General features: G+C 61.9%; 212 protein-coding genes, 2 pseudogenes and 1 riboswitch (2 of these 215 cut by a window edge). Of the genes and pseudogenes, 98 read left to right on the top strand and 116 right to left on the bottom strand.

All coding sequences use genetic code 11. The features are described 5' to 3' along the window. Positions 1 to 33, bottom strand: partial view of an iron transporter gene (locus C5P05_RS32435; protein ID WP_114973980.1) — the start only. It extends 525 nt beyond the left edge of the window; only the first 33 of its 558 coding nucleotides appear in the window; the start codon lies at positions 31 to 33; its stop codon lies off the left edge, out of view. Between the two features lie 176 nt (positions 34 to 209). On the opposite strand from C5P05_RS32435, the gene C5P05_RS32430 reads away from it, so the two are divergent. Beyond that, complete coding sequence (locus C5P05_RS32430; protein WP_232834750.1) at positions 210 to 869, top strand: LON peptidase substrate-binding domain-containing protein; 660 nt, start codon at positions 210 to 212, stop codon at positions 867 to 869. 85 nt (positions 870 to 954) lie between these two features. Next, the gene (locus tag C5P05_RS32425; RefSeq protein WP_114973979.1) at positions 955 to 2,115 is read left to right on the top strand and encodes a branched-chain amino acid ABC transporter substrate-binding protein; all 1,161 of its coding nucleotides are present in this window, start codon (positions 955 to 957) and stop codon (positions 2,113 to 2,115) included. 8 nt (positions 2,116 to 2,123) lie between these two features. On the opposite strand, the gene C5P05_RS32420 is transcribed toward C5P05_RS32425, so the two are convergent. Beyond that, positions 2,124 to 2,510, bottom strand: a complete 387-nt coding sequence (locus tag C5P05_RS32420) for a hypothetical protein (protein ID WP_114973978.1) — start codon at positions 2,508 to 2,510, stop codon at positions 2,124 to 2,126. 136 nt (positions 2,511 to 2,646) lie between these two features. After that, complete coding sequence (locus C5P05_RS32415; RefSeq protein ID WP_198674931.1) at positions 2,647 to 3,768, bottom strand: DUF2157 domain-containing protein; 1,122 nt, start codon at positions 3,766 to 3,768, stop codon at positions 2,647 to 2,649. A gap of 72 nt (positions 3,769 to 3,840) precedes the next feature. Between C5P05_RS32415 and C5P05_RS32410 the strand changes: the two genes are divergently transcribed. The 5 genes from C5P05_RS32410 (at position 3,841) to C5P05_RS32390 (ending at position 9,460) form a co-directional block, all read left to right on the top strand. Further along, positions 3,841 to 4,761 (top strand): glutaminase, encoded by a 921-nt coding sequence (locus C5P05_RS32410; protein WP_114973977.1) that lies wholly within the window; start codon positions 3,841 to 3,843, stop codon positions 4,759 to 4,761. 43 nt (positions 4,762 to 4,804) lie between these two features. Beyond that, positions 4,805 to 6,628 carry a glutamine--tRNA ligase/YqeY domain fusion protein gene (locus C5P05_RS32405; protein ID WP_114973976.1) on the top strand — a complete coding sequence of 608 codons (1,824 nt, stop codon included), beginning with the start codon at positions 4,805 to 4,807 and terminating at the stop codon, positions 6,626 to 6,628. A 27-nt stretch (positions 6,629 to 6,655) separates the two neighbouring features. Beyond that, positions 6,656 to 8,164 carry a P-loop ATPase, Sll1717 family gene (locus C5P05_RS32400; protein WP_114973975.1) on the top strand — a complete coding sequence of 503 codons (1,509 nt, stop codon included), beginning with the start codon at positions 6,656 to 6,658 and terminating at the stop codon, positions 8,162 to 8,164. A 35-nt stretch (positions 8,165 to 8,199) separates the two neighbouring features. Next, positions 8,200 to 9,069, top strand: a complete 870-nt coding sequence (locus C5P05_RS32395; RefSeq protein ID WP_114973974.1) for a GIY-YIG nuclease family protein — start codon at positions 8,200 to 8,202, stop codon at positions 9,067 to 9,069. Between the two features lie 64 nt (positions 9,070 to 9,133). Continuing rightward, complete coding sequence (locus tag C5P05_RS32390) at positions 9,134 to 9,460, top strand: hypothetical protein (RefSeq protein ID WP_114974197.1); 327 nt, start codon at positions 9,134 to 9,136, stop codon at positions 9,458 to 9,460. 96 nt (positions 9,461 to 9,556) lie between these two features. Here the strand turns inward: C5P05_RS32390 and C5P05_RS32385 are convergent, their stop codons facing one another. Continuing rightward, positions 9,557 to 10,162 carry a cold shock domain-containing protein gene (locus tag C5P05_RS32385; RefSeq protein ID WP_114974196.1) on the bottom strand — a complete coding sequence of 202 codons (606 nt, stop codon included), beginning with the start codon at positions 10,160 to 10,162 and terminating at the stop codon, positions 9,557 to 9,559. A gap of 290 nt (positions 10,163 to 10,452) precedes the next feature. Between C5P05_RS32385 and C5P05_RS32380 the strand changes: the two genes are divergently transcribed. Further along, a complete protein-coding gene (locus C5P05_RS32380) occupies positions 10,453 to 11,076 on the top strand; it encodes a glutathione S-transferase (protein WP_114973973.1) in 624 nt (207 codons plus the stop codon). Between the two features lie 483 nt (positions 11,077 to 11,559). On the opposite strand, the gene C5P05_RS32370 is transcribed toward C5P05_RS32380, so the two are convergent. The 4 genes from C5P05_RS32370 to C5P05_RS32355 all read right to left on the bottom strand — a co-directional run bounded on the left by C5P05_RS32370 (position 11,560) and on the right by C5P05_RS32355 (position 15,574). Next, on the bottom strand, positions 11,560 to 12,711 hold the full coding sequence (locus C5P05_RS32370) for a zinc-binding dehydrogenase (RefSeq protein WP_114973972.1): 1,152 nt from the start codon (positions 12,709 to 12,711) through the stop codon (positions 11,560 to 11,562). Positions 12,712 to 12,773: 62 nt separating this feature from the next. Next, the gene (locus C5P05_RS32365) at positions 12,774 to 14,183 is read right to left on the bottom strand and encodes a DHA2 family efflux MFS transporter permease subunit (RefSeq protein ID WP_114973971.1); all 1,410 of its coding nucleotides are present in this window, start codon (positions 14,181 to 14,183) and stop codon (positions 12,774 to 12,776) included. Positions 14,184 to 14,190: 7 nt separating this feature from the next. Next, positions 14,191 to 14,898, bottom strand: coding sequence for an SDR family oxidoreductase (locus C5P05_RS32360; RefSeq protein WP_114973970.1), 708 nt, complete (start codon positions 14,896 to 14,898; stop codon positions 14,191 to 14,193). A gap of 94 nt (positions 14,899 to 14,992) precedes the next feature. Beyond that, complete coding sequence (locus tag C5P05_RS32355; RefSeq protein ID WP_114973969.1) at positions 14,993 to 15,574, bottom strand: TetR/AcrR family transcriptional regulator; 582 nt, start codon at positions 15,572 to 15,574, stop codon at positions 14,993 to 14,995. Between the two features lie 159 nt (positions 15,575 to 15,733). Here C5P05_RS32355 and C5P05_RS32350 point away from each other — a divergent pair, with 159 nt between their 5' ends. The 3 genes from C5P05_RS32350 (at position 15,734) to C5P05_RS32340 (ending at position 16,883) form a co-directional block, all read left to right on the top strand. Beyond that, a complete protein-coding gene (locus tag C5P05_RS32350; RefSeq protein WP_114974195.1) occupies positions 15,734 to 15,982 on the top strand; it encodes a hypothetical protein in 249 nt (82 codons plus the stop codon). 42 nt (positions 15,983 to 16,024) lie between these two features. Then, entirely contained in the window at positions 16,025 to 16,564 is a 540-nt protein-coding gene (locus tag C5P05_RS32345) for a DUF924 family protein (protein WP_114973968.1), read from the top strand. 70 nt (positions 16,565 to 16,634) lie between these two features. Continuing rightward, the gene (locus tag C5P05_RS32340) at positions 16,635 to 16,883 is read left to right on the top strand and encodes a DUF3297 family protein (protein ID WP_114973967.1); all 249 of its coding nucleotides are present in this window, start codon (positions 16,635 to 16,637) and stop codon (positions 16,881 to 16,883) included. 53 nt (positions 16,884 to 16,936) lie between these two features. Here the strand turns inward: C5P05_RS32340 and C5P05_RS32335 are convergent, their stop codons facing one another. Next, positions 16,937 to 17,542 carry a hypothetical protein gene (locus C5P05_RS32335; RefSeq protein ID WP_114973966.1) on the bottom strand — a complete coding sequence of 202 codons (606 nt, stop codon included), beginning with the start codon at positions 17,540 to 17,542 and terminating at the stop codon, positions 16,937 to 16,939. A 197-nt stretch (positions 17,543 to 17,739) separates the two neighbouring features. Here C5P05_RS32335 and C5P05_RS32330 point away from each other — a divergent pair, with 197 nt between their 5' ends. Further along, entirely contained in the window at positions 17,740 to 18,345 is a 606-nt protein-coding gene (locus C5P05_RS32330) for a pyridoxamine 5'-phosphate oxidase family protein (protein WP_114973965.1), read from the top strand. Between the two features lie 3 nt (positions 18,346 to 18,348). Here C5P05_RS32330 and C5P05_RS32325 read toward each other — a convergent pair whose 3' ends face one another. Beyond that, the gene (locus C5P05_RS32325) at positions 18,349 to 18,579 is read right to left on the bottom strand and encodes a helix-turn-helix domain-containing protein (RefSeq protein ID WP_114973964.1); all 231 of its coding nucleotides are present in this window, start codon (positions 18,577 to 18,579) and stop codon (positions 18,349 to 18,351) included. Between the two features lie 3 nt (positions 18,580 to 18,582). Further along, positions 18,583 to 19,146 (bottom strand): DUF2975 domain-containing protein, encoded by a 564-nt coding sequence (locus tag C5P05_RS32320; protein ID WP_114973963.1) that lies wholly within the window; start codon positions 19,144 to 19,146, stop codon positions 18,583 to 18,585. A gap of 84 nt (positions 19,147 to 19,230) precedes the next feature. Here C5P05_RS32320 and C5P05_RS32315 point away from each other — a divergent pair, with 84 nt between their 5' ends. Continuing rightward, a complete protein-coding gene (locus tag C5P05_RS32315) occupies positions 19,231 to 19,818 on the top strand; it encodes a hypothetical protein (RefSeq protein WP_114973962.1) in 588 nt (195 codons plus the stop codon). 16 nt (positions 19,819 to 19,834) lie between these two features. Beyond that, entirely contained in the window at positions 19,835 to 20,458 is a 624-nt protein-coding gene (locus C5P05_RS32310; protein WP_114973961.1) for a DUF938 domain-containing protein, read from the top strand. 133 nt (positions 20,459 to 20,591) lie between these two features. On the opposite strand, the gene C5P05_RS32305 is transcribed toward C5P05_RS32310, so the two are convergent. Continuing rightward, on the bottom strand, positions 20,592 to 22,127 hold the full coding sequence (locus C5P05_RS32305; RefSeq protein ID WP_114973960.1) for a sigma 54-interacting transcriptional regulator: 1,536 nt from the start codon (positions 22,125 to 22,127) through the stop codon (positions 20,592 to 20,594). 282 nt (positions 22,128 to 22,409) lie between these two features. Here C5P05_RS32305 and C5P05_RS32295 point away from each other — a divergent pair, with 282 nt between their 5' ends. From C5P05_RS32295 to C5P05_RS32250, 10 genes are all read left to right on the top strand, one after another. Continuing rightward, positions 22,410 to 23,663, top strand: coding sequence for a D-amino acid dehydrogenase (locus C5P05_RS32295; RefSeq protein WP_114973958.1), 1,254 nt, complete (start codon positions 22,410 to 22,412; stop codon positions 23,661 to 23,663). A gap of 179 nt (positions 23,664 to 23,842) precedes the next feature. Beyond that, entirely contained in the window at positions 23,843 to 25,168 is a 1,326-nt protein-coding gene (locus C5P05_RS32290) for an alanine/glycine:cation symporter family protein (protein ID WP_198674945.1), read from the top strand. Beyond that, a complete protein-coding gene (gene alr, locus C5P05_RS32285) occupies positions 25,135 to 26,232 on the top strand; it encodes an alanine racemase (protein WP_114973956.1) in 1,098 nt (365 codons plus the stop codon). Before C5P05_RS32290 ends, alr begins: the two co-directional genes overlap by 34 nt. Before the next feature lie 9 nt (positions 26,233 to 26,241). Continuing rightward, positions 26,242 to 26,715 carry a YeeE/YedE family protein gene (locus C5P05_RS32280; RefSeq protein ID WP_114973955.1) on the top strand — a complete coding sequence of 158 codons (474 nt, stop codon included), beginning with the start codon at positions 26,242 to 26,244 and terminating at the stop codon, positions 26,713 to 26,715. Further along, positions 26,712 to 27,134 (top strand): DUF6691 family protein, encoded by a 423-nt coding sequence (locus C5P05_RS32275; RefSeq protein ID WP_114973954.1) that lies wholly within the window; start codon positions 26,712 to 26,714, stop codon positions 27,132 to 27,134. Before C5P05_RS32280 ends, C5P05_RS32275 begins: the two co-directional genes overlap by 4 nt. Before the next feature lie 37 nt (positions 27,135 to 27,171). Continuing rightward, entirely contained in the window at positions 27,172 to 27,363 is a 192-nt protein-coding gene (locus C5P05_RS32270) for a 4-oxalocrotonate tautomerase (protein WP_114973953.1), read from the top strand. Between the two features lie 99 nt (positions 27,364 to 27,462). Next, positions 27,463 to 27,747 (top strand): hypothetical protein, encoded by a 285-nt coding sequence (locus tag C5P05_RS32265; protein ID WP_114973952.1) that lies wholly within the window; start codon positions 27,463 to 27,465, stop codon positions 27,745 to 27,747. 134 nt (positions 27,748 to 27,881) lie between these two features. After that, positions 27,882 to 28,343 (top strand): RcnB family protein, encoded by a 462-nt coding sequence (locus tag C5P05_RS32260; protein ID WP_114973951.1) that lies wholly within the window; start codon positions 27,882 to 27,884, stop codon positions 28,341 to 28,343. Between the two features lie 67 nt (positions 28,344 to 28,410). Then, positions 28,411 to 28,989, top strand: a complete 579-nt coding sequence (locus C5P05_RS32255; protein WP_114973950.1) for a pseudouridine synthase — start codon at positions 28,411 to 28,413, stop codon at positions 28,987 to 28,989. A gap of 110 nt (positions 28,990 to 29,099) precedes the next feature. Beyond that, positions 29,100 to 29,753, top strand: coding sequence for a glycine zipper 2TM domain-containing protein (locus C5P05_RS32250; protein ID WP_114973949.1), 654 nt, complete (start codon positions 29,100 to 29,102; stop codon positions 29,751 to 29,753). Positions 29,754 to 29,777: 24 nt separating this feature from the next. On the opposite strand, the gene C5P05_RS32245 is transcribed toward C5P05_RS32250, so the two are convergent. Beyond that, entirely contained in the window at positions 29,778 to 30,143 is a 366-nt protein-coding gene (locus C5P05_RS32245; RefSeq protein WP_114973948.1) for an HPF/RaiA family ribosome-associated protein, read from the bottom strand. 119 nt (positions 30,144 to 30,262) lie between these two features. Here C5P05_RS32245 and C5P05_RS32240 point away from each other — a divergent pair, with 119 nt between their 5' ends. Both C5P05_RS32240 and C5P05_RS32235 read left to right on the top strand, forming a co-directional pair. Then, positions 30,263 to 31,552 (top strand): cation:proton antiporter, encoded by a 1,290-nt coding sequence (locus tag C5P05_RS32240; RefSeq protein ID WP_114973947.1) that lies wholly within the window; start codon positions 30,263 to 30,265, stop codon positions 31,550 to 31,552. 92 nt (positions 31,553 to 31,644) lie between these two features. Further along, entirely contained in the window at positions 31,645 to 32,112 is a 468-nt protein-coding gene (locus C5P05_RS32235; RefSeq protein ID WP_114973946.1) for a TerB family tellurite resistance protein, read from the top strand. A gap of 28 nt (positions 32,113 to 32,140) precedes the next feature. Here C5P05_RS32235 and C5P05_RS32230 read toward each other — a convergent pair whose 3' ends face one another. Next, the gene (locus C5P05_RS32230; RefSeq protein ID WP_232834749.1) at positions 32,141 to 32,803 is read right to left on the bottom strand and encodes a CAP domain-containing protein; all 663 of its coding nucleotides are present in this window, start codon (positions 32,801 to 32,803) and stop codon (positions 32,141 to 32,143) included. Positions 32,804 to 33,054: 251 nt separating this feature from the next. Here C5P05_RS32230 and C5P05_RS32225 point away from each other — a divergent pair, with 251 nt between their 5' ends. Continuing rightward, a complete protein-coding gene (locus C5P05_RS32225) occupies positions 33,055 to 33,333 on the top strand; it encodes a DUF427 domain-containing protein (RefSeq protein WP_114973945.1) in 279 nt (92 codons plus the stop codon). 9 nt (positions 33,334 to 33,342) lie between these two features. Here C5P05_RS32225 and C5P05_RS32220 read toward each other — a convergent pair whose 3' ends face one another. After that, positions 33,343 to 35,544 (bottom strand): FUSC family protein, encoded by a 2,202-nt coding sequence (locus C5P05_RS32220; protein WP_114973944.1) that lies wholly within the window; start codon positions 35,542 to 35,544, stop codon positions 33,343 to 33,345. A 182-nt stretch (positions 35,545 to 35,726) separates the two neighbouring features. Here C5P05_RS32220 and C5P05_RS32215 point away from each other — a divergent pair, with 182 nt between their 5' ends. Continuing rightward, entirely contained in the window at positions 35,727 to 36,122 is a 396-nt protein-coding gene (locus tag C5P05_RS32215) for a VOC family protein (protein WP_114973943.1), read from the top strand. Positions 36,123 to 36,263: 141 nt separating this feature from the next. Beyond that, entirely contained in the window at positions 36,264 to 37,805 is a 1,542-nt protein-coding gene (locus C5P05_RS32210) for a methyl-accepting chemotaxis protein (RefSeq protein WP_114973942.1), read from the top strand. On the opposite strand, the gene C5P05_RS32205 is transcribed toward C5P05_RS32210, so the two are convergent. Beyond that, positions 37,795 to 38,748: a DHH family phosphoesterase gene (locus tag C5P05_RS32205; protein ID WP_157979503.1), complete on the bottom strand. Its 954-nt coding sequence runs from the start codon at positions 38,746 to 38,748 to the stop codon at positions 37,795 to 37,797. The genes C5P05_RS32210 and C5P05_RS32205 overlap by 11 nt on opposite strands. 101 nt (positions 38,749 to 38,849) lie before the next feature. Between C5P05_RS32205 and C5P05_RS32200 the strand changes: the two genes are divergently transcribed. Next, complete coding sequence (locus C5P05_RS32200; protein WP_114973940.1) at positions 38,850 to 39,149, top strand: 2Fe-2S iron-sulfur cluster-binding protein; 300 nt, start codon at positions 38,850 to 38,852, stop codon at positions 39,147 to 39,149. A 6-nt stretch (positions 39,150 to 39,155) separates the two neighbouring features. Here the strand turns inward: C5P05_RS32200 and ylqF are convergent, their stop codons facing one another. After that, a complete protein-coding gene (ylqF, locus tag C5P05_RS32195) occupies positions 39,156 to 40,115 on the bottom strand; it encodes a ribosome biogenesis GTPase YlqF (protein WP_114973939.1) in 960 nt (319 codons plus the stop codon). Positions 40,116 to 40,279: 164 nt separating this feature from the next. Further along, a riboswitch (cyclic di-GMP riboswitch) is annotated at positions 40,280 to 40,369 on the top strand. A gap of 195 nt (positions 40,370 to 40,564) precedes the next feature. Between ylqF and C5P05_RS32190 the strand changes: the two genes are divergently transcribed. Continuing rightward, complete coding sequence (locus C5P05_RS32190; protein WP_114973938.1) at positions 40,565 to 42,184, top strand: sensor domain-containing diguanylate cyclase; 1,620 nt, start codon at positions 40,565 to 40,567, stop codon at positions 42,182 to 42,184. A 20-nt stretch (positions 42,185 to 42,204) separates the two neighbouring features. Here the strand turns inward: C5P05_RS32190 and C5P05_RS32185 are convergent, their stop codons facing one another. The 14 genes from C5P05_RS32185 to C5P05_RS32120 all read right to left on the bottom strand — a co-directional run bounded on the left by C5P05_RS32185 (position 42,205) and on the right by C5P05_RS32120 (position 55,652). After that, complete coding sequence (locus tag C5P05_RS32185) at positions 42,205 to 43,797, bottom strand: alkaline phosphatase D family protein (RefSeq protein ID WP_114973937.1); 1,593 nt, start codon at positions 43,795 to 43,797, stop codon at positions 42,205 to 42,207. Between the two features lie 68 nt (positions 43,798 to 43,865). Next, positions 43,866 to 44,456, bottom strand: coding sequence for an NAD(P)H-dependent oxidoreductase (locus C5P05_RS32180; protein WP_114973936.1), 591 nt, complete (start codon positions 44,454 to 44,456; stop codon positions 43,866 to 43,868). A gap of 89 nt (positions 44,457 to 44,545) precedes the next feature. After that, complete coding sequence (gene arfB / locus C5P05_RS32175) at positions 44,546 to 44,965, bottom strand: alternative ribosome rescue aminoacyl-tRNA hydrolase ArfB (protein WP_114973935.1); 420 nt, start codon at positions 44,963 to 44,965, stop codon at positions 44,546 to 44,548. Positions 44,966 to 44,989: 24 nt separating this feature from the next. After that, complete coding sequence (gene yegQ / locus C5P05_RS32170; RefSeq protein ID WP_114973934.1) at positions 44,990 to 46,339, bottom strand: tRNA 5-hydroxyuridine modification protein YegQ; 1,350 nt, start codon at positions 46,337 to 46,339, stop codon at positions 44,990 to 44,992. Position 46,340: 1 nt separating this feature from the next. Further along, complete coding sequence (gene aroQ, locus C5P05_RS32165) at positions 46,341 to 46,796, bottom strand: type II 3-dehydroquinate dehydratase (protein WP_114973933.1); 456 nt, start codon at positions 46,794 to 46,796, stop codon at positions 46,341 to 46,343. 104 nt (positions 46,797 to 46,900) lie between these two features. Further along, a complete protein-coding gene (gene pcaB / locus C5P05_RS32160; protein WP_114973932.1) occupies positions 46,901 to 48,103 on the bottom strand; it encodes a 3-carboxy-cis,cis-muconate cycloisomerase in 1,203 nt (400 codons plus the stop codon). Positions 48,104 to 48,118: 15 nt separating this feature from the next. Then, positions 48,119 to 49,024, bottom strand: coding sequence for a sugar phosphate isomerase/epimerase family protein (locus C5P05_RS32155; RefSeq protein ID WP_114973931.1), 906 nt, complete (start codon positions 49,022 to 49,024; stop codon positions 48,119 to 48,121). Continuing rightward, the gene (locus C5P05_RS32150) at positions 49,021 to 49,947 is read right to left on the bottom strand and encodes a 4-hydroxyphenylpyruvate dioxygenase (RefSeq protein WP_114974193.1); all 927 of its coding nucleotides are present in this window, start codon (positions 49,945 to 49,947) and stop codon (positions 49,021 to 49,023) included. The genes C5P05_RS32155 and C5P05_RS32150 overlap by 4 nt, the downstream gene beginning before the upstream one ends. Before the next feature lie 30 nt (positions 49,948 to 49,977). Further along, positions 49,978 to 50,742 (bottom strand): ABC transporter ATP-binding protein, encoded by a 765-nt coding sequence (locus tag C5P05_RS32145; protein WP_114973930.1) that lies wholly within the window; start codon positions 50,740 to 50,742, stop codon positions 49,978 to 49,980. A 3-nt stretch (positions 50,743 to 50,745) separates the two neighbouring features. Continuing rightward, complete coding sequence (locus C5P05_RS32140; protein ID WP_114973929.1) at positions 50,746 to 51,534, bottom strand: ABC transporter ATP-binding protein; 789 nt, start codon at positions 51,532 to 51,534, stop codon at positions 50,746 to 50,748. Beyond that, positions 51,531 to 52,550, bottom strand: a complete 1,020-nt coding sequence (locus tag C5P05_RS32135; RefSeq protein ID WP_114973928.1) for a branched-chain amino acid ABC transporter permease — start codon at positions 52,548 to 52,550, stop codon at positions 51,531 to 51,533. The genes C5P05_RS32140 and C5P05_RS32135 overlap by 4 nt, the downstream gene beginning before the upstream one ends. Positions 52,551 to 52,580: 30 nt before the next feature. Next, positions 52,581 to 53,456, bottom strand: a complete 876-nt coding sequence (locus tag C5P05_RS32130) for a branched-chain amino acid ABC transporter permease (protein ID WP_114973927.1) — start codon at positions 53,454 to 53,456, stop codon at positions 52,581 to 52,583. A gap of 91 nt (positions 53,457 to 53,547) precedes the next feature. Beyond that, on the bottom strand, positions 53,548 to 54,684 hold the full coding sequence (locus C5P05_RS32125) for an ABC transporter substrate-binding protein (RefSeq protein WP_114973926.1): 1,137 nt from the start codon (positions 54,682 to 54,684) through the stop codon (positions 53,548 to 53,550). Positions 54,685 to 54,704: 20 nt separating this feature from the next. Further along, positions 54,705 to 55,652, bottom strand: a complete 948-nt coding sequence (locus C5P05_RS32120) for a shikimate dehydrogenase family protein (protein ID WP_114974192.1) — start codon at positions 55,650 to 55,652, stop codon at positions 54,705 to 54,707. 195 nt (positions 55,653 to 55,847) lie between these two features. Between C5P05_RS32120 and C5P05_RS32115 the strand changes: the two genes are divergently transcribed. After that, positions 55,848 to 56,651, top strand: coding sequence for an IclR family transcriptional regulator domain-containing protein (locus C5P05_RS32115; RefSeq protein ID WP_114973925.1), 804 nt, complete (start codon positions 55,848 to 55,850; stop codon positions 56,649 to 56,651). Between the two features lie 101 nt (positions 56,652 to 56,752). On the opposite strand, the gene C5P05_RS32110 is transcribed toward C5P05_RS32115, so the two are convergent. Continuing rightward, the gene (locus C5P05_RS32110) at positions 56,753 to 57,346 is read right to left on the bottom strand and encodes a TetR/AcrR family transcriptional regulator (protein ID WP_114973924.1); all 594 of its coding nucleotides are present in this window, start codon (positions 57,344 to 57,346) and stop codon (positions 56,753 to 56,755) included. Positions 57,347 to 57,472: 126 nt separating this feature from the next. Here C5P05_RS32110 and fabF point away from each other — a divergent pair, with 126 nt between their 5' ends. Continuing rightward, positions 57,473 to 58,771, top strand: a complete 1,299-nt coding sequence (gene fabF, locus C5P05_RS32105; RefSeq protein ID WP_114974191.1) for a beta-ketoacyl-ACP synthase II — start codon at positions 57,473 to 57,475, stop codon at positions 58,769 to 58,771. 173 nt (positions 58,772 to 58,944) lie between these two features. Here fabF and C5P05_RS32100 read toward each other — a convergent pair whose 3' ends face one another. From C5P05_RS32100 to C5P05_RS32080, 5 genes are all read right to left on the bottom strand, one after another. Further along, entirely contained in the window at positions 58,945 to 59,979 is a 1,035-nt protein-coding gene (locus tag C5P05_RS32100) for a cytochrome d ubiquinol oxidase subunit II (RefSeq protein ID WP_114973923.1), read from the bottom strand. After that, positions 59,972 to 61,345, bottom strand: coding sequence for a cytochrome ubiquinol oxidase subunit I (locus C5P05_RS32095; RefSeq protein ID WP_114973922.1), 1,374 nt, complete (start codon positions 61,343 to 61,345; stop codon positions 59,972 to 59,974). Before C5P05_RS32095 ends, C5P05_RS32100 begins: the two co-directional genes overlap by 8 nt. Continuing rightward, positions 61,332 to 61,976: a GbsR/MarR family transcriptional regulator gene (locus tag C5P05_RS32090; protein ID WP_114973921.1), complete on the bottom strand. Its 645-nt coding sequence runs from the start codon at positions 61,974 to 61,976 to the stop codon at positions 61,332 to 61,334. Before C5P05_RS32090 ends, C5P05_RS32095 begins: the two co-directional genes overlap by 14 nt. 146 nt (positions 61,977 to 62,122) lie before the next feature. Continuing rightward, entirely contained in the window at positions 62,123 to 63,217 is a 1,095-nt protein-coding gene (gene aroC / locus C5P05_RS32085; protein ID WP_114973920.1) for a chorismate synthase, read from the bottom strand. Between the two features lie 119 nt (positions 63,218 to 63,336). Then, the gene (locus tag C5P05_RS32080; protein ID WP_114973919.1) at positions 63,337 to 63,993 is read right to left on the bottom strand and encodes a glutathione S-transferase; all 657 of its coding nucleotides are present in this window, start codon (positions 63,991 to 63,993) and stop codon (positions 63,337 to 63,339) included. Between the two features lie 144 nt (positions 63,994 to 64,137). Here C5P05_RS32080 and C5P05_RS32075 point away from each other — a divergent pair, with 144 nt between their 5' ends. Further along, a complete protein-coding gene (locus C5P05_RS32075) occupies positions 64,138 to 65,358 on the top strand; it encodes a polyhydroxyalkanoate depolymerase (protein ID WP_114973918.1) in 1,221 nt (406 codons plus the stop codon). Positions 65,359 to 65,376: 18 nt separating this feature from the next. Here the strand turns inward: C5P05_RS32075 and C5P05_RS32070 are convergent, their stop codons facing one another. Next, on the bottom strand, positions 65,377 to 65,841 hold the full coding sequence (locus C5P05_RS32070) for a CBS domain-containing protein (RefSeq protein ID WP_114973917.1): 465 nt from the start codon (positions 65,839 to 65,841) through the stop codon (positions 65,377 to 65,379). Between the two features lie 136 nt (positions 65,842 to 65,977). Here C5P05_RS32070 and C5P05_RS32065 point away from each other — a divergent pair, with 136 nt between their 5' ends. Continuing rightward, positions 65,978 to 67,288, top strand: a complete 1,311-nt coding sequence (locus C5P05_RS32065; protein WP_114973916.1) for an O-acetylhomoserine aminocarboxypropyltransferase — start codon at positions 65,978 to 65,980, stop codon at positions 67,286 to 67,288. Further along, the gene (locus tag C5P05_RS32060) at positions 67,285 to 68,091 is read left to right on the top strand and encodes an alpha/beta fold hydrolase (RefSeq protein ID WP_114973915.1); all 807 of its coding nucleotides are present in this window, start codon (positions 67,285 to 67,287) and stop codon (positions 68,089 to 68,091) included. The genes C5P05_RS32065 and C5P05_RS32060 overlap by 4 nt, the downstream gene beginning before the upstream one ends. A gap of 10 nt (positions 68,092 to 68,101) precedes the next feature. On the opposite strand, the gene C5P05_RS32055 is transcribed toward C5P05_RS32060, so the two are convergent. Both C5P05_RS32055 and C5P05_RS32050 read right to left on the bottom strand, forming a co-directional pair. Continuing rightward, on the bottom strand, positions 68,102 to 68,569 hold the full coding sequence (locus C5P05_RS32055) for a CreA family protein (protein WP_114973914.1): 468 nt from the start codon (positions 68,567 to 68,569) through the stop codon (positions 68,102 to 68,104). Between the two features lie 42 nt (positions 68,570 to 68,611). Further along, on the bottom strand, positions 68,612 to 69,850 hold the full coding sequence (locus tag C5P05_RS32050; RefSeq protein WP_114973913.1) for a YihY family inner membrane protein: 1,239 nt from the start codon (positions 69,848 to 69,850) through the stop codon (positions 68,612 to 68,614). A 33-nt stretch (positions 69,851 to 69,883) separates the two neighbouring features. Here C5P05_RS32050 and C5P05_RS32045 point away from each other — a divergent pair, with 33 nt between their 5' ends. The 7 genes from C5P05_RS32045 to xth all read left to right on the top strand — a co-directional run bounded on the left by C5P05_RS32045 (position 69,884) and on the right by xth (position 75,418). Then, positions 69,884 to 70,267 carry a DUF2069 domain-containing protein gene (locus C5P05_RS32045; RefSeq protein ID WP_114973912.1) on the top strand — a complete coding sequence of 128 codons (384 nt, stop codon included), beginning with the start codon at positions 69,884 to 69,886 and terminating at the stop codon, positions 70,265 to 70,267. 4 nt (positions 70,268 to 70,271) lie between these two features. Continuing rightward, positions 70,272 to 71,708, top strand: coding sequence for an FAD-binding oxidoreductase (locus C5P05_RS32040; RefSeq protein WP_114973911.1), 1,437 nt, complete (start codon positions 70,272 to 70,274; stop codon positions 71,706 to 71,708). Between the two features lie 85 nt (positions 71,709 to 71,793). Further along, a complete protein-coding gene (locus C5P05_RS32035) occupies positions 71,794 to 72,639 on the top strand; it encodes a thymidylate synthase (protein WP_114973910.1) in 846 nt (281 codons plus the stop codon). After that, positions 72,603 to 73,523 (top strand): DMT family transporter, encoded by a 921-nt coding sequence (locus tag C5P05_RS32030; RefSeq protein ID WP_232834748.1) that lies wholly within the window; start codon positions 72,603 to 72,605, stop codon positions 73,521 to 73,523. Before C5P05_RS32035 ends, C5P05_RS32030 begins: the two co-directional genes overlap by 37 nt. Further along, entirely contained in the window at positions 73,520 to 74,014 is a 495-nt protein-coding gene (locus C5P05_RS32025) for a dihydrofolate reductase (protein WP_114973909.1), read from the top strand. Before C5P05_RS32030 ends, C5P05_RS32025 begins: the two co-directional genes overlap by 4 nt. Beyond that, positions 74,015 to 74,602 (top strand): DUF4337 domain-containing protein, encoded by a 588-nt coding sequence (locus C5P05_RS32020; RefSeq protein ID WP_114973908.1) that lies wholly within the window; start codon positions 74,015 to 74,017, stop codon positions 74,600 to 74,602. Positions 74,603 to 74,647: 45 nt separating this feature from the next. Then, positions 74,648 to 75,418: an exodeoxyribonuclease III gene (xth, locus tag C5P05_RS32015; protein WP_114973907.1), complete on the top strand. Its 771-nt coding sequence runs from the start codon at positions 74,648 to 74,650 to the stop codon at positions 75,416 to 75,418. 60 nt (positions 75,419 to 75,478) lie between these two features. Here xth and ntrC read toward each other — a convergent pair whose 3' ends face one another. The 16 genes from ntrC to C5P05_RS31935 form a co-directional block, all read right to left on the bottom strand. Further along, positions 75,479 to 77,002, bottom strand: coding sequence for a nitrogen regulation protein NR(I) (gene ntrC / locus C5P05_RS32010; RefSeq protein ID WP_114973906.1), 1,524 nt, complete (start codon positions 77,000 to 77,002; stop codon positions 75,479 to 75,481). Between the two features lie 26 nt (positions 77,003 to 77,028). Next, positions 77,029 to 78,153 (bottom strand): nitrogen regulation protein NR(II), encoded by a 1,125-nt coding sequence (glnL, locus tag C5P05_RS32005; RefSeq protein ID WP_114973905.1) that lies wholly within the window; start codon positions 78,151 to 78,153, stop codon positions 77,029 to 77,031. Then, positions 78,150 to 78,644 (bottom strand): hypothetical protein, encoded by a 495-nt coding sequence (locus C5P05_RS32000; protein WP_114973904.1) that lies wholly within the window; start codon positions 78,642 to 78,644, stop codon positions 78,150 to 78,152. Before C5P05_RS32000 ends, glnL begins: the two co-directional genes overlap by 4 nt. Before the next feature lie 162 nt (positions 78,645 to 78,806). Next, positions 78,807 to 80,222, bottom strand: coding sequence for a type I glutamate--ammonia ligase (gene glnA / locus C5P05_RS31995; protein WP_114973903.1), 1,416 nt, complete (start codon positions 80,220 to 80,222; stop codon positions 78,807 to 78,809). Between the two features lie 210 nt (positions 80,223 to 80,432). Next, positions 80,433 to 81,359 carry a competence/damage-inducible protein A gene (locus tag C5P05_RS31990; protein ID WP_232834746.1) on the bottom strand — a complete coding sequence of 309 codons (927 nt, stop codon included), beginning with the start codon at positions 81,357 to 81,359 and terminating at the stop codon, positions 80,433 to 80,435. Next, positions 81,325 to 82,224 (bottom strand): EI24 domain-containing protein, encoded by a 900-nt coding sequence (locus C5P05_RS31985; RefSeq protein ID WP_114973901.1) that lies wholly within the window; start codon positions 82,222 to 82,224, stop codon positions 81,325 to 81,327. The genes C5P05_RS31990 and C5P05_RS31985 overlap by 35 nt, the downstream gene beginning before the upstream one ends. A gap of 39 nt (positions 82,225 to 82,263) precedes the next feature. Further along, positions 82,264 to 83,220 (bottom strand): sterol desaturase family protein, encoded by a 957-nt coding sequence (locus C5P05_RS31980; RefSeq protein WP_114973900.1) that lies wholly within the window; start codon positions 83,218 to 83,220, stop codon positions 82,264 to 82,266. A gap of 28 nt (positions 83,221 to 83,248) precedes the next feature. Then, on the bottom strand, positions 83,249 to 84,037 hold the full coding sequence (locus C5P05_RS31975; RefSeq protein ID WP_114973899.1) for a polysaccharide deacetylase family protein: 789 nt from the start codon (positions 84,035 to 84,037) through the stop codon (positions 83,249 to 83,251). A 10-nt stretch (positions 84,038 to 84,047) separates the two neighbouring features. Further along, positions 84,048 to 84,998: a YncE family protein gene (locus C5P05_RS31970; RefSeq protein WP_332871381.1), complete on the bottom strand. Its 951-nt coding sequence runs from the start codon at positions 84,996 to 84,998 to the stop codon at positions 84,048 to 84,050. A gap of 111 nt (positions 84,999 to 85,109) precedes the next feature. Further along, positions 85,110 to 85,853: a 16S rRNA pseudouridine(516) synthase gene (locus tag C5P05_RS31965; protein WP_114973898.1), complete on the bottom strand. Its 744-nt coding sequence runs from the start codon at positions 85,851 to 85,853 to the stop codon at positions 85,110 to 85,112. Between the two features lie 130 nt (positions 85,854 to 85,983). Beyond that, the gene (locus tag C5P05_RS31960) at positions 85,984 to 86,292 is read right to left on the bottom strand and encodes a high-potential iron-sulfur protein (protein WP_114973897.1); all 309 of its coding nucleotides are present in this window, start codon (positions 86,290 to 86,292) and stop codon (positions 85,984 to 85,986) included. 184 nt (positions 86,293 to 86,476) lie between these two features. Next, the gene (locus tag C5P05_RS31955) at positions 86,477 to 87,640 is read right to left on the bottom strand and encodes a BMP family ABC transporter substrate-binding protein (protein ID WP_114973896.1); all 1,164 of its coding nucleotides are present in this window, start codon (positions 87,638 to 87,640) and stop codon (positions 86,477 to 86,479) included. A 62-nt stretch (positions 87,641 to 87,702) separates the two neighbouring features. Next, positions 87,703 to 88,623, bottom strand: a complete 921-nt coding sequence (locus tag C5P05_RS31950; protein WP_114973895.1) for an ABC transporter permease — start codon at positions 88,621 to 88,623, stop codon at positions 87,703 to 87,705. Next, entirely contained in the window at positions 88,623 to 89,678 is a 1,056-nt protein-coding gene (locus C5P05_RS31945) for an ABC transporter permease (protein WP_114973894.1), read from the bottom strand. The genes C5P05_RS31950 and C5P05_RS31945 overlap by 1 nt, the downstream gene beginning before the upstream one ends. Next, positions 89,671 to 91,230, bottom strand: coding sequence for an ABC transporter ATP-binding protein (locus C5P05_RS31940; RefSeq protein WP_114973893.1), 1,560 nt, complete (start codon positions 91,228 to 91,230; stop codon positions 89,671 to 89,673). Before C5P05_RS31940 ends, C5P05_RS31945 begins: the two co-directional genes overlap by 8 nt. Further along, complete coding sequence (locus C5P05_RS31935; RefSeq protein ID WP_114973892.1) at positions 91,227 to 92,177, bottom strand: LysR family transcriptional regulator; 951 nt, start codon at positions 92,175 to 92,177, stop codon at positions 91,227 to 91,229. The genes C5P05_RS31940 and C5P05_RS31935 overlap by 4 nt, the downstream gene beginning before the upstream one ends. Before the next feature lie 84 nt (positions 92,178 to 92,261). Between C5P05_RS31935 and xdhA the strand changes: the two genes are divergently transcribed. Both xdhA and xdhB read left to right on the top strand, forming a co-directional pair. Then, positions 92,262 to 93,794 carry a xanthine dehydrogenase small subunit gene (xdhA, locus tag C5P05_RS31930; protein ID WP_114973891.1) on the top strand — a complete coding sequence of 511 codons (1,533 nt, stop codon included), beginning with the start codon at positions 92,262 to 92,264 and terminating at the stop codon, positions 93,792 to 93,794. Continuing rightward, positions 93,791 to 96,181 carry a xanthine dehydrogenase molybdopterin binding subunit gene (gene xdhB / locus C5P05_RS31925; protein ID WP_114973890.1) on the top strand — a complete coding sequence of 797 codons (2,391 nt, stop codon included), beginning with the start codon at positions 93,791 to 93,793 and terminating at the stop codon, positions 96,179 to 96,181. Before xdhA ends, xdhB begins: the two co-directional genes overlap by 4 nt. Before the next feature lie 71 nt (positions 96,182 to 96,252). Here the strand turns inward: xdhB and C5P05_RS31920 are convergent, their stop codons facing one another. From C5P05_RS31920 to C5P05_RS31870, 11 genes are all read right to left on the bottom strand, one after another. Then, entirely contained in the window at positions 96,253 to 97,350 is a 1,098-nt protein-coding gene (locus C5P05_RS31920; protein WP_114973889.1) for an ABC transporter ATP-binding protein, read from the bottom strand. Then, on the bottom strand, positions 97,338 to 98,381 hold the full coding sequence (locus C5P05_RS31915) for a Gfo/Idh/MocA family oxidoreductase (RefSeq protein ID WP_114973888.1): 1,044 nt from the start codon (positions 98,379 to 98,381) through the stop codon (positions 97,338 to 97,340). The genes C5P05_RS31920 and C5P05_RS31915 overlap by 13 nt, the downstream gene beginning before the upstream one ends. Continuing rightward, complete coding sequence (locus C5P05_RS31910; RefSeq protein ID WP_114973887.1) at positions 98,378 to 99,259, bottom strand: sugar phosphate isomerase/epimerase family protein; 882 nt, start codon at positions 99,257 to 99,259, stop codon at positions 98,378 to 98,380. The genes C5P05_RS31915 and C5P05_RS31910 overlap by 4 nt, the downstream gene beginning before the upstream one ends. A gap of 39 nt (positions 99,260 to 99,298) precedes the next feature. Beyond that, on the bottom strand, positions 99,299 to 100,138 hold the full coding sequence (locus tag C5P05_RS31905; protein ID WP_114973886.1) for a carbohydrate ABC transporter permease: 840 nt from the start codon (positions 100,136 to 100,138) through the stop codon (positions 99,299 to 99,301). After that, the gene (locus C5P05_RS31900) at positions 100,135 to 101,016 is read right to left on the bottom strand and encodes a carbohydrate ABC transporter permease (protein ID WP_114973885.1); all 882 of its coding nucleotides are present in this window, start codon (positions 101,014 to 101,016) and stop codon (positions 100,135 to 100,137) included. The genes C5P05_RS31905 and C5P05_RS31900 overlap by 4 nt, the downstream gene beginning before the upstream one ends. A gap of 30 nt (positions 101,017 to 101,046) precedes the next feature. Then, positions 101,047 to 102,273 carry an ABC transporter substrate-binding protein gene (locus C5P05_RS31895; RefSeq protein WP_114973884.1) on the bottom strand — a complete coding sequence of 409 codons (1,227 nt, stop codon included), beginning with the start codon at positions 102,271 to 102,273 and terminating at the stop codon, positions 101,047 to 101,049. Between the two features lie 8 nt (positions 102,274 to 102,281). Continuing rightward, the gene (locus C5P05_RS31890; protein ID WP_114973883.1) at positions 102,282 to 103,913 is read right to left on the bottom strand and encodes an alpha/beta hydrolase fold domain-containing protein; all 1,632 of its coding nucleotides are present in this window, start codon (positions 103,911 to 103,913) and stop codon (positions 102,282 to 102,284) included. Between the two features lie 280 nt (positions 103,914 to 104,193). Next, positions 104,194 to 104,817, bottom strand: a complete 624-nt coding sequence (locus C5P05_RS31885; protein ID WP_114973882.1) for a Crp/Fnr family transcriptional regulator — start codon at positions 104,815 to 104,817, stop codon at positions 104,194 to 104,196. A gap of 67 nt (positions 104,818 to 104,884) precedes the next feature. Further along, positions 104,885 to 106,228, bottom strand: a complete 1,344-nt coding sequence (locus tag C5P05_RS31880) for a glycerate kinase type-2 family protein (RefSeq protein ID WP_114973881.1) — start codon at positions 106,226 to 106,228, stop codon at positions 104,885 to 104,887. Between the two features lie 86 nt (positions 106,229 to 106,314). Then, positions 106,315 to 107,220, bottom strand: a complete 906-nt coding sequence (locus C5P05_RS31875; RefSeq protein ID WP_198674944.1) for a tripartite tricarboxylate transporter substrate binding protein — start codon at positions 107,218 to 107,220, stop codon at positions 106,315 to 106,317. A 115-nt stretch (positions 107,221 to 107,335) separates the two neighbouring features. Further along, positions 107,336 to 108,427, bottom strand: coding sequence for a tartrate dehydrogenase (locus C5P05_RS31870; RefSeq protein WP_114973879.1), 1,092 nt, complete (start codon positions 108,425 to 108,427; stop codon positions 107,336 to 107,338). Between the two features lie 99 nt (positions 108,428 to 108,526). Between C5P05_RS31870 and C5P05_RS31865 the strand changes: the two genes are divergently transcribed. After that, positions 108,527 to 109,441 (top strand): LysR family transcriptional regulator, encoded by a 915-nt coding sequence (locus tag C5P05_RS31865; protein WP_114973878.1) that lies wholly within the window; start codon positions 108,527 to 108,529, stop codon positions 109,439 to 109,441. 110 nt (positions 109,442 to 109,551) lie between these two features. Next, complete coding sequence (locus tag C5P05_RS31860) at positions 109,552 to 109,851, top strand: hypothetical protein (protein ID WP_157979502.1); 300 nt, start codon at positions 109,552 to 109,554, stop codon at positions 109,849 to 109,851. Positions 109,852 to 109,947: 96 nt separating this feature from the next. Here the strand turns inward: C5P05_RS31860 and C5P05_RS31855 are convergent, their stop codons facing one another. From C5P05_RS31855 to C5P05_RS31820, 8 genes are all read right to left on the bottom strand, one after another. Next, entirely contained in the window at positions 109,948 to 111,873 is a 1,926-nt protein-coding gene (locus C5P05_RS31855; protein ID WP_114973876.1) for a putative bifunctional diguanylate cyclase/phosphodiesterase, read from the bottom strand. 4 nt (positions 111,874 to 111,877) lie between these two features. Beyond that, on the bottom strand, positions 111,878 to 112,411 hold the full coding sequence (locus tag C5P05_RS31850) for a YfiR family protein (protein ID WP_114973875.1): 534 nt from the start codon (positions 112,409 to 112,411) through the stop codon (positions 111,878 to 111,880). Positions 112,412 to 112,427: 16 nt separating this feature from the next. After that, positions 112,428 to 114,440, bottom strand: a complete 2,013-nt coding sequence (locus C5P05_RS31845; protein WP_198674930.1) for a TonB-dependent receptor plug domain-containing protein — start codon at positions 114,438 to 114,440, stop codon at positions 112,428 to 112,430. A gap of 21 nt (positions 114,441 to 114,461) precedes the next feature. Next, positions 114,462 to 115,178 carry an ABC transporter ATP-binding protein gene (locus C5P05_RS31840; RefSeq protein WP_114973873.1) on the bottom strand — a complete coding sequence of 239 codons (717 nt, stop codon included), beginning with the start codon at positions 115,176 to 115,178 and terminating at the stop codon, positions 114,462 to 114,464. A gap of 63 nt (positions 115,179 to 115,241) precedes the next feature. Then, positions 115,242 to 116,012 (bottom strand): ABC transporter ATP-binding protein, encoded by a 771-nt coding sequence (locus C5P05_RS31835; protein ID WP_114973872.1) that lies wholly within the window; start codon positions 116,010 to 116,012, stop codon positions 115,242 to 115,244. Positions 116,013 to 116,029: 17 nt separating this feature from the next. Next, entirely contained in the window at positions 116,030 to 117,115 is a 1,086-nt protein-coding gene (locus C5P05_RS31830; protein WP_114973871.1) for an ABC transporter permease subunit, read from the bottom strand. A 10-nt stretch (positions 117,116 to 117,125) separates the two neighbouring features. Further along, positions 117,126 to 118,055, bottom strand: coding sequence for a branched-chain amino acid ABC transporter permease (locus C5P05_RS31825; protein ID WP_114973870.1), 930 nt, complete (start codon positions 118,053 to 118,055; stop codon positions 117,126 to 117,128). 228 nt (positions 118,056 to 118,283) lie between these two features. Next, positions 118,284 to 119,591 carry a replication-associated recombination protein A gene (locus C5P05_RS31820; RefSeq protein ID WP_114973869.1) on the bottom strand — a complete coding sequence of 436 codons (1,308 nt, stop codon included), beginning with the start codon at positions 119,589 to 119,591 and terminating at the stop codon, positions 118,284 to 118,286. A gap of 129 nt (positions 119,592 to 119,720) precedes the next feature. Between C5P05_RS31820 and C5P05_RS31815 the strand changes: the two genes are divergently transcribed. Next, on the top strand, positions 119,721 to 120,221 hold the full coding sequence (locus C5P05_RS31815; protein WP_114973868.1) for a LapA family protein: 501 nt from the start codon (positions 119,721 to 119,723) through the stop codon (positions 120,219 to 120,221). 387 nt (positions 120,222 to 120,608) lie between these two features. Then, positions 120,609 to 121,757: a mechanosensitive ion channel family protein gene (locus C5P05_RS31810; RefSeq protein ID WP_114973867.1), complete on the top strand. Its 1,149-nt coding sequence runs from the start codon at positions 120,609 to 120,611 to the stop codon at positions 121,755 to 121,757. Here the strand turns inward: C5P05_RS31810 and lolA are convergent. Further along, positions 121,720 to 122,361, bottom strand: coding sequence for an outer membrane lipoprotein chaperone LolA (lolA, locus tag C5P05_RS31805; protein ID WP_114974188.1), 642 nt, complete (start codon positions 122,359 to 122,361; stop codon positions 121,720 to 121,722). The genes C5P05_RS31810 and lolA overlap by 38 nt on opposite strands. 8 nt (positions 122,362 to 122,369) lie before the next feature. After that, a complete protein-coding gene (locus C5P05_RS35090; protein WP_114973866.1) occupies positions 122,370 to 124,712 on the bottom strand; it encodes a DNA translocase FtsK in 2,343 nt (780 codons plus the stop codon). A gap of 52 nt (positions 124,713 to 124,764) precedes the next feature. Between C5P05_RS35090 and trxB the strand changes: the two genes are divergently transcribed. The 3 genes from trxB to rpmG all read left to right on the top strand — a co-directional run bounded on the left by trxB (position 124,765) and on the right by rpmG (position 126,291). Continuing rightward, on the top strand, positions 124,765 to 125,715 hold the full coding sequence (gene trxB / locus C5P05_RS31795) for a thioredoxin-disulfide reductase (RefSeq protein WP_114973865.1): 951 nt from the start codon (positions 124,765 to 124,767) through the stop codon (positions 125,713 to 125,715). A gap of 160 nt (positions 125,716 to 125,875) precedes the next feature. After that, complete coding sequence (gene rpmB / locus C5P05_RS31790; RefSeq protein ID WP_114973864.1) at positions 125,876 to 126,109, top strand: 50S ribosomal protein L28; 234 nt, start codon at positions 125,876 to 125,878, stop codon at positions 126,107 to 126,109. Positions 126,110 to 126,120: 11 nt separating this feature from the next. Beyond that, positions 126,121 to 126,291 carry a 50S ribosomal protein L33 gene (gene rpmG, locus C5P05_RS31785; protein ID WP_011465453.1) on the top strand — a complete coding sequence of 57 codons (171 nt, stop codon included), beginning with the start codon at positions 126,121 to 126,123 and terminating at the stop codon, positions 126,289 to 126,291. 72 nt (positions 126,292 to 126,363) lie between these two features. Here rpmG and C5P05_RS31780 read toward each other — a convergent pair whose 3' ends face one another. Together C5P05_RS31780 and C5P05_RS31775 are read right to left on the bottom strand one after the other, a co-directional pair. Then, positions 126,364 to 127,578: a fatty acid desaturase gene (locus C5P05_RS31780; protein WP_114973863.1), complete on the bottom strand. Its 1,215-nt coding sequence runs from the start codon at positions 127,576 to 127,578 to the stop codon at positions 126,364 to 126,366. A 156-nt stretch (positions 127,579 to 127,734) separates the two neighbouring features. Then, positions 127,735 to 129,006, bottom strand: a complete 1,272-nt coding sequence (locus C5P05_RS31775; protein ID WP_114973862.1) for an RsmB/NOP family class I SAM-dependent RNA methyltransferase — start codon at positions 129,004 to 129,006, stop codon at positions 127,735 to 127,737. A gap of 16 nt (positions 129,007 to 129,022) precedes the next feature. On the opposite strand from C5P05_RS31775, the gene C5P05_RS31770 reads away from it, so the two are divergent. Then, a complete protein-coding gene (locus C5P05_RS31770; RefSeq protein WP_114973861.1) occupies positions 129,023 to 129,262 on the top strand; it encodes a DUF1653 domain-containing protein in 240 nt (79 codons plus the stop codon). Between the two features lie 20 nt (positions 129,263 to 129,282). Here the strand turns inward: C5P05_RS31770 and C5P05_RS31765 are convergent, their stop codons facing one another. The 7 genes and pseudogenes from C5P05_RS31765 to C5P05_RS31740 all read right to left on the bottom strand — a co-directional run bounded on the left by C5P05_RS31765 (position 129,283) and on the right by C5P05_RS31740 (position 135,194). Further along, entirely contained in the window at positions 129,283 to 131,091 is a 1,809-nt protein-coding gene (locus C5P05_RS31765) for an EAL domain-containing protein (protein WP_114973860.1), read from the bottom strand. A gap of 4 nt (positions 131,092 to 131,095) precedes the next feature. Continuing rightward, complete coding sequence (locus C5P05_RS31760) at positions 131,096 to 131,545, bottom strand: response regulator (RefSeq protein ID WP_114973859.1); 450 nt, start codon at positions 131,543 to 131,545, stop codon at positions 131,096 to 131,098. Beyond that, a pseudogene (locus tag C5P05_RS34860) lies at positions 131,542 to 132,300 on the bottom strand (sensor histidine kinase); the annotation flags it as partial. The pseudogene C5P05_RS34860 and the gene C5P05_RS31760, both read right to left, overlap by 4 nt. Before the next feature lie 78 nt (positions 132,301 to 132,378). Further along, positions 132,379 to 132,693: pseudogene (locus C5P05_RS34855) on the bottom strand (response regulator); the annotation flags it as partial. A gap of 170 nt (positions 132,694 to 132,863) precedes the next feature. Then, complete coding sequence (locus C5P05_RS31750) at positions 132,864 to 133,364, bottom strand: response regulator (protein ID WP_114973857.1); 501 nt, start codon at positions 133,362 to 133,364, stop codon at positions 132,864 to 132,866. Positions 133,365 to 133,392: 28 nt separating this feature from the next. Then, positions 133,393 to 134,466: an ATP-binding protein gene (locus C5P05_RS31745; RefSeq protein WP_232834744.1), complete on the bottom strand. Its 1,074-nt coding sequence runs from the start codon at positions 134,464 to 134,466 to the stop codon at positions 133,393 to 133,395. Then, a complete protein-coding gene (locus tag C5P05_RS31740; RefSeq protein ID WP_114973856.1) occupies positions 134,454 to 135,194 on the bottom strand; it encodes a response regulator in 741 nt (246 codons plus the stop codon). The genes C5P05_RS31745 and C5P05_RS31740 overlap by 13 nt, the downstream gene beginning before the upstream one ends. A 227-nt stretch (positions 135,195 to 135,421) precedes the next feature. Here C5P05_RS31740 and C5P05_RS31735 point away from each other — a divergent pair, with 227 nt between their 5' ends. From C5P05_RS31735 to C5P05_RS31680, 12 genes are all read left to right on the top strand, one after another. Next, positions 135,422 to 136,150 (top strand): EF-hand domain-containing protein, encoded by a 729-nt coding sequence (locus C5P05_RS31735; protein WP_114973855.1) that lies wholly within the window; start codon positions 135,422 to 135,424, stop codon positions 136,148 to 136,150. 116 nt (positions 136,151 to 136,266) lie between these two features. After that, a complete protein-coding gene (locus tag C5P05_RS31730; RefSeq protein WP_114973854.1) occupies positions 136,267 to 137,664 on the top strand; it encodes an efflux transporter outer membrane subunit in 1,398 nt (465 codons plus the stop codon). A gap of 28 nt (positions 137,665 to 137,692) precedes the next feature. After that, entirely contained in the window at positions 137,693 to 139,015 is a 1,323-nt protein-coding gene (locus C5P05_RS31725) for an efflux RND transporter periplasmic adaptor subunit (RefSeq protein ID WP_114973853.1), read from the top strand. Next, on the top strand, positions 139,012 to 139,773 hold the full coding sequence (locus tag C5P05_RS31720) for an ABC transporter ATP-binding protein (RefSeq protein WP_114973852.1): 762 nt from the start codon (positions 139,012 to 139,014) through the stop codon (positions 139,771 to 139,773). The genes C5P05_RS31725 and C5P05_RS31720 overlap by 4 nt, the downstream gene beginning before the upstream one ends. Further along, positions 139,773 to 140,975 carry an ABC transporter permease gene (locus tag C5P05_RS31715; RefSeq protein ID WP_114973851.1) on the top strand — a complete coding sequence of 401 codons (1,203 nt, stop codon included), beginning with the start codon at positions 139,773 to 139,775 and terminating at the stop codon, positions 140,973 to 140,975. Before C5P05_RS31720 ends, C5P05_RS31715 begins: the two co-directional genes overlap by 1 nt. 214 nt (positions 140,976 to 141,189) lie before the next feature. Next, positions 141,190 to 142,743 carry a type I restriction-modification system subunit M gene (locus C5P05_RS31710; protein WP_114973850.1) on the top strand — a complete coding sequence of 518 codons (1,554 nt, stop codon included), beginning with the start codon at positions 141,190 to 141,192 and terminating at the stop codon, positions 142,741 to 142,743. Continuing rightward, the gene (locus tag C5P05_RS31705) at positions 142,733 to 143,038 is read left to right on the top strand and encodes a hypothetical protein (RefSeq protein ID WP_114973849.1); all 306 of its coding nucleotides are present in this window, start codon (positions 142,733 to 142,735) and stop codon (positions 143,036 to 143,038) included. Before C5P05_RS31710 ends, C5P05_RS31705 begins: the two co-directional genes overlap by 11 nt. Next, a complete protein-coding gene (locus C5P05_RS31700; RefSeq protein ID WP_157979500.1) occupies positions 143,035 to 144,366 on the top strand; it encodes a restriction endonuclease subunit S in 1,332 nt (443 codons plus the stop codon). Before C5P05_RS31705 ends, C5P05_RS31700 begins: the two co-directional genes overlap by 4 nt. Then, positions 144,363 to 145,064: a DUF3800 domain-containing protein gene (locus C5P05_RS31695; protein WP_114973847.1), complete on the top strand. Its 702-nt coding sequence runs from the start codon at positions 144,363 to 144,365 to the stop codon at positions 145,062 to 145,064. The genes C5P05_RS31700 and C5P05_RS31695 overlap by 4 nt, the downstream gene beginning before the upstream one ends. Positions 145,065 to 145,081: 17 nt before the next feature. Further along, a complete protein-coding gene (locus C5P05_RS31690) occupies positions 145,082 to 145,567 on the top strand; it encodes a hypothetical protein (protein WP_198674929.1) in 486 nt (161 codons plus the stop codon). Between the two features lie 329 nt (positions 145,568 to 145,896). After that, positions 145,897 to 146,979: a Fic family protein gene (locus tag C5P05_RS31685; protein WP_114973845.1), complete on the top strand. Its 1,083-nt coding sequence runs from the start codon at positions 145,897 to 145,899 to the stop codon at positions 146,977 to 146,979. Further along, positions 146,976 to 150,179 (top strand): type I restriction endonuclease subunit R, encoded by a 3,204-nt coding sequence (locus tag C5P05_RS31680; RefSeq protein ID WP_114973844.1) that lies wholly within the window; start codon positions 146,976 to 146,978, stop codon positions 150,177 to 150,179. The genes C5P05_RS31685 and C5P05_RS31680 overlap by 4 nt, the downstream gene beginning before the upstream one ends. On the opposite strand, the gene C5P05_RS31675 is transcribed toward C5P05_RS31680, so the two are convergent. The 5 genes from C5P05_RS31675 to C5P05_RS31655 form a co-directional block, all read right to left on the bottom strand. Then, positions 150,169 to 151,188 carry a YeiH family protein gene (locus C5P05_RS31675; RefSeq protein ID WP_114973843.1) on the bottom strand — a complete coding sequence of 340 codons (1,020 nt, stop codon included), beginning with the start codon at positions 151,186 to 151,188 and terminating at the stop codon, positions 150,169 to 150,171. The genes C5P05_RS31680 and C5P05_RS31675 overlap by 11 nt on opposite strands. Positions 151,189 to 151,256: 68 nt before the next feature. Further along, entirely contained in the window at positions 151,257 to 152,450 is a 1,194-nt protein-coding gene (gene metC / locus C5P05_RS31670) for a cystathionine beta-lyase (RefSeq protein ID WP_114973842.1), read from the bottom strand. 31 nt (positions 152,451 to 152,481) lie between these two features. Further along, positions 152,482 to 153,474, bottom strand: coding sequence for a Bug family tripartite tricarboxylate transporter substrate binding protein (locus tag C5P05_RS31665; protein ID WP_114973841.1), 993 nt, complete (start codon positions 153,472 to 153,474; stop codon positions 152,482 to 152,484). Positions 153,475 to 153,531: 57 nt separating this feature from the next. Next, entirely contained in the window at positions 153,532 to 155,118 is a 1,587-nt protein-coding gene (locus C5P05_RS31660) for a rhodanese-like domain-containing protein (RefSeq protein ID WP_114974186.1), read from the bottom strand. A 44-nt stretch (positions 155,119 to 155,162) separates the two neighbouring features. Then, a complete protein-coding gene (locus C5P05_RS31655; protein WP_114973840.1) occupies positions 155,163 to 155,750 on the bottom strand; it encodes a cysteine dioxygenase family protein in 588 nt (195 codons plus the stop codon). Between the two features lie 106 nt (positions 155,751 to 155,856). Between C5P05_RS31655 and C5P05_RS31650 the strand changes: the two genes are divergently transcribed. Then, positions 155,857 to 156,747, top strand: a complete 891-nt coding sequence (locus C5P05_RS31650) for a LysR substrate-binding domain-containing protein (RefSeq protein WP_114973839.1) — start codon at positions 155,857 to 155,859, stop codon at positions 156,745 to 156,747. A 55-nt stretch (positions 156,748 to 156,802) separates the two neighbouring features. Continuing rightward, positions 156,803 to 158,188, top strand: coding sequence for a class II fumarate hydratase (gene fumC / locus C5P05_RS31645; protein ID WP_114973838.1), 1,386 nt, complete (start codon positions 156,803 to 156,805; stop codon positions 158,186 to 158,188). Positions 158,189 to 158,276: 88 nt separating this feature from the next. On the opposite strand, the gene purN is transcribed toward fumC, so the two are convergent. After that, positions 158,277 to 158,867 carry a phosphoribosylglycinamide formyltransferase gene (gene purN / locus C5P05_RS31640; protein WP_114973837.1) on the bottom strand — a complete coding sequence of 197 codons (591 nt, stop codon included), beginning with the start codon at positions 158,865 to 158,867 and terminating at the stop codon, positions 158,277 to 158,279. Between the two features lie 26 nt (positions 158,868 to 158,893). On the opposite strand from purN, the gene C5P05_RS31635 reads away from it, so the two are divergent. The 3 genes from C5P05_RS31635 to C5P05_RS31625 all read left to right on the top strand — a co-directional run bounded on the left by C5P05_RS31635 (position 158,894) and on the right by C5P05_RS31625 (position 160,393). Continuing rightward, complete coding sequence (locus C5P05_RS31635; RefSeq protein WP_114973836.1) at positions 158,894 to 159,604, top strand: YceH family protein; 711 nt, start codon at positions 158,894 to 158,896, stop codon at positions 159,602 to 159,604. Positions 159,605 to 159,719: 115 nt separating this feature from the next. Beyond that, the gene (locus C5P05_RS31630; protein WP_114973835.1) at positions 159,720 to 159,926 is read left to right on the top strand and encodes a dodecin; all 207 of its coding nucleotides are present in this window, start codon (positions 159,720 to 159,722) and stop codon (positions 159,924 to 159,926) included. A gap of 29 nt (positions 159,927 to 159,955) precedes the next feature. Beyond that, a complete protein-coding gene (locus C5P05_RS31625) occupies positions 159,956 to 160,393 on the top strand; it encodes a universal stress protein (RefSeq protein WP_114973834.1) in 438 nt (145 codons plus the stop codon). Between the two features lie 56 nt (positions 160,394 to 160,449). Here C5P05_RS31625 and C5P05_RS31620 read toward each other — a convergent pair whose 3' ends face one another. Genes C5P05_RS31620 through C5P05_RS31610 form a run of 3 tightly spaced genes read right to left on the bottom strand, consistent with a single transcriptional unit; the run spans position 160,450 to position 165,877 of the window. Beyond that, a complete protein-coding gene (locus C5P05_RS31620; protein WP_114973833.1) occupies positions 160,450 to 163,434 on the bottom strand; it encodes an Hsp70 family protein in 2,985 nt (994 codons plus the stop codon). A gap of 11 nt (positions 163,435 to 163,445) precedes the next feature. Next, a complete protein-coding gene (locus C5P05_RS31615) occupies positions 163,446 to 165,287 on the bottom strand; it encodes an Hsp70 family protein (protein ID WP_114973832.1) in 1,842 nt (613 codons plus the stop codon). Next, a complete protein-coding gene (locus C5P05_RS31610; protein ID WP_420130794.1) occupies positions 165,284 to 165,877 on the bottom strand; it encodes a DUF2760 domain-containing protein in 594 nt (197 codons plus the stop codon). Before C5P05_RS31610 ends, C5P05_RS31615 begins: the two co-directional genes overlap by 4 nt. Positions 165,878 to 166,163: 286 nt before the next feature. Here C5P05_RS31610 and C5P05_RS31605 point away from each other — a divergent pair, with 286 nt between their 5' ends. Further along, complete coding sequence (locus C5P05_RS31605; protein ID WP_114973831.1) at positions 166,164 to 166,823, top strand: peroxiredoxin; 660 nt, start codon at positions 166,164 to 166,166, stop codon at positions 166,821 to 166,823. 18 nt (positions 166,824 to 166,841) lie between these two features. On the opposite strand, the gene fusA is transcribed toward C5P05_RS31605, so the two are convergent. After that, positions 166,842 to 168,896: an elongation factor G gene (fusA, locus tag C5P05_RS31600; protein ID WP_114973830.1), complete on the bottom strand. Its 2,055-nt coding sequence runs from the start codon at positions 168,894 to 168,896 to the stop codon at positions 166,842 to 166,844. Positions 168,897 to 169,095: 199 nt separating this feature from the next. Here fusA and C5P05_RS31595 point away from each other — a divergent pair, with 199 nt between their 5' ends. Next, complete coding sequence (locus C5P05_RS31595; RefSeq protein WP_114973829.1) at positions 169,096 to 170,295, top strand: acyl-CoA dehydrogenase family protein; 1,200 nt, start codon at positions 169,096 to 169,098, stop codon at positions 170,293 to 170,295. Positions 170,296 to 170,308: 13 nt separating this feature from the next. Continuing rightward, positions 170,309 to 171,424 (top strand): acyl-CoA dehydrogenase family protein, encoded by a 1,116-nt coding sequence (locus C5P05_RS31590; RefSeq protein ID WP_114973828.1) that lies wholly within the window; start codon positions 170,309 to 170,311, stop codon positions 171,422 to 171,424. A 21-nt stretch (positions 171,425 to 171,445) separates the two neighbouring features. Here C5P05_RS31590 and C5P05_RS31585 read toward each other — a convergent pair whose 3' ends face one another. Together C5P05_RS31585 and C5P05_RS31580 are read right to left on the bottom strand one after the other, a co-directional pair. Further along, positions 171,446 to 172,342 carry a DNA ligase gene (locus tag C5P05_RS31585; protein WP_114973827.1) on the bottom strand — a complete coding sequence of 299 codons (897 nt, stop codon included), beginning with the start codon at positions 172,340 to 172,342 and terminating at the stop codon, positions 171,446 to 171,448. Between the two features lie 81 nt (positions 172,343 to 172,423). Next, on the bottom strand, positions 172,424 to 172,981 hold the full coding sequence (locus tag C5P05_RS31580; protein WP_114973826.1) for an HNH endonuclease: 558 nt from the start codon (positions 172,979 to 172,981) through the stop codon (positions 172,424 to 172,426). A gap of 173 nt (positions 172,982 to 173,154) precedes the next feature. On the opposite strand from C5P05_RS31580, the gene C5P05_RS31575 reads away from it, so the two are divergent. From C5P05_RS31575 to C5P05_RS31560, 4 genes are all read left to right on the top strand, one after another. Further along, on the top strand, positions 173,155 to 174,165 hold the full coding sequence (locus C5P05_RS31575) for a bifunctional riboflavin kinase/FAD synthetase (RefSeq protein WP_114973825.1): 1,011 nt from the start codon (positions 173,155 to 173,157) through the stop codon (positions 174,163 to 174,165). 101 nt (positions 174,166 to 174,266) lie between these two features. Beyond that, positions 174,267 to 177,146, top strand: a complete 2,880-nt coding sequence (gene ileS / locus C5P05_RS31570; protein WP_114974184.1) for an isoleucine--tRNA ligase — start codon at positions 174,267 to 174,269, stop codon at positions 177,144 to 177,146. Continuing rightward, a complete protein-coding gene (gene lspA / locus C5P05_RS31565; RefSeq protein WP_114973824.1) occupies positions 177,146 to 177,652 on the top strand; it encodes a signal peptidase II in 507 nt (168 codons plus the stop codon). Before ileS ends, lspA begins: the two co-directional genes overlap by 1 nt. A gap of 24 nt (positions 177,653 to 177,676) precedes the next feature. Next, positions 177,677 to 179,353, top strand: a complete 1,677-nt coding sequence (locus C5P05_RS31560; protein WP_114973823.1) for a Na/Pi cotransporter family protein — start codon at positions 177,677 to 177,679, stop codon at positions 179,351 to 179,353. Here C5P05_RS31560 and C5P05_RS31555 read toward each other — a convergent pair. Then, positions 179,337 to 180,332 (bottom strand): quinone oxidoreductase family protein, encoded by a 996-nt coding sequence (locus C5P05_RS31555; RefSeq protein ID WP_114973822.1) that lies wholly within the window; start codon positions 180,330 to 180,332, stop codon positions 179,337 to 179,339. The two genes, C5P05_RS31560 and C5P05_RS31555, sit on opposite strands and share 17 nt — an antisense overlap. Positions 180,333 to 180,637: 305 nt before the next feature. On the opposite strand from C5P05_RS31555, the gene C5P05_RS31550 reads away from it, so the two are divergent. From C5P05_RS31550 to C5P05_RS31535, 4 genes are all read left to right on the top strand, one after another. Beyond that, complete coding sequence (locus C5P05_RS31550; RefSeq protein ID WP_114973821.1) at positions 180,638 to 181,783, top strand: hypothetical protein; 1,146 nt, start codon at positions 180,638 to 180,640, stop codon at positions 181,781 to 181,783. 170 nt (positions 181,784 to 181,953) lie between these two features. Further along, positions 181,954 to 182,958: a TRAP transporter substrate-binding protein gene (locus C5P05_RS31545; RefSeq protein ID WP_232834770.1), complete on the top strand. Its 1,005-nt coding sequence runs from the start codon at positions 181,954 to 181,956 to the stop codon at positions 182,956 to 182,958. Further along, positions 182,955 to 185,618 (top strand): EAL domain-containing protein, encoded by a 2,664-nt coding sequence (locus C5P05_RS31540; RefSeq protein ID WP_114973820.1) that lies wholly within the window; start codon positions 182,955 to 182,957, stop codon positions 185,616 to 185,618. Before C5P05_RS31545 ends, C5P05_RS31540 begins: the two co-directional genes overlap by 4 nt. Continuing rightward, positions 185,603 to 186,505, top strand: a complete 903-nt coding sequence (locus C5P05_RS31535) for a DMT family transporter (RefSeq protein ID WP_114973819.1) — start codon at positions 185,603 to 185,605, stop codon at positions 186,503 to 186,505. Before C5P05_RS31540 ends, C5P05_RS31535 begins: the two co-directional genes overlap by 16 nt. Before the next feature lie 111 nt (positions 186,506 to 186,616). Here C5P05_RS31535 and C5P05_RS31530 read toward each other — a convergent pair whose 3' ends face one another. The 9 genes from C5P05_RS31530 to C5P05_RS31490 form a co-directional block, all read right to left on the bottom strand. Continuing rightward, on the bottom strand, positions 186,617 to 187,603 hold the full coding sequence (locus tag C5P05_RS31530; RefSeq protein ID WP_114973818.1) for a Bug family tripartite tricarboxylate transporter substrate binding protein: 987 nt from the start codon (positions 187,601 to 187,603) through the stop codon (positions 186,617 to 186,619). A gap of 46 nt (positions 187,604 to 187,649) precedes the next feature. Continuing rightward, positions 187,650 to 188,444 (bottom strand): SDR family oxidoreductase, encoded by a 795-nt coding sequence (locus C5P05_RS31525; RefSeq protein WP_114974182.1) that lies wholly within the window; start codon positions 188,442 to 188,444, stop codon positions 187,650 to 187,652. A gap of 87 nt (positions 188,445 to 188,531) precedes the next feature. Beyond that, positions 188,532 to 189,446 (bottom strand): DMT family transporter, encoded by a 915-nt coding sequence (locus C5P05_RS31520; RefSeq protein ID WP_114973817.1) that lies wholly within the window; start codon positions 189,444 to 189,446, stop codon positions 188,532 to 188,534. Between the two features lie 44 nt (positions 189,447 to 189,490). After that, positions 189,491 to 191,116, bottom strand: coding sequence for a gamma-glutamyltransferase family protein (locus C5P05_RS31515; RefSeq protein WP_114973816.1), 1,626 nt, complete (start codon positions 191,114 to 191,116; stop codon positions 189,491 to 189,493). A 7-nt stretch (positions 191,117 to 191,123) separates the two neighbouring features. After that, complete coding sequence (locus C5P05_RS31510) at positions 191,124 to 192,416, bottom strand: DUF3422 family protein (protein ID WP_114973815.1); 1,293 nt, start codon at positions 192,414 to 192,416, stop codon at positions 191,124 to 191,126. Between the two features lie 88 nt (positions 192,417 to 192,504). Next, positions 192,505 to 194,016 (bottom strand): tripartite tricarboxylate transporter permease, encoded by a 1,512-nt coding sequence (locus C5P05_RS31505; RefSeq protein WP_114973814.1) that lies wholly within the window; start codon positions 194,014 to 194,016, stop codon positions 192,505 to 192,507. An 11-nt stretch (positions 194,017 to 194,027) separates the two neighbouring features. Further along, complete coding sequence (locus C5P05_RS31500; protein ID WP_114973813.1) at positions 194,028 to 194,516, bottom strand: tripartite tricarboxylate transporter TctB family protein; 489 nt, start codon at positions 194,514 to 194,516, stop codon at positions 194,028 to 194,030. Between the two features lie 93 nt (positions 194,517 to 194,609). Beyond that, a complete protein-coding gene (locus tag C5P05_RS31495) occupies positions 194,610 to 196,409 on the bottom strand; it encodes a GspE/PulE family protein (protein ID WP_114973812.1) in 1,800 nt (599 codons plus the stop codon). Continuing rightward, the gene (locus C5P05_RS31490) at positions 196,406 to 197,161 is read right to left on the bottom strand and encodes a spermidine synthase (protein WP_420130793.1); all 756 of its coding nucleotides are present in this window, start codon (positions 197,159 to 197,161) and stop codon (positions 196,406 to 196,408) included. Before C5P05_RS31490 ends, C5P05_RS31495 begins: the two co-directional genes overlap by 4 nt. 95 nt (positions 197,162 to 197,256) lie before the next feature. Between C5P05_RS31490 and C5P05_RS31485 the strand changes: the two genes are divergently transcribed. Beyond that, positions 197,257 to 198,441 carry an AI-2E family transporter gene (locus tag C5P05_RS31485; RefSeq protein WP_114974181.1) on the top strand — a complete coding sequence of 395 codons (1,185 nt, stop codon included), beginning with the start codon at positions 197,257 to 197,259 and terminating at the stop codon, positions 198,439 to 198,441. Continuing rightward, positions 198,422 to 199,888 carry a GGDEF domain-containing protein gene (locus C5P05_RS31480; RefSeq protein WP_198674927.1) on the top strand — a complete coding sequence of 489 codons (1,467 nt, stop codon included), beginning with the start codon at positions 198,422 to 198,424 and terminating at the stop codon, positions 199,886 to 199,888. Before C5P05_RS31485 ends, C5P05_RS31480 begins: the two co-directional genes overlap by 20 nt. Positions 199,889 to 199,902: 14 nt before the next feature. On the opposite strand, the gene C5P05_RS31475 is transcribed toward C5P05_RS31480, so the two are convergent. Both C5P05_RS31475 and C5P05_RS31470 read right to left on the bottom strand, forming a co-directional pair. Next, positions 199,903 to 200,427 (bottom strand): DNA-deoxyinosine glycosylase, encoded by a 525-nt coding sequence (locus C5P05_RS31475; RefSeq protein ID WP_114973809.1) that lies wholly within the window; start codon positions 200,425 to 200,427, stop codon positions 199,903 to 199,905. A gap of 6 nt (positions 200,428 to 200,433) precedes the next feature. After that, complete coding sequence (locus tag C5P05_RS31470; protein ID WP_114973808.1) at positions 200,434 to 201,309, bottom strand: TatD family hydrolase; 876 nt, start codon at positions 201,307 to 201,309, stop codon at positions 200,434 to 200,436. A 139-nt stretch (positions 201,310 to 201,448) separates the two neighbouring features. Here C5P05_RS31470 and C5P05_RS31465 point away from each other — a divergent pair, with 139 nt between their 5' ends. Genes C5P05_RS31465 through C5P05_RS31450 form a run of 4 tightly spaced genes read left to right on the top strand, consistent with a single transcriptional unit; the run spans position 201,449 to position 205,460 of the window. Continuing rightward, positions 201,449 to 202,519 (top strand): extracellular solute-binding protein, encoded by a 1,071-nt coding sequence (locus tag C5P05_RS31465; protein ID WP_114973807.1) that lies wholly within the window; start codon positions 201,449 to 201,451, stop codon positions 202,517 to 202,519. Positions 202,520 to 202,523: 4 nt separating this feature from the next. After that, positions 202,524 to 203,618, top strand: a complete 1,095-nt coding sequence (locus tag C5P05_RS31460) for an ABC transporter ATP-binding protein (protein WP_114973806.1) — start codon at positions 202,524 to 202,526, stop codon at positions 203,616 to 203,618. 55 nt (positions 203,619 to 203,673) lie between these two features. Next, positions 203,674 to 204,579, top strand: a complete 906-nt coding sequence (locus tag C5P05_RS31455) for an ABC transporter permease (RefSeq protein ID WP_114973805.1) — start codon at positions 203,674 to 203,676, stop codon at positions 204,577 to 204,579. Further along, on the top strand, positions 204,576 to 205,460 hold the full coding sequence (locus tag C5P05_RS31450) for an ABC transporter permease (protein WP_114973804.1): 885 nt from the start codon (positions 204,576 to 204,578) through the stop codon (positions 205,458 to 205,460). The genes C5P05_RS31455 and C5P05_RS31450 overlap by 4 nt, the downstream gene beginning before the upstream one ends. A 34-nt stretch (positions 205,461 to 205,494) precedes the next feature. On the opposite strand, the gene C5P05_RS31445 is transcribed toward C5P05_RS31450, so the two are convergent. Beyond that, the gene (locus C5P05_RS31445) at positions 205,495 to 206,652 is read right to left on the bottom strand and encodes an ABC transporter substrate-binding protein (RefSeq protein ID WP_232834769.1); all 1,158 of its coding nucleotides are present in this window, start codon (positions 206,650 to 206,652) and stop codon (positions 205,495 to 205,497) included. Positions 206,653 to 206,911: 259 nt separating this feature from the next. Here C5P05_RS31445 and C5P05_RS31440 point away from each other — a divergent pair, with 259 nt between their 5' ends. The 5 genes from C5P05_RS31440 (at position 206,912) to C5P05_RS31420 (ending at position 212,555) form a co-directional block, all read left to right on the top strand. Beyond that, complete coding sequence (locus tag C5P05_RS31440) at positions 206,912 to 207,817, top strand: S1C family serine protease (RefSeq protein ID WP_114973802.1); 906 nt, start codon at positions 206,912 to 206,914, stop codon at positions 207,815 to 207,817. Positions 207,818 to 207,843: 26 nt separating this feature from the next. Beyond that, entirely contained in the window at positions 207,844 to 208,848 is a 1,005-nt protein-coding gene (locus C5P05_RS31435; RefSeq protein ID WP_114973801.1) for an AAA family ATPase, read from the top strand. A 36-nt stretch (positions 208,849 to 208,884) separates the two neighbouring features. After that, positions 208,885 to 209,868: a DUF58 domain-containing protein gene (locus C5P05_RS31430; RefSeq protein ID WP_114973800.1), complete on the top strand. Its 984-nt coding sequence runs from the start codon at positions 208,885 to 208,887 to the stop codon at positions 209,866 to 209,868. Positions 209,869 to 209,953: 85 nt separating this feature from the next. After that, complete coding sequence (locus tag C5P05_RS31425) at positions 209,954 to 210,997, top strand: VWA domain-containing protein (protein WP_114974180.1); 1,044 nt, start codon at positions 209,954 to 209,956, stop codon at positions 210,995 to 210,997. A gap of 106 nt (positions 210,998 to 211,103) precedes the next feature. Continuing rightward, complete coding sequence (locus tag C5P05_RS31420) at positions 211,104 to 212,555, top strand: aldehyde dehydrogenase (RefSeq protein ID WP_114973799.1); 1,452 nt, start codon at positions 211,104 to 211,106, stop codon at positions 212,553 to 212,555. Between the two features lie 98 nt (positions 212,556 to 212,653). On the opposite strand, the gene C5P05_RS31415 is transcribed toward C5P05_RS31420, so the two are convergent. The 4 genes from C5P05_RS31415 to C5P05_RS31400 form a co-directional block, all read right to left on the bottom strand. Then, positions 212,654 to 213,898, bottom strand: a complete 1,245-nt coding sequence (locus C5P05_RS31415; RefSeq protein ID WP_114973798.1) for a cystathionine gamma-synthase family protein — start codon at positions 213,896 to 213,898, stop codon at positions 212,654 to 212,656. Positions 213,899 to 213,934: 36 nt separating this feature from the next. Then, positions 213,935 to 214,705 carry a lipoprotein-releasing ABC transporter ATP-binding protein LolD gene (gene lolD / locus C5P05_RS31410; protein ID WP_114973797.1) on the bottom strand — a complete coding sequence of 257 codons (771 nt, stop codon included), beginning with the start codon at positions 214,703 to 214,705 and terminating at the stop codon, positions 213,935 to 213,937. Continuing rightward, positions 214,698 to 215,954, bottom strand: coding sequence for a lipoprotein-releasing ABC transporter permease subunit (locus tag C5P05_RS31405; RefSeq protein WP_114973796.1), 1,257 nt, complete (start codon positions 215,952 to 215,954; stop codon positions 214,698 to 214,700). Before C5P05_RS31405 ends, lolD begins: the two co-directional genes overlap by 8 nt. A gap of 80 nt (positions 215,955 to 216,034) precedes the next feature. Further along, positions 216,035 to 217,042, bottom strand: coding sequence for a zinc-dependent alcohol dehydrogenase family protein (locus tag C5P05_RS31400; RefSeq protein ID WP_114973795.1), 1,008 nt, complete (start codon positions 217,040 to 217,042; stop codon positions 216,035 to 216,037). A 101-nt stretch (positions 217,043 to 217,143) separates the two neighbouring features. Between C5P05_RS31400 and C5P05_RS31395 the strand changes: the two genes are divergently transcribed. The 5 genes from C5P05_RS31395 to recJ all read left to right on the top strand — a co-directional run bounded on the left by C5P05_RS31395 (position 217,144) and on the right by recJ (position 222,832). Next, on the top strand, positions 217,144 to 218,064 hold the full coding sequence (locus tag C5P05_RS31395; protein ID WP_114973794.1) for a LysR family transcriptional regulator: 921 nt from the start codon (positions 217,144 to 217,146) through the stop codon (positions 218,062 to 218,064). Positions 218,065 to 218,213: 149 nt separating this feature from the next. Beyond that, a complete protein-coding gene (locus tag C5P05_RS31390) occupies positions 218,214 to 219,560 on the top strand; it encodes a fused MFS/spermidine synthase (protein ID WP_114973793.1) in 1,347 nt (448 codons plus the stop codon). 279 nt (positions 219,561 to 219,839) lie between these two features. Further along, positions 219,840 to 220,064 carry a glycine zipper 2TM domain-containing protein gene (locus C5P05_RS31385; RefSeq protein ID WP_114973792.1) on the top strand — a complete coding sequence of 75 codons (225 nt, stop codon included), beginning with the start codon at positions 219,840 to 219,842 and terminating at the stop codon, positions 220,062 to 220,064. Positions 220,065 to 220,181: 117 nt separating this feature from the next. Next, complete coding sequence (locus C5P05_RS31380; RefSeq protein ID WP_114974179.1) at positions 220,182 to 221,111, top strand: phosphoglycerate mutase; 930 nt, start codon at positions 220,182 to 220,184, stop codon at positions 221,109 to 221,111. Beyond that, complete coding sequence (gene recJ, locus C5P05_RS31375; protein WP_114973791.1) at positions 221,108 to 222,832, top strand: single-stranded-DNA-specific exonuclease RecJ; 1,725 nt, start codon at positions 221,108 to 221,110, stop codon at positions 222,830 to 222,832. Before C5P05_RS31380 ends, recJ begins: the two co-directional genes overlap by 4 nt. A 19-nt stretch (positions 222,833 to 222,851) precedes the next feature. On the opposite strand, the gene C5P05_RS31370 is transcribed toward recJ, so the two are convergent. Further along, entirely contained in the window at positions 222,852 to 223,532 is a 681-nt protein-coding gene (locus C5P05_RS31370) for a DUF599 domain-containing protein (protein ID WP_114973790.1), read from the bottom strand. Positions 223,533 to 223,660: 128 nt separating this feature from the next. Between C5P05_RS31370 and C5P05_RS31365 the strand changes: the two genes are divergently transcribed. Further along, positions 223,661 to 223,715, top strand: the 5' end (the start) of a protein-coding gene (locus tag C5P05_RS31365; protein WP_114973789.1) for a 3',5'-nucleoside bisphosphate phosphatase. The gene runs 845 nt beyond the window's last position; 55 of the gene's 900 nt are visible here — the first part of the coding sequence; the start codon lies at positions 223,661 to 223,663; the stop codon falls past the right edge of the window.

The following is a 223,715-nucleotide window of genomic DNA, read 5'->3' as shown; positions in this document are numbered from 1 at the left end:
TTTGAGGGGGCTGACGAGTTTGACTGGGACCATATTGATTTCCTTAATGAGAATAGCTTCTGTTCGTAAATAATAACAGCTCTCATTACCATCTCGAAAAAATAGCCGAAAACATTGAGGTAGATCAGACCCGTGCGCTAGATCGCCAGCCCGAACACGGCAAAGAAGTTCGTGGGATGATGGTGGCACTGCAAATCGTGGCAATTCCCATGTCTGAATCCCTGGCCCTGTTCTCACTTCCCTTGTTTCCACTGGAGACGGTGCTCTTTCCGGGTGGTTCACTGCCCCTGCGGATTTTTGAAGTGCGCTACCTGGACATGATCGGAAAGTGCCGCAAAACCGGCGCGCCTTTTGGCGTGGTCACCTTGAGCAAGGGCACCGAGGTACGCCGGCCCGACGATGGCGCGCCCGGCGGCGACGGCTTCGCGCATGAGGCTTTTCATGCGGTGGGCACACTGGCGACCATCGCTGAATTTTCAGCGGCCCATGCGGGTCTGATCGTGATCCGTTGCACCGGGACGCAGCGCTTCCGGATGTCCAGCCATGAAAGACTCAAACACGGCCTGTGGATCGCCAACGTAGCCACGCTGGCGGACGATCTGCCGGTCAAGATCCCTGAAGACCTGCAGGGCGTCGCCATCGCGCTGAGCAATCTGATCACCACGCTGCACGCGCGTGCCGTGGCGCCGCAGCAAATGCCCCTGCAGCCACCCTATCGGCTCGACGACTGCGGCTGGGTCGCCAACCGCTGGTGTGAACTGCTGCCCATGCCGCTGGAGCACAAACAACTCTTGATGGAACTGGACAACCCGCTGGTGCGCCTGGAACTGGTGAGCGATTTGCTGGCACGCAACGGCATTGCCACCTAATACGCACATCAAGGGTTAATCCGGCTGGCCCGTTGCGGGCTATGACCCTACAGTGCGCTATCTTCGTCACTACCGGAATCACCCCATGCAAATAACTCAACCGCGCCGTGGCGCGATTGGCCTGATGGCACTTGGCCTGCTCTGCTCAACCGCCTTGCTGCAAGGCTGCGACAACCCGCCCTCCACCATCAAGATCGGCGTGGCCCAACCCCTGACCGGCAACCTCGCGCCCCAGGGACAGGACTTGCTCAACGGCGTCAAGCTCGCAGTGGACGAGCTCAACAAAGAGGGTTTCAAGATCAAGGGCAAACCGGTCACCATTGAGATCGTTGCAGTGGATGACCGCTCCAACGCGGACACCGGCAAGGAAGTCGCCAAACAACTGGTTGACGCCGGTGTGGTGGCCGTGATTGGACACCTCAACTCCGGCGTGAGCATTGCCGCGGCACCGATTTACGCCGAGAAACACATCGCCCAGCTGGCCATCTCAACCAACCCCAAGTACACGGCGCTGGGCTTCGACACCACGTTCCGCCTGGTCGCCAACGACACTTTGCAGGCCAAGGCCATTGGCAGTTTTTCGGCTTCCAAGTTCGCGGCCGCCAAGTACGCCGTGGTGGACGATGGCACGCCTTACGGCAAAGACCTCGCGGCGGGCGCGTCGGCCCAGCTCAAGCTTGCCAAGAAAGAAATCGTCTTGCAGCAATCGTTTGACGACAAAACAACCCAGTTTGACGAGCTCGCCGACAAGCTCAAGGCCGCCCACGCCGAAGTGGTTGTCAGCACACTGAACGACTTCCAGATCATCGCCCTGATGGAGGCCTTGAAGAAAATCGCCTACACGCAAATCTATTTGCTGGGCGGCGACACAATCAAGACCACGCTCATGCTCAAGGGTTCGGGTGTGCTCAAAGGTTTGTATGCCACCTCGCCCATTCTGGAGGCCCGTGAGTTCACGGCCGGTGCGGCGTTCCTGGAAAAATACCGCGCCACGTTCAAGATTGAACCCGCTTACGGAGGTCACTACACCTATGACGCCATGCATGTTCTGGCCGCAGCCATTCGCCGCAGCGAATCAGCCAACCCGGAAAAAATTGTGCAAGCCCTGCGCAAAATCGATGGTTATGCCCCCGTCACCGGCTCCATGAAGTGGGACGAGAAAGGCGAACTGCGCTACGGCGTTATTGGTGTTTACAGCACACTCGGCGCCTTGTGGGAGTCGCAGGTCCGCTCAGACGTCTGGTGATATTTATTTCAGTCCCGGCGCCCGTGCCCTGAGCGCCCGCCGTCATAACGGTCGAAATCTTGGCGACGACCATGGCCATGGCGCCAGCCTCGGTCGGGGTAACCCCAGCCCGACTGAACATACTGGGGCTGAGCCACATAGACAGGTGCCGGCTGCACATAAACCACTTGAGGCGGCGCCCGCCGATACATCGGGCGCGGTTCCACGTACACCGGCTGCTGATAAACAGGTTGGTACATGGGCGGCCCATTGGCCACGCCCACATTCACGCCAGGCGAAGACACGCCCACGGACCAGTACACATTGTCGGCCTGAGCCGTCCCCGTCATGCCCAAAGCCGCGATGGCCACACCGGCGGCGGCGACTAGGGACGATATTGAACGGTTGATCTTCATAAAGAGTTCTCCTGAAAAAGCACAGAGGACAAACATGTGCCCCAAAACTTTAACGCGGCAAACCCGCCCGCGGTTGGCAGCTTTTGTGAGAGAAACGTCTCGAAACGTAACGGGCCTCGCCCCCCTTTTTTACGCTTTATCCACGCAGTCCGGCCGGTAGCCAGGCGCTCAAACGCGCGTTGATGCGGTCTTCATGGCGCTGCCACCAGATGCCCAAAGCCACCACCCCCAAGCCCAACAGCGTCAGCGCAAACGGGAACATCAGACTGTCGCCAAACACCTTGTGCGACAGATAACCCAGGTAAATCGCCACACCCAGGCCACCAAACACCGTGAACACCCGCCGCCCAATGGCCGCGCCGCCAAACACCAGCACCAGATTGATCAGGCAATACATGAACTTACCCAGCTCCGAGTCCGAGTCGCGCAGGCTCAAGCCACCCCAGAACATGATGGTGCCGTACAAATACAGCCAAAACGCATAGTCCTGCCGCCACTCGGCCTGCGTGGCGCGGCGGCTGCGCACATCCACCCACAGCGCGATAAAACAGGTGGCGATGCCAAACACCAGCGACACATCGCGCATGAACTTCCAGTCCCAATGCTCACCCTGCTGCAAGATGGCGTGGGCCAGGTCCATGCTCAAGTACCACAGCGTCACCGCAATCGGCATCACCATGAACGGCAGCCGGTAGCGCCACAGCATCACCACCCCGGCGGCCAACGTGGCAAATTCGAGCGTGATCCAGCGCCAGTTGATCTGCGTGTGGTAGGCCGCATAGCTGTTCGATCCGCCCGGCGGCCACAGCCCCAGCCCCTGCTGCGTGCACCACACAATCAGCGGCACCAGGCACACCGCCAGTGTCGCCAGAATGCCAGCGGGAATGTGCAACTGCCGGTTTTTCAGATGGTCCGCCACCTTCAGGCAAGCCACCAGATAGCCGGCACTGATCGCCAACAAGCCCCAGGGGCCAAAGGCCTGCCAGCCCAGCGTCATGAACAGCGTCATGGCGCCAATCGCCACCATGCCGCCGAAGTAATACAGAGTATTGGTGAAGCTGAAGCGCGGACCGCGCAAGCCCTGCGCCCTCGCCCCGCTGGCCGTGCCTGCCGCCACCGCGCCGGGGGCGCTCCAGCGCGACCACAGTTGCTGCGACTGCGCGGTGGAAATAATGCCGGCCTCCACGCAGGCCCGCAAATCATGCGGGCCCACCTCCACCGTCATAAAGGTCTGGCCGTTCGAATCGATGGTATTCATAGTGCGTGCGTACTGCTGCCGTGATGGCTGAGCATGGTACTGCATGGGCATCGCCCCCCTAGAATCCACGCCATGCAAGCCATCCTCCAGCAAATTCACATCGAAGCCCAAGCCCTGTTTGGCCGCGGCCACGTCGCCAGCTACATCCCGGCCCTGGCCCAAGTGCCGCCCCGCCAGTTCGGCATCGCCGTGGCCCTGATTGACGGCAGCACCCACGCGGTGGGTGACGCACACACGCCTTTTTCGCTGCAAAGCATCACCAAACTGTTCACCTTTGTGCTGGCGCTCAAACTGGTCGGCGACGACCTGTGGCTGCGCGTGGGGCGCGAGCCTTCGGGCGCGGCGTTTAACTCCATGGTGCAGCTGGAAACCGAAAAAGGCATCCCGCGCAACCCCTTCATCAACGCCGGGGCGCTGGTCATCACCGACATCCTGACCAGCCGCTATGCCCACCTGGACATCGCCCTGCTCGGCGCGCTGCGCCGCCTGACCGACGACCCCGACCTGGACTGGAACGCCCGCATCGCCAAATCCGAGCGCGACACCGCCCACCGCAACATGGCCCTGGCCTACTTCATGAAGAGCTACGGCAACTTTGTGAACCCGCCCGAGCTGGTGCTGGACAACTATTGCCGCCAGTGCGCCATCGAGATGAACTGCGCCCAGCTGGCCCAGGCCACCATGTTTCTGGCCAATAGCGGGCTCGACATTGGCACCACTGAGCGGCCCGGCGAGCAGTTTTTGACACCCGAGGCCGCCCGCCGCGTCAACGCACTGCTGCTCACCTGCGGCGCCTACGACGCGGCTGGCGACTTTGCCTACCGCATCGGCCTGCCGGTCAAAACCGGCGTCGGCGGCGGCATTGTGGCCATCGTGCCGGGCAAGGGCACGGTCAGCGTGTGGTCCCCCGAGCTGGACGCCAAAGGCAACTCGGTGCTGGGCGCCTTTGCGCTGGAACGGCTGGTACAGCTGACCGGCTGGCACCACGACTGAACCGCAAGGGTTTCCACGGGGCCAGGCGTCTAAAATCATTCGCATGAGCCACCGCACCCCCGCCCCAGCACCCCATAACGCCAAACCAGCCAAAGCTGCGGCCCCTGAAGCCGTCAAGCCCAGCAATTTTTTACGCCAGATCATCGAGCAAGACCTGGCCAAAGCCACTTATGCCACGCGCCACTGGGGCGGCAGCCCCGGCGACGCCGCCCACCACGCGGCCGGCCAGCCCGATCCGGCCAAAATCCGTACTCGTTTTCCGCCCGAGCCCAATGGCTACCTGCACATCGGCCACGCCAAGAGCATCTGCCTGAACTTTGGCCTGGCGCGCGACTACGGCGGCGTGTGCCACCTCCGTTTTGACGACACCAACCCCGAGAAGGAAGATGTCGAATACGTCAACAGCATCATCGACGCCGTGAAATGGCTGGGCTTTGACTGGACCGCCAACGGCAACGCGCACCTGTACCAGGCCAGCGACTACTTCGACTTCATGTACCGCGCGGCGGAATACCTGATCGAGGCCGGCCACGCCTACGTGGACGAACAAACCGTGGAGCAAATCCGCATCAACCGCGGCGACTTCGGCAAACCCGGCGTGGACAGCCCGTTCCGTGCCCGCACCCCGGCCGAAAACCTGGCGCGCTTTCGTGAAATGCGCGACCACCAGCACGAAGACGGCTCCATGGTGCTGCGCGCCAAGATCGACATGGCCTCGCCCAACATCAACCTGCGCGACCCCGCCATCTACCGCATCCGCCGCGCCACGCACCACAACACCGGCGACAAATGGTGCATCTACCCGATGTACACCTTTGCCCACCCGATCGAGGACGCGCTGGAGAACATCACCCACAGCATCTGCACGCTCGAATTTGAAGACCAGCGCCCGTTTTACGACTGGTTGATGGAGCGATTGACGGAAGGCGGCCTGCTCAGCGCCCCGCCGCCACACCAGTACGAATTTGCCCGCCTCAACCTCACCTATGTCGTGACCAGCAAACGCAAACTCGCGCAACTGGTGTACGACCACAAAGTGAGCGGCTGGGACGACCCGCGCATGCCCACCATCGTCGGCCTGCGCCGCCGCGGCTACACGCCCGAGGCGCTGCAACTGTTTGCCGAGCGCATTGGCGTGACCAAAAGCGACAGCTGGATTGACTACAGCACGCTAGAGGGCTGCCTGCGCGAAATGCTGGACTCGACCGCCACCCGTGCCATGGCCGTGCTGGACCCGGTGAAACTGGTGCTGACCAATTGGGACGAAGTGATGGGCGCCGGCACGCTGGACGACTGCAGCGCGCCGATTCACCCGCACCACCCCGAGCTGGGCAAGCGCGCATTCAAGATCGGCAAAGAGGTGTGGATTGACCGCACCGACTTTGAAGAGACGCCACCCAAAGGCTTCTTCCGCCTGTTTCCCGGCAACAAGGTGCGCCTGAAATACGGCCACGTCATCGAATGCAGCGGCTGCACCAAAGACGCCGACGGAAAGATCACCGAAGTGCTCGCCAGCCTCATCCCCGACACCAAAAGCGGCACGCCCGGCAGCGATGCCGTCAAGGTCAAAGGCGTGATCACCTGGGTCGCCGTGGCCGACGGCCTGCCGGTGGAAGTGCGCATGTACGACCGCCTGTTTATTGAGGCGCAGCCCGACGCGGGCGGCAAGGACTTCATTGAGGGACTGAACCCGAACAGTTTGAAAGTGGTGACTGCGTTTGTGGAGCCTTCACTGGTAGCTGCGAAGGCGGATGAGAAGTTCCAGTTTGAGCGGCACGGGTATTTTGTGGCGGATCGGGTGGATCACTCAGGCACGAAGCCGGTGTTTAATTTGGCGGTGGGGTTGAAGGATTCGTGGGGAAAGTAATTTAAATGAAAAAACCAGGGAGAAAAAATGGAATACTTGGAGAGATCATCCGCTGCCGATGATCGACAGAAGCTTGACTACGAGGAGATTTTCGGAAACGACAGCGGCGAGGATGAGAACCCCAAAATCCTCGCGGGGTATTTTGTGGAGGACCAATCGTTCAGCAAGGCATATGACAAGGCTCGTCCACTTGAGATCGTAAAAGCAAGAAAGGGAATGGGCAAGTCTGCTCTTCTCTCTCATCTCAAATACAGATTGACTGATACTCACCGTCCGATTGATCCTCGTGCCGTCGTTATCAAGGTGACTGGCAACGAGCTCATGGGATTGGCAGATTTTTCTGGAACTGACCCATCCCTTATAGAAAATCGCTGGCGACAGGTCATCTGCAAACGTATTTCCATGGAACTTGCCAAGGAAATCGGATTTGCTGGTTCGGATGACTCAATGTCCTTGATAGAAGCAGCTGAAATTGAAGGATTCAAGGGTCGGAACTTAGTGTCCGGACTAATGTCGCGACTAGGTTCTGTCATTGAGAGCACAACCAAAGTCCTTTCGGGCGGCGCAGTCGGGCTAAACAGTACCAACCCAACGGATTCTCGAACTCTTGGATACGAACAAATTCTTCGTCGTATGCAGGAGCCTGGAGATAGAAACGTTTGGCTTCTTGTAGACGATATTGACGCCAAATTTGTTGACACAGAAGCCATGCAAACCCGAATTGGTGCATTCTTCAGCGCCTTGCGTTCGTTAGCGTTTTCTGTCGAGGGTCTTAGAGTGCGGGCTAGTGTCAGAACCGATGTGTGGACACACCTTCGAAGCATGGAGGACGAAGATAAATTGCGCCAATACATCACCGAGATTAAGTGGTCAGAGGAACAGCTAAAGAATATTTTCGTAAAGAGGATCCTAAGTTACTTGCAAAGAAACGGTGAGGAAAAATACGAAAACTGGAATGAGCAACACGACTATCAAAGAATTGTTTGTGAAGTTTTCAGCGGCGACTTCCGGATGGGGTCTGAGAAAAAAGGTGACCCCCTCATGGTTGCGCTAGTGCTTGCGGGAAAACGTCCGCGTTGGATGGGACAACTATGCAAAAAGGCTGGCAGCGCAGCAGGAACACTATTGATACAACAACGACATTTCAATGCAGTAATGAGTCCCTTCGGGCGTGAAAAAATCAGCGATCTCATTAAAGAGCACCAACATCAGTTCTCCGAACTTCAGAAAGTTATCGATGCATTTCGTTCCAGCGACAAAACCAATTCAAGGTTCAAGTTAATTTCACTAATTGAACGAGGTTTTGTCAACCGGTTTGTTGCCACAAAGGTGCCGTCAGTCAACGGGTTTCCTTTCCAAAACACTGATCAAATAGCTGAACTTCTTTACGAAATTGACTTTATCGTCGGAGAGAAGGCTGGCAAGCAGACACCATTTCACGACGATCCAACACTATTCAAATGTGAGGCGAACCAACAAAATAAGGTGCCTTGGATGGTGAATCTGAGTTACCGCAGTTTTCTGGGAATCCAATGATCTCAGTCAGCAACCACTGACAAGACATTTATTCAATGCCCCGCCCCAAAACCATCCAAATCTTCCTCCCCGCCGGTGACCCGCGCGGCGTGCGGACAGCCGAGATCACGACGCGGATTGTTCAAGTAGTCGAAGTCCCGCGTAGCCAGTTGGCCGAGTTCATCAAGACGCCCGAGGCGCTGCAGGTGGGCGTGTACTTTTTGATAGGCGAGTTGTCGGAGGCTGGGTTGCCGCGCGTGTACATCGGCCAGTCCGGCAGCGTCGGCAACCGGCTGGTGCAGCACAACCAGAACAAGGATTTCTGGAACCGGGCGCTGGTGGTGATCTCGCTCACCAACAGCATGACGCAGACGCACGCGCTGTTTCTGGAGTGGTTTGCCATTCAACAGGCCACCCAGGCGGGGCGCTACAGCCTGGAGAACGGCAACACCGGCGCGCGGCCCCATACGCCCGCGCCGCTGGAGGCGGACTGCCATGAGATTCACGAAACGGCGGCCACGCTGCTAGCGACGCTGGGCCAGCCCATATTTGAGCCGTTGACGAACGCGCCAACAGCCCGAGGCGAGAAAGAGCTGTTCTATTGCAAGGGCTCGGGCGCCGACGGTGTGGGCGAGTACACGACCGAAGGCTTTGTGGTGCACAAGGGTTCCAAAGGCCGCGCAGAAATCGTCGCATCCATTCAGGGCACATCCAACGAGCGGCTGCGCAAACAGTTGATCTCCGAGGGCATCATGGCCGCACAAGACGGCATGCTGGTGTTCACCCGCGACCACCTGTTCTCCAGCCCCAGCATGGCCGCCATGGCAGTGATGGGCCGCTCTGCCAACGGCTGGATCGAGTGGAAGGCCACCAACGGCAAGACGTTGGATGAGGTGAAGCGGCAAGTGGTGGGAGTGGCGGACTAGCCCTCGCAATTGCTGAGCGAACCGCGCCTTGTGCTGGCCCAACGGTCTGGAACTTTCGATCACCATGCCCGGCCGCAAGCACCACCACGTCTATGTGGTTGAACTCTCCAAAGACGTGCTCTTTGAGCCGCGCTTTCGCAAGAACAACCCCAACTACATCGACGGCAAACCTTGCGTCTACGTGGGCATGACGGGCCTGGACCCGGACGTGCGTTTTGACAAGCACAAGGCCGGCATCCAGGCCAACCGCTATGTGCAGAAATACGGCCTGCGCCTGCTGCCAGACCTCTACGAGGCCTTCAACCCCATAAGTTACAAAGAGGCCGTGGACAAGGAGATCGAAGTCGGCATCGATCTGCGTTCGGCCGGATTTGGGGTGTGGCAAGCTTGACTGCTTCGAGTTTTTAATTGCTACGTTTTTAGTAGCTTCTTTCGCTTATTCCACGGGGGCTAGCGGCCTAAATCACTATACCCCCTCAAACCAGCTTCACTCAGCGAAGGAACCCGTGCACCACTGCTGCTCACAGGGCACGCCGTCGTGGTTGCCGTCCATCTCCGTTCCCGGGCAGTTTTTCAGGAAGGCTTTGGCCTCTTTGCACGAGGTCATTTGCGAGCAGTGCTTGCGGCCATCGCAGTGAAACCCGGTAGGCGTCAACAGTGCGGCTTGCGCCCGCGTGGCGGGTGCTGCGGGCGCCAAGGTACTCTGGGGTGCTGATCGGATCTTGGTCGCGTAGTTGGCGTACTTGCTGTAGCCATACCCACCCAGCGCCGCCAGGATGGCCAAGATAATCAATTTGCTGCCAAACCCTGTCTTTTGTTGGTCGTGGCCGCTTCGACTGAGCCGGAAACTGCGGTTGGCGGTGTCGGCTCGCGCTGCTGGCACGACGCCCGCGCGCTGCACGCGCACGGCGCGTTTCTTTCCGTCACGGTCGGGTTCCACCTCAAATGAGAGTCGCTCACCCACGGTGGGCAACTGGCCGTCGCGCGCAAAAGCGGAGATGTGGGCAAACAGCTCTTGCCCGCCATCGTCAGCAACGATGAATCCAAAGCCGCGCTCAGCATTCCATTTTTTCAGGCTGCCGTCATAGCGCATGGTGACGCCCCGCGACAAGGTTTGTGCAACAACGTGCTGCGGCTCTGAAGGCCATAGGGTCCACTCCCGTTTGACTTGCCCGTGGGCAAAGTGCTTTATTGATCTGTTGGCAGGATTCTAGAGAGCGAGGTTGAGGGCAAGCGGTAGCTACTATTTTTATAGCTGTTTGCGCTTATCGCACGGTGGCTAGAGGCTAATTCAGCATATTCAATGTGACCGTGCCGCCCCCCACATAGAATCTGCGGACCTTCCGGCGCGGGTCTGCCGCGTTAACACTTCAGGTAAACACCATGAGCCAACTCAAACTCACTTATTTCGACTTTCACGGCGGCCGCGGCGAGCCCGCGCGCCTGGCCATGCACATGGGCGGCATTGCGTTTGAAGACAATCGCTTTGCCGGTGCCGACTTCGCCGAGGTGCGCAAGTCCACGCCCTTGGGCCAAGTGCCGACGCTGCATGTGGATGGCGTGCAGGTAACTCAGAGCGACGCGATCACGCGCTACGTGGGCAAGCTCACAGGCCTGTACCCCACCGACGCATACCAGGCCCTGCTGTGCGACGAAGTGCTGGATGCAGTGGAGGATGCCAACGTCAAACTGGGCGCCACCTTCGGCTTGAAGGGTGATGCCCTCAAGGAGGCCCGCACCGCGCTGGTCAATGGCCCGCTGCCGCTGTACCTGGGCTGGTTGCAAAGTCAACTGCAAGCCCATGGTGGTGAATACTTTGCCGACAAGCGCCTGACCATCGCCGACCTGAAGGTGTTTGTCTTTGTGCGCGGCCTCAACTCCGGACATCTGGACCATGTGCCCACCGATCTGGTGGAAAAGCTTGCCCCCGCGCTCAACGCCCACATGCAGCGCATCGCCCAGACGCCCGCCGTGGCGCAGTACTACGCCAAGTTCGGCGCCAAATAAGGCAAGGGACGCCGCAGCAGTCGGTCTCTGCGGCAAGTCGCGTGTGGGGATAACTAGCTGTTGCTACGCTTTTTGCAGCTGCTCGCGCATACCCCACGGGAGAGCTCGGCTGCGCGGGCAGACGACTGCAGCGACGCCGATTTGGAACAGTTATTGGGCCGAGGCGTAGATTTGGTAGAGCCGGGTGCCGTGCGCAACCCCTACGTGCTGGCCAGCATCAACCGCAACCGCGAAGCAGTCTATGCAGCGTGATCCGCGCTGCAAGTGGCGCCTGGCGATGGTGGCTGCGATGCGATAAGAGAACGCTACGATTTAAATAGCTGTATGCGCTTATTGCACGGGGGCTAGAGGCCTAAAATATATAAATCATGATGCACACCAAACGCAACTACGTTGTTCCTCGGTGAACACCTCAACGCCATCAAGAAACCCAATCTGGGTATTGTCAAACCCATTTTGGGTATTTCAAGTAGCGACCCAATTTCAGCTGCTGACCGCCTTGTTCGGATTGATCAAATACTTGGTACCGGTTGCACGCTGACCGTAAACGGCGATGGCTTCCGGTTGCAGCGCCTCGGCCAGGGAAATCTCTTTCGAGTAGTGGCTGGCAAAGGTGGTCTTCAGTTCCGCCGCCACGCGTTGTCGCAGTGCCTGCGCGGCCGGCGCACCGATACGCTGCAGGAACGAAAACAACAGCCAGCCACCCATCCCCCAGGCAAAGCCGAAGTTGCGGTTGAGTTCCGTCGGGCTGGTGTCGAGACCCCCGTAGATGTAAACCTGTTTGTGGGTGGTGGAGCCGTAGCGGCTGTATTCGGTGGCGGTGCGACTCAAAGCCGCTTCCATGCAGCTCAGAATTTGCCCGGCCAGCTTGCCGCCGCCCGTGGCATCGAAGGCGATGGTGGCGCCGGTGTCCACCAGCGCCTGGGTCAGGTCCGCCATGAAGGCCGGCGTTGATGTGTCGCACACATACCTGGCGCCGATGCTTTTGAGAAGCGCCGCCTGCTCCGGCTTGCGCACGATGTTGACCAGGCCGATCTGATCCTTGAGGCAGATCTTGTTGAGCATCTGGCCGAGGTTGGAGGCCGCCGCCGTATGGACCAGGGCTTGGTGGCCCTCGCGCCGCATGGTTTCCACCATGCCAAGCGCGGTGAGCGGGTTGACAAAACAGGAGGCACCCTCGGCCGGCGTGGTGCCGGCTGGCAGCGCCAGACACTGGTCGGCCTTGATGCAGCGGTACTGGGCGTACATCGCGCCGCCCAACACGGCCACCGTCTTGCCCAGCAGGGCCTGTGCCGCGTTGGACGATCCCGCCGCGACGACCACGCCAGCCCCTTCATTGCCCACCGGCAGGGACTGGCCGAGACGGCCGGCCATGCTGGGCATCAGCCGCTCAGAAATCTGGGCGGTGACGACCGGGCTGGTTGGCGTGCCGGACACCTTGGCGGTGCTGATGTCGGCCGCGCCAAAGAGGAGTCCGATGTCGGATGGGTTCAGCGGTGTGGCCTCAATGCGCACCACTACTTCGTCCGGCGCGGGCTCGGGAGTGGCGACGCTGAGCAGCGATATTTCCAGTTCGCCGCTGGGCTTGACCAGGGAGCGAAGTTGAAGGCCCGTGGGTGGAGGGTTGGAACTCATGGCGGTCTCCTGCGGTTGAAATTTACTCTAGCACAGGAATGCGTTCATCCTTGCAACCGCTATCAAGACGAGGGCTTGGTGTTGACCGGCAGGCACAGCAGGGCCGTCAACAGCGCCAGCGCCACATGGCACACGTACAGCGGGACGAAGCTCTCGTGGGTCAACCCGGCATGACCGAGCAACAGCACCGTGATCGCCACGCCCATCACCGAGCCGATCTGTCGTGTGGCCTGGTTCACCGCGCTGCCAACGGCGTATTGTTCAGCTGGCAAGCGGTTCACTGCCGCCGCCGACAGCGAAGGCAACACCAGCCCGACACCCACGCCGCTCAAGATCAGCCCAGGCAGCCAGTGCGTCAGGTAGGCCGGCTGCGCGCCGGGCACGAGCAGAAACCACAAACCGCTGCAGGCATAGATCAACCCTCCGCCAGCCAGAAACGGCCGGTGCCCAAGGCGGGCCGCAAGCCGCCCGGACATGATTGCAAACGGAATCACGAGCAAAGGCCCCGGCGTGATGGCAAGGCCGGCCTGCGGCAGCGTGTAGTGCCAGATCTCGGTCATGTAAAAGAAGAACGCGAAGAACATCATCGAGAAGGCAATGCCAAAGGCCAGGGTTGCCAGATTCACGAAGGTGTAGGTCCGGTGCTTGAAGAGCCGCAGGTCGACCAAGGGTGCGGGCGCGACACGGGCCCACAGCACGAAACCGATCAGTGCGATGACACCGGTGCTGGCAACGGCGGCCAACTCGGTTGCAGACCAATGCGGTGACTCCGACTGCACGATGCTCAAGGCGAGCGCGCCGACGCCAACCATCAGCAGGCCCATGCCGACCCCATCCACCGGGCGCCGGCTCTCGGGCTTCTTGGCCTCTTTCAGCAAGGCGGCACCGCGCCACAGCGACAGCGCGCCCAGCGGCAGATTCAGGTAGAAGGCCCATTGCCAGCCCACCGCATCGACGATGAACGATCCCACGCTGGGTCCGATCGCCGCCGCGAGGCCGCCGACGGCGCCCCACAAACTGACCGCCACCGCGCGTTTGCTGTGCGGGAAGGCGTCAAGCACGATGGACAGTGACGCAGGCGTCAGCATCGCCGCGCCGACGGCCTGCACGACACGCGCCGCGATCAGCCAGCCGACCGTGCCCGACAGCCCGCAGGCGGCCGAGGCAGCCAGAAACAGGGTGACGCCGAGCATGAACACCTTCTTGCGGCCATGGGTGTCGGCCAATCCGCCAGCCGGAATCAGCATCGCCGCGTAGACGACGGTGTAGGCGTTCAGAACCCACGACATGTCGGCGGCTGATGTGCCGGGGAAGCCGGCGCGTATGGCCCGAAACGCGGCGAACAGCATGGTGGTGTCGAGCGAGACCAGGAACACGGCAACGCTGGCGATCCAGAAGACAGGCCAGGGAGACGCATGTGGCTTGGCGGCGGCGATCACCGCCGCACCGGAGGTGGTAGTGGTGGCAGTCATGGCGTGTTCAGCGGTCCAGCGCTTGCAGGTAGACCGCGGGGTTTGCCGATAGTCCGGCATGCACCTGTCGCGTTACCTCATCGGCCAGCACCTCGCTGGCACCGGCCTCCAGCGCATCCAACGCCGTGCGCACCACATCCTCGGGGGCGAGCTTGGGCACATCCAGGCCGCGCGTCAGATCGGTGTCGATAAAGCCGACGTGCAGCGCCAGCACCTGCGTGTGCTGGTCGTGCAACTCGATGCGCGTGCCGTTCGTCATGGCCCATGCAGCCGACTTGCTCATGCCGTAGACGCCGAGCAGCGGCCCGTTGATCCAGCTGGCGATCGACAGCACATTCAGGATGGCGCCGCCGCCGTGCGCCGCGAGCACCGGCGCAAAGGCTTGCGTCAGGCGCAACGGGCCGAAGACGTTGGTGTCGAAGTGGGTTTGTGCCGAGGCCACGCTGCTGTCACTCAGAAAACCACCGGTCGCTGCGATGCCGGCGTTGTTGATGAGCAGCGTCACGTCGGGGTAGTCGCGTGCGGCAGCGGCGATGTCCTCGGGCTTGGTCACATCGAGCTGGATGGGCACCACGCCCGGCAGCGTCACGCTGGACGGATCGCGCGCCGCAGCGTAGACCTTGCGTGCGCCGCGGGCCAGCGCCTCGCGGGCAAAAGCCAGACCGAGGCCGCGGTTGGCGCCGGTGATCAGGACGGTAGCGTTAGCTAATTTCATGGGTTTCTCCTTGGTAAAAACACTGAACAAATATGATGATGATCATATTAATGGGCGAAAAAAAAGGGCCAGAAGCACGGCGTGTTGTGCGCGTTCAGGCAGGGTCGTACTGCGACAGCAGTGCACTGCGCGCCGCAGCGAGCATCGCCTTGCCTTGCGCGTTGGCGCCCAGCGTGCGGGCCAGCTGCAAGGTACCAACCAGGGTGCCGGCAATGACCATCGCCTGCTCTGGCGTGCCGCCTTCGGGCAAAGCGTGCTGGACCATCTCAATGAGACTGCGCACACGGTCGACCGAGGGAGCGAGTAGCGTGGGCGATTGGCGGGGCATCTCGGAACTCAATGCGGCGACCACGCAGCCGTCCTCGATTGCACGAAGGTGTGCTTCGGAAAGATAGCTGTCAACGAGCGCCCGCAATGCGCTTTGACCGCGTGCCCGGCTGGCATCGATGCGCCGGGTCATCACCGCCGCACTGTCGCGCCCGGCACGTTCGACCGCCTCGGCCAGAAGCGCGTCGCGGGATGCAAAGTGGGCGTAAAAGCCGCCGTGCGTCAGTCCGGCCTGGTTCATGACGTCCGCCACGCCGACGCCGCTGTAGCCGTTGTGCCGCAGCATGCGCGCCGCAACCTCGACGATGCGCTCGTGGGTGATTTCGCGGCGAGTGGGTTTGGAATGCATGACGCGTAATGTAGGACAATATGATGATGATCATATTTACAGACGCCAAATAACCCCGGCAATATCATGGACAAAGGTGGAGGCAACCATTGGCAAGAGGAAATCGGTGGGCTTGGCGCGCTTCGGTTAACCTCCCCGCTCACCAACAAAGGATGCCCCATGAAAAAACTCAACGTCACCATCAAGCTTGAACTGTCCGTGCCCGATGACTGGGAACTGGTCCAGACCTCCGAAGGCGGCAAAGTGTTGAAGCTGCCGAACAATCAATACCTGGACATCGCCATCGAGCCCCTGTTTGCCAGCAACCCCGAAGAAACCTGGACCAGCAGCGAAGACGATGATGTGCTGAACGACATTTTGGACATGGTCGAGAGCGAGGATGTCAGCTACGAGTTCATCACGCACTAAACCACCGAGACCGCGTACCGCGCCCGCCCCCTTCGAGCCCCTATGCAAGCACAAGACATCATCCAATTCTGGTTTCATGAGCTGAACGACAAACAGCGCTTTGCCAAGGACGAAGCACTGGACGCGCGCATGCGCGAGCGCTTCGGCGCCACCTTGCAGGCGGCGGCGCGCGGGGAATTGTTTGGCTGGCGGGTCACGCCGCTGGGGCGTCTGGCGGAAATCGTGGTGCTGGACCAGTTCTCGCGCAACATCTACCGCGACACGCCGCAAGCGTTTGCGCAAGACCCACAAGCGCTCACGCTGGCGCAAGAGCTGGTGGCCAGCGGGCAGGATCAGACCCTGGCCCTGGCGCAGCGCATCTTTGCCTACATGCCTTACATGCACAGCGAGTCGCTGTTGATTCACGCCCAGGCCGCTCGGTTGTTTGCACAGCCGGGCATGGAAGGCACCTTGGCTTTCGAGCAGCGGCACCAGGCCATCATTGCGCGTTTTGGCCGCTACCCGCACCGCAATACCATTTTGGGCCGGCTGTCGACACCTGAAGAACTGGCGTTTCTGGCGCAGCCGGGTTCGTCGTTTTGATGCCCAAGCCAGGCCAGGGCCAAATCAGGGAAAATCGCTGTCCATCCGCGTAAATTGAAAAAAGATACCCATGAACGAAACCACCCAACTCCCCGCTCTGCCCGACCATTTGTCAGCGGATCAACGCAGCCCCTTTCACGTCGCTGCCGTGTTCGAGCACGACATCGGTATCCGATTCAATGACAAAGAGCGCGTGGATGTCGAGGAGTACTGCATCAGCGAGGGCTGGGTCAAGGTGCCCGCAGGCAAGGCGCGCGATCGCAAGGGCCAGCCGCTGTTAATCAAGTTGAAGGGCAAGGTCGAAGCGTTTTACCGCTGAGCGACTTGCCCCGAAATCTGTCTGCTTCAGGCGCTTTAGGCGCCTGAAGTTTTTTAGCGTCGTGCGCGACGGTCGTTGCGAATCATCCGCTCCACCTCGTCGCGTAATGTCGCCAGTTCAATTCGCAATTGACGGCGCTCTTGCGGGGTCACGACACCGTCCCGCTTGAAACTGGCCTCGTGACGCGCAATCTCACGCTCCCGGCTGAACAACCGGCGTGCTTCGCGCTGGCTGATACGACCAGAAAGTACACCCTCGTCAATGCGCTGGCTGATGCTGAGCTGGCGATTGTCGATGCCGCTTGTGTTTGCATTGCCGCGTTGTCCTACGACGTCACGGTTAGCCATCATGCGTTCAACGTCGGCGGCAAGGCTGTCCAGTTCTGCCCTCAATTGCTGGCGCTCCTGCGGCGTGGCACTTCCATTCGCTTTGAAGCGGTTTTCACGCGTTTCAATGTCGCGCTCACGTCGATACAGCTCGCGCGCCTCGGACGGCGTGATGTGACCGGAGGCCATGCCTTGCTGGATGCGCGCACTGATCGTTTGCTGCGCGCGGTCAATGGCGGGCGTGCTGGTGTTCTGCGCCATGGCCGGGGAAAGCCCCAGGCCGACGAACATGGCGGACGCCAATAGTGACGCAGTGAAGAGTTTCGATTTCATAAGGTTTCCCCTACTGTGGTTCAGAGAGTTCATTGTTGCCCTGCATGGGTTCATACCGTGTAGGACAAACAGAGGTTTACCCGGTATTGACACCGCGACTTTTGGCCTGCTTCGACCCACAACGAAGCGGCTGTTTGCGCCGGTAAACTTCACACCACACCCCTGCACACCAGACACTTCCCAACGAAGGATCACCGATGGACATCACCTCGCTCGACGAATTGCGCACCCTCTACACCTCACCCCGCGAACGCTCGGTGAAGAAGGAATTGCCGCAGCTGGACGTGCACTGCACGCGCTTCATTGCGCTGTCGCCCATGGTGGTGGTGGCAAGCGCCGGCGACGGTCTGCGCCTGGACGCCTCGCCGCGCGGCGGCGAGCCGGGCTTTGTGAAGGTGCAAGGCAGCAGCACCTTGCTGATTCCCGACTCGCCCGGCAACAACCGACTCGACACGCTGGAAAACATTCTCCAGACCGGCCAGGTCGGCCTGCTGTTTTTGCTGCCCGGCGTGGACGAGACCCTGCGCGTCAACGGCCGGGCGAGCCTGTCCACCCTGGACGCCGACCTGGCGCTGTGCACCGATGCCAAACGCCGCCCCAAGCTGGTGATCCGGGTCACGGTGCAAGCGGTTTACCTGCACTGCGCCAAGGCCTTGATGCGCTCCGCGCTGTGGGACCCGAGCCGCCACGTCAATCGCTCGGTGATGCCCTCCATGGGCGAAATGATGAAGGAGCAGATTGGCGGCGACATTCCAGCAGAAACCCAGGCACAAATGCTGGAACGCTACGCACAGGATTTGTGATAGCTAGCGCGCGTCTTCGTCTGAATAAACCTCGGGTTCATACACCAGCAGATCAGCGGGCTGGCACTGCAGATAGGCGCAGATTTTTTCCAGCGTGTCGAACCGAACGCCCTTGACCTTGCCCTGTTTGAGCAATGACATATTGGCTTCTGTGATGCCGACGTGTTCGGCCAGATCCTTGGATTTGACCTTGCGCCGCGCCAGCATGATGTCAAGTTGAACAATGATGGGCATGGGCTAGACAAAGCGCTCGTTTTCTTCAGCCAGTGCCTGGCCTTGACCGATGACGTCCGCCATCAGCCACACCAGGGCCGCAAAGAACAGCGTGAACAGGTGGTTAGAGCTGAGCCCCACGGCCAGTTGGCGCGTGCCGGGCGGGTTTTGCAAGGTGAGCAAAACCGAAGTCACCGCGCCCGCCACAATGGCGGCAAGCGCCGCCGCCGCCACCCAGCCGGCAAAACGGCGCAGATAACTGGTGGCCTGCGTGGTAAACACCTGGCCCTGCACGAACAATGCAAAACACTGCTTGGCCTGCCAGATCCCCATGAGCAACAGCGCCAGCGGCACCGCCGTGACCGCGGCTGCCGCCACCCGTTGCCATAGTTGCAGCGGCAGTTGCAGGGCACTGGGCTGCAGGTTGCCTTGCACGGCCAGTTCAGGGGCGCTCGCGGTGGCCCAGTAGTAGATCAGGGCCATCGGCAGCAGTGTGATCAGCGCCATGCAGGCCAGCACCATCACGCGACTGAGGCGTTGGATGCGTTGCAGGTGATCGGCTGCGGGTCGGGACAGGGATGCAGACATGAAGGGACCTCATTTTGGCTGAGTTGACAATTTATTTCTGTTTTACGATAATTATTCATCGCACAACAACACTTGTCAACACCCATGAAACGAATTCTCATCCCTCTCCTGCTCAGTGCCTCGCTGCTTGTATTGACCGCGTGCACCGGCGTGCCTTTACGCTCGCTGCCGCGTCTGATGCAAATGCAGAGCGAGTTGCTTGACGCCAACCCGGCCGAGTTCATGGTGGCTTTGCAGGTGGATGCGCGCCTGGTTCCGCCTGCCGGCGCCGTGCCCATGCTGATCATCAAAATGACGCCTCGCGAGCCAGGTGCGTTTGAGGCCATTGACAAAAAACTACCCTTGCAGGTGTCGGTGGCATCGGTATCCACGCTGGGCTTGGCCGCGCCTGCAGCGGGGCGCCGCTGGCTGATTTACAGCCTGCCCGCGCCCACCCAGGCCGAGCTACGGCGCATCCAGGACGTTGTGCGGCAGGCCAAAGCCAACCCGAAGAACAAAGGCGGTGGCAGCCTGAGTGTCGGGGTTGCGCAGGATTCACTGGCCGTGACCGAGCCCGCGCTCGCCAACACCCGCTGGGATACCTGGATGCAAACCAGGCAGCGCGACGGATTTTTTGAAGTGTGGACCGGCACACCGGCCCAATTGCGGAAAATGGCAGCTCAAGATCACTAGTCGCTGCACCCTCACCATGTCCCAACCCGATTTCAGCCCCGCTGCCGAGCGCAACAAGCAGCCCATCCTCGACGTGCTGCGCGAGGTGTTGTCCGAACGCGGCAACGCGCTGGAGATTGCCTCAGGCACCGGCCAGCATGTGGCCTGGTTTGCCGCGCAGCTGCCGCGCTGGAGCTGGCAACCCAGCGACACTTATTCCAGCGCACTGAGCAGCATTGCCGCCTACGTGGCCCAGCAGGGTTTGAGCAATGTGCGCGCGCCTTTGCTGCTGGATGTGATGGCGCCGCACTGGTTGCCCGAGGATGCGCGGTTTGACGCCCCAGTTTTTGACCTGATCTATTGCGCCAACATGCTGCACATCTCACCGTGGGCGACCTGCGCCGCCTTGATGCGCGGCAGCGCCCGGCATCTGGCGCCGGGCGGCGTGCTGGTTACCTACGGGCCGTATCTGGAACACGGTGTGCAGACCTCGGCGGGTAACCTGGCGTTTGACCAAAGCCTGCGCGCGCAAAACCCCGACTGGGGCATACGCTTGCTGGATGAGGTGGCGCAAGAGGCGGCGTGCGCTGGCCTGCGCCTGTCCGCACGCCACGCCATGCCGGCCAACAACCTGTTGCTGGTGTGGACCGTGGCTGAATAGCCAAAGTGCCGAACTAACTTTTGCTACTTATTTAGTAGCTACTTACGCTTATGGCACGAAGGCTAGAGGCCTAAAACCTATAAATTTCAGGGCTTGATTCCGGTGTTCTGACAACGTGCTGCGGCACGCCAGCTCAGGTCCCGATACCGTATTTGCGCAGGCGGATGGCGATGGCCGAGTGCGAGGCGTGCAGCCGCTCCGCCAGCTTGCGGCTGGACGGATATTGCGGATACAGCCGCTGCAGCAAGGCTCGCTCGAAACCGGCGACGGCCTCCTCCAGACTGCCCACATCGTCGGCGGCAGGCACACCGCTCTCGGCGGCTGTGGCGCCGGCCAGTTCGAGGTCTCCAATGTCAATCACGGGCGCCTCACTCAGGGTGACAGCGCGAAAGATAACGTTTTGCAGCTGGCGCACATTGCCCAGCCAGGGGTTGGCCAGCAGCGCGTCGCCCGCCGCCTTGCTCAGGCGCGCGCGCGGCCGCCCGGTCTGGTCGCAGGCGCGCTCCAGAAACACCTGCGCCAGCGGCAAAATGTCCTCGGTGCGTTCGCGCAGCGGCGGCAGGTTGAGTTGCAACACGTCCATGCGAAACAGCAAGTCCTGACGGAAGCCGCCGGTGGCCACCATGTCTTCCAGCGCGCGGTGGGTGGCGCTGATGATGCGCACATCGGCTTTTTGTTCGCGGTCACCACCGACACGGCGAAAGCTGCCGTCGTTCAGAAAGCGCAAGAGCTTGGCCTGCAGATAGGGCGACATCTCCCCCACTTCGTCCAGGAACAGCGTGCCGCCGTCGGTCAGCTCCAGCAGACCGGGCCGGCCGCCGCGCAGCGCGCCGGTGAAGGCCCCGGGCGCATAACCAAACAATTCACTCTCGGCCAGGCTCTCGGGCAGCGCGGCGCAGTTGAGCGCAAAAAAGGGCTGCGCGCTGCGCCGGCTGCCGGCGTGGCAGGCATGCGCCACCAGTTCCTTGCCGGTGCCGGTTTCGCCGCGGATCAACAGCGGCGCATCGACCTGCGCCATGCGCGCCGCGCGCTGCTTGAGCTGGCGAATGGCTGGCGACTGGCCCAGGATGGCCTCGAAGCCGCCGGCGCTGTAGTTCTGCAGGGCGCTCAAGCGCTCGCCAATGCGGTGCGGGGCATGCAGCGTGAGCACGGCGCCGGCGACCGTACCGCTGCTCTCATGCAGCGCCACGGTTTCGAGCAGGTAGCGCTCGCCGCCGATCTGCACCTCGCTCACCGGCAGCCGGTAGCCCTGGCCGATCAGCGCGTCCGCCAACTGCGGGTCGCCGGTCAGTGCCTGCAGCGACATGCCGGCCAGCTGCGATTCGGGCAGGCCGCTGGCGATCACGGCCGCCGCATTGGCCACCATCACCACGCCGCGCCCGTCCACGGCCAGCACCGGGTCGGTCTGCGAGGCCAGCAGCGCGTCCAGGTACAGGCGCCGCCGCGCGCCGGGCAGCATCTCCAGTTCGTCAACCGACTGCACGCCGTCCACTGTGAACAGTTCGCTGCGCAGCGCGGCCATGTCCGGTTCACTCAGCGCCGGAGCTTCAAGATAGATATGGGGCGGGTCGACCTCGACGGCCGAAACATCGAGCGCGCGGCGCGCCAGAGTGGCCAGAATTTCCTGGGCGATGCCGACGCGGTCAGCAAAATAAACATCAATGCGCATGCCGAATTGTATTGAATTAAAGACGGTGTATTTTTTTCAATACAAAAGACGCAAATGCTTGTCACTGCTCATGATTTTGGGAAGAAGTGCGCTGCCAGCGGCGCTACCGTCTTGATTTGCATACAGACGCGTCTGCGGGCGCCGGCAAACTCACGCGCCAAGTCCTTGTTTTCATTGAGTTTTCCAGCTTGCGAACCGGTGGCACGGGCTTTGCGTAGAGCACTGCCATCAGCCCATTGACGCTGCGCCCTCGCGCGGCACCGGGCGTTTTGGAGCAAGAACATGCGCGTACTCATTCTTGGCAGTGGTGTTATCGGCACCACGGTGGCTTATTACCTGGCCCGTGCCGGCCACGAGGTCGAGGTGGTGGATCGCCAGCCCGGCCCGGGCCTGGAGACCAGCTATGCCAACGCGGGCGAGGTCTCGCCAGGCTATTCGGCGCCCTGGGCCGGCCCGGGCGTGCCGCTCAAGGCCATCCAGTGGCTGCTGATGCACCACAGCCCGCTGGTCATCAAACCCATGCTCGACCCCGCCATGTGGCGCTGGGGCCTGTCGATGCTGCGCAACTGCACCGAGGCGCGCTACCGCGTAAACAAGGGCCGCATGGTGCGCCTGGCCGAGTACAGCCGCGACTGCCTGAAGGAGCTGCGCACCGAGATCGGCATCGAGTACGACGACCGGGACCAGGGCACGCTGCAGCTGTTTCGCACGCAAAAGCAGCTCGACGGCACGGCCAAGGACATCGAAATCCTGAAGGAATATGGCGTGCCCTACCAGCTGCTGGACCGCACCGGTTACCTGCAATACGAGCCGGCGCTGGCCGATGTGCAGGACAAGTTCGTCGGCGCGTTGCGCCTGCCGGGCGACGAGACCGGCGACTGCTTCAAGTTCACCAACACGCTGGCCGAAAAGGCCAAGGCGCTGGGCGTGAAATTCCGCTTCGACGTGGACATCGAGAGTGTGGAACGCAGCGGCAAGCGCATCAGCGGTGTGCGCACCGGCGCCGGGCTGCTGACCGCCGACCGCTACGTGCTGGCGCTGGGCAGCTACTCCACGCGCATGCTGGCGCCGCTGGGCATCCGTATCCCGGTGTACCCGGTCAAGGGCTTCTCGATCACGGTGCCCATCACCGATGCGACCAAGGCGCCCGAGTCCACCATCATGGACGAGACGCACAAGGTGGCCGTCACCCGGCTCGGCGATCGCATCCGCGTCGGCGGCACGGCGCAGCTCTCGGGCTTCGACCTGGACCTGACCGAAAACCGGCGCCGCACGCTGGAGTTTGTCGTGGGCGACCTGTTTCCGCAGGGCGGCGATGTGAGCCAGGCCGAGTTCTGGACCGGCCTGCGCCCGATGACGCCAGACGGCACGCCGATCGTGGGGGAGACGCCGATCGACAACCTGTTCCTGAGCACCGGCCACGGCACCTTGGGCTGGACCATGGCCGCCGGCACCGGTCGCGTGATGGCCGACCTGATCAGCGGCCGCCAGCCCGACATCAGCATGGAAGGCCTGACCGTGGCCCGCTACGGCTGAGCTTTTCGCACCTCGCATCACCGCATTCAGCGCCGGCATGACCGGTGCTTCCCTGCTGCATGACAAAACGTGCGGCAGGCACAGCTTCATCTGAATTAACCACAACTACCAGGAGACAAAACGTGGAAACACTCACTTCGATCGTCACGGCGATCAACGACTTCGTCTGGGGACCGCCGATGCTGGTGCTGATCCTGGGCACCGGCCTGTTCTTGCAGCTGCGGCTCAAGCTGATGCCCATCCTGCGCATCGTCACCGGCTTTCGCATGGTCTGGAAAGGCCGCAAACCCGAGGCCGGCGCCGAGGGCGAAATCACGCCCTATGCCGCCTTGATGACCGCGCTGGCGGCCACCGTGGGCACCGGCAACATCGCCGGCGTGGCCACGGCGATTGCCATCGGTGGGCCGGGCGCGCTGTTCTGGATGTGGATGACGGCGCTGGTCGGCATGGCCACCAAATACGCCGAGGTGCTGCTGGCGGTGCATTTCCGCGAAACCGATGACCACGGCGAGCACATCGGTGGGCCCATGTTCGCGATCAAGAACGGCCTGGGGCGCCATTGGGCCTGGCTGGGTGCGGCCTTTGCGCTGTTCGGCGGGCTGGCCGGTTTCGGCATCGGCAACATGGTGCAGTCCAACAGCATCGCCGCCGTGCTCAGTTCCAGCTTTGGCATATCGCCCTGGGTCTCGGGTGCGGTGATGATGGTGCTGACCGGCTTCGTGCTGCTGGGCGGCGTCAAGCGCATTGGCGCGGTGGCGGAGAAACTGGTGCCGGCCATGTGCATTGGCTACATCGTCGCGTCGCTGATTGTGCTGGGCATGTATGCCGATCAGATCCCGCAGGCCTTCGCGCTGATTTTCAAACATGCGTTCACCCCCCTTGCGGCCACCGGCGGCTTCACCGGTGCCACCATCATGCTGGCCATGCGCTACGGCGTGGCACGCGGCATCTTCTCCAACGAGGCGGGTCTGGGCACCGCCGGCATCGCACAGGCCGCCGGCCAGACCAAGAACGCGGCCGAGTCCGGCCTGGTCGGCATGATGGGCACCTTCATCGACACCATCGTCGTCTGCACCATGACCGGCCTGGTGCTGATCGTGACCGGCGTCTGGAACAGTGGCCTGAAGGGCGCGGAACTGAGTTCGAGCGCGTTCGCCACAGCCTTTCCGGGCTTTGGCCAGTATTTGCTGGCCATCGCGCTGGCGGTGTTCGCCTTCACCACGATCCTGGGTTGGGCCTACTACGGCGAGAAATGCTGGGAGTACCTATTAGGCAGCAAGGTCGAAGTGCCTTATCGCGTGCTGTGGACCCTGTTCGTGATGGTCGGCGCGGTCACGCAGCTGGATTTTGTCTGGCTGCTGGCAGACACGCTGAACGCCTTCATGGCCTTCCCCAACCTGGTGTCGCTGGTGCTGTTGTCACCCGTGGTTGCCAAGGTGACGAATGATTATTTTGACCGAAAGGATCTGATATGCGCTCCCTCCACGGTGCCGGTGCGCTGGTAAGCATCGACCTGAATGCCATCTGCGACAACTGGCGGCTGCTGGCCGCCCGGGTGGCGCCGGCCGATTGCGCGGCGGTGGTGAAGGCCGATGCCTACGGGCTGGGCGCCTCGCGGGTCGGCCCGGCACTGGCGGGTGCCGGTTGCAAGCACTTTTTTGTCGCGCATCTGGACGAGGGCATGGCGCTGCGCCCGCATCTGCCGGCGCAGGCCACGGTGTATGTGATGCACGGCGTGCCGCCCGGCGCCGAGGCCGAGTGCGCGGCCCACGGCCTGGTGCCGGTGCTCAACAGCCGCCAGCAGATTGATGCCTGGCGCGATGTGGCGATCAGCCTCGGGCGGCGTCTGCCGGCCATTGTGCAGGTGGACAGCGGCATGGCGCGGCTCGGCCTGTCAGCGCCCGAGTTGCAGCAACTCGCCCGCGAGCCATCGGCCTTCGACGGCATTGCCGTGGCCTACGTGATGAGCCACCTGGCCTGCGCCGACGAGCCGGATCACCCCGCCAACGCAGTGCAGCTGGCGAACTTTGTCGCGGCGCGCCGCCTGCTGCCGGCGGCACCGGCGACGTTCGCCAATTCATCCGGCATCTTCCTGGGCTCGGCCTACCACTTCGAGCTAGCGCGGCCGGGCGCGGCGCTGTACGGCGTGGCGCCCGTACCCGGCAGACCGAACCCGATGCGACCGGTGGTGCGGCTGCAAGGCAAGGTGATCCAGACGCGCACGGTGGCGGCCGGCGCCGCGGTCGGCTACAGCTTCAGCTGGGTGGCGCCACAGGCCAGCCGCATCGCCACGGTGTCGGTGGGTTATGCGGACGGCTACCTGCGCAGCCTGAGCGGACGCGGCGCGGCCTGGCTGGGTGAGACGGAACTGCCGCTGGTCGGAAGGGTGTCAATGGACACGATCACCGTCGAAATCACCGCACTGCCCGAAGGGGCCATCGGCCCCGGCACCCTGCTTGACCTGCTGTCGCCGCAACACACCGTGGATGACGTCGCGGCCCGCGCGGGCACGATTGGCTACGAGATCCTCACCAGCCTGGGGAGCCGATACGAGCGGAGTTATGGATAATCCCCGGCCATGGATCTTTCTGTTTCTCTCTTTCCTCTCGGCTGGCAGCACTATCTGCTGGGCGGAGTGCTTATCGGCACAGGGGCGGCGCTGCTGTTCGTGCTGACCGGCCGCATCGGCGGCATGAGCACGGTGTTCTCAAGCACCTGGTCTTATGTGGTGCGCCGGCCGTTTTTTCAGCAGGGGCGCTTTGTCGATTCGCGCGGCTGGCGGCTGGTGTACGCGCTGGGCTTGATCCTGGGCGCGCTGGTGTGGTGGCTGGGCTTTGCCGGCGGCGTGCGCGAAGCCACGGCGGTGCCGGTCTGGCAGTTGCTGGTGGGCGGGTTCTTTGTCGGCTACGGCGCGCGTCTGGGCAATGGCTGCACCTCGGGTCACGGCATTTGCGGGCTGGGCTCGCTGCAGTGGCCGTCGCTGCTGGCGGTGCTGACCTTCATGGCGACCGCCTTCCTCACGGCCAACCTCGCCGCAAGGTGGCTGGCATGAGCACCGCCAACACGACCCTCCCCAAGTCGCTCGCCACGCTGGCGGCGGGCGCGCTGTTCGGCTTTGGCCTGTCATACGCCACCATGATCCGGCCCGAGGTGGTGCTGAGCTTTTTGCGTTTTCAGGACTTCGGCCTGATGCTGGTGATGGGCGGCGCGGTACTGGTGGTGCTGCTGGTCTATCAGCTGGCGCCCCGCTTGCTGGCCCGGCCGCTGCTGGACGACCACTTCCACAAGCACCCCAGCACATGGAATCGCGACACCCTGGTGGGCGCGGCTCTATTCGGCGTCGGCTGGGGCCTGTGCGGTGTCTGCCCCGGCCCGGCCATTGCCGGCTTGGGCGCGGGCAACTGGGACTTGCTCTGGGCGCTGGCCGGCATTGCGCTGGGCGCGTTGGTGCAGGGGATCAGGGCCAAGTGAAGCCAGCCTTTCTCTACAACTCATACCAAGGAAAAACATGCCTACATACCACATCGAAATGATGGAAGGTCGCACCCTCGAACAGAAGAAAAAGCTGGTGGCAGAAATCACCCGCGTCACGGTGGAAGTGCTGGGCGGCAGCCCCGAATCGGTGGATATTTTGATCACCGACGTCAAACGCGAAAACTGGGCCACCGGTGGCGTGCTGTGGACTGAACCGCGCTCGTAAGCGCTGCGCCAGGGCCTCCAAAGCCCCGCGGCAAGCACAAACCTAGGGTTTACCCTATACTGCAGTGCAGCATAAGTCATTTCTATAGGAGGATTTGCCATGACAAGCTCGACACTGCATTCTCTGAACCTCGCGCCGACGCAACCCTCAAGCGTGGGCGAGGCCTTGCACGGACTGGCCATTGCGGGCCATCGGCTGGCACTGGCACTGTGGGCAGCCGCCGGATCGCGCTTCAGCGCCAGCCAGTCACGGCCCGCCATGACCGCGTTTGAGGAGGCCGAACAACTGCGCGCCTTCGCCGTGGAACAGATCCAGTGCGACCCGCGTTTTGCCGACGATCTGTTCGCAGCAGCGGACCGGCACGAGGAAGCCGCCCGCGCCTGAGGCGAAATCGGTCCCGCGACGCCGGGTGCCGGCACATCTGGCGACCCTTCTTTGCACAATGGCCTTGGCCATTAACACAAGCGATACATGGGGCGCAGACCATGGAGTCTCACTTAACCACAAGGAGACGCACCATGAAATCCACCGCCATTGTTTGTGCCATTGCCGCAGCCAGCCTCAGCTTCAGCGCCCTCTCGTTCGCGCAGGGCAATGACCGGCGCGGGGCGCGCGACGAGCTCCCGCGGGCTGAACAGCAAGGGCCACGCCACTTTGATCAGCGTGAGCAGATGCGCAATGAGCGCCATGACGGACGCCGCGACGACCGCCGTTTTGACAATCGGAACGATCACCGCTTTGACTACCGTGACGCGCGTCGAAGCGAGCACCACTATTACTACAACGCGCGCAGCCCGGACTTCCGGCGCGGCGGCCACATTCCGCGTGAGTTCCGGGACCGCCAGTACTACGTAACGGACTACCGCGCGCACCGCCTGAGCCCGCCCCCGCGTGGCCAACAGTGGGTGCAGGTGGGGCCGGACTATGTGCTGATCGCCATTGCCACGGGCCTGATTGCGCATATGGTGCTCAGCCAGTAAAGACATGGCGCCCGGGGCGGCTCAGGCGGGCCGCACCCGCCAATGGGGAATGCTATGCTGATCGGCCATGAATTTCTCCAGTCCGTCCCGCCTGATTCTGTTCAACAAGCCCTACGGCGTGCTCAGCCAGTTCACCCCTGAAGGGCGCTGGCGCGGGCTGAAAGACTTCATCGACATCCCGGGCGTTTATGTGGCCGGCCGGCTCGATGCGGACAGCGAGGGCCTGCTGCTGCTGACCAACGACGGCAAGCTCCAGGCCCGCATCGCCGACCCGCGCTACAAGATGGAAAAGACCTACTGGGTGCAGGTGGAAGGTATTCCAGACGCGGCGGCGCTGCAGGCCTTGCGCCAGGGCGTGCAGCTCAATGACGGGCCCACCCGGGCGGCCCGAGCCAGTCTGATGGCGCCGCCTGCGCTATGGGAGCGCGAGCCGCCCGTTCGCGTTCGCCAGGCCATCCCCACGGCCTGGGTCGAGCTGGCCATCACCGAGGGCCGCAACCGCCAGGTCCGCCGCATGACGGCGGCGGTGGGCTTTCCTACCCTGCGCCTGATCCGCGCCGCGATTGGCCCCCACACCCTGGACGGGCTGGCGCCGGGCACCTGCCGGGAGTGCGTCGTTCCAGAAGACGGGTGGGCGTCAACCTGATCCAGATTGAAACGTTCTTTACCTTGGGTTAACTGAACTACAACCAAATCCAGCAGTCAAAACGCCATGATTCAAGCTAGACAATTCCCTCAACTTCACGCACAAGCATCATGAAAAAACTTCTTTTACTGTCTGCGGCGATGGTCACAAGCGGGCTGTGCCTGGCACAAGAAGTGGGGCGTGTGATCTCTTCCACACCCATCATCCAGCAGGTCGGCGTGCCCAGAAACGTCTGTTCAACCGAGCAAGTGGTGGTGCAGCAGCCCAGGTCGGGCGCCGGTGCCGTGATGGGCGCCATCGCGGGCGGGGCCGTGGGCAATGCCATCGGGGCCGGTAACGGCAGGGTCGCGGCAACCGCGCTTGGCATTTTTGGCGGGGCAATTCTGGGGGACAGGGTAGAAGGCGCACCCGGAGCACAGGTTCAAAACGTGCAGCGCTGTGGCACCCAGACCTTTTATGAGAACCGGCCAGTGGCCTACAACGTGGTCTATGAATATGCCGGCAAGCAGTACAACGTGCAAATGCCGACCGACCCGGGTCCCACCATCCAGCTTCAAGTGTCGCCCTTGGGCTCCAGTTCAGAAATGGAGGCTCCACCGGTCAACACAAGCTATCAACAGCCGATGTATGTCCAGCCGGCCGAGGTGCTGGTGGCGCCACCCGTGTATCCGGGCTATTACGCCCGCCCTTATTACCCGCCCGTTGGCCTTGAATTCAATTTCGGCTATGGCGACGGGCATCGCGGTCGCCGTCACTGGCGCTGAATCGGGGCGATCCCCCGGGAAAAATCAAACCTGATCGGCCGGCTCCACTGGAGGCACATCGGTTCGTGGCGACGTGTCTGAACGCGCGGCGCGACCGAGGGTGCTCTCGATCAAGCGGTTCAGCTTGTCTGCCGCGCCGGTGACGGCCAGGTACAGGGTTTGCGCGTGGTGGGTGACAGCCATCGGCTGGCGGCCTTCCAGGCGCGCTTCCATCACGCAGCGTTTGTCGGTCTGGCCGCTCTTGTGGCCGTTGTCGTCACTCAGGTGCACTTCCACCCGCGTGATGTGACCCTTGTGGTGGCTCAGGGCGGTGCCCACTTCGCCAGTGGCCCACGCCGCCAGCGCCTCGTGACCTTCAATGTGATGGTCGGTATTGATTTGGATTTGCATACGCCATTATTGACCCGCTACGGTAGCCCGACGTAGGACAAGGAGATATTTACAGACTGCGTGTATCTCCCGCATAAGCCCCCGGACTAAACTGTTGGCCATGTATTTGGACCCCACCCATGACTAACGCGCAGTGGTTCTTGCTCGTAGGCGGTTTGCTGCTGATCCGGGGCCTCACGTCCACCGTGCTCAAGCACTTGCCGGTCACGGCCGCCATTGTGTATCTGGCGGTGGGACTGCTGGTGGGTCCGAGCGTGCTCAATGTGTTTCATTTCAATCCCCTCAAGGAATCGGCGTTGATGGAAGTGCTGACGGAAGTCGCTGTGCTGATTTCCCTGTTTGCGGCCGGGGTCAAAATGCCGGTACCCTTCAGTTTTACCCGCTGGCGCACACCGATTCTGCTGGCGACTGTGTCCATGAGCATCACCGTCGCGCTGATTGCGGCCTTTGCCTGGTATGTGCTGAGCCTGCCCTTGGGTGCCGGCATATTGCTGGGCGCGATCCTGGCGCCGACCGATCCGGTGCTGGCCACCGATGTGCAGGTGCGCCATCCCGGCGACCGCGATTTATTGCGCTTTACCCTGACCAGCGAGGCCGGCATGAACGACGGCAGCGCCTTCCCGTTTGTGATGCTGGGCCTGGGCCTGCTGGGCCTACATGACCTGGGCGATAGCGGCCTGCGCTGGGTCCTGGTGGATGTGCTGTGGGCCGCCGGGGCCGGCGTTGCCATCGGCGTCGTCGGAGGCACTACCCTGGCGTGGCTGGGCTGGAAACTGCGGCGTGAACCGCACAAACATGAACTGATGGACGACTTCCTGGGCCTCGGGCTGATTGGTGTGGTCTATGGCCTGACGGTGCTGGTGAATGCCTGGGGTTTTCTGGCGGTGTTCTTCGCTGCCGTTGCCTTGCGCCAGACCGAGCTGAAACTGTCCCAGGCGACAAATCCAAGCCTGGCGCCCGAAGCCCTGCCTGAGTCCTCTCCCGAGCCCGTGCCCACGGTCAGTCAGGGCTCGCTGGTCTTCAAGGAACATCTGGAACGGCTGTCGGAATTGACCCTGATTCTGCTGGTCGGTGGTTCCCTGTTTCTCACGTCCTGGAGCTGGGAAACGGTGGGGCTGGCCCTGTTTTTGTTCCTGGTGGCGCGCCCGATCAGTGTCCTGCTCGCCCTACTGGGAACGCGCACGGCGTGGCGGATACGCGGCATGACCGCCTGGTTTGGCGTGCGCGGCATCGGCTCGCTCTACTACCTGATGTTCGCCATCCAGCACGGGCTGCCCGAAGCGCTGGCCATGCATTTGATTCAGCTGACACTGATTGTGGTGACGCTGTCCATTCTTCTGCACGGCATCAGCGTCAAACCCTTGATGGGGTATTTCTGGCGCCGCAGCAAACAGATCTCCACGCCCTAGGATTTGCTATATTTTATATAGCTACCTGCGCTTATTCCACGAGAGCTAGAGGCCTAAAATTTATAAATTTACAACATTGATGAGGATCTTGCATGTTGCGAACTCTTAAAGAGCTGTTCAACACCTTCACGACCGCGGCCGCCAGCCCGTCGCCAGCGGAGCGCGAACACGCACTGCAACTGGCGACCGCCGTCTTGCTGGTGGAAGTCATGCGCGCCGACCCCGACATCGGGGCGGCCGAGCGGGAGGCCGTGGTCGCCGCGCTGCGCCAGAAATTTGCGCTCAATGCCGAGGAGCTGGCCCGGCTGGTGGCGCTGGCCGAGCAAACGGCCACACGCGCCTCGGACTACCACGCCTTCACTTCCAGCATCAACGAGCACTTCACGCAGGAGCAGAAGATTCGCATCGTTGAATCGATGTGGCAGGTGGCCTACGCCGATGCGCATCTAGACGCGCATGAAAATCACCTGATCAGCAAAATTGCCGGCCTGCTGCATGTGACCCATGGCGAATACATTGCAGCCAAGATGCGGGCCAAGGAAGCCGCTCACCTGGGCTGAGCACGGGGCCGCGCCGGGCCCGCGCTATCTATCGGCTTCGACCCAGATCCATGGTCCAGTAGAGGCGGTAGGTCGCGGCATCGTTGCGCACGCAGGCCACGCCAATATCACGGTAGCTGGGATTCATCAGGTTCTGGCAATGGCCGGGGCTGTTGATCCAGCTCGTCATGACGCTCTGCACCGAGGTCTGACCGGCGGCAATGTTCTCACCTACGGCGCTCCAGCTGTAACCAGCGGCGGTGATCCGTTGGTCAAAGGTTCTGCCGTCCAGGCTGGTATGGGAGAAATAATTGTTCTTTGCCATGTCCGCGGAATGCCCCGTGGCCGCCGTCAGTAACATGCTGTTCCAATTTAAGGGCGTGGTGGCGGCGTAGGTTTTGGACCCGCACACGGCACCCGCTGCACGCAAGGCATTGACCCGCTGCAATATTTCGGCCTGAATACCGGCCGTGCCATTCAGGCCGCAGCTCGCGTTGGCGGCCGTACCCGTTGGGACTGGCGTGGGCGTAGGCGCCGGTGCAGGTGTCGGTGTGCGGCGTGACCGGTCCATCACGGCATCGGGCGTGAGATCGGCGGTCGAGGCCTGGACCGGCTCAGGCAACGGTGCTGAGGCATTGGTCGAATCGCCATCCGAGCCGCCACCGCAGGCAAACACGGCAGAACACAGGCACAGCACCAGACTTGAACGCATCAAGCGTTCGGATAATTGAACATTCATCGGGAGTACAGAGTTGAGGGATGGGAAGGCCGGATTCTGCTTTGATCAGCCCTCGCCGCGAAAAACTTCTTGTAAGCAAACGTATTAAAAAAAATTCAATGACGCCCCTTGCGGCACCAGCTCGACACCAGGGCGTTCGCCCACAGGAGAATTTGCTCTATATTGCCAGGGGTCCAACGCGCGGAGAACGCCGACCTCAACTCAAACCACCTTGAAAGCACTGCATGAAAGCCATCTGGAACAACACCGTTATTGCCGAGAGTGAGGACACCGTGCTGGTGGAAGGCAACCACTATTTCCCCGAAAGCGCCTTGAAGCGCGAGTTCACCACTTTCAGCAACCACAAAACCTCGTGCGCCTGGAAAGGCCAAGCCAGCTATTACTCGTTGATGGTCAACGGCGACCTCAACACCGACGCCGTCTGGTACTACCCCGAGCCCAAACCCGAAGCCGACATGGTGCGCGGGCGCGTCGCGTTCTGGAAGGGTGTGACGGTGGAATGACCCCGGCGATCAAGCGCCAGCCGGTTGCAGCACCTGATCGGCATCCATGCGCAATTGCACCGCAATGCCGGTCGCTAGGTCGAGGCGGCGCAGCATCCAGGGGCTGAGGTCACTCTCAAAGGGGTCGGGCAAGGTCAGCGGCTCCAGCGATGTATTGGCGCGCGGTGCGCCCGGCGTCGCCAGCGGCTGGCGGGCGGTCAGCGTGGCATCGATGGCCGCGCCGGCCTGCATCAGCGGTGCGCGAATTTGCGCTGGTTGCAAGCGTCCGCGGCGCAGCATCAGCATGGTCTTGACCGACGTCAGCTGCGCCAGCAACTGGTAACTGTGGGCGAGCAGGCGTCCCAGAGGCTCCAGCGGCGGGCGCACGGCACGAGGCTCCGAGAGCGAGCGCTGGGTGGCCTGGACCAGGGCCGAGAGGCTGTCGTAAGCCTCGCGCCGGGCGAGCCGCCACTCCAGTTCGGGCTCGTTGTCCACCGCCTGTAACTGCCCCAGCGCGAGTGCGACACGGGCATGGCGCGCCTGGGCCGCGAGGGCGCGCGCCACCAGGGCCGGAATCTGGCTGCGCTCCCACGAAGGCAGCACATAGCTGAAGGCCCAGGCCAGGGTGACGCCGATCAGCGTATCGGCCACCCGCTCCAACACATCGAAGGCGGGGCTGGTGCCGGCATTGAGCAAGTGGGTTTGCAACAAGCCGAGCACCGTGGCGGCCACGGCGGTGACCAGATAGCGCTTGATGGCAAAGGCGTGGGCCACCGCCTGGGCCAACGTCAGGATCACCAGCAGCGCCAGCAGCGGAACATGGGCGGACAACAGCGCCCCCGCCAGCACGCAGCCCATCAGGGTGCCGAGCACCCGGCTGTTGCGCCGCTCCAGGGTCTGGGCCAGACTGCCGCGCAGCACCACCACGATGGTCAGCAAAATCCAGTAGTCATGCGTGCCCCAGGGCAGCGCCAGCGAGATGGCGTAGGCGGTGCCGATGGCGAGCGCGGCGCGGATGGCATGACGCAGTGGCGGCGCATCCCAGCGCCACATGGCGACAAAAGGCCGCCATGACCAGGTGGTGGGGCTCACGAACATCTGCCAGGTGGTGCGCACCAAGGCCACGTCAGGCTCGGCCTCGCCGCGCGCCAGCGCAATCAAGCGCAAGGTCTCGTCGTTGATATGACCGACGCGGCTGGCCAGGCCCCGGGCCAGCACAGCCGGCGACGGGGCGGTGCCATCGCCTGCAGACGGTGCGTCCTCGGCCCAATGCAGGGAGGCCAGTTGCGGCCCGTGACTTTCAAAAGGCAGTGGCAGGCGGCCATACAACAAGGCATCAGCCAACTGTTCGATCTCTTCGGCCAGCACATCCAGCAGCTCGCGCAACACGTTCAATACCGGCGCGTGGCCGGGGTGGGACTTGAGTGTGTCCAGGTCGAGTTCACAGGCCAGCAAATGGTCGCGCATCTCCAGCACCTGCATCAGCATGCCGGCCAGGCGCTGGCGACGCGGCGTGCGCGGGGACTCCAGCAGGATATTGCGCGCCGCCTGCAACTGGTCGGCCAGCGCGGCCTGCTGTTGCAGCAGCTGGCCAATCAAGGGGGTTCGTCCGCCCTGCTCGCCCGTCGCCACGGGGGTGAACTGCTGCGCCTGGGTGCGCATGAGGCTGGCCAGCGACAGCAATGTGTCCGCCAGCATTTGCACCCGGTAGCGCGCGTTGAGCACGGCATTGGCCAACGTGGCCCAGAGCAGGTAGGCGGCCGCGCCGAGCGAAAAATACAGGCCGGTCGCAAGGACTGTGGTGCTGCTGGCATGGTCCGGCACGGCCATGGAAAACACCATGGCGAACATGACGGAGACCGAAATCGGCAGGCCGCGTTTGCCCCAGGCAGCCGCCAGGAAGGCAATGAAGGTGGCGGGCACCAGCAGCAGGCCCAGGCTCAGGGGATTGGCGTGCAACACCTGCACGGCAATGAACAGCGGCAGGCCGATCAGTGCTGCTGGCAGAAGTTGCCAGAACTTGCCGCGTTTGGGCGCCGGCTGGTCGGGCGGAATGCAGACGACGACCCCAACGGACGCTGCGGCCGCGGCGAAGGCACCCAGAAACAGGTGCACGCTGCCCGAGATCAGCAGCAGGCCCAATGCCGCCGACAAGCCGTTGGCCACGTAGTGACTGAGCACAACCCGCAAGGCGGCCCGGGTGCGGCGTTCAGGGGAAGCAGGTATCGGCATGGTGGGCGAATGGATTGAAACGTTGACGGAGTATCCATGTAAAAGCGGGGTCTGGGCCTGGGCCATCAAGCGCATCGTTGTCACATGGTTTTACAGAAATGCGACTTGCGGAGCCGACTTGCGATTACTAAACTGATTTCACGCTGGCGCACTAGTGCGCCAAGCCTGTTCAGGAGGTCATCATGGCAAAAACCGCAGTCCAGCCCAATGCCGTGGGCTGGTTTGAAATTTATGTAAGCGATCTACCCCGGGCCAAGAAGTTTTACGAGGCCGTGTTCAAACGTCCGATTGAAAACATGGCCGCGGCACCGGGCAATGACGTGCAGATGTGCACGTTCTCGATGAACATGGACGGTACGGGCGCCCCAGGTGCGTTGGTGAAAAGCTCGAAAATGAGGCCAGGCAGCGGCGGCACGCTGGTGTACTTTTCATGTGAAGACTGCGCCGTGGAAGCCGCCCGGGCCAAGGCCAGTGGCGGCACGCTGCTGGAACCCAAAAAGAGCATTGGCGAGCATGGCTTCATTGCCTTCGTGCAGGACACTGAAGGCAACATGATCGGTCTGCACTCCCTCAAATAGCCAATAGCAGATCAGCGAAAGAACGAGTTCGAGTAGGGGTTCGTACGCATTCGAAGTAGCGTTTTTCCGTCTTAAACACTGGAATAATTACAAGGTGCTTGCAAAGCACTCGAATTTATCCAGTAGAAAAGACGGAGACCTATGTCACTCGCCAATTTGAAAGTGAGCACGCGTCTGGGCGCGGGCTTCGGACTTGTTTTGTTGCTGATGGTGCTTTTGCTCACCGTCGGGTTTGTGCAGTTGAACAGTGTTGACCAGGTCGACCGGCAGATTCTGAGCGAGGACTGGAGCAAGGCAGAGGCCAGCGCCACGCTCAACACCGTCGCACGCGAGAGTGCCAGGACAATGATGGTGATGTTCGTCGCCGCCGGTGCAGAGCCGGTGGTCAAGGCGACTGAGCGCCTTGCACCGCATCACCAGGCCCTCAACACAGCCCTGTCGACGCTGGAGCGCTTGGGAGATACGGCGGACGAGAAGAGCCTTTTTGCCAAAATCAAGGAGGCCAGTTCGACCTTTGCAACCTCATCCAACAAGGTTACAGGACTGCTGGAACAAGGCAAGCGCGAGGAGGCGGCAAAGGCCTTGCTCGGCGAAGCCCTGCCGATGCTCGACACGCTTCAGAGCCATGTCAATGCCTTGGCCCTGCTGCAAAAACATCGGCTTGAACAGCGCATTGCAGACACCGACAACAGCACGGCGTCCACGCGCTACCTGATGCTGGGACTTGGGTTTGCGGCCCTGCTGGTGGGTGTGGGCTCGGCCTACGGGCTGATCCGCAGCATTGTGGCGCCGCTGGACGAGGCCATCCTTATTGCAGAGACGGTGGCCTCGGGCGATCTCAGCCAGGATTTCGAATCGACACGCGGAGGCGAGTTCGGCCGCCTGCTGGGTGCCATGGGCACCATGGAAGACACCCTGACCGACCTGGTCGGGCGCATCAAGGAAACGACTGACCCGCTGTCCGCGGCGTCGAGTGAGATTGCCGCCGCCAATGCGGACCTGTCACAGCGCACCGAGGCGCAAGCCTCGTCGCTGAAGGAAACCGCGTCGAGCATGGAGGACCTGAGTGCCACCATCCGGCAGAATGCGGCGCACGCGCATACTGCCAGCGGGCTGGCCGCCAGTGCGTCGGACATCGCGGAACGCGGTGGTGCCGTGGTGGGGGATGTGGTCGTGACGATGGATGCAATCAGCAGCAGCTCGAAAAAGATCGTGGACATCATCGAGGTGATCGAGGGCATCGCCTTTCAGACCAATATCCTGGCGTTGAATGCTGCGGTCGAAGCGGCCCGCGCCGGCGAGCAGGGACGCGGCTTCGCCGTTGTCGCGAGCGAAGTGCGGACACTGGCACAGCGTAGCGCTGAAGCGGCCAAGGAGATCCGCGGATTGATCGGGAACTCCGTGCAACAGGTGGAAAGCGGCACGCGGCTGGTGGGACATGCCGGAGAAACCATGCAGGAAATCGTCCAGTCGGTGAAGCGGGTGACCGACATCCTGGGTGATATTTCGATCGCCTCAGCCCAGCAAAGCAGCGGCGCCGAGCATGTCTCCCTGGCCGTGATGCAGATGGACACTGTCACGCAGCAAAACGCGGCCTTGGTGATGCAAGCTGCCACAGCCGCCACGGCGCTGGCGCAACAGGTGCGCCAGCTGCAGGAAGCTGTAGATCAGTTCAAGGTGTAGGTTCAGCCTGCGGGCTGCTGACGCCCGTCTGGCTGGAGAATGTGCCGCTGAGCAGTTCCGGCAAACGCTGCAGGCCCATCTTGAAACCGCAAGCCTGCGCATGGCCGCCACCGCCCATGCTTTCCGCCAGGGGAATGCAATCAAAGCCGCGCTCCGAGCGCAGTCCCGCCTTGACAACGCCATTCTTGTCGACGCTCCACATCAGTGCAAAAGTGCCGCTTTGCTTGCAAAGCGTTTCGCCCACCAGGCTGTGAAAGACGCCGGGCGCATTGACCATCAGCCCGCTGACGCCATTGAAGACGATGGGTCGCGCCCCCTCGGCAATGCCGGTGGCCAGCTTGCTGAACTTCTCGTCCATGGCCCGGCCACGCTCGATGTAGTTTTCCATCTGCAGGGCATTGAAGGACGCAATCTGATGCCAGCGCGCAAAGTCGAACGGCTCCATGTCCAGGGCCGCCAGAAAGCCGGCGCTCTCGGGGTACTGCCAGACCCAGATGTCGCGGTCTTCCACAAAACGCACCAGATCGGGCACCGGCTGCTCGGGCTGGAAGAATTCCCAGGCCAATCGGGCGCCTGACTTTCGCATGTCGAAATGCACAATGCCGCAGCGGCAGCTAAAGCCGCTCAGCTTGTCGGCGGCGCTCTTGTGGTGGTCAAGCATCACCAGCTTGGCGGCGCGCTCTTCAATGCTGCGCAGGAGTTCCGGTGAAAAGGAAAAATCGAGAATGTAGACGGCGCGCCCCTGCAACGCCGGCAGGTCGTCCACGGACTTGATATCGCCATGGTCCAGGCCCAGAAATTCGGCTTTACCGTCGTAAAACAGCCAGGCCGCGAGGGCCGCCGCAAAACCGTCCGGACAGCTACGCCCGTGGTAGATGACCAGAGGCTGCGGGTCTTTTCTGTCGGGCTTGATCAACAAACACAAGGGAAGAATTGTTTTCATGGAAACCATTGTCGGATAAAAATTATGCTATATATTTTATAGCTACCTGCGCTCTACCCTAGAGGGCTAGAGGCACATTTGTCACTTAATATAATAAAGACATGAACGTCAATGAACTTCCGCCATTTTTCATCGCCAGCGTCGGCCCTGACGGACCGCAGTGTGACGCCTGGACTCACCAGCCCCTGCTGATTTCGCTGGAACAGGGTGGCCTCGACTGGCCGAGTTCCTGCCGCAACGGCACCTGCCGCACCTGCATCGGGCAACTGGTGCGCGGCGAAGTGCGGTACGAGATCGAATGGCCGGGCCTGAGTGCCGAGGAGAAAGCCGAGGGCTATGTGCTGCCCTGTGTGGCTTTTCCGTGCTCCGACCTGGTGCTGAAGTCTGATCAATGGTCGTAGCGCCTGTTATGAAGGCGAGCGCGAATCGGGACGCGGGATCTTCTTGAAGCGAATCTTGCGGTCGAGCTCGATCGCGTCCTTCTTGACCTGCCGCTGGGCATCGAGTTTTTGCCCGGCGGCCAGCCATTCGGCGAACTCCTCGGGCGTTTCCAGCGTGATGCGGCCCATTACCGCCGCCCGAAAATCATAAATCGCGATTTCACCGGCTTTTTGCGTGTTGACGCGCTGGCCGCCCAGCAAAGCGCCGCGCTTGCGGCCGATGGCTTCCAGCAGCTCTTCGTCGGTCATGGCGGCGATGCCCTCCAGCTTGAAGCGGGCCTCCACCAGAGGGGCGTAATGTGTTTTCAAGTAATCCAGCAGTTCCAGCGCCACCTCTTCTTCGTTGAACGCGTTGCGGCCGATGGCGCCGCTGGCCGCCAGGTTGTAGCCGCTTTTGGCCACGATGATGCGTGGCCACAGCACGCCCGGCGTGTCGTACAGGTAAAAATCGTCGGCCAGCGAAATGCGCTGCTCCAGCTTGGTGATGCCGGCCTCATCGCCGGTTTTGGTCGCGCGTTTGCCCGTCAAGGTGTTGATGAGCGTGGACTTGCCCACATTGGGAATGCCGCAAATCAGCACGCGCATGGGCTTGATATTGCCGCCGCGATGGGGCGCCAACTCGAAACAGGCTTTGGCCAGCGCCTTGGCGGGTGCGGTCACGCTGGCATCCAGCCCGATCGCCCGGGTGCCGGGCTGGGCGTTGTAGTGCGCCAGCCACTGCGCCGTACGGACGGGGTCGGCCAGGTCTTGCTTGTTCAGCACTTTGAGCGCCGGCTTGCCCGCGGTGAGTTCGGCCAGCATGGGGTTGGCGCTCGACCCGGGCAGACGCGCATCGAGCAGTTCAATCACCACATCAATGTTCTTGATCCGGTCGCCGATGGCTTTTTTGGTCAGATGCATGTGACCGGGGAACCACTGGATAGCCATGTCTTATTTGCTCCTTTTTTCGACAAAACGCGGGCCACCAGGGCCTGCTCGATGTCTGCGGGCGCAAACGCTGTCGATCAATTGGTGGACCGGCCTATTGTCCCCTGCCCCGCAGATGGCCAAACTGACAGCCTCCTTACCCCCTGAAACCAAACGGTTACACTTCGTAACATTGGCAAATGCGGCGAAAGCTGCTGACGCAAAGCTACAGACCCTATCCCCGCGTTGACTGGAAGGGTGGCTGGGTTGCACCGGGAATTGTTCAATTCACCTCCGGTTCTGTAGACTGCGCGCTGCCTTTTCGACTGGGCACATTGAGCGGGCGACAAAAACCAAACACCGGTAGAGCTTTGTCTGCGCTTATTTCGTCCGCATGGCGTTGGGTTGTGAGTTACAAAACCTGGAAAAAATACCTCGCAGAAGGTAGTCCGGACAAGCAGACTGGATTTATGGAAAACGTTCTCCATGAATTGCCGGGGGGCAATTTTGATCTCTTGCTAAACGAGGCGCGCATCAAGCTTCGCGGGGGCGATGCGCTCGCCTGCCGGGCTTTGGCCAAGTCGGTTGTGGGTGCGGCGCGGGACAACCAGGACCTTCACCTGGAAGCCCAGGCCTTGCTGTGTCTGGCCAATGGTGACCGGATGGCTTCGCGCTTCAGACGTGCCAATCAATCCAGCCAACGGTCGGCCTATCTATTTCAACTGGTCGGTGATGTGGCCGGCGAATCCGAGGCGCTCACCACCCTCTCGTATACCTATAGCGTTCTCGGACGAAGTGAAGAAGCGATTGAAACCGCTTTGTTAAGCCTGCACTTGAGCGAATTGCTGCCACCCGGCCCGATGCTGGCGCTGTCCTACAACTACCTCGGTATTGCCTATGCCAATGGCCGCAGCGCCGACAAGGCGGACGAAGCCTTTACCACCGCTATCGAGCTCCTGGAAAGCGCGGGACTTGCCTCCGAGGCCGTGTTGCCCTGGTTGAATCAATGCAATGCAGAGGCGGTCAGGCTCTTTTACGAGCGGTATTACACGGGGCAACTCCCCAGCCTGGATCGCTTGCGGGCACTCAGGGCGATCCATCCACCACCTGCAGGGGCGGGTAAGTCCACGGGTCTTTTGCAAGGCGCCTACGTGTTCAGCCAAGCCTTGTGGCTATTGTTGTCAGGCATTGAGAATTGCTGGCTGGGCCAGCTTGAAGCCGCCGAGACCGACGCGGAGATGTGCGCGGTCTGGGCAGCCAGGTACCCCAGGAACACGTCCCTCGCCATATTGGAGCTTTGGTTGCGCGCCGAAATTTTCTGGGCCAGGAAGGACTGGAAAAATGCAGAACAGAACATTCGCAGCATGATTGAAATGGCGACCGAAGCCGAGCACGAGCCCATGGTCGCGATCGGGTATTTGCTGGCGTCCCAGATACTCGCCGAACAGGGGTACGACATGCCCGCGCGCAACGAACTCGAAGCCCTGCGGATGCGCAAACAAGGCCTGCGCAATGATTTCCTCAAAAGCCGCTCAACGGTGGTCGCGTGGCAACTCAAGGTCCGCAAAAATCACGAGGACCTCCAGCGCATGGAAGCCACGTCGAAGACGCTGGAGCGACTGTCGTTCGAGGACCCCTTGACCGGTCTTGCCAACCGCCGGCGCTACACCGACATTGTTCCCGCCATGCTGAGCCAAGGCCAGGCGCGGGGGCGCCCGACCTTTGTGGCCTTGATAGACATCGATCAATTCAAGCAGGTGAACGACCGCTTCTCTCATCAAGTCGGAGATCAAGTCCTGCAATGCATTGCGCAGATTCTCAAATCACACCTGCGCGAAGGCGACATGCCGGCGCGCCTGGCCGGAGACGAATTCGTGCTGGCTTTCGCGCATGCCGATGCCTTGGGCGTGGAACAGGTCTGTGAACGCATCCGTGCTGCGGTGCAAAACCACGACTGGTTCATCATTCAGGAGGGGCTTCAGGTGAGCATCAGCATCGGTGTGGCCCAGGCGCAGCCAGGCGATAGTGTCGAAACCCTGACACACCGCGCTGATTTGGCCATGTATTCTGAAAAAAACGAGGTGGAGTGACGCACCGGCACTGGTGTCATTCAGGTCCGCTGCGGCGCCAGCGTCTTGGCGTACAGGGATGCCCCCGTGAGATCCTTTAGCGTGACCGTCATGGCTTTGGTCCTGGCATCGATGTCCACCTGACCAAAAAATTGCAGGCCGGCCGTGGGGGCCGTGTTCTGTTCCTGCGGGGCTTTCTGGTACATCACCTGCATGCCAAAAGTGGCATCGGTTTTGTTGGGACCGAAGCTGCCAGCATTCAGCGGACCGGACACAAACTCCCAGAACGGTGAAAAGTCGCTGAATTTGGCCTTGGCCGGGTCGAAATAATGCGCCGCCGTGTAGTGCACATCGGCCGTCAACCACACCACGTTCTTGATGCCGGCGCGCTTGATCTCGCGCAGCAGGCGGGCAATTTCGAGTTCGCGGCCCAGCGGCGCACCGTCGTCCCCATTGGCGCTGGCCTCCCAACGGTCGCGACCCTCGGCGTCTTTGCCGTCCGCCACATGCAGGCTGATGGGCATGTCGGCCGCAATGACTTTCCACACCGATTTGGAGCGCTTGAGGCCGTCGAGCAGCCAGGCAATTTGCGGGCGGCCCATAAAGGCGCTCGCTTCGGTCTCGGAGGTTTGCAGGTTGGCGCTGTTGGGGCCACGGTAGCTGCGCATATCGACTACAAACATGTCCAGCAGCGGACCTTGCGGCAGATGACGGTAAATGCGCTCGTTTTCAACGTCGGCCGTGCGGCGCAAGGGCGCATATTCCAGAAACGACTTGGTCGCGCGCGCCACCAGCAAGGGCACATTCTTTTCCGTATAGCGCTTGTCTACGCCCAGGTCCTTGCTGTCAGACCAGTTGTTGCACACCTCGTGGTCATCCCATTGCCAGATTTGCGGCACGTCAGCGGCCATGCGGCGCACATTGGCGTCCATCAGGTTGTAGCGGTAGCGGCCGCGGTACTCATTGAGTGTTTCGGCAACCTTGCTCACCTCCTCGGTCACTAGGTTGTTCCACATCGACCCGTCGGGCAGCTTGACTTGCGCCGAGATCGGACCGTCAGCATAGATGGCGTCGCCACTGTGCAAAAAGAAATCGGGGTTGACCAGGCGCATCTGCTCATAGATTTTCATGCCGCCCCAGGCTTCATTGATGCCCCAGCCCTGGCCGGCGGTGTCGCCGCTCCAGACAAAACGCAGGTCGCGCACGGCCCTGGAACCCGCCACAGCCGGCAGGCGCAGGTGGCCCGCCACAGCTTCTGACAACACACGCTCGTTGTGCAGGTCTTGCAATACCACGCGATAAAAAATCTCCTGCCCCGCAGGCAGGCCGGCCAGATCGACGCGTCCGGTGAAATCGGTGTCGTCCATCAAGTACGGGCCACGCACGCGGGTGGCATTGGCAAAACTGGCGGTGGTGGCCCACTCCAGCCACAGACGCGCGGGACGGTCGCTGCGTGTCCAGATAACAGCCCCCTGCGATGTGGGGTCGCCACTCTGAATGCCATGGGCCATCTGCGGCCGCATGGCGTCGCGCGTGATCACGGCGGGGGCGGTCTGCGCCCGGGCGAACCTGGGCGTCGCGATGGCGATACCGCCCAACACCGTGGTTGAATTCAAAAAACTGCGACGATCCATCGAGGCGCTCCAGTGGGTCAAGGATCGCCTCATTGTTGAGGTTCAACATGTCAGGTTCGTGACCCTCGCTATTGCGCTGCGGCGCCCAGCCGGCTCAACTTGTCCGTCCACTTCTGAACACCGGCATCGCCCAGCTTGTCCACCATGCCAATCAATGTCTCGTTGACGGGCGAGATACCGACAAAACCCAGGATGTTGCGCTCCAGGTTCTTGACACTGTGGGCACGAAAGTACCAGCGATACAGCAGAGCCGGCATGCCCATGGTGACCACCAGACGGGCCGAGCGGCCGGTGAGTCCTTTCCTGGCAAACGGGTTGTCCCCATCCGGTTTAAACGCAAAGCCCGGCCGGGCCACCTGTTCCAAAAAGCCTTTCAGCAAGGCCGGCATATCGCCCAGCCACAAGGGAAAAAACAGCACGATATGTTGGGCCCAGGCAATGTCCGTCTGGGCCTGCGTTAACGCCGAAGGCAGTACACCTTCCTGCCAGGCTTGCTGGCTGCGCAGCAACGGAAAATCGAGCTGCGCCACGGCGATGCGCCGGACCTCGTGTCCGGCCGCCTCGGCACCGTGCGCATACGCGTCTTCCAGCGCATGGCCCAAATGACGGGTCACAGCATCAGGGTGGCCCTGAATGAGAACAATACGTTGCGCAGCCATGCTTCACTCTCCTTGGATTGGTGAAGTACATACTGACACCCGGGGCGACCCATTTCTTTGACGCGGCTCAAGGACTCAAGCACGCCCGATCACTCATTGACCCGGCCGCGCAAAGCCTTGGTCTCAGAGCGCTGGCTTTTGGTTGCGCGCAGTCTCTGCTTGGAACCATAGCTGGGCTTGGTGGCGCGCCGAGTCTTGGGCGGCCGTGCCACGCTGTTCACCAGCTCATGCAAACGGACAAAAGCGTCCAGCTTGTTCATCTCCTGAGTACGGTGCTGCTGCGCCTTGATCACCAGCACCCCGGCCTTGGTGATGCGGCTGTCGTGCAGCGCCAGCAGCCGCTCCTTCACGTCGTCGGGCAGGGACGAGGCGGGAATGTCAAAGCGCAGGTGAATTGCGCTCGACACCTTGTTGACGTTTTGCCCGCCCGCGCCTTGTGCGCGGATGGCCGTGATCTCGACCTCATCCTCGTTGATTTCCAGCAGCGGCGGGGCAACAGGTTCAGCCATGACAAAGTCTCACAGGCTTGTGCCTCAGGCGGCAACCTGATTGGGTGTGCCTTCAAACTCCGGATCCGACACGTAGCGCGCCACAAAAGCCCCGACCGCGCTGGCCGGCAATGGCAGCCACACGATGTGGCCGCTGCCCGGCGCCACCGTCATGGGCAGCGCCTCCCCGTTTTCCATACTGGTGAGTTGCACATTGTGGTTGCCTTGGGGGTGGATGATTTCAAGCCAGTCGCCCACAGCGAACTTGTTTCTGACGTTGACCTCGGCCAAGCCGCGCACCGTATCAAACGACAGCACATCACCCACATACAGGCTGCGGCCCGACTCGGAATAGCCGCGCAAATAATTTTGCGTGGCCTCCGGCGTGTGGCGCTGAAAAAAGCCGGAGGTGTAGCCCCGGTTGGCCAGGCCTTCGAGCTGCCCCAGCAAGGCCGGGTCCAGTTCACGCCCTGCCACCGCGTCGTCAATCGCCTGGCGATAGGTCTGCGCCGTACGCGCCACGTAATACGGGCTCTTGGTACGGCCCTCGATCTTGAGCGAATCGACGCCGATTTCCACCAGGCGCTTGACGTGCTCGATGGCGCGCAAGTCCTTGGAATTCATGACATAGGTGCCGTGCTCGTCCTCTTCAATCGGCATGTAGCTGCCGGGGCGCTGGCTTTCCTCGATCACATAGACCTCGGCGCGTTCCTGCTCACGCTGGGCGGCCTCTTGCGGCGCAAGAATGTCGCCCGAGGCATCAACCACGCCGGGCAAAGTCTTGTAGTCCCAGCGGCAGGAATTGGTGCAACTGCCCTGATTCGCGTCGCGGTGGTTGAAGTAGCCCGACAGCAGGCAGCGCCCCGAATAGGCGATGCACAGCGCCCCGTGCACAAACACTTCCAGCTCGGTGTCCGGGCACTCCTGGCGAATCTGCGCCACCTGATCCAGCGAGAGTTCGCGCGACAGGATCACGCGGGCCACGCCGACACTCTTCCAGAATTTCACAGCCGCGGAATTGACGGTATTGGCCTGCACCGAGAGGTGGATTTCCATCTCAGGCCAGGTCTCGCGCACCATCATGATGAGGCCGGGGTCGGACATGATCATGGCGTCGGGCTTGAGGGCAATCACTGGCGCCATGTTCTGCACATAGCTCTTGATCTTGTTGTCGTGCGGGAAGATGTTGGACACCAGGTAAAACTTGTTGCCCAGGGCATGTGCCCGGTCCACGCCCTGTTTCAGCACCTCGATATTGCCAAAATCGTTGTTGCGCACGCGCAGCGAATAACGCGGCTGCCCGGCATATACCGCGGTGGCGCCAAAGGCCATGGCGGTCTCCAGCATGGTGAGTGAGCCGGCGGGTGCCAGCAGCTCGGGTGTTCGCAAGGTCATATCAAGCTCCAGTCTGCATGCCCGCCAGGCCGCCAACCGCCATGGCGTAGCCATTCACCCCAAAACCGCACATCACCGCCTTGGCCGCCGGCGAAATGTAGGAGTGGTGGCGGAACGCCTCGCGGGCGAACACATTGGAAATGTGCAGCTCAATCAGGGTGATGCCCGTGCCCTTGATGGCGTCAAACAGCGCGACCGAGGTGTGCGTGTAGGCCCCGGCATTCAGAATGACGCCGGCCAGCGTGCCGGCGGCGTGGACGCGGCCGGCCTCGTGCAGCCAGTCCACCAGCTGGCCCTCGTGGTTGCTTTGGCGAAAGTCGAGTGCGAAACCGTGGCTGGCACAGGCCTGCGCGCACAGTTTTTCGACATCGGCCAGGGTTTGCGAGCCATACACCGTGGGTTCGCGCGTACCCAGCAGATTGAGGTTGGGGCCATTCAGAATCAGGGCAGTTTTCATAAAGCAATTTCCAATAATCGATGGGGACATCGTTTGCCCCCTGTGGCACTGATTATCGGTGCTGCTTTGCCCGCACGACCTTGTGTCAGGTCACTTGCAAAGGCTTAGCCAGGCAAGGCCTGCGCGCGCAGGGCCGCCAACTGGTTGCGCGTCATGCGCGCCGCGTGTTGCACCAAGTCCGGGTTGAACCATTCCTCGGCAGCGGCTTTGGGCAGGCTGATCCGCACCGCCTCCAGGTTGGCCCGCATGCGCTGCGGGTTCACCTGCAGGTCGGCCAGGGCCAGCGCCATGGCACGGCTGCTGCCGTGGACCGACATCACCAATTGCGGCCATTCGGCCAGCTCGGCCTGCCAGGCACCCAGCGCCCGCTCCAACTCCTGGGGCATGGCCGCCAGCAAGGCTGCCACCCGCTGCGGCACGCGTTGCGCGGCCGCCAGCGCCACCATGGACGCGACCGGGTTGTGCTTGTGCGGCATGCCAGGCGGACCGCCGCGCCCGGCCTCGACCGGCTCGGCGACCTCCGCCAGTTCAAACTGACTCATCAGCACAATGTCTTTGGCCATCTTGCCCAGACTGCCTGTCAGCAATGCCAGTTCGCAGCCGAGTGCCACCCACTCGTCACGCTGGGTATGCCAGCTGACCACGGGCAGCCGCAGCGACAGGTCTTGCGCTATCATCTTCGCGATGTCAGGCCCCCTGCCCTGCATCTTTTCCAGCGTACCGACCGTCCCCCCCAGCTGCAATTGCAGCGCGTTGGTGGCAGCGCCTTCCATGCGCTGCAGGCTGCGCACCAGCGGCGCGGCCCAGCCGGCGCATTTCAGGCCAAAACTCGTCACACAGGCCGGTTGCATCAGGGTGCGCGCCAGCATCGGGGTATCGGCATGCTGCTCGGCCAGGCTGAGCAACGCCGTCACGATCTTGTTCACGTCAGCGCGGATCAGCGCCAGCGCGTCGCGGGTGACCAGCGCCATCGCGGTGTCAATCACGTCCTGGCTGGTGCTGCCATAGTTCACGAACCGCGCCGCATCCGGATTGAACAGGCTGACTGTTTCTTTCAGAATTTTGACCAGCGGGATCGCCACGCTGCCGGCCCGCGCGCTTTCACGCGCGATCTTGGCCACGTCAAACAGCTCCACCTTGCAGGTGCCGATGATGGACTGGGCGGACGCCTCCGGGATCAAACCAGTGGCCGCCTGGGCCCGCGCCAGCGCTGCTTCAAAACGCAGCATCGCGTCCAGGAAATTGCGTTCGCTGAAGACCTCGATCACTTCCGGGGTCGACAGGAATCCGTCAAACAAGCTGCTCATGAACGTCTCGTCCGCCTAGTGCGATTGCCGTGTTTTCAGACGGATCTGATTCGGCAGCGGCACCGAGCGCCGCAGCACATCCTCGCCCAGCCACAAGGCCGCACGCCGCGCCCGTTGCGCCACGGTGGCCAGGGGCATTTGCTGGTAGTCGTCGTTGAAGACTTCAAAACTGTAGTCGCCCCGATAGCCCAGCTGATGCAGTTTGAGCACTAGCGCCGCCAGCGCTTCGCTGTGCACGCCCTCGCCGGGAAAGACACGGAAAGTGCGCGCCGTGCTGATGCGTTCCTCCACAGTCTTGATCTCGTTCCACATGAAGTCGGCCAGTTGCACCAGGAAGATTTTGTCCGGGTCCAGCATCTCCACCTCGTCCAGCGGCGTCTTGCTCGCGAACATGTGGAAGGAGTCAAAGCCCAAGCCGAGATTCGGCATGTCGGCCTGCGAGATGATGTCCCAAGCCTGCGGAAACTCGTTGATGGTGCGGCCCCAGGACAAGGCCTCATAGGCAATTTTGATGTTCAGCGGAATGGCCAGCATGGCCAGCTTGCGCAGATCCCGCACCAGCGCCGGGGTGTCACCCGTCGCGTGAGTCGAGGTCGAGGAGCACGCCAGCATCACCCCGCAGCCCAAGGCGCTGCACATCTCCAGCATCGACTTCGCGATGTCGATCTTGTACTCGTGCAAATGCCCGGACAGGCCCTCAAAGTCGCGCAGCACCTGAAAACCGGTCACGCGCAGACCACTGTCTTTGACCTCCTGCACTGCGGCCTGCCACCCCTGCGGATGCCCCACCAGGTCGCGCGCCAGCAGCATGACCTGCGAGAAGCCGGCCTCGCGAATGGCGTCGAGTTTGCCCTGCAGCGGCCCGGCCAGCGAGATGGTGTCCATCCCGAAGTCGTGGATATTGCCTTCAAATTGACTCATGATGGTTTAGCTCCGTCGTCACCGCGCGCTTGTGCGCGTTCGTCATGCACCAGTTCAAACATCACGCTGCCCATGACGGTGCGCGTCAGGGCGCCGCGACTGTCCAGCTGCGGCCCTTTGGAGGCAACAAACTCGACGCCGCGCAAGCGCAGTTGTGCCACCGTCGCCGGCACATCGGGTGTGCCCAGGCCGATCCGCTGCAGGCACTCATCGTCCTCCACGTCCAGCACACCGGGCTCCGGCTCAATCAGCTGCAGGTAAAAACTTTGGTCGGGGCTGCGCAGAATCCGGCCTTTCGGCAGAATGCCAAAACGCTCATCCGGCGGCAAGGCCGAGAAGCCGAACAAGGCCGAATAGAACTCGGTCCAGTCCTCGGTGCGGTCGTTGCCGATGTACTGGACAATGCCAAAAAAGTGCAGACCCGCAATCGCCGGCGGATGTTGGTCGACGGTGGGGATGGGCGTGAAATCCACGTCGAAAATGGAAAATTCCTTGTGCCGGTCCACAAAATAGATGCGGCTGGTGCCGACACCATGAATGGCCGGAATATTCAGCTCCATCACCGCCACGCGGGCCGGCACCGCCCAGGCGCCGCGCTCCAGCGCGCGGCGGTAGGCCGCAGCGGCATCGCGCACACGCAGGGCCATCGCTGTGATCATGGGCTTCTCGCTCAACACCGTGTCGGGGGCGTGCGCGTTGATGATGATGTTGATGTCACCCTGGCGGTACAGCAAGACCTCGCGCGAACGGTGGCGCGCCACCGGCTTGAAGCCCATGGTCTCCAGCACCTGGCCCAGCGCCTGCGGTTTGGAGGTGGCGTATTCGATGAACTCCACGCCTTCGAGCCCCAGGGGATTGGGGCCTTCGGCAATTTCCTCGCGGTCTGCGCCGCGACTGCTGTCTGGATGACTTGCGTTCAACATGGTCTTGTCTCCCTGTTTGTTTGACATGCTTCAGGCCGGTGCAGCGGCCGCTGCCGGCGCCGCATGCGCGCCCCCGAGGAACAGCCGCTCGATATTCGGATCGGCCAGCAACTCGGCGGCCGGCTTCTGCAGCACCAGGCGGCCCGACTCCAGCGCGATCGCTTCATCCGAAATATGCAGCGCGCTCTTGACGTTCTGTTCCACCATCAGCACAGTCGTGCCCTGGTCGGCCAGCTTGCGCAGCAGCCGGAACACATCCTGCACCACCAGCGGGCTCAGGCCGATGGAGGGTTCGTCGATCAGCAGCACCTTGGGGCGCAGCAACAGGGCGCGGCCGATCTCCAGCTGCTTTTGTTCGCCGCCGGACAGGGCCGAGGCCATCGAGTTCATGCGCTCCTTGACGCGCGGGAAGAACTCCAGCACTTCCGGGATGCGCTCGTGCGTGGTCTTCATGCCCAAGGTGATGCCGCCCAGCTCCAGGTTCTGGTACACGGTGAGCTGCCCGAACAGGTTGCGCCCCTGCGGCACAAAGGCAATGCCCTGGGCCAGCAGCTCTTTCTGGCTGGCGCCGTTGACCAGTTGGCCATCGAGCAGGATCTTGCCCTGGCGCGGCTTGAGCAGGCCGAACAGGGTTTTCAGCACCGTCGATTTGCCGGCACCGTTGGGCCCGAGCAGCAAGGTGATGGTGCCGCGTTTGGCCTTGAACGACAGGTTGTTCAGGATCATGAAATCCTTGTACCCGGCCACCACGTCAATGAATTCAATGCAGGTATCTGCAGTTTTGGTTTGGTTCATGGCTTAACTTCCCAGGTAGGCGTCCAAGACTTGTTTGTTGGCGCGGATTTCCGCCGGTGTACCGATGGCCATCACCTGGCCCTCCACCATCACCATGATGCGGTGGCACAGGTCCATCACGAAGTCCATGTTGTGCTCGATCACCACGAAGGAGCTCTGTTTGCCGACCTTCGGGTTGCGATTCAACTCCTTGAGCAGCGTGCTGATGCCGCCGACCAGACTCGGATTGACACCGGCACAGGGCTCATCGAGCAGCACCAGATCGGGCTGACTCATGAAGGCCATGGCGATGTCGACCAGTTTTTGCTGACCGTAGGACAGTTCACCGGCTTTCTTGTCCGCGACATGGCGGATGCGGAACTGCTCGATCAGCGCATCGGCCTTGCCGCCCAGGCCGGAGTCGCCGGGTGCGAACATGCGGCTGAACATGGTGCCTTGGTGTTCTTGCGCGGCGACGATCAGGTTGTCGCGCACCGTCATCTTGCCAAACACCTGCAGCGTCTGGAAGGTGCGCCCGACGCCGCGGCGGTTCAGCTCCAGCGGTCCCAGCGAAGTCACGTCTTCGCCATTGAGTTCGATCTTGCCGGCGTCCGGGGCGATCTGACCGAGCATGGAGTTGAACAAGGTGGTCTTGCCGGAGCCATTCGGGCCGATCACGCCGAAGATTTCGCCCGGTTGCACCGAGAAGCTGACGCCGCCCACCGCCTGGATGGCGCCATAGGCTTTTTTCAGGCCGGTGACCTGCAGCAGTGGCTGACCAGCCGGCCGCTCGTGGTGATGTGGACGGCTCATGACCGGGCTCCCAGGTTGGCGGCGGCGGTGGATGCCGCATGTGCCGCGGTTTGGGCCGCAGCGGCGCGGCTGGCGGAGTCGAGTTTGGCCTGCTTGCGGGCCTTGAGCCGGTCCGGGATGCTGAGCAGCCCATCGGGCAGCCAGATCATCAAGAGCACGACGGCGGCACCAAAGACAAACAGGTACCAGGCCTGGGCAAAACGCAGCCATTCGGGCAGGATCACGCCGACCGCCGCGCCCAGCACGGGACCCAGGAAGTAGCCGGGACCACCGACCACCACCATCAGGTACATCATGATGGAAGCACCGACCGCAAACGGCGCCGGCTCAATGAACTGCACCAGCGACGCAAACAGCGCGCCGGCCACGCCGGCATAGGCCGCGCCGATGGCAAAGCTCAGCAAGGTGTAACTCTGGATGTCCACGCCCAGGCTCTCGGCCCGGATCGGGTTGTCGCGCAAGGCGGTAAAAGCCTTGCCCCAGGGACTGCGCAACAAGCCCCACAGCACGGCCGCCATCAGCACGGAGACGCCGAGCGTGAAGTAGTAATAGGCCAGGTTGCCGTCCAGCGACAGGCCCAGGAGGCTCGGGCGGGCAATGTTGTTGATGCCGAAAGTGCCACCGGTCAGCCACTCCTCGTTGCGCATCACCAGCCAGATCGCGGTGTTGAAACCCAGGGTGGCGAAGGCCAGGTAAATGGTCTGCACACGTAGCGCCGGAAAGCCCAGGATGATGCCCACGATGAAGCAGATGGCCGCCGCCGCCGGCAAGCCGAGCCAGAAGCTGAAGCCGGCTTTCATCAGGATCGCCACGGTGTAGGCGCCGATGCCGAAGAAAGCGGCATGGCCGAGCGACTTCTGCCCGGCATAGCCGACGGTCAGGTTCAGGCCCATGGTGGCGATGATGAAGACCAGCCAGTAGGTCAGCAGGTAGATGCCGTAATTCTTCATGAATTGCGGTGCAGCCAGCAGCAGGATGGCGCAGACCGCCATGGAAATGAGAGGGAGTTTTTTCATGATGATGTCCTCAACAGGTGAGCGTGCCGCTCAGACCTTGCGTTCCTCTTTTTTGCCCAGCAGCCCTTGCGGCTTGAACAGGATCACGACCATGAAGATCACCAGCGCCACCGCGTCCTTGTAGGCCGGCGAGATGTAGGCGGCGGCCAGGTTCTCGCACACGCCCACGATCAGGCCGCCCAGCAGCGCACCGCGCGAGTTGTTGAAGCCGCCGATGATGGCGGCGAAAAAGGCCTTGGTGCCGAGCGACTCGCCCATGTCGAACTTGGCCAGGTAGGTCGGCGTCACCAGCAAGGCGGCGGCGACCGCCAGCACGGCATTGATGGCAAAGGCGTAGAAGATCATGCGCGGCACGTTGATGCCCAGCACCGAGGCGCTCTCGGTGTTTTGCGCCACTGCCTGCATGGCGCGGCCGGTCACGGTCTTGGTGATGAAGGCCTGCGTCGCCAGCACCAGTGCCAGCGCCACGACAAAGGTGCCGATGTCGGACAAGGTGATGGTGACGCCGGCGATGGTGTAGAGCTTGTCGGCGAACAGGCTGGGGAACGGGTGCGCTTCGGCGCTGTAGCCGGCACGCACGCCGTTGCGCATGGCGATCGACAGGCCGATGGTGGCGACCACGATCGGCATCATGCCGTACTTGAACAGCGGGTCGACAATGCCGCGCTTGAAGACCCAGCCCAGCACGACCACGGCCAGCACCACCGAGAAAACAAAGCTTACCGCCAGCGGCGCGCCGAGCGACAAAAAGCCCAGCATCATGAAGGCCGGCAGCATGACGAACTCGCCCTGCGCGAAGTTGATCGTGCCGCTGGCCTGCCACAAGAGCGTGAAGCCCAACGCCGCCAGTCCGTAGATGGCGCCGGTGGCCAGGCCGCTGAAGAACAGTTGAAGAAAATCGGTCATGAGAACCCCTGCGTGCGCCCGAGCCTGTCGAGGGGCGCACTGATGTCAAAACAAAGGGCGAACCGACAAGCTCAGCCCGACCGAAGAACGCTTACTTTTTGCCCAGGGCCGGCAAGGTTTCCACCACCACCTGATGTCCGTTCTTGACTTCCACCATGAAGCTCTCGCGGTCCATGTCGCCCTTGTCGTCGAACGCCACGTCCAGCAGCAAGCCGGGGTTCTGCTTGACGCTGAAACTGGCATTCTTCAGCGCGGCGGCCACTGCCTTGCGGTCCAGCTTGCCGGCCTTCTCGATGGCAGCCTTCAGGATGTAGACGCCGGTGTAGCCCTTGATGCCGTTGTGGTCGGACAGGTATTTGTACTCTTGCTGGAACTTGGTGCTGAAGCTCTTGAACTGCGGTGCATCAACTGTCAAGCCGACGTGCGCCACGGCGCCGTTGGCGGCGTCACCGGCCAGTTCGATCACTTTTTGGCCCGTCAGCGTGGTCTCGCCGATGATGGGCTTGGTCCAACCCTGCTTGCGCAACTCGCGCAAGGCGCGGGCGGACTCTTCTTCATTGGTGTAGACGAACAAGGCATCCGCATTACTTTGCTTGGCCTTGAGCACGGCCGCCGAGAAGTCGACCTGACCCGCATCGGTCGAGATGTCCGCCACGATTTTGGTCGGGCTGCCTTCGAGCAGCTTGGTGATGGCGTCGCGGCCGCCCTTGCCAAAGTCGTTGTTCACATAAATCACCGCCAGCGTCTTGGCCTTGCCCGTGATGTAGCGCGCCACCTTGGGAAAGCTGGTGGACTGGCCGAAGCTGGTGCGAAACACATAGGGGTTGCCCTGGGCCGTGATGGACGCCGCTTCGCCGCCGGTGAAGTTGGGGACCTCGGCCTTGCGGCTCTCGGCCATGCTGACCATGATGGAGCCGGAGAACACCGGGCCAAAGATGGCGAACACCTCGTCGTCCACCGCTTTTTGCGTCAGGCCCTTGGCCACGCCCGGGTTGGTCTGGGTGTCGGATGTGGCGGTCTGGATCTTCTTGCCCAGCACGCCACCGGCCGCATTGATCTCCTTGACCGCCAGTTCCACGCCATTCTTGAAGTTGGTGCCGGCCGAGGCGCCGCCACCGGAGAGCTCCACGATATTGGCGATTTTGATGACATCTTGGCCAAAAGAGGCTGCAGCCCCCGTCAATATTGCGCAAGTAGCTATTAATTTAAGAGCAAATCGTTTTTGCATGAGAGTGTCTCCTCGGGTGGTTAAAGTTTGTGGGAAGCAAGGGGTACGTTGACAAAAGGGGGACTGAGCGGCACGGGACGGTGAATTTCGCCTTGCAGGACTTCCGGATAGATTTGCGCGCGCAGAGAGGAGGCATCGGAGCGCACGCTGTGGGCGGCCTCGGCAAAGCCAAAAAAGTCCAGGTACAAATGGGTCTGCTGGATCAGCATCTCAAAACCGGGCTGGGCATTGAGGCCACGCGCACGGGCCGCGCGCACCACGGGCGTGGGCTGATTTTTCATCACGATGTCGATCAGTGCCGCGTGCGGTTCGAGGCGGGTCACGTCGCACGGCAGCGGGTCGCTCAAGTTCAGGCCCAGCGGCGACGCATTCACCACCAGGTCAAATCCGGCCGGGTCGTTGGTGCCTGCGGCGTGGACGAACGTGCTGCTGGCGGCCGCCATACGGGTCGCCACTGCGGCCGCTTTACCGGGCGCGGGGTCAAAAAACGCCACTTCGGCGGCCGCACCCGCACCACGGGTGAGCGCCAGTGAAGCACCGATTGCCGCAGCAGCGCCGCCTGCCCCCAGGATCAGCACGCGCTGGTTCGCATAGGCGATGTTGAAGTAATCCAGCGCGGCCACAAAACCTTCCCCATCAAACAAGCCGCCCTCCAGCGTGCCGTCGGCCCGGCGCCGGATGGCGTTGACCGCCCCGGCCATGCGCCCTAACGCACTGCAGTGGTCCAGCGCGGCCATCACCGGCGTCTTGTGCGGAATGGTCAGCCACAGGCCTTTGATGTTGGGGGCCAAAAATGCGGTCTTGACGAAGGCCAGGAGGTGCTCCGGCCTCACCTGAACCGGCACCAGGATGGCATCAATGCCCATGCTGGCAAAGAGCGGATTGAAGGTCTGGGGCGCCAGTACCTGCGCCACCGGGTCGCCCAGAATCAGATAAACATCCGTGCTGCCCGTCACGAACGGCGCCATGGCCGCGGTGATGGGGAAGTTTGATCGGTGATCGCTCATAATTTGCATTTCGAGGCGAACTTTAGCGATGCCCAACATTTTTTGAAAGAAAAATTCCGGGCTAAAGATCGATAATCGCACATAACTGATCGACTATCGATTGTTTTGAGGGTTTCCACCAAGCTGGACGACGTCTGATCAACCCAAAATGACACCATGGCAAGCACCACTTCAGCCACCATTTCTTCCGCCCCCCCCGCCACAGTGCTGGACAAGCGCGACTGGATTGCCGGTCTGGAAAAAGGCCTGTCCATTATCGAAGCGTTTGACGATGCCAACCCGCGCATGACCGCCAGCCAGGCCGGCGAGCGTTGCGGCATGACGCGTACCGCCGCGCGCCGCTACCTGCTGACGCTGCAGCACCTGGGTTATGTCGCCACCGATGGCAAGCTCTTTTGGCTCACGCCGCGCGTGCTGCGGCTGGGGCAGTCGTATCTGGAATCGGCGCGGCTGCCGCGCATCGTGCAGCCGTTTTTGCAGCGCGTCACGGCGGGCACGCAGGAGATTGCCTATGTGAGCGTGATGGACGGCGACGACATCGTCTACATCGCCCGCAACGGCCCCAACCGCACGATGAACACCGGCTACGTGCTCGGCGCGCGCGTGCAGGCACAGGTCACGGCGTCCGGGATGCTGCTGCTGGCGCTGAGCGACCCGGCCTGGGTCAACCAGTGGCTGGCCACGCAGGCGCTCAAGGCCTATACCTCTTACACCATCGCCAGCAAGGAGCGCCTGCGCATTGAGCTGGAGCGCATCCGCGCGCAGGGCTGGGCCCTGTCAGAGCAGCAACTGGAGCTGGGCATGCGCGGCATCGCCGTGCCGCTGATCGACCGCCGCGGCGACCTGGTCGGCGCCCTCAATGTCACCATGCCCATGGGGCACGAAAGCAGCGAAGACGCCGTGGCCCGCGTGCTGCCGGTGCTGCAGGAGACGGCGCGGGCCATGCGCAATTTGATCTGAGGCGGCGGCCTCCTAAATGCTATTAATTTAATAGCATCTAGCGCTTATATACAGAGGCCGCTGAGGGATAGAGACATATTTAACATGCGTAACAGCGTTGATCAGTTAGCCTCTGGCCAAGCCCGCATCGCCACTTTTACAACACGACGCAGTTCCTCCCTGGTTGCGCCACCAGCGGCTTGTACGGCTGCGCCCTGTCCCACCATGGTTAGGTAGCGCGCCAAATCGGCGACATCGACGCTGGAGGCAAGCTCGCCTTCGGCCTGAGCCCGAGCCAGTCGGTCACGCACCATGGCTTGTATCGCTGCCCGGCGCGCCTTCAGTTCGTCCCTGATAGTGGCGCTGGCGGCGCTTCCCACCAAGCCACCGTGAACAGCCAGGCAGCCGTGCGGTAGCCCAGGTTGTGTTTGACTGTCCACAAGCGCCAGGAGCATTCGCTCCACACCGGTGCGGGCGTTGGGTTCATCCAGCAGTTTCCCAGTGAATTCCCCCTGGCGTTGCCAGTAGCGCTCGAGCGCGGAACGGAATAATTCTTCCTTGCTGCCGAAAGCGGCATACAAGCTGGGCTTGTTGAGGCCGGTGGCAGTCGTCAAGGTTGCCATTGACGTGCCCTCATAACCGTGTTGCCAGAACACATTGACGACCTTGTCAAGCATCGCCTCTGCATTGAATCCTCGTGGACGTCCCATCGCCATTTCGTTAACTCCTCTTGTTGATGCCTATTTTCATACCTTTCGGTAGGTAAATGTCTTGACAGACTGGTTCGGCACAAATACATTACATATTTACCAATCAGTACATAAATAGTGGGTATGACTTTGATGAACAAACAACGCGTGGTCGTGACCGGCATGGGCTTGGTGACGCCGCTGGGCTGTGGTGTCGAAACGGTGTGGCAACGCCTGCTAAGTGGTGCCAGCGGGCTGCGGCGCTTGTCCGATGAGTTCTGTCTCGGATTGGACGCGCAGGTGGGTGCCACGGTTCCGTCAGTGCAAGACGATGCCGAGGCAGGGCTGGACATCGACCGTGTCGTGTCGGGCAAGGACCAGAAGAAAATGGATCGTTTCATCGTTCTCGCACTCGCCGCTGCCGATCAGGCATTGCAGCAAGCCGGTTGGCAACCACAGTCACCGCACGCTCAGGAGCGAACAGCCACCATCATTGCTTCTGGTATTGGTGGATTCCCGGCCATTGCCGAGGCGGTACGCACGACCGACCTGCGTGGTCCGCGTCGACTGTCGCCCTTCACAGTGCCGTCTTTTTTGATTAACCTCGCCGCTGGCCATGTCTCCCTGCGGTATGGATTCAAGGGACCAATTGGCGCACCAGTGACGGCCTGTGCCGCCAGTGTGCAAGCGCTGGGCGATGGCGCGCGCCTGATTCGCAGCGGCGAGGCAGACGTAGTGGTTTGTGGTGGCACCGAGGCGGCCATCAACCTTGTTACGCAAGCCGGTTTCGCTGCCGCCCGTGCGCTCTCCACGGGATATAACGATTGCCCGACACAGGCTTCTCGGCCCTTTGATCGCCATCGCGACGGCTTCATCGTGGGCGAGGGGGCCGGCGTGCTGGTGATCGAATCCCTGGACCACGCGTTGGCACGAGGGGCTGTGCCATTGGCTGAAATGGTCGGCTACGGCACCAGCGCCGACGCTTACCACATCACCTCCGGCCCAGAGGATGGCAACGGGGCCGCCAGGGCGATGCAGATCGCATTACGGCAGGCAGGCATCGGCCCGGCTCAGGTGCAACACGTGAACGCACACGCCACCTCCACACAGGTCGGTGACGCAGCCGAGTTGGCAGCATTGCGCACGGTGTTTGGCATGCCGCAAGAAGGTGCTGATTCCCTGATCAAAGGCCCGGCCATCAGTTCGACCAAATCGGCGACCGGGCACTTGTTGGGAGCAGCCGGTGCCGTTGAGGCGATCTTCACGGTGATGGCCTTGCGACACCAGGTAGCCCCACCCACTTTGAACTTGCACGAACCCGACCCGCTTAGCAAGGGGATGGACTTGGTACAACTTTACTCACGCCCGGTTGAAATGGAATATGCCCTGTCGAACGGATTCGGATTTGGAGGCGTGAACGCCTGCGTCGTGTTCAGGCGCTGGGCGGACTGAGGTGTGCGAACAATGCGTCTTGGTGTGTACGATGCCTGCCTGGCCGCCAGTGCTTTGCTGTAGGGGCGGCGTGCCGCTCTATGCGGCTTTTTCCATATGCTTCTGTTGCTATTAAATAAATAGCTGTTTGCGCAGCATTGACGGGAGCTAGAGGCCTATTTCTTATAAACTTTTCAGTATTTCAAAGCTGTCGATTTGCCCCAGAACACGCGGTAGGCATACACGGTGTAACCAACAATCACCGGCAGCACCACCACCACGCCGTAGAAAATAACCAGCAGCGCTTCGGGTGCGCTGGCCGCCTGCCAAAGCGTGATGCGGTCCATCACCAGCCACGGAAACAGGCTGTAGGCCAGACCATAAAACGACAACAAAAACACACCGACCGTGCAGGCGAAAGGCACGGCCGCACCGTATTGGTTGTCCTGCGCCAGCCGGGTCGGCAGGCGTTTCAGGCTGCGCGCCATGACCCAGAACAGCGCCATAGTCATCGCCGGAATCGGCAGCAGCATCACCAGATTCGGAAAGCTGAACCATTTCTCGAAAATGTGCGGACTGACCAGCGGCGTGGCCAGCGAGATGGCCGCCACACCCGCCGCCGTGAACCACAGGCTGCCCTGCGCCCAGCGCACCGCCTTGAGTTGCAGCACCCCTTCGGTTTTCATGATCAGCCAGCCGGCGCCGAGCAGGCAATAAGCCGCCACCAGGCACAGGCCAATCAGCGCGCTGAACGCCTGGCTCCCCCCATCGCCCTTGAAGCCGGTGATCAAACCGCCCAGCATGAAGCCCTGCGACCAGCCGGCCAAGAGCGAGCCGGTAAAAAAAGCCCGGTCCCACAGCGGCTTGTGTTCAGCCCGGGCCTTGACCCGGAAATCGAAGGCCACGCCGCGCAGGGTCAGCGCCATCAGCATCAGCGCCACCGGCAGATAGAGCGCGCCCAGAATCACCCCGTGCGCCAGCGGGAAGGCCACCAGCAACACGCCAACGCCCAGCACCAACCAGGTCTCGTTGGCATCCCAGAACGGGCCGATGCTGGCGATCATGGTGTCTTTCTGCGCCACGTCGTCGGCCCCGCGCAGCAGCACGCCAACGCCGAGGTCGTAGCCGTCCAGAATCACATAGGCCAGCATGGCTAGCGCCATCACCAGTGCAAAAGCCAGCGGCAGCCAGCCGGCGGCCTGGCTCAGATCGGGAATCAGGTCAAGCATGTTGTGCTCCCGGAGCGGTGGGTTGGGCATTGGCAACACCTTCTGTGTTCAGCGCCTCGTCGTTCAGGCCGGCTTTTTTGGCCAGGTGAAACACCACGCTGATATAGGCCGACAGCAGACCCAGGTACAGCGTGAGATAGAGCGCCAGCGTCAGTGCAATATGGGGAGCCGGCACTTTGGACGCCGCTTGCGCCGCCGTCAACACCCCCTGCACCAGCCAGGGCTGGCGACCAATCTCGGTGGTGTACCAGCCGGCAATCAGCGCCACCCAGCCGGCGAAGGTCATGGCCACCAGCACGCGGGCCAGCCAGGGCTGGATCGAGCGCTGCCCGCGGGTCTGCCAGACACCGAGCCAGCTCACCGCCAGCATCAGCATTCCGACGCCGACCATGGTCCGGAACGCCCAGAACACCGGCGCCACCGGCGGATGCTGGTCGCCGAATTCCTTGATGCCCTTGACCTCGCCATTCCAGTCGTGGGTGAGGTAAAACGAGGCCAGCTTGGGCACGGCAATCTCAAACCGGTTGGACTGCGTGGTCGCGTCCGGCAAGCCAAACAACACGGCGGGCGCGCCGCGTTGCGTCTCCCAAATGCCCTCCATCGCCGCAATCTTGGCCGGCTGGTGCTGCAAGGTGTTCAGGCCATGCATGTCGCCCACCACGATCTGGATTGGAATGAGCAAAGCGGCGATATAAATGCCGGTGCGCAGCGAGGCCTTCACATCCGCCCCGCGATCCTGTTTGAGCCAGCGATAGGCGCTGATGCCGGCCAGCAAAAACGCCACCGTCAGCCCCGAGGCGATCAGCATGTGGGTCAGACGGTAGGGGAAGGACGGGTTGAAAATGACCTCGAACCAGCTGGTCACATGGGCCTGGCCATTGATCATCTCGAAACCGGCCGGCGTGTGCATCCACGAGTTGAGCGCCAGAATCCAGAACGCCGACAAGGTGGTGCCGGCCGCCACCAGGAAGGTGGCCAGGGTATGCACCCCTTCACTCACCCGGCCACGGCCGAACAACATGATGCCCAGCATGGTGGCTTCCAGGAAGAACGCGGTGAGCACCTCGTAGGCCAGCAGCGGCCCGGCCACATTGCCGACCGTGGTCATGAAGCCGGGCCAGTTGGTGCCGAACTGAAAACTCATGGTGATGCCGCTGACCACGCCCAGCGCAAACGTGAGGGCAAATATCTTCACCCAGAACTGGTAGGCGTCCATCCAGTGCGCCTGGCCGGTGGCCACAAAGCGGGTCTTGAAAAACAACAGCACCCAGCCCATCGCGATGCTGATGGTCGGGAACAGAATGTGGAAGGACATATTGGCCGCAAACTGGATGCGGGCCAGCAGCACCGGGTCAAAGGCTTCCATTTTTCACCTCGCTGACTTGAAGGGTCGTTTCTGGATCGCGGCGCTCAGTCGGCGGGGCGACGGAGACGGGTGCTTCGGCGGCGGACGTGAACACCTGTTTCACCCGGTCGGTGATCTCCAGCAGCTTTTGCACTTTGGAGCCCATTTTCATCAGGCTGGCCAGCGTGGCTGAGTCCATTTTCTGCACATCGTCGAGCCAGTCGGTCATGCGTTCGATGAATTCGTGCATCTGTTTCATGCGCGCCTGGGCATGCACATCTTCCGCCACGCCGGGCTGCTCCATCAGCGCATCGCGCAGCATGGTGAGCGTGGGATCGATCTCGCGTTTGCGCCGCTCCGCCGCCAGGGTGCGGAAAATCGCCCACACGTCTTCTGGGGCCTGAAAATATTCGCGCCGGTCGTTGGGCTGGTGCTGCAGGCGCACCAGATTCCAGGACTGCAGTTCTTTCAGGCCCATGCTGACGTTGGAGCGCGAAAAGCCCAGCGCCTCGCCCACTTCGTCGGCATTGAGGGGTTTGGCCGACACGTAAAGCAAGGCATAAATTTGCCCCACGGTGCGGTTGATGCCCCAGCGGCTGCCCATTTCACCAAAGTGCAGGACAAAACGCTGGGTCAGCGGAGGCAAATTCATAACGTGCTTTCTTCTGAGTTTTCAGTATTTTCTGAAATTACAGGAACTAGCACATTCAAAGATAAATAACCTTGACTTGAAACAAAGGTTATTCGCCTATCAGCCCCGACAGAAGTGGCGGGATGCTGCTGTTGCCAGGAGAAAAGTTAAGCCGACGCTTTGATAGGCTTCAAGCCGACTGACACATCGCCACATTGAGCCCGATGGCGCAGCGCATGTTCCATCACCACCAGCGCCAGCATGGCCTCGGCAATCGGCGTGGCGCGAATGCCGACACAGGGGTCGTGCCGGCCTTTGGTGATGACCTCGGTGGACTGGCCCGTCACGTCGATCGACTCGCGCGGCGTGATGATGGAACTTGTAGGTTTGACGACGATGGACACTTCCAGGTCTTGCCCGGTCGTGATGCCGCCCAACACGCCGCCAGCGTTGTTGGAGCGGAAGCCTTCCGGCGAGAGCGAATCGCCATGGGTGGTGCCGCGTTGCGTGACGCTGGCAAAACCGGCGCCAATTTCCACCCCTTTGACTGCGTTGATGCCCATCATGGCGTAGGCAATGTCGGCGTCCATCTTGTCAAACAGGGGCTCGCCCAGGCCCACCGGCACGTTGGACGCCGAGACGCGAATGCGCGCGCCGCAGGAGTCGCCGTCCTTGCGCAAGGCGTTCATATACGTTTCCAGCGCCGACACGTCCGCGATGGGGGCAAAAAACGGGTTGCCGGGCACAAAATCCCAGGACTCAAAGTCGATGGACAGCTCGCCAATCTGCGTCATGCAGCCGCGAAACACCGTACCGTATTTCTCCGCCAGCCATTTTTTGGCCACGGCGCCCGCCGCCACCATGGGCGCAGTGAGGCGCGCGGAGGAGCGACCACCACCGCGCGGGTCGCGAATGCCGTATTTCTGGAAATAGGCGTAGTCCGCGTGGCCGGGGCGAAACGATTCCAGGATGTTGCCGTAGTCCTTGCTGCGCTGGTCGGTGTTCTTGATTAGCAGGCAGATCGGCGTGCCGGTGGTCTTGCCCTCGTAGACACCGGAGAGGATTTCGACCGCGTCGGGCTCGTTGCGCTGGGTTACGAACTTGGAGGTGCCGGGTCGGCGCCGGTCCAGATCGGGCTGGATGTCGGCTTCGCTGAGAAGCATGCCCGGCGGACAGCCGTCAATCACGCAGCCAATGGCCGGGCCGTGGGATTCACCAAAGTTGGTGACTGCGAAGAGATTTCCGAAGGTGTTGCCGCTCATGGGCTGGATTATCCCAGACCGCGATGCACCAACAAACCCTGTGGCTTTGCACCTTTATCAAAACGGCGCACCTTCTTCGCACCTTCGTAAAACCAGCAGGCACCAAAAACAGGCACCGATCAGAACTCCGCCTCCAACTCGTCGATTTCATCCGGCTCGGCTTTGGCTGCGGCCACCCACTCCTGCATGGCGGGCAAGGCCATGATGTGCTGGGCGTAGGCGATGCAGATTGGGTCCAGCGGCACGTCATAGGTCAGGAATCGGGTAATGACCGGCGCATACATGGCATCGGCCACGCTTGGCTGTTTGCCAAACAGGTAGGGGCCGCCGTAAGTGCTCAGGCAGTCTCTCCAAATTTCCAGCACGCGGTCGATGTCGGCCTGCGCCCGTGACCAGACTTTGAAGTCGGGAAAATGCGCCTTGATATTCATCGGCAGCGACGAGCGCATCGACGCAAAGCCCGAATGCATCTCGCCGCAGATAGCGCGGCAATGGGCGCGTGCCTTGATATCCGCCGGCAGCAGCTGCGCCTTGGGCTTGATCTCGTGGAGGTATTCGGCAATCGCCAGGGTGTCCCAGACCTTCACGCCCTTGTGTTGCAACGACGGCACCAGCATGCTCGACGAGAGCAGCAGCATTTCGGCCTTCATGGCCGGGTCGTCGTGCGAGATGACTTCTTCGGTGAATTCAAGGCCGGCGAGCCGGGCCAGCAGCCAGCCGCGCAAGGACCAAGCTCCGTAATTTTTGCTGCTGATCGTCAGGACGGCTTTGGCCATGAGGGATGCTCCTTGATTGGGGAAACTTGCCTGTTTCCGAGCAGCAAGGGTTGTGCCAACTCGGGCATGAAATTATTGAACTGGCCCACAACTTGCGTTGCCTCAAATATCCGGGTCACGAGCTCGTTTTTTGTGAGGAAAGTCATGCTTTATCAGGCCTATCAAACCCAGTCCGACCTGATGTCGCCCTTGCGCCAGCTGGCCCAAAGTGGCAGTGCCGCCCTCTGGCTGGAGAACACCGAAGGCAGCGTGCTGCGCATGCTGTCGGCGTCGATGGAAGTGTTCTCGCGCATGCGGCTCACACACGCGCGCCCGGCCTGGGGCATCACGTCGGTGAAGGTGGGTGAACGCGAGCTGGCGGTGAGCGAAGAAAACATTCTCAGCCTGCCGTTTGGCACCCTGCTGCGCTTCAAAAAAGACACGCCGGCTGACCTGGTGCACCAGCCGCCGGTGCTGCTGGTGGCCCCGCTGTCTGGCCACTTTGCCACACTGCTGCGCGAGACCGCACGCACGCTACTGCAGGACCACGATGTCTATATCACCGACTGGCATAACGCCCGCGACGTGTCACTTGAGCACGGCGCCTTTGGCCTGGACGATTACATCGACCACATGATCCGCTTCACCGAGACCATTGGCCCCGGCACCCATGTGGTCGCCGTGTGCCAGCCCTGCGTGGCGGCACTGGCGGCCACGGCCATCATGGCGGAAGACAACCACCCGGCGCAGCCGCGCAGCCTGACCCTGATGGCCGGCCCGGTGGACTGCCGCGTCAACCCCACCGGTGTGAACCAGCTGGCCACCAGCAAACCGATCGAGTGGTTTGAGAAAAACCTGATTTGCCAGGTGCCCCCGCCCCACGCGGGCCAGCAGCGCCGCGTCTACCCCGGCTTCATACAGCTCAGTGCGTTTCTGAGCATGAATCTGGATCGCCACAAGAAATCATTCAAGGACATGTACCAGCATCGGGTGGCAGGCGACCTCGACAAGGATGACATCCTGCGGGTGTTCTACGACGAGTACCTGGCTGTCAACGACCTGCCCGCTGAGTTCTACCTGGAAACGGTCGAAAAAGTATTCCAGACCTACGACCTGCCGCGCGGAAAGTTGACCTACAAGGACCGCATCGTCAACCCCGCCGCCATTCGCCACACCGCCTTGATGACGGTCGAGGGCGAACGCGATGACATCTGCGCTGTGGGTCAAACCGTGGCCGCGCAAGACCTGTGCACCGGCATTCGCCCCTATATGAAAACCCACCACATCCAGACCGGCGTGGGGCACTACGGTGTGTTCAGCGGCAGAAAGTGGAACCTGCAGATTTACCCGCGTGTGCGGGAGATGATTCACGCCAGCATGGGGTGAATGAGAAGGGCGCTCGCCTCAGAGCGTTTGCCCCTGCTCGGCCTCGTCGCCTTCGGGCCAGTCGCGGATGTAGGCCTTGAGCATCTTGTTCTCGAAATTCTGGCTGTCCACCACGGCCTTGGCGACGTCATAGAAACTAATGACACCCATCAGCATTTTCTGGTCCATGACCGGCATGTAGCGGGCATGGCGATCCAGCATCATGCGGCGCACCTCGTCCATGTCGGTCGCGGTGGTGCAGGTCAACGGCGCATCGTCCATGGCGGTGCGAACCACCGTGGCGCCAATGCTGCCGCCGTTTTTCACCACGGTCTTGATGACCTCGCGAAAGGTCAACATGCCGACCAGATCGCCGTGCTCCATGACCACCAGCGAGCCGATGTCCCGTTCAGCCATCAGGTCCAGCGCCCGTGACAGAGGCTCATCAGGGCTGGCCGTATAAAGTGTGCTGCCCTTGACGCGCAGAATATCGCTGACTTTCATGTATTTCTCCTCGTAACCGGTTAAAGACCTGCTATGACCTTTGGTAAACGAAATATAGCCCACAATAAGTCGATTCCCAAGTCCCCAAACAGTTAATGACATGGCAAAAGCCTGTCCGGCAAAACAAAGGAAATCCATGCCCGGCTATTCAGACCCCGGTTTTGACACGCTGGCACTGCACGCCGGTGCCGCACCTGACCCCGCCACCGGCGCGCGGGCGGTGCCGATTCACCTCACGACCTCCTTTGTCTTCGAATCCAGCGACCACGCCGCCGCCCTGTTCAATCTGGAGCGCGCCGGTCACGTTTACTCGCGCATCAGCAACCCGACCAACGCGGTGCTGGAGCAAAGGGTGTCGGCGCTGGAGGGCGGCATTGGCGCCATCAGCACGGCCAGCGGCCAGGCGGCGCTGCACTTGAGTATTGCCACCTTGATGGGCGCGGGCTCGCATATTGTGGCCAGCACGGCGCTGTATGGCGGCTCGCAAAACCTGCTGCACTACACGCTGCGCCGCTTCGGCATCGAGACCACTTTCGTGAAGCCCGGTGACATCGACGGCTGGCGTGCCGCCGTGCGCCCCAACACAAAGCTGTTTTTTGGCGAAACCGTGGGCAACCCCGGGCTGGACGTGCTCGACATCGCCACGGTATCAAGCATCGCCCACGAAGCCGGCGTGCCGCTGCTGGTGGACTCCACCCTCACCTCGCCCTGGCTGATCAAACCGTTCGAGCACGGCGCGGACCTGGTTTACCACTCGGCCACCAAATTCCTGAGCGGCCACGGCACGGTGATTGGCGGCATCGTAGTGGACGGCGGCAGTTTTGACTGGGACAAGTCGGGCAAATTCCCGGAACTGACCGAGCCGTATGCGGGCTTTCACAACATGGTGTTCAGTGAGGAATCGACCGTGGGCGCCTTCCTGCTGCGCGCCCGACGCGAGGGTCTGCGCGACTTTGGCGCCTGCCTGAGCCCGCATTCGGCGTGGCTGATTCTGCAGGGGATTGAGACCTTGTCACTGCGCATGGAACGCCACATGAGCAACACCCGCAAGGTGGTGGAATTTCTGGCCAGCCAGCCGTTTGTGGCACGGGTCGGCCATCCGCTGCTGGAAAGCCATCCCAGCCATGCGCTGGCGCAAAAACTGCTGCCGCGCGGGGCCGGCTCGGTGTTCAGCTTTGACCTGAAAGGCAGCCGCGAGCAAGGCAAAAAATTCGTCGAGAGCCTCAAGGTTTTCAGCCATCTGGCGAATGTGGGCGACTGCCGCAGCCTGGTGATTCACCCGGCCAGCACCACGCACTTTCGCATGAGTGACGAGGCCCTGGCCGCTGGCGGCATTACACAAGGCACGATCCGTCTGTCGATCGGGCTGGAAGACCCCGATGATTTGCTTGACGACTTGAAACGCGCCCTGAAAACCGCGGAAAAATCGACCGGGACCGCAGCATGAACTTCATCGTCAACGGCCACGACACTTATTGCTACACCGGCGGCAAGGCGTTTGACGCCGCCAAGCCGACCCTCATCTTCATCCACGGCGTGCTCAACGACCACAGCGTGTGGATTTTGCAAACCCGCTACCTGGCCCATCACGGCTGGAACGTGCTGGCCGTCGATCTGCCCGGCCACTGCCGCAGCGCCGGCGCGCCGCCTGCCACGGTGGAAGATGCCGCTGATTTTGTGATTGCACTGATGGACGCAGCCGGCCTGGAAAAAGCCGCCTTGGTCGGCCACAGCCTGGGCTCGCTGATTGCGCTGGAAGCGGCATCCCGTGCGCCACAACGCATCAGCCAGCTGGTGCTGGTCGGCACGGCGTTCCCGATGAAAGTGTCGCCGGCGTTGCTGGAATCTTCGCTGAACGAACCCACGCGCGCGCTGGAGATGGTGAATATTTTCTCGCGCTCTACCCTGGCGCCGCCGCCCTCCGCCATGGGGCCGGGCACCTGGGTCTATGGCGCGTCCCTGGCCTTGGGTCGCCGGGTGCTGGCCAGCAACACCAAGGTGAACCTGTTTCACACCGGCTTCAAGGCCTGCGACAGCTACACCCATGGCGAGGCGGCGATGGAACAAGTGTCGTGTCCGGTGCTGTTTGTGCTGGGCAGCGTGGACCAGATGACCCCGCCCAAAGCCGCCCAGGGCCTGATTCAGAAGGCACGCGATGGCCAAGTGGTGACCCTGCCCGGCGGGCATCAGCAGATGAACGAGACGCCCGAACCCATGCTGGCGGCGCTGACCGGGTTTCTAAAGCCGTGAACCTGCCAACTCATTTCAAGGGTATCGGCTGCGTGGCCGGCACCGGCACGGCCGTCACGCTGTTCTTCGGACTGCCCTCAATCAGTTTGTCGGAGTACACCAGGTAGACCAGCGTGTTGCGCTTGTGGTCGACCATGCGGACCACGCGCACATGCTTGAACAGAAATGAGGACCGGGCATTGAACACCTCCTCCTGCGTGGCGATCTTGCCCCTGAATGAGATCGGCCCGACCTGGCGACACGCCACCGAGGCGTCCGACGTATCTTCCGCCAGGCCCAGCGCGCCTTTGTAGCCGCCAGTTTTGGCATGTGACAAATAGCAGGCTACGCCGGCCACTTCGGGATCATCAAACACGTCGACCACCACCTTGTCGTTGGGACTCAGCAGCTTGAACGTGGTGCTGACGTCGCCAACGGTTTCGGCGCTGGCGCCAAGCAATGTGCAGAGCAAAACAAGGGAGATGACTATTTTTTTCATCAAAGCGCTTTCAGACAAGTTTGATTCGGAATGCTACTCTATTCATAGCGCCTGACGCAATGTAATAGAGGGCCAGAGGCTGGTTTTCCACAAATTTTCAGTCGTTGCCTCCTGCCGCAGCAGCAATTCGTCCAGCAGCGGCGCCAACGGGGTCGTGTCGGGGTTGGCCAGCAACACGTAACGCGCCGCTTCACCCGGCAACTCCTCCCGGAGCAACGCTATCCAATCCAGCGTACCCAGGATTTCCAGCACCGGCTCCAGTTGCAGCGCATCCACCCGCAGCCGTTGGGCCAACTGCTGCATGGTCAAACCCTTGATCTCGCTGGCACGCACGCGCTCCAGCTGCTGCAAGGTCTCCAGCGCCAGTTGAAACTGCAAGCCGTGCGAGCGGGCCCGGCGCTCCAGGCCGGTGAGCAGGCTGGGCAGGTAGGCGGTGATGACGGCGCCCAGCAACACAATCACCCAGGCCACGTAAATCCAGACCAGCAAAATCGGCACGGTGGCAAAAGCGCCATACACCACGGAATAGGTTGGCACCTTGCTCAGGTACACGGTCAGCACCTTCTTGGCCACCTCGAAGCCAGTCGCCACAAACAGGCCTCCGGTCCAGGCGTGACCCCATTTCACCTGGGTGTTGGGCACGTAGTGATACATGGCCGCCATGCCGCCGGCCATCAGGAAAAACTGCAGCATGTCGAGCAGCAGTTGCACCCCGCCCGGCATCGCACCGACCACGCCTTTGGAGGCAGAAATGACGTAGGAGGTGGTGGTCAGGCTGACGCCCAGCAACAGCGGCCCCAGGCTGACGGCAGACCAATACACCAGCACGCGCTGCCCGAACGGCCGGGGCTGGCGCACCCGCCAGATGCCATTCAGGGTGCGGTCGATGGTCAAAATCAAGGCCAGCGCCGTGACAAACAAGATAGCCACGCCAGCCACCCCCAGCTTGCTGGCCTGACCGGCAAACTGGGTGAGGTAGCCCAGCACCTGGCGCGCGATGTTGTCGGGTATCAGGCTCTCAATAAACCACTTCTGCAGCACCACCTGAAACTTGGCAAACATGGGGAAGGCGGTGAAAACGGCCAGTGCCACGGTGATAAAGGGCACCAGGGCAATGGTGGTGGTAAAGGTCAGGCTGCTGGCGGTCAGGCCGAGGCGGTCTTCGCGAAAGCGTTCGCGCAGGGTGAGCGCGGTGCTCTTCCACGGGAAGTGCGACAGGCTTTCCAAAAAAGCCTCAAGACGCAGGGCCAAGGTCTGGGATGGGGGGACGGGCAAACTCATGGCCGCTATGATGCCACTCCAATGAGTACGTCCATGAATACCGAAAAAAACACTGCGCCCCCTCTGGTCACCACGACCCGCATCCTGGCCGTGGGCAGTCTGCTCGGGCTGATCGTGCTGGGCCTGGCCTGGGAGTTGTATTTAGCCCCGATCCGGCCCGGCGGCTCCTGGCTGGCGCTCAAAGTGCTGCCCCTGTGTATCCCGCTGGCCGGGCTGTTAAAAAACCGCATGTACACCTACCGCTGGGTCAGCCTGCTGGTCTGGGTCTATTTCACCGAAGGCGCGGTGCGCGCCTACAGTGACAGACCACCGGGCAACTACCTGGCGATGATCGAGGTGGCGCTGTGCCTGAGCCTGTTCGTGGCCTGCGCGCTGCACGTTCGCCTGCGCCTGCAGGCCGCCCATTTAAGGAGCTGATGCCATGCAAACCCTGCTTGATGCCTTTCGTCGCATCGTTGGTGCCGCCCACGTCTACACCGACGGTGACCTGAGTGCCTGGGAACAGGACTGGCGCAAGCGCTCGCAGGGCAAAGCCCTGGCCGTGGTGCGGCCCGCCTCCACCGACGAGGTGGCACGGCTGGTGCAGGTCTGCGTCACCTACCAGGCCCTGAACCCGACCAGTGGCATCAGCATCGTGCCCCAGGGTGGCAACACCAGCCTGGCCGTCGGCGCCACGCCCGATGACTCGGGCCACCAAATTGTGCTGAGCCTGCAACGCATGAACACCGTGCGCAGCGTGGACGCGGCCAACCTGACCATGACGGTCGAAGCCGGCTGCATTCTGCAAAACCTGCAGGAACGCGCCGAAGCATCGAACTTGCTGTTTCCCCTGAGCCTGGCGGCCGAGGGCACGTGCACCATCGGCGGCAATCTGGGCACCAACGCCGGCGGCACCCAGGTGCTGCGTTTCGGCAATGCACGCGAGCTGTGCCTGGGCCTGGAAGTGGTCACGGCGCAGGGCGAGGTCTGGCATGGCCTGTCCGGCTTGCGCAAAGACAACACCGGCTACGACCTGCGTGACCTGTTTATCGGCTCGGAGGGCACGCTGGGCATCATCACCGCCGCCACCCTGAAGCTCTATCCCCTGCCGGTCTCCCAATTGACCGCCTGGGCCGCTGTGCCCTCGCTGGAACACGCGGTCCAATTGCTGGGGCTGGCGCACCACCACCTGGGCGCGGGATTGACCGGATTCGAAGCCATGGGGCAGTTCGCGCTGAGCCTGGTCGCCAAACACTTCCCGCAGTTGACGGTGCCCTTGCACCTGGATTCGCCTTTTTGCGTGCTGCTGGAAAACTCGACCCACGAATCCGAAGCGCAGGCGCGAACCCAGTTTGAACGCCTGCTGGAAATCGCGCTCGATCAGGGCTGCGTCACCGACGCGGTGGTGAGCGAAACCCTGTCGCAGGCCCGCCAGCTGTGGCACATCCGCGAAAGCATTCCGCTGGCGCAGGCACTGGAGGGCCTGAACATCAAGCATGACATCTCGATTCCGGTGTCCAGCATTCCCGATTTCGTGCGCACGACCGATGCCCTGCTGCAACAAGCCATTCCCGGCGTGCGCCTGGTCAACTTCGGCCATCTGGGCGACGGCAATCTGCACTACAACGTGCAGGCGCCCGAAGGTGTGGATGCGGCGGCCTTCTTAAACGACCATGAAGACCAGGTGAACACGCTGGTGTTTGATTCAGTGGCGCAATTCAGCGGCTCAATCTCGGCCGAACACGGCGTGGGCAGCCTGAAAGTCGACAAGCTGGAACACTACAAGTCGCCCGTGGCGCTGGACATGATGCGGGCGGTCAAGCGGGCGCTGGACCCCAGCAATCTGATGAATCCGGGGCGGGTGATTCGGCTGGCCTGAGCCACAATAAAATACAGTGCGACCGGCCGGCCTGTCCCAGATGCTTTTGGGGGCCGCCTGACCCGATTCCTGATCATCATTCAACATGCCGCTACCAACACCGACTCATCCCGTGCGCTCCCAATACGAGGATTTCATGCGCCATGTGGACACCCATGGCGTGTTCAAGGCCGACCGCACTGGCACCGGCACCAAGAGCGTGTTTGGCTACCAGATGCGCTTCGATTTGAACGAAGGTTTTCCGCTGGTGACCACCAAGAAGGTGCACCTGCGCTCCATCATTCAGGAACTGCTGTGGTTTCTCACCGGGTCATCGAATAACAACTGGCTCAAAGAGCGCGGCGTCTCGATCTGGGACGAATGGGCACGCCCGAATGGTGATCTCGGCCCGGTTTACGGCGTGCAGTGGCGCAGCTGGCCGACACCGGACGGCGGCCACATCGACCAGATCGCCGAAGTCATCAAGACGCTTAAGAGCAACCCCGATTCGCGCCGCCTCATCGTCAGCGCCTGGAATGTGGCCGATCTGGACAAGATGGCGTTGATGCCCTGCCATGCCTTCTTCCAGTTTTACGTGGCGCCCGCCGCCAACCCGGGCGAAAAAGCCAAACTCAGCTGCCAGTTGTACCAGCGCAGTGCCGACATCTTCCTGGGCGTGCCCTTCAACATCGCCAGCTATGCCCTGCTCACCCACATGGTGGCGCAGCAGTGCGATCTGGATGTGGGCGACTTCATCTGGACGGGCGGCGATTGCCACATCTACAGCAACCACCACGCGCAGGTGGACCTGCAGCTCAGCCGCACGCCTTTTGCCTACCCGACGCTCAACATCAAGCGCAAACCGGCATCCATCTTCGATTATGAATTTGAAGACTTCGAGGTCGTCGGCTACGAGTGCCACCCGGCCATCAAGGCGCCGGTGGCGGTGTGATCAGCCGCCGCCAGCTTTGGGCCCTGGTGGCCCTCACCCTGATGTGGGGCATCAACTGGCCGATGATGAAGCTCTCGCTGCGCGAGATCACACCGCTGTACTTCCGCGCCATCACCATGACGTGCGGCGCGCTATGGCTCTATGGTTTCTACCGTGCACGCGGTCTGCGCATGTGGCCGCGGGGCAGCGAGTGGCGCTCCGTCATCACGCTGGGCCTCCCCAATATTCTTGGCTGGCACACAGTGTCGATTCTGGGCGTCCAGGAACTGGCGTCGGGACGGGCCGCAATTCTGGGCTTTACCATGCCGATCTGGACCGTGCTGATTGGCGTCCTGTTTCTCGGTGAAAAACTGACACGCCGCGTGGCCTTTGCCGCAGTTGCGGTGGCCGTGGCCATCACGCTGCTGACCTCAACCGAGTTCACGGCCCTCTCGGGGCATCCGCTGGGCATTGTCTGGATGGAACTGGCGGCCGTGCTGTGGGCGGTCGGGACGCTGATGATGCGCCGCGCCCAACTGACGCTGCCGGTCGAGACGCTGACCGTGTGGATGATGCTCCTCAGCAGCCTGTGCCTGTGGGGCATTGCCGGCTTGGGCGAACCCTGGCCGACGTGGCAGTTTTCTACCCCCATGTGGGCCAGCCTGGTCTACGGTTCACTCATCAACTATGGCCTTGCCCAGATCATCTGGTCGGGCTTGGCCCGCAACCTGCCGCCCACCACGAGTGCCATGAGCGTCATGGCCGTGCCAATGGTCGGCACCCTGATGGCCACTGTCATCGTCGGCGAGTGGCCGCACTGGCAGGATTTTGTGGCTATCGTGTTTGTGATGGCGGCAATTGCTGCCGTGTTGATGCCACAACGTAGGCCAGAGAAAACCACATGAAACTGCACCTGATCTTTGCCCGCGCCGCCAATGGCGTGATCGGCAACAACAACACCCTGCCCTGGCGTTTGCCTGAAGACATGGCGCACTTCAAGCGCACCACGCTGGGCTGCCCGATCATCATGGGGCGCAAGACCTGGGATTCGCTGCCGCCCAAATTTCGCCCATTGCCCGGACGGCTCAACGTGGTGGTCACGCGCCAGCCGGACTGGCAGGCCGAAGGCGCACTGTGCGCGCATTCCTTGCCCGAAGCCATGGCGCTGTGCCCTTTGGAGAGCGATGCCTGGGTCATCGGCGGCGCCGAGATCTACGCCCAGGCCCTGCTACTGGCCAGCACGGCGGTGGTCACCGAAATCGCCGCCGACTTTGAAGGCGACGCGTATGCGCCGGAATTCGGGCCGGCGTGGACCGAGACCGCACGGGAACAGCACGTCTCGGCCACCGGTCTGAATTTCAGTTTCGTAACCTACCAAAAGAACACAGGAATTTAAATGTCAGGACATGGTTTTCACGTACACGGCCCGCACGACCACGAGCTGGAGCACGCCCAGCAAGGCGGCCACGGTGGCGAACACGGCGGCATGATCAACCAGATCGCGCTGTTCACCGCCATCATCGCCACCGTGGGCGCCCTTTTTGGCTATATGGGCGGCGCAACCCAGGCCAATGCCGGTTTGTACAAGAACAATGCGGCCATCAAGAAAACGGAAGCCTCCAACCAGTGGAATTACTTCCAGTCCAAGAGCACCAAACAATCGCTGGCCGAGCTGGCGCGTGATCTGGCGCCCGAGGACAAAAAAGCCATCTACCAGGGCAAGATCGATCGGTACGAGAAGGAAAAGAATGAGATCAAGGTTGTGGCGGACAAGATGGAACTTGACGCTACGCAGTGGGACAAGCAAAGTGATGAGCAGATGCACCAGCACCACCGCTGGGCACAGTCCACCACGGTGCTGCAGGTCGCCATCGCGCTGGCGGCGATTTCCCTGCTGACCAAGAAGAAATGGCTGGAGTACGCCATGTTTGGCGCAGGGGGCGTTGGCGTGGTGGTTGGGGTTATGGCAACGCTACATATTTAATAGCTATCTACGCATATAGGACATGGGCTAGAACCCGATTTAATCATGAAACTCGCAACATGGAACATTAACTCGCTGACCGTGCGGCTGCCGCAAGTGCTGGACTGGCTGGCGGCCAACCCGGTGGATGTGCTGGTGCTGCAGGAACTCAAGATGACGGACGACAAGTTTCCGTTTGAGGCCTTCACGCAGGCCGGCTATCACGCCCAGTGCTTTGGCCAGAAAACCTACAACGGCGTGGCCCTGCTGTCGCGCACGCCGGCCACCAACGTTGTCAAAAACATCCCCGGCTTTACCGACGACATGGCACGCGTCATCAGCGCGGATGTTGATGGGGTGCGGGTCATCGGTGCTTATTTCCCCAACGGTCAGGAACCGGGCAGCGACAAGTTTGAGTACAAGATGAGCTGGCTGAAGGGCTTGCGCGACTGGGTTCGGGCTGAACTCGTCACCCACCCCAAACTGGTGTTGATGGGCGACTACAACATCACCTTCGACGACGACGACGTGTGGGACCCGGTGGGCCTGAAGGACACGATCCACTGCACGGAAGAAGAGCGTTACCACCTGCGCGCCCTCATTGCCTTGGGCCTGCACGATGCCTTCCGGCTGTTCCCCCGGTCTGAGAAAAGCTACTCCTGGTGGGATTACCGCGACTTCGCCTATCGCCGCAACCATGGGCTGCGCATCGACCACATTCTGGTCAGCAATGCGCTCAAGCCCCTGGTAACGGGCTGTGTGATTGACAAGACACCACGCAAGAACGAACGGCCCAGCGACCATGCGCCCGTGGTCGTGGAGATTGTCGAAGCCTGACCTAGTTAGCTACTATTTTAATAGCTAACTACGCATATTGAACAAGGGTCAGAGCCCTATTTACTCTAAACCAAGTTCCTGAATCTTGCGGGTGATGGTGTTGCGGCCAATACCGAGTTTTTGCGCCGCCTCAATGCGCCGACCGCGCGTGGCGGCCAGGGCGGCCAGAATCAGCCGGGATTCAAACCGGCGCGTCAACTCGTCCCACACATCGTGCCGCCCGCTCGCCAGCAAGGCAATGGCGTCGGCCTCCAGACCCAGCTCCCAGTCGCCCGCGCTGGAGTGCGCCTGGGGCGCCACAACTATGGCGCTGGCCTGCGGCAAGGCAGTGGAGGCAACATAGGGCAGGTGTTCCACGGTGGGGTCCAGGGCGCTGGCGCCCATCGACAAAGAGCTGGGTACCTCGCTCAAACCACCCGTTGTAACCCCCACCTCGGGTGGCAAATCCTTGGGCTCGATCAGTTGCGCGGGCGCCATCACGGTCACCCAGTGACAGATATTTTCCAGCTGGCGCACATTGCCGGGAAAGCTGAAGTTGCTCAGCCACACCAGGGCAGCATCGGAAATCCGTTTGGGATCCACCCCGAGCTGGGCGGCACTTTGCTGCAGAAAGTGACGCGTCAGCATGGGCACATCCTCCTTGCGCTCGCGCAGCGCCGGCAAACGCAGGCGGATGACGTTGAGCCGGTGGAACAAATCCTCGCGGAATGCGCCGTCCTTGACGCGCTGCTCCAGATTCTGGTGCGTGGCGGCAATCACGCGCACATTGGTTTTGACGGCGCCGTGGCCGCCGACCCGGTAGAAATGGCCGTCGCTCAGCACCCGTAAAAGCCGGGTTTGCAGGTCAAACGGCATGTCGCCGATTTCGTCCAGAAACAAGGTGCCGCCATCGGCCTGCTCAAAGCGGCCACGGCGCATGGTCTGCGCGCCCGTGAAGGCGCCGCGCTCGTGTCCGAACAACTCGGATTCGAGCAAATCCTTTGGAATGGCGGCGGTGTTGATCGCGACAAAGGGGCCATTGGCGCGTGGCGAATGCTTGTGCAGGGCCCGCGCCACCAGCTCTTTGCCCGAACCGGACTCGCCCGTGATCATGACCGTGACGTTGCTCTGGCTCAGGCGACCTATGGCACGGAAAACGTCCTGCATGGCGGGGGCCTGGCCCAGCATCTCCGGCGTGTCGGCCATGCGTTCCTCGGCCACCTCCTCGCGCTGACTTTCCTCCACCGCCCGGCGAATCAGTTCGACCGCCTTGGGCAAGTCAAAGGGTTTGGGCAAGTACTCAAACGCGCCGCCCTGAAAGGCCGACACCGCGCTGTCCAGGTCGGAATAGGCGGTCATGATGATGACCGGCAGACCGGGGTATTTGGCTTTGACCTTCTCAAGCAGGTCCAGGCCCGAACCGCCCGGCATGCGAATATCGCTGACCAGCACCTGGGGCCCGTTGTCGTCGTTGGCGGCTTCCAGCGCGATCAGGACATCGCGTGGATTGGTAAAGCTGCGCGTCGGCAGGTTCTCACGCAACAGCGCCTTTTCCAGTACGAAGCGGATGGACTGGTCATCATCTACGATCCAAATCGGCTTCATATATTGGGGTCACCTCAGGTCAATGGTTATGGGAGCGGAATCAATATTTTGAAATCCGTGCGGCCCGGCACACTGTCGCACTCGATCAAGCCGTGATGCTGTTGCACAAAGGTTTGCGCCAATGTCAGCCCCAACCCCGAACCTCCTTCGCGCCCAGACACCAGCGGATAGAAAATGCGGTCTTTGATCGAGTCTGGTACACCAGGCCCGTTGTCAATGACATGCAATTCCAGTGCCAACCGGTAGCGCTGTTTGCCAAATGTGGTCTGCCGCGCAATCCGGGTGTAAAAAGTCAGGCACGCGTCCCCTTCCGCAATCTGTTCCACCAGGGCTTGGCAGGCGTTGTGTGCGATGTTGAGCACGGTCTGGATCAGCTGTTCGCGGTCACCACGAAACTCCGGGATTGAGGTGTCATAGTCGCGCACCACTTTGAGGCCCTTGGGAAACTCGGCCAGGATCAACGATCGCACCCGCTCGCAGACCTCGTGAATGTTGACGTCGCCCACCAGATGCGGTCGCCGGTGCGGCGCCAGCAGCCGATCCACCAGCGTCTGCAAACGATCCGCCTCGTGGATGATGACCTGCGTGTACTCGATGAGTTCGCGGGACTCCATCTCCATCTCCAGAAGCTGAGCGGCGCCGCGGATGCCCCCCAGCGGGTTCTTGATCTCGTGCGCCAGATTGCGGATCAGCTCCTTGTTGGCTTGGGCCTGCTCCGACAGGCGTTCTTCACGGTCTTGCCGGGCCTGCTGCTCCAGCGGCAGCAACTCCACAATGATTTCGTCCGCCTTTTCGGTCTGCGTCACGATCACGTGCACGGGCAGCGGGTCGTGGTTCAGTCGCTTCAGCCAGGCGTCGTAGCGCAGGGCCGCAAACTCATTGCCGCCCGCGCCCTGCAATGCATTTTGCAGATGGGATGGCTCGGTAAAGTTATCGGGGAAGTGAGACCCCACAATGGCCCGCCGCGAGATGCCCAAGGCATCTTCCAGCGCGGCATTGGCAAACAGGACGGCGCCATTGCCGTGCACCACCGCGACCAGCGTGGCCAGCAGATCAAACGAGTGAAATCGCACGGCCGCCGAAGCGGCACGAGGTGTGGGCGCGGCGGACGACGCGTTAGAGGGGGGTGTAGGTTTCTTCAAGCCGCCTATTTTGCCGCAGCGGCGGCCGGAACGCGCCCGAGTTCACGGCGGATGCCGGCGATATCGCTTTCATTGCGGGCCAGGCTGGCCTTGAGCTCAGCCACGCGGTCCAGGTACTTCTGGTGATTGCGCGCCTCGCCACCGATTTTGTCCGGCTCGCCGTTGTTGTATTCCTTGAGCAACTCGACCTGGCGGGCCTCGGCCTTCTTCAGCTCGGCTTCCAGAATCTGGCGGGTATCCGAGTCGCGCGCCTTCTGCTCAGCGGCGTCCACGCGCTGGCCGCCCGAAGATGTTGCCGCCGGGCGTGGCGATGCCGAAGCGGCTGGACGGGTGCCCTGCACCACGGTCACATTGCCGCCCTCCATGAGCTTGCAACCGTGCGTCTTGCCACTGGGCACCGTATTGGTGTACTCATTGCCGCAACGGTAAATCCGTTCCTGGGAATAACTGTTGGCGGCGAAAAAGCTAGCCAACAAGGGAATCAATAAAGCATATTTCATACGTTTTCCACGCGTCAAAGAAGTGCATGGATAAGCTTGGCAGTATGCGCTAGTTGCATGCGCGATAAAAAAATTTCAAGATTCTGAAAACAAAAAAAGGACGGCTTTCGCCGTCCTTTTTATGGCACAAACTGCAATGGAATACAGGCGGTGCCTCGCTTTTTACAGCGAATAGTACATATCGAACTCAATCGGGTGTGTCGCCATGCGCAAGCGCGTCACTTCGCCCATCTTGAGCTCAATGTAGGCATCCAGCATGCTGTCGGTGAACACGCCACCCTTGGTCAGGAAGCCGCGATCCGCGTTCAGGCAATCCAGCGCCTGGTCCAGGCTGTGGCACACGGTTGGCACTTTGGCATCTTCCTCGGGCGGCAGATGGTACAGATCCTTGGTCGCGGCTTCGCCGGGGTGGATCTTGTTTTCCACGCCGTCCAGGCCAGCCATCATCAAGGCCGCAAAACCCAGGTAAGGATTCATCAGTGGATCAGGGAAACGCGCTTCAATGCGGCGACCCTTGGGGTTGGCCACATACGGAATGCGGATCGAGGCCGAGCGATTTTTGGCCGAGTAGGCCAGCTTCACCGGGGCTTCGTAGCCAGGCACCAGACGCTTGTAGCTGTTGGTACCCGGGTTGGTGATGGCGTTCAAGGCACGGGCGTGCTTGATGATGCCACCGACGTAGTACAGCGCGAAGTCCGACAGACCGGCATAGCCGTCGCCGGCAAACAGGTTCTTGCCGTCTTTCCAGATTGACTGGTGCACGTGCATACCGGAGCCGTTGTCACCGACGATGGGCTTGGGCATGAAGGTGGCGGTTTTGCCGTAGGCATTGGCCACGTTTTGCACCACATACTTGAGAATCTGCGTCCAGTCGGCGCGCTGCACCAGGGTGCTGAAGCGGGTGCCGATTTCATTCTGGCCGGCGCCTGCCACTTCATGGTGGAACACTTCGACCGGAATGCCCAGCGATTCGAGAATCAGGGACATTTCAGCACGCATGTCTTGCGTGCTGTCCACGGGTGGCACGGGGAAGTAGCCGCCCTTGACCGTAGGACGATGGCCGCGATTGCCGCCTTCGATTTTCTTGCCGGAGTTCCAGGGCGCTTCGTATTCATCGATCTTGAAGAAGGTGCCCGACATGTCGGTGTTCCAGCGCACGTCGTCAAAAATGAAGAATTCCGGCTCAGGACCGAAGTAGGCGGTATCGCCGATGCCGGAGGCCTTGAGGTAGGCTTCAGCGCGCTTGGCGATGGAGCGTGGATCGCGGTCGTAGGCCTTGCCGTCGCTGGGCTCGACCACGTCGCAGCTCAGGAACATCGTGGTTTCTTCAAAAAACGGGTCGATATTGGCCGTATTCGGGTCAGGCATCAGCTGCATGTCGGAGGCTTCAATGCCTTTCCAACCGGCGACGGACGAACCGTCAAACGCATGGCCCGAGGTGAATTTGTCTTCATCAAAATGGGAAACAGGCACGGTGACATGCTGCTCTTTGCCACGGGTATCGGTGAAACGAAAGTCAACAAACTTGACTTCGTTTTCTTTCACCATCTTCATGACGTCTGCGACGGTCTTGGCCATCAAATACTCCTATTGGATCGTTGTTGAAAAAGTTACCTACCAGCGAACGCAGTTTTTGTGCCAAGACCTGAGGCCGGACAAATCTGCCTAGCCTTGTATTTTGCCCTGAGTTTGAGCCAGTTTTGAAGGGCCGGAAAGGAACATGACCTAGGGCAGAAGAATTAGAGCACCATTGCGGTGCATTCGAATTTTGCACACCCTTCGATTTGCTTATTTTTGCACCAATTCGGGGCCAAGTGTGACTTTCAGATTTCGCAAGCCAGATAGAAGCGCTGGATACGCCTGCCCGATCAGCGCAGGCTCGCCTTTGACGCCGAGTTCGATGTGGCGACCATACCGCGGATGATCCACGCTGGGCAGGCTGAACACCTTGACACCTGGGTAGACCCGCTCGATCTCTTCCATCAGCGGCGTCAGCATGGCTTCCATGGACCCCATCACAATAACGGACTTCTCGATCCAAGCAGCACTTTGGTGCAGGTGCCGGTAACGCGTGTCGAGCACCCATTCGATCATCGGCCAAGCCATGACCGGAAACCCCGGCACGAAATATACGCCCCCACACTCCCCCACTGCGTGTGGGTCGCTGCCCCCCGAGGGGGCTAATTTCCCTTGGGGCGGCCCGGCGGCAAATTGCCCGCCCCCCGTGCAGAAAAAACCGGGAATCTTGTTGAAAGGGTTGGGAATGATCTGCGCCCCAACCGGAAACATACCCATGTTCAGCCGGTGAATATTGTCAGGCCGATCCGCCTCATACACCGTGCCTTGCTCTTTGGCGACATCTTGCATGCGTTCACGGATCAGGGCTTCGGCCTGCGGATGCAGTTCCAGGTCGACACCCAGCGCCCGGGCGGCACATTGCCGGGTGTGGTCATCCGGCGTGGCGCCAATGCCCCCGCAGGAGAACACCACGTCGCCGGAGGCAAAAGCGCACTTCAGGGTGGCGGTGATCCGTTCGGGCGAGTCGCCCACATAGTCGGCATAGTCAAGCTGCAGGCCACGTGCCTTGAGTAACTCGATGACCTTGGGCAAGTGCTTGTCCTCACGTTTGCCGGACAGGATTTCGTCCCCGATGATGATCAGGCCGATACTGGGCACCACGCTAGCGGGTGGTGTTGGAGCTGGGAGATGAGTCATCCGGCAATGGTACCGCCTCCACATCGATCACGGCAGGCGCAGGCACGACGACGGGGCCGGCTGCGAGCACGGCCTCGGCGCGCAAGGCGCGCAATGCAGACAGGCAGTAGTGCGCAAACCACAGGGAAGAAAACGCAAACACCAGCGTATAGATCCAGATCGCCAGCGGCACCAGAATCACAAACGCCGCAGCCAACAGGGCGCCCGAGGCCCATATCAGACTGGGCGCCGCCCCCAGGTAGCCGCAAAAGACGCCAATACCCAACAACCAGCCCCGATGCCGGCGAAAAATCTCACGCCGCTCCTCTGCGCTGGCATGCTCGGCCAGGGCATCAAACGCCATGACGCGGTAGGTGAGCCAGCCCCAGATCAGCGGCGGCAGTACCAGAATCAAAGGCGGCACCAGCCACAGGGGGATGGAAACAATCAGCGCAATCAGGGCCAGCAGGGTTGAGCCCAAGGACCACAGCAGGCTGAATACGAGGGAGCCGCCGCGTTTGCGCTCCAGCTCGGAAAATCGCCGTTCGGCCACCAGCAGCGTCAAGGCGGGCGTCATCAGAACGGCCACCGTCAGCAGCGACAACACCACAATAACAGGCGTGACCGCAAAAATCACGATCAGCGGCGCCAGCACCATCTTGAGGCCCCCCGCGCCCACGCTCTCCAGCCAGGCCCACAGCTTGTTGATGAACGAGGAGGCCTCCAGCGTCACCCGCACCCAGTCCAGTGCATTTTCCCAATAAAAATAACCCAAACCCAGCATCAAGGCCACCATCAGCACCAGTGGCAAAAACGACAGGGCGATCACACGCGGACGCAGGCAGTACGTCGCCGCGCGCCAGAAGGAATCGAGAAACAGGTTCATGGAACGAGCATAACCCGATCCACCCGAACGCTGAATGGATCAGGCGCGGCCGGCCAGGCGTTTGAGCCCGAGCCACTGATGGGCCCAAAAGCCGCGTCCGTAATCGCGCCCCTGCTCCAGCTGATCGCGCACGCCGGTCGGGTCAAAACGCAGCTCGAAATTGGCGGAACCAAACAGCATGTCCCACCACGGCAGCAGCACGCCAAAGTTGCGACCACCCAATGTGTGTTTGCCCGTCGATTCGTGCCCGATGCCCACGCTGTGGTGCAGCCGGTGAAAGCGCGGGCTGATCCACAAACGTTCACCCCAGTGGCCGAACCAGACACGCACATTGGCGTGCTGAAAACTTTCGCTGAGCTGGGTAAACGCCACGATGGCCACAAACTGGCTCGGTGCCACGCCAATGAGTTGAGCCGCCACGACCACAAGGAAGTCCCGAATCACGTCATCCAGGAGATGACCGCGGTTGTCGCTCCACATCGTCATCTGGCGCTGCGCGTGGTGCAGGGAGTGCAGCCGCCACCACCAATGAAACTGGTGCTGGCCACGGTGAATCCAGTAGTTCACGGCGTCAAACGCCACCAGATAGATCAACAGACTGACCCAGGCCTTATCGCTCACGCCGGGCCACCAGGCATCCAGATGAAAGGTGCTCAGTCCGGCGACCCGCAAGGCACCAAACAATTCATCAAACCAGGGATCAAGTGTAAAAAACATGATCAGGCGAAACAGTCCGAGTCGGTGAATGACTGTGTACAGCATGTCGGTGCGAACCGCTGCCGGGTCCGTCACGGGCTCCACCGGGCGCCAGCGCTGCAGCGGTCCAATGATGGCCGCCAGGACGGCGATCTGTATCAAGCCGACCAGCAGCCAGCCGGTGGCACTGTAGCCGTCGACCAGCAGATTGCCCAGGCCCGATGCGAACATCAGCGGCTGGACCAGGGACTCAAACAGCCACTCCTGGGCGCTTGAGAAGGTGTTGGAAAAGAAATCCATCAACGAATGAACTCTGAGCTTGTTGTGATCAGGGGCGCGCCGCCAGCACCTGTGCCCGGTAGGCTGGGTGCTCGCGCAGGGTGGCAAAGCAAAAGCCCTTGTCTTTCAGGCCCATGATAAGCGGCTCCAGCACCGTGGGTGCCCACGGGTCTTTGCGCGACCAGATACCCAGGTGGGCCATCAGGATGTCGCCGCGCTTGATGCTGCGCAGTGCCTTCTTCAGCAAGGCCTCGTTGCTGAACTTCTCGCTGGGCAACTCGTCGCCCAGAAACCCGGCAGCGGACCAGCCGACGTGCTCAAACCCGCACGACCTGGCCACCGCCAGCAGTCGGGGCGACGTCTTGCCACCCGGTGCACGAAACAGGGGCAAAGGCTTTTTGTCAGTGAAGTCCTGCAGGCGCTCGCTTGCATGGGCAATCTCCTCACAATATTTTTTGGCGTCCCAGGTGAACTCGCGTCCTTCGAAAGCTCCTGCCGTGGGCTGCATGCGAAACTTGGGTTCAACGCCAGGCAGGTCGCCACGCCAGTACACATGGTCGTAGGTATGGGAAGCAAATTCATGGCCTTCGGCCGCCCGCGCCTTCCACCAGGGCGCCCAATGATTGCCCAGACTGCCATCACCGACCTTGGTGCGCTCATTGGCGGCAAAAAAAGTGACCTTGACGTTTTGCCGCTTGAGCACCTCCGCCACCAGGGGCGCGATATCCATGTGCCCGGTGTCAAAGGTCAGGTAGAGTGGGTTTTCACATGCTTTTTGGGCGACAGCCCCAGCAGAATAAGCGCATAAAGCTATTGAAACAATAGCAACGCGAAACATGAACGATGGCCTATTGACGGGCGGCATGATCCAGCGTCCAGACACCGTGGGGGGATTTGCCAACATTGATCTGGCGCACCACCTGCCGTGTTTTGGTATCAATCACGGTCAGCTTCCTGGCCCAACGCGAAGCGACATAGATGAAATGACCGTCTGCAGACAGGTCCATGTCATCCGGCCCACTGGGCGCGGGATAGCCCTCCACCACCGTCATGCTCTGGTAGTCGATCTTGCTGATAGTGTTGGCCACCCGGTTACTGACAAAAACGTGGCGCTTGTCACCGACAGCGCGAAAAGAATGCGCGCCCTTGCCGGTTTTAAGGGTGGTGACCAGGCGCGGTTCACGCCCGCTGACGTCATACACCTCGATGCCGTCACCGCCGGTCAAGCCAACCAGCAAGTGTTTGTCATCGGGCGTGCCAAACACATCGGCCGGCAGGGAGCCGGTCTTGCTGCGCCATTTCAGGGTCTGGCTGGCGAGATCAATAGCCACCAACTCGTCGCTGTCCTGCATGGTCGAATACACCGTGCTGCTCTTGCTGTCAATCCAGAGGTGGCTGGGCGTCTTGCCGGTGGCGATGCGTTTGGCCAGCGTCAGATTGGCGCCATCCCAGTGGTAAATGTCCACATGGTTGAGCCGATTGGCTGCGGTGACAAACCATTTCATGTCGGGCGAAAAGCGCAACTGGTAAGGATCAAGAATGCCGCGCACGGTACGCTGCACCTCGGCCGTTTTCGGGTCCACAAACATCAGTGAATCACTCAACGCATTGGCAATGACCAGCGATTTTTCATCCGGCGTGAGGTAGAGGTGGTGCGGCTCTTTGCCGGCGGGAATACGCTTGATTTCGGTCCAGCCCACAGGGTCCACCACGCTCACGCTGGCGTCCAGCGAATTCATCACAAATATCGGATTGGGCGGGGCTGCATGGGTGGCCAGAGCGGCTAAAGACAGTGCCAGGGCGGCAGAAAAACGGGTGGAAAACCTGTTAAAAAATGTCACAACAATTACTCTTTCAGTGAAGCATCGAGTGTAACGGGCGCCAAACGCCTTGGTGGCGGGCCGTGCACCTTAGCCGGAAATGCGGGCCAGATCCGCTTGGCTCAACCAGCGCCACTGGCCGGGGGCCAGATCATCAGGCAAGCGCAAGCCGCCGATCTGCGAGCGGTGCAAGGCCTCCACCCGGTTGCTGACTGCGGCCACCATGCGCTTGACCTGGTGGTACTTGCCTTCCGTCAACGTCAGACGCAGATGATGGGTTGACACCGCCTCGCACGCCGCCGCTCGCACCGGTTTGGGGTCGTCGTCCAGCACCACGCCGGCCAGCAGCTTCGCTACCTGGATCTCGTCCAATGGATGTTTGACGGTCACCTCGTACACCTTGGGCACATGGTGGCGCGGCGAACTCATGCGGTGAATGAACTTGCCGTCATCGGTCAACAGCAACAAACCGGTGGTGTCCTGGTCCAGCCGCCCGACCGCCTGCACGCCCTGCACCGCGCCCTTTTGCGGCCGCAAGCGCAGCGGCGACGGCAACAAAGTGTAAATACTGGGGTGGGTCGAGGGCTTTTGCGAACACTCCGTGGCGGTGGGCTTGTTCAGCATCACATAGGCTTTTTCATGGTAGGGCCAGTCAACCCCCTGGACCCGGAAGCGAAAGCCTTCCGCTACAAAATCAGTAGCAGACTGCGCACAGGGGACGGGGGCTAGAGCCTCATTTGACTCATAAACCTGAACCAAACCCTGTTGAATCAGGCCGGCACACACGCGACGGGTACCGAAACCCTGGGAATAAAGAATGTCTTGTAACTGCATGCCCTGAGTATCGCAAAGCCGAGTCTGGCGCCTTCCGGCGGACACCGCAGGCCGAAAAAAAGGCACCATCGCGGTGCCTGATCTGTTCAAAGTGGTTGTTGGTTCCGCCAGCCCTTTGAACGGGCCAAATTCAGGCCTTCTTGGCGTAAGCGCTGCACCAGCCTTTGGCCGTGACTTGCTTGCCGGCAAACAGAGGACAGGGGCCGCTGGCAGCGCCCGCCTTGCCTTGGTACAGTGCGCAATTGGTGCAGGTCTGGCCCGCTGCGAACTTGGGGAACTTGACTTTGTCAGCCTTGGTGGCATCCGCCACATAGCCCAGCGCTTTGGCTTGGGCATCGGTTTCGGCAAGCATGGGCGCATCGGCGGCCATGGCATTGCCTGCCAACAGGGTGGTGCAGCCAACGCAGACTTGAGCAATAAATTCGCGACGATCGGTCATGGTATTTTTCCAGAGTAGTTAATAACAGGCACGCCGCACGACTCGGTGCAGTTAGTGTCGGCCACCATTGTCATACATCCGCATTTGCTTATATGAAACTTACACCTATACCCAGCTAAACCAGTCAGATGCTGGGCCCGCAAAAAAGCCGCCCGTGGCGGCTTTTTTGACACCTTGCAACAGCTTACTTGCTGCCCGGTACCTTGCCTTCGACGCCCTTGACGAAGAAGTTCAAGCCACCCAGAAACTTGTCATCGGCCACGGTATCCTTGGCGATCTGGACTTTGCCGGTGTTATCAAGAATCGGCCCCTTCCAGATGGCGAAGCTGCCGTCGGCCAGGCCTTTCTTGACCTCGTCCACTTTCGCCTTGGTCTCGGCCGGCACGTCTTCCGCGATGGACACGATGTCGATCGCGCCTTCCTTCACGCCCCACCAGGCGCCCGTGCCGCCGGCCCACTTGCCCTCCAGCGCTTCCTGCGTGGCCTTGATGTAGTACGGGCCCCAGTTGATCACGGCAGATGCCAGATGCGCTTTGGGGCCATAGGCTGTCATGTCGGAATCCCAGCCGAAGGCGCGCTTGCCTTTGGCCTCGGCGGTCTTGAGCACGGCGGGTGAATCGGTGTTCTGGAACAACACGTCGGCGCCACCGTTGATCAGCGAGGTGGCGGCTTCGGTTTCTTTTGGTGGGTTGAACCATTCGTTAACCCACACCACCTTGGTCTTGACCTTGGGATTGCTGGACTGCGCACCCAGGGTGAAGCTGTTGATGTTGCGGATCACTTCGGGAATTGGCACCGAGGCCACAACGCCCAGGGTGTTGGACTTGGTCATCTTGCCGGCGATCACGCCCGCCATATAGGCGCCTTCGTAGGTGCGGCTGTCATAGGTGCGCATGTTCTCGGCCTGCTTGTAGCCGGTGGCATGCTCGAACTTCACGTCCTTGCTGTCCGCGGCAACCTTGAGCATGGGCTCCATGTAGCCGAAGGTGGTGCCGAAAATCAGCTTGTTGCCTTGACCAACCATGTCGCGCAGCACGCGCTCTGCGTCGGCCGACTCAGGCACGTTCTCGACGAACGAGGTCGCGATCTTGTCGCCGAATTCTTTTTCCAGCGCCTTGCGACCGTTGTCGTGCGCAAAAGTCCAGCCGCCGTCGCCCACCGGGCCGACGTAGGCAAAGGCGATCTTCAGAGGCTCTGGCTTGGGCGCCGGGGCTGGTGCTGAGGCCACCGGTGCAGGTGCCGGGGCGGGAGCGGGCTCTTCCTTCTTGCCACAGCCTACCAGCGCGGCGGAGGCCACGGCGGAGAGTGCTGCGAATTTCAGTAGCGCGCGTTTTTGCAGATCGGTCATGTCAAATCCTTCTTGGAGGGGGTTGCGACAGGTTAAAAAAGTTCAATTATGAACTGGAGAAATCAGGAACCGGGATAAAAAGGCTTGCCAATCGAGGTCGGCATATTGATGCGAATCCACTGCGGGTTGCGCGAAATCAGCGCCAGCACAACAATGGTCGACAGGTAGGGCAGCATGGTCAAAAACTGGCTGGGCACTTCCACGCCAATCCCCTGCAAATGGAACTGCAGCATGGTCACGCCACCGAACAGATAAGCGCCCAGCAACACGCGGGCCGGGCGCCAGGTGGCAAACGTGGTCAGCGCCAGGGCGATCCAGCCCTTGCCCGCCACCATGCCCTCCACCCACAGCGGCGTGTAGACAATGGAAATGTAGGCACCCGCCAGGCCGCACAAAGCGCCCCCGGCCACCACGGCCATCAAGCGGATGCGGCGCACCGGATAGCCCAGCGCGTGGGCTGATTCAGGGTTCTCGCCCACGCTGCGCAAGACCAGTCCGGCGCGTGTGCGGTACAGGAACCAGATCAGGCCCCCGGTCAGCAAAACCGTCAGGTACACCAGCGGGTGATGCCGGAAGAGAGCCGGTCCGACCAGCGGAATGTCCGACAGGAAAGGGAGGGAGAAGTGGGCGCGTTCCGGGATTTTTTCCTGCACGTAGGCAATGCCGGCGAAGGCCGAAAAGCCGGCGCCGAACAGGCTCACGGCCAGGCCGGTGGCGTACTGATTGGTGTTGAGCCAGATCACCAGTCCGCCAAAAATCAGAGCCAGCAAGGCCCCTGCCCCCACGCCAGCGGCGAACCCGGCCAAGTCGCTGCCCGTGTGGACGACGGCGGCGAAACCGGCAATCGCGGCGCACAGCATCATGCCCTCGGCGCCCAGGTTGACGATGCCCGCCTTCTCGTTGATCAACAGCCCGAGCGAGGCCAGAGCCAGAACCGTGCCGGCATTGAGCGCGGCGGCGATGAGGAGTGCGTAGGAGTCCATTATTTTTTCCACCTCAAGCGGTAATTCACCAGCGTGTCACAGGCCAGCAGGCTGAACAGCAACAGCCCCTGAAACACCCCCGTCAAGGACTTGGGCAAGCCCAGGCGCGACTGCGCCAACTCGCCGCCGATATAAAACATGCTCATCAAAAGGGCCGAAAACACCATGCCCACCGGATGCAGTCGCCCGACAAAGGCGACGATGATGGCGGCAAAGCCATAGCCGGCCGGCACATAGGGCGTGAGCTGGCCAATCGGTCCCGCCACTTCCAGCGCGCCGGCCAGACCGGCCATGCCGCCCGACACCAGCAAAGCCACCCACAAGGCGCGCCGTGACGAGAAGCCGGCATAGCGCGCCGCAGCCGGGGCCAGGCCACCGACCTGCTGCGCAAAGCCGGCGCGGGTGCGAAACAAAAACACCCAGGTGCCGAGGACGCCCAGCAAGGCCAGAAACACGCCAATGCTGACGCGCGAACCCTGGAACAAACGCGGGATGCGCGTGACCAGATCGAAGGTCTTGGTCTGCGGAAAGTTGTAGCCCTGCGGGTCTTTCCAGGGGCCGGACACCATGTAGCTGAGCACTTGCACCGCCACATAGACCAGCATCAGGCTGACCAGAATCTCGTTGGCATTGAAGCGGTCGCGCAACCAGGCGGTGATGCTGGCCCAGAACATGCCGCCCAGCACGCCCGCCAGCATGATGGGAATCACGATCCAGCCACCGGTCGACTTGTCCGCCAGCATCGCCACACCACTGGCCGCAATCGCGCCCAGCACATACTGCCCTTCCGCGCCAATATTCCAGACGTTGGAGCGAAAGCACACGGCCAGGCCCAGCGCGATCAGCAGCAGCGGCGTGGCTTTGACGGTCAACTCGCCCAGGGCATAGCCGCTGCGGATCGGTTCCCAGAAAAACACCCGCAGGCCACTCACCGGGTCTTTGCCCAAGGCCATGAACAGCGCCACGCCAATCAGCACAGTCATCAGCAAGGCCAGCAGCGGCGAACCATAGCTCCACAGCGAAGAAGCTTGGGGTCGCGCTTCGAGCTTAAGCATGGTCCACCTCATTCGCCATGCCAGCCAGATGCGCCTGCACATCCTCATGCCAGAGCCCACTCATCCACTCGCCAATTTTTTCCACCGTCGCCGCCGCGATCGGCACCGACGGCGACAAGCGGCCGCGCGCGATCACATGCAAGCGGTCGCTGAGTTCAAACAACTCGTCCAGTTCTTCGCTGAGCACCAGCACGGCACAGCCGGCATCGCGCAAGGCCAGGATCTCGCCGCGAATCTGCGCCGCCGCACCCACGTCCACACCCCAGGTCGGTTGCGACACGATGAACAGTTTGGGCTTGGCATCGATCTCGCGGCCGACGATGAATTTCTGCAAATTGCCGCCCGACAGCGAGCGCGCCGCGGAACGCGGGCCGCCGGCTTTCACGTTGAAGCGCTGGATGATGCGAGCCGCCTGGTCTTCAAGCTGGCCCAGCCGGACCCAGCCGCCCGCGAAGCGGGGGTTGGAAATGGCCTCGTTGCGTGTGAGCAGCAGGTTGTGCGCCAGCCCCAGCGTCGGCACGGCACCCCGGCCCAGGCGCTCTTCCGGCACGAAGTGCAGGCCCAGCTTGCGCCGCCCGCCGGGGTGCAAATGTGAGGCGTCAGCCTCGCCAATTCGGATCGAGCCCGGGCTGGCACGCACATCCTCGCCCGACAGGGCGTAGAGCAATTCTTTCTGGCCGTTGCCCGAAACGCCGGCAATGCCCACCACCTCGCCCGCATGCACCGTCAGCGTGATGCCATGCAGATCGACGCCAAACTGGTCTTCACGCGCCAGCTGCAGGTTCTGCACGCGCAGCACCGGCGCACCGGCCTGAAGCGCGCGATGGGTCAACTGGGGCGGCTCGGCGCCAATCATCATGCGCGAGAGCGAGGCGTTGGACTCTTGCGCCGGATTGCACACGCCCGTGACTTTGCCGCCGCGCAACACGGTGCAGGCATTGCACAGCTCGCGAATCTCGTGCAACTTGTGGCTGATGTACAAAATGCTGCAGCCTTCGCTGGCCAGCTTTTTGAGCACCACAAACAGCTTCTCCACCGCCTGCGGCGTCAGCACCGAAGTCGGCTCATCCAGGATCAGCAGTTGCGGATTGGTCAGCAGGGCTCGGATGATTTCCACGCGTTGCATTTCGCCCACGCTCAAGGTGTGCACCGGCCGGCTGGGGTCGATGTCCAGCCCGTATTCAGACGCCTTGGCGGTGATGCTGCGCGTGACCTCCAGCAGGCTTAGCGTTTTGCTCAGGCCCAGCCAGACGTTCTCGGCCACGGTGATGGTGTCAAACAGGCTGAAGTGCTGGAACACCATGCTGATGCCCAAAGCCCTCGCCTCTTGCGGGTTGCGGATGTGCACCGGGGCGCCGTTGAACATGACCGTGCCGGCATCGGGCTTGACTGAACCGTAGATGATTTTCATCAGCGTCGATTTTCCGGCGCCGTTTTCACCGAGCACGGCATGGGTTTCGCCCGGCATGACGGTCAGCGTCACGTCGCTGTTGGCGACCACGCCGGGGTAGCTCTTGGTAATGCCCGTAAGCTGAAGTCGGGGGATGCTCATGCTGCTGATGGTCTCTGATTTTTTTTCAAGTTGGCAGCCACCGCCTTGACCCGCTCGCGCAGCCATTTGCTGGAGGCCGAGGTGTGCGTGCGTTCATGCCAGAGCTGGTAATACATCATCCGGGGAAACTCGATCGGACAGGTCAGAATCTTGACGGGCAGAATATCAACATAACGTTCACAGTACTGGCGCCCCGTGGTCAAAACTAGCAAAGTTGATGCCACCATCGCCGGAATCAGACCGAAATGCGGGCAGCGGGCGGTGATGTTGCGCTGCAAGCCCTGCGCGTCCAGGTAGTCGTCGATGACGCCTTTGGCACCGGGATGCATGGCGCTGGGTGCGATGTGATCGGCGGCCAGCCAGGCGGCGGCGTCCCAACCGCGACGCACCGCCGGGTGATTTTTGGCCACCAGACACACGACCTCGTCACCGAACAGACGCCCCAGATGCAGATCCCCGGGCGGCGTGGGCCAGTTGCCGATCACGACATCGATTTCGCCCTGCGCCAGCTGGGCCCGGTAGTCGGAGGCCGCCGACAGCGGATAAATCTCGATGTGGCACAGCGGCGCCTGGGATTTGATCTGCGCCACCAGTTGCGGCAAAAACAAGGGGTCCAGGTAGTCGCTGGCGGCGACGCGAAAAGCATGGCGGGCGGTCGCTGGCTCAAAGCCGCGGGCGTCGGAAAACAGCATTTCGGCAGCGCGAAGAATGCTGGCGGCCGGCTCAACCATGCGCAGGGCCGCGTCGGTGGGCACCATGCCCGCGCCCGAGCGCACCAAAAGCGGGTCGCCGGCAAAGTCGCGCAAACGTTTCAGCGACGCGCTCACGGCCGGCTGGTGCATGCCCAGTCGGATGGCGGCTTTCGATACGCTACGCTCGGTTAACACAGTGTGCAGGACCCTGATCAGATGAAGGTCGATCTTGTCGAAAAGCGTGTGGTCTCTCATACCTGTGTTTGGATTGATGTCATATGCTAGCCCATATGGACGCGCCACTTGTCGTGTTTTACCCTCGCGCACAAGGAACCACCCATGAACACCCAAGTCATTCAATTTGTGCGGCGCGGCGAGATAGTTACGCTGCACGACGTCCCCCCAACCCGCACCCTGCTGGAGCTGCTGCGTGAAGACATGAACTGCACCGGCACCAAGGAAGGCTGCAACGAGGGCGACTGCGGCGCCTGCACCGTGGTGCTCGGCGAGGCCGACGGAGACGGCCATATCAAGTACAGCGCGGTCAACAGCTGCATCCGCCTGGCGCATTCGGTCAACGGCCTGGCGTTGTGGACGGTCGAAGACCTGGCCGCCCCGGACGGCACGCTGCATCCGGCACAGCAAAGCCTTGCGCAGTGCCACGGCAGCCAATGCGGTTTTTGCACACCCGGTTTTGTCATGAGCCTGTTTGGCATGTACCAGAACCACGTCTGCCGCGGCGAGGCGGTGACGCGCGCGCTGGCGCAAGAAGAGCTCTCCGGCAATCTGTGCCGCTGTACCGGCTACCGGCCGATTCTGGATGCTGCACAACAGATGGCGCAGCTGCCACCGGTGTCAGTGGATGAAACTCAGTTGCTACCAAAATTAGAGCTTCTTGCGCAGAAGGGACGGGGGCTAGAGGCCAATTCTTCATATATTTCACCCAAAACCCTGACCGCCCTGCTGAGCGCCCGCGCCGCCCATCCCGATGCCCAGATCGTTGCCGGCTGCACCGACGTGGGTCTGTGGGTCAACAAGCTGCACATGCAGTTTGAGACCGTGCTGGATGTGAGCCGCGTGCAGGAGTTGCGCCGCATTGAAGACTACCCAAACCACATCGCCATCGGCGCCGCCGTGACTTTGAGCGACGCCTTTGCCGCGCTGGTGGCCGACCGGCCCCAGCTGCACACGTTTGCCACCCGCTTCGCCGGCCTGCCAGTGCGCAACGCGGGCACCCTGGGCGGCAACGTAGCCAACGGCTCTCCGATTGGCGACACGATGCCGCTGCTGATTGCGCTCGGCGCCCATGTCGTGCTGATGTCTGAGAAAAACGGCCAAGTGGGCCACCGGGAATTCCCGCTGGAGCAGCTCTACACCGGCTACCGCAAAAACGTCATGGCGGCTGACGAGGTGCTGGCGTGGATCAAGGTGCCCAAGGCAGCGTCCGGCGAACCAAATGCCGACTTGGAAAGTCAAAAACCAGCAAGTGACGGTTCTGTCAATGTCATGCGGGTCTACAAAATCTCCAAGCGCTTCGAGGACGACATCTCCGCCGTTTGCCTCGCGCTGAATCTGTACCTGCGGGACGGCAAGGTGGCGAGTGCGTCCATCGGCGCCGGTGGCGTGGCCGCCACCCCGGTGCGTGCCGCCCAAACGGAAGCCGCCCTGGTGGGGCAACCCTGGACGCAGGCCACAGTGCAAGACGCCATTGCGGTTCTGCGCGGCGAGTTCGCGCCGATCTCGGACATGCGCGCCTCCGCCGCCTACCGTGTGCAGGTGCTGGGCAATCTGCTACAGCGCTTCTGGCTGGAGAGCCGGGGCGTGCAGAGCATCAACCTCGAATCCTTCACCCTCGAAGGAGAACCCGCATGAGCATCCCGAAATTGCGTCCTGTCCACCGGGAGCTGGTCGACGAAGGATCTGCCTCGGCCAAGAATCTGCCGAGCCTGTCGAAAAGTTCATTCCGATCCGCCTGCGGCACCAGCCCGCCGCACGAAAGCGCCATGGCCCAGGTCGCGGGCGCCGCCACCTACGTCGACGACATTCCCGAAGTGCGCGGCACGCTGCACGCAGCCCCCATTCTCTCGACCGTCGCACACGGCAGGCTGCGCGCGGTTGATACCAGTGCCGCCTTGGTCATGCCCGGCGTGCGCGGCGTGATTCTGGCGCGTGACATCCCCGGCGACCCGATGCTGGCGGCCTTTGGTGGCGACGAGCCCGTCTTCGCCATCGACACGGTGCAGCACATCGGTCAAGTCATCGGCGTGGTGGTCGCCGACACCGTGATGCAGGCCCGGCACGCGGCGCGCCAGGTCAAACTCGACATTGACGCCCTGCCCGCCATCCTCACCGTCAAAGGCGCGCTCGCGGCCCAAAGCTATGTGTTGCCGCCGGTGTTTGTGAAGCGCGGCGATGCGGCGCAGGCGCTCGCCAAGGCCGTACACACCCTGAGCGGCACGCTGGAGGTGGGTGGCCAGGAACATTTCTACCTCGAAGGCCAGGTCGCCTACGTGCTGCCGCAGGAGCAGAACCAGTGGCTGGTGTACGCCAGCACGCAGCACCCCGGCGAGGTGCAGCACTGGGTCGCGCATGCCCTGGGGCTGGACAACCACGCCGTGCGCGTGGAATGCCGCCGCATGGGCGGCGGCTTTGGCGGCAAGGAGACACAAGCTGGACACTTGGCGGTGTGGGCGGCGGTGGCGGCCACCAAGCTCAAACGGCCGGTCAAACTTCGGCTGGACCGCGACGATGATTTCATGATCACCGGCAAACGCCATCCCTTTGCCTACGAGTACACGGCAGGTTTTGACGACACCGGGCGCTTGCAAGGCCTCAAGCTCATGATGGCCGTCAACTGCGGCTTCAGCGCCGACCTGTCCGGCCCGGTAGCCGACCGCGCAGTCTTCCACGCCGACAACGCCTACTTTCTGGAAGACGTGGAGATCGCCTCCTACCGCTGCAAGCTCAACACCCAGAGCCACACCGCGTTTCGCGGCTTCGGCGGCCCGCAGGGCATGATGGTGATCGAGACCCTCCTGGGCGACATCGCGCGCCACTTGCGGCTGGACCCGCTGGATGTGCGCTTGCGCAATCTGTACGAAGTGGAGACGCGTCATACCACGCACTACGGCATGCGCGTGGAAGACAACATCCTGCAGCCTCTGCTATCGAAACTGGAGCTATCTGCGCAATACCGACGCCGACGTGAGGCCATTTCCTTATGGAATACCAGCAGCCCGGTGATCAAGCGCGGCCTGGCCATCACGCCGGTCAAGTTCGGCATCTCCTTCACCGCCACGCTGTTCAACCAGGCCGGCGCGCTGGTGCACGTGTACACCGACGGCAGCATCCAGGTGAACCATGGCGGCACCGAAATGGGCCAGGGCCTGAACACCAAGGTGGCGCAAGTCGTGGCCGACGAACTGGGCGTGCCGCTTGATCGCGTGCGGGCCACGGCCAGCGACACCAGCAAGATCCCCAACGCCTCGGCCACCGCCGCCTCGGCCGGCACCGACTTGAACGGCCGCGCCGCCCAGTTTGCGGCCCGCCATGTGCGCGACAACCTGGCCCAATTTGTCTGCGGGCTGGACAGCTGCGGCGCCGGCGCCATCCGCTTTGAAGGCGGGCAAGTGCACTCCCCCGGCGCCACGCGCCGCTTTGACGAGGTGGTGAAGCTGGCCTACGCCAACCGCATCCAGCTTTGGAGCGACGGCTTTTACCGCACGCCCAAAATTCACTACGACAAGGCCACCCTGACCGGGCGGCCGTTTTATTACTTCGCCTACGGCGCCGCGTGCACCGAAGTGGCCATCGACACCCTCACCGGGGAAAGCCGGGTCCTGAAGATAGACATCCTGCACGACGTGGGGCGCAGCATCAATCCGGCCCTCGACATCGGCCAGATCGAAGGCGGTTTTGTGCAAGGCATGGGCTGGCTCACCACCGAGCAACTGGTGTGGAACGACCAGGGGGCTTTGAGCACCCACGCCCCGAGCACCTACAAAATTCCGACCGCAGGCGATGTGCCGGAACACTTCAAGATTGAGCTTTGGCCGGAACCGAATCGGGAGGACAACGTGTTCGGCAGCAAAGCCGTCGGCGAGCCGCCGCTGATGCTGGCGATCAGCGTTTATGAGGCCTTGCGCGATGCGGTGGCGCAGGCGCGGGCGGATGGGCAAACTGTGAAATTGACAGCGCCGGCGACGGCGGAAAATGTGCTGAGGGCACTAACGCCATCGAGCCGTAGCCAGCGCTTGTGAAACAAAGAAGTCAACATGCACCTGCAAAAAGCGGCTGGTGCCGAACTGGAGGATGGGGTGCATGACGGCCTTCAGGGCTGGATGACGTTTCCGGTTTGCAAATCAAACAAATGAAAGTGGGCGGGGTCCAGCGCGATCGCCAAGCGGGCGCCGATGGAGGGTCGGACCTGAGGCGCCAGGCGAGCCTTGAGCTCATGCGCGCCCAGCTTCAGGGTGAGCAGGTTTTCGGCACCCAGCAATTCGACCAGTTCCACCTCGGCCTCGATCGTCGGCCATTCACCGTGTTGTTGGGACAGGCTCAAGTTCTCGGGGCGAATGCCAAATTCAACCTCGCGCCCCGCATGCGACCGCCAGCGCTGCGCCAGCGAGGACGGCAGCAGCAGCGGCTTCGCGTTGGCGATGTGCAGCGTCATCGCGTCGCCGTCCTGCGCGAGTCGGGCGGGCAAAAAATTCATCGGGGGCGAGCCGGTGAATCCCGCGACGAAGCGGTGTTGCGGCCGGCCGTAAATTTCGTCCGGCGTCCCGACCTGCACAATCCGGCCCGCCTGCAGCACGACGATGCGGTCCGCCAGCGTCATGGCCTCGACCTGGTCATGCGTGACATAGATAACGGTCTCCCGTACCCGGCGATGCAACTTCTTGATCTCGGCCCGCACCTGGTTGCGCAGCAGCGCATCCAGGTTGGACAGCGGCTCGTCAAACAGAAATACCTTGGGCTGGCGCACGATGGCGCGCCCCATGGCCACACGCTGGCGCTGCCCACCCGACAAGGCCTTGGGGAAACGGTCCAGCAGGTGCGAGATCTGCAAGGTTTCCGCCGCGTTGTTCACGCGGCTTTCAATTTCCGCTGACGAAAACTTGCGCAGGCGCAGGCCAAAGCCCATGTTGTCCCGCACCGTCTTGTGGGGGTACAAGGCATAGTCCTGAAACACCATGGCGATGTCGCGATCACGCGGCGCGAGCTCATTGACCCGGATTTCGCCGATGTGCATGTCGCCCGCGGAAATGGTCTCGAGACCGGCCACCATGCGCAGCAAGGTGCTTTTGCCGCAGCCCGACGGGCCGACGAAGACCACAAACTCGCCACTCTTGATATGCAGGTCGAGGCCGTGAATGATTTGCACGCCGCCGTAGTCTTTGCGGATCTGCCGCAGGGTCACGTCAGCCATGGCGCCTCCTGGCGTGCGACCGGGACGCACGTCCCCGGCTGCGCGATACCTTGCAGCATGGCCTCCATCACTTGCATCGCCTTGACGCCGTCGGCGATGGTGGGCAGGTCGGTCGCTTCACCCCCCAGATGGGCAAAAAAGGACTTGAACAGCGCGTTGTAGCCCTTGAAGTCTTCATTCGCTGCCGCTGTGAAATTGGGCTTCCAGCTCAGGCTGTCGACCCCGTCCGAGAGCGTTGCGTCCAGGTCATCGGCCTTGAAGGTCGGATTGCGAAAGTAATTCAGCTCGATCACCCCGTTGACTTCCACCCGGCGATGGTCGCCCATGATCTGCAGGCGCTCCATCGGCGTTCCGCGCGACTGGATGGTGCCCATCACGACGGTACCAATGGCGCCGTTCTCAAAGCCGAAATGCACATGCAGCAATTGCTTGCCCGCTGCGATCTCATTGCGGAACACGGTCACCTGCGTCACGGGCGCCACAAAGTAGCTCACCAAGTCCATGTAGTGCACGCAGTGGTGCAGGTAGAAACCGGTGTAGTCCACATTGCCGCTGAAGTAGGTGGGCGCCGTCATGTACTCGCCGAAGAAGCCCGCCACCGGACCGAACTCGGCACTTTTCACGACGTTGTGCGCCATGCGGTTGGCCGTGGCAAAGCGCTTCATGAAGCCCACGCCCACGGTCTTGTTGGCACGCGTGGCGGCAGCCTGAATCGCCAACGCATCGGCCACGTTGGCGCCGGTGGGTTTTTCCATGAACACATGGCAGCCGCGCTCCAGCGCCGCAATCGACATGTCGCGGTGCGCGGTCGGGCCGACGGACATACCGACCACGTCCAGCCCGGGCACCGCCAGCAGCGCACGGAAGTCCGTGCCGACATGAGCCACGCCGTAGCGCTGGCCGATCTTTTGCGCGGTGTCCGCATTCAGGTCGCACACCGCGACCAGTTCGATGTCGTGCCGCGCCAATTGCGGCAACAGCATTTGCTCGGCGTGTCGTCCACAGCCGATCCAGCCCACGCGGTAGGTCATTTCCGGCCCCCGTTCAAGGTAATCAGGTTCTTCAAAAAGCCGCAGGCGGCCGCCAGCTCGTCGGCCTCGTCTTTGACGGGCGGCTTCCACTGGGCGAACGGGATACCGATGCGTTCGTCGCGGCGGCGGAACGGCTCCAGCGAAATGGTGCCGGTGTAGCCGATGTCGGCCAGCGTGCGCACGATCGGGTTCCAGTCGATATGGCCGGTGCCGAGGTAACCGCGGTGGTTTTCGTTGGCCTGGAAATGGACCATGTGAGCCGCGCCCTCGCGCAGTGCGGTGCAGATATCGTCGTCTTCCATGTTCATGTGAAAAGTGTCCAGCACCAGGCCCACGCCGGGGTGCGCCACCATGTCCATCAGTGCGACGCCCTGGCGGGTCGTATTGAGAATGTCGGTCTCGAAACGGTTCAAGGGCTCCACGCCGAAACGAATGCCGCAGCGGGCCGCCGCGGTGCCGCCTTGCTTCAAGCCGTCCACGCACCATTCCACCCGCGCCTGGCGCAGCGACTCAGAAACCGGATGCGGCGCCCGCCCTGCAAACACGAGCGGATTGCCATACAGCGGACCGCCCACGATGGCGGCGCCCAGCGCCTGCGCGGTTTCGGCGCAGTAGGTCAGGTAGTCTTGCCCGGCCTGGCGTTTCGCGGCTTCATCGCTGGTCAGGTTGCGGTCCAGGTTGATGCGGGCGGCCAGCACCACGCCCAGGCCGGCATCTGCCAGAGCGCGACGGGTAAGCGCCAGGTCCAGTTCGCCAGGCTCGGGCACCAGCAGTTCGGCAAAGTCGAAACCAGCCGCTTTCCAGCGATCAAACTGGGAAAAATCGGCCGCGGTAAACGGGCGGTTGTATTGCATCGAAATGATGCCAATGGGATTCATGCGAGTCGTCTCCTGTTGAATAGAAAGAACCGTGGCCGATCAGCCTTTGACAGCGCCTTGCGTCATGCCCGCGACCAGGCGCTTCTGGATCAGCATGAACAACAGCGTCACGGGCAGCGCGCCCATCACGCCGCCGGCGGTGAGCAGGCCCCAAGCGATTTCATACTCGCCCACCAGCGTTTGAATCGCCACCGTGAGCGTGCGCACGTTCTGGCCGGCCAGCACCGAGGCGTAGAGATATTCGTTCCACGAAGTGATGAAGATGTAGATGCCCGTGGCGATGATGCCGGGCACCGTCAGCGGCAAGACCACGCGGAACATGGCGCCCACCGGCGTGCAGCCGTCCACCATAGCGGCCTCGTCCAGGCTGCGCGGGATGGCGTCGAAGTAGCTGATCATCATCCAGGTGGCAAACGGAATCGAAAACGTGGAGTGCGCCAGGATCAGGCCCAGGTGCGTGTCCAGCAGGCCCAGGTTTTTCATGATGATGAACAGCGGAATGATCAGCAGCACGATCGGGAACATGTTGACCAGCAGGAACTGCAGCATCAGCGCGCGCCGCCCCGGGAAACGGAAACGCGAGAAGGCATAAGCCGCCGTGATGCTGACCGACAAACCCAGCAACATGGTGCCGCTGGAGACGATCACGCTATGGCCGAGGTTGGACAGGAAGGTGGTCTTTTGAAACAGCCGCACATAGTTTTCCAGCGTCACCACGGCAGGCAGTAGCGTGCGGTCCGGCGAGAACAGCGTGGACTCCTGTTTCAGCGACGTCAGCAGCATCCACAGGTAGGGCCCAAGGGCAAAGAGCACGATGGCCAGCATCGGCAAATGCAGCGTGAACAGGCGCCGCACCGGCTGGTGTTTTTGCACGCTCATTCGATGCCCCTGCCAGCGCGGCGCAGGTAGGCATAGATCGCGCCCAGCAGCAACAGCGAGAAGCTCACCGCCAGGGCCGAACCGTAGCCGAAATCCATGCTGGCGTAAGTGCGCTTCAGGGCATACAGCGGCAAGGTGTGGGTGGCATAGCCGGGGCCGCCCCCGGTCATCACATAAATCACGTCAATGGAGTTGGCGACCCAGATGATGCGCAGCATCACGGCGGTGACCAGCACCGCCTTGAGCGCGGGCAGGGTGATGTGCACGAACTGCTGCCAGTCGCTGGCGCCATCGATGTCGGCGGCCTCATACAGGCTGTGCGGAATCGTTTGCAGCCCGGCCAGGATCATGATGGCGAAGAAGGGAAAGCCCTGCCACACCAGCGCGGCGATGATGGCGTATAGCGAGGTGTCCGGATTGGCCAGCCACGGCACGGCCGACTGCAGCAGCCCCAGGCGCAGCATCAGGTCGTTGAGCAGGCCGACTTGCGGGTTGTAGATCCACGACCACATCAGGCCAATGACCACGCTGGGCAGGGCCCAGGGAATCAGGATCAGGCTGCGCGCCAGGCCGCGCCAGCGGAAGTTCTGGTTCAGCAGCAGCGCCGTGACCAGGCCCAGCAGCAATTGCAACGGCACGGTCAGGCCGATCCAGATGGCCGTGCGCCCCAGCGAGGACCAGAACACCGGGTCGTTCCAGATGGCGATGTAGTTGTCCAGGCCGATGAAGCGCACCGCGCGCGGCTTCCACAGGATATTGTTGTACAGGCTGGTGATGACCGCCTGCACCATGGGGTAGAACACCACGATGATTGTTGCCAGCACTGCCGGCGACAGCAGGACATAGGGCAGCACGGCGGTGCGCGATTGTTGGCTCATGGGGCGTTTCCTGCAGGCAAGTCCGCTCGCTCACTTGGTGTTGAAGTGCTTGTCGATGGCATCCATCATCTGGGCCGAGGTGATCTCGCCGTTCAAGGCGCGCTGCATGGTGGTCGGCCACACGCTGGACACGAAGTCGGCAGACTGCGGCACCAGCGGCAAGGGCTTGGCAAAGGGCAGCGAGTCCATCGTGGCTTTCACGAAACGTGCCGGCTGCGGCACTTTGAGCGCACCGCTCTTGGTCACGGTGAGCTGGCCCGTGGCTTCGTTGAACCGGAGGTTGTTGTCGCTCTCGCTCAGGAACGCCATCCATTTCCAGGCAGCCTCTTTGACCTTCGAGGTTTTGAACAGGGTGGTGGATTCGTCGCCAAAATAAGTCCAGCGATTGCCACCGCATGAGGGTACGGGCACGGCCGAGACCTTGTCGCCCAGCGCGTCGGCCATGCTTTTGGCAGAGCCGATGTGGTGGAAGATCATGGCAGTGCGGCCCGACTTGAACGCACTGATGATCTCGTTGAACCCGTCGTTGGGCGCTGACGGCGGCGCCACCTTGTGCTTGCGCAGCAGGTCGATGTACCAGCTGTTGGCGGCCACAGCCTTGGGCGAGTTCATGGCACCGGGTGCGAAACCGGTTTGCGACAGAACGAACGGTCCCCAGTTGTCATGCCCGCCCTTGCCGCCGCGCATGCCAAAGCCGTACAGCTCGGTGCCGCCGTTGGCGCTGGCGGGCAGGGTCAGTTTTTTGGCGGCTTCCAGGAAGTCTTCGCAGGTGGCTGGTGGCTTGAGGTTGTATTTGGCGAACAGGTCAGCGCGGTAGTAGAGGTAGATGGCCACGTACTGCAGGGGCATGTAGTAGTACTCGCCATCCGAGGCCTTGTTGATCTCCAGCAGGTTGTTGGCCAGGTCGGCCTTGCCGGGCCAGGCCGCGAGTTGCTTGGTGATAGGCTCGATCGCGCCCATTTCCATCAACTGGGGCTGCAGGGCCAGCCGCGTCACCGCCACGTCCGGCGCCTTGCCGCCGGCGATGGAAATGAACAATTTGTCGAAGTAGTTATTCCATGGTACGTTTTCGGCCTTGATTTTGATGGCCGGGTTTTTGCCCTCGAAGGACTTCACCAACTCGTCCATGATTTTGGTGTTTTCGGGGTTGTCGACGTGGTACCAAAAGTTGACGTTTTGCTGCGCCGAGGCGGAACCGCAGGCCAGCGCGATCGCACTGACGGCAGCGCCCAGAAGGGAACGAAGTCTGATGGGCATGATGTCTCCTAGGTTGTTGGAATGAATGAGGACGAAACGGGCAAGACCGTGGCGACAAAGGCGGCGGCATCCTGAAACGCAGCCAGCGCTTCCGGCAATTCACTGCTCATCTGCATGAAGCCATGCGTTACGCCGTCGACCACCTTGAACTGGTGCGGCACGCCCGCCGCGGACAGGCGCTGGGCCAGCAGCACGCTGTCGTCGCGCAGGCAATCGAGCCCGGCCGCATTCAGGAAGATCGGTGGCAGGCCTTCCAGGGACGCGAGCACAGGCGACACGCGTGGATCGGCAGGATCCTGGCGTTGGCCACTCAGGTAGTGCTGACGATACCAAGCCATTTTTTCGGTGGACAGCCCGAACTCACCGCCCCCACACAGCTGGTGCGAGGCAGTCTGGTGGTTGGCTGAATAGACGCCGTAGAACAGCAGCGCGGCATCGGGCAGTGAGGCACCAGCGTGGCGCAAATCCAGCATCATGGACAAAGCCAGATTGGCCCCGGATGAGTCGCCCGACACCAGCCACGGACCCTCCAGCCCTCCTGTTTGTGCGCCGGCTTTGAGCCAGTGCCAGGCCCAGATCGCATCGTTGAGACCGGCCGGAAACGGCGCTTGCGGCGCCAGGCCGTAGTCGATGCCCACCACGGTGAGCCCGGTGAGCCCGGCCAGCCGGGCCATGGCGCCGAGGTGGGTCTGGATCGAACCAAACACCCAGCCGCCGCCATGCAGGTACAGCAATGTCCCGCTGCGGCCCCCTTCTTTGCGCGCCAGCCGCACGGCCGCCATCTGCCGCGCAGGACAGGGAACCGAAAAATACGCTATCCGGAACTGCTGCTCATCCACCCGATTCCAGCGCGCCGCGGTTTGGTGAAAATTAAGCTGCGCCTGCGCCCAGGGAATCAACATCGGGTTGGGCAGGTGGGCGTCTTCCTTTTGAATGCGATAGAAGATCGATTCCATGCTGGCGGACATGCGCAACACGGGAGCAGGCGCCTGCTCCACAGCATCCACCTCGCCGATCACACTGGCCACATGGTGAAACAGGACGCGCTCCAGTTCGACCGCATCACCCGACTTGAGCGCCTCAATAATGCTCCAGTGCCGAAGCGCCGTTTCTTGCAACGTGCGGCGCGTGGAGGATTGGGTGATCTTGAAGCGGTGACTGCAAAGCGAGCAGCGCTCCAGAATCGGCATCATGGCCGGCAGGTTGGCCGCCTCGTAGACGGCGCGATGAAATTCCTGGTCCAACTCAAACAGGCCATATTCATCTTCCTGTTCTGCCGCCAACTCCATCTGCCGCACCAGTTCACTCAATGCGGCAATGCGCTGTGCATTGAAATTTGCAATGGAGAGCTTCGCCGCGCGTGATTCGATCCGGGCCCGGATGTCCAGCGACTCCTGCCCCTCGGCGACCGAAACAGAGGACACCACGGTCCCGCGATAACCCTGGCGCACGATCAGGCCGTCTTCCTGCAAGCGCATCAATGCTTCGCGCACCGTGCTCTGGCTGCAGTTCATCGTTTTGGCGACTTCCAGCTCCACCAACTGCTGACCGGCAGGCAACTCCGCCAGCATGATCTGCTTTTTCAGGCCCTGGTAGACCTCGTTGCTTTTTCGTCCGGGTTTGTGCTCAGCTATTTTCATAAGTAGGCGGATTGTTTGCTATCGATAATACATTTCATATTATCGATAACCCTAGTATCCAACCTGGCTTAAAGCTTTCTGGGGCAATGAAAGATCACCTTTTTTTGCCCCGCACTCGTGCACAACGGCATGAATGCCCTTCGGACAAAGGCGCGGTGACACAAAGTGTTGGGTGACAACCCAGGGTGACGTACGTCAACGCCTATGGGCAAGCTGGGCGGCGCTTATGACAACGCGATGGCCGATAGAAGTGTTGCTTTACCCTGCATCGCTACCCGGTTCAGACCCCAGCCAGCGACCTCAGCCCCGTCGGGTCCACCAGATTCAAAATCCGCCCCGAGCCGCTGATCAGGCTGCGTTCACGCAAGTGGCGCAGGACGCGGGACAGCGTCTCGGGCGCAATGCCAAGTTGCGCTGCAATCGAGCGTTTGCGCTGCAGCAGCAGCACGGCCATCACCCCTTTGTCACCGGTCTGGGCGTGCCGCAGCAGCCACTCGGCACAGCGAGCCTCGGCATCCTTGGCCAAGCGACTAACGGCCAACTCGGTTTGCTGGCGATGCGCCATCGCCACATCGTGCAACACGATTTGGGCGGGCATGGGCATGTCGGACAACGAGCGCCGAAACTCGGCCACGGGCACGCGACGCAGACAGACTTCGGTTTCGGCTACGGCATCCACAGCATTGGGCAGGTTCAATACGGCAGACGTCGCCTCCAGCCAGCAAGGGCCTTCAACTACGCCCAGCTGATGCTCCATGGCATCACCATCCATCACGCCCAAGGCGACACGGCCTGACTCCACGTAACAAACCCATGGCATCGAGACCGCACGCCTGAGTAAAGACTCACCCCGGGGAGCGATTTGGCGTTCTGCAGCAGGATTTAAAGTTTGGACGGAGAGCATGGGCCAGACTGTGCCGCGCTTGCCCGGCTTGAGCCTTGAGCGAAATCAAACAACCCTGCGGAAAAGCTTACAAAACCAGCACAGCGCGGAAATCGTTCACATTGGTGAAGGTTGGCCCGGTCGTAACCAGATCGCCCAAACCCGCGAAGTAGGCGTAGGCATCGTTGCGATCAAGATAAGCGTCGATTTTCATCCCGGCGGCCAGCGCTCGGCTGAGCGTGGTGGGCTCGACCCAGGCGCCGGCGTTGTCCTCCATACCATCGATACCGTCGGTGTCCGCCGCCAGCGCATACACATGGGCCTGCCCCTGAAGCGCCTGGGCCAGCCCCAGACAAAATTCCCCGGCCCGCCCGCCACGCCCGCGCGGCGCACCGGGCGATTGGGGGCGCACGGTCACCGTCGTTTCGCCACCGCTGAGAATGACACAAGGCCGTTGAAACGGTTGTCCTTTACCGGCCACGGCACGCGCCAGCGCGGCGTGCACCTTGCCCACCTCGCGCGACTCACCTTCCATCTCGTCGCTCAGGATGTAGGCGGCCAAGCCGGCCTGGCGGGCGTCGGCGGCGGCCGCATCGAGCGACTGCTGGGGCGTGGCGATCAGGTGAACGTGCGCGTCCGCAAAGGCGGGGTCACCCGGCTTGGGGGTTTCCAGGGCGCCACTTTTGAGTGAATCGGCCACTGGCGCTGGTAAATCAATGTTGTATCGCTTCAAAATTGATAGCGCATCGGCACAGGTGGTGACATCCACCACGGTCGGCCCGCTGGCGATGATGGAGGGGTCGTCGCCCGGCACATCGCTGATGGTCAGCGTCACCACCTGCGCCGGTGCGCAGGCCTGGGCCAGGCGCCCGCCCTTGATGCGCGAGAGGTGTTTGCGCACGCAATTCATCTCGGCAATATTGGCGCCGCTGTTGAGCAGAGCCTTGTTGATGCGCTGCTTGTCTTCCAGGGTCAAACCGTCCGCAGGCAAGGTCAGCAGGGCCGAGCCACCGCCCGAGATCAGGCAGATCACCAGGTCGTCCGGCGTCAAGCCTTCAGTCAATGCCAAGATGCGCTCGGCAGCGGCCAGGCCGGCGGCATCGGGCACCGGGTGGGCGGCCTCCACCACTTCGATGCGTTGCTTCAGGCCCGGCGGGCGCGGTGGAATGTGGTGGTAGCGCGTGACCACCAGACCAGCCAAGGGCGCGTCGTCGGGCCAAAAGGCCTCTACTGCCTGGGCCATGGCACCCGCCGCCTTGCCGGCCCCCAACACCAGGGTGCGCCCCTTGGGCGGTTCGGGCAGGTAGGCGGCGGTATTGTGCAGCGGCAATGCGCGCTGCACGGCAACCGCAAAAAGATGCTCGAGAAACTCGCGCGGCTGGGTCGCGGGGTTGATGACGGGGACGGTAAGAGAAGGAAATTGGGATGTCATGAAGGCCTCTGCGCCAATTATGTAATACCGGCCCTCACCCTCGGCGCGACCGCCCCGGCGCGCGGTTGGCGCCGAGGCTCGGGTGCTTATTCGATGCTCACCTTGGCGTCTTTCACCAACTTGGCAAAGCGCTCGGTGTCGTCCTTGATCTGCTTGGCCATCTGCTCGGGCGTGTTGCCAATCGGCTCAGCACCGATGTCGTCCATCTTCTTCTTGAACTCCGGCGAGTTGATGATCTTCACGATTTCGGTGTTCAGCCGACTCACGATGTCGCGCGGCGTGGCGGCGGGCGCCAGCACGCCAAACCAGGTGCCGAGGTTGAAGCCCTTGAGGCCGGATTCATCCAGCGTGGGCACGTCGGGCAAGGCCTTCGAGCGCGTGGCGGTGGTCACGGCCAGCGCGCGCAATTTGCCGGCCTTGATTTGCGGCAGCACCGGCGTGATGGTGTCAAACGACATGCTGATCTGACCGCCCAGCAAATCGGTGGTCAGCGGGCCACTGCCCTTGTAAGGCACATGCAGCAACTGCACGCCGCCCATGCCTTCGAACTGCGCGCCAATCAGGTGCTGGCCGGTGCCGTTGCCGTTGGAGCCGTAGGTGAGCTTGCCCGGATCGGCCTTGGCCAGCGCCAGCAATTCCTTCACATGTTTTGCCGGCACATTCGGATTGACCACCAGCACGTTGGGCACCAGCGCCACGGTGGTTATGGGCGCCAAGTCCTTCTGGAAGTCATAAGCCAGCTTTTTATACACGCTGGTGGCAATGGTGTGGTGCACCGCGCCCATCAGCAAGGTGTAGCCATCGGGCTTGGCCTTGGCCACGTAGTCGGCACCCAGCGTGGCGCCCGCACCGGGCCGACTTTCGACGATCACGGGCTGGCCCAGGCTCTTGGACAGTTCCTGGCCGACGGCACGGGCCAGCACATCGGTGGTGCCGCCGGCCGGGAATGGCACGACCAGGCTGATCGGGCGGGACGGCCAGGCTTGCGCCATGGCGCTGCCGCCGGCCAGGCCCAAGGTCAGGGCTGCGGCTTGCAGCAGGGTCGAAAATTTCAGTTTGAATTGATGCATGTTTGTCTCCTCGGATTGGTTTTGTAGTGGATGAAACTCAGGCGGCCTTCTTCGAGGCCTCGATGCCGCGGATGCGCTCGCGGACCGCCTGCGTCACCTGGGCTGTCGTGGCGCGGCCGCCCAGGTCACGCGTGTGCAGCGACGGATCAGCGGTCACTTGTTCGATGACGTTCATCAGCGTGCCTGCGGCTTCCAGTTCGCCTAGATGCTCCAACAACATCACGCAACTCCAGAACGTGCCCACAGGATTGGCCAGACCCTTGCCCATGATGTCGAAAGCCGAACCATGGATTGGCTCAAACATGCTGGGGTAGCGGCGCTCGGGGTCGATGTTGCCGGTGGGCGCAATGCCCAGACTACCCGCCAGCGCAGCGGCCAGGTCACTCAGGATGTCGGCGTGCAGGTTGGTGGCGACCAAGGTGTCCAGCGTCGCGGGGCGATTCACCATGCGGGCGGTGGCGGCGTCCACCAGCTCCTTGTCCCACGTCACATCGGGAAACTCTTTGCTAATTTGCAACGCGATTTCATCCCACATCACCATGGCGTGGCGCTGGGCGTTGGACTTGGTCACGACCGTCAGCAGCTTGCGCGGGCGGGATTGCGCTAAACGGAAGGCGTAACGCATGATGCGCTCGACGCCGGCGCGCGTCATCACCGATAGATCGGTGGCCACTTCGATCGGATGCCCCTGATGGGCGCGGCCGCCGACGCCGGCGTATTCGCCCTCGGAGTTTTCACGCACGATGACCCAGTCCAGATCCTGCGGTTTGCAGCGCTTGAGCGGCGCGTCGATACCGGGCAGGATGCGTGTCGGGCGCACATTGGCGTATTGGTCAAAGCCCTGGCAGATTTTGAGGCGCAGGCCCCAGAGCGTGATGTGGTCAGGAATGTCCGGGTCGCCGGCCGAGCCGAACAGAATCGCATCCTTGTGGCGCAATGCGTCCAGGCCATCCTGCGGCATCATTTCGCCGTGCGCGCGGAACCAGTCGCCACCCCAACCAAAGTTCTCGAACTCAAACTTGAAGGTGCTGCTGGCTGCCGCCAGTGCTTCCAGCACGGCCTGGCCAGCGGGTATCACTTCTTTGCCAATGCCGTCGCCTGGGATGCAGGCAATTTTGTAGGTCTTCATGGGAGTTTCCTGAAAGGGTTGCAATGGAGATGGACTCTACCCATTGCTTCACTCAACGGACGGCCGTAAAGTAAAACCATTGTTAACTATGATTCAACAATGACCACACCCACCTCCGCCCCTTCCGAGATGGCTTTCTTCAGCCTGCTGGTACGCGCCGGCAGCCTCTCCAGCGCAGCGCGCGAACTCGATATCACGACCCCGGCGGTCAGCAAACGCCTGGCCCAACTGGAGGCGCGGTTGGGCGTGCCCTTGCTGCACCGCACGACACGCCGCATCGGCCTCACGCCCGAGGGGGAGATCTACCTGGCGCACGCGCGCCGCATTCTGGCCGACATCGACGACATGGAGCAGTTGGTGTCCAATTCTCTGACGGCGCCCAAGGGTCTGCTGCGCGTCAACGCGACTTTGGGCTTTGGCCGCAGCAACATTGCGCCGCTGATCTCAGACTTCGTCCAACGTTATCCCGACGTGCAGGTGCAGTTGCAACTCACGGTGAATCCACCGCCCCTGAGCGAGGATGCCTTTGATGTCTGTATTCGCTTTGGCGAGCCGCCCGACGCGCGCGTGATCGCGCGGCGTATTGCGGCCAACCGGCGCCTGATCTGCGCGGCACCCGCCTATCTGGCCCGGCATGGCACGCCGCAGGTGCCCAATGATCTGGTCCGGCACAACTGCATCGGCATCCGTCAGGGTGACGAGGCTTATGGCGTCTGGCGCCTGAGCTCGGGCAAACGCACCGAAACCGTCAAGGTGCGCGGCAACCTGAACACCAACGATGGCGAGATTGCCGTGAACTGGGCGCTGGCGGGCCATGGCGTGCTGATGCGGGCGGAATGGGATATTGCCAAATACCTGGACAGCGGGCGCCTGCGCCTGGTGCTGCAAGACTGGCAAACCCCACCCGCCGACATTCATGCGGTCTACCCGCAGCGCCTGCAGACAGCGGCGCGGGTGCGCGCATTTGTGGATTTTGTGTTGCAGGCGTTTGCGGGTGTAACACCCAAGCCTTGAACAGCGTACCAGCGCAGAATGGCCCGGAACACGGTCATACTGGAGGTCTTAACTTTTTAAGGGACTTTTTCATGACGTCATTTGCATTCACTGTTCGTGCGCTGTCCGCCATGGCCATCCTGGCCGCTGTCAGCTGGAGCGTGCCAGCCTTTGCACAGGCCGCCGCCCCGGCCAATTCCGCGGCAAGCGCACCGGGTCCCGTCGAGCGGGCTGAAAATGCCACCAAGAAGGCCGTCAAAGCCACCAAGAAAGCTGGCGGCAAGGCCGTGACAGCCACCAAGAAAGGCGCCAAAAAAGCGTCTGATGCCATCACCAGAACCGGCAAGAAAATCGAAAAAAAGATTCCTCGTACAAAGGCGTACGAGAAGAAACAGGCAGATCAGGCCGCGCCAGCAACTGACGCCAAATAGAAAAATCCTGTTATTTCGTCGACTTGAAAAAGCCCGCTTATGCGGGCTTTTTCATGCGCAGGCCACCCCGCCAGAAACGCGGGCGAGAAAGCGACCTCAAGCTATATCTTGGTGCATGGCGACGGACTGACGCTCGTTTATGTACGCCACAAGTGCGGCAGGCGGCATGGGGCGACCCAGCAGAAAGCCCTGCAGGATGTGACAACCGCAAGTGCGCAAAAACTCGGCTTGAGCCTCCGTTTCAACGCCCTCTGCCACGACTTTCAGGTTCAGGGCACGCGACATCTGGATTACCGCCGTAACAATCGCCGCATTCTCGCTGCCCATGGGAAGGTCGCGCACAAAACTCTGATCGATCTTGATTTCATTGACCCGGAAACGTTTGAGATAGCCTAGCGAGGAATAGCCCGTACCGAAATCGTCGATTGAAATGGAAAGGCCTGCGGCGTGGAAGGCATCGAGCACAACCGATCCGCCTTCTTCCATCAGTGCGCTTTCCGTCAACTCAAATTCAAACCGGTTGACAGGCTCACCAAAGCGGTCAAGTGTTGCGCAAAAGCGCTCGACCACGCTGCTACCGCGCAACAACTGGCGGGGCGAAACGTTGACCGAAACCTTGGGCAACTCGACACCGCTGGCGCGCAAGGTCGCCAGATCCCGGCATACCTGGTTCAGTACCCAGTCGCCAAGCTCGGTGATCAGTCCGGTCTGCTCGGCCACCGGTATGAACTCGCCAGGCGATGTCTGTCGTCCATCCTCACGCTGCCAGCGTACCAAGGCTTCAACTCCTACCAATTGCCGCGTTTGGGCGCAGAGCTGTGGCTGATAGGCCATCCACAGACCGCGTCCACCTTCCTGCAGAGCCTGGCGCAGGCCGGCTTCAAGCGCCAGGTCGCTGCGCACCCGGGCATCGATGGCCTCGGAGAAAAAATGGAAACTGTTCTTGCCATGGGTCTTGGCCACATACATGGCCATGTCGGCGCGTCGCAGCAACACCGCGGGATCGTTGTCATCGGCCGGCAACAAAAGCACACCCATGCTCAGGCCGACATGGCTTGAGGTCGGTTGGGTCGGAAACGGCATGGCGATGCTCTCGATCATCAAGCCCGCCACCCTGGCCGCGTTCTCTGCATCCCCGATGCCGAAGAGAATGGCCGCGAACTCATCTCCACCAAGGCGAGCCACCACATCGCCCGAACGCAGCGCCGCGGTCATGCGTTCACCAATCATTTTGAGCACCTGGTCACCCGCTGCATGCCCCAATGCGTCATTCACCTTCTTGAAATCATCAACGTCGATGAACAGCAACGCCGCCCCCACGCGCTCGCGCGCAACGCGCGCCACGGCCAAACGTAACTCGCGTTCAAACAAACGCCGGTTGGGCAGGCCGGTTACCGGGTCGTAGAAAGCCAGTTGTTCCAGCTTCTCCTCCGCCCGCACCATGCGGCGGCGCAATCCACTGGTCAGGCGATAGGCCAGCGTCAAGGCCACGGTCGCAATCCCCAACACGCCAAGTGCGTATTCGAGCATGCGCCAGTACAGCGAGGAAAAGCTCACATGAAGCAACAAGGTTCCAACCTTGGCGTCCTCGACGTGAATGTCCTGCCGCAAGACCCCGCCGAATATCCCGTAGGCCGTCGAATTCGGCACCTCAATAAGCTTCTGCGCATCCTGATCGCCAGCGGACATCAGACTCGAGGGGAAGTTCCATCGTCCATCAGAAGCCGAAGCCAGCTGATTGCCATCCGCCCGATACAAGGCCCCACCCGTGATCCGCGGACTCAGGCGCACGGTGCCAATGATTTCCTGCGCCGCTTTTGTGTCATTGAAAACCAGCGCCGCCGTGCTGTTGGCACCAATAATCGCCGCCTCGGTATGCAACACTTCAACCATCAAGGAGCGACTGACCACGTACTGATGCACCATCAGCAGAATGAACGCGATCAGCAAAGCCAGGCCGGTCGACAGCAGGCTCAAGCGATTGGAACGCCCGATACGCTCTTTCTGGGTGTTCGCGTTCATTTTTTCACTCTACCACTTGTCGCGCCAGACGAAGTACTTTGGAGCTGACCGACAGGCCGGCGTGGCGTATCGAACGCAGGTCGATATCGAAGGCAACACGACCCGCGTCGATCTCCAGATTGAGCATCACGCCGCGTTGCAGATACCCCGGTGAATCGCCTACCAGCAGGATGCCGCTGGCTCGCAAGTTGGGGACCACGAGTGGCAAACTTGCGGCATCCAAGGGCGACACGTAGAGGGCATGGCATCCGCTGATCGTGGCGGCCTCCACACGGACCACGTGAAGCGGCTTGCCTTTGAACACTTTGCCATCGAGCTGCGAAAGCGCGGCGGCCACCGGCCCCGCATCCAGATAGCACACGGTCAACCGGTTTGGCGCCTGCGCTCCTTGGGCTGGCCAGTCCACAAATAGCAGCATGTTGGCGAGAATGGCTGCCTTCAGTTCCGGCTCGGGCGCCTGTCGCTGGGCCAGCGCCAACGGGGCTATCACCAGCAAGCCCAGCGCAAAAAACTTTCGCCACGTGGCGAAAGCTGACATCAGCACGGGCGCGCCTTCACAGCGAGAGGGTCCAGCGCAGTCGGAGTTGCCGCCCGTCCTGGATCAACGCATCCTGCGCAAATGCCGACGACGTGGGGTCAGAATACCGACGGTTGCCGAGGTTATAGAGCCCCAGGGTGAACTCACCCATGCCGGCCAGGCGCGCCGAAGTCAGGGCCAGATTGAGCACGCCAAAGCCGGGCACGCGAGCCGTCAGCGATCGCCGGTCGGACATGCCTTGCCATTCTCCCGCAGCCGACCAGCCAGCCGTCAGTGGCAGGCCAAATATTAGTTTGCCGAGCAGATGTGGCGAGTTTCCAAGTTCGCTGCCATCAGCCATGCGTGACCGCTGCCTGGAAATGCTACCGCGCAGCCGGTAGCCGTTCGTCCAGCGTTTTTCGGCATTGAGTTCGATACCTCTCGCCTGCACCTCGGACTGATTGCTGAATACAGACAGGCCATCGGCCGGATCAAGCACTTGATCGATCATGTCGCGCATCTTATTGCTATACACGCTGACGCCGAAACGCCCCCCTTGGCCCAGGCGAAAATCAGCGGCCAGTTCGGTGCTGCGGATACGTTCCGGCAGCAGGGCAGGATTCGCTTTTTGCAACACTCCGCCATCGTCGTAAAAGCGCTCATAAGCATTCGGTGCCCGATACGCACTGCCGGCCATGGCCTTCAGCGTCAGGTCTTGGGTCGGCTGATAGATCAGGGCGGCACGCGGCGAAGCGATCGCCGAAAAATCACTGTGCTTGTCGTAGCGCCAACCAAGATTCAACAACCACTGCGCCGACAAGCGCCATTCGTCCTGCAGAAAAACACCGTAGGTCTGCGAAGGCCGATGGCTGTCAAGATAAGTGGTGGCGGGGGACAGGTCAAAATTTCGCTGTGCCAGTTGCGTATTCCACTGCGTCTCAATGCCGAGCACCAGCTTGTGCGCCGGCAGCGTGGTCACGGTCAAGCGGTAATCGCTGCCCACCCAGTTGGCGCGGCCCTGGTCGCGGTTGTCGAGCGAACCGGCATAGCGGTAGTCGCCGTCGTAGCGATAAGCGCCGCTGAAGAGCCGAAACTGCTGCTGCCAGTCATTGGCCAGCAGGCTGTCATAAGCCAGCTCGATGAGCGCATGCTGATCGAGCGTGCGCGTGCCGGGCTCGCCAAAGGCGGTCTGAAACGGTGCGTTCGGCAGATTCTTGTCGCGCGAACTCAGGTTGGCGGTGAGGCGCCAGTTCCCCAAGCGTAGCTTGCCGTAGGCTTTCTGGTATTGCTCGCCATCGAGGCCACGCGCCCAGCCGTCGTGGGTGCCGTCGTCGAACTCGCCGAAATAGAGATCACGGCCACGCGCGTCATAGGCGGCAAGGCCGACAAACCAATCGTGCTCGCTGTCAACGCGCTGACCGGCAACCAGACCGAGACGGCGACTGCGCCCGCTACCCGCGTCAACACTCAAGCGCGTGCCATTGACGTCGCCCCCATCGAGCATCACGGCATTGGCAATGCCGAACAGCGCATTGGCGCCATAGACTGCCGACGCCGGTCCGGACACAAACTCCAGCCGCTTGACCCAATCGATCTCAATCGGCGACTCGTTGCCGATGTGCGCCTGATCGTAAAGTGGATCATTACGCCGCGCGCCATCGGTCAGCAAGAGTATTCGGGAGTTGTAATCACCAGGACGATTGAAGCCACGCACCCCGAGATAACTGTAGTTGCGATCGTTGCTGACATAGACGCCAGGCATGCTGGACAGCGCCTCCGCAAGATTGCGGTAACTCTGCCGACGCAACTCCTCCTGGTCTATCACGGTCACCGACGCTGGCGAATCCGCCAGCGGCTGGGCATAGCGCGAGGCGCTCTGCACCTCGACCCGGAGCAGATCGTCGAGCGACATCTGCACCAGTTCGCTGGCATCAACCAGCGGTACGCCCGCTCTGGCCGACGCACTGAAACACAGCATGATCAGCGCGCACGAACACTTGATCCGCAAATGAACCCAAGACAAGCGCCCAGGCACTTCTCGTGAAGCCATGGCGCTGCGCCGCATCTTGGACTACTCGCCCAGATAAGCGGCGCGCACCTTGGGGTCGTTAAGCATTTCCTTGGCGTCGCCCGACATCGTGACGATGCCCGACTCCATCACGTAGCCCCGGTCGGCAATCGCCAATGCGCGACTGGCGTTTTGCTCCACCAGCAGCACCGTCACGCCCTGCGCGTAGACATCGCGCACCACTTCGAAGATCTTGTCGACCATGATGGGCGACAGGCCCATCGAGGGCTCGTCCAGCAGCAGCACCTTGGGCCGGCTCATCAGGGCACGGCCCATGGCCAGCATTTGCTGCTCGCCGCCCGACATGGTGCCGGCCAGCTGGTCGCGGCGCTCCTTGAGGCGCGGGAAGATGGTGAACACCTTGTCGATGTCGGCCAGGATGTCGGCCTTGTCGTCACGGATGTAGGCGCCCATCTGCAGGTTCTCGACAATCGTCATGCGCGTGAACACGCCGCGCCCTTCCGGCACCATGGCCAGGCCCTGTTTTACCAGGTCCCACGGGCCCTGGCCGCGGATGCTTTTGCCCAGGTACTCGATGTCGCCGTCCTTGATCGGCAGGGAGCCGGTGATGGCCTTCATGGTGGTGGTTTTGCCGGCCCCGTTGGAGCCGATCAGCGAGACCAGTTCGCCTTCGTGCACTTCAAAGTCAACGCCCTTGACGGCCTGGATGCCGCCGTACGCGACTTTGAGACCGGTCACTTTGAGAAGAATGTTTGTCATCGTTATTTCCTTGCGGGACACAAGCCCGCCACACCAGGTGTGGCAAGCCCTGTCCTCAACTGTTTAGTGACCGCTGGTGCCCAGATAGGCTTCGATTACTTTTTCGTTTTTCTGCACATCGGCCGGCGTGCCTTCGGCGATCTGCTTGCCATAGTCGAGCACCGTGACGCGGTCGCACAGGCCCATCACCAGCTTGACATCGTGCTCGATGAGCAAAATGGTGCGGTTGTCATTGCGGATTTTGTCGATCAACTCACGCAACAAGACCTTTTCGGTGGCGTTCATGCCGGCGGCGGGCTCATCCAGTGCGATCAGCTGCGGATCGGTCGCCAGCGCGCGGGCAATTTCAAGACGGCGCTGGTCGCCATAGCTCAAGGTGCGGGCCTTGTAGTCGGCCAACCGCCCAATGCCCACATAGTCGAGCAGCTCATGCGCACGCTGGGCAATGGCGGCCTCTTCGGCCTTGAAACCGGGGGTGCGAAAAATCGCGCCCAACAAGCCAGATCGGGTGCGGATATGGCGCCCCACCATGACGTTCTCCAGCGCCGTCATCTCGGAAAACAGGCGAATGTTCTGGAAGGTGCGCGCAATGCCGGCTTTGGCCACTTCATGCACCGCCGTGGGCTGGTAGGTCTTGCCGGCCAGCGCGAAGCTGCCGCTGTCAGGCGTGTAGAGGCCGGTCAACACATTGAAGAACGTGGTTTTGCCGGCGCCATTGGGCCCGATCAGGCCATAGACCTGGCCACGCTTGATGTTGATGCCGACATCGCTCAGGGCCTGCAGGCCACCAAAACGCTTGGAAACGCCGGCGACGTTAAGTACTGTGTCTGTCATGTTCGTTCCAGCAGGGTTCAGGATTTGCCGTTCTGCAGCGATTTGCCGTGATCGGGTGAAGGCCACAGGCCGCGCGGGCGGATCAGCATGATGGTGATCATGGCCAGCGCAATCAGCAGCTGGCGCAGAATGGCCGAATCCAGCCGCCCGTCGGTCATGGCCTGCAAGGGGCCGGCCACGTAGCGCAACACCTCAGGCAGGGCCGACAACAGCACTGCGCCCAGAACGACGCCGGGCAAATGGCCAATGCCGCCCAGCACCACCATGGCCACAATCATCACCGACTCCATCAAACTGAAGGACTCGGGCGAAATGAAGCCCTGAAAGGAGGCGAACATGGCGCCCGACACGCCGCCAAAGGTGGCGCCCATGCCGAAGGCCAGCAGTTTCAGATTACGGGTGTTGATGCCCATGGCCTTGGCGGCAATTTCGTCTTCGCGGATCGCCATCCAGGCGCGACCGACCCGGGACAGCTGCAGCCGGTGCGAGATCAAAATGCTGAACAACACCAGGGCCAAAAACATGTAGTAATACAGTGACACCGAGGCCAACTCAAAGCCGAAAACGTCGATTCTTTTGCCCAGGTTCAGTCCGAAGAAGCTCAGGGAATCAATCTGGTTCAAGCCCTTGGGGCCGTTGGTGATGTTGACCGGGTGGTCCAGGTTGTTCAGGAACACGCGGATGATTTCACCAAAGCCTAGGGTGACGATGGCGAGGTAATCGCCACGCAAACGCAAGGTCGGAGCCCCCAGCAAGATGCCAAAGAAGCCGGCCAGGCCGGCGGCCGCCGGAATCACAATCCACAAGGGAGCATGCAAGCCGTCCGGGAACATGGCCGCAATGGCCGGAAATGTGTCGCTCAGATGCGGCGAGGCCAGCAGCCCATACATATAGGCGCCAATGGCAAAGAAGGCGACATAGCCCAGATCCAGCAGACCGGCATAGCCGACCACAATATTGAGCCCCAGGGCCAGCAGCACATAGAGCAGCGCCATGTCGGCGATGCGCACCCAGGCATTGCCAAAGCTCTGCAGAATCAGCGGCAGAACCAGCAGCGCTGCAGCGGTCACCAGAAAGAGAATGATTTTTTGTTGCTGTTTCATAACGTTCTCCTCAGGCACGATCTGCCACGCGCTCACCCAGCAGGCCCGAGGGGCGCAGCGTCAGCACGAAGATCAAGACAATGAATGCAAAAATATCGGAGTAGTGGCTGCCCAGCACGCCACCGGTCAGGGTGCCGATATAACCTGCGCCGAGCGACTCAATCAGGCCCAGCAGGATGCCGCCGACCACGGCGCCGCCGAGGTTGCCGATGCCGCCGAACACCGCGGCCGTAAAGGCCTTGAGTCCTGGCAGAAAGCCCATGGTGTGCTGCACCGTGCCATAGTTGGAGGCCCACATCACGCCGGCAATGGCCGCCAATATGGCGCCGATGATGAAGGTGGCCGAAATCACCACGTCGGGCTTGACGCCCATCAGCGCGGCCACGCGAGGGTTTTCGGCGGTGGCACGCATGGCGCGACCCAGCTTGGTGTAGTTCACCACATACATCAGCACCGCCAGCGACACGGCGGTCATGGCCAGGATCAGCACCTGGGTCGGCGTGATCACGGCGCCGCCGATCTCGATCGGTGTGCGCGCCAGCAAGGTGGGATAGGGCTTGTAGTTGGGCTTCCAGATGATCATGGCCAGCGTCTGCAGCAGGATCGACATGCCGATGGCGGTGATCAGCGGCGCCAGCTTGGGACTGTTGCGCAGCGGCCGATAAGCCACTTTTTCAATCACAAAGTTCAGCGTTGCCGATACCACACAGGCAATGAGCAAGGCAATCAGGAGAATCAGCCAGCCCGGCGTGCCCGGCATGGACTCCTGCATCAGACCGATGATGGTCCAGCTGGTCAAGGCTCCGACCATCAAGACCTCGCCGTGGGCAAAGTTGATCAGGCCGATGATGCCGTACACCATGGTGTAGCCCAGCGCTACCAGGGCATACATGCTGCCCAACACCAGACCATTGATGATCTGCTGTATGAAAGTATCCATAAACTTCTCCGATTTTTGGCCGGCGCTTGGAAATCAGCGATTTGATGACAAGCGGTGCGGCCTTGTGAGCTCTACCATTTCTGTAGCAATAAACCTGCCAGGGCAGCGCTCGGGGCGACACTGGCGGATGGGTGGACGAGATTGTAGCGACGGCACACCGGATGCTGGCCCGGCCTCGGACGGGGTTTACCCTTGCGCGCGGCCACTATCAGCAAGAGTTAACGGGCATCAGCCACCGTGATTGTTCAGCTTTTTAAGCGTGCGCAGCTTATCCGCAATCCTGATCTCAAGCCCACGCTCGACCGGACGGTAAAAACCGGGTGATGCCATGCCATCGGGCAGGTAGCGCTCCCCCGCCGCAAAGCCACCTGCTTCGTCGTGCGCGTAGCGATAGCCCTTGCCGTAGTCCAGCTCTTTCATCAACTTGGTGGGTGCGTTGCGCAAGTGCATCGGCACTGGGCGCGTGCCGTCTTGTTTGACGAAGGCTTTAGCTTCATTGAAGGCTTTGTAAATCGCATTCGATTTAGCCGCCACGGCCAGATACACCACGCACTCGGCCAGCGCCAGCTCGCCTTCAGGCGTGCCCAAGCGCTCGTAGACCTCGGACGCATCCAGCGCCAGGCGCAAGGCCCGTGGGTCCGCCAGCCCGATGTCTTCACTGGCCATGCGGATCAGGCGGCGCGCCAGATAGCGTGGGTCGGCACCGCCATCGAGCATGCGCACGAACCAATACAGGGCGGCATCGGGGTCGGAGCCGCGCACGGATTTGTGCAGCGCACTGATGGTGTCGTAAAACTGCTCGCCACCCTTGTCATAGCGACGCATGCGCTCGCCCAGTACCTTGAGCAGCCAGACGTCGGTGATCTCCGTCAGCTTTTCCTGCGTGGCGGCCACGGCCAGCGTTTCCAACGTATTCAGCAAGCGCCGGGCGTCACCATCCGCATAGGCGATCAAACGCTCAATCGCTATCTTTTCAATAGCTGGTACCGCACCAATGTCGCGGGCTCGGGCCACAATTCGTTCAAGATCCTCGGGCGCCAGCGGTTGCAGCACATACACCGCCGCGCGTGACAGCAAGGCGGAGTTGACTTCGAACGAGGGGTTCTCGGTGGTGGCGCCGATAAAAGTGAACAATCCGCTCTCGACATGCGGCAAAAAGGCGTCCTGCTGGCTTTTGTTGAAGCGGTGCACCTCGTCAACAAACACAATCGTGCGCCGGCCCTGCCCCAGCGCAATCTGCGCCTGTTCCACCGCCTCGCGAATATCCTTGACGCCGCCCAGCACCGCGCTGATGGTGATGAACTGCGCTTCAAACGCATGGGCCATCAGCCGCGCGATGGTGGTTTTGCCGGTGCCCGGTGGTCCCCACAGAATGCAGCTGTGCGGCTGGCCGGATTCGAACGCAATGCGCAGTGCCATGCCCTCGCCCAGCAGTTGCTGCTGGCCAATGACCTCACCCAGCGACTGGGGTCGCAGGCGCTCGGCCAGGGGCGGGTTCACGAGAGTCGGCGCCTGGGCGCGAGAAGATACAGTCATAAATAGTCAATCAACGAATTCGTCACGCCACGCCCAGCCCCCGCTGACTGGACTCATGTCTGTTGTAATCAGCCACTTCTGACATTGAATTTACCTTATCCGGGAAATTCATGAAAAGGGCCTCTCAAAATGAAAATTCGCACGCTACTCTTGCTTCTGGTCCTGGTCGCCATTGCCGCGTTCGCTGCGCTCAACTGGGGCGCGTTCATGGCAACGACAACCCTATCCCTGGGCGTTGCCGAAATTCAGGCGCCATTGGGATTGGTCATGCTGGGCATGATCATCTTTATGAGCGCGGTGTTTCTCGTGTTTTTGGTCTACTTGCAGGCCTCCATGCTTCTCGAAACTCGGCGTTACGCGCGTGAGTTGCAGGCCAATCGAGGGCTGGCGGACAAGGCGGAGGCATCGCGTTTCACCGAACTGCACGGCTTCCTGGACGGGGAGCTGAAGCGCCTGGCAACCCTGGATGCGGAATCGAGAGCGGTCGTGTTGACCCGGCTGGATGCCCTCGATCAGGGACTTCGCCTGGCGATGGAACAATCGGAAAACACGCTCAGCGCCTGCCTGGGTGAGCTGGAAGACCGACTCGAAAATGCGGGCTTCAGACCTGGCACCCAGCCGCCGACCTGACATCGCGCTGCGCCCGGGTGCGCAACCAGCATCGCGCCGGTGAGCGCCAACATCTGGGATTGCAAAAAAATGGCCGCCACCGGCCGCCCTTCCGATGGCGCTATGGTTAGCAATCCTTAAATTACATTCGTACAAATAATATTTGCACAAACGTAAACTTTAAATAAAATGGGGTGTGTCTTGGAATGGATGTGGAAAGCCGACACCCTTTGCCCCCGACATCCAGACCTGTAGTCTTAGCCACACCACCCACGCCTGCCTGATTGACCGCCTCACCGCTGCGTCAACAGGAACCAAATCGCTGGGGCCGTTAAACGGCTTCCCGCCAGCGCCCACCCAAACCCCGACGGGCCAGGACGACCTGCCCGACACGACCCACGGACAACCATGTTTCGCCAGCTCATTGCCAACAACAGCCCCCAGGACTGGGCCTTCGCCCTGCTCGCGGCCACCGCGTTCATGATCATGCTCCACACGCTGCGGCGCTTGGTCCTGCACCGCTTGGCGCGCGCTTCCAGGACCACGGATACGGTGGTCTACGGCTTCTTTGTCGATGTCCTGTCGGCCACGCGCATTCTGCTTGCGGCGGCCGTCGGCCTCTATGTCGCGACGCACTTCCTGACACTGCCCGCAGCCTTGGAGAAATTCGTTGACCGGGCCTTCATCGGCTTGCTCATTCTGCAGTCCGGTTTCTGGGCCAATCGTGGCCTCGTTTTCTGGTTGAACCATAAGTTCGCGCAGGGCGAGGATGTCGACGCCGGGGCCCGTGCGATGACCTTGTCGCTGCTGTCCTTTCTGGGGCGCGTGGCGCTGTGGGCGCTGGTCGCGCTGCTCATCCTCGACAACATGGGCCTGAACGTCACGGCGCTGGTCGCCAGCCTGGGCATCGGAGGCATTGCCGTCGCGCTCGCGGCGCAAAACATCCTCGGTGACCTGTTCGCCTCGCTGTCGATCGCCATCGACAAGCCCTTTGTCATTGGCGATTTCATCATCGTGGACGAGCACATGGGCAGCATCGAGCATGTGGGTCTCAAGACCACGCGCGTGCGCAGTCTGGGTGGCGAGCAGATCATCTTCTCCAACAACGACCTGCTCAAGAGCCGCATCCGCAATTACAAGCGCATGCAGGAGCGGCGCGCCGTTTTTGCCATAGGTGTCACTTACGACACCGCAGTGGAGCAACTCGAAAGCATTCCCGGCCTGATTCAGGAGGCGATCAAATCCCATGAAGGCACCCGTTTTGACCGCGCGCACTTCAAGGGTTTCGGCCCCTCCTCGCTCGACTTCGAGGCGGTCTATTACATGCTGCAGCCCGACTTCAACCTGTATATGGATGTCCAGCAGGCCATCAACCTGCAACTCGTGCGCGAGTTTGGCGCGCGTGGCATCCAATTCGCCTTTCCGACCCACACCCTGCACATTGCGAGTGGACTGCAACTGGCCGAACGTCCAGCGCCATCCGACAAGCCCGCAACCCGAATTGCGCCCGGTCGCGGCTCTACTGGCGAATCACGTCCGCTCCAGCCGGCGTCTTGAACTGGAAGGTATCGGCGGACAGGCGCGGGTTGACCTCGACCTTGCTGAAGCTCAGCAGCGAGCGCTGGCCAAAACTGTCAAGGATTTCCAGTGCCGCCAGCTCGGCGCTTTTCTCGCCCGCGCGAAATCCGACACGAACCGTCTGCAACTGACCTTCTTTGGATTTCGGCGTGGCAGCCACCCATTGCAAGCCGTCCTGATCAGGCGCATCGGCCAGCGTGAAGTCGGCCTGCAGGGCGCGCAGGTCGGGCGCGGCGGCGATCAGGGCAGCGGGCGTTGACCCCAGCACTTTCGACTGTTTGCTTGCCGTGACCTGGTTCAGGTCCGCGTCATACAGCCACAAAGTCTGGCCGTCAGCCACGATGCTTTGCTCAAACGGCTTCTTGTAGATGAACTTGAAACGACTGGGCCGGGAAAATTCGAAGGTGCCGTTCGAGGTTTTGACGCGAGGCGCCTGTCCGTCCTTGGCGGGCGCGGTGACCACCTGGGTGAAGTCGGCGCGGCCGGTCTTCACCGTCTTCACAAAGACTTCAAGGCTTTCCAAGCCTCCAGCCCCCGCCCATCCTGCGTAAGCAGCTACGCAAACAATAGCAATTCGTTTCATCATCATATTCACTCCGCCCGTGTAGGCACCAATATTTCACGCTGCCCGCTGCTGCTCATGGAGCTCACCAGGCCGGCTTTTTCCATGTCTTCCACCAAGCGTGCGGCGCGGTTGTAGCCGATCTTCAAGTGGCGTTGCACCAGCGAGATGCTGGCCTTGCGGTTTTTCAAGACCACCTCCACCGCCTGGTCGTACATCGGGTCTTTCTCACCGCTGCTGCCGCCCTCGCCCATCAAATCACCCACACTGTCATCGGTACCGCCTTCCAGCACGCCCTCAATATAGTTGGGCTCGCCCTGGGACTTGAGGTAGCTGACCACGCGGTGCACCTCTTCGTCGCTGACAAAGGCGCCGTGCACACGGGTTGGCAAGCCGCTGCCGGGCATGTAGAGCATGTCACCCAGGCCCAGCAGGGCCTCGGCCCCCATCTGGTCGAGGATGGTGCGGCTGTCGATCTTGCTGCTGACCTTGAATGAAATGCGGGTCGGAATATTGGCCTTGATCAGGCCTGTGATCACGTCCACGCTCGGGCGCTGAGTCGCCAAGATCAGGTGAATACCGGCTGCACGCGCCTTCTGCGCCAGGCGGGCAATCAGCTCTTCAATCTTCTTGCCGATGACCATCATCAAATCGGCCAACTCGTCGATCACCACCACGATGTGCGGCAGGCGCTCCAGCGGCTCGGGTTGCTCGGGTGTCAGGCTGAAGGGATTGCCAATATGTTCGCCACGCGCCTTGGCCTCGTCAATCTTGACGTTGTAACCAGCGAGATTACGCACCCCCAGCTTGCTCAGCAGCTTGTAACGGCGTTCCATCTCATTGACGCACCAGGTCAGGCCGTAAGCCGCCTGCTTCATGTCGGTCACCACCGGCGCCAGCAAATGCGGAATGCCCTCGTATACCGACATTTCCAGCATCTTGGGATCAATCATCAGCAGGCGCACATCGCGCGCCTCGGCCTTGTACAGCAGGCTCAAAATCATGGCGTTGATTCCCACCGATTTGCCCGAACCGGTGGTACCCGCCACCAGCACATGGGGCATCTTGGCCAGATCGACCACCACCGGGTTGCCGATGATGTCTTTCCCCAGTCCCATGGTGAGCATGGACTTGGCTTCATGGTAAACAGATGAGCCCAGAATCTCGGACAACTTGATGGACTGGCGTTTGGCATTGGGCAGCTCCAGCGCCATGTAGTTTTTTCCCGGAATGGTCTCCACCACGCGAATCGAGACCAGACTCAGGGATCGCGCCAGATCCTTGGCCAGGCCTACGATTTGCGACCCCTTGACGCCAGTGGCCGGTTCGATCTCATAGCGCGTGATCACCGGCCCGGGCTGGGCCAGCACCACACGCACATCCACACCGAAGTCCTTGAGTTTTTTCTCGATCATGCGGCTGGTCATCTCCAGCGTCTCCGGGGCGACCGTCTCTTGCCGCAACAGCGCTTCGTCCAGCAAATCGACCTGCGGCAGCTTGTTGTCAGGCATGTCCTTGAACAGGGGTTTTTGCCGCTCCTTGACCACCCGATCGCTCTTGGGCACCGCCGCCAGCACCGGTTCAATCATGATGGGTCGGGGGTGATGCACAGCTATGTCCTGTCGCTCTTCAATCACCACCTCTTCGCGCTCGCGTGCGGCCTGCTGGCCCATCGCGATATCCTGCGCCACTTCACGCTTGTCACGCCGCGATTCAACCTGGAAATAGAGCCAGGCGCCTAGGCGCTCCGCCACACGACCCCAGGAAAAGCGGAACACCAGGGCCGCTCCCACGACACCCAGGGCGATTGCCACCAGACCGGCACCGGCGAAGCCCAGCCACGTGACACTCAAAGGCCCCAGCAAATAGCCCAAAATACCGCCACCGGACCCCGGCAGATACGCTTCCAGACTGTAAAAACGGGACCATTCCAGGGTTGTGCTGGCACATAGCAGCAGGGCCAGCCCGCACCAGAATGCCACCCGACCCGACGCAAACCTTGACGCCAGCGACGTAGCGGGTTCGTCCTGCGGCGTCAGCAGTTCGCGCCCACGCAACCACCGGGCCAGACCGGAAAGCCAGACCCGAATGCCCGCCGCCAGACACCACCAGACAGAAAACCCCAGTAGAAAATAGCTGCCATCGGCCAGCCAGGCGCCCAAGCGCCCAGCCCGATTGAGCAGCGGACCGCCGCTCCCGGAGGTCGACCAGGCCGCATCTTGTGTTGAGTAAGTCAAAAGCGCAAGCAGCCAGAAAATCAACAGCACCAACCCGGCCAGCAGACCAATTTCGTCGGCAAAACGCACCCAGCCCGAGCGGGCCGCTACACCCGCAGAGCGGGGGGAATTCAAGGTATTGAGGGAATAAGTCATACTATCCAGCACTGTACACGGCGAATCAAATTTTTCTGAAAAGGCTTACATAATGTCAACTACAAGACATGCACAGGTATTGATTTTGGGCTCTGGGCCTGCAGGCTACACCGCAGCCGTTTATGCGGCGCGCGCCAATCTCAGCCCCCTGCTGATCACCGGCATTGCCCAGGGCGGCCAATTGATGACCACCACCGATGTGGACAACTGGCCGGCCGACGTTCACGGCGTGCAAGGGCCGGACCTGATGCAGCGCTTTCAGGAACATGCCGAACGTTTCAAGACCGAAATCGTGTTTGACCATATCAACGCGGTGGATTTCAGCAAGCGTCCCTTCACCCTCAAAGGTGACAGTGGCGAATACACCTGCGACTCGCTCGTCATCGCCACCGGTGCATCGGCCAAATACCTGGGACTGCCATCCGAGACGGCTTTCATGGGCCGGGGTGTCTCGGGCTGCGCCACCTGTGACGGATTTTTCTACCGCGGCGAGATCTGCTGCGTGGTGGGCGGCGGCAATACCGCCGTGGAAGAGGCCCTGTATCTGTCCAACATAGCGACCAAGGTTTATCTGGTGCACCGTCGTGACAAGTTCAAGGCCGAGCCCATCCTGATCGACAAATTGATGGAAAAGGTTGCGGCGGGCAAGATTGAACTCAAAACATTCTGTACCCTCGACGAAGTGCTGGGCGACCAGAGCGGCGTGACCGGTGTTCGCCTGAAACATGTCACCTCCGGCAGCACGGAAGACCTGACGCTCAAAGGCTGCTTTATTGCCATTGGCCATTCGCCCAACACCGAGATATTCCAAGGTCAGCTGGAAATGGCGGGGGGTTACATCATTACCCAGGGCGGACTCAAGGGTTTCGCCACCATGACGAGTGTTCCAGGCGTTTTTGCCGCCGGCGACGTGCAGGATCACGTCTACCGCCAGGCCATTACCAGTGCGGGCACCGGCTGCATGGCAGCCCTGGATGCGCAGCGCTTTCTTGAGCAGGACTGAAATAGCTATAATCGAAAGCTTTTCCGGAATCCGTCAATCCTCTCCATGCGGGGCAAGACAATCCGGCGAATCTCTTTACCGCCACATCACGATGTGGCGAGGTGCGGCGAAAGCTGTTAACGAGTGAACTGATGAAGTTCACGTCTTCTGGAGTGTCCAAATGGCACGCGTATGTGAAGTCACGGGCAAAGGCCCGATGGTTGGGAACAAAGTTTCCCACGCCAACAACAAAACCAAGCGCCGGTTCCTGCCGAACCTGCAATACCGCCGTTTCTGGGTCGAGACTGAAAACCGTTGGATTCGCTTGCGAATTTCCAACGCAGGTCTGCGTTTGATCGACAAAAACGGTATTGATGTTGTGCTCGCAGACTTGCGCGCACGTGGTCAGGCATAAGGAGCAGCACCATGGCAACTAAAGGCGGACGCGAAAAAATCAAGCTGGAATCTACAGCTGGCACCGGTCACTTCTACACCACCAGCAAGAACAAGAAAACCATGCCCGAGAAGATGCTGATCAAGAAATTTGATCCAAAAGCTCGCAAGCATGTGGATTACAAGGAAATGAAGCTGAAGTAATTCAGGTTTGTTTTCCCACAAAAAAGCCCGCTTCATGCGGGCTTTTTTGTGGCCAAAGGCCAGAAGCTCAAATCAGGCTTGCGCCGCCCGCAGCCGCAGGGAAAACGCGTGCAAGGCCGCAATGCCACTGGCCTCGGCACGGTGACACCACGCCTGCAGGTCAGCGGCCAGCTGTTCACGGGTATGCGAACGGTTGAGCCAAAGCTGGCGCAATTCCTCGCGCATGATCACCATTTTGTCCAGCACAGGCGATGCGGCACGGGCCAGAACCAATTGGGAAATAGCGGCTGCCGGCACCCGCTCGGTATCCCGGTGCATCCAGCGCTGAGCGGCCTTGATGACGCCGGCATCTGCGCTGCGCAATTTCATGGCGTCGAGTTCGTCCTTGAAGGCACGACGCATGTCTTTCGCGTAACTCGCCATGATTTCGTAACGATTGGAAATCAGCGCTTCCAGGGTCTTCTCATCCGCCACTGGGCGCACATGACCAAAGGCCAGTTTGGGCGGGGTCTTCTTGACGGTCGCCAAGCCAACACTTTGCATCAGGCAGATGTACATCCAGCCGATGTCAAACTCGTAGGGTTTGACTGACAGCTTGGCGGAGGTGGGATAGGTGTGATGATTGTTATGCAACTCTTCACCGGCAATGAGGATGCCCCACGGTGAAATATTGGTGCTGGCATCGGGCGCCTCGAAGTTGCGATAGCCCCAATAGTGCGCGGCGCCATTGATGATGCCAGCCGCCATGATGGGGGTCCAGGCCATCTGTACAGCCCACACCGCTAAGCCGGCCGCACCGAACAGGGCCAGATCGATGATTAGCATCAGGCCCACGCCCTGCCACGAAAAGCGGGTGTACAGATTGCGTTCCAGCCAGTCACTGGGCGTGCCGTGACCATAGCGAAGCATGGTTTCCTTGTTTTTGGACTCGGCACGGTACAACTCGGCGCCCTGTAACAACACGGTTTTGATGCCATACACATGCGGGCTGTGCGGGTCTTCCGCCTGCTCGCATTTCGCATGGTGCTTGCGGTGAATGGCGGTCCACTCTTTGGTGACCTGGCCCGTGGTCAGCCAGAGCCAGAACCGGAAAAAATGGGAGGCAATGGGGTGCAAGTCCAGCGCGCGGTGCGCTTGATGCCGGTGCAAAAATACTGTCACACTGATCATGGTGACATGCGTCACAGCCAGCGTAAACAACGCGATTTGCCACCAAGCCAAATGCAGAAACCCGTACGCCAACCACTCCAAGGCCACGTTCAAGGCAGCCCAATCAGGTAACAACATGTTTGTATAGTCTCTCAACAAGAATTTTGATATTTATCAGCACCGGCTCATGCATGGCCTGTCACGGGTTGATTTTAATGCCTACAGGGGAAAACTGGATGTGTGATGACAAAGACCGGAATAAGCGATCAAAGCCGGCTGAAGTCAGCAGAATAGTTAATTTTTCTGCCAGACGGCCGCAAAAAAACCATCTGTCTGGTGCCGATGTGGCCATAAACGCAGGTAACGCTGGCCATTTTCGCCACCGCTACACAGTTTTTCCGCATTTTCAACCTTCAAGTCTGTAAGGACTTCACCTACATCCAGGGCAGTAAATTCCGGGTTGGCTTCGCTAAAGGCCCGCGCAATGGCCTCGTTTTCCTGGATCATCGTGCTGCAGGTGGCGTACACCAGCCGCCCACCGGGTTTCAACAGTCGCGCGGCACTTTGCAGAATGGCGGTTTGTGTCACGGCCATTTGTTCGACCAGTGCCAGGGTTTGCCGCCATTTCAGGTCGGGGTTACGCCGCAGCGTCCCCAGCCCAGAGCAAGGCGCGTCCACCAGAACCCGGTCAATCTTGCCGGACAGGCGCTTGACGCGTTCGTCGCGCTCATGAGCGATGGCGGCCGGATGCACATTGGACAAACCGCTGCGGGCCAGGCGCGGCTTGAGCGCATCCAGGCGATGGGGCGAGGTATCAAACGCGTACAGACGACCGGTGCTGCGCATGCCAGCACCAATGGCCAGGGTCTTGCCGCCGGCGCCGGCACAAAAATCCACCACCATCTCGCCGCGCTTGGCGTCAAGCAACATGGCCAGCAATTGCGAGCCTTCGTCCTGCACCTCAAAAGCACCGCGGGTAAACGCGTCCAGCTTGTTCAGGGTCGGCTTGCCTGCAATGCGCAGGCCCCAGGGTGAGTACGGCGTGGGCACGGCCTTGATACCCAGCTGGGCCAGCTCTTTTTGCACGTCGGTGCGTTTGGCGTTGAGGGCATTCACGCGTAAATCCAGCCCAGCGCCTTGATTCAGGCTCTCGGCCAGCTGCCAGAATTCATCCCCCAACTGGTCTTTCAGCGGCTGCACCAGCCACTCGGGCAGGTTGTGGCGGTGGCGCTCCATCAAATCGGCCACATTGATTTTTTCGCACTGGTCGATCCAGTTGGTTTCCTGCTCGGTCAAGGCGCTGCGCAGAAAATCGCCGGGGCCGTAAAACCCCAGAATCGCCAGGCGCCGCTCTTTGGGGCCACTGCCGGACGGCGCATAGTGATCAAACAGCAGTTTCTTGCGCAGAACGGTGTAAACCGTCCCGGACAACGTAGCGCGTTCGCGTGGCCCGAGACCCCTGTTGTCACGGAAAAATTTCGAGACAATGGCGTCGGTGGGGTGGTCAAATTTGAGAGTGAGGCGGACGAGTTCAGAACAGACGTCAAGCAGGGCTTTTGGATGCATAGCCTACGATTGTCCCATGATTGACGAAAAACTTCCCCCATTGACCCCGACCCGCAAGGGCCAGTACCGCCATTACAAGGGTCTGCGCTATGAAGTGATCGCGACGGCGCGCCATAGTGAAACGCTGGAACCGATGACGCTTTACCGCGCCCTTTATGGTGAGCAGGGACTTTGGGTCCGCCCGGCGGCCATGTTCAAGGAAGAGGTGGTGATTGACGGGGTGCGTCAGCCCCGATTCACCTGGCTCTGCGACTAGCGCTTGCGAGTGGTTCGCACCTACCTTTTCAACAATCTGATGAAGGAATCTGCCGGTATCGCTTCGCTGTAATAGAAGCCTTGCGCGATCTGGCAGCCATGGGACAGCAGGAAGTCAGCTTGCTGTTTCGTTTCCACGCCTTCTGCCAATACGTTCAGGTCCAGGCTGTTGGCCATGGCAATGATCGCGGTGACCAGCGCGGTGGCATTGCGATCATGGCCTATCTTGCGCACAAACGACTGGTCGATTTTGAGCGCATGCACTGGAAAACGCTGCAAGTACGCCAGACTGGAATAGCCGGTTCCGAAGTCATCCACGGTCAGTTGTACACCCATCCGGCTTAGCCGATTCAGTATGTCAACAACATCATCGCTATGCTGCAGCAGAAGGCTTTCCGTAATTTCCAGTTCAAGGCTGGTCGCGGCCAACCCGGTTTCCTTGAGAATCGCGACGACCATGTCGTGAAAGTGCGGCTGGTAAAACTGGCGTGCTGACAAATTGACCGCGATGCGCAGTTCAGGGTGGCCGGCATCCTGCCATTGCTTAAGCTGACGACACGCCTCGCGCAAGAGCCACTCGCCGAGTGGCAGGATCAAGCCAGACTCTTCGGCAATCGAAATGAAGTCCGGACACGAAATCGGCGCCGCGCCCTGTTGCCGCCAGCGCAGCAAAGCTTCGCATGAAAATATGGTGCCGTTTGCCATATCCACCTGCGGCTGATAGTGCAACACGAATTCGCTTTTCGCCAACGCCTGCCGAAATTTGTTCTCCAGCGCCAGGCGCTGTTGCGCGGCCCGGTTGAGTGCTTGCGTAAAGAAATGGTAGCGTCCACGCTCGTGTTCCTTGGCATGATTCATCGCAGTATCGGCAGCGCGCATCAAGGCTTCGACATCGGCGCCATCGTCAGGGTAAAGACTGATGCCGATGCTGGCGCTCGCATGCAATTCATTCCCGTCCACCAGAAAAGTTCGGTTCAAGGCGTCCAGCGCTTGTTGCGCCACGATAGCGGCATCGCCAACACCGGCCAACAAGGGAAGACACAACACGTACACGTCGTCGCCGGAACGGGCGACGCTGTCTCCTTCGCGCAGGCATTCCTGCAAGCGGGTCGCGACCATCTGCAAGAGGCGATCGCCAATCTTGTGCCCCAGTGAATCGTTGATGTGCTTGAAATAATCCAGGCCAATGAAGAGTACCGCCACCTGTGCGCGATTTCGATGCGCAAATGCGATCGCCTGGGTCAGTCGGTCCTGCAACAACTCACGATTGGGCAAGCCGGTCAGTGCGTCGTGGTTCGCCATGTAGCGAATTCGTTCTTCGGCTTGCTTGCGTTCCGCGATTTCGGCATGCAAGGCAACAATCGTGTTTGCCAATTCGGCCGTGCGCTCCACCACCCGACGCTCCAACTCGTCATTGGCTTGGCGCAGCGCCTGTTTGGCCTGGCTGCGCTCGATGGCGTAGCGGATCGAGCGCACCAGCAGTGCCGTGTCGACATGCCCTTTAACCAGATAATCCTGCGCACCGGACTGCACCGCTTGAACGGCAATATTTTCATCACTCAGGCCACTCAACACGACCAGGGTCGGTACCCCCGGCACGCGTTCCAACAATAATTGCAAGGTCTTCAACCCACTACTTTCCGGCAAACCCAGATCGAGCAACAGCACATCCGTCGACTTGGCCTGAAGGTGCACTATCCCGTCGGTCAAATTGTCGACCCATGTCAACTCATACACAAACCCTTGCGCCTGCTCCAGCATGCGCTCGATCAAACGCGCATCACCCGGATTGTCCTCAATCAACAAGATCCTGATTCGGGCATCGTTCATCACATTACTTTGGCGGCAGCGTCACGATGCTGAGCCAAAAATCCTCAATAGTGCGTACGATCTTGGTGAATTGCGTGAAATCAACCGGCTTGCTGATGTAACAGTTCGCATGCAGGCTGTAGGCGCGCAAGACGTCTTCTTCGGCCTGTGACGTGGTCAGGATGACCACCGGTATCGTTTTCAGCTGCGCATCCTGCTTGATGACTTCCAGCACTTCGCGCCCGTTCTTCTTCGGCAGGTTCAGGTCCAATAAAATCAGGTCGGGACGGGGGGCATCGGCATAGTCACCGCGTCGATACAGAAAATCCAGCGCCGCCGCGCCATCTTCCACCACCCGCAAGGTGTTCGATACCTTCGCACCCTTCAAGGCTTCCTGGGTCAACCGCACGTCACCCGGGTTGTCTTCCACCATCAAGATCTCGATCGGGCGAACAATTCGCATTTCATTCGTCATGGGGCCTCTCCTGCTTCATGTGTTTCCTGCGGCAAGGTGAATTTGAATACAGTGCCCTGCCCCGGCGCCGACTCGACCCAGATTCGTCCGCCGTGTTGCTCAACAATTTTCTTGCAAATCGCAAGTCCAATGCCCGTGCCCGGATACTTGCTGCGGTTGTGCAGGCGCTGGAACATCACAAAGATCCGTTCAAAATAATCCGGCGCAATACCAATGCCGTTGTCCCTCACCTCGAAACGCCAGAATCCATCCTCCCGTTCAGTCCGGATGTCAATCCGAGGCACCCCCTCACCGCGAAACTTGATGGCATTCGCGACGAGGTTCTGGAACAACTGGGTCAGTTGCGCCGCATCGCCCAGCACCCTCGGCAAGCCAGCCCACTGGATTTGCGCGCCGCTTTCCTCCATCGCCATGAGCAGGGACTGCAAGGCCGTTTTCATCACCGCCTCACAGTCAGTCGGCTGCAAGGGCTTGGCCTTGGTGCCGACCCGCGAGTAGCTCAGCAAGTCGTCGATCAAGGCCTGCATGCGCTTGGCGCCGTCAACGGCGAATTCAATGAAGTCATGCGCATCGGCATCCAATTGGCGGCCATAGCGCTGCTCCAGCAGTTGGAGATAGCTGGTCACCATGCGCAAGGGCTCCTGCAGATCATGCGACGCCACATAGGCCATCTGCTCCAGCTCTGCATTCGAGCGCGCCAGTTCTTGCGAGCGCTGCGCCACGACGACCTCGGCTTTCTGACGCTCCGCCATTTCTTGTTGCAGCTGCCGGTTTTGCGCCACCAGTTGCCGCCGCATGGCCTGCAAACTCAAATGCGTGTTGATGCGCGCCAGCACTTCTTCCGTGTGAAATGGCTTGGTGACGTAATCGACACCGCCCACCTGGTAACCGGTTATCTTGTCGTCGATGCCAGACAGGGCCGTCATGAAGATCACCGGGATATCTTTCGTGACTTCATGGGACTTCAATCGCCGACAAGTTTCAAAGCCCCCTATGCCAGGCATCATCACATCAAGCAGGATCAGATCCGGCGGTGCGAACTGCGCGCGTTCAATGCCTTCTTCGCCATCTTGCGCAACCATTACTGAAAACCCATGGCTGACGAGATGCTCCGCCAGTACGGCCACGTTAACCGGCGTGTCATCCACGATCAGAACGGTGGACCCTGTCGATTCAGAATTGGTACTGGTATTCACAACGCATCCGCCTAAGAAGCAAACCTCTGTCAAAAAGAAGTATAGGACTGCGCCCCTTATTTGCAATTAGCCCAGGCGCATTCATAGTATTTCTTGACGCTTCAAATAACGCTTCGCGAGATTCAAGATGGCCTTGGACTGGTATCCCTTGGCCAAGACACGCAACTGATTGGCAAACGGCCGATGGCGCTCATCAAGCGCTTCCAGACGGCTTGCCCAGCGCAGAATGTCGTGCATGTTTCCCAGGCGCGCCAAGCGATACAGCTCTTCGGCCTCAAACAGATTGGAAATTTGCGCCAGCAGAGACGGCCACGCTCGATCGGTTTCGCCACAAAGGCGTTCGCACCGGACAACAGGCTTTTATACTGATCGTCGGCAGAAGCGCTGGACGAAAGCACGATGATAGGCATGTCCTTGAAGGTTGGCAGTTCACGCAAGCGGCGCATGGCGTCCAGCCCATCCATGCCCGGAATGACCAGGTCCATCAGGATCAGATCCGGCTGCAAGGCTTGCGCCTTTTCCAGTCCATCCGTCCCGTTGCTTCGCTCATGGCCTGCTCCTACCCGTCTTCGGGCATCTGCCAATCTCACCCAAATAACACTATACGCGCCTGGAATCCACATGGCGAGAGGTCGGAATATCGGTTTCGTTTCACCTATCGGCTGCAAGTCGGCGCGGCAAGGTCAGCGTAACGATGAGACCGGCCAACGCCCCGTTGCGCAGGCGCAGTTGGCCCTGATGCCGGCGTGTAATGTTGTGTGCAATCGACAAGCCCAGGCCCACGCCGCCGCTGTTGCGGTTGCGTGAGGCCTCGACCCGGTAAAACGGCGCCAGCACCCGGTCCAGCTCGTCTTCAGGGATGCCCGGTCCTTCATCGCTGACTTCAATGCAAACATGTTCGGGGTGGTCTGTCAGGCTGATGCGGGCTACGTGGCCATAACGCACGGCATTCGCCACCAGGTTGTCGATGCAGCGGCGAAGCGAGGATGCTTGTGCCCGCAGCGGTTCGGCGTAGCCTGTCACCGTCACATCGTGCCCGCACGCCTGCTGGTCATCGGCCAGACTTTCCAGCAAAGACATCACATCCAGCAACACCAAGGGTTCGGGGTCGGCCGCACCGCGCAAATAGTCCAGCGTGGCGGTGATCATGTTGTTCATTTCCACGATGTCCTTCCCAAATTGCTGGCGCTGGAGCGTATCGCTCAAACCTTCGGCCCGCAGGGCCAGACGCGTCAAGGGTGTGCGCAGATCGTGCGACACCGCCGCCACAAAACGGTCACGCTCGCTCAACTGCTGGCAGATCTGCGCCTGCATCTGGTTAAAAACGCGGGTCGCGGCGCGGCACTCCTCGGTGCCTTCCTCTGCCAGCGGCGACCGATGGACATCCAGCCCGATCTCACGCGCAGCACTGGCGAGACGCCTGATGGGCTGCGACAACCAGCGCGCACCAATCCAGGCCGCCAGCATCAGGGCAGAAAGCCGCACACCGATGTCCAGCAACAGCCCCGGATGCAGCAGGGGCGGCGGGCCGGGAGGCGGATGACCGGGGCCGAAGTCGGGCGTCATGCCGGGGCCGGGGTTCGGCATGGGGGGACGCAACTCGAACATGAGGGTCAAGGCCAGGGCGTGGCTGGCCAGCACCGCCACAAACAGTAGCAGTGCCAGCCGACCAAACAAGGTGCTGGGCAGAAGGCGAAGCGGGAAGCGCGCGATCAGTTGAGCCACACCGCACCGCCCTGCACCGACTGGACGTTGAACATGTAGCCCGCGCCCCTAACTGTCTTGATCATGTTGGGCTCACGCGGATCATCGGCCAATTTCTGGCGCAGGCGCGACACCAGCAGGTCAATGCTGCGCTCGAAAGAATCCATGGTTCGCCCGCGCGCCTGCTCCATCAGCTGATCGCGGCTGAACAGCCGGCGCGGCATTTGCAGAAAGGTGGACAGCAGGCGAAATTCGGCATTGGACAAGGCCACCACCAAGCCCGCCGGTGACGTGAGGCAGCGGTCTTCGCGGTGCAGCTCCCAGCCGTCAAAGCGGATCACGTCGCTGCGTGTGTGGTCACAGGCGCCGTCACGCGGGCGACCGGCACGACGCAACACGGTCTGGATGCGGGCGACCAACTCGCGTGGCTCGAAAGGCTTGCTCATATAGTCGTCCGCGCCGGATTCCAGCCCGAGCACCCGGTCATAGGGGTTGGAGCGAGCCGTCAGCATGATGATCGGCAAGGTTGAATGCTGGCGCACTTCGCGCGCCAGCATCAGCCCGTCCTCGCCTGGCAACATCAGGTCCAGCACCACCAGGTCGATGCGGTGCGCCGCCAGCTGCTCGCGCATGGTGACGCCATCGCCGGCCACATGAGACTCCAGCCCGAAGCGGGCCAGGTACTCGCGCAACAAGGTAGTGATGCCTTCGTCGTCGTCAACGATCAGGATCTGCGAACGGGGCTGCATGGTGTGCTCATGGAAACTTAAAGTGTAGAGACGGACCACCCGGCAATAAAGCGCAAACAAGTGGGTCAATTCCCTCTTGTTCCCAAGCTAGGACGGCGCTTTGTATCAGCTTCGGTACAAAGCGGACAAACGCGGTTTACGGGGACCCGCAAGAATCATCGGGTCGCCATTCGCTTGTTCCCGCGAGGGTGACATTTCACTCAACTTTGGAAACAAAAGGAAAAACTATGAGCACCATCAGCGGGGTCAGTGGCTCAGGCGATGCCTGGGCCGCCATGAAAGCCCAACGAAGTCAGATGCAGGCCAAAATGTTCGCCAAGGTCGATACGGACAGCAGTGGCGGCGTCGACAAAACCGAATTGCAGGGTCTGCTGACCGACGTGGCCCAGAAAACCGGCGTCACCAACGACAGCAGCAGCAGTGACGAACTGTTCAGCAAAATGGACAGCAACAGCGACGGCAGCCTGTCCAGTGACGAGCTCGACCAGGGCATGCAAAGCCTCATGCCACCGCCGCCCTCCACCATGGATTTCGCCCAATCGCGTTCGGACAGCACCAGCAACGAGGAGACCCGCGGCGCCGACGGCACACCACCGCCCCCGCCTCCCGGCGGCGCTGGTGGCAGCGCCAGCGCCGGCAGCACCACGTATGACCCGCTGGACACCAACGAGGACGGCACGGTATCTGCCCAGGAGCGTCTTGCTGGCAGCTCGTCCAGTTCTTCAACCGATGCGGTTCAGACCTTGCTCAAGGCCATTGACACCAACGATGACAAGCAAATCAGCAGCGACGAGACTGACGCGTTCATGGAGAAGCTGACTGCGCAGCTTGAGGGCACTGATAGCAGCGCCACGTCAACACAGAACAGCGTCGACCTGGCTGAACTGGTCAAGCAGGCCTACGAACAGATCATGACCCAGCAAACCAAAGGCGGCACGCTAAGCGCATTGGCCTGAGCCATCCAGACCTGTGGCCCGCCACAGCTTTACAAGACTTCACGGAGGGGAAACCGTTACCGCATGTGGCTCCTGCACAATGGGAAACTTCAACGCACCCCAGCTTGCAGGAACAGATGCCCTCACAAAAATTCCCCTCCCCATGGTCTCGCCACCGCCTGTCCAGCCCCCTGCCGCTGGTTTTGTCGCTGGCCATGGCGCTCAGCGGCTGCTCATCGTGGTCACCGCAGGCCCGGGGTGTACCTGACCCGGGTGTCGCCACGACCAACGCCGGCACGAGCTCGTTGGCACAGTGGTGGCAGAGATTCAACGACCCGCTGCTGAGCACCCTGGTCACGCAGGCTTTGCAGGCCAACACCAGCATCCACTCCTCCCAGGCCGCGCTGCAACAATCGCGCGCCTTGCGTGACGTTCAAGGTGCGGGCCTGCTGCCCGGCCTGTCGGCTGGCGCGTCGGCACAGCGCAGCAAGTCCGGCGACCTTGACGCCGGCAACAGTTTCAAGGTGGGTCTGGATGCCAGCTGGGAGCCGGATATCTTTGGCGGCAAACGCAGCGCCTTGAACGCCAGCGAGGCCGATGCCCTGGCGGCCGGCGCCACGCTAGCCGATGTGCAGGTGTCGGTGGCGGCCGAGGTGGCGCTGGCCTACATCCAGCTGCGCGGCCAGCAGACGCAGCTGATGATCGCCCGCAACAACCTGAAAAGCCAGCAGGAAACCCTGCAAATCACCGACTGGCGCGTGCAGGCCGGGCTGACCACCTCGCTTGAGCTGGAGCAGGCCCGCACCGCCAGCGAACAGACCGCAGCCCAGATTCCCACCCTGGAAGCCAGCATTGCCCAGACCCAGCACAGCCTGGCCGTCCTGACCGGACAAACACCGCTGGCCTTGCAGGCGCAATTGACGCCTGCGCTGGCCATCCCGCAGGCCGCCGATGACCTGGCACTGAGCATTCCGGCGCAAACCCTGCGCCAGCGTCCCGACGTTCGCGCCGCCGAACACCGCATCAGTGCCGCCCTGGCACGGGTGTCGGCGGCGGATGCGGCGCGCTACCCCAGTTTTTCCATCAGCGGCTCGCTGGGCCTGAGTGCGCTAACCCTTGGCGGCCTCACCAGCGGCGCGTCCGTGGCCAGCGCCTTGCTCGGCGGCATCTCCGTTCCCCTGTTTGATGGTGGCGCTGCCAGGGCGCAGGTACAGGCGCAGGAAGCCGCGCTGGAGCAGACCCGCGCCGGTTATCAGGCGGTGGTGCTGACAGCCTTGAAAGATGTTGAAGACGCATTGGTGGCCCTGGCCGGAGATCGCGCACGCCTGGTCCGCCTGCAAAATGCCGCCATCGCGGCCGACAATGCGGCGCTGCTGGCGCAACAGCGCTATGCCAGTGGCCTGATTGACTTCCAGATCGTGTTGCAGACACAGCGCACGCTGCTGACGACCCAGGACAGTGTGGCCAGCACCAGCGCCGACATCAGCGCCGACCATGTGCGCCTGTACAAGGCCCTGGGCGGCGGCTGGAACTGAATACAACCGAAACTTACAAGAACACACCATGACCAAGCAAGCGACCTCCCCCGAACCCCTTTCAACCAAGGACCTGCAGACCATGCTGGACGACGCGCCCAAGCGTGCGTGGTGGCGCCGAACCATGGTCTGGCTGGTGGTCGGTCTGGTGTTGCTGGCTGGCGCAGGTTTCTATTTCTGGCAAGCCAACGCCACCCGCAATGCGGCGCCGGTCTTTGTCACCGAAGCTGCGAGTCGCGGCAATCTGACCCTGACCGTGGCCGCGAACGGCACGCTGCAGCCAACGCGCTCGGTCAGCATTGGCAGCGAACTGTCAGGCACCGTGAAACGCGTGCTGGTGGATGTGAATGACAAGGTCAAAAAGGGCCAGATCCTGGTCGAACTTGACACCGCCAAGCTCAGCGACCAGGTGGCGCGCTCCCGCGCCGCGCTCGCGGCGGCGAACGCCAAGGTGGCCCAAGTCGTCGCCACCGTCAAGGAAGCACAGGGCAACCTGGCGCGGCTCGAAGAAGTGGCGCGCTTGTCGGGTGGCAAGGTGCCGTCCCAGGCTGAACTCGACACCGGCCGCGCCACCCTGGAACGCGCCCGGGCCGACGAGGTCAGTGCCCGTGCCAACGTGACCGAGGCCAAGGCAACCGCATCCACCGACGAAACCAACCTCTCCAAAGCCTCGATCCGCTCGCCCATTGACGGTGTGGTCTTGACCCGAACGGTGGACCCCGGCAATGCAGTGGCGGCCTCGCTGCAGGCCGTCACCTTGTTTACCGTGGCCGAGGACCTGTCCAAACTCAGGCTGCAGGTCAATGTGGACGAAGCCGATGTGGGCTCGGTCACAGTGGGTCAGAAAGCCAGTTTCACCGTCAGCGCCTACCCGTCGCGCAAATACCCGGCCATCATCACCCGCGTGGCTTTTGGTTCCACCACCACCGAAAACGTGGTCACCTATATCACCTACCTCGAAGTGGACAACGCCGACCTGTCGCTGCGCCCCGGCATGACGGCATCAAGCACCATTACCTCCACCGAACGGCGCAACGTCCTGCTGGTGCCCAACACGGCCTTGCGCTTCACGCCGGCAATGGCAGGCGCCACCTCGGGCGCGGCCAAAGCCAGCGGCGGCATTGTGTCCAGTTTGCTGCCGCGCATGCCGCGCAGCGGCGCGCGCAAGTCGGCGGGAGGCAATGGCAACGCCAATGCCAAACAGATTTGGGTGCTGCAAGGCGGCAAGGCAGAAGCTATCGCCGTGACGCCGGGCATCAGCGACGGCCGCATGACCGAGATCACGGGCGGCGAGTTGCAGCCCGGCATGCAGGTCATCACCGACCAGCGCACCGGTGGGGCGGCATCATGATCGAGCCCCCGCTCATCCAGCTCAAACGGGTGACCAAGGTCTATGGCGAGGGCGCCACCGCCTTAGCTGCCCTCAAAGGGGTGGACCTGACCATCCGGGCCGGCGACTTTGTCGCCATCATGGGCCCCAGCGGTTCAGGCAAGTCCACCGCCATGAACACGCTGGGCTGTCTGGACACACCCACCACCGGCGAGTATTTGTTCAACGGCGTGCACGTCGAGACGCTGTCGCGCGACCAGCGCGCCCGCCTGCGCCGGCGCTTTCTGGGTTTTGTGTTTCAGGGCTTTAACCTGCTGGCGCGCACCTCGGCCCAGGAAAACGTCGAACTGCCGCTGCTGTACCGTGGCGAGACAGCCAAAACGCGCCACGCGCTGGCCACCCAAGCGCTGGCCTCGGTCGGCTTGAGCGGCTGGGAACATCACACACCGGCCGAGTTGTCGGGCGGGCAACAGCAGCGCGTGGCGATTGCCCGCGCCATCGTCACCGAACCGGCCGTGCTGCTGGCGGACGAACCCACCGGCAATCTGGACACCCAGCGCAGCAAGGAGATCATGGAACTGTTGTGGAGCCTGAACGTCAAACACGGCATTACCGTGCTGATGGTCACGCACGAAGCCGACATGGCGGCTTACGCCAAACGCATCGTGCATTTTGTGGACGGCGTGGTGGAAAGCGACACGCTCAATCCGCACCCCGCCGGGCTGCACGAAGCAGCAGTCCAACGGCCGATGACCCCACCCGCCACTGAGGTCCACTGATGCTGCTCAATACCCTGCTGCTCGCCCTGCGCTCCATCCGGCGCAACCTGATGCGCTCCTTCCTGACCATCCTGGGCATCGTGATCGGCGTGAGTGCCGTCATCACCATGGTCACCTTGGGCAACGGCGCGACCATGGCCGTGCAGAACCAGATTTCCGGTCTTGGCACCAATTTGCTGCAAGTTCGCCCCGGCCAGCGCATGGGCCCCGGCTCCGGCGGCGGCCCGTCGTTCAAGGAGGTGGACGCCGACGCCATCGCCAGCCAGATCGGCGGCATCGCCGCCGTGGCACCCGAGGCCCGCAGCAGTGCCACCCTGGTGGCCTACGGCCGCAACTGGACCAGCAGCATCATCGGCAGCACCAATGCCTGGCTGGTCACGGGCAACTGGAAGCTACGCGACGGGCGCGAGTTCTCCGACGACGAGCTGCGCGGCGGTGCCGCCGTGTGCATGATTGGCGAAACCGTGCGGCGCGAGCTTTATGGCACGCGGATCGCAGTCGGCGAGCAGTTGCGCGTGAAACAGATCTCCTGCGAGGTCGTGGGCGTATTGAACTCCAAGGGCCAGGGCGCCTTCGGCAACGACCAGGACGATGTGGTGCTGGTGCCGCTCAAGACGCTGCAGCGCCGCATCACCGGCAACACCCGCGTCAACACCATCCTGGTGTCCATGCAGGACGGCAGTGACGCCACCCGCGTCAAGGCCAGCCTGACCCAGCTGCTGCGCGAGCGCCGCAAACTGGCCGAGGCGGATGAAGACAACTTCAACGTGCTGGACACCAAACAACTGGCCGACACCCTCTCCGGCACCACCAAGGTGATGACCATGCTGCTGGGTGCGGTGGCGGCGGTGAGCCTGCTGGTGGGCGGCATCGGCATCATGAACATCATGCTGGTGAGCGTGACCGAGCGCACCCGCGAGATTGGCCTAAGGCTGGCGATTGGCGCGCTGGAGCGCGAGGTGCTGCTGCAGTTTTTGATCGAGGCGGTGGTGCTGGCCTCGCTGGGCGGCGTGATTGGCATCGTGCTGGCCACCGGCGCATCGATTCTGCTGGCGAGTGTGATGGAGGTTCCGTATCTGTTCAACCCCGGCGTGAACCTGCTGTCCTTCCTGTTCTCGGCCGGCATTGGCGTACTGTTCGGCTACTTCCCGGCGCGCCGGGCGGCCCGGCTGGACCCGATCGAAGCGCTGCGGCATGAATGATCACATCGGCGCCATCAATGACTGCTTGTCCGTCATTGCGAGCGCAGCGCGGCAATCCATGCCACACCAAAATTTACAAGCCTTTTAGCCATCTAGCCCCCGTGAAATAAGCGTAAGAAGCTATCATTTAAATAGCAAAATAGCCCGTCATTTTTGGAGCCGCATAATCCGAAGCAGCGAATCCAAACCAATCGAACCGGGAAACTGCCACGGCATGCTTGACGACATCAAAAAGACACTCTGGGCCACCGCCGACAAACTGCGCGCCAACATGGACGCAGCCGAATACAAGCACCTGGTGCTCGGCCTCATCTTCGTCAAATACATCTCCGACACCTTTGCCGCCCGCCGCGCCGAGCTCTCCCACCGCCTGAGCACCCCACAAGACGAGTACTACTTTGCCGACGCCAGCCCGCAAGACCTGGCGGCCGAACTGGAAGACCGCGACTATTACACAGCGGTCAACGTGTTCTGGGTGCCCGAGGTGGCCCGCTGGGAGAGCCTGCGCTCCGCCGCCAAACAAAGCGACATCGGCAAACGCGTCGACGAAGCCCTGACCCTCATTGAGACTGAAAACCCCAAGCTCAAAGGCATTCTGGACAAGCGCTACGCCCGCGCCCAGTTGCCCGACGGCAAGCTCGGCGAGCTGGTCGATCTGGTCTCCACCATCGGTTTTGGCGATAACCCCTCGGTCGCCCGCGATGTGCTGGGCCAGGTCTACGAATACTTTCTGGGTATGTTCGCCAGCGCCGAAGGTAAACGCGGCGGGCAGTTTTACACCCCGGCGAGCATCGTCAAAACCCTGGTCGCCATCCTCAGCCCGCACAGCGGCCAGGTCTACGACCCGTGCTGCGGCTCGGGCGGCATGTTTGTGCAGTCGGAGAAATTCATCGAAGCGCACGGCGGCAAGCTGGGCGACGTGTCCATCTACGGCCAGGAGGCCAACCCCACCACCTGGCGCCTGGCGGCCATGAACCTCGCCATTCGCGGCATCGACTTCAACCTGGGCCGCGAACCGGGCGACACTTTCACCCGCAACCAGCACCCCGACCTGCGCGCCGATTTCATTTTGGCGAATCCGCCGTTCAACATCAGCGACTGGTGGCACGGCAGCCTGATGGGCGATGCGCGCTGGGTCTATGGCGACCCGCCACAAGGCAACGCCAATTACGCCTGGCTGCAGCACATGCTGCACCATCTCAAAGCGACCGGCCGCGCCGGCATTGTGCTGGCCAACGGCTCCATGAGCTCCAGCCAGAACAGCGAAGGCCAGATCCGCGCCGCCATGGTCGAGGCCGACGTGGTGGAGGTGATGGTGGCGCTGCCGGGCCAGTTGTTCTTCAATACCCAGATACCGGCGTGTTTGTGGTTTTTAGTCAAGCAGAAAACCCAGCGCAAGGGCGAAGTGCTGTTCATCGACGCCCGCAAACAAGCCACCATGATCAGCCGGGTGCAGAGCGAGTTCACGGATGAGGTGATTGAGCGCATTGCGGGCACGGTGGCGGCTTGGCGTGGTGAAGCGAATGCCGGTGAATACGCCGACGTCGCTGGCTTCTGCCGCAGCGTCCAGCTGGCAGAAATCGCCCAACACGGCCACGTCCTCACGCCCGGCCGCTACGTGGGCGCGGAAGCAGTCGAGGACAACGACGAAGACTTCACCACCAAGATGCAGCAGCTCACCGAAAAGCTGGGTGAGCAGATGGCCAAAGGGGCGGAGCTGGACCAGTTGATTCGGCTGAAGTTGGGAGGGCTGGGGTATGAGTTCTGACGACAACTTTCAGCTGATGGGCCAACAGTTGACGGCCCTGTTCCGCCAGGCCATACAAGCCGCGAATGTAGAAGTTGACGACATCATTCAACGCGGCGAGCGTGACAGCGCCCGCATCGACCATCAGCTTGACCACATGCTCGGGTTTTGTTGCGACCCGGACATGCTGCTGGCGTTCAAGCGACTGTGCCGCTATTACTTCGATATCGACCCGGTGGCTACGGCTGAGCACATCAATGCGTACCGGGAGATGTGGGATACGCCGGATGAAGCGGTTTCGGAGGGCCGATTGTGAATTTTGACCTGCCAGCTTTGCCGAATGAAATTTCATTGAAGGACGCAGTTGAATTCATTGTTGACAACAGAGGAAAGACAGCACCAACAGCTCCTAAAGGTATCGCTTTGATCGCCACGAACTGTGTGAACAATGTTGACCTGTATCCCCTGAAACTGAATTTGCGATACGTATCCCAAGAGACGCACAACACTTGGTTTCGGTCACACCCCGCTCCGGGCGACATTTTGCTAACCAACAAAGGTAGTCAGAACGGTGCCATATGCTTGGTTCCTAACCCAATAGATTTTTGTATCGCGCAAGACATGGTTGCGTTGAGAGCTGATCCGAAAAAAATCAGCCCACTGTACCTTTTTGCTGCGCTACGCTCCGACCTAGTTCAGAAGAGGATAAAGGCGTTGAATGTCGATGCGGTGATCCCGCACCTTAAAAAAACCGATTTCAACAAACTGCTGATTCCCCTGCCAGATAGAGAAGTGCAGGAATCCGTCGGTGAGCTTTACTTCGAGCTTTCGAGTCAGATTGAATTACTGCGCGAAACCAATGCCACGCTCGAAGCCATCGCCCGGGCGCTGTTCAAGTCGTGGTTTGTCGATTTCGATCCGGTGCGCGCCAAGCTGGAAGGCCGCGCGCCCGAAGGCATGGACGAGGCCACCGCCCAACTGTTTCCTAATGGCTTCGAGGAGTCGGAACTGGGCTTGGTGCCGAAGGGGTGGCAGGTTGGAACGCTGGGTGAACACACAAGCTACCTAAGCCGTGGAATTTCACCCAAATATATCGAGGATGGCGGCGTTATTGTCATTAACCAAAAGTGCATTCGAGACTTCTCTCTGGACTTGAGCAAAGCTCGCCGTCACGATCCAGCACAGAGAAAAATTGATGGCCGAGAGTTGTTAAAAGGCGATATTTTGGTGAATTCGACTGGCGTTGGAACGCTTGGCCGTGTCGCGCAAGTTCTGTCTTTAGATAACCCCGCCATCGTTGATTCGCATGTCACGGTGATGCGTGCAGATTCCTCGCTTACGTGGAATTACCTTGGGCTATCAATAATGCGCAGGCAGGCTGAGATTGAAGGCATGGGCGAAGGCTCAACAGGGCAGACCGAGTTAAGTCGAGGAAAGCTGGCCACGCTCAAATTGCTTGTTCCTCCGGTTGCGGTGCTTCAGAATTTTGATGACGTTGTGTTGCCATTGCGTGAACGTTTCTCGGCCAACCAGACGCAAGCCCAAACCCTAGCCACCCTGCGCGACACCCTGCTGCCGCGCCTGATCTCGGGTCAGTTGCGGCTGCCGCAGGCGCAAACCCACCTTGAGGAGACGGCCGCATGAGCGAACTCATCCACGTTTATTGCGACGAATCTTGCCACCTTGAAAACGACCAGATGCGGGCCATGGTGCTGGGCGCGGTGTGGTGCCCCGCCACGCACCGGGCCATGCTGGCGCGCAAGATCAAGGCGCTGAAGAAGCAATATGGGTTGCCGCCGCAGTTTGAAATCAAGTGGGTCAAGGTATCGCCGGGTCAGTTGGCCTTTTATCGGGCCTTGTTGGATCTGTTTTTTGACGAACCCCTGCTGCATTTTCGGGGACTGGTGGTGCCGAACAAGCAGGCGCTAAACCACGGACGTTTTGCGCAAAACCACGACGATTTTTATTACAAGATGTGGTACTTGGTGCTCAATCGCCTGATTGACCCGAGCCAGCATTACCGCATTTTCCTGGACATCAAAGACACGCAGGGGCAAGCCAAAGTGACCAAGTTGCACGATGTGCTGTGCAGCGCCAACTACGATTTTGACCGCAGCGTGATCGAAAAAATTGAGCTGGTGCATTCACATGATGTGCTGTTGCTACAGCTGGCGGATTTGTTGATTGGCGCGGTTGGCTACGTTCACCGTGGCTTGCAAGAGAGTCCGGCCAAGTTGGCGTTGGTGAGCTATTTGCGCCATCGTTCTGGCTTGCGACTGGAGCAAAGCTCGCTTTTGAAGGCGGAAAAATTCAATCTCTTTGTCTGGAGGCCCCAAACGTGAGCCTGCCCCCAGCGCTCATGCATTTCAACGATTACGCTGATTGGGCTGCGTATGAAGATGCCATCTATGCCGAGTATTTGACCTTGGTGGCCCACGCCAGGCTACAGCTTTGGGGTGCCCCGGTGAAGGTTCGGTTCAACCCGACTAGCAGGCACAAAGGTTATGGTTTCTGGCACCTGATTTCAGAAGCACCCAGCCAGAACAACCGCAATGAAGATGACCGTATTCCCGACCTTGAACGCTGTGCCCGTGTGCGCTGGGTGGCCTGGTGTATTCAGAATGTAGGGACTGCGGACTTTTCATGGTGGGAAAACAAACGTGGCACTGAGGCGCATGTGGTGATCTGGGCAGAGCAGCACGATTTTGCTGTGGTGCTGGCCAAACGCGACACTCAGGAGGGTCCCCGCTACTACCTGCTGAAGACTGCGTATTGCCTCAGAAGTCACACCATTCGCAAATTTGCCAAAGAGCGTGATGCGTATTGGGCAGCCCAGAAAGACTGAAGCCCCGACACATTGCTGTGTAAGGGCCCCTGATACTCCTTCTACACGTGGTAGATGAGCTGAGGCCAATTATACCGATATCGAGAAAATATGGTGCTGTCCTGACGAACATTTGCTGCAAATAATATAGCTATATGTGCTTTATGGACATGGGCTAGAGGCCTATTTAGGCATTTATTGAGTTTTGATATCGGTTGCGCAATTGAGACTACCCACCTTCATGACTCACCATGACACGTATAGAAATACGCATTTTCTATACACATCGCGACTAACATGTAAAGAAGACTTGAATATCTATACACGTCGCTCCCTTTCAAGGCTCGCCCATGTCCGCACTCACGCCGCTTGAACAGCTCAACCCCGCCCGGTTCGAGACGACTGCCATCCTCAAAAAGCTGGCCAGCAGCAGCCGCAAGCTGGCGGAGCTGAAGGGCATGGCGGCCTCCATTCCCAACCAGGGCATTCTGATCAACACGCTGGGCTTGCAAGAGGCCAAGGACAGTTCCGAGATCGAGAACATCGTCACCACGCATGATGAGCTGTTCAAGGACGACGTGCTGCCCGAAGCCTTTGCCAACCCCGCCGCCAAAGAAGTTTTGCGCTACCGCCAAGCCTTGCTGGTGGGGTTTGAGCAGGTGCGCACCAGCGGCTTGTTGACGGCGAACCACATCATCGAAATTCAGGGCGAACTGGAACGCAACAACGCCGGTTTTCGCAAGCTGCCGGGCACGGCGCTCAAAGACAGCAATGGGCAAACCATTTACACGCCGCCGCAAGACCCGGCTGAGATTGTGGCGCTGATGAGTGGTCTGGAGCGGTTCATGAACGACGCTGATTTGTTCGATGCCGACCCGTTGATCAAGATGGCGTTGATGCACCACCAGTTCGAAAGCATTCACCCGTTTTACGATGGCAATGGCCGCACCGGGCGCATTGTGAATGTGCTGTATCTGGTCAAAGAGGGCTTGCTGGACATTCCGGTGCTGTACCTGAGCAACCATATCGTGCGCAATAAGTCGGACTACTACCACCTGCTGCAAACCGTGCGTGAGGACGATACCTGGGAAGACTGGGTGCTGTACATGCTGACGGCGGTGGAGCAGACCGCCGGGCAAACCATCACCACCGTCCAGGCCATCAAGGCGGCGCTGTTTGACTACAAGCACCGCATCCGCACGGGCTACAAGTTTTATAGCCAGGACTTGATCAACCACCTGTTCACCCACCCCTATACCAAGATCGAGTTTGTGCAGCGTGACCTGCAGGTGTCACGCATCACCGCCACCAAATACATGGATGCCTTGGCCGACGGCGGGTTTGTGGAAAAACAAAAAATAGGGCGCGGCAATTACTACATCAATCTGGCTTTGAACACGGTTTTGCAAGGCGCATTGGGGACCGCGCCATGACCGAAGACCAACTCGAACGCGAAACCCTGGCCTGGCTGGCGGACGTGGGCTACAGCCACGTCTACGGCCCCGACATGGCCCCCGACGGCCCGGCGCCCGAGCGGGCGAACTTCCGCCAGGTGCTGCTGCCCTTTCGTCTGCGCGAGGCCATCCACAAGCTCAACCCCGCCATCCCTACCGCCGCCCGCGAAGACGCACTCAAGCAGGTGCTGGACTTGGGGCACCCGGCGTTGTTGTCGGCCAATCGGCATTTCCACCGCCTGCTGGTGGCGGGCGTGCCGGTGCAGTACCAGAAGGACGGCGAAACGCGGGGCGACTTTGTGCGCTTGATCGACTGGGCCCAAGCAGAAAAAAACGACTGGCTGGCGGTGAACCAGTTTTCCATCAAAGGCCCGCACCACACGCGTCGGCCCGACATCGTTCTGTTCGTCAACGGCCTGCCGCTGGTGCTGCTGGAGCTGAAAAACCCGGCTGACCTCAACGCCGATGTGTGGAAGGCCTACGAGCAGATCCAGACCTACAAGGAACAGATTCCCGAGGTGTTCCAGACCAACGAGATGCTGGTCATCTCGGACGGCACCGAGGCGCTGCTGGGCTCGCTGTCCGCCGACCCGGAGCGCTTCATGGCCTGGCGCACCATCGACGGCGTGACGCTGGACCCGCTGGGTGAATTCAACGAGTTGCAAACGCTGGTGCGCGGTGTGCTGGCGCCCACCTATTTCCTGGATTACCTGCGCTACTTTGTACTGTTTGAGGACGATGGCGGCATCGTTAAAAAAATCGCGGGCTACCACCAATTTCACGCCGTGCGTTTGGCGATCGGGCAGGTCGTGGCGGCGTCCAGGCCCGGTGGCGGTCAGAAAGGCGGCGTGGTCTGGCACACGCAGGGCAGCGGCAAGAGCATCACCATGACCTGCTTTGCCGCCCGCGTGATGCAGGAGCCGGCGATGGAGAACCCGACCATCGTGGTGATCACCGACCGCAACGACCTGGACGGACAGTTGTTTGGCGTGTTCAGCCTGGCGCAGGATTTGTTGCGCGAGCAGCCGGTGCAGGCACGCACGCGGCAGGCGTTGCGGGCGCTGTTGGCGAACCGGCCCTCGGGCGGCATTGTGTTTGCCACCATCCAGAAATTCATGCCGGGCGAGGACGAAGACAGCTACCCCGTGCTGTCGAACCGGCACAACATCGTGGTGATTGCCGACGAGGCGCACCGCACGCAATACGGCTTCGAGGCCAAGCTCAAGACGCGCAAGGCAAGTTACATGGCGACTGGCGACGGCGAAGTCACCCCGCACCGGGCCGAGTTTGCGCCGCCCACGTATGCCGCCCTGGGTGCAAGCGAGCGTTACCAGGTTGGCTACGCCCAGCACCTGCGCGACGCCCTGCCCCACGCCACTTTCGTCGCCTTCACCGGCACACCCGTCAGCAGCACCGACCGCGACACCCGCGCCGTGTTTGGTGATTACATCCATGTCTATGACATGCAGCAGGCCAAGGAAGACGGCGCCACGGTCGCCATTTATTACGAGTCACGCCTGGCCAAGCTCAGTTTGAACGAGGCCGACCTGAGCCAGATGGATGAGGAGGTGGACGAGCTGGCCGAAGACGAAGAGGAAAGCACGCAATCGCAACTCAAAAGCCGCTGGGCCGCACTGGAAAAGGTCGTCGGCGCGGAACCGCGTGTCGCCAGTGTGGCGGCTGATCTGGTGGCGCACTTTGAGGAGCGCAACAAGGCGCAGACCGGCAAAGCCATGGTCGTCGCCATGAGCCGCGACATCTGCGCGCATCTGTACAACGAAATCGTCCGGCTGCGCCCCGACTGGCACGACGCAGACCCGGAGCGCGGTGCCATCAAGATTGTGATGACCGGATCCAGCAGTGACAAAGCCTTGTTGCGCCCGCACATCTACAGCGCCCAGACCAAGAAGCGCCTGGAAAAACGCTTCAAAGACCCCGCCGACCCGCTCAAACTGGTGATCGTGCGCGATATGTGGCTGACCGGCTTTGACGCCCCCTGCGTGCATACCCTGTACGTGGACAAGCCCATGAAGGGGCACAACCTGATGCAGGCGATTGCCCGCGTCAACCGGGTCTTCAAGGACAAGCAGGGTGGCCTGGTGGTGGACTACATCGGCATCGGCAATGAGCTGAAGGCCGCCATGAAGGAGTACACCCAAGCCAAAGGCCGAGGCCGCCCCACCGTGGACGCGCACGAAGCCTTCAGCGTGTTGACCGAAAAGCTGGACGTGCTGCAGGCCATGCTGCATGGCTTTGATTACAGCGGCTTTTTGACCAGCGGCCACAAGGCGCTGGCCGGTGCCGCCAACCATGTGCTGGGTCTCAAAACGGGTCATCCAGGCGCGGGACAGCGCGATGGCAAAAAGCGCTTTGCCGACACCGCACTGGCCATGAGCCAGGCCTTTACCCTGTGCTGCACCCTGGATGAGGCCAAGGCGGTGCGCGAGGAGGTTGCCTTCATGCAGGGCGTCAAAGTCATCCTGACCAAGAAGGAAACATCCGCCCAAAAGCGCACCGATGAAGTCCGCGAGCTGGCGATTCGGAAAATCATCAGCCAGGCGATCGTGTCCGAGAGCGTGGTGGACATCTTTGACGCCGTGGGCCTGGACAAGCCCAACATCGGCCTGCTGGACGACGGGTTTCTGGCCCAGGTGCGCAACCTGCCCGAAAAAAACCTGGCGGTGGAGCTACTGGAACGGCTGCTGGAGGGCGAAATCAAGAGCCGCTTTGCCAGCAACGTGGTGCAAAACCGCAAGTTCTCGGAGCTATTGAGCAGTGTCATCACCCGCTACCAAAACCGATCCATCGAGACCGCGCAGGTGATGGAAGAGTTGGTGGACATGGCCAGGAAGTTCCGCGAGGCGGCCTCACGCGGTGAAACACTGGGGCTGACCGAGGACGAGGTGCGTTTCTATGACGCGCTGGCGAACAACGAATCCGCCGTGCGCGAGCTGACGGATGAGACCCTCAAGAAGATCGCCCACGAGCTCACCGAGAACTTGCGCCAGAACCTGACGGTGGACTGGTCAGAGCGCGAGAGTGTGCGCGCCAAACTGCGCCTGATGGTCAAGCGGATCTTGCGCAAATACAAATACCCGCCGGACCTGCAGGACGCCGCCGTGGAGCTGGTGTTGCAGCAGGCGCAAGCGCTGGGGGAGAGTTGGGTACTTACCGCCTGAAGACACACAGGTAAACCACAAATACGGCGGCCAGCCACAGGGTCTCTATCAACATCAGGGCCATCGGCCGCCAGCCCAGCTTCACCAGGTCTTCGAACGAAGTTTTGATGCCCAATGCCGCAATGGCAATCACCAGGCAAACGCGGGAAATCTGGCTCACGCCCTCTACGAGCCGGGGCGTGATGACGCCACTGCTATTGATCAGCACCAGCGCCATGAAACCGATCAGGAAGAAGGGCAACAGCGGCCCCGGCTTGCCCGCATGACTGGGGCTGTCGATGCGGCGCTGTCGCCAGTAGTAAGCCAGCACCGCCACCACCGGCACCAGCAGCGTGACCCGAAAGAGTTTCACGATCACGGCGACGTCACCCGTTTCATGGGAAATCAACAAGCCGGCGCCTATGACCTGCGCCACGTCATGAATGGTGCCGCCCAGGAAGATGCCGGCACTGGTGTCGCTCAACAACAGCATCTTGACCAGCAGCGGATAGAAAATCATGGCCAGGGTGGACAGCCCGGTCACACCGACCACCGTCAGCAGGGTGTGGCGTTCGTTCTCCTGCGTTTTGGGCATGACGGCCGACACCGCCAGCGCCGCCGACGCGCCGCAGATGGACACCGCTGCGCCACACAGCAGGCCAAAGTCGGTCGTCAGGCCAAAGCGCCGCGCCAGCCACGCCCCCAGGGCAATGGTGCTGACGATGCTCAGGGCCGCCGTTGCCAGCGGCCCGATGCCCAGCTGCCCGATTTGCGACAGCGTGATGCGCGCGCCCAGCAGGGCCACGCCAATGCGCAACAAGGTCTTGGCACAAAACTCAATGCCAGGCCGGCAACGCGCGTCCTGGTACAGGAAGTGAAAAGCCACACCGAACAACAAAGCGTAGAGAAGTTGCGGGCCGCCGTAGTGTTCGGAAATAAAGGTGGCGCCGAGCATGATGAGCAGAGGCAGTGCAAGGCCGGGCCATAAGCCACGGGTGTGCAGAATCCAGGGACGTGCAGAGCTGAGCATGGCTGTCAAAAACCTCGGGAAAAGCAGACGATGAGTGAAGCGGCGAACGGCGCCGCCGGGGAACTGGCTCAGCTGGCCAACGTGGCAAACCCCTGTATCAGGTCACAAATCAGGTCTGCCGGATCTTCCAGCCCGACATGCAGGCGGATCACCTGCCCGCGATCAGACCAGTCGCTCACACTGCGGGCGCGGCGCATGTCGGCCAGTGTGACCAGGCTTTCATAGCCGCCCCATGAGGCGCCAATGCCAAACAGCGCCAGGCTGTCGATCAGGCGCTCGGCAGCGGCCTGATCGAACGCGGATTGAAGCTCAAAAGAAACCAGGCCATTGCTTCCCTTGCAGTCCCGCGCCCACAGCGCATGACCGGGGTGCTCAGGCAAGGCCGGGCAAAACACGGTGGCCACTTCAGGGCGTGATTGCAGCCAATGCGCCACCTGCAAACCGCCGCGTTCGTGCATGGCCAGGCGCGCCGCCAGCGTGCGCGCGCCGCGCATCACCAGATAAGCGTCGTCGGGGCTGACCGTCATGCCGAAAGCGTCACTGCGTTCGGCCAGCGGCTGCCAGGTTTCTTGGGTGGTGGCCACCGTGCCCATCATCACGTCGGAGTGGCCGCTGAGGTATTTGGTGGCGGCCATGATGGAAATATCGGCCCCCAGAGCCAGCGGGCGGTACTGGCAGCCGGAACCCCAGGTGTTGTCCGCGGCAAGCAGCAGGCCGCGCGCGTGGGCCATCTCGGCCAACTGCGGCAAGTCACACATCTCATACACCAGCGAGCCCGGGCACTCGGCATAAATCATGCGCGTGCTGGTTTCGATTTTTTCCTCCACATCGCTGCCGTCGGCCGCAAAGAAAGTGCAGCGGATGTTGTACGGGGTAAGGAATGAATCCACCAGCTTGCGGGCCGGCTCATACACGCTGTCCGACATCAGCACATGGTCACCAGGCTTCAGGTAGGACAGCAGCGTCATGGCGATGGCCGCCAGGCCGGTGGGAAACAGCCGCGTGCGGTAGGCCCCTTCGAGTTCGCTGACCAGGTCTTCGAGCGCGAAATTGGTCGGGTTGCCGCGCGCGCCGTAGGTGAACAGGCGCTCGTCCCCGCGCCGCATCCGCATGTCGCGCTGCTGCGCCACGCTGTCAAACAGCACGGTACTGGCGCGCACCACCGGCGGATTGACGGGGCTTCCGCCCTCAAAGACCGGGGCCTTGCCGGCATGGACCAAGCGGGTGGGCAGCGACGCGGCGGGCGGAGGTTTCTTGTTCATGGCGGCAGACAGGGCGTGGTGGGTAGACGGCTCAATCAATCGCGGCGCCCGAGAGTTTGACGACGCGCGACCAGCGGGCGATGTCTTCCCTGAGCTGGGCGGCGAAAGCGGCCGAGGTATTGCCGACCACCGCGCTGCCACCTTCGGTAATGAGCTTGCTCACCTCCGGCGTTTTGAGCGCCCGCACGATGCTGTCGTGCAAGTAGGCCACGCGCTCCGGTGGCGTACCCGCGGGGGCAAAGAAGCCATACCAGTCTTCAAAATTCATGTTGTTCAAGCCCAGTTCTTCCAGGGTGGGGACTTTGGTGAATACACCGATGCGGCGCGGACTGGTCACCGCGAGGGCGCGCATCTTGCCATTCTGGATGAAACCGGCCGCTGAAGCGGTCGAGGTGATGAGCAGATCCACCTGGCCGCCCAGCAAGTCAGTGATGGCCGGGGCCGCGCCTTTGTAGGGCACATGCGTCATGCTCAAGGCGCTGTCTTTTTCCAGCACCACGCCCACCAAATGCGAGAGCGTGCCGTTGCCGGGTGTGGCATAGGTCACTTTGCCGGGCTGGGCCTTGATCTGCGCGGTCAGGTCGGCGAAGCTTTTCAGGGGCGAGTTGCTGGCCACGACCAGAACCAGAGGCGCGGCATTGATCTGGGTGATGGGGATGAAATTTTTCAGCGGATCAAAACCCGGCACCCGGTAAAGCGTGGGATTCACCGCCATCAGCGAAACCTGGCCGGTCAATACGGTGTAGCCGTCGGGCTTGGCATCGGCCACCACCTTGGCGCCAATGTTGCCGCCCGCGCCGCCGCGGTTGTCGACCACCGCGCTCTGGCCCGTGATGTCGGACAAACGGCTGGTCACGATCCGGGTCGTGCCGTCATTGCCCCCGCCGGCCGGAAAGGGTGACAAGAACTTGATCGTCTGATTGGGAAAACCACCGACCTGCGGCATGGGTTGTGCGAGCGCCGCCTGCCCCGCCAACAGGGCGCAGCAGAGGGCAGCAGCATTGAATTTGAGCGTGGTCAACATGATGGATTCCTGAAGTAAGAAGTGGTTGGGGAGACGGAGACTGACGAGACGGGGGAATCAATGACGTAGTACCGGTAGACGGAACGAGGCCAGCTCCAGCGCATCCAGCTGCGCCAACAGGTTGACTTCCCAGGCCAGGTACTGGCGGGCCGCTTCCTTGTTGCCGTCGTGCCGGTCGTGCACGAAGAATAAAAAGTCGATGCAATCGCTGTTGGAGGGCGTGTTGCCGCTGGCCTGCACGGGCAATCCAGCGGCACGCCAGGCGGCCATGCCCCCTTCGAGCAGACTGACGGACAAGCCCAGTGCCTGCACGTCGAGGGCTGCCCAGGCAGCCAGCGCAGAGTCATCGGCGATCAGCACCACCGGGCGGCGCTCGCCGGCCAGCATGGCTGCAAGACGCGGGCGAATCGACCAGCGTGCACCCGGCAAGTGGCCTTGGCGAAACTGCATGCTGGGGCACAGATCGATGGCGAGAACCTCCTCACTGGCCAAGCGGTGGGCCAGTGATTGGGCGCTGATGACCGGCAAAGCCGGCACAGAGGGCGCGGGCACTTCCGGCAAGGCCAGGTCGCTGGCCAGCCCGTCATCTAGCACGCTGGCGTCGTGGCCCATCTGGCACAGCCAGCCGGCCACGGTGAGCGCACGGATGCCGTCTGAATCAAACAGCACCAACCGGGCCTGGCGCACGCCGACATACTGGTCGTTGGCCTGTATCAACTGGCCGCCCGGTGTGTGCTGGGCGCCGGGCAGTGTGCCGCGCGCATATTCCTCCGGGGTACGGACATCGCACAAAAATAAGCTGCGCTGCGGATCGGTGGCCCAGCGGCGCACGGTTGACGCATCGACCACCGGCACCTCCAGGCGCTGGGCCAGCGCTTGTGCCGCGGCGCGCATGCCGCTTTGCGCCACGGACTCCCCTGCCTCCTCGACTTCCGGGTAACGATGCGTGCCGCCGTGTTCCAGTTCCAGGTCGGCCAGAGTCCAGCCTTGGGTGCCGTTTTCCAGCGCATACACCGGGTTGCGCACTCCCAAATTAATCAGCGTCTGGGCGCCGATGATGCTGCGTGTGCGCCCGGCGCAATTGATCACGATGCGCGTCTGCACGCTGGGCACCAGCTGACCAATGCGCAAGGCCAGCTCGCCATTCGGGCAACTGGTGGCACCCGGAATGTTCATCTTCTGGAACTCCGAGAAAGGCCGGCCATCGAGCACCATGACGTCGTCCTGGCGCGCCAGCATGGCGGCCAGCTCGGTGGCGCTGATGCGGGGCGTATGGTAGACCTGCTCGGCCAGTTCACCGAAGGTCTTGGACGGCACGTTGACGCCAGCAAACAGCGGAAATCCGGCAGCCCGCCAGCCGGCCGTGCCATCGCGCAGCACATGCACATCGGTATAGCCCAGCGCCGCCAGACGAAGCGCCGCCCAGGTGGCCACGCTGTGGCCCTCGTCGTAGACCACCAGGCGGACGCTTCTGCGCGGCGCCAGGCGCGGCGCGTCCAACTCCAGGCGACTGTACGGCAGCGTGACACCATAGAACAAATGGGCCTGGCCGTACTGCCCGTGTTCGCGCACATCGAACAGGGCAATTTCGTGTCCGTCATGCAGCCAGGACTTCAGCGTTGGCGCGTCGACAAAGCGTGTCATGGGGACTTGAGCCAGGGAATATGGGGGCAGGTGCGGCGCAGTCATCAGCGGCGGGTCTGAACGCCGATGGCCATGATTTCGCAAGTGCCTTTTTCCATGTCGTACCCGGTACGCGTGGTCAGGGTTTCGAGCGCGCGGCCATACATGTGCAAATGCCGAATGACTTGCCCCACCGGAATTTCGACCGAGTGAATATCGTCCGGCATCAGCGCCACGCCCGTGCCCGGCTCCACCACAAGGCGGCTGACTTCCTTGAGCTGGGCCTGGCCCGGCGCCGATCCGTCATCCTGGCGCTCATACAGGCGGTTGATCTCGGTCCCTTCCACGGCACTGATACAGGCCCAGGTGGTGTGGTTGTGCGGCACGATGCGTTTGCCGGGGCGCATCACGTTCAGGTAAAGCGCAAAGCTCTGGTCGGCGTCTTCGGCAATCATGTAGCGCGCCTGCAGCTCATCGCCTTCAGGCGCGGCGAACTCACTGGCGCCCCACAGCGCGGTGCGTCCAGCCAGTTGCTGAAGCACCGCCAGTACCCCGGCCAGCGATTGACGCGTGGCGTCACCATTCCCAACAATTTGTTTAATGTTTTTAATGCTGTCATCCACCGCTTGGATGCGTTGTGCTGCTGTATTCATGGTATTTTTCCTCAATGAAAATTTCTGCTTGATGGGTTTAATATAGTCAAACCCGATTTTCCAAACAAGCCGGAATCAGAGAAAAATACATTAGCATTCGTAATATATGAGCACACTGGATCTGGCGTTGTTAAGGGCCTTGGTGGCCATTCAGGAGCAAGACAGTTTTGCCGGCGCCGCCGTTCATCTCGGCAAAACGCAATCGGCGGTGACCCAGCAAATGCAGCGTCTGGAAGACCAGATTGGCCATGCGCTTTTCGAGAAACAGGGGCGCCACAAACGGCTGACGCCGCATGGGCAGAAGCTGCTGGACTACGCCCGCCATTTGCTGGCCATCAATGACGAAGCTTTGCTCAGCCTGCAACAAGGCAACCTGGAAGGCGTGCTGCGCATTGGCGCACCGCACGATGTGGCGGACACCATGCTGCCGCCCCTGCTGGCGCAGGTGGCACGCTTCTCACCGCTGCTGCAGCTCGATATTCACGTCGGGCGCAGTCCTTTTCTGATGGAATCGCTCAAGCGGGGCGAGATCGACATGACGATCTCCAACCGCAACGACGCCACCCTGGACGGCGTCGTCTTGCGCACCTCGCCCACGGTCTGGCTGTGTTCCGCCAGCTATGTGCATGATCGCGCCAAGCCGGTGCCGCTGGTGCTGGCGGACGGCCCCAGCCTGTTTCGCCGCCTGGCGCTGGAAGCGCTCGATGGCGCGGGCATTCGCTGGTCGCCCAACTACACCTCGTCCAGCCTGATTGGCATCAGGGCGGCGCTGCGCGCCGGACTGGGCGTGACCGCGCGCGGCGTCGAACTGGTCGGGGCCGACCTGCGGGTGCTGGGCGAGAACGATGGTTTGCCACGCCTGCCCGACGTGGCCTACTACCTGTTCATTCGCAAAAACGTCATCAATCCCTTGACGCACAAGGTGTTCGACATGCTCAAGGCCAACCTGGGCCTGATTCGCAATGCCACGCCGATGGCTTTGGACAGTGAAAGATAATAAAAAAGATCAACGCCCATTTTTTGATGGACCAGCGAAAGACCCTGGAGACCCTATGAACACACGCACCGAACACGACACTTTTGGCCCGATTGAAGTCCCCGCCGACCGCCTGTGGGGTGCGCAAACGCAGCGCTCGCTGCAGAACTTCGATATCTCCGGCGAACAGCAGCCGCGCGAGATCATCCGCGCGCTGGCGCAGGTCAAACGGGCATCGGCCACCGTCAATCTGGGCCTGGGACTGCTGGATGGCAACAAGGCGCAAGCCATCATGGCCGCGGCCGACGAAGTGATTGCCGGCCAGCACACGCCCGAGTTCCCGCTGGTGGTCTGGCAAACCGGCTCGGGCACGCAAACCAATATGAACGTCAACGAGGTTCTGGCCAACCGCGCCAGCGAGCTTCTCGGCGGCGCGCGCGGCGAAAGCCGGCTGGTGCACCCGAACGACGAGGTGAACCGCAGCCAGTCCTCCAACGACGTGTTCCCCACGGCCATGCACGTCGCGGCGGTGGACGCCATCACGCACAAGCTGCTGCCGGCGCTGGCCCAACTGCGTGCCACGCTGGCGCGCAAGGCGCAGGATTTTGACGGCATCGTGAAAATCGGTCGCACCCATTTGCAGGACGCCACGCCGCTGACGCTGGGGCAGGAATTCTCAGGCTATGTAGCGCAACTGGCGCACGGCGAGCAGCACCTGCGGGCGGCCTTGCCGCACCTGTGCGAACTGGCGCTGGGCGGCACCGCCGTCGGCACCGGGCTGAATGCGCCGGCCGGCTATGCCGAGCAGGCGGCGGCTGAATTGGCGCGGCTGACCGGCCTGCCGTTTGTGACGGCGCCCAACAAATTTGAAGCCATGGCCTCCTGCGATGCACTCGTGCATGCGCACGGCGCGCTCAAGACGCTGGCCGCCAGCCTGATGAAAATCGCCAACGACGTGCGCTGGCTGGCCAGCGGACCCCGCAGCGGCATTGGCGAGTTGTCGATCCCCGAAAACGAGCCGGGCTCGTCCATCATGCCCGGCAAGGTCAATCCCACGCAAAGCGAAGCGCTGACCATGCTGTGCTGCCAGGTGTTTGGCAACGACGTGGCCATCAACATGGGCGGCGCCTCGGGCAATTTCGAGCTCAATGTGTTCCGCCCCATGGTCGCCCATAACTTCCAGCAAAGCGTGCGCTTGCTGGCCGATGGCATGCGCAGTTTCAACGACCATTGCGCCGTCGGCATCGAGCCCAACCGTGCGCGCATCGCGGAACTGGTGAACCGCTCACTGATGCTGGTGACGGCGCTCAACACCCATATCGGTTACGACAAGGCCGCCTTCATTGCCAAGAAAGCGCACAAGGAAGGCAGCAGCCTGCGCGAAGCCGCCATTGCCTCCGGCCACGTAACGGCGGCACAGTTTGACGAATGGGTCAGGCCGGAAAAAATGATCGGCCGTTAGGCCGGGTGAGTGGTGGTCGCCATGCGGCTAGAGGATTTTTACAAGAGAAACAAGCCTCTAGCCCTCGTGCAATAAGCGTGGATAGCTACTATTTTTGTAGTAACTTGGCAATCGCCAGGGGATAGATCAGATGTTCCTGCGTGAGCACGCGCGCCGCCAGACTGTCGGCCGTGTCCTGCGCCAGCACCGGCACCACGGCCTGCGCCAGGATAGGGCCGTGGTCCAGTTCGACCGTGACCTGATGCACGGTGGCACCGGCGACTTGGCAGCCGGCGTCCAGCGCGCGCTGGTGCGTGTGCAAGCCCGGAAAGGCCGGCAACAAGGAAGGATGGATGTTGAGCAACCGCCCCGCGTAACGGCTCACAAAGCCCGGCGTCAGAATGCGCATGAAGCCCGCCAGCACCACCAGCGCGGGCTGCCCTGGCGTGTCGTACACATCGATCGCTTCAGACAGGGCTGTATCAAACGCCTCGCGCGTGACAAAGGCCTTGTGGTCCAGCACCTCGGTGGCGATACCGTGTTCGCGGGCAAAAACCAGGCCCTGCGCACTCGCCTTGTTACTGATGACGGCCGCCACGCGTGCCCCCCATTTCTCCTGCCAGCCGTCGCGCCGTGCGGTTTTAACGATGGCGGCCATGTTGGAGCCGCCGCCAGAGATCAAAATAACGATGTTTTTCATATAAGTTTCTATACCTGCTTAATTTTATGACGCTGACCACTCCCTCTTCGACGCCCACCCCGCCCACCGCTCCCCTCCTCACCCCCATCGAGGCGCGCGTGCTCGGCACCCTGATGGAAAAGGCCAGAACCGTGCCGGACAGCTACCCGCTGTCGCTCAACTCCCTGCTCATCGGCTGCAACCAGAAGACCACCCGCGACCCCATCATGGAGCTCAATGAAGCGCAAGTGGCCACGGCTCTGGACGAACTGAACTCGGCCGGACTGGTGCGAATCAACAGCAGCGGACGCACCACGCGCTACGAACACAACTTCCAGCGCGGCATCGGCGTGTTCGAGCAGGCGGCCGTGCTGCTGGGGCTTTTGATGCTGCGGGGTCCGCAAACCGCGGGCGAGTTGCGGCTGAATTCGGAGCGCTGGTACAAATTTGCCGACATCTCTTCGGTCGATGGTTTTCTGGAAGAGCTGCAGGAGCGCTCGGCCGCCAAGGGTGGCCCGCTGGTGGTCAAACTGGCACGCGGGCCAGGCACGCGCGAGCAGCGCTGGGCGCACCTGCTGTGCGGGCCGGTGGACGCCACGCAAACCGGCGCCGAACACGGGTCGCGTTCGGGGGACGGATCGGTCACCGGCAACATGGCCGCACGCATTGACCGGCTCGAAGCCGAAGTGGCCCAGTTGCGCGCCACGGTGCAAAAATTGTGTTCGGAATTGGGCGTGTCGCCGCCTGAACAGGCCTGATCAAGCAGGTAGGGCGCAGGTCGGCCCAACTTGCCGCGAGACTTGTATTTGTAGTTCCGGCGCAAAGCGCGTAATATTTCCCGAAACAAGCCAATCAACTCTCGGGAGCACCACGATGAGCAATCATGTCTACAAGCAGCTTGAACTGACCGGATCCTCCAGCGTCAGTATTGAAGATGCGGTGAGCGCCGCCATCGCCAAGGCGCACGAGACGGTGCGCAACATCCAGTGGTTCACCGTTACCGAGACCCGGGGCCATGTGGTCGATGGCAAGGTGGCACATTGGCAGGTGTCCCTGAAAATCGGCTTTACGCTGGAATAGCCGCCCGCACCAGGGCTTGGAGGTGTGCCATGTACAAATGCATCCTGCTGGCTTACGACGGCTCCGCGACCGGACAACAGGCCTTGCTGGCCAGCCACGAAATCGCGCAGTGGAGCCATGCCGAGCTGATGCTCATCGCCGTGATGCCGCTGCCCCTGGTCGCCCTCGGATCCGAGAGCGGTGTCCACAACCCGACGCTGCAGGAAAACGAGGAAATGCGTTACCAAGCCATCCTTGATTCGGGCGTGCGCCAACTGAGCGAGGGCGGGTTGAATGCACGCGGCGAGGTGGTGACCGGGGACCCGGTGCATGAAATCGTGCGTTGTGCCCATCGCATCGAGGCCGACCTGATCGTGGTGGGTCACCAACATCTGGATGGTTGGGCCGCCCGCTGGTGGCGAGGATCCGTCTCCAAGTCCTTGATCGAGCACGCGCCCTGCAGCGTGCTGGTGGTCATCACGCACTGATCGGGTCTTTGCCGGACTCGATTCAGTTGTTTGCAGGCGCCATGCCATGAGCGTCGTCAAACCATTAGTTTCAAGCCTGGCGGCAGGGATTCGCCCAGCACGCGGCGCTCGGTGGCCGCATCCAGCTCGACCCTTTGGCGCACCATCCCGGCCCAGATCGGCGGTGCATGGATAGCCAGCAGCTTCTGAATAATCTGCTCGCGCAGCGCCAACGGCAGGTCGCGAGCACGGTCATCGGTCGCCCGCGCCAGATGGGTGGCGGCAAAGGCCGCCGGCTCGATGCGCTTCCAGTCCAGCGCCAGCAGGCTGTCTATCCAGACGGCCGCAGTCTCGGCCGGCACCACATCGTGAGTGTTGCCGTAGAACGGCTGGCGGGCACCGATGCGGCCCAGCGCCCACAGCGTGTGGCCGTCGCTGGCCGGGTCATCGCTGCCACGCTTCTTCGCTGCAGCAGCCGATTTTTCCAGGCGACCCAGCAACCACTCGCCAATTTCGACCTTATAGGCCACCGGAATGCGCTCCAGTGACGCGCCCAGGCGCAGCATGTCTTCATCGCTGCCCTTGACCGGCCTGGTTTCGCTAATCTGCGTGCCCAGCTCGTTGGCCTGCAGGTTGTAGGCGAAGTCATCCAGCAGGCGCAGCTGCTCGGGGGCACCCAAACCGCCGGCAACCCTGCGCCACAGCGTCCACCATTCGGCGCACACCTGCTTGTCTTTGCCAAACTGAACGCCGGACGGAAACAGGGTCCAGAGTTGCTGCATCCGCCACTCGTCCAGCGCATAACCAAAACCCGGGCGCAGGCAATAGCCGGCCAGGTTGAGCCACACCCGTTCATGCTCGGCCGAGCGGCGCCGACCCCGTGCGCGCGCCCACAAGGCATCGAACAGCTGGCGCAACTCGGGCGTGGCCCAACGCTCCCGCTCACCGAGGATGTGTTCCAAATGCGCGCGCAGTTGCTTCACTTCTTTGGCGGCCACGGGCTGGGTGCCGGGGCCAAAAATGCGGTTTATTTTTTCGATCGCTTCGGCCAGGCGAACGGAGGCCATGCGGTCTGCGCCGCCGCTGTTGCGGCCACTGTCGTCGGTCGGGTTGGACGGGGTGTCTTGCTGGCGCAAGTCAAACTCCAGCCGCCAGCGCTGGCTGGTGTCGCTCAAGCTGACGCAGTGCATCTCAAGGGTGCCGACTTCGGTGAGCGCGGTGAGCAGCTGCACCGGCATGTCTTTTATGCCATTTAGGGCTCCAGCCCTTGTACCACCTGCGGTAGTAGCTTTCAAAACAATAGCAATCGGTGGCAATCGAACAAACTTTTCATCATCCAGCCTGAGTAACTCCCCGAGTTCAAACGGCCTGTGGTCGGCCGCGTCGGCCACCGAACTGAACAGGTGAAAACGCACCGGCTGGCCCAGGCGCAGGGCAAAGCTTCGCCCGGCCAGCAGGACCTCCTGGCCGGCTTTGCTGCAGCGCGGCAGGATACAAATGCCGCGTGGCGAAGGCGCAGCGGCACCAGGGTCGCGTTTTTTGACGCTGTCACTCGCATCCTCCAGCAGCAGGAAATAACTGCGCGCCGAGCCGCCGCCAATTTTGGGCGCCAGCCCGTGTTGCGACAAGGCATAGGCCACGGCGCCGCGCGCCACCGCCACGTCGGGGTTGTCGTTGTGCAGCAGGCGCAAGGGGGCGCCGCACCAGGCGCTCAGCGTCTGTTCCAGCCGTTTGACCAGGGCGTCGGCGCGAAACACGCCGCCGTTGAGCAACAAGGTGTCGGGCATGGCCTGCGCGTGCTGGCGCAGGAAGTCGGCGATATGGCGGGTGATGGCCGGGTCGCGGGCGTACGGCAAGCCAAACGCCACGATGCCGCTGCGGGCCTGTTGCGCTTGGGCGCTGGCCTCGACCCGCGGGAAAAAACCGTCCACGATGAGGTGCTCGACCTCCGCGCGTGTCAAGGTGACCGAGCGGCTGCCGCCGACCAAACGCGAGCCTTCGCCCAGCAGCGTGACCGGCACCTGTTCAGGCGCATCAGCGGCCAGCAATAACTCTTTGGCGACGCGGCAACGGTCCATCAATTGGGCCAGCTGGCTGGCCGACAGCCGGGGCACGGCTTGCGCGGTCGCGGTCGCCGTCGCGGGCGCGGGCGCAGACGCTGCCATGCGGGTCTCGACGACATGCGCCAGGGCCAGGTCCATGTTGTCGCCGCCGAGCATCAAATGGTTGCCGACCCCGATGCGCGTCAACTGCGGCTGACCCTCAAGCAGCTCCACCTTGATCAGGCTGAGGTCGGTGGTACCGCCGCCCACATCACAGACCAGCACCAGCCGGGTCTGCGCCAATTCCGTCGCGAGCCGGTCGCGGTGGCGCGACAGCCAGTCGTAAAACACCGCCTGCGGTTCTTCCAGCAGGCGCAGCTGGGTCAGCCCGGCCTGGCGCGCGGCGCTCAAGGTCAGGGCGCGGGCGCCTTCGTCGAATGAGGCGGGCACTGTGAGCACCAGTTCCTGCTGCACCAGCGGACTGCCGGGGAACTTCCAGTCCCAGGCCGCCCGCACGTAGCGCAGATAGCTAGCGCTGGCGGCCACCGGCGAGACCTTGGGCACATCGGCCGGCGCGCCCCAGGGCAGGATAGCCGCCAGGCGGTCCACGGTGGGGTGGGACAGCCAGCTCTTGGCGCTGCTCACCAGCCGGCCCGGCACTTGCGCGCCCAGCTGGCGCGCCCATTGCCCGAACACAATATGTGCCGGCCCGGCCGCTTCCGCTTCCACATCGGCATCGGCATCGGCATCAGCGACCACATCCGTATCCGCCTGCGGCCAGGGCAATTGCAGTTCGCCGGGTGCCAGTTCGCCCGCGCCTGCGTGGTAGCGCACCGAGGGCAGCAGGGGCAAGGCCGCCCATTGACCGGGCGAGACCAGTTGCTCAATTTCGAACAACTGGATCGCGCCGGGTGCAGCCCCCTTGGCGCCCCCCGCCGGTCCAGCCTGGGCGTTCAACTGCGCATAAGCGACGACGGTATGGGTGGTGCCGAGATCAATGCCGACGATGTAATGGCGCATCAATCCGCGTTCTAGCCGTTGTCGCGCACGTCGAACTCGACCTTCCAGTGTTCATCGCTGCTGGTGGCCACGGCGGTCAGCTCCAGTGTGCCGGTTTCGGTGGCAATGGCGCGCAGTTTGACCTGCACCACCTCGCCCGCTTGCCGCCCTTCGGCGGGCAAGGTGGCCTGGATTTCACCCAACTCCTGCAGTTCGTCCGGCTGCCAGAAGTCGAGCAAGGTACCAATCTGGTCTTGCCGGCGTACCGACGAGCCGAAGAAGCGAAGATGCACCGGCGCGCCCACGATCAGGCCGAATTCCTGCATCTGCAGATCCGCCTCGGTTCCCTCCTCCATGCCAAAAGGTGCAACGCACAGGGCCTGGACCGGCGGTTCCACGCCGGGAATCGCCGGCATCGACGACTCCACTGCAACGTAATAAGCGCGCGCCGTGCCGCCCCGGATGCGCACGCCCTGGCCGCGCCGCACGTAGCCGTAATAGGCGGCACCGCGCGCCACCGCCAGGTCCAGGTCGGCACCGGTAAGCATGCGGGCGGGCTCGGCATTTTCAGACGCGAGCCAGCCATTGAGCGTATTCAGCGTGCGCTCGGCCAGGATGTCGGATTTGAAAACACCACCGTTGAACAACACGGCAGTGGGATGGAGAAAGCTCGCGTCCGCATCGATCTGACCGGCAAAACCTTCCAGCTCCGAGGTCGCGCCCACCTGACGCCCCAAAAGCGCTGCCAGATGGCGGGTCACGCCAGCGTCCTGCGCATAAGGCAAGCCCAGTTGCGTCAAGCCGCCGCGCGTGCGGCTGGTCGGGCGAATCGCGGCGTCCACCTCGGGGAAAAAGCCTTCCAGGATGGTGGTGCGCACCTCATCCTGGGTGAGTTCGGTTCGCACCGAACCGCCGATCAATTTCGAGCCGCGACTGGGCACCACAATCGGCTGCGTCGCAAGACTGGAGTCCGTCAACAGGTTTTCCTTGGCGGCGCGGCAGGCATAGGTGAGCGCCCGCATTTGCCAGGGATCGAGTTGCTTGCCTTCGGCAGCCAGCTTACGGGCCACCACATGGGCCAGTGTCAGGTCCATGTTGTCGCCGCCGAGCAGGATATGGTCGCCCACTGCCACCCGGTGCAGTTCCAGATTACCGTCGCGCTCCAGCACCGCGATCAGCGAGAAGTCGCTGGTGCCGCCGCCGACGTCGATCACCAGGATGATGTCGCCCGGCTTGACGTCTTTGCGCCAGCGGCCCGCGCTGGTCTGGATCCAGTTGTACAGCGCGGCCTGCGGTTCTTCCAGCAAAGTCAATGACGCATAACCTGCGGCGCGGGCGGCTTCGGCTGTCAGTTCCCGCGCGGCCGGATCGAACGATGCTGGAATGGTGACCGTCACGTCCTGCTCCACAAACGGGGCCTCGGGATGGGCATCGTCCCAGGCCTGACGCAGGTGCGCCAGATAACGCGTGGAGGCTTCCAGCGGCGAAACCCGCGCCACTTCCGCTGGGGCATCGTTGGGCAGAATCGCCGCCCGCCGGTCAACACCAGCGTGACACAGCCAGCTCTTGGCACTCGACACCAAGCGGATCGGCGTCAGCGCGCCGCGCGCCCGTGCGAACTCGCCGACGGCGTAGTCCTGATCGCTGGACCACGGCAGGGCCAGGTCCCCAGCGGCCAGTTCATCGGCATGCGGCAGGTACAAAAATGACGGCAGCAAGGAAGAGGGCTCGACGGTGCCGGGTGCCGTCAACTGGGGAATATCGAGCACGCCATAACTGGTTTTTTCACCGTCGCTGGCGCTGATGTCGACATAAGCCAGCGCGCAATGGGTCGTGCCCAGGTCGATCCCGATGGAAAATTTGACGTCGCTCATAGCTCCACCTCGGCCTGCGCCAACACGGTCAAGTCATGGCTTTCGGCGAGCCGGGGCAGCCGCACCTCGCTGGCGCGCCAGCCGCGATGACTGAGACTGCCTTGAAACGGCGCCTGGCCGACCACATTGCCGGTCAGGCGGATCAAACGCGCATCGAATCCGTCGTCCAGGGTGATGCGGCTGCCCTCGGTCTCGGAGCGCACCGGCGTGATGGTGAAGTGTTCGCGCAACACCTTGCAACAGCCTTCATGCACCACGCGGGCCGCGCCGCCGATGTCGGCGTCGGAGTAGCTGCCCAAATTCTCCTGGGTGAAGTCAATCAGACGCGCTTCCCGCTGCAATAAGCCCAAGAGCTGCAGAGCGGCGTCCTGGTTGGCTTCTCGCAAAGGGCTTGGCGCGACGGCTGCCGGCGCAGATGCCTGGGCTGGCGCCTCCGCCTGGCCTTGCTGCAAGCCATGAACGCGGGCGGCAAATCCGGGATTGCTCAAAATCTGCATGAAGGCACCGAACGCAATCGGAATTCGGCGCAGAAACGAAGGCTCCGGCATTTTTGGCAAGGGCGTATTGGTGTTGTTCGTAGGTTGAGTCATGTGTTGTTCCTGATGAGTCCGGCTTTAAGCCGGAGATGGGGCGCTATGCCCCGTATGTCGACAAAAATGCGGCAGTATCCGGCAGTTCATGCCGATGGGTATTGAGAAATTCGAATGCGCGTCCAAAACAGCAGTTTCAGCATTCAAAAGCGTTCAAAACAGCTGATTCATGGTAGCTTACCCGGCGCTCGACCGGCAGCGGGCGAACTGCTAGAATTTTTCTTGCGGCCGCGTTCCAAAGCGCCGGGCGCGCCGCCAATAAACCACTGGCGCCAAAGGAGTCATCATGTCTTTACGCATCAACGACACCGCCCCTGATTTCACCGCCGACACCACCCAGGGCAAGATCCAGTTTCACCCATGGATCGGAGACGGTTGGGCCATCCTGTTCTCGCATCCGAAGGATTTCACGCCGGTCTGCACCACGGAGCTCGGCTACATGGCGAAGATTGAGCCCGAGTTCACGCGCCGCAACTGCAAGCTGATCGGCCTGTCCATCGACCCGATCGACAACCACACGCGCTGGGCCAAGGACATTGAGGAAACACAAGGCCATCTGCCGAAGTACCCGATGATTGGCGACACCGATTTGCAAGTGGCCAAGCTCTACAACATGCTGCCCGCCGAGGAGACTGGCACGGCCGAGGGTCGTACGGCAGCCACCAACGCCACGGTGCGCTCGGTATTTGTCATCGGCCCCGACAAGAAAATCAAGCTGATGATGACCTACCCGATGACGACGGGGCGCAACTTCGACGAGATCCTGCGCGCGCTGGATTCGATGCAGATGACGGCCAAATACAAGGTCGCCACGCCGGTGAACTGGAAGCAGGGCGAGGACGTGATCATCGCCGGCTCCGTGTCCGACGAGGACGCCAAGGCCCTGTTCCCTCAGGGTTGGAAGTCACCCAAACCCTACCTGCGCATCGTCAAGCAGCCGGGCTGAATTTCATAAGTAAGCAGCCTACTCGACACCCACATTGACCGCTTTGTAGTCGCTGGCGAGCTGCTGTTGCGTGTTGCCCGGAACCTGAGCGTAATGCGAGAACGCAATGCTATATGACCCCACGCCGCCCGTCAGCGACTTCAGGCGGCCCTGGTAATCGCCGAGTTCGGCCAGCGGGATCTGGCCACTGATGGCAGCGCTGCCAGCCGGACGCGGCTGCGTGCCGGTGACGTGGCCGCGCTTGGCAGCCAGATCACCGGTCAGGTCGCCAATGGCGTTCTCGGGGCCAAGCACCTCGATGTTGACCAGCGGCTCCAGCACGATCGGACTGGCCTTGCGTACCGCATCGAGGGTGGCCTTGCGCCCGGCGGCAATAAAGGCCACCTCCTTGCCGTCCACCGCATGGGTCTTGCCGTCATAGACCGTGACGCGCAGGTCGTGCAGCGGAAAACCCGCCACCGCACCTTCGGCCAATGCCAGACGAACCCCTTTTTCCACCGCCGCCATAAACACCCCGGGGATGGCGCCGCCTTTGACAACGTCCACAAACTCGATGCCCGCACCGCGCTCCAGCGGTTCGACGCGCAACATCACCTCGCCAAACTGGCCGGCGCCGCCGCTTTGTTTTTTGTGGCGACAGTGGCCCTCGGCGCCGGCGGTGATGGTCTCGCGGTAGGCAATCTGCGGCGGGCTGGTATCAAGTTCCAGTTTGTACTGCTGTTGCATGCGCAACAGCTTGGCGCGCAAATGTGTTTCGCCCAGGCCGCGGATCACGGTCTCGTTGGTCACGGGATGGCGCTCCACCTTGAAGCAGGGATCTTCCAGCTCCAGCTTGTGGAGTATCTCGAACAGGCGCTGCTCGTCCCCCTTGCGCCGTGGCTGCACCGCCAGCCCGTGCATCGGCAAGGGAAACACCATCGGTTTGAGGTGGATGTGGTCTTCGTCGTGGGAATCGTGCAGCACGCTGTCGAAATCGATGTCATCGACCTTGGCCACGGCCCCGATGTCACCCGGCACCAGCGCGGGCACTTCAACATAGTCCTTGCCTTGCAGGCGGTACAGGTGGGCCACCTTGAAGGCGCGTTTGGACGATCCGACGAACAGTTGGGCGTCTTTTCTGACCGTTCCCTGATGCACCCGGAACACGCCCAGTTTGCCGATGAAGGGGTCAACCACCACCTTGAACACATGGGCCAGGACGTGCAAATCGGCGTCGGGTTGTGCCTCAAACGCCACTGGCGTCTGTCCCGGCTCGCCCCGATAGAACGCCGGCGGATTGCCCTCGGCCGGGCTGGGGGCCAGCTTGGCGAGGACATCCAGCAATTGCGCAATGCCAGCGCCGGTCCTGGACGAGACGAACAGGATCGGGATCAGGTGGCCGGCCCGCAAGGCCCGCTCGAAGGGCGCATGCAATTCCTCCTGGGCGGGGTCAGTGCCCTCTTCCAGGTAGCGCGCCATCAGGCTGTCGTCTTCTTCGATGATCTGGTCAATCAGGCTGCGGTGCGCCGCGGCCACCGAGGCAAAATCGCTCTCGCCGCTGTCATGCCCGAGCACTTCCACCACCTCTTTCCCCCGCAGCGCCGGCAAGTCCAGCAGCAGGCATTGCTTGCCGAAGCGTTCGCGGATCTCGTCCACCAGCGCCGGCAAGTCGACATTGTCAGCATCGATCTTGTTGACGACGAGCATGCGGCACAGGCCGCGCTCGCCGGCCAGGGTGAACATGTGCTCCGTCATGAGTTCGATGCCGGTCTGGGCATTGATCACGACCAGCGCCGTATCGGCCGCGGCCAGCGCGCCCATCGCCTGCCCGGCAAAGTCGGGGTAGCCGGGGGTGTCGATCAGGTGGATGTGGGTGCCGTCCCAGCGCAGACTGACCAAGGCGGATTGCAGCGAGTGGCCAAGCTCTTTCTCCAGCGGGTCGAAGTCGCAAACGGTGTTGCCTTTTTCCACCGCCCCCCGGCTATCGATGGCCCCGGCCGCGGCCAGCAAGCTCTCGATCAGGGTGGTTTTGCCGGCGGCACCATGGCCGACGAGGGCAACAGTGCGAATGTGGGCGCTGGGGTTCTGGCTCATGAAAGTCCCTTCGGGTGTGGTTAACGGTCGAAATGGGGCAACGCCAGCGGCCCCGGGCTGGCAGCATTTTGCGCTGGTCTTTGACCGTTTGCATTGATCTTTCGTAGTGATTTGATGCCGACAGCAGGGGCGTGTCACGCCCCGGACAGACACCATCGAACGATCGTGCTAAAAATGCGCTTCATTTGGAGACCGCTTTATGGATTTGGCATTTACCCCTGACGAACAGAAGTTTCGCGAAGACATTCGCGCCTGGGTGAGCGAGAACCTGCCCGCCGACATCTCGCACAAGGTGCACAACGCCCTGCGCCTGAGCCGTGACGACATGCAGCGCTGGGCCAAAATTCTGGGCAAAAAAGGCTGGCTCGGCCACGGCTGGCCCAAGGAATTCGGCGGCCCGGGCTGGAACTCGATCCAGAAGCATCTGTTTGAAGAAGAATGCGCCCTGGCCGGCGCGCCGCGCGTGGTGCCCTTTGGCCCGGTGATGGTGGCGCCGGTGATCATGGCCTTTGGTAATGCGGAACAGCAGCAGCGCTTTTTGCCCGGCATCGCCAGTGGCGAGGTGTGGTGGAGCCAGGGTTACAGCGAGCCGGGCGCCGGCTCCGACCTGGCCTCGGTCAAAACCCGGGCCGAGCGCCGGGGCAACAACTACATCGTCAATGGCCAGAAAACCTGGACCACGCTCGGCCAGTACGGTGAATGGATTTTTTGCCTGGTGCGCACCAGCACCGAGGGCAAGCCGCAGACCGGCATCAGCTTCCTGCTGATCGACATGACATCGCCCGGCGTCACCGTGCGCCCCATCGTGCTGCTGGACGGCGAGGCCGAGGTCAATGAAGTCTTTTTTGACAACGTCGAAGTGCCGGTGGAAAACCTGATTGGCGAAGAGAACAAGGGCTGGACCTACGCCAAGCACTTGCTGAGCCACGAACGCACCAATATTGCCGACGTGAACCGCGCCAAACGCGAGCTGGAACGCCTCAAGCGCATTGCCAAGGCCGAGGGGGTTTACGACCCCGCCACGGGAGGCCCCGCCGCCAGCCGCTTCCGTGACGAAATCGCCAAGCTCGAAGTGGACGTGGTGGCGCTGGAGATGATGGTGCTGCGCGTGCTGGCCGCCGAAAAATCCGGCAAGCAATCGCTCGACATTGCCGGCCTGCTGAAGATTCGCGGCAGCGAAATCCAGCAGCGCTACAGCGAGTTGATGATGCTGGCGGCCGGGCCGTACGCCCTGCCGCTCATTCATGAAGCGATGGAAGCGGGCTGGCAGGGTGACGCCATTGGCGCGGCCTGGTGCGCGCCCCTGGCCTCCACCTACTTCAATCTGCGCAAGACCACGATTTACGGTGGCAGCAATGAAGTGCAACGCAATATCGTGGCGCAAGTCGTACTCGGTTAAAAGGACTCACATCATGGATTTTGATTTCTCTGACGACCAGGAACAGCTGCGTGACGCGGTGCGCAAGTGGGTGGACAAGGGCTACAGCTTCGAGCGCCGCCGTGCCGCCGTCAAAGCCGGTGGTTTTTCCCGCGAGGCTTTTAACGAGATGGCCGAACTCGGCCTGTGCGGCCTGTACGTCCCGGAGGCCCACGACGGCATGGGCATGGGCCCGGTCGAGGCCATGGTGGTCATGGAGGAACTGGGGCGCGGCCTGGTGCTGGAGCCCTTGGCCCAGAGCCTGATCGCCGGTGGCGTGCTGAGCGGCTACGCCCCCGAAACACTCAAGTCCGCCTGGCTGCCCAAGATTGCCAGCGGCGAGGCCCTGGTGGTGCTGGCCTACCAGGAACGTCCGGCGCGCTACCAGCTCGATATTTGTGAGTCAAAAGCGACTCCAGCCGCCGTCGGATATGCGCTGACAGCTACAAAAAGCATAGTTCCAGCCGGTGACCAGGCCGATGCCTTCATCGTGCCGGCCACGGTCAATGGCCAACTGGCTTTGTTCCTGGTGGAGCGCACGGCCAGCGGCGTCAGCACCCGTGGCTACGGCACGCAGGACGGCAGCCGGGCGGCGGAACTCGTCTTGAAGGATGCGCCCGCCACCCTGATCACCCTGGACGGATTGACGGCGCTGGAACACGCGGTGGACATCGGCATTGCCGCCACCTGCGCCGAAGCGGTGGGCGTGATGGACAAGACCCTGGCCGTCACCGCCGACTACCTCAACACCCGCAAACAGTTTGGCGTGGTCATCGGCAGCTTTCAGGCTTTGCGCCATCGCGCCGCCGATATGAAGATGCAACTCGAACTGGCCCGCTCCATGAGCTACTACGCCAGTTTGAAACTCAACGCGCCGGCGCCTGAGCGCCGAGCCGCGATGGCTCGCGCCAAATACCAGCTGGGCAATTCCATGCGTTTTGTCGGCCAGCAGGCGGTGCAGTTACATGGCGGCATCGGCGTGACCGACGAATACATCGTCAGCCACTATTTCAAGAAGCTCACCCAGCTGGAGATGAGCTTTGGCGACAGCCTGCACCACCTGGGTGAAGTGTCGATGCGGATGCAGGACACGGCGGGCGTGTTTGCCTGAGGCCTACGCCCGCATGGGCGGCTACTCGGCCTCGCGCACCCGCAGAAAACTCGCAAAGCGCGGCAGTCCGTTTGGTGTGCGGTCCCGGTAGCGATAAGTGACGAACGAACCCACCGGCGGCGGTGTGTCGCGCTGGACATCGTTAAAGCCGGTGCCAAGCGCAAAGCGCTGGCCATTCGCCATCTCCAGCATCAAGGCGCCCATGCGGCCCGCGTGCCGGCCCTTGCCTGGCAGGTAGGCCATCACCCGCGCGTCCTCGTCCGGCAGCGGTTTGAGTTTGCGCAAGGCATCGCTGCGCCCCGGCGTCCATTCGGCATCGGCCCGGTGCAGCACCAGGCCTTCTGCGCCATCGCGGGTGAGTTGCAGCAGTTGGCGCTGCAGCGTGGCGCGATCCGGCACATGGGCTTGTTCAATCGCCTGCAACCACGGCACGCCGGCGGTGCCTACCACGGACACGACACGGGCAGCGCGTTCGCCAAACCGGCCACTAGAACCTGGCAAGTCAAAAATCATGTAGCGCAGTTCGCGCCATTCGGCCTCAACGGGGATGCTGCGGCGCACGATGCCGGAGAGGCGATCAAAGCGACCGCGCCCCAGCCACAGCTCACCATCGAGTGGCGTAGCCGGCAAGGCGGCGGTGAACCAGTCGGGCGCCGCGATACGCCGACCGCTGCGAAAGCGCAGTGTGTGGCCATCCCAGAACGCGCGCACGCCATCGAGCTTTTCGCTGACGAGGAAGGCGGCGGGATCAAGCCCGGCCTGCCAGTTCTTTCCCAGCATGAGCGCCGGTGGCAGAACGGGGGGTGCCTGAACGGCGACCGTCTCCGTCGCGGCCGCAGGTGCCACAACCGTGAAAAACGCGCTGCCCAAGAGCAGCGCCAAATGTGTCGCTTGCCTGCCGACGGGTCGATATGCCATTATTTTTTCTCCCTGATTTTGTGTCAGGGAAAGTGTAGCGGCTGGGCCCGTGAATCAGCCCCCACAGGACACGAGAATGGGTCAGGCCAGCAGCCGGGACGACTTCGGCACGTGGGCCATCAAGAACTCCATCTGGTCGGCCAGAATGCGGCGATTGCGCAAAATGAAGTCTTCCCACAGGCTGGGCACATAGGGGGCATACAGCAGCGGCATGTGCGCCTGCTCGGGCGTGCGATGGCTTTTGCGATGGTTGCAGGGGCGGCAGGCGGTGACCACGTTCATCCAAATATCGATGCCGTTCTGGGCGAACGGGATGATGTGCTCGCGCGTGAGCGCTTCCTCGTGAAAATGGTCGCCACAATAGGCGCAAATGTTGCGGTCACGGGCGAACAATTTGCTGTTGGTCAGCCCCGGCTTCAGATTGAAAGGATTGATGTTGGGCACGCCCCGGGTGCCGATGATGCTGTTGACGGTGATGATGGACTGCTCGCCGGTGATGGCGTTGTGTCCGCCATGAAACACGGCGACTTGCGCACCCATCTCCCAGCGCACTTCCTCGGCGGCGTAATGAATCACCGCCTGCTCAAGCGAAATCCACGATTGGGGCAGCCCTTGGGCTGACAGCTTCAAGACCTTCAAAACACGCCTCCTGGAACAAAATGAACCACTGACACGAAATGCAATTGTCTCTGCCAGCGGGGTAAAAACGTCTTGCCCCGCCGCTAGGACACAATATACCCTGTTTTTGTGACAATCTGACTTCAAGTGCTAGAGTCAACAGCGCAGTCTGCTATCAAAAAGATAACAATCCAATGAAGGTTTTTCGCGGCTTCAACCACCCTGGCATTGCGCAGTCCTGCGCGCTGACGATCGGCAATTTTGATGGTGTGCACCGGGGCCACCAGGCCATGCTGGCGCTCTTGCGCAGTGAGGCCCAGCAGCGTGGCGTCCACAGCTGCGTCATGACGTTCGAGCCACATCCGCGCGACTACTTTGCCGCAGCGACCCATCGCCCTGAACTCGCGCCGGCCCGCGTTGGCACCCTGCGCGACAAGCTGACCGATCTGGCCCAGTGCGGGGTGGATCAGACCGTGGTCTTGCCTTTTGACGCGCGGCTGGCATCGCAGACGCCACAGGCCTTTATCAGCGAGGTCCTGGTCAAGGGACTGGGCACCCAATATGTGCTGGTGGGGGATGATTTCCGCTTTGGCGCCAAACGGGCGGGTGATTACGCGCTGCTCGATGCCGCCGGCATGGCGCAGGGCTTTGACGTGGCGCGCATGAACAGCTACGAGGTGCATGGTCTCAGAGTCTCCAGCTCGGCCGTACGCGATGCCTTGTCGCAAGGCCGCATGGAGGATGCGGAACGGCTGCTGGGGCGGCCCTATCGCATCTCGGGGCACGTGGTGCACGGCCGAAAACTGGGGCGCGAACTGGGCTTCAAAACCCTCAACCTGCGTTTTGCCCACTGGAACCCCGCCGCCAGCGGCATCTTTGTCGTGCTGGTGCATGGCCTGGCGGCAACGCCGCTGGCGGGCGTGGCGAATCTGGGGATTCGTCCTTCGCTGGACCCCGCTGACGTGAACGGTGGCCGGGTGTTGCTGGAAACCCATTGCCTGGACTGGCCTAAGAGTCTGGGGGCTGAAGGGGCGTACGGTAAAATCATTCGCGTGGAACTGCTACACAAACTGCACGGCGAGCTCAAATACGACAGCCTGGATTCCCTTAAACAGGGCATCTCGAAAGACTGCGATGACGCGCGCGCTTACCTGGCTTCACTGCACGCCCAGACCCATCGCCAAACAACGCGCGACCGAATTTAGAAGGCGACAAGTTTCGCCCGCCCCGCCCTGCTCCGACTTTTGAGCCCGGCTCCACCGATATGACAAACGCTGCATTGCGGCGAACCAGTTTCACCAGCATCATGACCGAATCAAGTACCCCCAACACCAAGACCGATTACCGCAGCACCCTCAATCTGCCCGACACCCCCTTCCCGATGCGCGGCGATCTGCCCAAGCGCGAGCCGGGCTGGGTCAAGGACTGGGAGGACAAAGGCATTTACAAGAAATTGCGTGATGCCCGCGTCAACGCACCTAAATTTGTACTGCACGACGGCCCGCCCTACGCCAATGGCCAGATTCACATGGGGCACGCGGTCAACAAAATCCTCAAGGACATGATCGTCAAGGCGCGCCAGCTCAAGGGCATGGACGCCGCCTACATCCCGGGCTGGGACTGCCACGGCCTGCCGATCGAAAACGCGATTGAAAAGAAGTTCGGCCGCAAGCTGCCGCGCGACGAGATGCAGGCCAAGAGCCGTGCCTACGCCACCGAGCAGATCGACCTGCAGCGCACCGACTTCAAACGCCTGGGCGTGCTGGGCGACTGGGACCACCCCTACCGCACCATGGATTTCAGCAACGAAGCCGATGAAATCCGCGCCTTCAAACGCGTGGTGGAACGCGGCTTTGTCTACCGGGGCCTGAAGCCCGTGTACTGGTGTTTTGACTGCGGCTCCTCGCTGGCCGAGTTTGAAATTGAATACGCCGACAAGAAGTCGCAAACGCTGGATGTCGCGTTTTTGTGCGCGGAGCCGGCCAAACTGGCGGCCGCCTTTGGCCTGGACGCCCTCGCCAAAGACGCGTTTGCCGTGATCTGGACCACCACCGCGTGGACCATCCCAGCCAATCAGGCGCTCAACCTGAACCCGGAACTGACCTACGCGCTGGTGGACACCGAACGCGGTCTGCTGCTGCTGGCCGAGAGCCTGGTGGAGAAATGCCTGGAGCGCTACCAACTCACCGGCACCATCGTCGCCACGACGCAAGGCAAGGCGCTGGCAGGCATCAACTTCAAGCACCCCTTGGCCCATGTGGACGCGGGTTATGACCGTTTCAGCCCGATCTACCTGGCCGACTACGCCACGGCCGACGACGGCACCGGCATCGTGCATTCCTCGCCCGCTTACGGCGTAGAGGATTTCAACTCCTGCGTCGCGCACGGCATGGCCTATGACGACATCCTCAATCCGGTGCAGGGCAACGGCGCCTATGCGCCCGAACTGCCGCTGTTTGGTGGCCAGCACATCTGGAAAGCCTGCCCGGTCATCATCGACACACTGCGCGCGGCCGGTCGCCTGTTTGCCACGTCCGACATTGTTCACAGCTATCCGCATTGCTGGCGCCACAAAACGCCGGTCATCTACCGCGCCGCCGCCCAGTGGTTCATCCGCATGGACGAGGGCGAAGGCGTGTTCACCAAGGACAAAGCGCCCAAATCGCTGCGCCAACTGGCACTGGACGCGATCGAAGAGACCTCGTTTTACCCCGAGAACGGCAAGACCCGCCTGCGCGACATGATTGCCGGCCGACCCGACTGGTGCATCTCTAGACAGCGCAGCTGGGGCGTGCCCCTGCCCTTCTTCCTGCACAAGGACAGCGGCGAGCTGCATCCGCGCACCATGGAAATTCTGGACCTTGCCGCCGACATGGTGGCGCAGGGTGGCATCGAGGCCTGGAGCAAGGCCACGACCGAATCCATCTTCGCCCTCGTCGGCGCGCAGGATGCGGAGTTCTATACCAAGAGCAGTGACATTCTGGAAGTCTGGTTTGACTCCGGCACCACGCACACCACGGTGCTCAAGGGCTCGCACCCCGGCAGCGGCCACGACAGCGGCCCAGAGGCCGACCTGTATCTGGAAGGCCATGACCAGCACCGCGGCTGGTTCCACTCGTCCCTGCTGACAGCGTGCGCCATGTACGGCCGCGCGCCCTACAAAGGCATCTTGACCCACGGTTTCACGGTGGACAGCAAGGGCCACAAGATGAGCAAGAGCGCGGGCAATGGCGTGGACCCGCAGGAGACCTCGAAGAAGCTCGGCGCCGAAATCATCCGCTTGTGGGTGGCGGCCAGCGACTACTCGGGCGACATTGCCGGGGATGAAAAAATCCTGGCCCGCGTGGTGGACACCTACCGCCGCGTGCGCAACACCCTCAAATTCCTGCTGGCCAATGTGAGCGACTTTGACCCGGCCGTGGATACCGTGCCGCTGGAGCAGATGCTGGAGATTGACCGCTACGCCCTGAGCCGCACCGCGCAGCTGCAGGCCGACATCCTGGCGCACTACGAGGTCTATGAATTTCACCCGGTGGTGGCCAAGCTGCAGATTTACTGCTCGGAAGACCTGGGTTCTTTCTACCTCGATATTCTGAAAGACCGGCTCTACACCACGGCGCCAAAATCGCTGGCACGACGCAGCGCGCAGACCGCGCTGTGGCAGATCACGCAAGCCATGCTGCGCTGGATGGCACCGTTCCTGAGCTTCACTTCGGAGGAAGCGTGGGCGGTGCTGGGGGCTGCGGGTAAAACACCGGTTGACACGAAGGAATCCATCTTCCTGGATACCTACGTGCCGCTGAATGCGGCCGACCCAGCCCTGCTGGCCAAGTGGGTCCGCATCCGCGACATCCGCGATGCCGTGAACAAAGACATCGAGGTGCTGCGCGCCGAAGGCAAAGTGGGTTCCTCGCTGCAGGCCAATGTGGCACTTACCGTGAACACCGACGACCACGCACTGCTGGCCAGCCTGGGCAACGACCTGAAGTTCATCTTCATCACATCCGCTATTGAATTAGTAGCTGGTAGCGCACTATCCATAAGGGCTAGCACCTCAAATGCCATTAAATGCGAGCGCTGCTGGCATTACCGCGACGATATCGGCGTTGATCCGGCCCACCCCACGTTGTGTGGCCGCTGCACCAGCAACCTGTTTGGTGCCGGTGAAGCCAGGGCGTTTGCCTGATGGCGCGCAAGTCTTTCTCCAGCGTGAGCTCTGGCGCCGGCATGCTGCAGTGGCTGGGCCTGGCCTTCATCATTCTGATCGCGGACCAGTTCACCAAGGTCCTGATCGTGGGCTATTACCACCTGGGGGACAGTACCCACGTCACCAGCTTCTTCAATGTGGTTCGCGCGCACAACACTGGCGCGGCGTTCTCGTTCCTGGCCGGGGCATCGGGCTGGCAACGCTGGTTCTTCACCATCATCGGTACGCTGGCCGCCGTGTTGATTTTGTGGCTGCTCAAATCGCATGCTGGGCAAAAACTGTTTGCTTTTGCGCTGGCCTGTATTCTGGGCGGCGCCATTGGCAACGTGATTGACCGAGTCATGTATGGCTACGTGGTTGACTTCCTGGACTTTCACTGGCGCGGCTGGCATTTCCCGGCTTTCAATATCGCCGATAGCGCCATCACCATTGGCGCAGCCTGCCTGATCCTGGACGAATTGCTGCGCGTGCGGCGCACGCACTAAGCCAGGCCGCTCAAAAGGAACACGTTGACGCATCTGCTGAACCTCCTGGCCGCCATTGCCCTTCTGGTCTGGGGCACGCATCTGGTGCGCACCGGCATCCTGCGCGTGCTGGGCGCCAATTTGCGCAACGTGCTCGCCAGCAGCGTCAGCAACCACTTCAAGGCGATGGCCTCGGGTGTCGGTGTCACTGCCCTGGTGCAATCCAGCACGGCCACGGCGCTGATCGTCTCGGCCTTTGTCGGCCAGGGATTGATGGCCTTGCCCTCGGCACTGGCGGTGATGCTGGGCGCCGACATTGGCACCAGCCTGATGGCCGTGCTGTTCTCCCGCGATCTGTCGTGGCTGTCGCCGCTGTTCATTTTTGTCGGCGTGGTGCTGTTTATCGCGCGCCAGTCGACCACGGTCGGCCGGGTCGGGCGCATTTTCATTGGCCTGGGGCTGATGCTGCTGGCCCTGAGCCTGATCAAGGAATCGGCCAATGTCCTGACGCAGGCCCCGGCCGTCAAAGCCTTGCTGGCTTCTTTGAGCAGTGATTTGCTGCTGGAGATCACCATGGGGGCCCTGTTGGCCGTCTTGAGCTATTCCAGCCTGGCGATTGTGCTGCTCACGGCCACGCTCGCCACCACCCATGTGATACCAGTGGACGTGGCGCTCGGCCTGGTACTGGGCGCCAACCTGGGCAGCGGCCTGCTGGCAGTGTTGACCACATTGCGCGCCAATGTGGAGACGCGCCAGGTCCCGCTGGGTCACCTGCTTTTCAAGATGCTGGGCGTCGCCTTGGCCGCCCCGTTTGTCAACCTGTGGTTGCAGCATGCCCCCCCGCTACTGGGCGACGCAGCGACCGTCGTCGTGCTGTTTCACCTGGGCTTTAATCTGATGGCGGGCACGCTGTTTATCGGCCTGACCCGGATCGTTGCCCGCTGCACCGAATACTGGCTACCCAAGGCACAAACAAACCTGGTCGCAGGGCGCCAACGACACCTGGACCCCTCGGCACTGGCCACGCCTTCCCTGGCCCTGTCGTGCGCGGTGCGCGAGGCCATGCACCAGGCGGACGTGGTGGAAACCATGCTGCTGGGCGTGCTGGAGGTGATCAAGAAAAATGACGAGAAATTGGCCCAGCAGTTGCAGAAAATGGACGACACGGTGGACGAGCTGTATTCGGCCATCAAGTACTACCTGACCAAAATTTCACGCGAAGCCCTGAGCGAAAACGAGGGCCGCCGCTGGACCGACATCATCAGCTTCACCATCAACATGGAGCAGATCGGCGACATCATCGAACGGGTGCTGATGGACGTCGACGACAAGAAAATCAGACATGGGCGGGAGTTTTCGGAAGCGGGCTTGATGGAAATTACCGAGTTGCACACCCGACTGATTAACAACCTGCGGCTGGGCATGGCGGTCTTCCTCAACGGCAATGTGCACGATGCGCAAAAACTGCTCGAAGAAAAAACCCGCTTTCGCAATCTGGAACATACCTACGCCACCAACCACCTGAATCGACTGTCCGACAACACGCTGCCCAGCATTGAAACCAGCTCGCTGCACCTGGACCTGATCAGCGATCTCAAGCGCATCAACTCGCTGATCTGCTCAATCGCCTATCCGATTCTGGACTCGGCCGGCGTCCTGGCCCCCAACCGCTTGCGTGAACCCGTGCTGGACGCCAAGCTCCAGGTTACAGCGTCAAAATAGTGCAGCCGGTGGTCTTGCGCGCTTCAAGGTCGCGGTGGGCTTGCTGCACGTCTTCCAGTTTGTAACGCTGGTCGATGCGAATCGTGACCTTGCCGCTGGTCACCGCCTCAAACAAATCATCTGCCATGGCCTGTGTGCTCTCGCGCGTGGCAATGTGGGTGAACAAGGTCTGGCGCGTGACGTAAAGCGAGCCTTTGGCCGCCAGGATTCCGGGAGAAAACGGTGCCACCGGGCCCGAGGCATTGCCAAAGCTGGCCATCAGGCCAAAGGGCGCCAAACAGTCCAGTGATTTCTCCCAGGTATCCTTGCCGATCGAGTCGTACACCACCTTCACACCTTTGCCGCCCGTGATTTCTTTCACCCGCGCCAAAAAGTCTTCTGTTGAATAGTTGATGACGAAGGCCGCGCCGTGCTCTTTGGCCAGCGCGCATTTGGCGTCCGACCCGGCCGTGCCAATCAATTGCAGGCCCATGGCCCGGGCCCACTGGCAGGCAATCAGGCCCACGCCACCGGCGGCTGCATGAAACAGCACGAAGTCACCGGCCTGCAAACCGCCCTGCGGCTGGGTGCGTTTGAGCAAATATTGGGCGGTCAGGCCCTTGAGCATCATCGCGGCACCGGTGTCGAATGAAATGGCATCGGGCAACTTGCAGACGCACTTGGCGGGCATCACCCGCAGTTCGCAATAGCTGCCCGGAGGCTGGCTGGCATAGGCCGCGCGGTCACCGGCTCGCAGGTGCGTGACGCCCTCGCCCACCGCCTCCACAACACCGGCGGCCTCCATGCCCAGTTGCAGCGGCATCGGCAAGGCGTAAAGGCCGCTACGCTGGTACACGTCAATAAAGTTCAAGCCCACGGCATGGTGGCGAATGCGGATTTCGCCGGGCCCGGGCTCACCCACCGTGACCTGCACCAGTTTGAGTTGCTCGGGACCACCGTGTTGATCAATGCGAATGGCGCGTGAAGGGAGGGATGTCATGTCGGGTGTCCTGTATTTTGAAGGGTCCAGCATAGTGCCATGAAACGATTCGCGCAAAAGGGCTGCTGCTCTCTGCCAGAATGAGCGCCATTGCCCTCCCGCCATGCGGAGCCCACACCTGCCCGCTAGGGTTCTGCACCCAATCGATGTCAACAAACTCCCCCAGCGCTCCCCTGCCAGCATCCCTGGACCCACAGGGTCATGCATCAACTTTGCAGACCGCCGAGCTTTGCGATGCCGTACCCCGGCCATGGGCGCTCAGGCGCGGTCTCGCAACTTTTGAGGCCTTGAGATCCCCTCGGCCCATGTCCACCTTGTTACGCGGTGCGATGCTATTTCTGACGGCTGACATCTTCTACACGGGATTTGGCTCGGCCTATGCCTATGCGCACCGGGGCGTGCAGGGTGTTTTGATCTTTCTGGCGCTAAGCCAGCTCATGTCCACCTTCGCCTATGTCGCCAATGTTTACCGCATGCAGGGCCATAACCGCACGGCGCTACAAGGCTATCGCGCGGGTATTGCGGGCATGTTTGCGAGTCTCCTGATCGCCAGTTTTCTGGTCCGCGATCTGGCGGTGCTGGGCAGCCTCGCCCTTCTGGGTGGCGCTGCCCGGGGCGTCGCATTCAGTTCCCGTACCTGGCTTGAGCTGAGTCACACGCGCACGGCCATGCGTGAGCGTTATCTCGGTATCTCGGAGGCGCTCGGGGCCTTGCTGCGCCTGGCGGGGCCGTTGTTGTCGGGCGCCTTGTTGTTTTGGCTGAATGACAATTTTCACGTCTTGTTTGGCATCGTCGGCGCGGCGGGGCTGGCATTGGTCGTGCCGGTCTTTTGTGCCAAGCTGGCCACCGCCCCGCCGGGGAAACTGCAGCCGGTAAAGACCCTGCTGAGCAAGAAGTTCTGGCGCACTTCGCCTTTTTACATCATGGATGGCGCCGGACATGCGTTGCGCACGGCGCTCTTTGTCTCAGGAGCCATGGCCATTGTCGGCTCCGCAGCAGGCTACAGCCTGGTCGAGGCGCTTGCCTCCTTTTTCGCCGCGGGACTGCTATGGTGGCACTCTCAGCGACCGGCTCACCAGCCCAGCCTGGCGCGCCTGCGCAATAGCGTCTTCTTGCTGGCGCTCGGGTGGCTTTGCCTGATGCTTGCGCTGGTTCAGCCTCTGGCGCTCCCGGTATTTGTGGCAGCTTATGCGATTGGCAATCCGCTGGTGACCATGGTCAAAAGTGGGCTTACGCTCAAGGGCTTGACGACAGCCGGAACGGCGCCTCAGGACAACCTGATTGCCCGGATGGTGCTGCTGACCCTGGGACGATTCTCCGCCCTGGGGCTGGCTTTTGCGTTGACAAGCTGGACCGTGTCAGCGCGCGCGAATATCGTCATCGTTGCGGCGCTGGCTCTGCTCTTGCTCCCCCTTGAATACCATTACGCGCGCAAATTGAGCAGGCTTTAAGTCAAGCGCCGCACGCGCATGGCCTCAACTGTTTTATGAGCCTAGCGCCTGTGGTTATCTGCCAGAATAGGCGTCATTGCCCCACTATGCAGAATTCGCTCATGCCCCGCTCCCATTTGTCATGGACCATGTTTCTGCGTCGCGCAGTGATAGCGCTTTGCGGCCTGCTGATGGTGTGCGCGGGCCAGGCAGCGCCGGCACAGAAGCTGCGCATCGTCGGCGGTTTGGCGAACCTGAACCAGTACCTGCGCAACGAGGAACCATTCTGGACCAAGGAATTGTCCCGGCTTAGCGCGGGCAAGTTCGAGGCCGATATCGTCCCCTTCGACCGCGCGGGAGTGCCCGGGAGCGACATGCTGCGGCTGATCCAGTTGGGCGTCATACCCTTTGGTACGACGTTGATGAGTTCACTGTCTGCGCAATACCCCGAATATGGCGCTCCTGATCTGGCCGGACTCAATCCGGACATTGCCAGCCTGAAGAAGACGGTGGCGGCCTTTCGGCCCTACCTGGAAAAAACACTTCGCACACGTCATGGCGTCGAGGCACTGGCGCTCTATGTGTACCCCGCCCAAGTGGTTTTTTGCAAGAAACCTCTGGCCAGTCTGGCCGATCTGGCGGGGCGGCGCATCCGTGTGTCCTCGGCCACGCAATCGGACTTCGTAAGCGCGCTGGGCGGCGTGCCGGTGCTGACCGGGTTTGCCCAGATCATGACCAGCATGGCCTCCGGCAACGTCGAGTGCGCGATCACCGGCAGCATGTCGGGCAACACGCTGGGGCTGCATGAAGTGACCACGCATGTGCACACCCTGCCTGTGAATTGGGGCTTGGCCATCTTCGGCGCCAATTTGACCGCATGGGAGGCCCTGCCGCCAGACCTGAAGGCCCTGCTGCGCCGCGAACTGCCCAAGCTGGAAGCGGCAATCTGGAGCGAAAGCGAACGTGAAACCACCGAGGGCCTGGCCTGCAACAGGGGAGCGTCCAGTTGCAGCAACGGACGCCAGGGGCACATGGTGGAAGTGGGTGTGTCGGCGCAAGACGAGCGGCGACGTCAGGAAATATTGACCTCCGTGGTGCTGACACACTGGCTACAGCGCTGCAATGCACCCTGCGCCGAGATCTGGAACCAGACCATCGGACCGGTGCACGGCATCACCGCGCCTCTTGCCAAATGACGCGGTTGAAACCCGCCCGGGTGACGGCCTATGTTCTCGGCTCGGTGGGGGTATTTCTGCTGGCGCTGGCGCTGACGGCGGCGAGCCTGATCTGGAATACCCGGCAAGCGGCCCTGGACGAGAGTGAAGCCAGGGCGGTACGCTTTGTCAGCGGCGCCGAAACGGCACTCAACCGAAGCTTGCTGAGCGTGGATATCTTGTTGGCGAGCATGGACGAACTGCTGGCGCTGTCGGGACTGGTGGAGGAATGGATCGAGGCCGGGACGGCCAGCCGGCTGATGAATGGCGCCGTGCAACAAAACATGATGGTGGGCTATGTCGCGCTGATGAATGCGCAGGGGCAGATCCTGGCCTCGTCCGATCCCAGCGGTGCGCGGCTTGCCGTGAGCTTGCCGGCAGGCTTTGCGGACGAGGCACTGGCCGAGTCGGTCTCCACCCTGATCGTCAGCCCGCCCGTGGTGAGTTTTGCCAGTTCCGAGCGGGTGCTGTACTTTGGACGCTACATCAAACTGGCGGACGGCTCCAAAGTGCTGGCGGTGGCGGAGGTGCAGGTCTCACTCTTGACCGCCATCATGATCCAGGGGGTGGACATCAGTGGGCTGGAAGTCACATTAGAGCGTGGCAATGGGCAGTTGCTTGCCAGCGTACCGACTCAGGAACAGCTTTCGGGCACGCAGCTCGCTCCCGCCCTGGGGCAGCAACAGGCCTCAGCCACTGCGCTGCACATGGCGGCACGGCTCAGTGGTGTCCCGGCCATTGTGGTGACCCGGCCCATTCTGTACCGCGACGTGCTGATTGCAGCCAGCATCCCGATGGACGCCGCCATGGCCAACTGGCGCATGCAGCGCAACTTCATCCTGGGTGTGACCCTCGCGTTTGCCTTGACGATTCTGACGGCTGGTGGCTTTGCCATCTGGTATCTTGACCGCCTGGCGCAGGCGCGCCGTGCCATTACGCAGTCCAAGGCGACCCTGGACCAGGCGCTGGAGTCCATGGTCAGCGGCTTTGTTTTGCTCGATGCCGAGTATCACGTGCTGCAATGGAATCGCCGCTACGTCGAGATATTTCCATGGCAGGCCGGCAACATGACGCCCTCGATGCCATTTCGCCAGGTGCAGGAACTGGCCGCAAGACACCGCCTGCCCGACGCAAGCGAGGCCGAGCGTCAGGCCTGGGTTGAACAGCGCATGGCTTTGCTGGTGGACCCACAGGTCCCCCATGAGCGGATTTTGCCTGACGGCGAAGTGATCCAGGTCACGGAGAGGCGCACCCCCGAGGGGGGCTTGGTGATCGTCTATCAGGATGTCAGCGAGTTGCGCCAGGCCACGGCCGCCATCGAACAACTGGCCTTCTATGACCCACTGACCGGGCTACCCAACCGGCGCCTGCTGATGGACCGGCTGCAGCATGCCCTGGCCGCGAGTGCCCGTAGCGAACGCTATGGCGCGCTGCTGTTCCTGGACCTGGACCATTTCAAGACCCTGAACGACACCTTGGGCCATGACGTCGGTGACTTGCTGCTGCAACAGGTCGCCCAGCGCCTCAAGGCCTGCGTGCGCGGGGAAGACACGGTGGCGCGGCTCGGCGGTGACGAATTCGTGGTCATGCTGGAGGACCTCGCCGGACACGCCCATGACGCGGCCACATTGGCCCGGCGCATCGGTGAAAAGATTCTTGACCGGCTTAACTATCCCTACCAGTTGGCCGCACATTCGTACCACAACACGCCCAGTGTCGGGGCCGCGTTGATCGGCGGCGCCAATCTGAGCGCGGCCGATTTGCTCAAGCAGGCCGACATTGCCATGTACCAGGTCAAATCTCACGGGCGCAACGCCCTGTGCTTTTTTGACCCGCACATGCAGGCCGCCATCACGGCACGGGCTCAGCTGGAGGAGGACCTGTATGCGGCGCTGGCGGAGGAGCAGTTCGAGCTGTATTACCAGCCCCAGCTCAGACTGGACGGCGGCGTGATGGGCGCCGAGGTGCTCATCCGCTGGAAGCACCCACGGCGCGGCATGGTGCCACCCGTCGAATTCATTCCAGTGGCTGAAGAGAGCGAATTGATCTTGCCCATCGGTCTGTGGGTCCTGCGCACGGCCTGCCGGCAACTGGCCGACTGGCAGACGAATGCGCGTGGCCGCGAATTGCACCTTTCCGTCAACGTGAGTGCACGCCAGTTCCATCAACCGGCTTTTGTGGCGGAGGTGGCCGAAGTGATGCGTGAAACTGGCATTAACCCGCACCTGCTCAAGCTTGAACTGACCGAGTCGCTGGTGCTTGACAATGTGGACGACACCATTGTCAAGATGACGGCGCTCAAGGCGCTAGGGGTGAGATTCTCGGTGGATGACTTCGGCACCGGGCAATCCTCGCTGGCCTACCTGACCCATCTGCCGCTGGACCAGCTCAAGATCGACCAGTCTTTTGTGCGCAATATCGGTATCAAGAACTCCGACGGTGTCATTGTGCAAACCATCATTGGCATGGCGCGCAATCTGGGGCTGGAGGTCATTGCCGAAGGTGTGGAGACACTGGCGCAACAGGAGTTCCTGGCCCACCATGGCTGTACCTTGTACCAAGGCTACCTGTATGGCAAACCGACGCCGCTGGCAGAGTTCGAAGCCATGCTGGCAACCGTCGTGCCATGCACGCCAGACTGACGCCCACGGCGGCCCTGCTGCTGACCCTGCCGCCCTTGCTGTGGGCGGGCAACGCCGTGGTGGGCCGACTGCTCAGCGAACTGGTGTCACCGATGACGCTGAACTTTCTGCGCTGGCTACTGGCGCTTGCCTTGCTGTTGCCGCTGGCGGGTGCGGTGCTGCGACCCAGCAGTCTGCTCTGGCCCCACTGGCGGCGCTTTTCGATGCTGGGCCTGCTCAGCGTCGGTGCCTACAACGCTCTGCTGTACCTGGCGCTCACCACCTCCACCCCCATCAACGTCACGCTGGTCGGGTCGAGCATGCCGGTCTGGATGCTGCTGATTGGACGCCTGTTTTTTGCTGTCCCCATCTCCCGGCGTCAGTGGCTGGGGGCTGCGCTGTCGATCACCGGCGTCATGCTGGTGCTGTGCCGCGGGCAGCTGGATCTGTTGCTGCAGGTGCGCCTGGTGCCCGGCGACGTGTACATCTTGATGGCGTCGGCGGGCTGGGCCTATTACAGCTGGATGCTGGCGCGCCCGACCACGGAGCCCGAAAGCATCCGCTCGGACTGGTCGGCTTTTCTGCTGGCGCAAATGGCCTTTGGTCTGGTTTGGTCAGCGCTGTTCGCTGGCGGCGAATGGGCACTCGACAAAGCCCACATCCGTTGGGGCTGGCCCCTGGCCACGGCCCTGATCTTCATCGCCGTGGGCCCCGCGCTGATCGCCTACCGGGCCTGGGGTGCTGGCGTCGCGCGGGCGGGGCCTGCCGCAGCCGGCTTCTTCATCAACCTCACACCCCTGTTCACCGCCCTGCTCTCCAGCGCCTTCCTGGGCGAGACGCCCCGGCTGTACCACATACTGGCCTTTGTCCTGATCGTCGGCGGCATCGTCGTGTCGTCACGCAGATAGGTACACCCCCACGCTTGTCACTGCGTGTACTGCGCTGCCCCCCGAGGGGGCTGGCCTTGCTTGGGGCGGCCCGGCGCGGCGGCCGTCCACACGACCCACCCCGAGGCAGCCTTATTGAGCTTGAAAGCCGCTGGCCTTGATGATGCGGGCCCAGGTTTGCGCATAGGCGCGTTCACGGCTGGCCAGTTGCTGCGGCGACATATAACCCACGGTCAGCCCCATGGCGGTCAGGCGCTCATGGACCTCTGGCAGCGCAATCACCTTGGCGACGGCCTCGGAGAAACGGTCAATCGTGGCCTTGGGCGTGCCGGTGGGCGCGAAAATTCCGTAGTACGGCACATCCTCGAAACCCGCCAACCCCAGCTCGGCAAAGGTCGGCACATCCGGCAGGGCCGCCTGGCGCGCGCCGCCCAGCACGGCGACCACCCGGATTTTCCCGGCCTTGTGGTTCTCGATGAAATCGGGGACGGAGCCCACACCGGCGCTGATCTGGTTGCCCAGCATGTCGCCCATCATGGGCGCGCTGCCCCGGTACGGCGCGGCCTGCAGGTCCAGGGCGTACTTCTGGCCAATCAGCTTGACCAGAAACTCGGGCACCGAGGCGGGTGCGGGAACCCCCACCGTGCCCTTGCCCGCGCCCTGGCTGCGCACCCAGGCCACATACTCATTCATGGACTTCGCGGGCGTGCCGCCGGACACGGCCAGCGCATTGACAAAGGTCGCGAAACCGGCCACCGCCACAAAATCGTGCGCGGAATCGAAGCCGGGGTTTTTCACCACCAGCGGCAGAATGGAGATGGTGTGGTCATGCGAGAGGAAAAAGGTGCGGCCGTCAGGCGGTGCCGCCTTCAGGGTCTGCGCAGCCAGCTGACCGCCTGCGCCCGCTCGGTTCTCGACGATCACCGGGGTGCCCAGCTGATCCTTCAGCTTGTCCGCCAGCGTGCGGGCAATGGCATCGGTGCCACCACCCGGCGGAAAACCGACCAGCAAGCGGATGGTGTCCGGTTGCGCCTGCACCAGACCTGCCAGTAAAAAAGCGCCCAGCGCGAAGGTGTTGCGAAGTGCGCGGGAAAAGCGCTGCACAGGTGATCTGACCATGGAAGACTCCGTTTAAAAAAAGCAAAAACAAGGCGACTGGAAAGGCTCAAAACGCCCCGGGGTAAGCGCCGCCATCAGCCAGTACATTCTGGCCGTTGATGTAGCCGGCCTGCTGGCTGCACAGGAAGGCACAGATCGCGCCAAACTCCTCCACACCACCAAAGCGTTGCGCCGGAATGGTTTTACGCCGCACATCCATGATGGCGTCCACCGGCTGGCCGGTTTTTTGCGCCGCGCCCTGCAGGGTGGCCTTGAGCCGGTCGGTGTCAAACGCACCGGGCAGCAGGTTGTTGATGGTCACACCGCGGGCGGCGAGCTTGCTGCGCGAGACGCCCGCCACAAAGCCGGTCAGACCGCTGCGCGCACCGTTGGACAGCCCCAAGATGTCGATCGGCGCCTTCACCGCGCTGGAGGTGATGTTGATGATGCGCCCGAAGCCCCGCGCCGCCATGCCGTCCACCGTGGCCTTGATCAACTCAATCGGGGTCAGCATATTGGCGTCCAGGGCCTTGATCCAGGCATCCCGGTCCCAATCGCGAAAATCGCCCGTGGGTGGGCCACCGGCGTTGGTGACCACGATGTCAAAGTCGGACCGAACCGCGAACACCGCCTGGCGGCCCTCCGGCGTTGTGATGTCTGCAGCAACAAACTCCACTGCAGCCCCCGTCGGACGGGCGCTATCAGCTATTAATTTCGCAGCGGATGCCTGCAACACATCGGCGCCACGGGCGACGATCAGCACGTTCACCCCTTCATGCAGCAGCGCCTCGGCACAGCCAAAACCCAATCCTTTGCTGGCGCCGCACACCAGAGCCCATTTGCCGGCAATACCTAAATCCATCGTCATCACTCCATCAATTGCAAAATCGTTTGCCATGATAGTGGCGAAATCCAGCCTCGTTTGAGGCACCCCGAATGGCCTGAAACCTCAAGGCGCACTTGCACGTGCACTGCGGGTAAAGACAAAAATCCCCGCAATCACCAGCAGCGTGCCGGCCGCCACCCAAGCGGTGAAGGGCTCGCCCAGAATCACAACGCCCATCAAAATGGTCGACATCGGACCGACCAGGCCGGTCTGCGCGGCCATGCTAGCGCCGATGCGTTCAATCGCCATCATCACCATCAACACCGGTACCGCCGTGCACAGCGTCGCGTTCAGCACCGAGAGCCAGATCACCTCCGGCGCCACGACTGCCGCACTCCAGGGGCGCAGCAACACAAACTGGGCGATACACAAGAGGCAGGCAACCGTGGTCGCCAGGCCGACCAGGCGCAATGACCCCAGCCGCCGCACCAGTTCGCCGCTGAAACTCAGGTACACCGCGTAGCTGATGGCACTGAGAAACACCAGCAGCGCCCCCAGGGCAGCATCGGCCCCTTGCAGATTGATCTCATGGCCAAACACCAGCACCACGCCGCAATAACTGATCAGCATGCCCAAGGCCTGCTGGCGATGGATTTTCCGCTTGTAAAGCACCAGGCCCAGCAACAAAACCAGCGTCGGGTTGAGGTACAAAATGAGCCGCTCCAGCGAGGCGCTGATGTAGGACAAACCGGCAAAGTCCAGGTAACTGGCGAGGTAATAACCGGTCACGCCCAGGCCCACCACGCCCCACCAGTCACGGCGCGTCAAGGGCGGCTTGCCCCGGCTGGCCCACCAGGCCATCAGCGCAAAAATTGGCAGCGCAAACAGCATGCGGTACATGATGAGCGTGACCGCATCAACCCCATGGCGGTAGGCCAGCTTGACGATGATGGCCTTGCCGCTGAAGGCGATGGCACCGACGGTGGCCAGCAGCAGTCCAGTTGCTATACTTTTATGAGCTACCTGCGCTTTATCCACGGGTGCTAGAGGCTGTTTTCTCTTAAAAACATCAGAGGGCTTGCTCAAAACCCGACCGCCTGGCCGTCACGCCGGGCGTCGCTGGCCGCCACATAACCTTCCACTTTCGGGTCGCCCGCGCGGCAGATGAACTGCCCGGCGCCAAAGTCCTGGTACGAATCGTTGATCACAGCCATGTGGTGGCCGCGCTGGGACAAACCCTGCACCGTGGCCGGGTTCATCGTCGCCTCGACATTGATTTCCAGCCCGGTGTTGAAGCGCCAGCGCGGCGCGTCACACGCCGCCTGCGGATTCTGGCCATGGTCGAGCATGCGCACCAGGGTCTGCATGTGGCCCTGCGGCTGCATGTTGGCGCCCATCACGCCAAAGCTCATGACGGGCTGGCCGTCTTTGGTGAGAAAGGCCGGGATGATGGTGTGAAACGGCCGCTTGCCCGGCGCCACGACGTTGGGGCTGGCCGGGTCCAGGCTGAAGCCATGGCCGCGGTTCTGCAGGCTGATGCCAAAGCCGGGCTCGACACAACCCGAGCCGAAACCCATGTAATTGCTCTGGATGAAGCTGACCATCATGCCGTTCTCGTCGGCCGCGCTCAGGTAAATCGTGCCGCCCTTGCGGTGCGGATCGTTCGGGCTGCCGGCCTTGAAGTCTTGCGCCCGGCCCATGTCGATCAGCTTGGCGCGCGAGGCCAGGTAGCTGTCGTCCAGCATCTGCTCCGCCGTCACTTCCATGCTGGCCGGTTCGGCCACAAACCGGTACACATCGGCAAACGCCAGCTTCATGGCCTCGATCTGCAGGTGCTGGGAATCGACGCCATCCACCGGCAGGCTGCCCAAGTCAAACTGGTCCAGAATGCCCAGCGCCATCAGGGCGGCGATGCCCTGACCGTTAGGTGGAATTTCGTGCACGGTGTAGCCGCGGTAGTTTTTGGCGATGGGCGTGACCCACTCGGGCCGGTGGCGGCTAAGATCGTGCAGGCTCAGGCTGCCGCCGTGCTGGGCCGAGAATTGGGCCAGCGCCTGGGCAATCTCGCCGGTGTAAAACGCTTCGCCTTTGGTGGCCGCTATCGCACGCAGGGCGCGGGCGGCCGCAGGAAACTGAAACAATTCACCGACAACCGGGGCGCGTCCGCGCGGCAAAAAAGCGCCGGCAAAACCGGGCAAGGCTTTTAACTCGTCCACCGGCGCCGCCCATTTTTGCTGTACCACCGGCGGCACCAGGTAGCCGCGCTCCGCCAACTCGATGGCGGGGACCATCAGCTCGGCAAACGGCAGCTTGCCAAAGCGCTCGCTCAAAGCGACCCAGGCGCTGACCGCCCCCGGCACGGTGACCGAATCGATGCCGCGTTTCGGCGGCGTCCTGGCACTGGCGCCATAACGACTTTTGAAATAATCCGGCGTCCAGGCTTGCGGCGCGCGCCCGGAGGCGTTGAGGCCATGCAAGGCCTGGCCGTCCCACAGAATACAAAACGCATCGCTGCCCAGGCCATTGCTGACGGGCTCCAAAATCGTCATGGCGGCGGCGCTTGCCACGGCGGCATCGACCGCATTGCCGCCCTGCAGCATCATGCGCAGGCCGGCCTGGGCCCCCAGCGGATGCGAGGTCGCCACCACGTTGCGGGCAAACAGCGGCAGGCGGATGGAGGTGTAGGGGTTGCTGTAGTTGAAGTTCATCATGGTCTCAGCCTTTAAACAGTTTGTGGTGCAGCCGGCGCAAGGACCACCAGACGCTGAACGCCACGAGTGGAATGGTCACCGCAGCCGTGCTTTCGGCACTCCAGGGCCAGCCCAGCGCATGGGCGCCCTTGGCCAGATAACTCACCAGACCGACGATGTAATAGGTGATGGCCGCCACCGACAAGCCCTCCACGGTGGACTGCAGCTTGAGTTGAATGTCCTGGCGCGAGTTCATGGTGGCCAGCAGCGCCTGGCTGCTTTGCTGCTGTTCGATCTCGACCCGCGTGCGCAATAAATTGCTGATGCGCGACACCCGTTGCGACAGCGCGTCTTGCCGGCGCGTGGCCCACTCGCAGGTGCTGCGCGCGGGCGTCAGGCGACGCTCCATGAATTCGCCGATGGTCTGCATACCGGGCAAGGCCGACTCGTGGATGTCGCTGATGCGTTTGTCCACCAGCTCAAAATAGGCGGCGCTGGCCGAGAAGCGGGAGTGGGTGGCCGCATGCTGGCTCTCCACCTGACCCGCCAACTTGGTAAGCCGGTCCAGCAGCATCGGCTCGTCGTCACGGGTGGCGCTGCGAATGGCGCTGGCGAGCTCGGCCAGCTCCAGTTCGGCACTCGACAAAATATGGGACGCCTCGCGCGCGGCCGGCAGACCCAGTAAGGCGGCCATGCGGTAGGTCTCGATCTCCAGCAGACGTTGCACCAGGCGGCCCAGACGGCGCGGCGACATATTCCCGGCCAGCAGCACCATGCGCGAAAAACCATCGGCGTGCATGGCGAAGTCGGTATAGACCTCAGCCACGCCACCGGCCACGCTGGACGCGAGCAGCGTGTCTTCCAGCAGCACATGCTTGACCAGCGTCGCGGCATCCAGCCCATCGGCCGGCAGCACCCACAGGTGAATACCCGACAAACACTGGCCGGGAAGTCCGGCAAACCAGTCTTGTGGCACGGCGTCCAGCGCGCGTTCGGGCTCGATCTCGCCAAAGCGCTCGGTGGACAGGGGACACATGAAGGTCCAGGTGACAAATTCCGTGTGCAGCTCCCAGCGAATATGGAACTGCCCCAGGTCCATCCGGAAGTGGCTGGACTGCGTATCTGGCAACGGCAGGTGATGGTCGCGCAGCAAGGCCGCCACATGCGCCCGGCTGGCTTCGCGCTGCGTCGCATCACACACCATGACCACATGCGAGATGGCCAGCGGCGCGGCCAGGGCCTGCGGCGGGCGGGCGTGGATTTCGTTGTGCAGGGCGGCGCGTTGCGGATGCTGCTGCAGATGGTGCTTGAGTGACATGAGGATTCCTTGACTGGCCATTGTGCCGCACAGACACCAAAAAAAACGGCACCCGAAGGTGCCGTTTTTTTCGTGGTGCCGGAAGGGATCAATCCTCGACGAAAGCCTCTTCGCGTTTCTTCTTGATCGATGGCAACAGCACGATCACCAGCAACAAGGCCGCCACCGCCAACAGGCTGGCCGACAGGCCACGCGTGACAAACACGCTCCAGTCACCGCGCGACAGCAGCAGGGCCCGGCGCAGATTCTCTTCCATCATTGGCCCCAGGATGAAGCCCAGCAGCAGGGGTGCCGGCTCGGCGCCGAGCTTGATGAAGATGTAACCAATGATGCCGAATAGCGCCACCATCCAGATGTCCCAGGTGTTGTTGTTGGTGGAGTACACGCCGATGGCGCAGAACAGCACAATCGCCGGGAACAGCCAGCGATAGGGCACGCTAAGCAGCTTGATCCAGATACCGATCAAAGGCAGGTTCAGGATGATCAGCATGGCGTTGCCGATCCACATCGAGGCAATCAGACCCCAGAACAACTCAGGGTTGCTGGTCATCACCTGCGGGCCGGGCTGGATGTTGTGGATGGTCATGGCACCCACCATCAAGGCCATCACCGCATTGGGCGGAATGCCCAGTGTCAGCAAGGGAATGAAGGAGGTTTGCGATGCCGCGTTGTTGGCCGCTTCAGGGGCGGCCACACCGCGGATATTGCCCTTGCCAAACGCCACTTCACCTGCATGAAGCTTGGTTTTCTTCTCGATCGTGTAGGCCGCAAAAGCCGCCATCACGGCGCCACCGCCGGGCAAAATGCCCAGCACGGAACCCAATGCGGTACCGCGCAAAACCGCCGGTACCATGCGCTTGAAGTCTTGCTTGTTGGGCAACAGTCCTTTCACATTGGCCGTGAACACCTCGCGCTCACTCTCGTGCTTGCCCAGGTTGCTGATGATCTCGCCGTAGCCAAACACGCCCATGGCGATCACGATGAAGCCGATGCCATCGGTGAGTTCGGGAATGTCAAAGCTGAAACGGGCCACGCCTGAGTTCACATCGGTCCCCACCATGCCCAGCAACAAGCCCAGCAAAATCATGCCAAAGGCCTTGAGCAAGGAGCCCGAGGCCAGCACCACCGCGCCGATCAAGCCCAGAATCATCAGGGAGAAATACTCGGCCGGGCCGAACTTGAAGGCCACTTCAGTCAGCGGCACCGCAAAAGCCGCGAGGACCAGCGTACCGACGCAACCAGCGAAAAACGAACCCAGGCCCGCCGCCGCCAGCGCCGGCCCCGCTCGCCCCTGCCTTGCCATCTGGTAGCCGTCAATCACAGTCACCACCGAGGACGATTCACCTGGCAGATTGACCAAAATGGCCGTGGTGGAGCCGCCATACTGCGCACCGTAATAGATGCCGGCCAGCATGATCAGGGCCGAGACCGGTGGCAAGGCGTAGGTGGCGGGCAGCAGCATGGCAATCGTGGCCAGTGGGCCAATGCCGGGCAACACGCCAATCAGCGTGCCCAGCAGGCAGCCGACAAACGCATACATCAGGTTGATCGGCGTGAAGGCCACGCCAAAACCGATCGACAAGTTGGTAAAGAGATCCATTTGTCAGTTCCTTAACCTGTAATGAAGGTTGGCCACACCGGAAACTGCAGTTTGAGCAGCACGATGAACGCCAGGTAACTCATGATCGCCAACACGGTGGCCAAAATCACGACTGCTTTGAGATTGAACTCTTCGCCCGCCAGGCTGGCAATGAAGGTCAAGGCATAAATACCGGCGATCAACCCCATGGCCGGAATCCCCAAATTGGGCAGGCCGCCGAGCATCAGGCCAAAAACCAGATTGGCGGAAATGATGAAGAACAGGGGCTTCCACGCCCATTTGCCAATCTTTTCACCGTCCTCGGTCTCCACCACCATGGACTCAAAGACGATAGCCGCGCCCAAAATCGCCAGCAAGACGCCCAGCATCAGCGGAAAGTAGCCGGGTCCCATGCGGGCGCCCGTGCCCACGTTGTAGGTCGAGGCACCCCAGGCGAAGGCCACACCGACGGCCATGAACATGAGGCCCGAGAAAAAGTCTTTTTGACTCTTGATATTCATTAATTAGTCTCCTCGAAGGATTCGAAAAGCTGATTTTGCATGGGAAAGCCATGCCGGGGCATGTGGATTTCACCTATGCCGCGGTAACCCGGATCAGGACAAAGGCGGCGTGGAGGACAACACCTCTTCCAGCACCGTCAGCCCCTCGGCCACGCGCAGGGCGCCGGCCAGCCGCAGGGGCCGCATGCCGTCGCTCACCGCCTGGCGCTTGAGCGCATCGCTGTTGGGCTCGCGGTTGATCTTGTCCTTGAAGGCCTCGGACACGACCAGCAACTCGTACAGGCCCATGCGGCCCATGAAACCGGTCATGCGGCAGTCCACACAGCCGACCGGCTTGAAGGGTTTGTAAGCCCCATTGAGCTGCCAGGGCTTGACCACTTCGGCCAGCGCCTCGCGCGTGGCCGCCGCATCGGGCACCTTGCAATGCTTGCACAAGGTACGCACCAGCCGCTGCGCCAGCACGCCGAGCAGGGTGGCATTGATCAGGTAGGACGGCACGCCCAACTCCATCAAGCGCGTCACCGCCGAAGGCGCGTCGTTGGTGTGCAGGGTGGAGAACACCAGATGCCCGGTGAGCGCGGCCTGCACCGCCATCTCGGCGGTTTGCTGGTCGCGGATTTCGCCCACCATGATGATGTCCGGGTCTTGTCGCATCAGGGCGCGCAACCCTTCCGGAAAACCAAAATCGAGCTGCGTCTGCACCTGGGTCTGGTTGAACGAGGGTTCGATCATTTCGATCGGGTCCTCCACGGTGCTGACATTCACCTCTTCGGTGGCGATGCGCTTGAGCGTGGAGTACAGGGTGGTGGTTTTGCCCGAACCGGTCGGGCCGGTCACAAGAATAATGCCGGTGGGGCGTTTGACCAGCGCCTCCCAGCGCTGCGCGTCGTGCGCGGAAAAGCCCAGGGCATCCAGGTCCTTGACCGTGGTGTCCGGGTCGAAGATCCGCATCACCATCTTCTCGCCAAAGGCGGTGGGCAGCGTCGAGATACGCATTTCGATCTCGTCGCCGCGTGGGTTGCGTGTCTTGATGCGGCCATCCTGCGGGCGGCGCTTTTCCACCACGTCCATGCGGCCCAGCAGCTTGATGCGCGCGGTCATGGCGGTGAGCACGCCCATCGGCATCTGGTAAACCGGGTGCAGCACGCCGTCGATGCGAAAGCGGATCACGCCCTGCTCGCGGCGTGGCTCCAGATGAATGTCGCTGGCGCGCTGGTCAAACGCGTACTGCCAGAGCCAGTCCACCACCTGCACCACGCCCTGGTCGTTGGCATCGAGCTGCTTGTTGGTCTTGCCCAGCTCCACCAGCTGCTCGAAGCTGGCACCGCCGCTGTTGCCACCGGCCTTGTTGGCGGCTTTCACCGACTTGGCGAGGGCAAAAAACTCCACCGTGTAGCGGTGAATTTCCTGCGGACTGGCCACCACCCGACGCACGCTGCGGCGCGACTGCCGTTCCACCTCGGCCACCCAGTCCGTGATGAAGGGCTCGGTGGTCGCCACGACGATTTCGCTGGGGGTGACCTGCACCGGCAAAATCTTGTGGCGCTCGGCATAGGCCGCGCTCATGGTGTCGGCCACCTTGCCCACATCGACCTTGAGCGGATCAATGCGCAAATAGGCAAGCCCCGCGCGTGTCGCCACCCACTGCGTCAGCAACTCGATGTCCATCGCCTTGGCGTCGCTGGCGCGCCGCACCGACACGCTGGCCAAGCGCACCAGCGGGTGCTGCACGCTCTCGGCCTGGGCGCAGCGCCCGGTGACGCGCTGGGCTTCCTCGGCGCTGATGACGCCATCGCTGCACAGCCACTCCACCAGTCGACGCCAATCGAGTGGCCCGCGATGGGCCGTGCGGGCGAGCGCCTTGGCGTTGACGGGTGCAGCGGCGTTGTTCATTTCAGCATCGGCTTGAAGACGCGCACCCATTTGGCGGCGGGCAGGCCCCATTGGGTCTGAATGATTTCGGCGCGAGCCTCCAGCACCTCGCGCTTGGGCCGGTTGGGCGTGCACTGGGCCAGCACCACGGTGTTGCCCTCACGCGTGGGTTTGAAGGCCCACACGGCGTCGGCGCCGAACGCTGCCGAGATTTTCTCGACACTGCGGGCAAAGCTCGATGCCCGGCCAAACAAATTGACCGTCATGCAGCCTTCTGGCGTCAGCAGGCGCTTGCAGTGGTTGTAAAACGGCAGGCTGTCGAGCACCGGGGCAGCGGCCTCGTGGTCGTACAAATCAACCTGCAGCGCATCGATCGTGCCCCACCATTTGGAGTTCTGAATTTCCAGCGCCGCGTCATTCAGCACCACCTGCATGCGGGTGTTGTCGGCCGGCAGTTTGAACCAGCCTCGGCACGCCGCCAACACCTGCGGGTTGAGCTCGATGGCGACGGTTTTCATGCGCACTTCCTTGTGGCAGAACTTGGTGAGTGAGCCGGCGCCCAGACCGAGCTGCATGGCCTGGCGTTTGGTCACGGAGTCGGGTTCCACAAACAGCAGCCAGGCCATCATGCGCTGGATATATTCATGGAACAGCACGGTCGGGGCGTCCATCAGCATGGTGCCCTGGATCCATTCGGTGCCTAGATGCAGGTGACGAAGCGGACCTTCGTCGGAGAAATTGACTTCGGGGAGAGAGTGGGTACGTTTTTTCAAGATAAGGGGATTATCGTCAAACGCCGGGTGTGGATGTCATTGGCCGCCGCGTTTTTCAGAAAGCGGGCACACTTCGGGCTGTACAGGAGGCAGCCGTGACAGACCCAACTTTAGTGCGACCAGACGACGCGGGCACCGAACCGGCGACCTTGACAACGCAGCCGGACGAGCCGCCCCGTGTGTTGCTGTACATGCCCGTGGATGTGCGCAGCATTTCCCTGGTGCTGCTGGCCACGCTGGCCAGCATCTTCATGTTGCGTTGGGCCAAAGACGTCTTTATTCCGGTGATGGTCGGGGTGCTTTTCAGTTATGCCCTGTCGCCGGTGGTGGACTGGCTGCAGTTGCGCCGGATTCCACGGGCCTTGAGCGCCGCCCTGCTGATTCTGGGCATCTTGAGCGGCGTTGGCGCGTCCGCTTATTCACTGAGTGAAGACGCGAGCCAGCTGATCGAGTCGCTGCCGGCTGCCGCGCAAAAGCTGCGCGACTCGGTTCGCGCCCTGACCGGCAAGCGGGACAGCGCGCTGGCAACGGTACAAAAGGCCGCCACCCAGATTGAGCAAGCGGCTGAAGAATCGACTCAAGCCGCACCGCTCGGCCGTGGCGTGCAACGGGTGCAGATCGAAAAGCCCAAGTTCAACATCAGGGACCACCTTTGGACCGGCACTTTGGGGCTGATGGGCATGCTGGGCCAGATCGGCGTGATGGCGCTGATTACCTTTTTCCTGATGGCTTCGGGCGACAGCTTCAGGCGCAAATTGGTCAAGCTGGCCGGCCCCACGCTGAGCAAGAAAAGGGTCACGCTGGAGGCGCTCAATCAGATCCACGACCAGATTCAACGCTACATGCTGGTGCGGCTTTTCACCAGCGCCCTGGTGGGCGTGGCCACCTGGTTGTGCTTTCTGGCGATTGGTCTGGAGAATGCGGCGGTATGGGGCGTGGCCGCGGGCGTGCTCGACCTGGTTCCCTACATTGGCAGTGCAGTCATCACGGCCGGCTCGACACTGGTGAGCTTCCTGCAGTTCGACTCGCTGGAGATGGCGCTGCTGGTGGGGTTTATTTCCATAATGATCCATTTCATTGAAGCCTTTCTGCTCACACCCTGGCTGACCAGCCGCGCCAACAAGATGAATGCGGTTGCTATTTTCATCGGCCTGCTGGCCTGGGGCTGGCTCTGGGGCCTATGGGGGCTGTTGCTCGGGGTGCCGATTCTGGTGGTCATCAAGGTCATTTGCGACCGGGTTGACGACCTGAAGTCGGTGGGTGAATTTCTCGGTACCTGATTTGCGCGTGAGTTTTACTTTCCCTCCCCTCCGCGCTTTGGCCGTGGTTGCTGGCTTGGCAACAGTGGCACTGGGGATGCTGGTGATGGTTGGCTGGCATCTGCGGCTGCCCGCACTCATCCAGATCCATCCCGATCTGGTGCCCATGCAATACAACACAGCCATGGGCTTTCTGCTGTCCGGCATCGGGCTTTTGCTCGCCAGCGGCAACTATTGGCGCGGCACGCTTGTGTTTGGCAGCGCTGTCGGACTCATCGGTGGCCTCACATTGGCCCAGCTCATCCTGGGTGTCGATCTCGGCCTGGACCAGATGTTCATGCAACATTACATCACCGTCGCCACGTCACAACCGGGGCGAATGGCGCCCAACACGGCGTTGTGCTTCGCACTGGCTGGCGTCGCACTTTTGATCGCCGGACTTGAACGGTGCGGAAGAAGACGCTGGCAGGCCGTCAGCCTGCTCTGCGCGCTGATGGTCGGCTTGGGCTTTGTGGCCCTGATCGGCTACCTGCTGGACATCCCAACCGCCTATGGCTGGGGCAACCTGACCCGCATGGCGGTCCATACCGCCCTCGGCTTCATGGTGTTGGGAGGCGGTTTGATGGCCCTGAGCTGGCAGTCCGAGATGGCCGAGCGCGATTGGCGGCCGTGGGGCATCGGCGTCATCACGGCCACCATCACGATCACCTTGTGGCAAGCGCTGCATGCGGCGAACGCCCGATCGACGGGGCTGGCCGAAGAACTTATGCTGGTGTTTGGTTTGATCATGGCCTTTGCCCTGGCCCATTCCGTGGCCGACTCGCAGAAGCTACGCCGTGCTGCCGACGCAACGCGAAGTGCCCTGGCGCTCCTGAGCCAGGAAATTGCAGAGCGAAAAAAGGCCGAAGAACAAGTTCGCAAAATGGCCTTCCACGACGCCCTCACCCAACTGCCCAACCGCCGTCTTCTCAACGAACGTTTAAGCCAGGCCCTGGTTGCCAGCAAACGCAGTGCCTGCTTTGGTGCCGTGATGTTCCTTGATCTGGACAACTTCAAGCCACTCAACGACACCCATGGCCATGGGATTGGCGATTTACTTTTGATAGAAGTGGCGACCCGACTTACTGGCTGTGTGCGCGAGATAGACACCGTGGCACGGTTCGGTGGCGATGAATTTGTGGTCTTGCTCAATGAACTGGAAATGGATTGCGCTGAATCCACCGCCCAAGCCGGCCTCGTTGCCAGCAAAATCTGCGCGGCCCTGTCAGAGCCCTATCACTTGACCGTTTGCGACACGGTAGAAGCCGGCACCACGGTCGCCCATCGCTGCACCGCCAGCATTGGCATTGCCTTGTTTACCCAACAGGAAGTCAGTCAGGACGAGATCCTGAAACGGGCCGATGCAGCCATGTACCAAGCCAAAGCCTCAGGCCGCAATCAGGTTCTGTTTTACGAGCCTTCTCACTGATTCAGCCGCTGCCTTCACAGCAATCCGGCGGCGGCCATCACCTCGCGCCACGCGGCCAGCTTGCGCTCGAAGCTCCAGCTGGCGTTGGCCGGGCTACTTGAAGGCAGCTTGTACACCGGCAGGCCAAGCGCGGCGGTGTATTTGGCGTGGCGAAAGCTTTCGCCGCCGTTGTGGGCGATGCCCCTGAGCTGCGGGCAGCGGCGGGCGAGGCCAGCGAAATCATTGACTTGCGCCTTGCGAATGGCCGAATCCAGGCTGCCCTCGCGCTCGCAGGCGGCGTAAACGTCCCACACGCCCAGCCCCCGATCCAGCAACCATTCGCTACGCTTTTCATAGCTATCTGCGCTTATTATACGGGGGCTAGAGGGCCAAATGGCTTGAAGAATCTTCCAAAAGTGGTTTTGCGGATGGGCGTAGTACTGCTGGCGCGCCAGCGAGGCCGCGCCCGGAAAGCTGCCCAGCACCAGCAGCCGGGTGCTGGCACAGACGATGGGCGGCAGGCCGAGCAAGCGTTGTGACGGGATCGGGGGGCTGTCCATGCGCATTCAGGCGGAGGGCAGCAAGGCACGCAGGCGCGGCAAGGCGCCCAGCGCGTTACCTGTGGTGGCAAGGGCCAAATCAGCGGCATTCATGCCGCGCAAGGCCGCCAGTTCGGCCCCAATGCGCGGCAACTCGCCCGGCTCGTTGCGCCCCTGCGGCTCACCGCTGGCACGCTGCTCGGCCGTCCTGTACAACCAGTGCGGCGGTATGTCGGGCGCATCCGTCTCCATCACGAGGGATTCCAGCGGCAGGCTGGCGGCCAGCCGGCGCAGCTGCAGGGCGCGCTCATAGGTCAGCGCACCGCCAAAGCCGAGCTTGAAGCCGAGCGCGATAAAGGCCTCGGCCTGTTGTTGGCTGCCATTGAAGGCATGGGCAATGCCGTGCCAGGCGGCTCCGTCCGGCCCGCCACGAGGCGCCGCCTTCGCAAGCGCACGCAGCCCCTTGAGCACCCGGTCAACTGAGCGGCGCACATGCAGCAGCACCGGCAAATCATGCTTGCGTGCCAGCTTGAGCTGCTCCACATAAAAGTATTCCTGACGCTCGCGCAAGGGGCTGGTCAGCAACTCCGGCACAAAGTAGTCGAGCCCGATCTCGCCCACCGCCACCAGCCGTGGATCGTCACGGTAACGCAGCAAGTGCGCGTCCAGCGTCGCCAGATCCGCCTCCTGTGCCTGTTTCACACACAGCGGGTGAATGCCCAGCGCATAGCTGTCGCCGCCTGCCTGGGCGAGTTGGCGCACGGCATCGAAATTGGCGACCTCGACGGCGGGCAACACGCAATGCGCTACGTTATTCATAGCTGCTCGGGCCCGTACCGCTTGCGTATCAGGCGAAAACTCTGCTGCATCCAGGTGGCAATGGGTATCGATCCAGTAGCTCATGCAGGGAAAATACCATATATTGGTCACCCGATTGACACCAAAATGTCACGAGCCTGCGCTAGCCTTTGCAGACTTCTGGTCCTGATCAGGCCACAAGAACCCGATTACTGCTGTCACAACATCAAAAAAGGAATCATGCATGAAAGCTCACTACACCCTCGTCGCCACCGCCACCCTGCTCGCGCTCGGCGCTACCGGCTCTGCCTTCGCGCAGGAAAAAACACTGCGCCTGCTGACCTGGGCCGACTACGCGCCGGCCGACGTTGTGACCCAGTTCGAGAAAGAAAGCGGCTACAAGGTTGAACTCACGCTGTCGAACAACGAAGAAATGATCTCCAAACTGCGCGCCACTGGCGGCGCCGGCTTTGATCTGTCCCAACCCTCGCAGGACCGCATCACCGGGCCGCAGCAAGAATTCGGCATCTACAAACCCATGGATTTGAGCAAGCTCAAGGCGGAGTTGTTCATCCCCTCCATGCTGGAAGCCACCAAGAGAAACACCACACTCGCGGGCAAAGTGTACGGACTGCCCCACATCTGGGGAACCGACGGCTTGGTGGTCAACACCAAGCTCACCAAGATGACGGACTACCCGGACCTGTGCCGCGCCGACGTCAAGGGCAAAACAGCCGTGCGCCTGAAACGCCCGACCTTGCTCGCCTTTGCCTTCGCCTCGGGCAAGGACCCGTTTGCGCTGTACAACAACCCCAAGGCCTACGGCGCGCTGATGGATGAAGTTGGCAAGACCATGATCGCCTGCAAAAGCAACCTCAAGCTGTTCTGGGACAACAAGGACCAGCTGCTCAACGGCATGCGCACCGGCGAGATCGTCGGCGCCATGATGTGGGACACCGGCGGCTGGAAACTCAACGGCGAAAAGGCCGAGATCCAGTTCATCGCTCCCAAGTCAGGTGCACTGGGCTGGATTGACACCTTTGCCATTCCCGCCAAAGGCAAGAACGACGCCGCCGCCTATGCGTGGATCAATTTCAACATGCGCCCCGAGATTGCTGCCCGCGTCGCCAAATCGGCCGGCAACTTCACCGCCGCAAAGGACGCGGAACAGTTGATGGACGCCACACTCAAGGCCCAGTTTGCCGCCAGCTTCCCTGAAGCCGCGTTGAAAAACGTGAAGTGGTATCCGGCCGTCCCGGCTGGCATTGAAGACATCGAAGGCCGTGTGCTGGACCGTATCAAAGCGGCGAACTGAAACTGTGGCGCCGGCTGATCTGGAGGCCGTTCGCGTCAGCAAGCGCTACGGCGGTTTTCTCGCCGTGGACGAGTTGTCGTTCAGCGTGGCGCGCGGCAGCTTCTTCTCCATCCTGGGCCCCTCGGGCTGCGGCAAGACCACACTGCTGCGCATGATCGCCGGCTTCCTGAGTCCGGACACGGGCGACATCCAGATTGGCGGCAAAGCCATGACCGGCGTGCCGCCGAATCGCCGTCCGGTCAACATGGTGTTTCAGCACCTCGCGCTGTTTCCGATGATGTCGGTGGGCGAGAACGTGGGCTATGGCCTGGCGCGCCGTGGCGTGGTCCGGGCCGAGATCACACGGCGCGTGGGCGAGATGCTGGAGCGCGTCAGCCTGCCCGGCGCGCAGGACAAGCGGGTTGACCAGCTCTCGGGCGGGCAAAAGCAGCGCGTGGCCATCGCCCGCAGCCTGGTGCTGGAGCCCACGCTGCTGCTACTGGATGAACCCCTGGGGGCGCTGGACCTGAAGTTGCGCGAGCACATGAAGATCGAGCTCAAGCAATTGCAGGCCGCCTTCGGCACCACCTTTGTCTACATCACGCACGACCAGTCGGAAGCCCTGGTGCTGTCTGACCATGTAGCGGTCATGAACCATGGCCGCTTCGAGCAGGTGGGAACACCGCAGGCGCTCTACTACCAGCCGCAGACGCCTTTTGTGGCCGGCTTTGTCGGCGCCAATAATTGCGTGAAAGGCCGGGCGACGCAGATCAACGGCAACGCCGTGACCGTGACCAGCGCGCAGGGCCTGGTGATGTCGGCCCGCGCCATGGGAACAGTGCACCGGGGCGATACGGTCGAGGCCTTTGTGCGCCCCGAGGTTGCCAGCCTGTCACGCAGCGCCGCTATCTTCTCGCAAGCCGGTTTGCCCCATTACCGTGCCCAGATCGACAGCCTGCTGTTCGATGGCGCCAACTCGGCGGTGCTGCTGCACGAGGAAAGCTCGCGCACGGAATTCCGCATTGCGCTGCCCCAGACCGGGCACCTGTCTGACTTGAAAGTCGGCGAGACCGTGAGCTTCGGCTTTGACCCGCAACGGGCGGTGTGCTTTGCCAGCTGATTCCACCGAGACTGCATCACCCGCGTCATCGCGAGGCCGCAGGCCGTGGCGATCCATGGTGGCTGGATTGCCGCGCTACGCTCGCAATGACGAACCCAGCCAGCTGCACGCGCGGCTGATGCTCATGCTGCTGCTGGCACCGGCCCTGTTGTGGCTGCTGGGGCTGATTGTGTTGCCGCACATTGAACTCGGCATTCTGTCGCTGCGCGCCCGTGTCGCGCCTCGGGTGTACGAGGTCAGCCTGGCGCAGTACCGCACCTTCATTGAAGAGCCGTTGTATTGGCACACCTTTGTGCGCACGGCGCTGATGTCGATCCTGGCCACCGCCCTGACCTTGCTGATGGCCTTTCCGATTGCCTGGATGATTGCGAAAGTGGCCCGCGGCCGCAACAAATCCATGCTGTTTGTCTTGTGCCTGATCCCGTTCTGGGTCAGCGAGACCGTGCGCACCCTGGGCTGGATGATTTTGCTGCGCGAGTCGGGCGTGTTGCCGCAGCTGATGATGACACTGGGCCTGACGCCCGCGCCGGTGGACCTGCTCTACCACGACGCCACCATTCTGGTCGGCCTGGTCTACACCTCGATGTTGTTCATGGTGGTGCCGCTGATCGGCGCGCTGGAGAGCCTGGACGACTCGCTGATCGAAGCCGCCTACGACCTGGGCGGCAACGGCTGGTCGATCCTGCGCCAGATCGTCATCCCGCACGCCGCGCCCGGCATTGTGGCGGGCTGCATCGTGGTGTTCATGCTGACGCTGGGCAACTACCTGACGCCCACGCTGCTGGGCGGCAAAAACTCGCAGTGGTTCACCGAGCAGATCTACACCCAGTTCATCACCCGCTTCAACTGGGAACAGGGCGCGGCTTTTGGCTTTTTGCTGCTGGGCTTGAGCACCGCCATCGTCTGGCTGGGCTTGCGCCTGAGCGGGCAAAAATTTGGCGAAGTGATGCGACGCTCATGATTCCCTCCCTGCCCCGCCCAGCCTGGTTGCGCGCCAGCACGGTGATCTACGCGCTGGTCTTTTTCGCCTTCTTGTTTTTGCCACTGCTCGTCGTGGCGGTGTTTGCCTTCAACGACGCACCCTATCCCGCGCCGCCCTGGCGCGGGGCGACGCTGGACTGGTTTCTGGGTAGCGCCGGCACGGGTAAAGCGCTGGGACGTCAAGGTCTGTTTGCCGACCAGGCCCTGCTGGGCAGCTTGTGGACCAGCGTGGTGGTGGCGGGCTGGGTGACGGTCTTGTCCGTGTTGGTGGGCACAGCCAATGCCTTTCTGATTGAGCGCACGCAGTTTCGCGGCAAGCAGGCGCTCTCGCTGCTGATGCTGGCGCCCCTGGTTATCCCCGGTGTGATTCTGGGCATCTCGATTCTGGCCTTCACCAGCCGTATTGCGAATCTGGCCGATGACTTGTACGGACTGGAGCTGGAGTTTTTGCGGCCCGGCTTGCCTCTTGTCGTACTGGGGCAGTTCTCCTACATCGTGTCGATCGCTACCCTGACCATCACGGCGCGCCTTAAACGCTTCGACGTGACACTGGAGGATGCCGCCTACAACCTGGGCGCATCACGCGCGGCGGTGTTCACCACCATCACCCTGCCCTATTTGCAGCCCGCCCTGATCGGCACGGCCGCCATCTCATTCCTCATGTCGTTCGAGAACTTCAACACCACGCTGATGCTGGTGGGGTCGGACGCACCGCTCACCGTCATGATGTATGGCCGCATGCGGGAGGGTGCCACGCCGGTGCTCAATGCGGTGAGTCTGTTTCTGATGGGGGCTTCGGCGCTGCTGGCCCTCACGCTGTTGCGTGGTGCCAAGGCAGCGAACTCACACCCCAAGCCCTGACCGCGAATACAAAGTCAGCCCAGTGACTCGGGCGTCAGCGTTTGCGCTGCACAAACAAATTGCGGGTTCTGTCATCCGGGTAGGCAAACGTCACCGCACCATTTTTCACCATGCCCATCACGAGCATGTTGCTGGTCACGGCATCCTTGTCGTTTTTGCTGAACGGGTGCTCATGGGTGGCGGTCACGCCATAGTAGACGCGGGGCATGTTCTCCAGCGCCGCCTTGACGGCAGGCCCCGAGAGGTCGCCATTGCGTATGGCCAAAATGGCATAGGTCAGCAAATACACCGTGTCGTAGGCTTGCGCCGCCGCCATGGGCACGCTGATCTTGGTGGTCTTGTACTTGCGGGCGTAGGCGCTGAGAAACGCGCTGCGGCGCTCGTTGCTGGGCTCGGCAATAAAGGTCTGGGCCATCAGCGCGCCGTCTGCGGCTTCCTTGGCACCCTCAATAAAGAACGGGAACGACAGAGGCCAAGCGCCCACTTGGGGAACCTTCCAGTTCAGGGACTGGCGTCCGCGGGCGATGACGGCATTTTCGGGCCCGACGGTGTAGCTGAAAACCACATTGGCACCGGCCGCCTGCGCCGCCTTGAGCTCTGCCTGCAAGTCTTTCACGCCAAGCTCAAAGCGGGCCACATGGACCGGCTTGAGCTTTTTGGCCGCCAGGGCCTTGATCACGTCCTGCAAGCCGGCCTCACCGTAGCCGGTGTTGTCGGCAAACACGGCAACCCGGGTCCAGCCGCGCACGACGATGTCGTCCACCACGAAAGGCGCCTGGATGGCATCACGCGCCGAGGTTCGAAAAATGTAGCTGTCCGGCGCCGGGTATTGGGTGGTAATCGGTGTTCCGGTCGCGCACGGCACGATCAAAGGCGACTTGGCCGTCTGGAAAACGTGCAGTGACTTCAGCGCCACACCGGTATTGCAAAAGCCGATCGTGGCGACCACGTTTTCCCGCATCATTTCCTGCGAGCGCTGCAAGCCGACCTCCGGGTTGGCCGTGTCGTCCTTGATCACCAGCTCCAGCGGACGCCCCAGGTAGCCGCCGGCGGCATTGATTTCGTCCATCGCCAGCTTGGCCCCGTTGATCAGGGGTATGCCGAAATCAGCGGATGGGCCGGTGAAAGGACCAATAAAACCCACACGCAGGGGTTTGACCGTCTGGCCCAGTGCGATTCCCATGACACCCATCAAGGCCAGCAGACACGCCCCTTGTTTGTACCCACGTATGTTCATTCTTGTACCGGCCTAAAGTGTTGAGCCTACAGCATAGAACACGGCGCGCCGTCCCACATCCCTGCAAACCCTTGACCTGCGTCCAGTCGGCAGGGACTGTCAGCAAATCGACAGTCTCGACTGCCGCATTGGGCGCAGATTCAAGCTGCAGAAAAACGTGAACCGTGATACTGTTGAGTCGGCGTTTCGAATGAAAACCCCAAAAGGTGAACGCATGCGCAGGTCAGCCCTTTACAGCAGCTCCAGCCATTCCCCTCGGGTACCCGATGCGCAGCCGGCTGTGCTGCCTACGCAGCCCGCGCAACGGCCCCGCTTTGCGGCCCTGCGCAGAATTTCTCCCCACGATCCCCGCTTGCTCTGGTCGGCCATCGCGCTGTTGACCGTACTGCTGGCGCTCAGCCTGGGTCTGGCTTTGCGCCCTGGCCCTCCCCGGCTGACACAAGTTGCCATTGACCGCGCGGTGCTTAAAACCCTGGAAACAGCCAGCCTGCCCTCACCGGCCGCCAAGGCCTACGAGGCCATTTTTCCCTCTGTGGTGCGGGTGGTCGGCTATGTCAAGAGCAAAGATGGCAAAGAAGACATGGCGCACGACGTGGGAACGGGCGTCGTGATTGTGGACAAAGGCATCATCCTGACCAATCTGCATGTGGTGCAGGGGGCGCAAACCATCAAGGTGATCTTTTCCGATGGATTGGAAACAACCGCGTCGGTCACCGGCGTGCAGCCTGAAAACGATCTGGCGGTGTTGCAGGCGCACAAGATCCCCGACGACATGATCGCAGCCACCCTGCGCTCCACCGCAGATTTACGCCCTGGCGACCAGGTGCTCGCGGTGGGCTTTCCATTTGGCATCGGGCCCTCGGCCTCAAGCGGCGTGGTGTCGGGCCTGAGACGCACATTTCGATCGCCCGAGGGTCAGCAGGAGATGAGCAACCTGATCCAGTTTGACGCCGCCGCCAACCCCGGCAATTCGGGTGGCCCGCTGGTCACCATGGACGGCGAGGTGGTGGGCATCGTCACCGCCATCCTCAACCCGTCCCGGCAGCGCACCTTCATCGGCATCGGTTTTGCCGTGCCGATTGAAAACGCCGCCATGGCGGTCGGCATGCCACCCTTCTGACCCCCCCAATTCTGAAAGGCCCACCCATGGACGCACACACCACCAGCACCGAGACGGCCCAGCTCATGGAGCAGATTCTGTACGAGGTCAAACGCGTCGTGGTCGGTCAGGACCGCTTTCTGGAGCGGGTGATGGTCGCCCTGCTGGCGCAGGGCCATTTGCTGGTGGAAGGCGTGCCCGGGCTGGCCAAAACGCTCACCATCAAAACCCTGGCCAACACCGTGCGCGGCAATTTCAAGCGCATCCAGTTCACCCCCGATCTGGTGCCCGCCGACTTGGTGGGCACGCGCATCTATAACCAGAAGACCGGCGAATTCAGCACCTCGCTGGGGCCGGTGTTCACCAATCTGCTGCTGGCCGACGAAATCAACCGCGCGCCCGCCAAAGTGCAAAGCGCCTTGCTGGAGGTCATGCAGGAACGCCAGGTGACCATCGCCGGGGTTTCCCACAAGGTACCCGAGCCCTTTTTGGTGATGGCCACGCAAAACCCGATCGAAACCGAGGGTACCTACCCGCTGCCGGAGGCGCAGGTGGACCGCTTCATGATGAAGGTTCTGGTGGATTACCCGACCGACGAAGAAGAATTCGTCATCGTCCAACGGGTGACCGGCCCGGCGGTCAGTGTCAGCGCCGTCGCCACCACGGAGCAGCTGGGGGCACTGCAAAGTGAGTGTCGCCGGGTGTATGTGGACCCCAGCCTGATCCAATATGCCGTGCACTTGGTATCCGCCACACGCACACCTGATAAACATGGCTTGAAGGATCTCGCGCGCTTCATCACCTTTGGCGCCAGCCCGCGCGCCACCATCAACCTGACCGAAGGCGCCCGCGCGCTGGCCATGCTGCGTGGGCGCAGTTATGCCCTGCCGGAAGACATGACGGATCTGGTCCCGGATGTGCTGCGCCACCGCCTGGTGCTGTCATACGAGGCGCTCTCCGAGGGGCTGACGGCAGACGCCATCACCGCCCGGATCATGGCCAAGGTGGTGGCGCCAGCCAAACCGCTGGCACACGAGCAGCTCGCGGCCTGAAGCCAGCGGACACAAGCGCATCGCGGGGAAAGCACCATGTTTGGCCTGTTCAAGCCCAAGGCAGCGCCCGCTCAGGCCAGTACGGGCCCAGCGCCCGGTGAGGCGGAACACGTTTTGCGCCATCTGGAATGGACGGTCATTCGCCGTCTTGACGGACTGCTGCAAGGCGACTACCGCACGCTGTTGCGTGGCACCGGCATTGACTTGGCGGACCTGCGCGAATACCAGCACCACGACGACGTGCGCCATATCGACTGGAATGTCACCGCCCGCCTGCAAATTCCCCATGTGCGGGTGTTCACCGAGGACAGGGAGATGGCGGCGTGGTTTTTGCTGGATTTGAGCCCCTCGGTTGATTTCGGCTCGGGCGAACAGCGCAAGCACCATGTGTCGGCCGGCTTTGTGGCCGTGCTGGCGCGCCTGCTCACGCGCCATGGCAACCGCGTCGGTGCACTCTTGTATGGCGCGGGCGTGGACACCGTGATTCCAGCCGGCAGTGGCCGACGCCATGTGCTGCGGCTGATGCACGCCATGCTGCAGCGACCCCGGCACGCCGAGGTTGGCACGACGCGCCTGCATGAGCTGCTGCAATCTGCGGCCGGCATCGTGCATCGCCGTTCCACTATTTTTGTCGTGTCAGACTTCATCAGTGAGGCCGGCTGGGAGAAGCCTTTGGGCCTGCTGGCGCAAAGGCACGAGGTGGTCGCCGTGCGCCTGATGGACCCGCTGGAACGTGAGCTGCCCGACCTGGGCCTGATCACCATGCGCGACGCGGAGAGCGGCGAGCAATTGCTGGTGGACACCCACGACCCCAGGTTTCGCCAGCGCTTCAGCCAGATTGCGGCGCAGCGCGAAGCACAACTGCGCCAGACGCTGGCACGCGCCGGGGTGGATACGCTGGAACTGTCGACCAGCGACGACCTGGTGCAGGCCATTCTGCGTTTCACTGATTTGCGCAAACGCCGCAGCCGTGTGGTGGCAGGCGCGAAACTGCCGACGCACCTCGAAGTAGTCGCCTGAAATCCATGCACGCACCCGCCGCACAGGAGACATGACCATGAACTTTTCCAGCCTGCTCCCGACACTGTGGCCCAAGACGTTGCCCGTGACATTCCTGTGGCCCCAGCTGTTGTGGCTGCTGCTGGCCGTCCCCTTGCTGGTGTTGGCCTACGTCTGGTTGTTGCGCCGCAAGAAAAAACTGGCGCTGCGTTACGCCAGCCTGCTCGTCGTGCGCGAAGCCATGGGCAGTGGCCGCCAGTTGCGCCGCCATATTCCGCCCTTGCTGTTCCTGTTTTCCATCGCCGCCATGCTGCTGGCGGCATCGCGGCCTTTTGCCGTGGTGACCTTGCCCATGCAGCAGGAAACCATCATGTTGGCTATCGACGTCTCTGGCAGCATGCGCGCCACTGACGTGTTGCCGAACCGCCTAGTGGCAGCGCAAAATGCCGCCAAGGCGTTCCTGGCCGAATTGCCGCGCGGCGTGAAGGTCGGCATTGTGGCCTTTGCTGGCTCGGCCCAGGTGGCCCAGATTCCGACCATCAACCGCGAAGATCTGGTGTCGGCGATTGACAGTTTTCAGTTGCAGCGCGGCACGGCCATCGGCAACGGCATCGTGCTCTCGCTGGCCACCCTATTCCCCAATGCTGGCATTGACTTGGGTGACATGGGCTATGGCCGAGATCGTTCACGAGGTGTTGCGATTGACGAGGAAGCCAAACCAGAAAAGAAACCATTTGTGCCCGTAGCCCCCGGATCATATAGCTCAGGCGCTATCATTTTACTGACCGATGGGCAGCGCACCACCGGCGTGGACTCGCTCGAGGCAGCCAAGCTGGCCTCGGAGTACGGTGTGCGCGTCTACACCGTGGGCGTGGGCACGGTGAACGGCGAAACCATAGGCTTTGAAGGCTGGTCGATGCGCGTCCGGCTGGACGAAGAAACGCTCAAAGCCATCGCTGGCAAAACCCAGGCCGATTACTTTTACGCCGGCACCGCCGCCGACTTGAAAAAAGTCTACGAGACCTTGAGTTCGCGCCTGACGGTGGAGAAGAAGGAAACCGAAATCTCGGGTTTGCTGGCGCTGGCGGCGGCCCTGCTGGCCATCGTATCGGCTGGCTTGTCACTGCTTTGGTTTAACCGGATTTTGTAGCGGCCAATGCTGAGCTGGTGGAAGTGGAGGTAGCTGAGCTGCACACCCTAAGATTTGCCTCTGCCCCCATTTTTCAAACAACTTCCCATCCCCAAGGAGACAAACCATGGCCAACATTTCCCTGCTCATCAACGGCGAACAAACTGCCGCCCGCAACGGTGCCACCTTTGAACGCCGCAATCCGCTCGACGGCACGGTAGCCACGGTCGCGCCGGCGGCCACCGTGCAAGATGCAGTGGCAGCCGTGGAGGCCGCCGCCAAGGCGTTTCCCGCCTGGTCGGCCACGGGACCCGGCACACGCCGCGCCCTGTTAACCAAAGCAGCGCACGCGCTGGAAGCGAAAGCACCTGCCTTCATCGCCGCGATGGCCGCGGAAACCGGCGCCTCGGGACTGTGGGCCGGCTTCAACGTGCACCTGGCGGCCGGCACCTTGCTGGAGGCTGCGTCGCTCACCACCCAGATCAGTGGCGAGGTGATTCCCTCGGACGTGCCGGGCAGCCTGTCGATGGGGCTGCGCCAGGCCGCAGGCGTGGTCATAGGTATCGCACCCTGGAACGCGCCCATCATCCTGGGTGTGCGCGCCCTTGCCGTACCGCTGGCCTGTGGCAACACCGTGGTGTTCAAAGGCTCGGAACTGTGTCCCGCCACCCACGGCCTGATCGTCGAGGCCCTGCAGGAAGCCGAACTCCCCCCGGGCGTGGTCAACTTCATCACCAACGCGCCAGCCGACGCCGCCATTGTGGTGGAGGCCCTGATCGCGCATCCGGCGGTGCGCCGCGTGAACTTCACCGGCTCCACCCATGTCGGCAAGATCATCGCCGGCACCTGCGCCAAATACCTCAAACCGGTCGTGTTGGAGTTGGGCGGCAAAGCCCCGCTGGTGGTGCTGGACGATGCCGATCTGGACGCCGCCGTCAACGCCGCGGCCTTTGGTGCTTTTGCCAACTCCGGGCAAATCTGCATGTCCACCGAACGCATCATCGTGGACGAAAAAATCGCCGATGAATTTGTCGCCAAACTCGCGGCCAAGGCGGTCAGCCTGCCGCTGGGGGATCCGCGCGAGGGGCCGGTGGTGCTGGGTTCGGTGGTGGACATGAGCACCGTGCACCGCTGCAACGCGATGATCGACGATGCCCTGGCCCTGGGCGCCACCCTGCTGTGCGGCGGCAAGGCCGACAGCACATTGATGCCGGCCACGCTGCTGGACCATGTCACGCCCGCCATGAAAATTTACAGCGACGAATCGTTTGGCCCGGTGAAAGGCATTGTGCGAGTCAGCGGTGTCGAAGAAGCCGTGGCCTGCGCCAATGACAACGCCTACGGTCTGTCCAGCGCTGTATTTGGCCGCGATATTGCGCGCGCATTGCAAGTGGCGGGGCGCATCCAGTCGGGCATCTGCCATGTCAACGGCCCCACCGTACATGACGAGCCGCAGATGCCATTTGGCGGCGTCAAGGGCAGTGGCATCGGCAGCTTCGGCGGCAAGGCCGGCATCGAAGCCTTTACCGATTTGCGCTGGGTCACGGTGCAAACGACGCCGCGCCACTACCCGTTCTAAACCCGCGGATCAAACCAACGGAAGGAGACAAGCATGACTCAACAATTTATCCGCGAGCGGCAGATCATAGGCGATTGATGAAAAAGAACCGAGGCGTATCAGGCTTTGGTTTGCCCAAGCGCCTGCTCGAAATCGCTGAGCAAATCCGCACTGTCTTCCAGCCCCACCGACAGGCGAATCAAACCGTCCGCAATGCCCATGTCGGCGCGCACCTGCGCACCGGCTTCCCAGAATATGGTTGGTGCCACGGGAATGATCAGGGTGCGGGTGTCGCCCAGGCCGGTGGCAATCACCGGCAGGCGCAGCCGGTTGATGAACGCCAGGCACGCCGCCACATCGCGCAGCTCAAATGACAGCAACCACGAGCCAGCGCTGAAATGCGCTTTGGCGAGGGCGTGTTGCGGGTGCGATTCCAGCATGGGGTAATGCACGCGATTCACCGCCGGGTGCCCTTCCAGGAAACGCGCCAGTGTCAAGGCCGTGGCACTGGATTGCGCCACCCGCAAGGCCAGTGTCTCGGCGCCGACGCTGATCTTGTGCGCGTGCTCGCTAGAGAGCGTGCCACCCATGTCGCGCAGGCCTTTTTTGCGAATTTGCTGCAGCCCCCAATGGCGTGCATCGCCCTGGCGATAGCTGGCAAAGATGTTGGGATAGGCCTGCCAGTCGAACAGGCCGGTGTCGGTCACCGCGCCACCGAGCGCCGTGCCGTGGCCGGCAATGGTCTTGGTCAGCGAATTGACGACCAGGCCAGCCCCCACCGTGCTTGGGCGAAACAAGAGGGGCGAGGTGATGGTGTTGTCCACCACATAAAGCAGGCGGTGATCCACGCACAATTTTCCGATGGCCGCCAAGTCGGGGATTTGCGTGCCGGGATTGGCGATGGTTTCCACGAACACCATGCGCGTGTTGGGCTGGATCGCCGCCGCCACGTTGGAGGCCTGCGTCGCATCGACCGTGGTGACCTGGATGCCCAGGTCGGCCAGGGTACCGAACAAGCTGTTGGTGTTGCCGAACACAAAGCGGCTGGCCACCAGGTGGTCGCCCGCTTTGAGCAGGGTCAGGAACACGGCGGTGATGGCCGCCATGCCGGTGGCAAAACTGACCGTGCCCAGGCCCTGCTCCATCTGCGTGATCTTGGCTTCCAGCGCCGCCGTGGTCGGCGTGCCTTGGCGCGCGTAGTTGTAGCCGCCCTTGATCGTGCCCTGGAACACGCCAATCAGGTCTTCTACCCGCTCGAAGCCGTATTGCACCGAGGTGTGAATGGGTTTGTGAATGGCACCATGCTCGGCACCGAAGTGCCGATCGGCGTGCAGTATGTTGGTGGTGAAGCCGGTGTCTTTCATAAGATTTCCATCAATAACAATAGCGTGTGAATCTGCTTAAATAGTTTCCGACAGCTTGCCCTGAACCAGGCGCAGCTGGCGCTGGCAGCAAGAGGCCAGCGCGTGGTCATGGGTGACCAGAATAAACGCCGTGCCGTGGGTGCGGGCTAGGTCCAGCATCAATTCGAACACACCATCGGCCGTGTTGCGATCCAGGTTGCCAGTCGGCTCGTCGGCCAGCACGCAGGCGGGACGCGTCACCAGGGCACGGGCGATGGCCACGCGCTGGCGCTCACCGCCGGAAAGCTCCGAGGGGCGATGGTGCAGGCGGTCCAGCAGGCCGACATTGGCCAGCATCTTGGTCGCCTCCTTCGCGCATTCCGCTGGTGGCAGACGCCGAATCCACAAAGGCATGGCGACGTTGTCCAGCGCGCTGAACTCTGGCAGCAGGTGGTGAAACTGGTAGACAAAACCGAGGTGCTGGTTGCGCAAACGGCCCTGCGCGGCGGCGCTCTGGTGTGCCAGGTCCTGGCCTTTCAGCCAGACCGAGCCGCTGGTGGGGGCCTCCAGCCCGCCCATCACATGCAGGAGCGTGCTTTTGCCGGAGCCCGACGCGCCCACGATGGCCAGCGTTTCGCCGGCGCGCACGTCCAGGTCCACGCCTTGCAGCACGGTCACATCAAGCCGGCCTTCGGTGAAGCGCTTGGTAAGTCCTCGGGCGCTCAAAACAACGGGTCCGTCGACACCGGGTCGACCCGAACTGGTAGCGGCCCTGTCGGTTGGCAGCGCAGCACGCGAAGCGGCAAGCGTGGGGGTGATATCACTCATAACGAAGGGCCTCCGCCGGGTTCACCCGGCTGGCGCGCCAGCTCGGGTAGAGCGTGGCGAGAAAAGACAGTACCAAAGAAATAATGGCAATGGGCAAAATGTCCGACTGCTGCGGGTCGCTCGGCATGCGGCTGATCAGGTAAATATCCTTGGGCAGGAAGCTGGCATCCAGCAAGCGTTCCAGCGCGGGCACCAGCACGTCGATGTTGAAGGCGACGCCAAGCCCCAGCGCCAAACCGGCCAGCGTGCCGATCACCCCGACCATGGCGCCCTGCACCACAAAAATACCCATGATGCTTTGCGGACTGGCACCGAGCGTGCGCAGGATGGCGATGTCGGCGCGCTTGTCGGTCACCGTCATCACCAGCGTTGACACCAGGTTGAAGGCCGCCACCGCCACGATCAGGGTCAGGATGATGAACATCATGCGTTTTTCCAGCTGCACGGCGGAGAACCAGGTGCGGTTCTGGCGCGTCCAGTCGCGGATCAAGAGGTCGCCAGTCAAGCTGCCCGCCAGCTGCGCGCCCACCTCGCGCGCCTGATGCAGGTCGCGCAGCTTGAGCCGCACGCCGGTCGGACCTTCGAGGCGGAAAATCCGGGCCGCATCGTCCATGTGCATCAGCACCAGCGCGGAGTCGTATTCAAAATGGCCCGAGTCAAAAGTGCCCACCACCGTCATCTGCTTCAGGCGCGGCACGATACCGGCGGGCGTCACCTGCCCGCTGGGTGCCACCAGCGTGACCTTGTCGCCCTCGCGCACGCCCAGACTGCGGGCCAGCTCGCCGCCCAGCACGACGCCAAACTCGCCCGGAATCAGGCGGCTCAGGCCGGTGTTTTTCAGCTCGACGGCCAGGTCGGTGACCTCCGGCTCGCGGGCCGGGTCAATGCCCCGAACCATCGTGCCTTTCATGTCCTCACCCCTCGCCAACAATGCCTGGGTGGCTATAAAAGGTGCAGCACCGATGACCTGCGGGTTGGCCCGTACTTCGGTCAGGGTGCGCGCCAGATCGGGCAAGGCAGCGCCATTGGGCGCGAAAATTTCGATGTGCGATACCACGCCCAGCATGCGGTCGCGCACTTCTTTCTGAAAGCCGTTCATCACGCTCAGCACGATGATGAGCGCCGCCACGCCCAGGGCGATGCCGAGCATGGACACACCCGAAATAAAGGAGATAAAGCCGTTGCGCCGGGTGGCGCGGCCGGCCCGGGTGTAGCGCCAGCCAAGAATGAGTTCGTAGGGGAGTTGCATCGGCCGACCGTGTTTTGAACAGGCGCCATTGTGGCATTGCCCACAAAAGTGATGTGATCGGCACCATGCGCCGATCCCGGCTAGAACTTGAGCACCACCTTGCCGAAGGGGCCGCGCGCCAAATGATCAAAGGCGGCCGCAAGTTCCGCCGCCGGGTATTCGGCCGCGACCACGGGCTGTAGCGCATTGGCCTCGATGGCACGCATCAGCTGCTCCAACGCGTGGCGGTGGCCCACGCTGACCCCTTTCACCACGGCCCGCCGCCAAATCAGGTCGAAGCCGGAACCGGCGAGTTCGCCGCCGTCCAGCACCCCGATAAACGCCACATGGCCGCCCATTGCCAGGGCCTGCAGCGAACGCCCGAGATTGGCACCGCCGACGGTCTCCAGCACCAGATCGGCACCACGCCCCCCGGTCAGTTCCAGCACTGCGGACGGCCAGTCGCTGGCGCGATCGAGCGCCTGGCTGGCACCCAGCGCCAGGACCCGTGCGCGCTTGTCGGCGTCGCCCGACACCACGATCACCCGTGCGCCGTGCAGGCGGGCAATCTGCAGGCCGAACAATGCCACGCCGCCGGTGCCGTGAATCAGCACGGTCTGACCGGCGCGCAGCCCGCCGTCTTGCACCAGTCCGACCCAAGCCGTCAGCGCCGCGCACGGCAGCGTGCTGGCCGCTGCGGCGTTGAGCGTCGTCGGCGCTGCGCTCAGCCACTGCGCATCGAGCACCACATGCGACGCCAGCATGCCCGGGCCGGGGCCGCCCAGTGGAAAAGCCGACGCCGGCGCGGCACCGTCCAGCCAGCCGGCCACAAAGGTGCTGATGACACGCTCGCCACCACGCCAGCGTGTGACCTCCGGGCCGACTTCGAGCACCGTGCCCGCCATGTCCGAACCCGGCGTGAACGGCAACGTGGGCGTCATGCCGTAGCGGTTTTCGACCAGCATCAAATCACGGTAGTTGAGTGCAACGGCCTCCACCCGTACCAGAACCTGATGGGGCGCCAGCGGTGGCAGTGTGGCTTCAACATAGCGCAGGTTTTGTTGCCCGAATGCGCTGAGCTGCCATTGGTGAGAAAGTGCAAGAGTCATGGGAAATCCTTGTTTGAAAGTGAGGGAAACACCATGCTACTGTCGCAAAGTAATCCCATGTGGCATCATTAATTCCCATCAATGTAGATATAAAGTCCCCAATGAGTGAACGTTTACAAGGCATCGCCACCTTTGTGGCCACCGTCGAGGCAGAAAGCTTCTCGGCCGCGGGCGAGCGCCTGCAACTCAGTCGCTCGGCGGTGGGCAAGGCCATCGCGCGGCTGGAGGCCCGGCTCGGCGTGCGCCTGTTCCACCGCACCACCCGCAGTCAGCGGCTGACCGAAGACGGCCAGCTCTACTATGAACGTTGCCGCCGCGCGCTGGCAGAACTGGACGAGGCCAGCGTCTCGCTGGAGGCCGGTCGCAACGAGCCGGTCGGGCGGCTGCGCCTGTCAATGCCGGAGCTGCTGGGCCGACGCTGCGTCGCGCCGCTGCTGCTGGAGTTGGGTCGCGAACATGCGGGGCTGTCGCTCGACGTCTCATTCACCGACCGCCGTGTCGACCTGCTCGAAGAGCGAATTGACTTGGCCTTACGCAGCGGCCCGCTGGCCAATAGCGCCTTGCTGGCCGCGCGGCCGCTGTGCCGCCAATGGGTCGCGGTCTATGCGGCGCCGGACTACCTGGGCGCGCATCCGCAGCCGCGCAGCCTCGACGAGTTAGTGGCGCAGCGCGACCAGCACAGCTTCATCGCCTACGCACGCAGCGGCAAGGTCCAGCCCTGGCTGTTTAACGACGCGAACGGCCACGTCGTCCCCTTCGACGTGAGCAGTCGCTTCGCCTTCGACAGCCTGGAGGTCGTGGCCGACGCTGGCGTGGCCGGACTGGGACTGGTGCGCCTGCCGACCTGGCTGGCCGCCCCGTCGCTGGGCAGCGGCGCCCTGGTGCGCGTATTTGACGAGCCGCAACCCTACGGCTACGAACTCAACGCCATCTGGCCCCAAACCCGTGTCATGCCGCTGCGCCTGCGAGTGGTGATCGACCGCCTGGTGCAACGGCTGCCGGCGCTACTGGAACGCCACTGAACACCCCGGCTGGCGCGCAGACACCGTGGCATCCAAACAGGCGCAAGACGGCACGGGGTTTTGCATGGCGCCAAAATGGCACGCCAGCCTGCCTGCGACAAAGCCACAACCATTTGGTTTAATGACGAACAACTTTTCTGAGCCTCGTCGTGCCGCGCAACCTGCTCTACCTCATCGTTTTCATCGAAGGCTTCTGCTCGCTGGGGGCAGAGGTCATCGCCCTGCGCCGCCTGGTGCCGCATGTTGGCAGTGCCATCGTGGTCACGGCGCCGACCATCGGTTTATTCCTGCTGGCGCTGGCGCTCGGTTACGGCTCGGGGGCCAGGGTGACGACGCGTTTCACGGCCGTGGTGGCGCGCAATTTCCAGATCTCGGCCCTGCTCGCGGGCGTGGGGCTGGCGCGGATCACGGTCGATGGCCTGTTTGCCCTGGTGCAGCCGACCGGGCTGGCCTACCTGATATTCATCGGCGGCGTGCTGTGCCCGCTGGCCTGGCTGCTGGGGCAAACCGTACCGGTGCTCACCAACCTGATGAAACACGCGCGCGCCGGCGAGGCCAGCGGCTACGCCCTGTACTGGTCCACGCTCGGCTCGTTTCTGGGGTCCGTCAGCCTGTCGCTGGTGGTGATGCAATGGCTGGGGGTATCCGTGGCGGTGCTGGTGTGCACCCTCCTGCTGGCGCTGGGCAGTCTACTGCTCGCCGCGCGCAGCCGCCAGAACTGGGCTGCCGGGTTGATGATTAGCGTGGTGGCCAGCGCCATCAACCTGCGCCCGGCCCAGGACGTGGTGGACACGGCTTATGCCGATTACGCGGTCAAGAACATCGTGCGGCCGCAGGACAACTATCCGCGCGCCTTCTTCATCAACAATTCCCTGGCCTCCCTGATGGACGACAGTGAGCCACCGAAATACGCGCGCTACGTGCAGCATCTGCGCCACATCATTCTGGATGAACTCGGCCTGTATGACCGGGACATCCTGGTGCTTGGGGCGGGCGGATTCACCCTGTCGCACCGCGAGCTGAGCAACCGCTACACCTATGTGGACATCGACCCCAAAATCCGCGCGATTGCCGAGCAACGTTTCTTGAAGGGTCCGATGCACGGCAGCTTCATCGTCGACGATGCCCGCCGCTTCGTGCGCAGCACCGACAGGAAGTTTGAGGCCGTGGTGGTGGATGTGTTCAGCAGCCACACCTCCATTCCCGGCCACCTGGTGACGCGCGAGTTCTGGCAAGACACCCGGCGCATCTTGACCCCGCAGGGCGTTTTGCTGATCAACCTGATTCTGGACGGGCGACTGGAAACACCTTACGCCCGCAACCTGCTGGCGACCATAGAGAGCGTCTACGGCCGCTGCGCGGTGGAGGTGCTGCACAAAACACAGCCCCAAAGCAACGTGATCGTCAGCTGCTACAACAGCAGTCGTCCCGGTCAGGGCGCACCCTATACGGACGAGCGCAACGGGGCCGATGTGGATAGGGCGCTGTCGAACTAAGGGCATTTAGATTGCCGCCATCCATAACGGCGCATAGCGAGGAATAGAGAAGGTACCGGTCTTGCGGTGGGATCATGGGTGAGTCCCCGCTTCGGAATTTGGTAAATCAAAGTGTCGTGCTCCGGGAACAAAAACCATTTTCAATGACTCAAAAAACCATACAAAGAACAAAAATCAAATCGAGAGCGCCAGGGTGCGCGTCGACCAGAGGTGCCAGAACCAAGTCGCGGCATACCAGGCGTAAGTTTCATAACTGGAGTGTGAAAAAGAGGTACTGTCATGAAAACAATGCAACGATTTTGGGTAAGTACCGTGGTCATGGCACTGCTGTTCGGCCTGAGCGCATGTGACAGCATGTCCAAGCGCGACAAGAATATCGCGATTGGCGCGGGTGTCGGCGGCGTGGCCGGGTCTGTGCTGACCGGTGGCAGCGCGGTCGGAACCGTGGGTGGCGCGGCGGTGGGTGGCGTCATCGGCAACGAGGTCAGCAAAGACAAAAAATAAGAGCCCGCAAAAAGGGCCGGTGTTGAGGCCCTGTTGGCGAGACAGGCGGTCTATTGGCAGGGGCCTGCCGATGGGCGGGAAAATTGTGGGTTCATGCATTTCCCGGACAATCGCCGCATGCACCTCCTGATCCCGTTCGCGTATTGCACCTCTGAAGGCTGCGCCGCTGCGCTACCCACCCTGAAACTGCCCCACCTTGAAAAACTGCTGGCCCGCCTGACGCCGGAGCCACCGGACGTGGGCGACGAGTTCAGCCTTTCTCCGCCGCATGAACGGGCTTTGGCGCGGACTTTGGGCCTGCCCGTCACGGACGGCCTGATTCCCTGGGCTGCGTTGCAAGACCGGTCGTCGGAAAGCGGCTGGGGTTTCATCACGCCCTGCCACTGGCAAATCGGCACCAACCACATCGCCATGAGCGGGCAAGAACTGCCGGATTTCCCGGCGCAGGAGTCGCAAGCCTTGCTGGCCGCCATGCAGCCTTATTTTGAAGAAGATGGCATCACACTGCAATACGACCAACCCAGTCGCTGGCTGGCCAGCGGTGAGGTGTTCAGGGAACTGGCCACCGCCTCGCTGGACCGCGTGGTAGGGCGCAACCTGGAGAACTGGATGCCGCGCAGTGCCAGCGCCGCCCATCTGCGCCGTCTGCAGAACGAAATGCAGATGCTGCTCTACACCCACCCGGTGAATGACGCCCGGGCCGCACGAGGGGCGCTGCCGGTCAACTCGTTCTGGCTCAGCGGCACCGGCGCCTTGCCGCAAACACGGCAAAAACCAGTCAGTGAGCCGCCCCCGCTCGTGCTCACGCCCCTGCGCGACGCGGCTTTGAATGAAGACTGGGCCGCCTGGGCGCAGGCTTGGGCCACACTGGACGCCACCGAATGCGCCGCCCTGCTGGCCGCGCTGGAGCAAGGTGAACCCGGCCAACTCACACTCTGCGGCGAACGCCACGCACAGACTTTTTACCCCCGCACCCAAACCTTTGTGAAACGTTTTATGAACATTTTTGGCACCCAGCCCCCGTCCACTGTGCTGGAGAAGCTATGAAAATAGTAGCACGCACCATTCCGCCACGAACTCAATGGACACTGGAGCAGGCCGGCATCCATCCGCTGCTGGCCCAGCTCTACGCAGCCCGCGGCGTGCAAAGCGCGCAGGAACTCGATGACGGCCTGGCGCGCCTGATTCCACCGGGCGATATGCTGGGTCTGGATGCCGCCGCCAAGCTGCTGGCCGACGCCATTGCCCTGGACAAAAAACTCTGCATCGTGGCCGACTACGACTGTGACGGCGCCACCGCCTGCGCCGTCGGCATTCGCGGCCTGCGCCTGCTGGGCGCCAAGCATGTGGACTACATCGTGCCCGACCGCGTGGTCGATGGCTACGGCCTGACCTCACCGATCTCGCAACGCGTCAAGGACAGCGGCGCCGACATGTTGATCACGGTGGACAACGGCATCGCCAGCTTTGACGGCGTCGCCACCGCCAAGGCGCTGGGCCTGCAGGTGCTGGTGACGGACCACCACTTGCCCGCCTCGATCAACGGCCAGATCGTGCTGCCCGACGCCGATGTCATCGTGAATCCGAACCAGCCGGGCTGCAGCTTCGAGAGCAAATCGATTGCCGGGGTCGGCGTGATGTTTTATGTGCTGCTGGCGCTGCGCGCCGAGTTGCGCCAGCGCGGCGTGTTCGACGCCGCCAGCCAGCCCAAACTCGATGCCTTGCTGCCGCTGGTCGCTTTAGGCACCGTGGCCGATGTGGTCAAACTCGACGCCAACAACCGCCGTCTCGTCGCCCAAGGGTTAAAACGGGTCAGAGCCCTTGCCCTGCCTGCGGGACTAGCTTCTCTTTTTGTAGCAGCCGGGCGCAGCGCGCCGGTCGCCACCACCTTCGACTTCGGCTTTGCGCTGGGCCCGCGCATCAACGCGGCGGGGCGCCTGTCCGACATGACGCTGGGCATCGAGTGCCTGCTCACCGACGATGCCGCGCGCGGTGACGAACTGGCCAAAACCCTCGACGGCATCAACCGCGAACGACGCGAGATTGAAGGCAGCATGCGCGAGCAGGCCTTTGTCATTGCCGAATCACTGTTTGATGAAGAGGATGAGCCGCCGCCGGCGATCTGCGTCTTCGATCCCGATTTTCATGAAGGCGTGGTCGGCATCGTGGCTTCGCGTATCAAGGACAAGCTGCACCGCCCCACTTTTGTTTTTGCCGCCAGCGCCGCGCCGGGCCGCGAGCACGAGCTCAAGGGCTCGGGCCGCTCCATCCCCGGTTTTCACCTGCGCGATGCGCTGGACCTGGTGGCCAAGCGCTACCCCGGTGTGCTCTTGCGCTTTGGCGGCCACGCCATGGCGGCGGGCTGCACGATTGCCGAAGAAAATTTTGATGCCTTCGAGCAGGGCCTGAACGAAGTGGCGCAGGAGTGGCTGGACGCCGCCACATTGACCCGCCGCCTCGACACCGACGGCCCGCTCAAGCCCGAGTACCGCCGGATCGAACTGGTGGACGTGCTGCACAAAGAGGTGTGGGGCCAGGGTTTTGCGCCGCCCACTTTCAGCGAAGAGGTCGAGGTGGTGTCGCAGCGCCTGGTGGGCGAGAAACACCTGGCGCTCAAACTCAAGCACCAGGGCGAGCCGGTGGACGGCATCTGGTTCGGCCGCACCGAGCCCCTGCCCGCCCGCGTCAAACTCGCGTTTCGCCTGGACGCCGACGCCTGGAATGGCGTGCGGCGGGTGCGCTTTCTGGTGGAGGCGGCGGAACTTTAGGCGCCGGGTCCGGTGCGCTTCAGCCCAACAAATCCGCGTCGCTCTGGGGCGCGCGGTCCAGGTGGTAGAGGAAAAAGATGAGCAGCACCGTCGCTCCCAGCAGGAACAGCGGCCCCATCAGCCAGAACAGTAGCGGCACGGTGAAATAGTAGGCGCGCATGCCAATGCGATAAAACACGCCGGCGCGGTTCATCTGCGCCGTCACATGCCGGGTTTGGGTTCGTTCGAGCGGCGGGTCCAGCGGCACGTTGATCAAATAACCGATGTGATGGAACAGGCGCACCGACATGGAGAAGGCGAAAAACACAAGCAGCAGGTCCAACAGAATCACCAGCAGCTTGAACAGCCACATCTCGGCGCTGACGCGACCCAGAAAATTGAGTGCATGCCAGGTGCCGGAGAGCCGGTCGCCCTGGGCGCTCAGGGTCAGTACGCCAATGATCAGCAGGATCGCCGTCGAGGCCATGAAGCTGGCCGCCATGGTGGAATTGCGCAGGGTCTGCACCGCCAGGATGTCCCGGCGCTCCCGCATCACACTGTCGACCCAAGCCTCGCGGGCCACCAGCATGATGTCCTGCGCGCTGGACGCCGGGTCGCGGTGCGTGCGCCAGCGCAAATAGACCTGGTAGACAAAGATTGCCGCAACGCTGAGGACAAAGCTGAAGAGATCGATGGCGTGGGTGGCAATGAAATCGGACATGTGCCAATTCTGCCAGTTCGCCGAGGACCGTGACCGGGCAGTCCAATGCGCTCCCATTGGCCATGACCTGGTCAAGGTCGATCGACCGGGCTTGAGTCGATGCCCTTGACAAGGCCTAAAATCAATAAGTGACTTCCATCCTCAATGCCGACCTCCACTGCCACTCCGTCGTCTCCGACGGCA

Source organism: Rhodoferax ferrireducens, from assembly GCF_003347515.1.
Classification (GTDB): Bacteria; Pseudomonadota; Gammaproteobacteria; order Burkholderiales; family Burkholderiaceae_C; genus Rhodoferax.
This window is presented reverse-complemented; position numbering and strand designations above follow the sequence as displayed.

What these genes read in the sequence shown, in the direction of transcription:
- C5P05_RS32290 (WP_198674945.1), top strand. Translation starts at nt 23,843, where the DNA reads ATGCTGGTGCTGATCCTGGGCACCGGCCTGTTCTTGCAGCTGCGGCTC.
- C5P05_RS32345 (WP_114973968.1), top strand. Translation starts at nt 16,025, where the DNA reads ATGCAAGCACAAGACATCATCCAATTCTGGTTTCATGAGCTGAACGAC.
- C5P05_RS32025 (WP_114973909.1), top strand. Translation starts at nt 73,520, where the DNA reads ATGAAACTGCACCTGATCTTTGCCCGCGCCGCCAATGGCGTGATCGGC.
- C5P05_RS32265 (WP_114973952.1), top strand. Translation starts at nt 27,463, where the DNA reads ATGACAAGCTCGACACTGCATTCTCTGAACCTCGCGCCGACGCAACCC.
- C5P05_RS32240 (WP_114973947.1), top strand. Translation starts at nt 30,263, where the DNA reads ATGACTAACGCGCAGTGGTTCTTGCTCGTAGGCGGTTTGCTGCTGATC.
- C5P05_RS31535 (WP_114973819.1), top strand. Translation starts at nt 185,603, where the DNA reads ATGCACGCCAGACTGACGCCCACGGCGGCCCTGCTGCTGACCCTGCCG.
- ileS (WP_114974184.1), top strand. Translation starts at nt 174,267, where the DNA reads ATGACCGAATCAAGTACCCCCAACACCAAGACCGATTACCGCAGCACC.
- C5P05_RS31550 (WP_114973821.1), top strand. Translation starts at nt 180,638, where the DNA reads ATGTCCACCTTGTTACGCGGTGCGATGCTATTTCTGACGGCTGACATC.
- C5P05_RS32135 (WP_114973928.1), bottom strand. Translation starts at nt 52,550, where the DNA reads ATGAAAAAACTCCCTCTCATTTCCATGGCGGTCTGCGCCATCCTGCTG.
- fusA (WP_114973830.1), bottom strand. Translation starts at nt 168,896, where the DNA reads ATGAGCCAGAACCCCAGCGCCCACATTCGCACTGTTGCCCTCGTCGGC.
- C5P05_RS31465 (WP_114973807.1), top strand. Translation starts at nt 201,449, where the DNA reads ATGAAAGCTCACTACACCCTCGTCGCCACCGCCACCCTGCTCGCGCTC.
- C5P05_RS31380 (WP_114974179.1), top strand. Translation starts at nt 220,182, where the DNA reads ATGCACCTCCTGATCCCGTTCGCGTATTGCACCTCTGAAGGCTGCGCC.
- C5P05_RS31395 (WP_114973794.1), top strand. Translation starts at nt 217,144, where the DNA reads ATGAGTGAACGTTTACAAGGCATCGCCACCTTTGTGGCCACCGTCGAG.
- C5P05_RS31810 (WP_114973867.1), top strand. Translation starts at nt 120,609, where the DNA reads ATGTTTCGCCAGCTCATTGCCAACAACAGCCCCCAGGACTGGGCCTTC.
- C5P05_RS32270 (WP_114973953.1), top strand. Translation starts at nt 27,172, where the DNA reads ATGCCTACATACCACATCGAAATGATGGAAGGTCGCACCCTCGAACAG.
- C5P05_RS31770 (WP_114973861.1), top strand. Translation starts at nt 129,023, where the DNA reads ATGATTGACGAAAAACTTCCCCCATTGACCCCGACCCGCAAGGGCCAG.
- C5P05_RS32410 (WP_114973977.1), top strand. Translation starts at nt 3,841, where the DNA reads ATGCAAGCCATCCTCCAGCAAATTCACATCGAAGCCCAAGCCCTGTTT.
- C5P05_RS31610 (WP_420130794.1), bottom strand. Translation starts at nt 165,877, where the DNA reads ATGACTCAACCTACGAACAACACCAATACGCCCTTGCCAAAAATGCCG.
- pcaB (WP_114973932.1), bottom strand. Translation starts at nt 48,103, where the DNA reads ATGAGCAGCTTGTTTGACGGATTCCTGTCGACCCCGGAAGTGATCGAG.
- C5P05_RS32000 (WP_114973904.1), bottom strand. Translation starts at nt 78,644, where the DNA reads ATGAAATATGCTTTATTGATTCCCTTGTTGGCTAGCTTTTTCGCCGCC.
- C5P05_RS31860 (WP_157979502.1), top strand. Translation starts at nt 109,552, where the DNA reads ATGGCCATCCTGGCCGCTGTCAGCTGGAGCGTGCCAGCCTTTGCACAG.
- alr (WP_114973956.1), top strand. Translation starts at nt 25,135, where the DNA reads ATGCGCTCCCTCCACGGTGCCGGTGCGCTGGTAAGCATCGACCTGAAT.
- C5P05_RS32075 (WP_114973918.1), top strand. Translation starts at nt 64,138, where the DNA reads ATGCTTTATCAGGCCTATCAAACCCAGTCCGACCTGATGTCGCCCTTG.
- C5P05_RS31735 (WP_114973855.1), top strand. Translation starts at nt 135,422, where the DNA reads ATGAGCACCATCAGCGGGGTCAGTGGCTCAGGCGATGCCTGGGCCGCC.
- C5P05_RS31880 (WP_114973881.1), bottom strand. Translation starts at nt 106,228, where the DNA reads ATGACATCCCAATTTCCTTCTCTTACCGTCCCCGTCATCAACCCCGCG.
- C5P05_RS32115 (WP_114973925.1), top strand. Translation starts at nt 55,848, where the DNA reads ATGGCAAGCACCACTTCAGCCACCATTTCTTCCGCCCCCCCCGCCACA.
- glnA (WP_114973903.1), bottom strand. Translation starts at nt 80,222, where the DNA reads ATGGCCAAGACCGTCGCAGACGTCATGAAGATGGTGAAAGAAAACGAA.
- C5P05_RS31690 (WP_198674929.1), top strand. Translation starts at nt 145,082, where the DNA reads ATGCATTTCAACGATTACGCTGATTGGGCTGCGTATGAAGATGCCATC.
- C5P05_RS32340 (WP_114973967.1), top strand. Translation starts at nt 16,635, where the DNA reads ATGAACGAAACCACCCAACTCCCCGCTCTGCCCGACCATTTGTCAGCG.
- C5P05_RS31665 (WP_114973841.1), bottom strand. Translation starts at nt 153,474, where the DNA reads ATGTTGACCACGCTCAAATTCAATGCTGCTGCCCTCTGCTGCGCCCTG.
- C5P05_RS32245 (WP_114973948.1), bottom strand. Translation starts at nt 30,143, where the DNA reads ATGCAAATCCAAATCAATACCGACCATCACATTGAAGGTCACGAGGCG.
- C5P05_RS31905 (WP_114973886.1), bottom strand. Translation starts at nt 100,138, where the DNA reads ATGAGCGTGCAAAAACACCAGCCGGTGCGGCGCCTGTTCACGCTGCAT.
- C5P05_RS31400 (WP_114973795.1), bottom strand. Translation starts at nt 217,042, where the DNA reads ATGACTCTTGCACTTTCTCACCAATGGCAGCTCAGCGCATTCGGGCAA.
- C5P05_RS31450 (WP_114973804.1), top strand. Translation starts at nt 204,576, where the DNA reads ATGATTCCCTCCCTGCCCCGCCCAGCCTGGTTGCGCGCCAGCACGGTG.
- C5P05_RS31960 (WP_114973897.1), bottom strand. Translation starts at nt 86,292, where the DNA reads ATGACCGATCGTCGCGAATTTATTGCTCAAGTCTGCGTTGGCTGCACC.
- C5P05_RS32315 (WP_114973962.1), top strand. Translation starts at nt 19,231, where the DNA reads ATGAAACGAATTCTCATCCCTCTCCTGCTCAGTGCCTCGCTGCTTGTA.
- C5P05_RS32400 (WP_114973975.1), top strand. Translation starts at nt 6,656, where the DNA reads ATGGAATACTTGGAGAGATCATCCGCTGCCGATGATCGACAGAAGCTT.
- C5P05_RS31940 (WP_114973893.1), bottom strand. Translation starts at nt 91,230, where the DNA reads ATGAGCATCCCCCGACTTCAGCTTACGGGCATTACCAAGAGCTACCCC.
- C5P05_RS31980 (WP_114973900.1), bottom strand. Translation starts at nt 83,220, where the DNA reads ATGGATTTCTTTTCCAACACCTTCTCAAGCGCCCAGGAGTGGCTGTTT.
- C5P05_RS32100 (WP_114973923.1), bottom strand. Translation starts at nt 59,979, where the DNA reads ATGCTTGACCTGATTCCCGATCTGAGCCAGGCCGCCGGCTGGCTGCCG.
- C5P05_RS31760 (WP_114973859.1), bottom strand. Translation starts at nt 131,545, where the DNA reads ATGACGAATGAAATGCGAATTGTTCGCCCGATCGAGATCTTGATGGTG.
- C5P05_RS31575 (WP_114973825.1), top strand. Translation starts at nt 173,155, where the DNA reads ATGAAGGTTTTTCGCGGCTTCAACCACCCTGGCATTGCGCAGTCCTGC.
- C5P05_RS31920 (WP_114973889.1), bottom strand. Translation starts at nt 97,350, where the DNA reads ATGGCTGACGTGACCCTGCGGCAGATCCGCAAAGACTACGGCGGCGTG.
- C5P05_RS32260 (WP_114973951.1), top strand. Translation starts at nt 27,882, where the DNA reads ATGAAATCCACCGCCATTGTTTGTGCCATTGCCGCAGCCAGCCTCAGC.
- C5P05_RS31435 (WP_114973801.1), top strand. Translation starts at nt 207,844, where the DNA reads ATGGACGCACACACCACCAGCACCGAGACGGCCCAGCTCATGGAGCAG.
- C5P05_RS31895 (WP_114973884.1), bottom strand. Translation starts at nt 102,273, where the DNA reads ATGCCCATCAGACTTCGTTCCCTTCTGGGCGCTGCCGTCAGTGCGATC.
- C5P05_RS31605 (WP_114973831.1), top strand. Translation starts at nt 166,164, where the DNA reads ATGTCTTTACGCATCAACGACACCGCCCCTGATTTCACCGCCGACACC.
- C5P05_RS31890 (WP_114973883.1), bottom strand. Translation starts at nt 103,913, where the DNA reads ATGAAAATAGCTGAGCACAAACCCGGACGAAAAAGCAACGAGGTCTAC.
- C5P05_RS31900 (WP_114973885.1), bottom strand. Translation starts at nt 101,016, where the DNA reads ATGAGCCAACAATCGCGCACCGCCGTGCTGCCCTATGTCCTGCTGTCG.
- C5P05_RS31825 (WP_114973870.1), bottom strand. Translation starts at nt 118,055, where the DNA reads ATGGATACTTTCATACAGCAGATCATCAATGGTCTGGTGTTGGGCAGC.
- C5P05_RS31470 (WP_114973808.1), bottom strand. Translation starts at nt 201,309, where the DNA reads ATGAGCTACTGGATCGATACCCATTGCCACCTGGATGCAGCAGAGTTT.
- C5P05_RS31845 (WP_198674930.1), bottom strand. Translation starts at nt 114,440, where the DNA reads ATGGCTTCACGAGAAGTGCCTGGGCGCTTGTCTTGGGTTCATTTGCGG.
- C5P05_RS31870 (WP_114973879.1), bottom strand. Translation starts at nt 108,427, where the DNA reads ATGAAGACCTACAAAATTGCCTGCATCCCAGGCGACGGCATTGGCAAA.
- C5P05_RS32180 (WP_114973936.1), bottom strand. Translation starts at nt 44,456, where the DNA reads ATGGCTGCGCAACGTATTGTTCTCATTCAGGGCCACCCTGATGCTGTG.
- C5P05_RS31685 (WP_114973845.1), top strand. Translation starts at nt 145,897, where the DNA reads ATGTCCGCACTCACGCCGCTTGAACAGCTCAACCCCGCCCGGTTCGAG.
- C5P05_RS31595 (WP_114973829.1), top strand. Translation starts at nt 169,096, where the DNA reads ATGGATTTGGCATTTACCCCTGACGAACAGAAGTTTCGCGAAGACATT.
- C5P05_RS32120 (WP_114974192.1), bottom strand. Translation starts at nt 55,652, where the DNA reads ATGGCGCCGTTCGTGACGGGCAGCACGGATGTTTATCTGATTCTGGGC.
- C5P05_RS31440 (WP_114973802.1), top strand. Translation starts at nt 206,912, where the DNA reads ATGCGCAGGTCAGCCCTTTACAGCAGCTCCAGCCATTCCCCTCGGGTA.
- C5P05_RS31750 (WP_114973857.1), bottom strand. Translation starts at nt 133,364, where the DNA reads ATGTGGATTCCAGGCGCGTATAGTGTTATTTGGGTGAGATTGGCAGAT.
- C5P05_RS31765 (WP_114973860.1), bottom strand. Translation starts at nt 131,091, where the DNA reads ATGAACGATGCCCGAATCAGGATCTTGTTGATTGAGGACAATCCGGGT.
- C5P05_RS32335 (WP_114973966.1), bottom strand. Translation starts at nt 17,542, where the DNA reads ATGAAATCGAAACTCTTCACTGCGTCACTATTGGCGTCCGCCATGTTC.
- C5P05_RS31585 (WP_114973827.1), bottom strand. Translation starts at nt 172,342, where the DNA reads ATGGCATATCGACCCGTCGGCAGGCAAGCGACACATTTGGCGCTGCTC.
- C5P05_RS32095 (WP_114973922.1), bottom strand. Translation starts at nt 61,345, where the DNA reads ATGGAAGCCTTTGACCCGGTGCTGCTGGCCCGCATCCAGTTTGCGGCC.
- C5P05_RS31420 (WP_114973799.1), top strand. Translation starts at nt 211,104, where the DNA reads ATGGCCAACATTTCCCTGCTCATCAACGGCGAACAAACTGCCGCCCGC.
- ntrC (WP_114973906.1), bottom strand. Translation starts at nt 77,002, where the DNA reads ATGAAGCCGATTTGGATCGTAGATGATGACCAGTCCATCCGCTTCGTA.
- C5P05_RS32050 (WP_114973913.1), bottom strand. Translation starts at nt 69,850, where the DNA reads ATGAGTTTGCCCGTCCCCCCATCCCAGACCTTGGCCCTGCGTCTTGAG.
- C5P05_RS32205 (WP_157979503.1), bottom strand. Translation starts at nt 38,748, where the DNA reads ATGAAAACAATTCTTCCCTTGTGTTTGTTGATCAAGCCCGACAGAAAA.
- C5P05_RS32155 (WP_114973931.1), bottom strand. Translation starts at nt 49,024, where the DNA reads ATGAGTCAATTTGAAGGCAATATCCACGACTTCGGGATGGACACCATC.
- C5P05_RS31495 (WP_114973812.1), bottom strand. Translation starts at nt 196,409, where the DNA reads ATGAACAACGCCGCTGCACCCGTCAACGCCAAGGCGCTCGCCCGCACG.
- aroQ (WP_114973933.1), bottom strand. Translation starts at nt 46,796, where the DNA reads ATGAAAACTGCCCTGATTCTGAATGGCCCCAACCTCAATCTGCTGGGT.
- C5P05_RS31815 (WP_114973868.1), top strand. Translation starts at nt 119,721, where the DNA reads ATGAAAATTCGCACGCTACTCTTGCTTCTGGTCCTGGTCGCCATTGCC.
- C5P05_RS31740 (WP_114973856.1), bottom strand. Translation starts at nt 135,194, where the DNA reads ATGCAGCCCCGTTCGCAGATCCTGATCGTTGACGACGACGAAGGCATC.
- C5P05_RS31820 (WP_114973869.1), bottom strand. Translation starts at nt 119,591, where the DNA reads ATGACTGTATCTTCTCGCGCCCAGGCGCCGACTCTCGTGAACCCGCCC.
- C5P05_RS31590 (WP_114973828.1), top strand. Translation starts at nt 170,309, where the DNA reads ATGGATTTTGATTTCTCTGACGACCAGGAACAGCTGCGTGACGCGGTG.
- C5P05_RS31530 (WP_114973818.1), bottom strand. Translation starts at nt 187,603, where the DNA reads ATGGTCAGATCACCTGTGCAGCGCTTTTCCCGCGCACTTCGCAACACC.
- C5P05_RS31985 (WP_114973901.1), bottom strand. Translation starts at nt 82,224, where the DNA reads ATGAACCTGTTTCTCGATTCCTTCTGGCGCGCGGCGACGTACTGCCTG.
- C5P05_RS31865 (WP_114973878.1), top strand. Translation starts at nt 108,527, where the DNA reads ATGACCACACCCACCTCCGCCCCTTCCGAGATGGCTTTCTTCAGCCTG.
- C5P05_RS31935 (WP_114973892.1), bottom strand. Translation starts at nt 92,177, where the DNA reads ATGAGAGACCACACGCTTTTCGACAAGATCGACCTTCATCTGATCAGG.
- C5P05_RS32225 (WP_114973945.1), top strand. Translation starts at nt 33,055, where the DNA reads ATGAAAGCCATCTGGAACAACACCGTTATTGCCGAGAGTGAGGACACC.
- C5P05_RS31615 (WP_114973832.1), bottom strand. Translation starts at nt 165,287, where the DNA reads ATGAGCGACGTCAAATTTTCCATCGGGATCGACCTGGGCACGACCCAT.
- C5P05_RS31830 (WP_114973871.1), bottom strand. Translation starts at nt 117,115, where the DNA reads ATGAAACAGCAACAAAAAATCATTCTCTTTCTGGTGACCGCTGCAGCG.
- C5P05_RS32415 (WP_198674931.1), bottom strand. Translation starts at nt 3,768, where the DNA reads ATGAATACCATCGATTCGAACGGCCAGACCTTTATGACGGTGGAGGTG.
- C5P05_RS31625 (WP_114973834.1), top strand. Translation starts at nt 159,956, where the DNA reads ATGTACAAATGCATCCTGCTGGCTTACGACGGCTCCGCGACCGGACAA.
- C5P05_RS32110 (WP_114973924.1), bottom strand. Translation starts at nt 57,346, where the DNA reads ATGGCGATGGGACGTCCACGAGGATTCAATGCAGAGGCGATGCTTGAC.
- C5P05_RS32295 (WP_114973958.1), top strand. Translation starts at nt 22,410, where the DNA reads ATGCGCGTACTCATTCTTGGCAGTGGTGTTATCGGCACCACGGTGGCT.
- C5P05_RS32210 (WP_114973942.1), top strand. Translation starts at nt 36,264, where the DNA reads ATGTCACTCGCCAATTTGAAAGTGAGCACGCGTCTGGGCGCGGGCTTC.
- C5P05_RS32065 (WP_114973916.1), top strand. Translation starts at nt 65,978, where the DNA reads ATGCCCGGCTATTCAGACCCCGGTTTTGACACGCTGGCACTGCACGCC.
- lolA (WP_114974188.1), bottom strand. Translation starts at nt 122,361, where the DNA reads ATGAAACGAATTGCTATTGTTTGCGTAGCTGCTTACGCAGGATGGGCG.
- C5P05_RS31555 (WP_114973822.1), bottom strand. Translation starts at nt 180,332, where the DNA reads ATGACATCCCTCCCTTCACGCGCCATTCGCATTGATCAACACGGTGGT.
- C5P05_RS31915 (WP_114973888.1), bottom strand. Translation starts at nt 98,381, where the DNA reads ATGACCTACCGCGTGGGCTGGATCGGCTGTGGACGACACGCCGAGCAA.
- C5P05_RS31780 (WP_114973863.1), bottom strand. Translation starts at nt 127,578, where the DNA reads ATGTTGTTACCTGATTGGGCTGCCTTGAACGTGGCCTTGGAGTGGTTG.
- C5P05_RS31515 (WP_114973816.1), bottom strand. Translation starts at nt 191,116, where the DNA reads ATGAACTTCAACTACAGCAACCCCTACACCTCCATCCGCCTGCCGCTG.
- C5P05_RS32250 (WP_114973949.1), top strand. Translation starts at nt 29,100, where the DNA reads ATGAAAAAACTTCTTTTACTGTCTGCGGCGATGGTCACAAGCGGGCTG.
- C5P05_RS31725 (WP_114973853.1), top strand. Translation starts at nt 137,693, where the DNA reads ATGACCAAGCAAGCGACCTCCCCCGAACCCCTTTCAACCAAGGACCTG.
- C5P05_RS31835 (WP_114973872.1), bottom strand. Translation starts at nt 116,012, where the DNA reads ATGACAGACACAGTACTTAACGTCGCCGGCGTTTCCAAGCGTTTTGGT.
- C5P05_RS31655 (WP_114973840.1), bottom strand. Translation starts at nt 155,750, where the DNA reads ATGAATACAGCAGCACAACGCATCCAAGCGGTGGATGACAGCATTAAA.
- C5P05_RS31720 (WP_114973852.1), top strand. Translation starts at nt 139,012, where the DNA reads ATGATCGAGCCCCCGCTCATCCAGCTCAAACGGGTGACCAAGGTCTAT.
- C5P05_RS32310 (WP_114973961.1), top strand. Translation starts at nt 19,835, where the DNA reads ATGTCCCAACCCGATTTCAGCCCCGCTGCCGAGCGCAACAAGCAGCCC.
- C5P05_RS32055 (WP_114973914.1), bottom strand. Translation starts at nt 68,569, where the DNA reads ATGAAAAAAATAGTCATCTCCCTTGTTTTGCTCTGCACATTGCTTGGC.
- lspA (WP_114973824.1), top strand. Translation starts at nt 177,146, where the DNA reads ATGGCGCGCAAGTCTTTCTCCAGCGTGAGCTCTGGCGCCGGCATGCTG.
- C5P05_RS31660 (WP_114974186.1), bottom strand. Translation starts at nt 155,118, where the DNA reads ATGACACGCTTTGTCGACGCGCCAACGCTGAAGTCCTGGCTGCATGAC.
- C5P05_RS32390 (WP_114974197.1), top strand. Translation starts at nt 9,134, where the DNA reads ATGCCCGGCCGCAAGCACCACCACGTCTATGTGGTTGAACTCTCCAAA.
- C5P05_RS31965 (WP_114973898.1), bottom strand. Translation starts at nt 85,853, where the DNA reads ATGCAGTTACAAGACATTCTTTATTCCCAGGGTTTCGGTACCCGTCGC.
- C5P05_RS32360 (WP_114973970.1), bottom strand. Translation starts at nt 14,898, where the DNA reads ATGAAATTAGCTAACGCTACCGTCCTGATCACCGGCGCCAACCGCGGC.
- C5P05_RS32420 (WP_114973978.1), bottom strand. Translation starts at nt 2,510, where the DNA reads ATGAAGATCAACCGTTCAATATCGTCCCTAGTCGCCGCCGCCGGTGTG.
- C5P05_RS32185 (WP_114973937.1), bottom strand. Translation starts at nt 43,797, where the DNA reads ATGGATCGTCGCAGTTTTTTGAATTCAACCACGGTGTTGGGCGGTATC.
- purN (WP_114973837.1), bottom strand. Translation starts at nt 158,867, where the DNA reads ATGAAAAACATCGTTATTTTGATCTCTGGCGGCGGCTCCAACATGGCC.
- C5P05_RS32125 (WP_114973926.1), bottom strand. Translation starts at nt 54,684, where the DNA reads ATGCAAAAACGATTTGCTCTTAAATTAATAGCTACTTGCGCAATATTG.
- C5P05_RS31675 (WP_114973843.1), bottom strand. Translation starts at nt 151,188, where the DNA reads ATGCTCAGCTCTGCACGTCCCTGGATTCTGCACACCCGTGGCTTATGG.
- C5P05_RS32070 (WP_114973917.1), bottom strand. Translation starts at nt 65,841, where the DNA reads ATGAAAGTCAGCGATATTCTGCGCGTCAAGGGCAGCACACTTTATACG.
- C5P05_RS32275 (WP_114973954.1), top strand. Translation starts at nt 26,712, where the DNA reads ATGAGCACCGCCAACACGACCCTCCCCAAGTCGCTCGCCACGCTGGCG.
- recJ (WP_114973791.1), top strand. Translation starts at nt 221,108, where the DNA reads ATGAAAATAGTAGCACGCACCATTCCGCCACGAACTCAATGGACACTG.
- C5P05_RS31775 (WP_114973862.1), bottom strand. Translation starts at nt 129,006, where the DNA reads ATGCATCCAAAAGCCCTGCTTGACGTCTGTTCTGAACTCGTCCGCCTC.
- lolD (WP_114973797.1), bottom strand. Translation starts at nt 214,705, where the DNA reads ATGAGTGATATCACCCCCACGCTTGCCGCTTCGCGTGCTGCGCTGCCA.
- arfB (WP_114973935.1), bottom strand. Translation starts at nt 44,965, where the DNA reads ATGGCTGAACCTGTTGCCCCGCCGCTGCTGGAAATCAACGAGGATGAG.
- C5P05_RS32365 (WP_114973971.1), bottom strand. Translation starts at nt 14,183, where the DNA reads ATGACTGCCACCACTACCACCTCCGGTGCGGCGGTGATCGCCGCCGCC.
- C5P05_RS32430 (WP_232834750.1), top strand. Translation starts at nt 210, where the DNA reads ATGTCTGAATCCCTGGCCCTGTTCTCACTTCCCTTGTTTCCACTGGAG.
- C5P05_RS32395 (WP_114973974.1), top strand. Translation starts at nt 8,200, where the DNA reads ATGCCCCGCCCCAAAACCATCCAAATCTTCCTCCCCGCCGGTGACCCG.
- xth (WP_114973907.1), top strand. Translation starts at nt 74,648, where the DNA reads ATGAAACTCGCAACATGGAACATTAACTCGCTGACCGTGCGGCTGCCG.
- C5P05_RS31630 (WP_114973835.1), top strand. Translation starts at nt 159,720, where the DNA reads ATGAGCAATCATGTCTACAAGCAGCTTGAACTGACCGGATCCTCCAGC.
- C5P05_RS31715 (WP_114973851.1), top strand. Translation starts at nt 139,773, where the DNA reads ATGCTGCTCAATACCCTGCTGCTCGCCCTGCGCTCCATCCGGCGCAAC.
- trxB (WP_114973865.1), top strand. Translation starts at nt 124,765, where the DNA reads ATGTCAACTACAAGACATGCACAGGTATTGATTTTGGGCTCTGGGCCT.
- C5P05_RS31500 (WP_114973813.1), bottom strand. Translation starts at nt 194,516, where the DNA reads ATGAATATCAAGAGTCAAAAAGACTTTTTCTCGGGCCTCATGTTCATG.
- C5P05_RS31650 (WP_114973839.1), top strand. Translation starts at nt 155,857, where the DNA reads ATGAGCACACTGGATCTGGCGTTGTTAAGGGCCTTGGTGGCCATTCAG.
- C5P05_RS32350 (WP_114974195.1), top strand. Translation starts at nt 15,734, where the DNA reads ATGAAAAAACTCAACGTCACCATCAAGCTTGAACTGTCCGTGCCCGAT.
- C5P05_RS31975 (WP_114973899.1), bottom strand. Translation starts at nt 84,037, where the DNA reads ATGTTTCGCGTTGCTATTGTTTCAATAGCTTTATGCGCTTATTCTGCT.
- C5P05_RS31430 (WP_114973800.1), top strand. Translation starts at nt 208,885, where the DNA reads ATGTTTGGCCTGTTCAAGCCCAAGGCAGCGCCCGCTCAGGCCAGTACG.
- C5P05_RS31680 (WP_114973844.1), top strand. Translation starts at nt 146,976, where the DNA reads ATGACCGAAGACCAACTCGAACGCGAAACCCTGGCCTGGCTGGCGGAC.
- C5P05_RS31505 (WP_114973814.1), bottom strand. Translation starts at nt 194,016, where the DNA reads ATGGATCTCTTTACCAACTTGTCGATCGGTTTTGGCGTGGCCTTCACG.
- C5P05_RS32020 (WP_114973908.1), top strand. Translation starts at nt 74,015, where the DNA reads ATGTCAGGACATGGTTTTCACGTACACGGCCCGCACGACCACGAGCTG.
- C5P05_RS31510 (WP_114973815.1), bottom strand. Translation starts at nt 192,416, where the DNA reads ATGTCACTCAAGCACCATCTGCAGCAGCATCCGCAACGCGCCGCCCTG.
- C5P05_RS32130 (WP_114973927.1), bottom strand. Translation starts at nt 53,456, where the DNA reads ATGACCGATTTTCTTCAACTGTTCTTCAGCGGCCTGGCCACCGGCGCC.
- xdhB (WP_114973890.1), top strand. Translation starts at nt 93,791, where the DNA reads ATGAGCATCCCGAAATTGCGTCCTGTCCACCGGGAGCTGGTCGACGAA.
- C5P05_RS31730 (WP_114973854.1), top strand. Translation starts at nt 136,267, where the DNA reads ATGCCCTCACAAAAATTCCCCTCCCCATGGTCTCGCCACCGCCTGTCC.
- C5P05_RS32320 (WP_114973963.1), bottom strand. Translation starts at nt 19,146, where the DNA reads ATGTCTGCATCCCTGTCCCGACCCGCAGCCGATCACCTGCAACGCATC.
- xdhA (WP_114973891.1), top strand. Translation starts at nt 92,262, where the DNA reads ATGAACACCCAAGTCATTCAATTTGTGCGGCGCGGCGAGATAGTTACG.
- C5P05_RS31990 (WP_232834746.1), bottom strand. Translation starts at nt 81,359, where the DNA reads ATGACTCATCTCCCAGCTCCAACACCACCCGCTAGCGTGGTGCCCAGT.
- C5P05_RS32040 (WP_114973911.1), top strand. Translation starts at nt 70,272, where the DNA reads ATGCAAACCCTGCTTGATGCCTTTCGTCGCATCGTTGGTGCCGCCCAC.
- C5P05_RS31840 (WP_114973873.1), bottom strand. Translation starts at nt 115,178, where the DNA reads ATGACAAACATTCTTCTCAAAGTGACCGGTCTCAAAGTCGCGTACGGC.
- C5P05_RS31950 (WP_114973895.1), bottom strand. Translation starts at nt 88,623, where the DNA reads ATGGACTCCTACGCACTCCTCATCGCCGCCGCGCTCAATGCCGGCACG.
- C5P05_RS31370 (WP_114973790.1), bottom strand. Translation starts at nt 223,532, where the DNA reads ATGTCCGATTTCATTGCCACCCACGCCATCGATCTCTTCAGCTTTGTC.
- C5P05_RS32215 (WP_114973943.1), top strand. Translation starts at nt 35,727, where the DNA reads ATGGCAAAAACCGCAGTCCAGCCCAATGCCGTGGGCTGGTTTGAAATT.
- C5P05_RS32255 (WP_114973950.1), top strand. Translation starts at nt 28,411, where the DNA reads ATGAATTTCTCCAGTCCGTCCCGCCTGATTCTGTTCAACAAGCCCTAC.
- C5P05_RS31540 (WP_114973820.1), top strand. Translation starts at nt 182,955, where the DNA reads ATGACGCGGTTGAAACCCGCCCGGGTGACGGCCTATGTTCTCGGCTCG.
- aroC (WP_114973920.1), bottom strand. Translation starts at nt 63,217, where the DNA reads ATGAGCGGCAACACCTTCGGAAATCTCTTCGCAGTCACCAACTTTGGT.
- C5P05_RS32330 (WP_114973965.1), top strand. Translation starts at nt 17,740, where the DNA reads ATGGACATCACCTCGCTCGACGAATTGCGCACCCTCTACACCTCACCC.
- C5P05_RS32190 (WP_114973938.1), top strand. Translation starts at nt 40,565, where the DNA reads ATGGAAAACGTTCTCCATGAATTGCCGGGGGGCAATTTTGATCTCTTG.
- C5P05_RS31910 (WP_114973887.1), bottom strand. Translation starts at nt 99,259, where the DNA reads ATGAATCCCATTGGCATCATTTCGATGCAATACAACCGCCCGTTTACC.
- C5P05_RS32380 (WP_114973973.1), top strand. Translation starts at nt 10,453, where the DNA reads ATGAGCCAACTCAAACTCACTTATTTCGACTTTCACGGCGGCCGCGGC.
- C5P05_RS32220 (WP_114973944.1), bottom strand. Translation starts at nt 35,544, where the DNA reads ATGCCGATACCTGCTTCCCCTGAACGCCGCACCCGGGCCGCCTTGCGG.
- C5P05_RS32385 (WP_114974196.1), bottom strand. Translation starts at nt 10,162, where the DNA reads ATGCGCTATGACGGCAGCCTGAAAAAATGGAATGCTGAGCGCGGCTTT.
- C5P05_RS32355 (WP_114973969.1), bottom strand. Translation starts at nt 15,574, where the DNA reads ATGCATTCCAAACCCACTCGCCGCGAAATCACCCACGAGCGCATCGTC.
- C5P05_RS31945 (WP_114973894.1), bottom strand. Translation starts at nt 89,678, where the DNA reads ATGCTTAAGCTCGAAGCGCGACCCCAAGCTTCTTCGCTGTGGAGCTAT.
- C5P05_RS31855 (WP_114973876.1), bottom strand. Translation starts at nt 111,873, where the DNA reads ATGAACGCGAACACCCAGAAAGAGCGTATCGGGCGTTCCAATCGCTTG.
- C5P05_RS32060 (WP_114973915.1), top strand. Translation starts at nt 67,285, where the DNA reads ATGAACTTCATCGTCAACGGCCACGACACTTATTGCTACACCGGCGGC.
- C5P05_RS32140 (WP_114973929.1), bottom strand. Translation starts at nt 51,534, where the DNA reads ATGAGCCGTCCACATCACCACGAGCGGCCGGCTGGTCAGCCACTGCTG.
- C5P05_RS31620 (WP_114973833.1), bottom strand. Translation starts at nt 163,434, where the DNA reads ATGCGCCATTACATCGTCGGCATTGATCTCGGCACCACCCATACCGTC.
- C5P05_RS31695 (WP_114973847.1), top strand. Translation starts at nt 144,363, where the DNA reads ATGAGCGAACTCATCCACGTTTATTGCGACGAATCTTGCCACCTTGAA.
- C5P05_RS32150 (WP_114974193.1), bottom strand. Translation starts at nt 49,947, where the DNA reads ATGTTGAACGCAAGTCATCCAGACAGCAGTCGCGGCGCAGACCGCGAG.
- C5P05_RS31445 (WP_232834769.1), bottom strand. Translation starts at nt 206,652, where the DNA reads ATGGGTGTCATGGGAATCGCACTGGGCCAGACGGTCAAACCCCTGCGT.
- fabF (WP_114974191.1), top strand. Translation starts at nt 57,473, where the DNA reads ATGAACAAACAACGCGTGGTCGTGACCGGCATGGGCTTGGTGACGCCG.
- C5P05_RS32080 (WP_114973919.1), bottom strand. Translation starts at nt 63,993, where the DNA reads ATGGCCAAAGCCGTCCTGACGATCAGCAGCAAAAATTACGGAGCTTGG.
- C5P05_RS31415 (WP_114973798.1), bottom strand. Translation starts at nt 213,898, where the DNA reads ATGAAAGACACCGGCTTCACCACCAACATACTGCACGCCGATCGGCAC.
- C5P05_RS31455 (WP_114973805.1), top strand. Translation starts at nt 203,674, where the DNA reads ATGGTGGCTGGATTGCCGCGCTACGCTCGCAATGACGAACCCAGCCAG.
- C5P05_RS31850 (WP_114973875.1), bottom strand. Translation starts at nt 112,411, where the DNA reads ATGTCAGCTTTCGCCACGTGGCGAAAGTTTTTTGCGCTGGGCTTGCTG.
- C5P05_RS32035 (WP_114973910.1), top strand. Translation starts at nt 71,794, where the DNA reads ATGCCGCTACCAACACCGACTCATCCCGTGCGCTCCCAATACGAGGAT.
- C5P05_RS31875 (WP_198674944.1), bottom strand. Translation starts at nt 107,220, where the DNA reads ATGGCGCAAGCCTGGCCGTCCCGCCCGATCAGCCTGGTCGTGCCATTC.
- C5P05_RS32305 (WP_114973960.1), bottom strand. Translation starts at nt 22,127, where the DNA reads ATGCGCATTGATGTTTATTTTGCTGACCGCGTCGGCATCGCCCAGGAA.
- C5P05_RS31525 (WP_114974182.1), bottom strand. Translation starts at nt 188,444, where the DNA reads ATGGATTTAGGTATTGCCGGCAAATGGGCTCTGGTGTGCGGCGCCAGC.
- C5P05_RS31385 (WP_114973792.1), top strand. Translation starts at nt 219,840, where the DNA reads ATGAAAACAATGCAACGATTTTGGGTAAGTACCGTGGTCATGGCACTG.
- yegQ (WP_114973934.1), bottom strand. Translation starts at nt 46,339, where the DNA reads ATGACCTTGCGAACACCCGAGCTGCTGGCACCCGCCGGCTCACTCACC.
- C5P05_RS31710 (WP_114973850.1), top strand. Translation starts at nt 141,190, where the DNA reads ATGCTTGACGACATCAAAAAGACACTCTGGGCCACCGCCGACAAACTG.
- C5P05_RS32425 (WP_114973979.1), top strand. Translation starts at nt 955, where the DNA reads ATGCAAATAACTCAACCGCGCCGTGGCGCGATTGGCCTGATGGCACTT.
- C5P05_RS32280 (WP_114973955.1), top strand. Translation starts at nt 26,242, where the DNA reads ATGGATCTTTCTGTTTCTCTCTTTCCTCTCGGCTGGCAGCACTATCTG.
- C5P05_RS31405 (WP_114973796.1), bottom strand. Translation starts at nt 215,954, where the DNA reads ATGCAACTCCCCTACGAACTCATTCTTGGCTGGCGCTACACCCGGGCC.
- metC (WP_114973842.1), bottom strand. Translation starts at nt 152,450, where the DNA reads ATGAACAAGAAACCTCCGCCCGCCGCGTCGCTGCCCACCCGCTTGGTC.
- C5P05_RS32235 (WP_114973946.1), top strand. Translation starts at nt 31,645, where the DNA reads ATGTTGCGAACTCTTAAAGAGCTGTTCAACACCTTCACGACCGCGGCC.
- C5P05_RS31635 (WP_114973836.1), top strand. Translation starts at nt 158,894, where the DNA reads ATGACGCTGACCACTCCCTCTTCGACGCCCACCCCGCCCACCGCTCCC.
- C5P05_RS31475 (WP_114973809.1), bottom strand. Translation starts at nt 200,427, where the DNA reads ATGGACAGCCCCCCGATCCCGTCACAACGCTTGCTCGGCCTGCCGCCC.
- C5P05_RS31885 (WP_114973882.1), bottom strand. Translation starts at nt 104,817, where the DNA reads ATGCTCTCCGTCCAAACTTTAAATCCTGCTGCAGAACGCCAAATCGCT.
- C5P05_RS32200 (WP_114973940.1), top strand. Translation starts at nt 38,850, where the DNA reads ATGAACGTCAATGAACTTCCGCCATTTTTCATCGCCAGCGTCGGCCCT.
- C5P05_RS32230 (WP_232834749.1), bottom strand. Translation starts at nt 32,803, where the DNA reads ATGCGTTCAAGTCTGGTGCTGTGCCTGTGTTCTGCCGTGTTTGCCTGC.
- C5P05_RS31545 (WP_232834770.1), top strand. Translation starts at nt 181,954, where the DNA reads ATGGTGTGCGCGGGCCAGGCAGCGCCGGCACAGAAGCTGCGCATCGTC.
- C5P05_RS32405 (WP_114973976.1), top strand. Translation starts at nt 4,805, where the DNA reads ATGAGCCACCGCACCCCCGCCCCAGCACCCCATAACGCCAAACCAGCC.
- fumC (WP_114973838.1), top strand. Translation starts at nt 156,803, where the DNA reads ATGAACACACGCACCGAACACGACACTTTTGGCCCGATTGAAGTCCCC.
- ylqF (WP_114973939.1), bottom strand. Translation starts at nt 40,115, where the DNA reads ATGGCTATCCAGTGGTTCCCCGGTCACATGCATCTGACCAAAAAAGCC.
- rpmB (WP_114973864.1), top strand. Translation starts at nt 125,876, where the DNA reads ATGGCACGCGTATGTGAAGTCACGGGCAAAGGCCCGATGGTTGGGAAC.
- C5P05_RS31955 (WP_114973896.1), bottom strand. Translation starts at nt 87,640, where the DNA reads ATGACCGATCTGCAAAAACGCGCGCTACTGAAATTCGCAGCACTCTCC.
- C5P05_RS32325 (WP_114973964.1), bottom strand. Translation starts at nt 18,579, where the DNA reads ATGCCCATCATTGTTCAACTTGACATCATGCTGGCGCGGCGCAAGGTC.
- C5P05_RS32145 (WP_114973930.1), bottom strand. Translation starts at nt 50,742, where the DNA reads ATGAACCAAACCAAAACTGCAGATACCTGCATTGAATTCATTGACGTG.
- C5P05_RS32045 (WP_114973912.1), top strand. Translation starts at nt 69,884, where the DNA reads ATGAATACCGAAAAAAACACTGCGCCCCCTCTGGTCACCACGACCCGC.
- rpmG (WP_011465453.1), top strand. Translation starts at nt 126,121, where the DNA reads ATGGCAACTAAAGGCGGACGCGAAAAAATCAAGCTGGAATCTACAGCT.
- C5P05_RS32090 (WP_114973921.1), bottom strand. Translation starts at nt 61,976, where the DNA reads ATGAATTTGCCTCCGCTGACCCAGCGTTTTGTCCTGCACTTTGGTGAA.
- C5P05_RS32370 (WP_114973972.1), bottom strand. Translation starts at nt 12,711, where the DNA reads ATGAGTTCCAACCCTCCACCCACGGGCCTTCAACTTCGCTCCCTGGTC.
- C5P05_RS31705 (WP_114973849.1), top strand. Translation starts at nt 142,733, where the DNA reads ATGAGTTCTGACGACAACTTTCAGCTGATGGGCCAACAGTTGACGGCC.
- C5P05_RS35090 (WP_114973866.1), bottom strand. Translation starts at nt 124,712, where the DNA reads ATGACTTATTCCCTCAATACCTTGAATTCCCCCCGCTCTGCGGGTGTA.